Origin of the sequence: Streptomyces viridosporus T7A (genome assembly GCF_008704515.1) — a bacterium.
Lineage (GTDB): Bacteria > Actinomycetota > Actinomycetes > Streptomycetales > Streptomycetaceae > Streptomyces > Streptomyces viridosporus.
In genome coordinates, this window is the sequence record NZ_CP023700.1 from 1 (window position 1) to 230,686 (window position 230,686).

Sequence of the window (230,686 nt, forward strand, 5' to 3'; positions counted from 1 at the left end):
GCAACACCCAGCGCAACACCCAGCGCAACACCCATCCAAATACTTCCCTTCCGAGCCAAGAAGGTCTATTATTTGAAGTGCCGGGGGGAGGCGACCCCCCGGCAACCGCAGGGATCAACGAAGGGGAGAAACGTGGAGATCAGCATTTCCGGTGGAATCGTCCGGCGGGTGCGCGGTGGTCAGGGTGCGCCCATGACGGGCCTGGCAATTCAGGCCCGAACCATCGCGGGTTTCCTGCCGCTTGTGTGCGCGCGGATGGGCGCGAAGGTCGTGCACAACTCTGACGCGAATTACACCGGAATTCGGTTCGACACCAAGGTGGGCCCGGTGGTGCTGGAAATGCCGGTGGGTGACCAGCCGTACCGTCTGGTTCACGAGTTCATCGAGCCGGACGCGCAGGGGCGCACCGAGGTGGAGATGCGGCGGTTCCCGCAGATCTACAAGCCCAACGGAATCGCGCTCATGACGGCCGAGTTCCTCCGGTCGCGCGGGTTCCTGAAGTAGTCCGCCCGGGGGCGTCCCGGACGGGACGCCCCCTTTCCGTCCGGCAGCGGTGAGAGGGGAAGGGAAGTCATGGAGAGCACGCGGGTTGCGGAGCGGGCCGAGGAGGCCGGAGCGCCGCTCACGGTGGCGGAGCAGGAGCAGGCCGCTTACGCGCTGCGGGAGCTGGTGCGCGGCGTGGGCGGGCCGGACGCGCAGCGGGTGCCGCAGGAGCAGTTGGAGATGGTCCGGCCGTTCTTCGAGCTGGGTTGGGTGATGGGTGTGCGTACCGGGCACACGGGTCCGGCCCTGGCCGATGTGCCGGTGGACCGCGCCACGGTGGCGCGCGCGTTCGTCCTGCTGATGGCCGAGCGGATGGCCGACCCGATGGTTGTCGCCGTCGCCCGGTGCCTGGACCCGCAGCACGCCGGGCCGGTGCTGTGGCAGAAGGTCGACTATCACGGCAGTCTGACCAGCCGTCACGGTAGCTACTGGGTGAGCGCGATTCACGCGCATGCCGACCCGTTCGGCGAGACGCCCGAGCTGCGCTACGACCTGTGCGAGATGCGCGGAGTCGTGCCCGTACCGGTGGTCAAGAACGTGCGCCGGGTGAGCATCACCCCGCTGCCCGAGTACCGCACGATGGGGTAAAAGACCAGGTCAGAGGGGGATTCACACACCCCGGAAAGGGTCTATTATTTGATGTGTCGGGGGGCGGTGGCCCCGCCCCCCGGCTCCGCAGAGATCAACACAGCGTCCGGGGCCGGTGGCCCCGCCCCCGGACCGCCACGAAGGGGAGAGCATGACTCAGCAGTTCGCCGAGCGCGCCATGAACGTGGCCCCCACCGGTGCCCGCAACGCCGAGCTCTCGGACCTGGTCCGCATCCTGGAGGACCAGAACCGCCGGAAGCTGGACGTGATCGCTCCCGCGTCCGCGCTGCGCTTCCGTGAGGGCAACGTGCACGTCGAGGGCGTGGAGTCACTGATCACCGAGGACGGGGTGACGGAGGTGGACGGGATCTACCGGCCCACCGCCGTCGCCGACGAGGGCATCTCGGACAAGCTCCGTATCCCGCTCGCCTACCTGCGCCGCATGCGCGCCGAGAACGTGCCGCTGCTGGACGAGAACGTCAACGCCTGGCTCCGCAACGACCCCGAGCGGCGTTTCATGCTCCGGGCGTTCCGGGGCGAGAACGGCCCCGGCATGCCGCCGGCCGAGGGTGTGGCGCGTGCGCTGCTGTCCGACAGCTACAAGCTGATGGACAACCTGGACATGCTGGTGGCCGCGCTGGACGGGGTGAAGCAGTCCGGGCACCCGACCCGGGTGACCGGGTGTGACCTGACCGACCGGCGCATGTACGTGCGGGTGGAGTCCAAGGCGGTCGCCGTTCAGGCCCGTGCGCTGCTGCGCGGGTACCGGTCGCCGTTCGACGGGCGCAGCGGTGACGAACTGCCGATGATCTCGGCCGGTTTCGTCATCACCAACAGCGAGGTCGGTTCCGGGGCGTACACGATCACCCCGCGCGCGGTCATCCAGGTCTGCCGCAACGGCCTGACCGAGGCCAAGGACGTCATGCGCGCCGTGCACCTGGGAGGCAGGCAGGACGAGGGCGTGATCTCCTGGTCCGGCCAGACCCAGCGCAAGACGCTGGAGCTGATCACGTCCAAGACCGCCGACGCCGTGCGCACGTTCCTGTCGCGCGAGTACGTCGAGGCCAAGGTGCGCGCGATGGAGGACGCCGCCGGTAAGGCGCTGGCCGAGCCGACGAAGACGATCGAGCACGTCACCAAGTCGCTCAGCATCGGCACCGAGGCCAAGGACATGATCCTTTCCCACTTCATCCGGGGGGGTCAGATGACGGCCGGGGGCGTGATGAACGCCGTCACCTCCACCGCGCAGACCCTCACCGACGCCGACCAGGCCGCTGCCCTGGAAGCGCTCGCGCTCCCGGCCCTCACGGCCGCCGCCGCGCACGGCTAACCCCACGACCCCCGCGCGGGCCGGGGATCTCCCTCGCCCTCCCCTCCCCCGGCCCGCGCGGGCCCCACACCACCACAGCGCGCAGCGCTTCCGCCCGAGAAGGGAGCGCGCAGCGCGCCCGCCCCGTGCGCGGCTGCGCAGCAGCCCGCACGCCACCGGTCCCCGCAGCGCAGCGCAGGGGACCCCACCCCGGCGGCGCACAGCGCCCCGCCCCCTGGCTCCGGGCGCAGCCCGGAACACCCCGCTGCGCGGGGGAACCAGAGAGGAAGCCACCGTTCATGGCCAGGAGTTTCTACCAGCAGCCGAGGCAGCACCCGCACACGCCCTACACCGTGGCGCGCGCCGCCCTTGAGTTCCTGGGGGACCAGTGGGCCGCGCTGCCCGGCCCGTGGGGAACGACCGGGCACCTGCGCAGCCCCGACCGCATCCCGTTCACCGTCGGTGTGTGCGAGGCCGGACACCTCTACCTGCGCAACGACTCCGCAGGAGACAGCACCCACCTGCCGTACGACTCCAGCACCGACCCTGCGCTCATCGGCCGGGCCATCGCCGAAGCCATCGGCGGCCTGTACTGACCGGCCCCGCCAAGGAGCACGCAGCACGCCAGCCGCCGACCCGTGAGGAGCCGCATCATGCCCGCACGCCCGGAGCTCATACGCCCTGCCGATGACGCCATCGCGGCCGCCATGAGCCGCGCCCTGACCGCGCTCGCCCTGATGATCCTGGCACTCGGGGACGGAGAACACACGCTGAACCTGGTGGCCGAGCGCACCGACGACACGTTCGTCCGGGGGCAGGCCGACCTCTCCACCGGCACCGATCCGGTGCGCCTGACCGTGCTGGACGAGGACGACTACGCGGTGCTGCGCACGCTGCTGGTGTTCGCGCTGGAGGGCAGCACGGTGCGCAGCGCCGTCCTGGTCGCCACCACGGCCGCCGAGCCCTACCCGCGCGCGTGCGGCTGGACCGTACGCGGCGGATGGCTGCACCCCATGGACACCGCCGACCTCCGGCAGGCCGTCACCCCCTGCCCCGGTGTCCCCGCCGTACGGCGCGAGGCCTACCGCGCCCCAGCCCTGCCCCGAATCACCGACACCGACGAGGAGAGCCCCCGTGGCTGAGAAGCCCGCCGTCACCGCGCACGGCTACTGCACCAACACCGCCCCGGTCCCGGGCACCATCCGCACCGTCAACGCCAAGAACACCGGCCCGAAGTTCTTCCACCTGCACGGCCGCCGCTACGGCGAATGCCCGTGCGGCAAGGAAGTGTCCCTGACCGAGCGGGACAACCTGCGCCGTCACAAGCCGCCGCAGGAGTAGCCCACAGCCGCCGCCCCCTCCCCGGGGGCGGCCCACCCGGCCAGGTGATCGATGGCTGAGCGCCTGCCGCCCGTCGCCGCCCTTTCCCCTAGCCCGAAAGCGCACACTGAGCGAAAGGCCCTGCCGCTCATGGACACCACAGTCAGCTGCGAACTGCACCTGCGCCTCATTCTGTCGAGTGAGTCTTCCCTGCCGGTCCGGGCGAGTCTGCGGTATGACACGGCCGACCCCTACGCCGTGCGTGCCGCCTTCCACACCGGAGCCGAGGAAGCCGTGGAGTGGGTGTTCGCCCGCGAACTCCTCACCGCCGGCCTCCACCGCCCCGCCGGGATCGGTGACGTCCAGGTCTGGCCGTGCCGCAGTCGTGGCCTGGACGTCGTGTGTATCGCCCTGGCATCCGAGGAGGGTGAGGCGCTGCTTCACGCCCCGGCGCGGGTCTTGGAGGGCTTCCTGGAGCGCACGGCCGCCGCCGTGCCGCCCGGCACGGAGCACGGTCACCTGTGTCTCGACGAGGAGCTCTCGCGTCTCCTGGCGGAGAGCTAGGGCAAGACGTCCGCCCGTGCCGTCGCCGCAGGGTGACGGCACGGGGCGCCGGACAGCACGCCAGCGCTCCCGCCCTCTCCACCGGCCCCCGGCACCTGTCGGGGGCCGTCTCCCGAAAGCCACCGCCGCGAACGCCCAGGAGGCACCGTTTATGAACCGTGACAGCCTGACCATCGAGACCCCGGCCGGCCCCGTGCACGCCACCGCAGGCCCCCTCCAGGACGACGCCGTCGTGTTCGAGCTGGGCGGCGCGATGCGCGGCCAGGTGCACGTCACCGGAACCCATCACCCTCAGCACTGGGACCGGTTCACCGCCGTGCGCGCCTGCCTCGGCCCCGTCAACGCCTATCAGGACACTGCCCCCGACGACACGCTGCCCCGCCTCGCCCGCGGCAGCAGCGGCTACCGGGGAAGCCTCAAGCTGTATATCGACGTTGTGGGCCGCCCCGAAGTGTCGGTGTACCCGATGGAGACCGCCGCCGGTCACGAGCCGTCCCCGAAAACGGCCGCGACGCTCACCGCCGTCTTGCAGGCTTGCGCCGAGCACGTCATGCAGCGCGAGGACCTGCCCGCCATCCTCACCGCTTCCCGGCAGCGCGACACCCCAGCCCTGCTGCGCTTCCTGGCGTGGTCGGCCGCCCACCACCAGGCCGAGGCCGCCCGCTACGAGCGGGAGGCCCGTACCGCCCGGCCCGCACTGCGCGCCGCCGTCGCCGCCTGGTGGACCGCGGCACGCTGGTTCATCGCCTGCCCACACCCAGTGCTGCTGCTGGTGCTGGCCGACTACCCCGGCTCGCTGTCCCGCGCCGTCGCCGTCGAGCAGTGGCGGGGCCCCTACTGCCGCACCGCAGCCGCCCGCGAGCACGAGTACGCCCGCCGCGCCCAGACCGAGGCCGACTCCCTGCGCGCCCAGGCACGGGCCCGCTCACGCGGTCGCCGACCGGCCCCGGGCAGCGCCGCGCCGCAGGTGGAGCGTCCGTATTTCGTGGTCGGTCAGTGGAAGGGCGGCGGCGAGGTGGACGTCTGGCACGTCGAGGAAGCCCCGACCGACCCGGACGCCCGGGCCGACGCCCACGAGCAGCACGCCAGCGACGCCGAGACCGCTTTCGGCAGCGTCAACGTCGTCTACGCCACCAGCCCCCAGGCCGCAGCCGACCAGGCCCGCCGCGAGGCGCGCCAGACCAGCGAGCGCATCCGCCCCTAACCCTTCCCCGGGGGGTGGCCTGCCAGCAGGCCACCCCCCGGGGGCACCCCCGCACGCATCGAGGAAAGGTCTGATCATGCGTTGGTTGATGAGCCTGGGTGAGCGCACCCGGCCCGACGTGCCCCGGTACGCCGAATGCCCGGCCCCCGGCCAGGCGCGCGCTGGCCCTGGTCGACGACTTCGGCCAGCTCTTTTTCGTCCTGCGCGAGTGGCGGCAGGTCTACGGCGAGGAACTGACCGCGTGGGCAGGGCAGGTGCAGGCCGACGACATCAGCACCCTTCCCGCGGAGCTGATCGCCGCATGGGAGTGGGAGGGAGACGTCATCCGCCTGGACACCGAGCGCGGCGGCTACGTGCGGGTGTCCGACTACCGCGACATGCCGGTACGCCCGAGCGTCAACGCCCGCGCCGGCACCGGCCCCCAACTGTGGACCACCACGCCCTGACCATCCCAGCCCAGAGAGGCGATGCCGCATGACCGGCCAGCCGCGCCCGTGGCGCCCCGAGGACTTCGACGACCACTGCGAGACGTGCGGCGCCACGCCGGGCCAGCTGTGCAAGCCGTGGTGCGACACCGGCTACACCGCCGACGACGCCCGCCGCGACGCCGTCCGGCGCCAGGAGGCCGCCGACCGCGCCCGTACCCGCCCTGCGGCTGCCCGCAGGGCGCACCGCCCCTGAATGCCCGACTGCCGCAGGAGGAGAGCACCGTCATGGCCGAGGAGCTGAAGACCCAGCAGCAGTTCGACGCGTTCGCCGAGGAGGTCGCCACCGCGCTGGGAACCCACTGCCGCACCGCGCCGCTGCCCGGGTACCGGCGGGGTCTGGCCCGGCTGATCGTTGACGACGAGGACCGCGCCCTGCGGCTGTGTCAGCCCGACGCCCGCCGCCCGCAGCGGTTGAAGGTGTTCGCCGGCCTTCCGGACGAGGAGCGGGTGGCGGCACCGTCGATCCAGGTGAGCACGATCAGCGCGGCTCATGTGGCCCGCGAGATCAAGCGGCGGCTGTACCCGCTGCACGCCCAGGCCATGGAGCAGGCCGCCCAACTCACCGCCTACCAGCAGACCGAGGCACACGCCCGCCGCGCCGTCGCCGCAGCCGTGGCCGCCGCGCTCCCCGGCGCCCGCATCGAGGAAGAACACCGGCGCACCCGGATCTCCTGGCAGCACGTCCCCGGGCCCGTCGGGCAGCACCGCCCCGTCCAGGTCGACAGTCTGTCCGTGGTCGTCGGCACCTCCGGGGAATGGGTCCAGGTCGACGCCTGCGGCCGCCCCGATTTGATGATCCCCATGCTCACCGCCCTCACTCAGGTGCCACGGGAGTAAAAACAGCAGGTCAGGGGAGGGTTCACACCCAACCAGGAAGGATTATTATTAGTAGTGGGGAGGGGGTGCTCCTCCCCCTCCCCACCCCCTCTCGCACCTCACGACGGCGGCAACCGCCCTCCCCTCCCTCTCCCTGTCTTCAGCTCTCCCCGCTTTCAGCATCAGGAGTTGCCATGCTGCGATCGCTGCGCCGCGCCCTGCGCCCGGCCCGCCTCCGCATCCCCGCCCGCCGCTTCACCGCCGGAATCGCCGCCCTGCCGCCCACCGCCCGCGAAGCATTCGGCACCAGCGTGAGCGCCGAGGAAGCCACCTCCTACAACCGCAGCCGGGTCGCCACCGCAACCGCCGTCGCCCTCTACCGCAGCGGATACCGGCTGCCGATGCCCGACGACCACCTGGACGACGCCGTGCACGCGCTGGACTTCCCGTACTCGGAGCCCAGCCCGGAGACCCGCGCCGCCATCCGCGCCGCTCTCGCCGTCCTGGACTCCGACTACACGATCACCGTCACCCGCTGACGCATCCCGCCCGACCCGTGGGCCGCTGGCCGCTCCGGCGGCCCACGGGGAAAGGAGGACCGGTGTACCTGGTCACCCCCGACCCCGCTCACGGTCTGGTCGTCGCGCCCCGCTCCAGTGACGACCTCACCCCCGAGACTGAGCAGGCCCTCACCGCCCAGGGCTTCACCTGGAACAACGAGATCGAGGCCTACACCCGCCCGGCCGACCACGACCCCGAGGACGTGGAGCGCACCGCCGACGCGCTGCGCGAGCTGGGCCACTACGTCATTTCCTAGATGGAGGTCCGTCATGTCCCGCCGCCGTCCCCAGCCGTCCGTCCGGTACGCCGTCGCCGAGTACGAGGGTGCGCACCAGGTGGTGGACCAGCTCCACGGGTACGCGCTCAGCAGCCACACCGCCCGCGAGGCCGCCGAGACCGCGGCGCGTGAACTGACCGCCGACCCGGGTGCCGCCGTCGTGGCCGTGGAGGCGCTCGACGCCGCTCAGAGCGGCCCGGCGGCCGCCGAGCGGCGCATCCTGCGCCGGTTCGGGTACGCCTGGAGTCTGCGCCAGGACGAGATGCTGTCCCTGATGCGGGAGTTCAGCCACCACCGCCTGGAAGCCCTGGTGGCCGCCGGCCATCTGGCCCTGGTGTTCAGCCGGGCCGGGCAGCCGTACTACACCACGCCCGAGCGCTTCGAGCAGCTGTCGCCGCGCTGGGTGCGCGACGGCGAGGAGTCCTTCCCGGCCGCCGACCTGAGCCGCCTTGAGCGCCCCCGCCCCGCGCTGGAGGCCCTGCCCCAGCGCGAGCGCTACCAGCCGTGCGAGCTGCACGGCATCGCGCTGGGGCGGTGCCTGCTGTGCGGGCCGCGCGAACAGTTCGAGTGCCAGTGGGGCGAGTGCACCGCCAACCGCGTCACCGTCTACTGCGAGCGGTGCGCACGACTCAACCCCTGGCGTACCTTCCCGCTGCCGCCGCTCCAGGACCGCGACTAGCGGCAAAACCGCAGGTCAGAGGCGGGTTCACACCTATCAATGTCGCACTATTATTAGAAGTGTTGGTGATGCGGGAGCCCGGACGGCGGGCTCCCGCCGCCACCTCACGCGAGGAGGGACACCACCCATGAAGCCGCTCGAACTCGCCGGACTGCTGGCCGCGCCGACCGAGTCGCCGGTGCGCGACGCGCTGCGCCGCCTGGCCCCCAAGAGCCTGGACGCGTTGATCATCGAGGCCCTCTCGGCCACCGAGGAGGCATGGCGGCAAGTCGCGGTCGACCGGGTCGCGGCATTCGCGGCCGGGCAGCCCGGCGGCCGCCCGGTGGTGGCCGCGTACTTCACGACGACCGAGCGCCGGACGGCAGAAGGCATGCACGTCGGGTGGAGCCCGTTCGTCGCGGCACTCGCCAGCACCGAGGACATCCCGGATCTGCGGCACACCCGCACCACGGCGACCGCCGTGCCGATCGGCGAGGCGGCGATGACCGAGGAGGTGTTCGCCGACCCGGAGCTGGCCGCCGCGCTCAACCGGCTCGCGGCCATTGACCCGCCCCGGCACGAGGACGTCCTGCGCGTCCACCTGCCCACCCGTCAGGTCACCCGCCTGACCCCCTGACCGCCGATGCGGGCGGGCGCTGCGACGCCCGCCCCGAAGGAGGCCTAGGCCTGGGTGCTGTCCCCCGAGCAGCTGGACGTCCTCACCCGGGCCATGGACGTCCGCAACGCACGACTGCCCTCAACCGCCCGGCAGCGCCCCGACTTCGACGCCGAAATCCGGGCCGCCCACACCCGCAGCCGGCCCCCGCGCGCCACCTGACCTCACGCCACCCACCCCCCACCTAATCAGACCCCCGGCAGGAGAGGGTGAGTCGCAGGAAACCCCCCGTTCTCGCTGCGTTTTAGCAGGTCAAGGGGTATCTAGCCCTCATCCCAATAAAGGCTAATATTTGAAATGAGGCGGGAGGAAATCACCCTCCTGGCCGCCCTCATCCGCCATTACGGCAAGGAGAAGGAGAGCCCATGGCTACCGCCGTCTCGACCCCGACCAGCACGCCCGCCGCCCCCGAGAAGGACACCACGCAGGTGGTTGTGCTGGACGCCGCGCTGCTGGTGCGCGACGAGTGCAACGCCCGTGAGCACGACACCGAGCCGGACGAGAAGCTGATCACCTCCGTGAAGGAGATCGGCGTCGAGGAGCCCATCAGCGTCCGCCCCAGGCCCGACGGCACCTACGGCGTGTTCAAGGGCTGGCGGCGCGCGCAGGCCCAGCAGATCGCCAACGCCACCGCCGAGGCGGAGGGCCGCCCGGTGCGCCCGGTCAAGGCGTACGTGCGCGAGGACCTGGTCGGCCGCGACGGCTGGACACGGTTCCTGTCGCTGGTGGAGAACGACCACCGCGAGGGCATGAGCGCGCACGACACCCTGCGCGCCCAGGAGCTGGCCCTGATCGACATGAGCGAGGTCGACCGCCGCACAGCCGCCAAGGCGCTGGGGGTCGGCCGGAACGCGGCCAGGCAGGCCAGGGCGGCGCAGAGGCTGGACGACGCCACGCTGCGCCGGGCGGCGGCCGGAGGGATGGATCTGGAGCAGACCGCCCAGCTCGCCGAGGTCAGCGACGTGCGCGGCGCGGAGATGCGGCTGCTGCGGGCGCTCCAGCGCGACCACGAGGAGGGCGGTGGCGGGCGCGGCCACTGGGATCAGGAGATGGCGCTGCTGCGTGCCGAGCAGGCCGACGCCGCCGCCCGTACCAAGGCGGTGGAGGAGCTTACGACGGCGGGCATCCCGCTGCTGGGGGCGGTGGGGTACGGGCAGAAGGACCCGTCCCGGCCGCTGGCCGAGCTGACCACGGGTCTGGGTGCGCCGCTGACCGAGGACAACCACAAGGGCTGCCCCGGTCACAGCGCCCGGCTGGACGAGGAGCACCGGCCGGTGTGGCACTGCGCCGACCCGGCCGCACACGGCCACAAGGCGCGTCCCAAGCCCAGGCAGCCCAGGACTGAGGAAGACGAGCGCCGGGCCGAGGAGCGTGCGCGGACCGTGGCGTGCAACCGGGCCTGGAAGGCGGCCGCCGGTCCGAGGCAGGAGTTCGTCAGGCGGCTGGTGCGCGGCAAGACCCTGCCCGAGGAGGCCCGGCAGTTCGCCCAGCGGATCGTGCTGGACCTGCCCCGCTTCTACGGCAAGTGGGCCGACAAGCAGCGCACCGAGACCCTGGCGCTGCTGCTGGGGGCCGCGGACCCGGAGCGGGACGCGCCGTCGCAGGTCGCGGCCGGCTTCCCCAAGAACCGGCTCGCCAACGTGCTGTTCGCCCAGGTAGCCGCCGCGTTCGAGGACGACATCCGCGAGCCCAAGCAGTTCGACACGGCCCGGATGGCACACGTCTGCCTGTGGGAGTCGCCCAGCCCGCTCCAGGCCTCCTACCTGCTGCTGCTGGAATCCCTCGGCCAGGCCGACAACGGCAGCTACCAGCTCTCCGAGGTCGAGCAGCAGGCCGTGGCCAGCCACCGGCCCAACGCCGACGCCGACGCCGACAGCGACGCCAACGCCAGCACCGAGGCCTGACGTTCCCTCCCCCCTTCCCGAAGACTCCGGCCGGGCACGCCCGGTGCCCGGCCGGTCATCCCCCTCCCCTCAGAGAGGAAGAACCATGTCCATCGGTATCGACGAGGTGCGCGCCTTCATCCGGCAGCTGCCCGACGCGGCAGCCGTCGCGCAGGTGCAGGAGGCCGCCGCCCGGCGGCTCGGCGAGCTCGACAAGGCCGCCCACGACGGCATCGTGGCCGGTCGCCGGGCCCGGATCAACGACTCGCTGCGCCCGGCCTTCCTGCGCCGCCTGACCGGCACCGTGCAGGAGCGCAACCGCACCGGCACGCGCGCGGGCTTCCTGCTGGACGAGGAGTCCACCCGGCTGCTGCGCACCGACCCGCGCAACCGCTACCGCATCCCCGAGGGCACCAAGCGGTTCCGGCTGCCCGGCAACGGCGTCCCCGTCTCCTGCCTGGACCTGATCGAGGACTGACCACCCCTGGACCGCCGGGCAGGGCAGAGCCCTCACCGCTCCGCCTTGCCCGGCGGTCCCGACAGCCGCCACAGCGCGGCCACATCCCCTCCGACAGACCGTTCGAGAAATCAGAGGCGACCATGGTCATCTCTCCCGGCACCGTTGCAGCCGCCCGTACCTACGCACGCGACATGAGCGGCGCGCCCCTGCCCGAGCCGCCCGCTGATGCGGACACCGGACCGCTGGAACCGGCACACGAAGCGGCCTACTACCTGGGCATGGGTGAGACGTTCCGCATCCTCACCCGCCCCGATGAGCCGGCCCCGCCGGACGTGAAGGAGCTGAGCATGGCCGTACGGGCCGTGCCGGGCAGCGGCACCTGGTACCGCCGTGGCGACGAAGCGGCCCGCCTGATCACCGCCTCCGACCAGCGCATCCGCAACCTGCCCCAGGACCCCGACCAGCTGTGGGCACTGCTGGCCGACGTCCTCCAGGCCCTGGACCTGCACGGCCAGGCACCGCAACTGGACGGCAGCAACCTGCGCCGTGACCACCTCCCCGGCCACCCGGCAGCGATCCGCCGCACCCACCCGATCGGCGGCTGGGGGCCCGCGCGCGTGAAGTGGAACCCCGACGGCGCCCACCGCTGGACCGACCTCCACCACGGCACCTGGCAATGGCCCGGCCAGACAGCCGAACCCGCCCCGTCGGCCCCGACGACACCGGGCCACTGACCACCCCCACCACCGGCCGCCCAGGGCGGCGGCGCACAAGCACCAGCCCCGGCGCCCCTCCCCTGTTCCCCTCTCTGAGAGGTCCTCATGAGCGACAACCAGCAGACGACACCGTCCGCCCCGGACGACGACCGCGACCGCCCCCTGACCCTGGCCGTCCTGCGCCAGCTCATCCGGCACGACTGGCGCACGCTGCCCGGCACCACCCTGGTAGTGCTCTCCCGCGACACCGAGGGCAACGGCTACTCACCGTTCGCCACCTACAGCAACGCCCGCTACGCGCCGACCTACAGCGACGAGGTCGGCGAGGTCTACCCGCTGCCCGAGGAGCTGGAGCAGGACAAGGAACTGCGCGAGCTCTACGTCGACGGCACCCCCGACAACGCCGTCCCGGCCCTCGTGCTCTACCCGCTCGGCTGACCCGACCGGCGCGGGGGCGGGACCGCCCGCCCCGGTTGTCCCGCCCCCGCCCGCCCCGCACCCCCATTCCCCGATGACGAAAGCGAGGCGTCCCCGCCATGCCCAACTCAGCGCCAGCGCCCGAGGAGCGAGCACGCACGCCGGTGCTGGTCATCAGCGACAGCCCCGACGACGACCCGATCAGCCTGCGGCCCTGCCCGGTCCCCCTGCGGCACCTGCCCTCCCCGCTGTTCAGCGCCGCGGAGTACCGGCTCGCCCCGCTCGTGATCCTGGACGACCGCAGCTACGCCGCCTTCACGCTGCGCCACATGCCCCACCGCCCCGGCCTGATCCTCACGCTCGCCGCCCCGGGCGACGACACCGTCCACCCGCGGGCCGCGGCCATCGGCGCCGAAGCCGTCCTGCGCGCCGGACAGGACCTGTCCTGGCTGCACCTGCGCCTGCACGCGGCAACCGACTGCCACTACGCCCACTGGGAGGAACTCCTGACCGGCCCTCCCCCACCGCCCGGCACCTGACCCCAGTTGCCCCGCCCCGCGACCCGAAGGAGACAACCGACGCATTCGATACCCCAGCGCTGTGCGCGCCGGCCGCTGTCGGGCGGTCTGGTGGTGCCGTGGGTGTCCTTGATCCACGGCGGCCACGCCGCCTTCGGCAGCCTGGACGCCGACCGGGCCCGCACCGCCTTCCTGCGGCGCCTGTGCCAGATCTGCGGCCAGTTTCTGGACGAGCGGTGCTACCTGATCGTCCGCCCGGCCGACGCCGCCCGCGGGCACTCCCCCGAACCGGCGCTGCACTCCGAGTGCCTGCCGTATGCCGCCGCGCATTGCCCCCTGCTCAACGGCACCGCCACCCACTACCGCCGCCGCCCCGTCCTGGCCACCCATCCCGCCGGACGGCCCTGCACTGACCCGTCCTGCCCGTGCCCGTCCCGCTCGCCCGACGAAGGCCACGCCGCCCGCAGCGGCCGCCCCGCCGACCGCTACGAGGCATGGATGATCCACACCCGCACCTACCGCCTGCTCTTCACGCCCGGCCGGCCCAGCACACCCATCGGCATCAGCGTCGACGTGCCCGTCCTGCGCCGGCGCCTGCTGCGCACCGCCACCCTCACCCCCGAACAGCAGCGCCTGATGGACCTGCTGCGCCCCCTCCTGGGCGAGTCCTGACTTCCGCCCTTCCCCCCGTACCGCACGTAAAGAGCCCTCCGTGCTGATCACACCCAACCCGGCCACGCCCGAAGGCGAGGCCATCCTCGACCTGGCCGCAACGATGGACGCACTCCAGGCCCGCACCGGCGAATGGCCGGGCGCGGACACCGTCTACATCCTCGGCGACTGGCTGAGCCGCTTCACCTTCGCCACCTCAACGGTCCTCCCCCGGCAGGTGACCGGCCGGGCCTGGGTACTGCGCCGCTGGGACCGGCACAGCGACGAGGTGACGCTCTGGTCCGACGAGGCCTCCGCCCTGGCCGAGCTGGCCCAGCACGCGCGCAGTTCGTGGGACAACGTGGCGGGCACCGACGGCGTCCCCCACCGCCCTCCCCTCGACGACCAGACGGCCATAGACCTGTACTACGGCCCCAAGGAGCACCGCGGCGACGAGGACTACACGCTGTATGCCGAGGACATCGCCCGCTACGTGCACACGCCCCGCAGCCTGACCCTAGAAGACGACACAGCCTGCGCGGAGGCCAACAGCGCGGCCGTCTTCCACCCGATGACCGGCCCCGACGACGAAGGCCTGCCCTGCATCGAACTGGCCGGGATTCTCGTCTTCGCCTACCTGGACCCCGACATGCGGGCCGTACGTGTCTCCGTGCACCTGGACACCGCCCACGAACAGCTGGCCCGGGCCGATGGCACGATCCCGCTCCAGGTGGAGATCGAGGACGCCACCGTGTTCAGCACTCTCGGGGCGCGGCCGGCCCCGGCCCGCGCCCCCGCGTGGAAGGCCCGCCTTCGACGGCTCACCGACCGCACCGCCCTCCATAACGTCAGGGTGCAGCGAAAGGGGGGGTTGACCCTCCCTCAAGAGGGTCTATTATTTGATTTAGGAGGTGTTCGTATGGCCCCGTCCGTCACGCACGTGTCCGGCACCGTCACCGGCAATGTGGAAGTCCGCTTCACCGACTCCGGTGTCGCCGTCTGCCGGTTCCGCCTCACCCAGACCCCCACCCAGTGGGACGCAGCCGCACGGCAGTGGCGCGACGGGGCCCCGATCCGCTACGTGTGCACCGCCTGGCGGGACTTGGCCCGCAACGCCACCGAGTCCCTCACCGACGGGGTCAGCGTCCTGGTCGCGGGCCGCATCACCGAGATCCGGGACGACGCCGTCTACCTGAGCGTGGACGACCTCGGCATCAGCCTGCGCCAGCGCATCGCCTACACCGAGACCAGCCTGCCCAGCCCGGCCGCCGCCGCTCCCATCTCCCCCACCGTCCCGGTCGCTTCGATCGCTGCCCCCGCAGCAGCCCAGGCCGCCGGGGCAGGGACCGGTGGCCCAACCGCCGTCAGGCGGGCGGCCCGCCCGCCTGGTGGGAGCAGCGGCGGGCCTCCGGATGGCACCGCCCCGCCGCCCGCACCCCGGCCGACGTCGGCCCCTAACCCCTCCCCCTTCCTCTCTTCACCGCGCCGCCGGGTGCGGCACCGGTTCACCCGCCGATAGCACTCTCCCCCTTCACCCGCACCACCTCGCGGGGCGCTGGTTCGCCTGCCGGCGCCCCACCACTTCCCTTGCTGGCGCTGCCGCTCGCCGAAGGCGACGTCCATTCCAACGGCACCGCCCGCCTGATTGCCGAGCACCGCGCCGTGCTGTACGCGGACCCCACACGAGTGCTCGCCCTGCTCTGACACCCCGATCATCTGCGCCCTGCCCGGCCGTCCACGCTCTGGGCATGGCGCTCCACCCAGAGGAGATTGCCCCGTGCCCGAGCCCGTCGACTTCTTCCAGGCTGTCGTCACCGCCTACCTCGAGGACGCCGACCACGCCCCGCTGCTGCACGACCCCGTCCACGCGCGTGTGGCCCGGGCCGGTGACGTCGCCAAGGGCGATCTGATCCTCGCCGGCGTCGGCATGGGCGGCGCCGACTACTTCAACGACCAGTACACCGCCCGCCCCGAGCCCTACGACCCGGCCTGCGGATGCGGCGTGTGCTGCCACCTCGCCGACCATCCCGGCGACGTGGTGGTGCTCTCCAACGGCCACCCCTGGCAGGCCTGCGACCCGTGGCCCGCCAACGACCTGGTCCTCATCGTCCCCGCCCATCGACTGCCCGAGCGCACCGCGAAGGAGTGAGCAACCGCCATGCCCGCAGCCGCATACACGCCGTCGCTGCCCGGTCTTCTCCCCACCGACGAGGTGGACACCGTCATCAACTGGGGCTTGGGCGCTGACTCCACCGCCTACCTCGCGCGCATCCTCACCAACCCCGCCGCGCACGGCATCGATCTGGAGCGCACCGTCGTGCTGTACATGGCCACCGGCAGCGAGTGGCCCGAGACCCGGATGCTGGTGGAGGATTTCATGCTGCCGCTGCTGCGCGAACACGGGGTGCAGTTCGTGCAGTTGTCCCGCTCCGGGCAGCCGAAGGCGGCCGGCATCACGGTCCTGGACGACTCCCGCCGCCCCGAGCGGCTCTTCGCCCGCGGGCCGTGGACACTGTGGGACGAGCTGGAGGCCGTCGGCACCGTCCCCCAGCAGGCCGGCACCCGCAAATGCAGCCTGCGCGCCAAGGGCGAGGTCGGCGACCGGTGGCTCGTGCAGGTGATGGGCGGGCGCCCGTTCCGGCAGATCATGGGCTTCAACGCCGACGAGCCCGGGCGCCGCTTCGGTGACGCGGCCGCTTCAAGGATCCCCGGGCGCACCGGGGTCTATCCGCTCATCGACTGGGGCTGGCACCGCCGGCAGTGCGAGGACTATCTCCTGGAGCGCTTCGGTGTGCACTGGCCGAAGTCGTACTGCACCTTCTGCTGCTTCCCCGTTTCCATGGGCGCGCTGCCGGCCCACCTGGAGCGCATGCGCTCGCACCCGGACATCGCCGGTGAGGTGCTGCGCCTGGAGTACACGGCGATGAGCCTGAACCCCAACGTCAGGCTGTACGGCAAGCGCAGCCTGCTGGAGCTCTTCGACCCCTCCCGGCCCAGGGACTGCGCGTGCCTGGAGGCGTTCGAGCGCGAGCTCGATGTGCCCTGGGCGCTCTACCACGTGCGCCGCCTGTTCCTGCTGTCCGAGTCCGGCAAGCGCCGCCCGGTGATGCGCTCCACCGAGCGCGTCGACATCGGCCGCCCGCAGCAGCTGGCCCGGCGGCTGATCACCGTGTCCGAGCGGCACGGCGTCGACGTCGAGCACGACCCGCTCTACGGGCGCGCCCGCGCCTGGCTGCGTCCCCGCCGCGCGGCCTGGCCGATGGCGGAAGAGCTGTTCGTCACCGCCCCGCCCGCGTGATCGACAAACAGGACAAGCACTTCGAGCAGGAATGGCGCGCCCTGCTCTCCGGCTCCGCCACCCGGCACCCCCTCGCCTGATCCCTCTCCTCCTCTGCCTTCTTTGGAGCAGTCATGCCCGCACGCCCCACCGTCTGCCCGTCCGACGCCCCGGACCTGGCCGCCTACGACCTGCTCGCCCCCCAGCTGTCCGGCGGTAAGGACAGCAGCGTCATGCTGTGGTCGTTCATGCGGGACGCCGTGGCGGCCGGGGTCACCGACCGGGTGATCACCTATCACGCCACGCTCGGGCCGCTGGAGTGGCCGGCCGTGCACGTCGACGGCACGCGCTATGCGTCGATGTGCGAGCTTGCCGCCGCCCAGAGCGCGGCCTGCGGCATCCCGCCCGACCGCCATGTGGAAGTCGCGCGGCCCGCGTTCCTGCTCACCGAGATCGCCGCCTACGGTCGCTTCCCCCGCATGGGCAGTCCCTACTGCCGCAAGTACGCCAAGGAGTCGATCATCTCCACCGCCTGGACTCCCCTGGTGCGCCGGCTGCGCCGCGAGCTCGGCCGCCCGGTGCGGATCCTGAAGGACATGGGGTTGCGGGCCGACGAAAGCCGCGACCGCGCCCACCACCCCGCCTACCGCAACGTTCTGACCAACGGCGCACGGATCGTGGACGAGTGGCTGCCGGTGAAGGACTGGCCCACCGCCGCGGTCCTCGAGTGGCACCGGGACGCCCCCGTGCCCTACCACTGGACCTACGACTCCTTCCCCGGTGCCGGGGACTTCAAGGGCACCAGCCGCTGCTCCTGTTCGCTGTGCGTGTTCGCCTCCAAGCGGGACCTGCTGCTGGCCATCGCCCGCCGGCCCCGGCTCGCCGAGCTGTACGCCGAGGTCGAATCCGCCCGCGGCGACAGCTTCCGTCCCGACTGGCGCATCACCGACCTGATCGAGGCCAGCCGCCGGCCCACCGCCCCGGACCCCGGCATCGTCCTGCCGGACGACGGTCCCGACATGGACCTGCTGGAGCGGCAGATCCGCACCGCCCTGCAACAGCCACCACGCAAAGCCGTCCACCTCGCCGCCCGGCCGGCCTCCGGCCCGGCCTGCGGCGGCTGCGATGCAGGCCCCACCGCCCCCGACCTTCCTTCCCAGCCCTTCTAGAGAGGCATACTGACCATGATGACGACGAGCACCCAGCGCCTTTTGGAACTGTCTGCGGCCGCACCAGCCGCCGACGGCGAGGACCTCCTGGACCTGCTGCGCGAAGGCAATGTCCTCTACCACCAGGGCCTGCAGGAGACGCACCAGGCGACCGCGACCCGCCTGCAGGGGATGTCCACCGCCGACCTCGCGGCCGCAGCCGATGCGGCCGAAGTCCCCTACGACGCCACACGGGACCATGCGGAAATGGTGCTGCTCCTCGCCCTGACCGAGTGGGACATGACCCCCGCAGCACTCGCCTACTCCGCCATGGTGGAAGACGCCGCCCGCCGGGGATTCAGCCTCCTCCCCGAGGAGTAGGCGTCGGCTTTCCCCGCGGCCTGAAAATGGGCGTCAAGCTGGACACCCGACCTCAACAGGGGCCATTATGTGTGTTGCGGGTCGGGGAGGCCGGCTCCGCATCACACGATGGGACTCCCACACCATGGCCCGCTCCACACGGCGCGTCGTCGAGGCCGCGGACATTGCCGCGAAGTACGGGCTGACCCCTGCACGTATCAGCTCGCTGTACCTCGAGCGGGAGACCACCGGGTTCCCGGATGTCGTCGGCCACCGCGGCCGCGCCCGGCAGTGGGACGGGAAGGATGTGGACACCTGGTTCGCCCAGCGCAAACTGTCCCGCCTGCAGGAGCACAAGCCTCCGGCCCTTGACCCGGACCAGCTGCTCACCAGCACCGAGGCCTCGAAGTTCCTCGGTTACAAAAGCCCTCAGCAGGTCAACCACTACCTGCGAGATCACCCCGGCTACTTCCCGGAACCCGACGTCGTCGAAGAGCTCGGCACTCCCGAAAGGCCCTACCAGCGACGCAGGTGGCGGGTGCAGACCCTGCTGGACTGGCAGGCCACCCGTCCGGGCATGGGCAGACGCAAGGTGACCGGACGGCCGACGCGGCCTTTGCCGGATGTCCCCGTCGACGGAGATCCGGACGAGTTGCTGGGCGCAACACAAGCCGCTGCCCTGCTCGGATTCAAGAGCATCACCTCCTTCAGCAGCAGCCTCGCCCAGGGCAACCTGCCCCTGCTGAAGACGGTGGATGCGGTCACGGAGAGCGGCGGGAGACGCCGGTGGACACGCCGGCGCATCCTCGAACAGAAAGCCGCGCGAAACAGGTAGCACCCCGGTGGTGGCCACAAGCCCACCACCCCACAGACGCGGTATGCCGGTTATGGGTTGTTGATCCCCTGCGGGCCGGATACCGCAACGATGGCCGGCATGGCGTAGCTCGCCACTACGCCCCGCAGCAGCAGATGCTGCCGCGGACCGGCCATCGTCCGTTTTCCAGGGACTTCGAACTCACCCTGTCTGACCGGGCAATGACCCGTGCCGTCGGCCGGCCACTGATCGGATCCTTCAGTCTGCGCAGCCCGAGGAGTCCGTGGTCGGGGGGCGCAGGGCCGACCACCGGGATGTTTTCCATTCGTGACCATGGTCGGGCCTTCGTGGTCGGTGGTCTGGTCGGGGCTGTTGGGTTTCCTCGTCGGCAACTGATGCCGTCGGTCGAACGGCCCGCGCTCGGCTCAGGCCGCACGCGCGCCGAAAGGAAGTTCCCATGCCCCGCTCCGCCTCGAGGACACGCGTTTCCCCTCTGCCGCCCAGCCCGGTCGAGGCATTGAGTGATCAGATCATGACCGCGCTCGCCCAGCACCGCATCGCCACCACCGGCCAGCTGCGCCGGATGCTGCGCCCGGACGGCACACGGCAGCTGATCTCCCGCGCCCTGAACAAGCTGCGCTGCGACGGCTTCGTCGACTACACGGTGCTGCCCGGCCCGGACCGCTCCCCCACCCACGCCTGGTACCTCACCCCCGACGGCGCACGCCTGACAAGGGACCTACCGGTCCTGCGGGGGCGGCCGCCCTACCCGATCACCTCCACGACGGCGGTGTCGCTGAAGACAGCGCACACCCTGACCGTGGTGCGCGCCCATCTGGCCTTCGCCGCCGATGCCCGCCGGCTCGGGCACGAGCACGGCCCCTGGGACTGGACGCCCGAGGTGTCGCACTCCATCGGCGAAGGGGAACGGGTGGTGGCCGACGCCGTCATGTACTACACCGTCGTCAGGGGCGAGCAGCGGCGCAAGCTGCGCGCGTTCGTGGAGGTGGACCGGGCCACCATGAGCGGTGAGCGCCTGGCGGTGAAGCTGATCGAGTACGCGCGGCTGCATCAGTACGAGGCCCAGCCGGTCGGCCGGCGCCGCCGCGGCGCCGCGGAGCCCGGCTGGCTGCGCTGGTATCCGGTCTTCCCCCGTCTGCTGTTCGTCCTCACCGGCGCCTCCCGCCCCCGGCTGGAGGGCCGGATCGGCGACCTGCAGGCGCTGGCCGCCCAGCACCCCCTCGTCGCCGCGCTCGCCCGCGAGGTGCCGCTGGGCGCCGCCGTCCTCGAGGACCTCGAACAGCACGGCCCCGCCCAAAACGTGTGGACGCCCCTGCCCGGCGGCACGCCCCGCCCCTGGAGCGACCTGTGACGCTGTCGGCCGCCCCTGCCGGCGGATGCGCGAGCGGACCCCGGACCGTTGTGACTGAGCTTGAGATTTAGCCCAGCAGATTCGAACACCTCTGGTCGGCGCTTTCAGGCGCGATCAACGCGCCCACAGCGGGATCAAATCGGGTGAAAGCGCCCAGTCGGCACGGCAGAAGGCCGTGTTCGAACGGCGAGGTTAAAGCTCAAGTTAGGTCGGCGATCGTGCCGAACCCGGCTGCCCGCAACTTCTGCGTGAGCTTGTCGTGACGGCAGGCAGTGATCGCCGAGGTCCGCCCGGGTCTGGCTGCGGAGACCCATACGAGTCGGCCCCGGTCGTCGGTGAGCGCGATCACGAGCAGGTCATGGCATTTGCTCTTGCCCGAGCAATTCTTCCGGTTCTCGGCCCCAGTGCGCCGCCGAGTGCGTATCAAGGAGTCGTCCAGCAGCACCACCCCGCCACCCTTTCGGGCGATCTTCTTCAGGGCTCGGTCCAGGCGCGGGGCGCGAGCGGCCAGCAGACCCACGACCTCCCGCACCACCGTGTCACGGTGGTGCGGTGCACCCCGTTGCCGCCGGCCAGGTCGCCGGGCCGCTGGTCACAGCGCAGCACCGTCAGCACGATGCCCGCGATCTTCCCCGCGGGCAGCGCCCGCCACCTGGAGCCGATCTCCTTCAAGCGGCCGCGCACCAGGTCGGCGAGCCAGTTCAGAGTGGCATTCGACAGCGGCAGGCGGACAGTGTAGACAAGGTCGTCAGGGCCCTCGACGGTGTCGTTGTTTTTCTTCACACCAAACTCAATTGCAGCCGGGAGCCCGTCGGTTACGCCCCGACCGTCCCCGGTCCGGCGTAACCACAGGCGCGCGGTGAACTTCCCGTCGGGCCGTTTGTGCAGCCAGCCTTCGCCCGCAGCGGCTCCAGCTTCCCGCGCACCGCCACCTCAAGCCCCAGCTCTTCACCCACCGTCCTGACTTGCACCGGGCCGCCGACGGCCCGCACGATCGGGAGGATCCGGCGGTAATCACCGGGCAGCGCGGCCTCGTCGGGAGTCTCACCACGATGCGGGATCAGCAGCACCGCACGCCCCGCCACCCGCGCTTTCCTCGAGGCCACCCACCCCAGCGGCCTCCGTATAGGCCCGATCCTGTTCGGCCAGGCGGCGCAGGACCCGTTCAGCGATCCCCAACTCCTCCCGCTCGGCCTCGACCTCCTGAAGCCGCTTGGCCAGTTCCACGGCGAGCGCGTCCAGTTCGCTACGGTGAGCCATGATCCGCTCCAGATCGGACTTTCCTACGCCCTTCCCGCGATCGCCGACGTACCGACACGGTGACGGATCGTAGGCGGCCCGCTGAGGCAGGCGCAGCAGAATCCGAGACCCACTCCAACTGACCGATCGGACGATCTTCGCCGTGGACACCGGCCGCCGATCAGCACGGGTCCCCCTACCGCCCCTCGCACCAGACCCATGACCTGCAATTTCACGATGCACACTACTCAGTGGGCTGGGAAGCCCGGACTAGCGAGCATCTCCTTACCCTCTCGCCGCCCTCTTCGGCAGCAACGGTGTGGTCAGCCGCCCGGCCCCCTGCCAGGCTGGCCGCGCCAGGCGCTGGAGCACACTGACCACCCCACCTCTCCGTTCCCGTCACTCTCCGATCACCTATGTTCACGCAGCCGTGAACGATCGGCAAGCCGGGTCGGCTTGCCGTGTCCTTGGCGATGTGCGGGCTAACCAGGGGGAAGGCTGGTATCAGCCGTGGTTTCCGTCGCGGTTCGCTTCGTCGGCGGTCCCGTCCGCCCGCCGACGGCGCTTCCGCATCCTGCGGCCGACCCCTGGCAGAGCGTCGCTGTAGTGAAAGGCCGCGATCCGCGCGTCGTGCTGAGTGCTGAGCCGACGGATCACAATCACTCCAACGGCGATCATGGCGAGGATCACCGCCACCGTGATGATCATCTCCATGGTCCTCACCTTCCTCGGCCACAGGGCAAGGACTCGGTCGGATCCAGGGGCCGGGGCCGTGGCGGTGACGCCGAGGCCCCGCCGTCGGTTTCCCACGTCTCTTCCCGGCTTTGGGCCTTGGTGACGTCGCCGGTCGCCTCCTCGTCGGCCATCAGCCGCCCGGCCGTGCGCAGGTTGCCCACGGCCGCCGCGGCAGACATCAGCCGTTCGGCAGCGGCCCCACGGGTCTCCGGCGGGATGACCAGCAGCTCCCAGCGGCCGACGGTGTGGGAGAGGAGGACCAGGGTGTGCGGGTGCTGTTCGTCGGTGAACCAGCACACGTGCAGGATGTGCCCGCTGACAGGGACCCTACGGGGGATAATGGGCCAGCGGGCCGGATTCACCGTGACACGGGTGGCCTGCCCCCGGGGGCCGATAAGAGCGTCCACCAGGGCCGGAAGTTCACGGAAGAGGTTGCGGGAGCGGGGCCACCAAGCGCCGTTCAACTGACCCGGAACCGTGCGTGCGGGGGTCAGGGACAGTCGCGCCGACGGTGAAGGTGCGCGCTCACGCGGCGTCGTATGGTCGATGGTCACGTTCATGGCGCGAACCTGTCCCCGGGCCCGTCTACGACGGCCCGGTGTCGTCGATCGCCGGGAACGACACCCACGTGTGAGCCGGTGTACGAAGTACTCCCGGTGCCTTTAGCTTACTCCGCTCTCAGACCGGCCAACGTGCGCCGGCATTTCCAACAGCACCCCCGCCCCGCGGCCAATGTGGATGAGCGTGCACGTCACTGCGCCGCAGTACGGTGAATGCCGAAGCCCGCAACGGTTTTTGGGATGGGGTCAGGCAGTGTGCCCCTCGAGTGGGTCGTCTGCTGTGGCCGTATCCATGAGCCGCTCGGCTTCCGCTTCCGTGGCGGCGGGTGGCACAACGAGCAGGTCCCAGCGGCCGTGTCCTGGGGCGAGCAGGCAGACGGTGTGTTCGGCTCGTGGTGAGTCCGTCCGGCGCAGGTGCACCATCTGGTCCGCGACGAGCATCCCGTCCCTGGGCAGCGACCACATCGTCCCGTTCACGAGGACACTGCTGATGTGTCCCCAGCGGTGCGGCAGCCCGGCGAGCAGTCCGGGGAGTTCGGCAGTCAGGTCGTACGACCTCGGCCACCAAGCCCCGTTGATACGCCGGGCCGAGCCGCCCTTCCCGGCTGGACATCCACCGGCGGAACCGCGGGGAGGGGGCACTCGTCACGCTCGCCGGTGAGATCGGACCGGCCACGGCGCCACTGCTGCGGGCCGCACTGGAGCAGTGTCTGCGCGACGGCGTCACCGTCATCGACGTCGACCTGACCACGGTCGGCTCCTGCGACGCCAGGGGCCTGGACCTCTTTCTGTCGATGTCACGGCGCGCCGGCCGGGTGTAGTCCTCCCTGCGGCTGCACAACCCGTGCGCACAGATCACCCGACTCCTCGCCGTCACCGGCTCCACCTCCCTGCTCCTCGCGACCTCCACGGATCCCCTGCCGTCGGCGGTGCCCCGCGACCTCCTGGAAACGGCCTCGCCGGTTCCGTCGGCCGACGGGACACGGACGCCTGAGGCCCACCCTCGTCGGCCAGTCCGCAAGGACGGAATCCGCCTGCGCCGGCTGACCCGTTGGCAGATCGAGGGGATGGAGGAGGACATCGCGGACCTGGCTGCGGAGTCCGTCGCGGACACTCCCGGTGAGGCGTTCCACGACCGTGCGGACTTCCTGCGCCGCTTGGCGGTCAGTGCCCGGCGTCCCGGCTTCGCGCTGCTGGTCGCCGAAACGACGGTGTTGGTCGGCTGTGTCTTCGGCTTTCCCGTGGGCCCTGACGGCTCCGGCCGCCAGGGGATCGCCGGAACGCTCCAGGAAACCGTCCAACGGCTGACCTCCCGCGCGCGGTTCGTCGTCCTCACCCAGGTCGTGGCCCATCCGCACCCTCAACACCGCGACATCGCCCGCCGCCTGCAGCAGCATCTGCTTACCGACCGGCACTCCTCCCTCGGAGTCACCCTCCTCCATCCGGCCGACCGGGCGGGACAGGCCGCGTTTTCGTGCTGGGGCTGGGAGAACATGGGCGAGGTCATCGGATTGCCCGGACGTGTCGCCCCCTGTCTGTTCGTCCTGAGCACGGGAGCGCCGTCCCCGACAGCCCGGTGATCAAGCAGTGGGGGGCGACGAGCCGGCGGCCCTGCCGCTTCGAGGCGGTCACGTCGCGGCCTGTCGTCCGCCGTACGAACCTGTGTCCGCGCGGCGACTGCGCGCCGCGCCGTCCGTCAGGGCCGGGAGTAGCCTGGCACGTACCGGGAGCATTTCGGGCCCCCGTCCCCCGGCGGTACCGCCCCGGCGAGTGACAGACGCGGACAGCCGCAGGCCGTCCGGGAGGGGATCGCATGACGGATGCCATCACAAGGCCCGACGAAGCCGCGTCATCCGGTGACGCCGGCACCTATCGGATGCCCCTGCCCCGGTTGCGCCTCACGCCGGGCGTCAGCCACGGCCCGTTGGACGGAGCCTGGTGGCCTCGCTGCAACGCGCTGGAACTGGAGTTGCCCGCACTGATCGGCTCATTGGATCCGGCCGTCGGCACGGTCACCCGGGTCACCGTGGACACCGCGTCCTGGCCCGATGTCCCGCGGACGGTGATGGCGCCCGACCACGTGATCGAGGTGGTCCGGACCGACCTCGCCGCCGAGGCGCACGCCATCACCGTGGACTGCGGCACGGTGGGTCGCTGGGAGCTGCTGGTGATCCCACCAGACGAGCCGGCCGGAGCGGCCGCCCGGCTGCTGACCGCCGCCGCCGACCCCGAGAACCCGTTGTCGGCTCCACGCATCCTGGCACTCGCCGAGAACGAGCTCGGCGCAGAGGCCGCAGGGGAGTCGGAGGGAGGTCCCGGACCCAGGTGAGGGCCCGACGTCCGTCGGGCCCAGGTGACCGGCCGGCCGCTCCGGTCGTCGACGTTCCCGGTGGAGCCCATGGCACGAGCTGTCTCTTCGTCGTCCCCTCCCACCGCAACCGCTCCGTGCGGAGTACGGCGGGTGAGGCGGTGACGCACGGACGGCGCGCGGACCGTTCCGAAAGCCTCGGGGAGGCGCTGCTGGGCGCGGTTCTCGATCGCGCGCATGAGCTGCCGCCCCATTTGATCGGGCCGTTGGTCGCCGATGTGGTGGAGCGGTTGGGGGGCCGCCGGCCGCAGGTGCTGCTGCAGGACTACGGGCAGCTGCTGCTCGTGCCCCTGCCCGGTGAGGGCCTCACGGGCGGGGAACCACAGGTGATCGACGATTCCGAGGCGGGCCGCTGCTTTCTCGACGCCGTCCCCGTCGAGCTGCCCCAGGAGAACGGCGTCCGGGTCCATCTGCCCCTGCTGGACGGCGGTGACCAGGTGGGGGTCATGGCGGTGACACTGGACAGCGTCGACGACGACGACCGTCGCCTGCTGCACAGGATCTCCGGCCTGGTGGCCGACCTGCTGGTGACCAAGCACGGCTACTCCGACCTGTTCTTCGGCGTCCGACGTGGTGAGTCGATGAGCGTCGCCGCGGAGATCCAGTGGTCCCTGCTGCCGCCCTTGGCGATGATCATGCCGCGGGTGGCCGTGGCCGGGGTCCTGGAACCCGCCTACGACGTGGCCGGCGACAGCTTCGACTACGCGCTCAACGGCGACGTCCTCCATGTGGTCATGATCGACGCGATGGGCCACGGACTGGACGCGGCCACGATGGCCACCGTGGCCATCGGCGCCTACCGTCACGCCCGCCGCCTCGGCATCGGGCTGTCGGAGATCTACGACTTCATGGATCGCGCCGTGGCCGAGCAGTTCGGTCCCGAGCACTTCGTCACCGCGCAGATGATGCAGCTGGACACGACGACGGGGCGGTTGCAGTGGGTCAACGCCGGGCACCCGTCACCGATCCTCGTCCGCGACCACCGCGTCGCGCAGCGCCTGGTCGCCCCGACGACCCTCCCCGTCGGCCTGGGGGGTTCGGTGCCTCGGATCAGCGAGCTGGGGCTGGTGCGCGGGGACCGCGTCCTCTGCTTCACCGACGGACTGGTCGAGGAGCACAAGAGCGGTGGGGAGGAGTTCGGGGAGGACCAGCTGATCGACTGTGTGAACCATCTGGAGAGGACCGGCCGCGGCATCCGGGCGGTGACGCGTTCCCTGTCCCACACGCTCAAGCGGGCGCGGGGCGGACAGACCAGCGATGACGCGACGCTGCTCATGGTGGAGTGGCGCGGCTGACCTCCCCCCTGCCGTCCGGCACCGTTGCACGACGGCCGGTACCGAACATTCGTGCGGCCACTGCCCCCGCCGCCGGTGAACGCGGAGTAGTGTGGACAGTACCGAGGGCATCTCGCACACCGGCTTCCACGCCGGGTCGTCCCCGGCGAAGGATGACACCCAGGCCGCCGCACAGGTGGCCCGGAGACGGGTCCACACCATGTCGGCGACCTTGTACCCCACCCTGCCGCACCGCGAGCCCGTCGCAGCCCCGGCCGCGCGCCTCGCGCTGAAGACCGACGGCGCCTCCCGCGGGCTGTTGGACGGAGCCTGGTGGCCCCGGTCCCGGGACCTGCTCAGTGAACTGCCGGCGCTCACGGACGTGTTGGACCCCCTGTGGGGCCGCATCACCCGTATCGCCGTCAACCCCGAACACTGGCCGGTCATCCCCCGCGAGATCCCCGTGAGCGGGCACATCGTCAAGGTCGGCTGGTTCACATCAGAGATCGACCCGCACAAGCTGCTGCTGCTCTCCTACGGCACCGGGCGCTTCGATCTCCTCGTCATCCCGCCCGGGACCGGGGCGGAGTCGGCGGCCCGGCTGCTGGAAGCCGCGTCCGACCACGACGGCCCGTCCCTGACCGCCGGCGCGCTGATCGCCGCGGAAGCGGCCCGGCACGCCGTCGCCGACCAGGCACTGGGCCCGTACGAGGCATGGGAGTACGAGGGCGGCGCCTCGGCGGTGTCCGCGGCCGTCACCGGACAGACCGGTCCGCCAGGGCCGGCCAGTCGGCTGATCATCGGTATGTGAGGTGGCCGCCATGAACGTCTTCCTGACGGCCATCGCTTTCCTGATCCTCGTCGCAGTGGCGGCGTACGTGATCCACCGGCTCGGGCTCCAGCACGCCGACAGGATCGCGGCGTACCGGTACAGCACCCCCCGGCCCGGTCGCCGTGGCCGCCGCGCGCCACAGCCATACCACCCGCCACAGGTGATCACCCGGGCGTCCCACCGGCCGCCCAGCCACGCCTCTTCACCGTCGGCTCGGTCCGCGGCGGCCCGTGCCCCGGATGTGCACCCGGGCCCTGGACCGGACGAGGAGCGGCCGGGGCCCGTGGACCGACCCATCTGAGGACCTGAGAGCACCAGAGAACCCGAGCACCCCAGCACCCGAGCGTCTGGACCGAGGCATCATGACTCTTCCGCGGCTGAACATCTACCGGCACGACCGGGGAGGGCGGGCCCTGGTCACCCTGGCCGGTGTGATCGACCCCGCCACCGCGCCCCAGGTGCGCGCGGCTCTGGAGCAGTGTCTGCGGGACGGCATCAGCCTCATCGACGTCGATCTGACCACCGTCGACCGCTGTGACGACAGCAGCCTGAGCGTCTTCCTCGACGCATCGCGGCACGCCGCCGAGCACCACGCGTTCCTGGTGCTGCATCACCCCTCCCCGCAGACCGAACGACTGCTCATGGACACGGGCTTCGATCGTCTGCTCCATGCGATGAGACCGGGAGGGGCGCGGCCTCGGCGGGCCTGACGTCGACAGAAGCGCCCCAGGGAACGGGCCGCCGGGCGTAGACAGGCGGGCACTGCATCGTGTTACGACCTTGCGTGCGTTCCCCGTCCCAGCGGCTCCTAGGACGGCGCCGAGCCCCGTCGGCCCTCTCCGGAGGGAGTTCACCGTCCTGCTGGGGCGCCGACCCGGCTACTACGCGCTGCGGACCACGGTGGTGGCCGGGCTCTATGGGTGGGTGGGCGGCCGTCGTGCTCATCGGAACACCTCGCTGGCCCGGCGCCGACGAAACACCTGGCGGTGCGCCGCGTCATGGGAGAGCAGCGCGACCTGGTCGAAGACGACGGCGAGGAAGGCCGCGACCGCCAGAGTCCACAAACTGTCGACGAGGAACTCGACCCCGACCTGCTGGTCCGGTCCCAGGACCAGGCGCGGGCCGCCACAGGGCTCGCCCGCCTGATCGGCCGCTGGCAGGCATTTTGGTTCTTCCCGCTGCTCACCCGGGCCTGGACCACGTCGAGACCCGGCTGATCGCCTCCTACCGGCAGGCCCGCGTGCTCTACTGCACCATCTGCCGGAGCCGCCCTCGCCCCCACCGTCCGAAACCGTCGAGCCGTAGCGCTGGTGCGACGGTCAAGCCGTAGCCGGTCGCGCCCGCGCCGCCTCGTCAGCCCAAAGTTCCGCGCCCGCTCCCGGTGTCGATGAGGATCTGTTCCGCCTGACTGACGTTGTCCGCCCGGACCGCCTGGGCCATCGCGGCGCGGGCGGCGTCCGGTGCCGCGTCCGGCGGGACCACCAACAGCGAGAAGATGTCCCGGTCGCCCCGGGTGATCAGGACCGTGTCGTCACCGACCGGGAAGGAATCGACATGCACCACCCGGTCGTCCACGACGATACGCGTCGGAAGACCCTCCCAGGCCTCGGTGTCCAGCCCCACGCGGGTCACGGGCCCAAGGTGTCCGACAAGGGTGCTCAGCAGCGCGGGCAGCTCAGCCCCGATATCGCGCGAGCGCGGCCACCACGCGCCGTCGAGGACACCTTCGCGTGATGCGGTCGTCTCCAGCCGGAGAAGCGCACATCCCGGCCGCACGGCCTCGTGGACGCCGCTGGGCAGACCTCGGGGAACAGGTGGTGTATCCGAGCCGGTCATAAGGGACCACCCCTCTTCGGGAACTGATGCAACACGGGGATTCGCCTCGCCCCTCCCACGCCACTCCGTGTGCCCCCCTCGGGGGGCGGAACCTCTGGGATCGGCCCGACCCCGCCCCGGTGCCTGCTTCGCCGGTAGGAACCACAGTCGCGGCATACGCTTCAGGAAAGGGGGCGTATGCGGAAGCACGGCGGGCACCCGGACGCCGGACGTTCCGAGCAGGTGGCCGCATATATCCTCAGCGCCACCGTCCGCAGGAGGTACGCATGGATGATGAACCACTGCCCTCCGCGGGCAACGCCTAGGTCCGCCTTGTCGCGGCGACTCCGGAGGCCGTTCGTGGCGTCGCCGAGGTGACGGGGCGCTGCTCACCTCGACCGAGCAGCGCAGTTACCCCGCTGGCCGTGAAGGGGCGACCCGTATCCGTCTCACCATCGACCGGCAGGCACGCCTCACAGCCCGCACAGTCCTGGCCGGCACCCAGCGGATCAGCCAGGCAACGCGGACGAGGTGTGACAAGACTTCAAGGGCTGCAAAGCCTGCCGCCCCCGTCAGCGCCCGCACCGTCGGCCACGAGCCCGAGAGCGACAGCCATGACGACACTCCGTGAACGCAAGACCTACCGCAAGGCGATTCTCCGAGCCCTGTACGGGGCAGTCGAACGCAATCGCCCCGAGGTCAGCGGAGCGACACTCCGTGACGAGGTCCGTCTTCCCGACGCGGACCTCTCCGCAGCCTGCGCCTACCTGGCCGATGCGGGCCTGATCACCGTCGACTGGACATCGCACAGGACTCCCGCCACCGCCTCGCTGACCCATGAGGGCATCCGCTTCATGGAGGAGGAAGAAGAGTCGGCTGCACCCATTCAGGGTGACTGACGCGACGCCCGGTCGCTCCCCACCGAAGCCTCCTGGGAGTCACTTGGGAGTCATGGGCTCTCGATACCCCGCACGGATCGTCTCCGACGCCCTGGACGCCCACGTCGGGAGCGGGACGCTGTTGCTGGCCGACCGCGGGCTGTGGGGCCTGGCCCGCTGGCACCGGCTGCGCGACCAGGGCACTCACTAAGTCCATGGTCGGGGGGGCACGGGCGCCGACCACTACGCCGACCACCGGGATGTTTCCCCTTTCGTGACCACGGTCGGGCCTTCGTGGTCAGTGGTCTGGTCGGGGCTCTCGGGTTTCCTCACCGGCAACTGATGCCGTCGGTCGAACGGCCCGCGCTCGGCTCAGGCCGCACGCGCGCCGAAAGGAAGTTTCCATGCCCCGCTCCGCTTCGCTGGCTCTGTCCGCGAGAACGGGCAACGGATGTACACCGGTTTGGGAGGCAGCCACCGCCCAAGAAGGAATCGAACTGTTCACGGGTTCCGACAACAGCACGGGCACGGAGAGGTTGCTGCTGCATCGGTGCGCCGGCTACAGGCCGGGGGAAGTGGCCCTGCGACGGTGACCGTGCCGGTCCACCAGTCAGATTGATCGGGCGCGTGCCAGAGGACGCCGAGCCGGCGGTGGGTGAGTTCCTCCGCCTTCTGAACCGGGACCACCTGCGCGATGTCCGGCTCGGACGAGGGCGGAGGACCGGCCAGCGCGCCGCCGGCGATGCCGGTCGGCCCGGTGAAGTGGACGGCTACCTCCATCCGTCCGGGTTCCGGTACAGGACGAGGCTGGTCGGCGTCCCGAGGGTGCGCCAGTACGGCCGCCGTTTGCTCGCCATGCCGGCAAGGTACTGCGGACCCACCGCCCATGCGGCGCGTCCGGCGTCACCGGGAACGTACGCGCCCCCGACTGTCCGGATAAACGCATGGTCGGGGTCGAGCGTGACGCGGCAGGATGCTCCGCATGACATTGCCCACTCCCGAGCTGCACACCGCCCGCCTGCGACTGCGGCCGTTCACCGACGCCGACGCGGCGCCGCTCTACGCGCTGCACAGCAGCGCTCACGTGCTGCGTTACTGGGACTCCCCGCCGTGGACCGAACCGGCCCGCGCCCAGCGCTTCCTCGCGACCTGCCGGACGATCGAGGAGGAAGGCACGGGAGCGCGGGTGGCCGTCGACCGCGTCTCCGACGGCGCGTTCATCGGCTGGTGCGGCCTGACCGGCTGGAACCCGGACTTCCGCAGCGCGTCCCTGGGCTACGTCTTCGACGCCGCCGCGTGGGGCCACGGCTATGCCACGGAGACCGCGCACGCCGTCCTGCGGTGGGCGTTCGACACCCTGGACCTGAACCGCGTCCAGGCCGAGACCGACACCCGCAACGTCGCGTCCGCCCGGGTCCTGGAGAAGCTCGGCTTCGTCCGCGAAGGCACCCTCCGCGAGGACTGCGTCGTCAACGGCGATGTCTCCGACTCCTGGGTCTTCGGCCTCCTCCGCCGCGAGTGGCACCCGACGGCCAGCCGCTAGGACCGGGACCTGCCCGCCTTTCGGTCCGCACCCCACCGAGGTCACCGTGGGCCGCTCCTGCAAGCTCAACGTCTTCGCTTGCTCCACCGGTCCCGACCATCCGAACCGCTGGAGCATCCAGTAGCTCGTAGGGCCCGCCTGGAGCGGCAACATTCTCATCGGCGCGCGGGTGCTGTCGCTTCTCGTGAACATCGAACACGCCGCGGCCTGGGTGCCTCCCGAAGCACTGAACAACTGCTGTCGAAACCGGTGAACAAAGCCAGCTTCGCAGACACGCGTTTCCCCTCTGCCGCCCAGCCCGGTCGAGGCATTGAGTGATCAGATCATGACCGCGCTCGCCCAGCACCGCATCGCCACCACCGGCCAGCTGCGCCGGATGCTGCGCCCGGACGGCACACGGCAGCTGATCTCCCGCGCCCTGAACAAGCTGCGCTGCGACGGCTTCGTCGACTACACGGTGCTGCCCGGCCCGGACCGCTCCCCCACCCACGCCTGGTACCTCACCCCCGACGGCGCACGCCTGACAAGGGACCTACCGGTCCTGCGGGGGCGGCCGCCCTACCCGATCACCTCCACGACGGCGGCGTCGCTGAAGACAGCGCACACCCTGACCGTGGTGCGCGCCCATCTGGCCTTCGCCGCCGATGCCCGCCGGCTCGGGCACGAGCACGGCCCCTGGGACTGGACGCCCGAGGTGTCGCACTCCATCGGCGAAGGGGAACGGGTGGTGGCCGACGCCGTCATGTACTACACCGTCGTCAGGGGCGAGCAGCGGCGCAAGCTGCGCGCGTTCGTGGAGGTGGACCGGGCCACCATGAGCGGTGAGCGCCTGGCGGTGAAGCTGATCGAGTACGCGCGGCTGCATCAGTACGAGGCCCAGCCGGTCGGCCGGCGCCGCCGCGGCGCCGCGGAGCCCGGCTGGCTGCGCTGGTATCCGGTCTTCCCCCGTCTGCTGTTCGTCCTCACCGGCGCCTCCCGCCCCCGGCTGGAGGGCCGGATCGGCGACCTGCAGGCGCTGGCCGCCCAGCACCCCCTCGTCGCCGCGCTCGCCCGCGAGGTGCCGCTGGGCGCCGCCGTCCTCGAGGACCTCGAACAGCACGGCCCCGCCCAAAACGTGTGGACGCCCCTGCCCGGCGGCACGCCCCGCCCCTGGAGCGACCTGTGACGCTGTCGGCCGCCCCTGCCGGCGGATGCGCGAGCGGACCCCGGACCGTTGAGCCGAAGCACGATAGGTGGCACCGGGCTTGGTACCCACCTGCGGTCTCGCGTCCGTGAGGCAGGCTTCTTGTCGCCGGACTAGCACTCTGTCTGTCACCAGTCATAGGTCAGCACGGTTGTTGTCACCCTGCCGTACCCAAGGGACTTGCTGAGTCGCGGAGAGGATCGACCGCCAGTTGTGCCGTCAGCTGGATGCGTGTCGCGTGGGGGAGATCGCTTCTTGGGTGGCGACCCAGGAGGCGAGCAGGCGCAGGCCTTCTTCGGAGGGCGAGCCGGGTTCCGCCGCATAGATGGTGAGGGTGAGGCCGGGTGCGGCGGCCATTTCGAGACCTTCGTAGGCGAGGGTCAGTTCCCCGACAGCCTGGTGGCGGTAGCGCTTGGTGCCGGTGCCGTGGTGGCGCACGTTGTGGGCGCCCCAGCGGGTGCGGAACTCGTCGCTGCGGGTGGAGAGTTCGCCGACGAGGTCGTGGAGGTCCTTGTCGTGCGGGTTGCGACCGGCTTCGGTGCGCAGGATGGCGACGGCGATGTCGGCGGCCTGGTCCCAGTCGGGGTAGAAGCGGCGCGAGGCGGGGTCAAGGAACTGGAAGCGGGCCAGGTTGGCCTGGTTGCCGACCGTGGCGTAGACGTCGTCGTAGAAGGCGCGAGCGAGCTGGTTGGTGGCGAGGAGGTCCATGCGGCCGTTGCGAACGAAGGCCGGGCCGGCGGTGACGGCGTCCAGCACCCATTGCAGGCTCCGGTGTGCGCTCCAGGCCCGGGTGGTGCGGCGACGAGGCCGGGTGAGCGCGTCGGAGCCGTCCGCGGCCTGCGCCAGGTTCAGCAGGTGGGCGCGTTCGGCGTCGTCGAGCTGGAGGGCGCGGGCGACGGCTTCGAGCACGGCAGGGGAGACGCCGGCGAGGTTTCCGCGCTCGAGCTTGGCGTAGTACTCCACGCTCACATCGGCCAGGGCGGCGACCTCGCTGCGGCGCAGGCCCGGCACGCGCCGGCGGTTCCCGGAGGGCAGGCCGGCCTGCTCGGGGGTGATCTTCGCTCGCCGCGAGGTGAGGAACTCGCGGACCTCTGCTTGGTTGTCCACGCTTTCGACGGTACGTCCCGCCCGTGTCCACAGGGATGTACTGGCAGTACACCCCTTGATGGTGTCTCGCTACGGGTGTGAAGAGCGGGTTACCTGGATGACGTGGTGCTTTCCGCCCGGTCATCACGACGGGATCTTGCACCTGGCCCTGCACTCGGCGACAGCCCCGGCGTCCGGGATCGCACGCCTCGGCAAGCAAAGGAACCTCTCTCATGCGCGGAGCAATGATCTACGCCCCCGGCGACGTCCGCTTCGAGACCGTGGAGGACGCAAAGATCCTCAAGCCGACCGACGCCGTCATCCGTACGGCCGTGACCTGCGTGTGCGGCTCGGACCTGTGGCCCTACCGCGGTGCCGAGCCGATCGGTGACCCGCACCCGATGGGTCACGAGTACGTCGGCTTCGTGGAGGAGGTCGGCTCCGCAGTCACCTCGGTGAAGCCGGGCCAGTTCGTCGTCGGCTCCTTCGCGACCTCGGACAACACCTGCGCGAACTGCAAGAACGGCTTCCAGTCGAGCTGCCTGCACCGCGAGTTCATGTCTACCTGTCAGGCCGAATACGTCCGCATCCCCAACGCCCAGGGCACCCTGGTCGCCACCGATGAGGTGCCGGACGAGAAGTTCTGGCTCGGTCTGCTGGCCGTGTCCGACGTGATGGGCACCGGCTGGTGGGCTGCCGACGCCGCCGAGGTGAAGCCCGGTGCGACCGCTGTGGTCGTCGGCGACGGCGCGGTCGGCCTGTGCGGCGTGATCGCGGCCAAGGAGATGGGCGCGGAGCGGATCATCGCCATGTCGCGGCACGAGACGCGGCAGAAGCTCGCCCGGGAGTTCGGCGCCACCGACATCGTCACCGAGCGCGGTGAGGAGGGTGCCGAGAGGATCAAGGAGATGACAAACGGGATCGGTGCCGACTCTGTCCTGGAGTGCGTCGGCACCGCCGAGGCCATGAGCCAGGCCCTGCACTCGGCCCGGCCCGGTGGCAACGTCGGCTTTGTCGGCGTCCCCCATGAGGTCGCGATCGACGGGCAGGAGCTGTTCTTCTCCCACGTCGGCCTGCGCGGCGGACCCGCCCCCGTACGCCGCTATCTGCCCGACCTGATCCACCGCGTCCTTGAGGGCCGGATCGACCCGGGCATGGTCTTCGACCTCACCCTGCCTTTGGACCAGGTCGCCGAGGGCTACCGGGCCATGGACGAGCGCCGCGCCATCAAGACCCTCCTCAAGCCCTGACCTGCCCCCTTATCCCGCACCTGTACAAGGAGTTTTCGTGCGGATCACCCGCAGCTCGATCGACACCGTCAAGGGCCCGGCCGACTGGTTCACCGGCGACGTCTACATCGACGCCGTCGCCGCCGCGCCCGATCCGTCCCGGGTCACCGCCAACCTGGTGCACTTCATGCCCGGCGCCCGCACCCACTGGCACCGCCACCCGCTGGGCCAGACCGTCTTCGTCACCGAGGGCGTCGGTCTGTGCCAGCGCCGCGGCGGACCGGTGGAGATCATCCGGCCCGGCGACCGCGTCCTGTTCGAGGCCGACGAGGAGCACTGGCACGGCGCCGCCCCGAACCGGCTGATGGTGCACGTGGCCATCAACGAGGGCGACGCCGACCACGCCGTCGTGCACTGGCTGACCCCCGTCACCGACGAGGAGTACGCAGCCGCCCCAGTCACCAGTTGAAACCCGGCGCCGCGCCACCACGCCCTACCGGCGCTCACCCCCGGCACCGCGCGGTGTGGCGGCTCATCCGACCCAGCGGAGTTTGGAGAGACAGGCCCGTGCTTCGCGCCTTCCTTCGCACTGGCCTGCTCGCCGTCCTGGTCTGGCCCATGACGGCCTGCAACGGTCAGCCGCCGTCCGCTGCGCCGTCCCCGCACCCGTCGGCTACGACGCGCAAGACATCCGCACCGTCCGACGGGAGCAACGCCATGCGCATTCGCCTGACGATCGACGGCCAGTCGGCCGACGGCACCCTGAACGACAGCCCCGCCGCCCGCGACCTGGCCGGCCTGCTGCCGCTCGCCCTGAAGCTGGAGGACTTCCACGGCACGGAGCGGATCGGCTATCCACCGCGCAAGCTCACCACCGATGGCGCCCCCCAGCCGTCCGCGGCCAAGGCAGGCGATCTGGCCTACTACGCGCCATGGGGCAACCTGGCCATCTTCTACCAGGACGGCCCTGCCCCCTCGGCCGACCTCCTGATCCTCGGCCACCTCGACGCCCCCGCCGAGCAGCTGGCCAGGACCGAGCGGATCACCATCGAGCCCACCACCTGACCGACCCTTCTCCAAGCATGGAAAGAAGTTCTTCATGCCCCACCCCGCCGCTCTGGCGCCGGGCAAGCTGCCCTTCGTCGTGTGGATGCTCGCGGCCGGCACCTTCCTGATGGGCACCACCGAGTTCGTCATCGCCGGGATCCTCCCGGACATCGCTCCCGACCTCGGCGTCAGCGTCTCCCACGCCAGACTGCTCGTCACGGCCTTCGCCGTCGGCATGATCCTCGGCGGGCCGACCATGGCCCTGGCCACCCTGCGCCTGCCCCAGCGCCTCACCCTCGTCCTCGCCCTGACGGTCTTCGCCGCCGGTCACATCCTCGCGGCCCTCACCAGCTCCTTCACCATCGTCCTGGCCGCCCGGTTCGTCACCGCGCTGGCCACCGGGGCGTTCTGGGCCGTCGGCTTCGTCATCGCCACCGCCGCCGCCGGATCGGCGAACGCCACCCGGGCCTGAGCGTGATGATGGGCGGCCTGCCCCTGGCCAACGTCGTCGGCGTCCCCGCCGGCTCCCTGGCCGGACACGTCACCGGCTGGCGCGGCCTGTTCTGGGCGCTGGCCGCCCTCGCCGCCCTGGCCGCCGCCATCGGCCGCTTCCTGCCCCGCACCCCGCAGCGCGCCCAGGTGTCCGTCCGCGGCGAGATCCGGGCGCTGCGCCAGGGCCGGCTGTGGCTGGCGCTGGCCGCAGCCGGCCTGATCATGGGCGGGGTCCTCGCGACCTACACGTACATCACCCCGCTGCTGACCGACCGGGCCGGCATCCCGGTCGGGGCCGTGCCACTGGTCCTGGTCGCCTTCGGCGCCGGCGTGCTGGGCGGCACCGCGATCGGTGGCCGCTTCGGCGACCGGCGCCCGATGGCCACGACGATCCCGGCCGCCGCGGCGACCGCGCTGGCCCTGCTCGCGCTGATCCCGCTGTCCACTACTCCGGCAGCTGCCGTCACCCTGATCTTCCTGATGGCCCTGACCGGGTTCACGATCAACCCGGTCGTCACCGCCCTCGCGGTCCGCTTCGCCGGTGACGCGCCCACCCTGACCTCGGCGCTGACCACATCCGCCTACAACACCGGCATCGCCGCCGGCTCCGCGCTTGCCAGCCAGGCCCTGGCCTCCTCTCTCGGCGTGACCGGCCCCGCGCTGATCGGCACCCTCTTCACGGGCCTGACCCTGCTGCCGCTGATCGCCCTGGCCACCGCCGCCCAGCGGGGGACGACCCGGATCGTCACCCAGAACACCCCCGACGCTCAGGTCCCAGCACCCCGGCAGACCACCGAAGCGACATCGACGCAGACCTGAATCCGCCCGGCCATCTGGCACCCCATCCACCAGGAGGAAACTCCGTGAACCCCACCTACGACTTCACCGGCCAGGTCGCCTTCATCACCGGCGCCAGCTCCGGCATGGGCCTGGCCGCCGCCCGCGCCTTCGCCACCTCCGGCGCCGCCGTTGCCCTCGCCGACGTCAACGAGGCCGCGGTGCACGAGGCGGCCAAGGACCTCACCGACGCCGGGCACCAGGCCCTCGCCCTGGTCTGCGACGTCACCGACGAGGACCAGGTCGCCGCCGTCGTCGACCGCACGGTGGCCACGTTCGGCCGTCTCGACATGGCCTACAACAACGCCGGCATCCAGATCCCGCCCGCCGACGCCGCCGACGAAGGCTCCGACCAGTTCGACCGCGTCCACGCCATCAACCTGCGCGGCGTCTGGGCGTCCATGAAGCACGAACTGCGGCACATGCGCAACCAGGGCAGCGGCACCATCGTCAACTGCTCCTCCCTCGGCGGTCTCGTCGGCCTCCCCGGCCGCGCCTCCTACCACTCCTCCAAGCACGGCGTGATCGGCCTGACCACCAGCGCCGCCCTCGAATACGCCCCGCGCGGCATCCGCATCAACGCCATCTGCCCCGGCACCATCGACACCCCCATGGTCAGCGACATGATCGCCAAGGGAGAACTCGACCGCACCGAAGCCGAGGCCAACCAGCCCATAGGCCGCCTCGGCACCGCCGACGAGATGGCCCAGGCCGTCTTGTGGCTGTGCAGCCCCGGCGCCAGCTTCGTCATCGGCGTCGCGCTCCCCGTCGACGGCGGCTACACCGCCCAGTAATCACCCGGCGCAGCTCGGCGGTGCGTTCGGGATGAGCTGAACTCCACTACGTCAGTGACAAGAAGCTTGCCTACATGACAACTATCGTGCCTCGGCTTAACCGTATGGTCCGGGACTCGCGTGGTGGAGCGGTTACAGGTCGAACTCCAGGTGCTCGATGTCGGTGAAGCGGACCTCCTCCAGGCTGCCGGCGCGGCGGCCGCCGTCCTGGAAGTACACCTCGCGGAGCGCTTCGGCGGCGATCTCCTGGAGCTGCCGGTCGCCGGCGCCGGCCTGCTGGGCGTCGAAGAGACGGGCGGCGTGCTGCGGCGGCAGCGCCACGGTCAGGTGCCGGACGCGGTCCTCGTCCGTGGAGCCGATCGGCGCGGTGTAGCCGAGCCGGGCCCGGGTGTCGATGACGATGCCGCCGGTCGTCGCCGCCTTCTGCCGCGCCCTGGCCCGGATCTGCGGCTGCCACCGCTTCCTCACCTCGCGCTCCAGGCGGGCGGCGAGGTCGGGGCGGGGCTTTTTGATCTGGCCCTTCACGTACCGCTCCACGGTGCGCTGGGAGATGCGCAGCAGCTGGGCGACCGCCCTGGTGCCCTTGAGCTGTTTGACCAGGTAGCGCATCTGGGCGGGTGCGCTCTTGGGCGCCGGGCGGGTGAACGCCTTCTGCACCGCGGCGTCCAGGCCGTCCCCGAACAGGCTCATCGTCGCCCTCTCCTACTCTCCGTCGTCGATGTCGGTGACGGTGCCGTCCTTGATGTACCGGGCGAGGTTGAGGTCCGGGGCGGCGAACCGCTCGCGGACCTCCTCGCCCCACAGCACTTCCTGGGTGCCCTCGTGCTTGACCAGGCCGGGGTTGACGCCGAGCTTGAAATCGCGTGCGTTGTCCTGGTGCGGCCAGTGCGGTGAGCAAAGCGTGCCCATTACGGGGTGCTCACCTGGACGGAGTGGGTGGATGCGGTGACGCAGGTGGTGCAGCGGCCGTCGCCGTCGGGACGGGCGCGGCGGGGGGTGGGGCCCGGGCAGGTGTGACACGGCGGCCAGCCCAGGCAGGTCGGGCAGAGGTCTTCGCCGGGTGCGGTTGCGGGAGCTCCGCAGCCGGCGCACTCGACGAGCGCCCGGTAGGTCAGGGCCTCGTCGACCGTGCGGGCGGCGGCCTTGGTCGAAGAGCGCTCCGTCCACGGCTGCTCGGGGGCCGGCTTGGAGAGCGGCTCGGCCGGCCGAGGCTCGCCCGGGTGGTCGACCGCGGTGGCGGGTGGCGGGTAGGCCTGGGCGGCGCGCAGCCGGGCGGCGATGATCGCGCCGACCGAGGTGCGCACCGGGCTGGGCAGGGGCCGGCCGGTGATGACGTGCCGCAGCTGCTCGGCACTCCAGCCGGCGTCCAGCATGACGGTGACCACCCGGCCCTGATCGGTCAGCGCCTTGCCCGTCAGCAGCAGCTCGGGACGGCTCGCTCCGATCTGAAGCAGCAGAGAGATCCCCGGATGCATCTCATCGGCCGGCGGGGCAGGTGCGGGAGGGGACGACGGGTGCGGCTGGTCCGTCTGTCCGGGGGTGCGCGCGGAGGCGCCAGGGGCGCACGGACGGAGGGGGCTGGTGTTCTGCTGGTTGGTCTTCTTACCCATGGTGTTCTTAGTAGGGCGATCAACCGACGTCGGTTTATCCACTGGTGGAAAATCCGACATCGGTTGCGACCTGCTGTTTTGCAGGGCGGGCAGGTCGGTGATGTAGTACGCGGCCGCGCCCAGGGTGCCATCGGGATGGCGCTGGCGTTCCCGCAGCAGGAAGCCGTGCCCCTCCAGCTCTTTCAGCCCGCTCCTGACGGCCGCCTCACCGTCGCGGCCGCGGCGCGCCAGGTCGGCAACGGTCATGCGCCAGCCGTCGCGATGCGTGGAGATGTAGCCGAAGAGCCCCTTCGCCTTGAACGACAGCCGACCCTCACGGAACAGGCCGTTGGCGATCTGCGTGAACTGATCCGCCGCCATCACCCCGCGCCGGATTCCCGCGGTGACGCCACGTCCCACTTCACTCGCCGGAACGGAGACGAACGCCGCATCGGCCGCCCGGGCACGGCCGACGTCCGTGGCCGCCGGGCAATCCGTAATCGAGTAGACGATCTCGCCGAGGGTGCCGTCCGCGTGCCGGAGCTGCTCGCGTATGAGGTAGCCGTGCTGCTGGAGTTCGCTCAGGGCAACGCGGACGGCGTTCCGCCCGTCGGGCCCGACGCTCACCAGGTCGGCGACGGTCACCTGCCAGCCCGTGGCATGCGTGCTGATGTAGCCGAACAAACCCTTCGCCCGAAACGACAACCTGGCGTCGCGGAAGAGACCGTTGGCGATCTGGGTGAACTGGTCCGCCGCCATCACCCCGCGCCGGACCCCCGCGCCGAAACGGCTCACCGAATTCCCCCGCGTACCGTGAGCGCGCCGCCGCCAAGATCCTGTGGCCGACGTGACACCGGAGAATGACCAAGATCGCTGAGTGGGAAACGGTGGACGAGATTCATGCCGCCAGCTCACCGGGCACCCCCGACCAGACCGCCGACCACCAGCCCCGACCACCGGTCACGATCGGGCAACAGGCACCGGGAGCTGCCATGGTCGGTCTCATGGCCGGGCCCACCACAATCCTCACCACCCCGACCACGACCCCGACCATGGCGGTCTCGGTGCTGCGGACGGCTGCGCAATCACGGCTGCGCAACGGTGACGGCACCCGATTACGCAGACGTCTGCGCAATGAGCGTGGGCCCCTGCGCAATCGGCATGCGCGCCCCACTGCGCACAGCAAGCTGCGCAATCGGCAGAGCCTGCGCAATCGACCTGTCCCGGTCGGCTCCTGAGAGATCGTCCGATCCGTCGGCGGTCTCGCCCCGTGCGCTGTCCCCCGGCCCGTGGTGGGCACCTCCCCCGTCCGGCGGCTGGCTCGGCCGTGCCCAATCCTTCCTGAGGCCGTGGTTGGTCTCATGGTCGGCCCCACCATGAGACTAACCACGGGTTTTGTGTCCTCTTCGTGACCGTGGTCGGGGGTTCATGGTCGGTGGTCTGGTCGGGGTCGGCGGGTTCTCTCAAGGTCAGCACGTACACGTTGATGACCTGGGAGTTTGACCATGTCTCCTGGCAAGCAGGCCACCGAACCCGAAGCAGCGGCTGTGGTGGCCGCGGGCGTCCGGCTGGAGAAGATGCGCCGCCGCGTACGCCTGTCGCGTCTGGTCCTGTTCACCGCGATCGCGGCCGGGCCCGTCGCCCTGGGCGCGGCGGTGGTCTCTGGCCCGACCACGGTCGCGGCCATCCCGAAGTCCACGTCCACCACGATGCGCACCACGGCAACCGCTGCGGCCGACCCGTCGGGCTATGCGCAGTTGTTCGTCGGTGCGTGGCTGCGCAGCAGCGCCGACGACACCGCCACTGCGCAGGCCCGGCTTGCGCAGTCGCTGGCGCCGGACGTCGAGCTGCCCGACCGGGCCGCCGATGCGCACGCGCGGCTGGAATCGGTGACTGCGGTGCGCAGTGCACAGCACGAGGCCGGCCGGTGGTGGGTGACGGTGGCTGCGCAGTACGCCGACGCCTCAATGCGCTACTTCGCCGTCCCGGTGGCGTCCAGTGACGACGGCGGCTCGTTCACGGTGACCGAAGTGCCGAGTGTGGTGGCCGGTCCGGCCCGGGCCGAGGTGACGAAGTCGCCGTACGGCGTGAGGGTCCCGGAGGGGGAGCTGTCCTCCACGGTCGGGCAGTTCCTGGGCGCCTACCTCACCGGCGCCGGTGAGGTGGAGCGCTATCTCGCGCCCGGCGTGAAGCTGTCGGCCGTCTCCCCTGCCCCGTACAGCGCGGTTACCGTCCGGCAGGTCCTCGCCCTCGAGGAGACCGCGGCCGGGGAGAAGGTGCCGGACGACGGCATCACGGTCCGCGTGCTGGCGCAGGTGGAGGCCCGCGACGCAGCCGGGCGCTGGCCGCTGGCCTACGAGATGGAGCTCACGGCCCGCTCGGGCAGGTGGGACGTGGTGGCGCTCGGGTCCGGGTTCGCCAAGAAGGGGGGCCGGTCGTGATGGGGGTGCACGGTGTGGTGCTCGCCGGGCAGCTGGATGACCTCGGCGACAGCTGGATCACCATGTTCGAGGACTGGGCGACCAAGGGCCTGCAGGCCGGTCTGGTCGTGCTGGTGGTCGTCATCATGATCCAGAAGTTCAGTCTGAAGGCCGGTATCGGCGCCCTGCTGCTGATGATCATCGCGCTGGGGCTGTACAACTCCCGCGAGGACCTGGCGGACATGTTCGAGGACGAGGTGAAGAACCCCGCCCAGGGCGCCCCCGCCGTCTCCGGCCCCGCGCGCGGTGCCGATCCGCTTCTCCTCTCCCGGGAGCACTCCGCCGGTGCCGGAGGGTGGCTGTGAGCGCGACCGCAGGACGGGTCGGACGCTTCTACACCGCGGCCCGTCGTCATCCGTGGGTGCTGGGCAAGGTTGCCGACTGGAGGATCCCGCTCGGCCCCTACACTCCGGCGCAGATCGCGGTCGCTGTCGGCGGCGGCTTCCTCCTGATCAAGACGATCCCGCTGTGGTCATGGATGGGACCGGTGCCGATCGCGGCTTGGGCGCTGGCCATCTGGGCGGTGCGCCGCCCGAAGATCGGGGGGCGGGCCCCGCTGCAGGCCGCGCTGGGCTGGGTGCTGCTGGCCTGGCAGCCGCACGGCGGGCGGATCGGCGGGCGCGCCGCCCGGGACCGTGCTGCCCGCGCGCTGCTGGGCGGCTTCACCGTCGAAGGCGCCCCCACCATCGAGCACGGCGCTGCCCCGTCTTCGTCGTCTGCGGCCGTACCGGATCAGACCGCGCAGCACGCTGCCGGCCGGAGGCCGTGCCGGAGCGCGGTGCCCCGCACGCCCACGCCGCGGCGCCCGGCGGTACGTGCGCGCCAGGAGCCGGTGGGTCCGGTGTCGGGGGTACAGCAGCTGCTCGCGCTCGCCGAGCGGGGCGGGGGTGTGCGATGAGGGTGCCGATCCGTCATATTGCCGGGCATCTGGTGTGGTCGACACACGGCAGCGTGTGGGCCGTTTACCGGCTGCACCCGGGCCCCGACGCGCGGGGGCGGCGTGAGGAGACCGTGCAGGGCACCTATGTGCCGGCCGCGGTCCGCGACGAACAGCTCACCAAGGTCACGCATCTGGTGCGTTCGCTGTCCGGGGCGCCGCGCTTGTTCGGGCTGTGCGCGCAGGTCGATGCCGGGGAGATCGCCCTGCGCATGATCGAGGGCCTCGAGCCGGCCGAGCAGGCGCCGGGCGGACAGCCGCATCCGTGGGTGGAGAACGTCGAGGCCACCCTGGCTCTGCTGGACGGCCAGGAGATGCACCGCCGCACCCTGTGGCTGGCGGTGCCGCTGCTAAGCGATGCCGCGGGTGGTCAGCTGGCTGCCTCGCTGGGAGCGATGTGGGCGGACGTCGCCCCGATGCTGGGCATGCGGGCCGCTCCCGTGGCCCGGCGGGAGGTGAGCGCCTACCGCGAGGAGGCCTCCCGGGTGGAGGCCGCGCTCGCCGGCGGCATCGCTTTCCGCCCGGCCCACCCGGCGGAGATCGTGTGGATGATCCAGCACGCCCTGCACCGCGGCATGCCCGAGCCGCTGCTGGCCGAGGCCGAGAGCAGCGAGCTGTACGGCGGGCAGATCCGCGATGGTGTGCTGCGCTCCCCCAGCTACGCCGACCTCGGCCAGGTCCGCCTGCAGGAAGGCGGCATCGACCCCGACCTCGACAACGTCGACGAGCTCAAGAGCGCGGGCACGCTCACGCGGTCGGGCCGCAAGGCCTGGTGGCGGCTGAACACCACCTCGCCGCTGGGGCGGCGCTGGCTGCAGGTCGAGTCCGATGCCGGGGTTGGCTATCAGGCGCAGCTGGTGCTGGCCGAGTGCCCGCCCGCCGTCAGTCAGGACGCCGCGGACCTGTTCGCCCAGCTGGAAACCCTGGAGTTCCCCGTCGACTACATCGTCGACCTCACCCTCGTGCCCGCGGAGAAGGCGCGGGATCAGGTGCGGCGGAAGAAGAACGAACTCATCGACCAGGCCGACCAGTACGACGCCCGCCCGACGGGGATGCCGGCCTCGCTGACCGAGGCCGCCCGTGACCTGGGCGAGCTGGACGCCCGCCTGTCCCGCACGTCGGTCGAAGTCGAGGTCCAGTCCGTCACCGTGCTGACCGTGTGGGGGCCGACTGCCGCGATCTGTGACGCCCGCGCCCGGGCGCTGGCGGCGTTGCTGGGCGGCGCCGACTACCGGGCGGTGCGCCCGGCCGGCCTGCAGGAAGCCCTGTTCATGCTCGGTCTGCCGGGCACGGTGCGGCCCGGGGTGGTGCGCGAGTTCACCCAGCACCAGCTCTCCGAGGACTGGGCACTGGGCGGAGCTTTCACCACCGCGGAGGTCGGCGATCCCAACGGCATGTTCCTCGGGATCGACCTGGACTGCGGCACCACCCGCCCAGTGATGATCAACGTGGCGGATGCGCCGAAGCAGGACGCCTCCGCTTCCATGGGCATCGTCGGCGACCTCGGCGCCGGCAAGAGCGTCCTGGAAAAGCTGATCGCGGAAGCGGTGTGGGCTCGCGGCGGGGTCGCCATCTGCATCGACCGCACCCCGGTACGCGAGTGGGCCACTTTCGCGCGCACCGCCGCCAGGGACCGTTACCAGATCATCGACGCCACCCAGGCAGAGGTCTCCATCGACCCGCTGCGCATGTTCGACGGTCCTGAAGGCCGCCACTACGCCCTGTCCTACCTCACTCTGCAGCTGGGCATCGGGCCGATGAGCACCAGCGGCGAGGTGCTGCACCACGCCGTCGAGCAGGCCTCCGCCAGCGAGCAGCCGTCGATGTACCGCGTGCTGGAAGTTCTCCAGGAGATGGCCGCGCGGGAGGCGGGCAAGCGGCAGGACGCGGCCGCCACCCTCACCGGTCTGGTCCGGGTCGTGGCCACCAATCCCCTGGCTCGGATGGTGTTCGACCCCGCCTTGCCGCCGGTGCGGCTGGACGCCTCCGGCGCCTCCGACCTGATCGTCATCACCACGACCGGGCTGAAGCTGCCGCCCAAGGCGGCGTTCGACAAGCCGGAGGTGCTGCACCAGCAGCCGCTGGAGGCGCTGATCGGGCGCGCGGTGCTCTACCTGATCGCGGCGATCGCCCGGCAGACCGCGTTCGAAAACCCGGAGCGGTTCACCGCGGTGGTGCTGGACGAGCTGTACTGGCTCACCTCCTCGGCCGAGGGCACCGCGCTGGTCCACGAGATCCTCCACGACGGCCGCAAGCACGGCGCCGGCCTCATCGCCGGCTCCCACGACGCCGAAGAGCTTGGGCCGGACCGAGGCTTGATGGCCTATCGGGCACTGGCCCGCACCACCGACCGTGAACGGGCACGGCGCGGGCTGGAGTTCGTCGGCCTGGACCCCACCGACCCGGAGCTGGTGCGGCTGGTGACCACCGGTCTGTCCCCGGTCGGCCAGAAGGGCCGCGAGGGCGAGTTCCTGCTGACCTGCCCGCGGCAGAACACCGGCCGCGTCAAGGCCGTCATCCCCCGCATCGAGCGCATCGCCACCTCCATCACCACCACCCCGGGACGCCGTACCACCGCCCCCGCATCCGCGCCGCTCGCCGGCGCCACCGCCGGTGAGCGTCCAGGTGGCCGTCCAGAGGAACCCTACGCATGAGCTCCTTTTCCCCCAGCCGCTCCCGGCGCATCGCCGCCACCGCGAGCGTCCTCACCGTCATCGTCGTGGCCGTCGGCGTGCTCGTCCTGGTGCTGTCGGTGAGCCTGCCGGAGGCCTGGTGGCCGCGCACCGGGCAGGCCTTCGCCGCCGAGGACCGCCCCGCCCCGCGTCAGGATCCGTGCGAGGCGATCATGGGGCCGGGTAAGGCGTACTGCGAGCGGGGCTTCACGGTCTCCGTCTCCGCCTCTGCCGGACGCCACGACGTCGCGGGAGCGGTGAGCAGGCTGGTGCCGGCCGGAGTGGGCCTGGCCTCCCTCGTGCTGTGGCGGGGACGGACCGCCGGGCGGCGGGGGCGGGGCTGATGGTGCGTGCAGCCCGCGGCACGCTGCGCTCAGCTGGGTTCGTCGTGCTGCTGGCCGGTGTGTTTGTGATGGTCAACAGCCAGGTCGTGTACGCGGCGGGCAGCAACAGTGAGAGTGAGGGCCTGCTCGCGCCGCTGAACATCGACTCCTCCGAAGGTGTGCCGATCAACGGGTACGAGCTGAACGCCTCCGGCGGCTCCATCGTGGCCTTCAAGTCCCAGGCTCTGGCGTTCGCCCTCTCGGGGCTGTTCACCCTGATCCGGCTGCTGGCCGGCCTCGCCGGGTGGGCGATCGAGGTGGCGTTCCGGTTTCCGCTGCTGAAGATCCTCACCGCCCCCGCGCAGAAGGTCGCCGACGTCTACGACGACGTCGTCGTCGACACCCTCGGGGTGAAGGGGCTGCTGCTGGCGTGGTCCTTCGTGTTCACCGGTTTCCTGCTGGTGCGCGGCCGCATCGGCCGCGGTCTGGGGGAGATGTTCCTGACCTTGCTGATCGCGGCGTTCGCCGCGTCCGCGTTCGTCCGCCCGGACTACCTCCTGGCAGCAAACGGGCCGCTGGGGCAGAGCCAGCAGGTGGGGATCGAGGTCGCCCAGCAGAGCGTCAACGCCTACGACTGGGGCGGCAAACTCGCCAGCAGCTCCCCGTGCGCCACCGCTACGGGGGCCGCCGAGGCCGACTGTTACCGGCGGGAGGCCGCCACGCCGGCCTCTTCCACCGACATCGCCCGGCCGCTTCAGGACGCGGTCACCAATGCGCTGATCGTCAAGCCGTACATGCTGCTGCAGTACGGGCGCATCCTCGACCCGGCCAAGCCCGCCGACCGCACGGCGTACGCCGTCCATCTGAAGTGGATCACCGGCGGGTACGAGGCGGGCGACGTCTCGGTCTCGGACCGCGGAAAGGACGTCTGCAGCAAGATCAAGGGCCCCGGCAGGGCGTACTGTGAGCGCGGCTTTGCAGAAGGCGTCCCCAGCGGCGAGGACATCGCGCGCGACACCGGAACGGACGACGATCTTCCCTCGCTCACGCCCGGCGGCGAGCTGCTGAATGCCTCCAACGCGCTCGTCACCGACGAGGACCGCGAGTTCGACGCCTTCCTGCAGGATTTGAAGCGGGCCGGCGACGTCGGCAAGGCATCGGCCGCCTACGCCGAGAAGCCCACCTGGTGGCGGGTCGGCGGAGCCTTGCTGCTGCTCGTCGCCGCGCTGTTCATCTGCGGCATGCTTCTGTCCAGCACCATCGTGCTGCTCGGCACCCAGGCCATCTGCGCGGCGGCCGCCGCCGCGGGCGGCATCACCTTCGTCGCCGCCATGCTGCCCGGCCCCGCACGCCAGTCGGTGTGGAAGTGGCTGTCGGTCTGGGGCATCGCCGTCCTCGCCCTGGTCGGGGTGTGCGCGTTCGTGCCGTTCTTCGCGATTGCCGTCGATGCCACCCTCACCGACGGCCCCGATCTGATGGTGGAGCGGATCCTGCTGATCGACGTGCTGGCCGTCGCCGGGGCGGCCGGGCACCGCAGGCTTTTGACCGGCATCAGCTCCTTCGGCCGGCGCATGGCGATGCGGATGCGCTACGCCAAGGTCGGCGGCACCCACCTGCCCGGCGACACCTCCGAACTCGGCGCCGCCCTGGCCATGAACTCCCCCGCCGCACTCGGTGGGTACGGCGGCGGGCTGCGCGCCTTCACCGGCGGTGGTCGGTTCGGGATGCTCGGCACCCGGCAGCGGCTCATGGGCACCCTCGGTTCCCTGGTCGACGGGGCGGGCATGCCCGTCGACACCGGACGGATCCTCGCCGACGCGAGCGCCGAAGCCGGGCGCGGACTCGCCCCACTGACCGCGGCGGCAGCTGTGGGCGGGCTGGGAGCGCGGCTGGGCGCGAAGGGCGGCCACTGGTTGCTGATCGGCAAGCGTCCGGACCGGGAGCAACTGGCCAAGTGGCAAAAACCCACGGCCGACGGCGACGAACCGCACGCCGGCGGCACGCCCGGTCAAGGACCAGGCGGGCCGGGCAGCGGCGGGCTGGCAGGCCCGGGCGCAGGACCGCACAGGCCCGGCGGCCCGCGTGACCGCTACCGCGACGACGACGGCCAGATCATCGACGCAGCCACAGGTGAGGTCCTGCACAACCAGCATGCCGACCGCACCCTGCTGTCCACCCGCGCCCACAACCGGCTCGTGCGGTTGCGCGGCTACCGCATCCTGCACCGCGGCGGCCGGGCCGCCTACGGGGCGACCGTCGGCCTGCCGGCCACGGTCCGTCAGGCCAAGGCAGCCGGGTCGCGCTATTCCCAGGACGCCCGCCAGCAGGTGCGGGTGTGGGGCAACACCGTCCGTGAGGATGGCCGGGCCTGGAGCGACACCGCCCGGCAGGTCTCCCGCGCGCTGCGGGAGAACCCTGACGCCCCGGGCGGGCCCGCTTCGTCGGGCGGCCGCCGGCTCCCGACCGCACCGGCGTCGGCTCCCGGGCGACGGCCGAACCCCCTGCAGCAGACAGCAAGTGCAGACAGTGTCACGAGCCGTTCTCAGCCCTCCTCCACACAGAGCAGCGCGCCAGCATCTCCAGTCCAAGGCGGCGCCACGCAGGTAAGCGCACCGGCGACGTCACCGAACCGGCTCCCGAGCGGTAACGGTTCGGCTGCTCCGGGGCCGGTGCTTCCCGGCGGCGACAGTGCACACAGCCGTGCACGCGAGGAGGCCCGGGTCCGGATGCAGGAGCTGATGCGCAGGACCGCGCCCGAGGCCGAGCGGCTGCGCCAGGAGCGCGGCCGGCAGGAGTCGCCCGGGGCGTCCGAGGACGGTGAGCAGGAGTGAGGCGCATGCGGCGCCGTCTGGGACGTTGGGGGTTCATCGGTGTGGTGGTGCTGTTGTCCGCGGTGTGCTGTGCTGCTCCGGTCTCGAACGCGATCAGTGCCTATGTCGCGCTGCAGAGCGCTGCGAACGGCGACGGTGGTGTCGTCGACGGCGGTACGGCTGCGGACATTCCGCCGCGCATGCTCGCCGCGTACAAGAACGCCGTGCAGCGGGTGGGTCGGCACGTGCCCCGGTGCCGGGGCATGCGCTGGCCGGTCCTGGCCGGGATCGCCAAGGTCGAGTCCAACCACGCCGCCGGCCGCACCGTCAGCGCGGGCGGGGACATTCGTCCGAAGATCTACGGGGTGCTCCTCAACGGCTCCGGCGCCGGCGGCAACATCACCGTCTTCCCCGACACCGACAACGGACGCTGGGACGGCACCGCGAGCGGGGAGGAGGGTGAGCTTCTTGAGCGCGGCTTTGACGGGTGGACGGCCGGTTCGACCGCGTCGGGCGGTGTAGTCCCACTTCGCCACGATCAGTCGGCGGTGCCAGGCCGGCAGGGTCCCCGCGGTGATCGGGAAGACCGCTCGCCGACGGCGGCGGGGGATGAGTGCGGACAGCGCCGTGAGCCAGAACCGGCCCGCGGCCTCGTAGCGCACCGGCCGCTTGAGCCGCCGACGCAGCACCGCGTTCTCGTGCCGCAGCACGGGCAGCTCCGCGTCCTTGGCCGGGTCGCGGCGCAGGAGCACCGTCGGGACGGACAGCAGCTTCCGGGTCATCTGGTACAGCAACGGCACGATCACTCGCGCATGATCCCAACCGCCCCTGAAGGCGCCCGAGATGCGCCCTCACTTGCAGCGATGAATAAACGAGCCCCACAGGATGTCGTGTTTCCGCCTGACATGTCAGTCCCCGGTGCCACAGTGGGCACAGCACACCCATCACCCCTTTCCCGAGGAGCCGACCGTGGCCCAGAGCACCACCTTCCGCACCAGCACCAAGCGGGACGGCCTCGTCGACCACGTTGTGGAGTTACTCAGCCGGGTCTCCTGCGTACTCCGAAACTTGGCCGACTCGGCTGACCACGCGGCGAAGATGGTGCGGAAAGCGGACGCGGCACGGCGAAGCTGAACCGGCATCACCCAGGTAGGCCAGCAGACGTGCTCTGCGCGCGAGACAATCAACCGCGCCCTCATCGCCCTCGTGCGCGCCGGTCTCGCCATCGTCCGTTTCCCCGTTCCCGGACTGCGCTGGCACCGCGGACTCAAAGCCCGCGCCACGGGGGGCCTTCTTCCGCCACCACATCCCCGCCACGCGGACCCCCGGGGGGCGACGGCCTGTTCGCCGCGCTGTGCGCGGCACGCTCCGAAACGAGTTCTCGGAGCTACCGGACGTCACAGAACACAAGAGCCCGGTGCACCGGCCGTGATGTCGGCCAGCAATGCGGGAAGCAGATCCTCCTCGTAGACCGGCACGGAGTGTTCGCGCATCACGGGTACCAGGTGGTCGTCCCAGGGGGCATCCGAGCCCTGCAGATGCAGGACGTCAGTGCCCTCGAGGACGGCCGCGAGGTAGTCGGCTGCGCCCATCCGCCACGCAACCGCGGAAGGTGCTGCAGCCAGGAGGGCACGCATGTGTGCCAGGCCGGCCTGGTCGAAGTCAGCGCGCACGGCGATGTTCCATCCGGCGTCCGCCAGAGCGCCAATGGCTTCGCATTCCCGTTGGGAGGGTGTGCCGGCGGTGCAGATCACCCGTGGTCTCACGAGGCTTTCCCGGGCCAAGGCCTGGGTGCTGGCTGCGGCCAGCACGGAGGGGTTCTCGGTAACGAAGACCCACGTGCCGGTGGTCTCGGGAGGCTCCCAGTCGATATGGGCCAGCTCGCGGGGCGGCAGAGTGAATGTCGCACCGGGCGGGACCCGCCACCCCCGGGGCGTGACGCCGGTGATGATGAGCCCGCCGAGCAGATCGTCGCAGTCCACCCCCAGACGTGCCCAGCCCGAACGCACGGCGGTACCGGAGGATCCGGTCAGGGCCAGCACGAGTGCAGGCAGTGCGCCCGTATCAAGTGCGTGGGGATTGCCGGATACCAGGAGGCGGCGGTCGATACGCCGCCCCGGCGGAGGCAGTCGCGCGGCAACGTGCAGCGCCTGGCTTAGCAGTTCGGCGGGATCCGGCGCATTGAGCAGGCGGGTGACCCATCCCAGGGTGCGCAGGCGGGTGAAGACGGTTTCTGGGCCGACGAGATCGCGGACATGGGCAGGTAACTCGGCGGCCGCGCTTTCGATTTGGGTGCGGATGCGGTCGGCCGCGACGGCCTGTTGAGTACGGCGGCGGGCGTTTACTGCCAGCCGTCGGTTACAGGCGTGGGCTGCGACGGCGCCAGGGGTGAGACGGGGACCGCGGATGGCCACGGCGGCCGTCAGTCGTTCAAGACTGACGCGGCGGCTTTGGCCCGGCTCCAAGGGCCGGCCGTCGATGAGACCGGCTGCGGCGGCCCGCTCCGCCGGGTCCGCGGGCACAATCACCGTCACGGCAGGCCCGCTGGTGAGGGACTCGTCTCCGCGCCGGTCGGCCGCCGCTGCCAGAGCCTGCCACAGCCAGACGAGTTCGGGACTGAGCAGTGGGGCCAGATCGGCTTCGTCGCATGCACCTTCACACAGAAGGCAGCTCATGCCTCTCCCTCGGCCTGGACTGCGGGATCCGTGTCTCCGGGCAGGGCTTGGCCTGCCCGGATGAGCATGGGGAAGGCGACGACGGTGCCGTCGGCGCCTGATTCGAGATCGTGGGCGTCGATGCCGTCCCAGGCGCCGGGTGCGCCGTCCCACAGGTAGGAGGTGCACAGGATGTCCAAGTCGAGTTCCGCGAGGTAGCGGGCCAGTCCTTCGCGGCCGCGCTCGTCGACTTCCGCAGGAACTTCGTCGAGCGGGACCAAGCGCAGGCCGGTGCTGGTGAAGCGGTCATAGCTGGCGGCGATGGCCGCGAGCATGGGAGCCAGGACGACCAGGCGTCGTTCGCCGCCGGACAGGCCGGTGCGCGAACCCCATTGACCGGTGACGGGCCTGCCGTCGGGCCCGGGACGCTCCACGAGGTAGCGGACTTCGACCCAGTTGCGGATGTCTACGGCGACGGCGAGGCGTTCTTTCATGGTGGAGCCGTCCGCGGCGGCCAGCAGGGACTGCAGTGCCTGGCCGACTTCTTCTTTCTGCGCGTCGGTGCGTAGGGCGTCGCCGACGGTGCAGGACAGCTGGTACACGGTGCGGGTGGCTGGGTCCAGGTCGCTGCGGAGGTCGATCTGGACTTGTACGCCGACGCCGGAGGATGCCTGGGCCGCCCGCATTTTGCGGTTGACGGTCTTCTTCCAGCCGGTCAGGGCGGCCCATGCGGTGCCAATGGCGGAGGGCAGGCGGCCGATGACGAAGTCACGCAGCGCTGCCGCTTCCGCGGCGTCGAGTGCGGCCTTGGCCCGGCCGGCGAGGGTTTGGGCTCGTTGGGCGGCGGTGAGGGGGGCGTAGTGGGTTTCCGCGTGGGTGAGGACGAAGGTGTCAAGCTGTTCGATGCCGGCGGGCGGGTCGTCGCGGGCGATGGTCCAGGTCTGGGCGAGTTCGGCGCGGATGGCGTCGTAGCGTTCGCCGAGGGTCTTCTTGGAGGCGGTGGGGCGGCGGACGAGCAGGTCGTCGACGGCGGTGAGGAGCTCGGCGGTGTCGGTGTCTTGGGAGGTGAGTCGGGGGTCGACGCCGAGGGCCTGGGCAAGGGGAGGCCAGGCGAGCAGTGCGGTCAGGTGTGCCCGGGTGGTTTTCTGAAGGGGCAGGGTTTCCTCGAGGCGTTCTTGGGCGGCGGTGAGGTCGCTTTCGCAGGTGCTGAGGTGCTTTTCAGCGATGAGGGCCTGCTCTGCGGCGTGCTTGAGTTGCTGGTGGAGGTCCTTGGCCTGGGCGGTGGCCTGCTCGTAGCGGCGTGCCGCGTCGTCGGCGTCGCCGTGGGACTGGGCTTCGGTGAGTTCTGCCCGGGTCTCGAGCACGGTGGAGTGCATGTCCTGGGCAGTGTGCTGGAGTTCGGCGAGGCGTTCGGTCAGGGCGGCTTCATCGGGCAGGGTCTGCACGATGCGCTGGATCCGGGGCAGCAGCCGGGTGGCCAGCTGGGTTGCGCAGCCGTTCAGCTGCTGGGCCGATGCTTGGCTTGTGTCGATCAGCTGGGCCAGGCCGCCGGGGTCGGCGGGCAGGCCGAGGCTGCGGGCGCGGGTCTCCCAGGCGGTGCGCTGGCGGGTGTGTTCGGCCGCGGCGTCATCGGCCCGCCGGCGCAAGGTCTGTGCGGTGCGGTGGCGTTCATGCGCCGTCTTGGCGGTGCGGGAGCGTTCGGCCTCGGCGGTGGTCAGCTCGTCCCGTGGGGGGAAGCCTCGGCCTTCGGCGCGGAGGGCGTCGCGTTGCTGGCGGCGCTCGTCGGCGAGCCGGCGCTGGTCGGCGGCGCTCGTCTCGAGTTCCTGCGCGGTGGCGCCGAGTTCGTCGGCCCTGGCGCGTGCCTGTGCGAGGCGGGTGCGGGCGCCGATGTGTGAGGCGACGGGGATCGGGCGGCCGGCGGCGCGCAGGGCGGTGGCGGGGTCGGCGGCGAGGGGTCCGGCGGTGAAGGTGCCGTCGCGGCCGATGACGAGAGCCGTTGTGTCCCCGTGGACGGAGGCGGTGGCGGTGTCGGCCAGGGCGATGTGCTGCAGGACGGCGTGGGCGAGGTCGGCGCGCGGGTGGCCGGGGGCGATGTCGAGGACAGCGGTCAGGTTGTGCTCTTGGACGGCCCCTGTGGGACTGATGTGCCAGGCGTGGGTGGTGGCGCCGCCCTGGTGCAGGTGGGCGCCGAGGATGCCGGAACGGGCAAGGGCCAGCTCCAGCAGGGCCTTGTGGTCGTCGGCGTCGTCGAGGGCGGGGTGCCATTCGAGCAGGCTGCCGAGCGCGGTGTCGTCCTCGCCCGACCCGGCCCAGGCGGGGCGCGGCAGTGGCAGGAGCCGTCCCGAGCGCAGGTGGCGGGCTTCGGTGCGGTGCTGGGTGGCGGTGGCGTCGAGGCTTGCCGCAGTGGCGAGGTGTTGTTGAGCTGCGCTCTCGTGACCGGCGGCGAGGGTTTCGCCGATGCGCAGAGCTTGGTCGGCCCAGCTGTTGAGCTGGTCGCGGACTGCGGCGGGTTCTGCGTGGATGAGGGCCTCGACGTCGTCCGTGTCCCACACCGTCAGGTCGTCCCTGTCCAGGGGTGCTTCGTCGTGCAGGCCCCGCAGAGCGGGGTGTTCGGGTGCCCACCGGGTCAACTCGGCGAGTGCCTGGCGGGCGGCCGAGCGGGCTGCGGCGGTGGCGCGGTCATGGGCCTGGCTGGCTTCGTCGTAGGCGCTCTCGGCGCTGGCTGCCGCGCGGTGTGCGGTCGCGGCTGTCTCTTCGGCCGCCGCGACGGGGTCGTGGTCGCGCAGGACCAGTGCGGCCCGGTCGGCCGTGGAACGGTGTTCCTGGGCTCGGGCCCTCCATGTGGTTGCCAGTTGGTCGAGGCCTTCGCGGTCGTGAGTGAGGGTGATGCCCGGGCCCGGGTCGGCGATGCGGTCGGCGACCAGACGGGTGACGCGGGCCCGGGGATGGTGGGCAAGCAGGGTCTCCAGTGCCACCGGCGGGGAACCGGCCGCCTCCGCGTCGGCCAGGGTCTGTGCGAGGTCGCCGATGACGTCGTCCAGGGCTTCTTGGCCGGTCTTGGTCTGGGTGCGGGCCTGCTGGGCGGCGGTGTGCAGGCTGTCGTAGCTGCTGGATGCAGCGTGCTGTTCGGCGCGGAGCCGTTTACGCAGGTCCATGACGTGGCCGTGGGAGCGGTAGGCGTCGCTGGTTTCGATGGCGCGGACGGTGGCCTGGGCCTTGTGGTGGGCGTTGTCGAGTCGTTGGACGTCGCCTGCGGCCCGGTCGGCTTCGGCCTTCGCGCTCTCCAGCAGGCCGGTGCACTGCTGGACGCGGCGCTTGCGCGTGCTGGCGTCGTCGTGGGCGTGGCGTGCGGCGGTGTGGGCGGTGCGGGTGACGTCGACGGCGTGCCCGGTCCATACGCGGGCGAACTCCTCAAGGAGGGTGGCGGCGTGCTCGTCGCGTTCGAACGCCTCGCGGGTGGTGTCGGATTCGGCGAGGGCCTCGGCGGTGGCGGTGAGAACGTCCTCGGCCACGCCGGGCAGGGACTGGCGCAGTGCGTCGGCGGCTGCGGCCGGGGATACGTCGCCCAGCAAGGTGGGATTGCGCACTTCCCGCAGCCGTGAGGCGAGAAGCCGCAGTTCGCCGGAGGTGGTGGACCAGATGCGGGCGGCCAGGTCTTCGATGTAGTCCTCGGGCTCGGCAAAGACCCGTCCGCCAGCGGCCTCGACGCGGTCGGAGAACTCCTCATACTCCAGGGCGCTGTTGTTGGGGCCGCGCAGCGCCAGGTCTTTCAGCGGCCGGCCGGGCACGGTGAAGGGGACGACCCTGACGGCGGGGGTGGAGCTGGGTGAGTACTGCAGCCGAACACCGAAGCTGACGTCGTCGTCTGCCGCCGCGTCCGGCGTGTTCGGTTCCGGTTCGCTGGCCGGGGCGGCGAACGTCAGCCACAGATAGCCGTAACGGCGGCCCTTGGCCGGGGCGCCTTCGCTCATCAGGAGTTTCAGGGTGGTGGGGCGTGCCTTGCCGGCGGCCAGTTTGGCTGCGTTCAGATCGAGCAGGTAGGGCCATAGAGCTTCCAGCGCGGTGGTTTTGCCGGTGCCATTGGGTCCGCGCAGCAGCAGCCGGCCCGATGCGGCGGGCAGTTCCAAGTCGCCGTAGCGCCACACGTTCGACAGTCCGGCGCCGACCAGCCGCCAGCGGCCGCCGAAGCGGCCGGTGTTGCCTGATGGTGCGGGCACCGGGGGCAGGGCGAAGTCGAGGTCGAGGATGTCACTCATGCAGGGTGCCCTTCGGGTTCTTGTCGGTCTCGGTCGCGCTGAACAGGCCCTGCTGCAGGGCTGGGGGGCGCTTCGGTGTGGGTGTGCCGCGGCGCGGGCCGGTGCGGGCGGTTTTGGGCTGGGCGGTGCCTTCCTCCGCCCAGCGGCCGGTGGTGGGGGCGAACCACCACAGGGGCGTGGTCTTGCCGTCGGCCTGCGGGGTGGTGGGGGTCAGCCGGGCCAGGTGGGTGCCCGTCAGCAGGTCGCGGACTTTGCCGACCAGCAGGAGGGGGTCTTGGACGTACTCGGTGCTCCAGCCGCCGCGACCCGCGGCGTTGTTGGCGCCGAATGCCGTCAGTGCTGCCACCACCGCCTCCTCGCTCAGGCCGCGCCAGCCCGGCCCAGGGGCGTTCTCGGCGGTGCCGTGCAGGGCGGCATGGTCGAGGAGCAGCAGCGCGGCGTGGGCGATGGTCCCGGGTGCCGGGAAGGGCATCGGGCCGAGTTCGCTGAGGTGGCGGAAGGCGTCGTCGGGCACCACGAATGCGGCTCCCTCCGCGCGGCGTTCCAGCACGAGCCCGAACGCGTCGGCCAGCGGGCCGCCGTCGTCGCCGCGCACACGCTGGCTGAGCCACTGCGCCTCGGCATCGTCTAGTAGCGCGGTGTGCACACAGGTGTCGTCCACGAGCGTGCGGCGCATTCGGCGGGCGGCGTCCGGTTCGCGCTGTGCCTGTTCCAGCCATGCCTGCGGGTCGGCGGCCGGGTCGAGGGTGCCGGGATTGGCGATGACGTAGGCGAGCCGGGTGTGGTGGACGGCCAACAGAACGGGTGCTTGTTCGTCGTGCAGGTAGCGGTCGAGGTCACCGTCGAGGCGTTCGATCACGCCGCGGTCGTCGAGCATGTGCAGGGCGGCCAGGATGGCCCGACGCTCTGTGATGTCGTGGTGGACGGGCAGTCCGGCCTCGGCGGCGGCGGCGTGGGCCTGGGTGACCAGGTGTCCCACGGCGGTACGCGGCGGCATCGACTCGGCGGCAGCCAGCAGCAGGAAGAACCAGGAGCAGGCGGCGGGACTCGGTCCCTGGTCGGCCCAGGCCTGGGGGCGTGGCGGCGGGCTCTTTCGCAGGCGCACCAGGTCGCGTTCGACGATCAGGACCCATCCCAGCCGGGCGACGGCGGAGCGCAGGGCGTGCTCGTTGCGGCGTACCGCGGCGATGAGTTCGTCGTGGCGGCCGCCGATGAGCCAGCAGGTGGCCGCCAAGCGGCGCAGGAGTGAGGCGACTTCGGCGTCGGCTTCGGGGCGCCATGCCTTGCGCCGCCGATGCGCAGGGTGAGGAGGTGCAGCATCCGATGCGGGCGCCGGCTCGCGTGCGGGAAGGTCCGTGTCCTCGTTCATGCTGCGCCCTCCTGTCGGGCAACGAGGGGGGAGGTGCCGTTGTCGGGAGTGTTCGGACCGGTGTGCGGGGTGATGCGCAGGGTTGCGTGCGCCGAGGGGTCGTTGGTCGTCGTGGTTCCCTCGAGGGCGGCGAGAGCCGCGGCGGAAGGACGCTGGCCGGGCCGGTGGAAGAGCGGGATGCGTCCGGGCAGGAGCACCCGCCAGGTGGGGGCGTTCAGGATGCCGGTACCGGAGCCGGTATGGACGAGCGTGCAGGCGAGACCGCCGCTCGTGCCGGTGCGGCGGGGCCCGGTTGCGGCGGCGCGGGCGGCGGCCATCAGGGCGGCGAGCGCGGCCCGAGCGGCGGCCTCGTCCAGCTGCTGGCCGGGAAGCGCGGCCAGGACCGCGGCGAGCGCCCTTTGGTGACCCGCTTGGCGGCGTGCGCGGGCCTCGGCGACCTGGGCCTTGGCCTTGGTGTCGTCGCGTGGTGCGGCGCCTCTGCCGCGCGGACCGGACCGGCCGGCGGTGCGCAGCAGGGTCGGCACCGGCACCTGCGGTCCGCCGCGCCAGGACGGGTTGCGGCCCATGTCGTCTTCGTCAGCCTGGCCGTAGAGCTTGCGCCAGGAATGGTCGCCGACCGCGGCCTGGAAGATCTGTACCCCGATCTCCGGGGTCAATACCGCCCGGGCCAGGGCCAGGGCGCGGCTGCGGGTGGAGGCGGTGCCTGCCGAGGAGTGCAGCCGACGCAGGTTGGCGTGCATGCCCGGGAGCGCCCTCACCAGGCGCAGCGAAAACCGTGCGGCCCGTCCGGTGCGGGCGTCGAACCACGCGCACAGTCCTTCCCAGTCCTCCGCGCGGCCGCCGCGGGAGGCGCTGAGGGCACCTGCGGCGATGAGGTCGCGGGCCTGGGAGGCATCGACAGCCACCTGGGCCAGCAGGCCGAACCACGGCCGCAGCACCGCGAGTGCTGCGGCGGCCCGTGCGGAGCCGGAGTCGAGTTCGGCTGCCACGCGGGTGGCGTAGTCGACCAGCAGCCCTTTGAGGTCGTTGGTGTGTTCCTCGTCCAGGTCGAACCGGTCGGCGAGACCGATCAGGGCGTCCTCGGCACCGACCAGGGCGGCGTCGAGGTCGTCGTGGCTGGTGAACACGGAACTCACGGCATCCAGCACGGTAGCGTCGAGAAGGCCGGCATCGGGCTCGCCCACGCCCAAGGCTGCAGCGAGCTGCTCAAGGTAGGACACGATGCGGCTGAGCGACACGATCGGGATTTCCCGCACGGTGACCGTTCCCGCCAGGACCTGCCGGTAGAAACGCTGGACGTGCCTGCCCGCCGGGCTGGCGGTGTAGCGCCAGTTCCGGGGCAGGATCTCGGCGTAGCGGCGTGCGTGACTGGTGTCCGATCGGAACGAAACCGCGCCCATGTCTTTCAGCGCGTCCAGGCGCTTCTCCACCAGGCGTGCGTCCAAGCGCATTCCGGCAGCCACCAGTGCTACCGCGACCTCGGCAACCGTCAAGTCGGTCACCGACCCCTCCAGCACGTCCATGATCGCGATGTATTCGCTGGACTCCGGCCGCACCAGATATCCCACGACCTTACGCGCGTCGGTCACGCTGTCGGCTGCGGCGGGCTTCTCTTCTTCTGGTGACACCACTCCCCCATTCACGATGCCAAGAGCGCTTGTCCCAAGCCTCCTTTGGAAGGTAGATGCCCCCACTGACAACGTCCTCGGAAAGGCACGAATTCAAGGAGTTCCCGTGATGCCGCTTGTGACGAGAATGCATCACCTCCCCTCGGACAGAGGTGATCAAGAACTGCCCCCAGCCAACCGCTGTTCCACGCACGGCCACTGGCATGCTTGAGCTGCCCCGATGACCGCGGCAGCAAGTAGGGGGCCGCCCGCGGAACCGGCGCTGAGGCGGCAGGATTCGCAACCTTCGCCTCCAAGAGCCACCGGAAGGTATTCAGCCATGTTGAGGGATGAAACCCAGGCCATAAGCGTGGCCGCCGAGAGTGTGCCTTCCCTGTTCTATAAATTCGATAAAACGTTCGACTTTTCGGTGAGTTCGGCACTCCACAACGGCCATCCGGCAGGGAATCTCCGCGCCCTCGGCCAGGGCTGGGCCGACGGCCTTGACCCACTCGCCCGCGCCCATGGCGTCGACATCGCCTGAATACAACCGCACATGAGCCCCGCCACCGTGGACTCACCCGGCCGTACGCGAACCCACGCCATCGGTGCGCCCGGACCTTGCTCGGCAAAATCGCTTGTGGCGCGCCGCCGATACGTCTAAGTGCTGTCCCGTAAATGATCTACGACATGCTGGATGACCAGCGTCGTTTTCCGGTCACCCGGCGAGGGCGAGGTTGTGGAGGCGGGCGACGCCGAGCATGGCGTGGTGGACGCCTTCGCCTTTCAGGCGGCAGTCGCGGAGGATCTTCCAGGTCTTCATGCGGGCGAAGACGTGCCCGACGCGGGCGCGGACCTTGCGGTGTGAGCGGTTGTGGTCCTCTTTCCAGTCCGGGAGTTCGGTCTGACCGCGCTCGCGGCGGTGCGGGATGACCAGGCCGGTGCCCCGGTAGCCGCCGTCCGCGATCACCGTGGTCCTGCCGACGGCGTCCTTCGCGCCGGACAGCTCCCACGCCTTGCAGTCGTTGCGGTTGCCCGCGACCGGCCGGCCGACGGCGACGACGAGCCGGGTGTCGGCGTCGATGACGACCTGGTGGTTGGTGGAGTACCGGTAGTTCTTCGACTGCTCGGCGATGGTGTGGTCACGCGTGGGCACCAGCGTGCCGTCCACGATCAGCACCGTGTCCCTGCGGAACCGCTTGCGCTGCTGCAGGGCGAGCGCCGGTCCGAGGTGGTCGATGATGCGGTCAGCCGCGGACTTCGACACCCCGAACAGCGGGGCCAGTTGGCGCAGGGTGAGGTTGGTCCGCCAGTACGCCGCGACCAGCAGGACCCGGTCCTCCAGCGGCAGGCTCCACGGCCGGCCCCTGCGGACCGGGTCGGCGCCCTCGCGTCGCAGCGCGGTGATCAGTTTGCCGAACTGACGTGGGCTCAGCCCGGTGAACGGGGCTATCCAGGACGGCTCCGCCGCCGTGATCACACCAGACACACCATGATCATCTCACCCGTGACCAGCAGTTACGGGACAGCGCTTAGCCTGCGGGCAGGCAAGGAGCCTGGGAAAGCACCCGGGCCACCACCAAGCACCTTGAGGTACGGAGCGTCGGAAAGCGCCCTCGCCACCACCTCCTCCCATCCCTGCGCACCTCTCCTGTCCAGCCGTTGTATGCCGGGCGGGCGAAAGGCGTCCCCTTGACCATCTACTCTCAGCACGCCAACCGCGGGAAGACCCAGGTCCTGGCGACCTACCAGGGTCTGGACGGCGTCGGATCCAAGACTGTGACGAGCCTGGGCGACCCGAGCCTTGCCATTCCGATCGTCGACGCCCTCAATCGGATCTCCGCCCTGGCCACCGTCCCTGTCAGTGTCCACGACCGTCGGGGACAGCGTGCGGACTACTACCCGCGCAAGCACCTTGCGGCACTGACAGAGGCTGCCGCCCGTGCCTGTGGGTGCCGACAACCCTGTCACCTGTGCTGAGCTGCGGCTTCAGAGTCACGATGGGATCACATCGAAGGTGTTCGCGAGCCCGTCGGCGCAGGCTTGGGAAGCGTGACGTTCCGTCTGGTCTACCGATCCGGCTGCCTCCTGCTCGGCTGGCTGCGCCTGCTGGCCCGCTCCTCCGCGGCCAAGGATGCCGAGATACCGGTGCTCCGGCACCAGCTGGCCGTCCTGCAGCGCGGCAGCCCCAAGCCAGCCTTCACCCGCGGGGACCGCGCGGTGCTCGCCGCCCTGCTCCGCTTGCTGAGCAAGCGTCACCGTTCATCGCCGAAGCTGCTGGTCACCCCGCGTACCGTGCTGCGCTGGCACGCGAGACTGGTCGCGAAGAAGTGGACCTACCCGCACCGAGGCCCGGGGCGTCCGGCCAAGCCCGAGGCGCTGCGTGCTCTGGTGCTGCGCCTTGCTGGCGAGAATGACGGGTGGGGGTACCGCCGGATCCACGGCGAACCGCTCAACCCGGGCTGGAAGATCGCCGCCTCGACGGTGTGGAAGATCCTCCAAGAGGCTGGGATCGACCCGGCACCCCAGCGCGCCGACCGCTCCTGGGCCCGGTTCCTCAAGGCTCAGGCCCGCGGGATCCTCGCCGTCGATGTCTTCCACGTGGACACCGTTCTCCTGCGGCGCCTGTTCGTCCTGTTCTTCGTCGAGCACGGCACCCGGCGGGTCCACATCGCCGGCGTCACCCGGCACGTCACCGCCGCGTGGGCCACCCAGTGCGCCCGGAACCTCCTCATGAGCTGGGACGACACACGCGGCGAAGGCGTCAGATTCCTCATCCGGAACAACGCCGACTACTTCACCGGGGGCTTCGATGCGGTCTTCACCGCCGTCGGTGCCCGGGTCGTGCCCATCCTGCCGGGCGTGCCCCGGATGAACGCGATCGCCGAGCGCTGGGTCGGATCCTGCAGGCGCGAGGCCGCCGACCGCGTCCTGATCACCGGGGAGCGGCACCTGCGGCTCATCGTCGGTGAGTACGCCGATCACCACAACGAGCATCGGCCTCACCGATCACTGGGACAACGGTGCCCCGACGGCCTCGGCGCGCCCGAACCACCCGCCGTCGACGCCCCATCGCGCATCCTCCGGCGTGACCGCCTCGGCGGCCTTATCCACGAGTACGCGCAGGTCGCATAGGGTGACGGAGGTTGTCGGCACGCACAGGGAGCGGTCGCGGAGGGTGACAGGTTCGTTCGATTGCGGGGAGGGGCAGTGATCTCGGGGCCGGTCAGCGTTCGCGCATTCTGGTCCACCACCAGCGCGTCGCCGCCCACTCGTTGTAGTTGGGCTCCGGCAAGGTGCGGCGCTCGAATTCCTCATCGATGCGCGTGATCAGTCGGCCCAAGTCCCGTCTGGCTCCGGGAGGAAGGTGCAGCATCGCCTGCTCCAGGTCATCACGGGCATCTCCCACCCCGGGCGAATCAAACGCGGAGGCGTCCAAGTAGCGTCCTGGCTGTGTGAAGGCCCACTCGAAACACGAGAGTGCGTTGGCGACCGCGTTGGGCCACATCTCTTGGTCTTCGACCCGGCGGATCGCTGCACGAGTCCGCGCGGAGACACCGTGGACCCTCAGGACCGGATACTGCCATCGTGGCCGCCACCGCTCTGCGCGGACGGCCTTGGGACGCCTACGCGGCATCGCCCTTTCGGATCAACATGAGGCCATCCTGCCACGGCTGGGCACGTGGGTGATTCCCCTGTCCACACACCACCGCGGCAAATGTGCCCGCTTCTCGGTTCTGTGCAGATCTCGGGGCGTCGGAGTGTCACTGGAGCAGGATCATCTTGCGTAGGAGTTCGAATCCGGCTCGGCCGTAGAGCTGCCGCTTGATCTTCTTGATGCGGTTGACGGCGCCCTCGATGCTGCCGGAGCTCCAATCGAAAGTGAGGCCGGCTGTCACGGCGTCGAGGTCTCGGAGCAGGTGGAGTGCGAAGCCGGTGAGGCCGGGGAGCTGGCTGGCGTCGACTGCGTCGATCCAGGTGGGGAGCGTGGAGCCGAGGCGGTCGGTGAGTATCTCGCCGAAGCCGCGGACGTGTCCGGCGGCCGTGTCCAGTTCAGGGCAGCGGGCCAGGACTTCCTTCAGGCTGACGCGGTCGTCCTCGACCAAGGTCGTGGGGTGGCGGGTGAGCCAGCCGGTCACCTGCCGTACCGTCGGTGGCCGTGGCGGTGCGGCGGCGGGAGCCTCGCGCAAGGTGGCGATGTGGGCGCGGACCATGCCGTAAGTGACAGGATCTCGCTCGGCAACCAGCTCGCCGTGCAGTCGGGTGACGCTGGTGCATCCCTCGGCGAATCGCCGTTCTAGGTAGGGCTTGTAGGGGTCCAGTCTGCTGGGTCGGGGCCGGTTCTCGCGGATGGTGTCCTGCCAGCGTGCGGCGTTCGCGTACCGGAGGACGGTGTTGAGGCCCCAGCCCAGGTGCCGGGCAATTGCCCGGCGTGAGTGGCCCTGGGCGAGCATCTCGTGGACCAGGGCGTGTGCAGCCTTCTTCCGCTCGGCCCGCCGGCCGAGCGGTGCCGAGTCGCCCTGCGGCCGGCCGGAAGCCAGTCGGGTGACCTCTGGCAACATTCCGCTGGGCGTCGGGTTGCGCAGGCAGTCGCGATGGGCGGCGACGCAGGTCTCCACGGCCCGGCCGAGGGCCTGCCACAGATGGAACCGGTCGGCGATCTGCAGAGCATCGGGGGCACCGCGCCGGGCGCCCTCGGCATAGGCGCCCGCCCGGTCCCGGCAGATGATCTCCACGCCGGGATGGCTGATCAGCCAGGCGGCCAGCGGCCCGGCTTCACGAGTCGGGAGCACATCGACCACGCGATGGTCTTCGACACTGGTCAAGACGGTGGAGTAGGTCTGGCCGCGGCGGATCGCGAAGTCGTCCACGCCCAGCACACGCGGCGTGCTGAACCGTGGATCGGGCAATGCCATGACCCTGCGTAACAGGGTCATCCTTCCTGCACCGAAGCCCAGCTGGGCAGCCAGCCGAGCGCCGGCCCGCCCGGCGAGGGCGAGACCCACCCGCTCCAGGGCGTGGTTGAGCCGCGTGGTGAACCGTCGTACGGGGCGGCCAGCCGCGAGAACGGCTCGGCGAACGTCCGGCGCGGGCAGTCCGCCGACCCGCAGATGAAGCGTCGGACCGTCAGCCGGATTACCAAGCCCTGCTCAGCAAGCGGAAGGTCCTTCAGCCTGCGCTGGTAACGGTCGTGGACTCGGTCCGAGAAGCGGCCGCAGTCCGGACACGCCGCCCCGGCCGCGCGGCCCCTCGCCACCACCTCGACCGTGCCGAACGCGGCCGTGACCGCCTCGACCTCCACCTTGTCGATTCCATCGAACACCAGCGAGTCCCAGAACGGTGCATCGGTCTGCATGACCAGCACCATCACCGTCCACAGCCGACCAGAGCAGCGAACGGAATCCACCTGAGGGGGCGTCACTTCCGGCTGTCAGACGCAAGGCGTACGCCGTCTCGTACGAGCCAGTCCCTCGCAATCGAACATCGAGGTAACGCTCCGCGATGACTCCCCAAGATCTGTGCCAGAACCTGTCACTCATGGACAGAGGCACCAAGCCGGCAGCGGGACAAGCAGCGGCAGCCAGGCCGCGGTGAACAGGGTCGCGCACAGCGGCAGATGGCGGCGGGTGGGGGCGCCGTGGCGGCGGGCGTAGAGGCCGCCGCCCAGCAGCTCGGCGGCGGCTCCTTGATCAGTAGTACCCCAGCGCCCCTGACGGTGGCCGAAAGCTCTCCCCCGGTCACCGCCGCACCGGATGGGACGGCTACATGTCCAGCAGGTCGTCGAACTCGCCGTCCTTGGCACCGAGCACCCACGCCCTGGCCTCGCCTGGGGTGAAGACGTGCGGCAGCCTGTCGGGGTTCTTCGAGTCGCCTACCAGCAGGTAGCCGTCCTTCGTGCCGATCCGGACGCAGTCACCTCCGCCGCCGCTGTGTGAGGAGACCCTCCAGACGACGTCTGTCAGGTCGAGCTCGGACGGGTCGGGCTTGCGGTTGGTCACTTACAGCTCCTTGATCATTTCCTTGAGGAGGACGCGTGTGTCGGCGGGGTCCAGAGCCCGCTCCCACAGATCGGTGAAGACCTCGGTGTAGGGATCCACGTCCTGTGCCTCGTCGAAGTACACCGAACGCTTCATGGTCTCCACCCAGAGCACGTCGCGCGTGATCTCCTGAAAGCTCATCAGCACGAACGGACCGGCCAGTCCAGGGTGGCACCCGATGCTGTCGGGAACGACGCGGATGGAGAATTGGCGTTCCTCGGAGGCTGCGAGAAGCCGCTCGAGCTGTCCGCGCATCACCTGTCGATCGCCGACCTGGCGGCGGAGCGCGCCTTGCTCGATCAGGGCCTGGAACTCGTGGAGAGCGCCGGCGGCGATCTTCTGCTGGCGGTCCATGCGGACGTCGACCAGCCCGCGGACGTCGGCAGGCTTGAGGTCGGGCCGTATGCTGGCGATGGCGCAGTGGGCGTACTCACGGGTCTGCAGAAGGCCCTGGATGATCTGCGGCTGGTAGTTGCGCAGGAGGTATGCCCGCGGTTCCAGCTTGAGGTAGCCCTCGAACTGCATGGGCCCGAGGAGCGCCGCGTGCCGCCGCCAGAGAGCAGGCCGACGCCGGCGCCCGGCCGGTGTTGTGTCCACGCTCAGCAGGCCGAGGATGTCCCGGCGTTCATCGGCATCCGCACCGTAGCAGTCGAGGAGCCCTTCGGTGAGTTCGCGGGGGACGGTTCGCCGCTTTCCTCCTTCGATCCGGCTCAGCGAGGAGATGTTCGTCTTGATGCCGCAGGCGCGCAGGCGCTCAACGACGGCACCTAGCGTGAGGTCCCGCTTCTCCCTCAACTCCTCAAGGCGGCTGCCCACTTCTGCGAGGGTCAGCGACCAGGGAGCCTCGTTTGCGTCCGGCATGCTGGCCAGTGTGACGGTTCGACGAGGGTCGCGACAACTAAATCTATGCAGCAATTTTCTAGGTTGCGTTGCGCAAGACACAGTCTGGGGAGCATCCTGGCCGGGGTCACAATCCGTGCCGCTGATGTCGCGCTTGGTGGGCACGTCCGCTCGTTGCGCGACCACTGCTCGCTCAACCTTTGTCCGAGGAGGGCTGTGCCGATGCCTCGCCCCACCTTGTTCCGCATTCTGCTCATGGAGCGCAGATGGGACCGGTGGAGCGCGTTCTGCCTGCAGTTCGAACGAGCAGCTCGCAGTTTGGCCGACGAGACCGGCCTTCCGAGGTTGGCCAAGGTCACGGTGTCACGGAAGAGTTTCGACCGGTGGGCGAAGGGTGACTGGTGCGGGCGCCCCTGGCCGGACACGGCGCTGATCCTGGAGCATCTGTTCGGTCACCCGTGCGCAGATCTGTTCAGCCCCGCCCCGGACGTCGTGCGGGCGCAAGCCGCCGTACACGAGAGTGGGGAATTGCGCGCCGCTACCTTGATGGCGGAGCGCTGGCCGACGAGTCGGTTGTTCCGCTCGGCCGGCGAGACAGCCGACTCGTGGGAGCTCGCCGGCCGCCAGGTCCTGGGCGGCACGAGTGTCGCTGTCACCTTCCGCCCTGCGACTCGTTCGGGCGCTACCACGCACGTCGACGTGACCGATACCAACGCCTTGGACCGACTCTTACGTCCGGCCCGTCGCGGCTTTCTGGTGGGCGTGGACGAACGGGAGGGGGCACCACGGCTCTACGTGGTTGACGCCGCAAACGCCCGCCGCGCGAGGGCCATCGCCGAAGCTCGGGGCACGCTCGACCTGACCGCCGCCCACCTGCTGGACGACCTCACATACGGACTGCTGTGGTCCCTGATCCAGTTCGACGACGGCCTTCTAGCGGACGACTTCACACTCGACCAAGAGCAGAAGGTACTCGAGACGTACCTCTCCCTTCCGCGATCGGCTCCCAGCCGAATGGCCCTGCCTGACCTCACGAAGGCGGGCACACAGTGGCTTGGCTCCGCGTTCTGCGCCCAGCACATCATGCGCCGACTTGACGGGTTGACGGACCCACCGGTGTTCTGGACACGCGAGCAAACCGGCGAGCAGGCCGCCGCATGGCTCTGGTTCCGCCACAAGGACGACTACCTGAAGGCCTTGTCAGCGCGGTACGCCGACGGACCAGTTCCCCTGCCCCGCGCGTTCTGCATCCCGGAGACCGAGGTGAACCGCAGCGACAGGTACGAGCGGATCCTGCTCCTGCTGGCGATCACCCTGATGGAACTCCGGGGGATCCGGGCCGCCGTCCTGACCAAGCCGGAGTACTCCGACGTCGACGGATTCGCGCTGGTCCCTGGAAAGCAAGCCGTCGTCGCCAACTGGGTGCGTACCGAGGCGATCTGGGCAGTCGACACGATCACAAGGCGTCCCGTTCTGCGTGAGTACCACGAGGCGCTCGGCGAAGCCGAGAACCACAGCGTGATGCGGGGTACCGACCTTGAGGCCCGTCTACGCTCCTTGGCTGGCTACCTGGAAATCCCCTGGGCGTGGTTGGTCACGCGGTGCCGCGAGCTGAGCGACTGCGGGACAGCCAGCATCGTCCGGCCCCGCAGTCGGCACCTAGCCGTGGAGGCACTGGACGACGTGTTCCAGTTCCTCGGCTCCCTTGCTCCGGAGCGTTGAGAGCCCCGACGCTGAACCCGTACTCCGCTTGATCCGCTTCTTCGAAAGGCAGCCTCCGTGGACTCGACCTCCCGGGTACCGCTCCCGTCCGTTCTGATCCTCTCGCTTGGCGGGACCATCGCCATGGCTGCCAGCGGAGGTCGGACCGGGGTTACTCCCCGGTTGACGGCCGGGGACCTCGTTGCCGCGGTGCCGGAACTCGCCGAGGAAGCAGCTCTGGAACTGCAGGATTTCCGGACGATCCCCGGAGCGTGGCTTGAGGTCGACGACATCGCCGCCGTGGCCGAACTGCTGAACAAGCACGCGGCATCAGGCACCACAGGGTTCGTGATCACCCAGGGCACCGACACCTTGGAGGAGACCGCCTACCTCCTCGACCTCCTGTACGACGGGGAGGCTCCCGTCGTCCTTACCGGCGCCATGCGCAACCCGCAGATGGCCGGCGCTGACGGGCCGGCCAACGTCCTCGCCGCCGTACGCACCGCAGTGAGCCCCCAAGCGCGTGATCTGGGAGTGCTCGTCGCCTTCGCCGATGCATTGCACACCGCCCGGCACGTCCAAAAGGTCCACAGCACCAGCACGTCGGCCTTCGCCTCGCCTGGGGCGGGACCGATCGGGCACCTCGTGGAAGGGCAACCGCGGTTCCACTTCACGGTGCGGCGCCCAGAGCGCCTCGAGCTGCCCCTGGTCCACCGGGCTTCTGTGGAGGTGGTCGAAGCGACCCTCGGCAGCGAGGGGGCTCTCCTCGACGCCGTCGCCGACCACGTGGACGGACTGGTCGTCGCGGCCTTCGGCGCCGGACACGTCCCTAAGAAATGGGCGCAGCGGCTGGGTGACCTGGTCGACCGATTCCCCGTTGTCCTGACCTCTCGCACCGGCGCCGGAAGCATCCTCACCAGCACCTACGACTTCGGTCCAGGCTCCGAGACCGACCTCCTCGCTCGCGGCCTGATCAACGGCGGCACGCTGGAACCACGCAAGGCCCGGCTGCTGCTACTGGCCCTCCTGCGCTCCGGCGCTGATCCGTCTGCGATCCGGGCTGCCTTCGCGGCCCACTGCTGACCCGCCACGACACCAGATCGGAGCCTCATGCGCGTCACCGAGATCACTACCGGCCGGAGGTTCGCCGTCGCCTTCGACGACGGCGAGGACTTCTTCACCGCCCTGGACGACTTCTGCCGCGACACCGGCATCCGGGCCGGCCACATTCCGACCCTCATCGGCGGCTTCAGCCGTGTCCGGCTGGTCGGAACATGCGGTCCGCTGCAGCACCCGGAGCGCCCATTGTGGGACGAGATCGAAGTGGAGACCCTGGAGGTGCTCGGAGGTGGCACCCTTGCTTGGGATTCCGCCAACAACCGGGTCGCTCCGCACATTCACGTCTCCGCCAGCCTCAAGGCCGCCTCCGCCGACGGGCGAACGAGCCACCTACTGGGCGGCACCGTCCAGTTCATCACCGAGCTCGTCATCGAGGAGTGGACCACCCCAGAAGTCACCCGCCCGCGTGTCCCCGCGCTCTACGACGTACCGCTGCTGACCTTCGGCGCGGCAGGCTGATGCCGCGAGCCGGGCCGCATGGTGATCTGCCTTCGCGTCAGGTCACGAGCCGCCGATCCGAACCGCCGCCTCGAGGAGGGGTGTAGTTGACCAGCGCCAGCACCACACGGTTCGCCCTCCTGGTGCAGGAAAAGCACTGGGACTCGTACGAGAAGTTCTGTATCCACTTCGCCAAGGCCGCGGCTCGCGCGGCCGAGAAGGAGGGTGACCCGCGGCTCTCGCGGGTTGTTGTCTCTCGCAGCACCTTCGACCGGTGGATGGGCCGCAAGGGCGCGTTCAAGGGCACTCCCCGCCGCGAGGCCTACCTCGTGTTGCGGCGCATGTTCAACATGTCGCCGGAGCGGCTCTTCCAGCACGTCGATCCCGGCGCCCTGGCGCCCATGACCGTGAGCACCGGTGCTGCCGGCCTCGCGCCGACGCTTGCCAGCTTCGATGATCCGCTGGCCATCGTCGCGCAGACACACAGGCTGACCACCACCAACGCCGACACTCCCGTTCTCACGATGGTGACCCAGTCGATCGCCAGCATCGTGACCCGCTACGAGGCCCTCGGGCCGCAGCACTTGGCGGGTGAAGCTCGGGTTATCCGGGAAATGCTGCACGGCATGCTCGCCGGCCAGCAACCTCCACGCGTGCGGGCAGAGCTCTTCCGGCTCGCCTCCCAAGCAGCGGGGCTCCTTGGATACATGGCTGTCAACGCCGGCGCTCGATTCGACGTGGTCGACGCGTACTGCACGGAGGCGGAGACCCTGGCCCGAGAGGTCGGTGAGGTCTCTATGGAGATGTGGGCGAGCGGTACCCGATCGCTCGGCCTGTACTACCACAAGCGCTATCTGGAGGCCGACGACGCCGCAGCGGCCGGCATCGCGCTGGCACCCGACAATGCCCAGGCGATCAGGCTGCTCGTCAACGGCCGATCCCGTGCACTGGCCCGCCTCGGCGACCGTGGTGGGGCCGAGCAGGCCATCGGACAAGCCTTCGAGTTGTCTGACCGGCAATCCTCACTCTCTGACGGACTGACCTCGTGCATCAGTTTCGAGCCTTACTCCATGGCCCGAACACTCGCCAACGCCGTCACCACCCGCCTCTCACTCGGAGATACGGCCGAGGTCCTGACCCACGCTGAACAGATCGAGGACCTGGTCGAGCAATCACACTCCGAGTGGAGTCGTGCCCTGGTCGGCCTGGACGTGGCATCCGCGTTACTCAAGCAGAGCTCCCCCGAGGTGGAGCACGCCATGGCCTTGGGCCGCCGTGCGCTGAGGGCTGGCACCACCCCGCCGATCAAGTCGGTCTGGGAAAGGGCTACCGAGCTCTACGAGAGCGCAGAGCGGTGGCACGACGAGCCGGATGTAGGGGACTATGCCGAGGAACTGCGCGCCTGGCGATCACAGCCGCAAGCCGAAATGATCGCCGTCGGCTCGCACGCACAGATCGCACCATAACGACCTTGAGGAGCCATGTGACGCCCGAGCTGGACGTCGACCCCGGGGCCTTCCCCTGCGCACCACCGGCCGACCTCGACGACTCCGCGGTGATCGTCGAGCACGACTGGCGTTCCTTCCAGGCGGTCGAGCGCATGAGTAACCACTGGGATCGACCTGGATGGTCGAACCAGCAGCGCACGTACTACTGGATGCTGACCTTCTCGAACAGTGCCGAACTGTTGCACCGGGCGGAGCACTGCCAGGAAGCTCTCCAGCACCTGGGTATGGACCCTGTCCCCGCCGACGGGCTGCACGTGACCATGCTGCGTGTCGGCGCCGTCGACCAGGTATCACAGCCCCAGGTTGAGCGCTTGCTTAACCTGGCGGAGAAGATGCCCGTCAGCGAGTTCCAACTCCTCGCCCACCCCCTCGCCGGCTCACGAGGCGCCGTCCGGTTCAGCCTCTCCCCATGGAGACCACTCATCCACCTCCACGCCGCCCTCAGTGCCTGCGGCCGCCAGGCTCGCGTCCCCGGCGGCCGACCGACAAGCGCGTTCCGCCCCCACCTGGGCGTCGCCTACAACAACCAGGAACGGTCGGCGGCGCCCGTTGTCGACGCGGTCGCACAACTCCGCTCACTCCCCCCGGTCGCTCTTGCCATCAGGTCAGTGGATCTCGTTGAGCTGCGCCGCCAGGGCAGGACCTACCGGTGGGAGACCGCCCGCTCGCTTCGCCTGCCGCCCGTGACGCCTCTGTCGACTGCTTCCCCGTAGGGCCCGGGCCAAGGGCATACTGGCTGGGCAGGACGGGTTGCCAGAGCTCGAATGCGTGCCGGCGCGCGAAATCGCGAGGAGCGAGCGCTGGCCTGCAGGACTTTTTCGATTCGCCAGCGGGTGAGGCCCCGGTGGGAGGCTTCAGACCCTGGCCTCGTGGGCTGGTCGTCCTTGCGATGTCCGCTCCAGCTCCGTGCGGATGCGGGCGAAGATCTCGTCGAGCAAGCCCAGCTCATCAGCGGTGAGCGCCGGACCGTTCAAGCATTCGAAGTTCTCCTGGATCTGTGCCTCGCTGGTAAAACCGACGACGGCAGTGCAGTGGTCGGCCTGCTGCAGGGAAGACAGAAGCGCCAGGCGTGTGAGCGTTCCGGGTGCGTCCCCGAAGTGGGCTCGCAACTCCTGTAAGCCGGCAGCGATCGTGTCGAGGGCCGCGGGAGCAAGGATCCTGGCGCTGGCGGGATTATCGCGCGGTCCCAGACGCGGCATGGAACTCGGGACGGTTTTTCCGGTCAGCAGGCCATGGGCGAGGGGCGCGGAAAGGATCACGCCGGCCCCGTGCCGGGCGGTGAAGTCGAACAGGCTCTCGCCTTCGACCTGGATGGCAGGGGTGAGGCCATTGAAACGGGTCCAGACGACGTTCGGCTTGATCAGACGGAAGAGATAGAGGAACCGCTGGACGCAGGCGGTGCGTTCCTCAGACGTGGCCCCGTAGTGGGTGTAGGGGCCCCGCATCCCGATGGCCTTAATCGCCCCCAGCTCACGCAAGGTCTGCATCTGGTCGATCGCGGTGCCCAGGTATCGGTCCTGTGGGCCGAAGTCCCAGGAATCGAGGACGTAGAGGTCCAGCTCCTCCACGTAGAGGTTCTCCTGGGTTTGCTGGAACTGGTGGTGAATGTGCCGATCGGCGTACGCATGTGGTGCCGATCCGCGGATTCGCCCGACCTTGCTGCTGACGAGAAGGCCGTTGTTCGGGTACTCGCGCAAGAGTCGACCCAGCATGCGTTCAGCTCGGCCTGCGCCGTAGGAGTCAGCGGTGTCCAGGAGGTTGGCACCGAGTTCGACGGCGCGGCGTAGGCCATCGAGGAAGCGCCCGTCGTCCGTTTCTGACTCAGTTCCCTGTGACAGGCCGATGGCGCCGCAGTTGACGCCGAGCGGATGGACGAAGAGTCCTCGGCCGAGATGACGTCGCGTGAGGTCAAAAGCGGTCATCGACGAGGGCCTGCCGGAAGGGTGAGTATGGCGATGACGATCTTTCCGTTCTCGGCCTCCTCGACCGACCAGGCACTGGCGAGGCTGTCCACGATGAACAGGCCGCGCCCGCTTACAGCCACCGTCCTGTCGTCAACAGAGGAGTTCGAAGGCCAGGCAGGGACGGCAGTGATGTCGACCCCGCGGTCAACGACGCCCAACGCCGCACCGAGCTCGTAGACCTCGACCCTTATGAGGACCGCACCGCTGCTGTGCTGGATGGCGTTGGCGATGAGCTCGCTGGCCACCAGCATGGCGTCGAAGAGCTGATTCTCCGACTTGCCGGCCAGGACGTCGGCCAGGGCGGTACGGGCGGCGCGCTGCGGAGCATCGAGTCCGTCGAGCACCACTTCACGGTGGACCAACAGGTCTCCGAGGCTCCGGTCATGCACCAGTTCGGCAGTTGTCGGGGGCACCCTCGTCTCCTCGCATCGAGACGCCCTGCGGCGTGGCCGGAATCGGCTCGCTTCCACCGTGGCGGAAGCTCGGCGTCACCGGTACGCCAAACCGTGGCCACTCCTTCGTCACTTCCATCCGAGAGCAAACTCCTACGACCTGAAGAGAGCGCCCAAAACATCACAAAACCACCGTCCGTCGATACCTCATCGGAGCCGAAGTGGCCACGAAGTGACCACGGTTTGGCGTATCGGTGCGGAGCAATTCCCGTCACCGTGGTGTGAGGCCGGAGCCTGCCTTCCCTGTCCCTCTGGGTGCGGCAGGCTCCGGCGGCCCCTTCCCCGATTCGCCGAGGAGTTTCGCGATGACTTCCCCGTCGGCAGTCCGCACGGACCTGGGCGTGGCAGCGACCGTCGGGACTATGCGAGCCCCCCACGCGGACAGATCCAGCAGCGCACGAACCACACCAATCCTCCGCCAGCCGCCCAAGCGCTGTGCTCACGACTCCGGAAGCGGCGGCTGTGCCCGCATGGCGGGCCCTCTGCGCAAGCAGTGGGGGCGCCCGTGAGCTTCATCTCGCTGTCTCGCACCCCCCTGACCGGTCAACCTCCGAACCGCCCCCCCGGCTCCCCCCGGTCATCCGTTGCTTCCTCCACGGAGACCATCAGCCTGGTCCTCGACGAGGACGCCCCTCTTCTCGACAGCGAACGCGACATTGACGACCTGGTCCTCAGGCTGCGCGGCCACCTCATGGAACTGGGCTACGCCGCTCCCGGTCGATGCCCGGCCATCGAGAAGGCGCTCGCGACAGCCCGCCGACTCGCTGACACCGACGTACCGGCGGAGTACGTGGCGGCCCGTGTACACCTGCGTCACCTGGCAGAGGCGGTGAAGACGGTGATCAGCGAGCTGGTCGCCGCCGGTCTGGTGTGTGGGCACCGGCCCGAGTGCCCGCCGGCCGATGCCGCCGACCGCGAGGCTGCACGTGTGCGTGCTCGCCACCTTGAGATCGGCTGCAGCGAGCTGTGCAACGGCGTACTCGTCTTCGAGGACACCGGGTGCCTCCTGCCGGCCGGTAAGGTCATCGGACCGCGGCGGTCGATGCCCCTCGCCGCGACTCCGTGCACGGCGGTGACGTCGTGATCCGGACGCTCCCGCCTCCGGCCCATCCGCTGGCTGTGCGGCTCCTCGTCGCGGAGGATGCGTGCGACTTTGAGTACTGGGCGTCCCAGCTCGTGCACGTCGAGCTCGTGCACGTCGAGCTCCTGCGTGACGCGGTGGCGGTGGCGGTGCACCGGATGCCTCTCCTTGCCGTACCAGCTGGATTCAACCGACGAGGCGGCCACCTTCACATGATCGAAGGCAGGTGCGCCGAACAGGCCGTTCAGGCGTTGAGCGGGAGTCCGAACTTTGGATTGCTCACCCGTAGCGGCCCGCTCGTCAGCTGGGGCGAGCCGCTCCCGGATGACCTGAGCCCAGAGGCTCGGCGCCTATTCCACGGCCTGCGCGAGCAGCCCGGGAATTTTGACTCCCCTACTGCCCCCGCTGGACATGGGGGCGCAGTTCGGACCCGGGACGCTGGCCTCCCTCGTTCGAGCTACTGCCGGGACGACCGCCCCCTCCCCGGACCGTCGTCCCGACCGGCGCCGTACACGCCTGACAGCCACGGCGCCCGTCCACGTTCTGATGCAGCATCGGCCACCCCCGCTACGGCACGACACCAGAACACTCCGTCTCACGATCCGTCCCCACGATGGAACTACCCCCTACTGGAGCGCAGTCCCCATGAGCTTATGGAGTCGCCACCTGTGGCACGTCGCGTTCGGCGAGCAACCGCCGGTCGCTCTTCCGAGAGTCCACGACACCGTGCGCGTGGGCTTGGCGTTGGGGCTGTCGGCGATCGACGCGTTGGTGGCCGGCGGCACGGTCGTCGGCCCGCTGAGGTGCTGCCTCGAGCACCAGAAACTCCTCGTGCCCGTAGAGTCCGACACGGTCCACCGGTGGAGGGCTGCCCATTCCGATTGCGTACCCGGCGCAAAGACCTGGCGGTGCGTTTCCGACGGATTCCGCAGTTGCTCGGGCCTGTGGGTGACCAGACCGGAGCCGGTTCCAGTTGCCACCACCCCGGCGGACGCCCTGCACGACGCGCTCAGCCGGACGCGGGACCGCATGCGGACACCCACCCCCCAACGCTGGGAGCTCTGCTGTGCCTAGCTCCCAGCCGATGACCAGACGTCTGCGGGCATGGCGCCCCAACCGCCACCACCTCCGCATGGTCACCTTCGCCTTGGCGATCTTCATCGTCGTCTACGCCGGATCCGTGCCGAGGTCGCGGTGACCAGCACCGGACTGATCATCGTGGGGTTGGTCGTCGGAGCCATGGCCGTCCTTGTCCTTCGAGGGCAGAGAACGAGTCGGCGATCCCGACGACCGGAGCCCACAGACACCACGGCATCCGCGCCGCGCGACCTGTTCTGAACCCACTCGGCCAAAGCCCACAAGCGCATTCAGCCAGTCGCGCAGCATGCACCCCTGGCTCAACCGACCCCATGTCTACGCCGCACTCGCCACGACCGGAGACCGCACCCCATGACCACCCTGCGCAGGAGCGCTCGCGCGCTCATCGAGGACTACGCGCTCATCGGCGACATGCAGACCGCTGCTCTGGTCTGCCCGGACGGCAGCATGGACTGGCTGTGCCTGCCCCGCTTCGACTCGGCCGCCGCGTTCGCCGGCCTGCTCGGTACGGACCAGCACGGGTTCTGGCGGCTAGCCCCCGCCGTTCCCGCGGGTGCGACCGCTCCGCCCGCTGATCGCCGCCGGTACCAGGGGGAGACGCTCATCGTCGAGTCCGAGTGGGACACGGCGACCGGCACGGTCCGCGTCCTGGACTTCATGCCGCCCCGGGAGGGGCACGCCCCTCAGGTGATCCGGATTGTCGAGGGTGTCAGCGGCACGGTGGAGATGAAGTCGACGATGTCCCCGCGGTTCGGTTACGGCAGCAGGCTGCCGTGGATTTACGACGAGGGGGAACGTACAGCTGCGGTGTCCGGGCCGGACTCCCTCTGGCTGGACACCCCCGTCCCTGGGGCGGAGAAGGACGGCGTCGTGCAGCATGCGTTCACCGTCAGGGCCGGCGCCTGCGTCGCCTTCGCTTTGAGCTGGCAGCCCTCCCACGCCCCGGCCCCCGAGGTCCCCGACGCCGAAGCAGCGCTCGCCCTGACCCGCCGCTTCTGGGAAGAGTGGGTCCAGCAGCTGGTCTACGACGGCCCGTACCGGGACGCTGTCGTCCGCTCCCTGATCACCCTGAAGGCGCTCACCCACGCCTCGACCGGCGGGATCGTTGCCGCGCCCACCGCTTCCCTGCCCGAAGAGATCGGTGGGGTGCGCAACTGGGACTACCGCTACGTCTGGCTGCGGGACGCCGCGGTCACCCTGTCCGCGCTACTGCGGACGGGCTACCGCGACGAAGCCGCGGCATGGCGGCAGTGGCTACTGCGCACGCTCGGCGGCGACCCGCACAACCTGCAGATCATGTACCGACTCGATGGTCGCCGGGACATGCCCGAGCGGGAGCTGGGGTGGCTGCCCGGGTACGAAGGCTCCAGCCCGGTCCGCGTCGGCAACGAGGCGGTGGACCAGCTCCAGCTGGACGTGCCCGGTGAGGTCATCGAGACGCTCACCCTGGCTCACGAGCATGGTGTTGCACGGTGTGAGAACACCGAGAGCCTGATCCTGAAGCTCGTCGACTATGTACGCGACCACTGGACCAAGCCCGACGACGGCATTTGGGAGGTCCGCGGCGGCCGCCGTCACTTCACCCACTCCAAGATCATGTGCTGGGTGGCAGTCGACCGCGCTGTCCGCCTTGCTGAGCAAGGAGTGTTCGGCGGTGATGTGCACGAGCTGGTGCGCCTGCGTGACGAGATCCACGCCCAGGTATGCGAGCAGGCCTATGACCCGGTCCGTAACACCTTCACCCAGTCGTATGGCTCGAAGGAGCTCGACGCCTCGCTTTTGCTGCTGCCGCACACGGGATTCCTGCCGGCCGACGACCCGCGCGTGGTCGGCACGGTGGACGCCGTCCGACGAGAACTTGCTCCCGACGGGGTCCTGGTCCACCGGTACCCGACGGCCGGCCGGAACGTCGGACTGGACGGACTCCCGGGCGGCGAGGGGGCGTTCTTGCTGTGCTCGTTCTGGCTGGTCGACGCGCTCGCACTCACCGGACGGCTGACCGAGGCCGAGAAACTGTTCGAGCAGCTGCTGACGCTGCGCAGCGACCTGGGCCTGCTCGCCGAGGAGTACGACCCGGTGACCGGGCGACACTTGGGGAACTACCCGCAGGCGTACTCGATGCTCGGGCTCGCGAACAGTGCTGTGCTGCTAAGCGAGCTGCGGAAGGCGGCGGCCGTGCCGGTGATGGCCGCGTGAGCAGACCGAGGAAGCCCCTTGGGCGCCTGCGCGCCTCACGCGCGCACGCCCACCTGGGCATCGCCCGGCGCGCATGGCCAATGCACTCCACCCGGGCCGCCGGACCTCTTTCGGCGGACTCCGCCGGTGGCACCGGCGCCGCTGCCTGCCGCCCCCAGTCCACCCCCACGTGTGAGGACATCCCATGCTCGATCCACAGGTGACCGCGACCGCTCTGCTCGGCGCCGGTTTCGTCGTCACGTCGGCTGGTCTCATAGCGCAGACCCGCAGCAAGCGGTCCCTGGCTGCGCGAGGCGCATCGCTGGAGCAGCAGCGCGATGCCGCCAGAGCGCGCGCCGCCGCCTTGGAGACCGAAGTGCGGCACTTCGCCGAGGTGACGATGCCCGCCCTGGTGGACGTCCTCGCCCGCGGGCACCGCGGCGTGCCGGTTCCCGGCCTCCACCAGGAGGAGCTCGTCGGCACCACCATCGACCAGGCGCACCAGGGCATAAGGCGGTTACTGCAGGAGGCCCTGACCGTCACGCGCGAGCAGATCGGGCGTGCGGCCCGGTCCTCGGTGCGGGACGTCATCGACGAGGCGCAGACCCGGCTGCACCGCTGTCAGATGACCGCCGTTCAGGAGATGGAACGCCACCCCGACGGCACCGCCTACCACCAGAGCCTGATGAATATTGATCACCTGGTCACCCAGGCTCTGCACACCCTCCAGCGCACGCGCATCCTGACCGGCTCGTGGCCCGGTGCACAGCGCGCGGACTGCACCGTTCGCGAGGTCGTGGAATCAGCCCGGGGCCGGATCAACGACTACCTGCGGGTGGCCTACACGTACGAACAGAGCACCGGGGAGACCTGGCTGGAGGGCCGGGTCGTCGAGCCGGTCACCGTCGCGCTCACGGAACTGCTCTCCAACGCCACCGCGTACTCGGACGGCAAGGTCTTCGTCGAGGTGCAACCGTTTCAGACCGGGTATTGCATCGTCGTTGACGACGGCGGCCTGAACATGAACGCCTTCCAGCGTGAGGAGGCCGCCCGGCAGTTGGCGCAGCACGAGGTACTGGACGTCACCACCGTGCAGGACACCGGCCAGCTCGGTTTCATGGTCATCGGCCGCCTTGCCAGCGAGTACGGCTTCGCCGCCGATGTCACCAGCACCTCCCCGTACGGCGGTGTTCGCGCGGTGCTGCGTATCCCCCGGGAGCTGTTCGGGCACGGCCCGACCGACGAGGAGATTCAGGCCGATCGGCATGCGGCCATGGCCCCCACCACCCAGGCCCCCCTCCCCCATGGATCCCCCGCACCCACCGAAGACGCCCACACCCCGCCCGCCGAGGGGACCGGCACCGGGGGACTACCGCAGCGGCGTCGGCGCGCCCCCCTGCCTACGGCGCCCGCCCGCGACAGCGCGCCGACGCCGACCGACGACCCCGAAACGTTCTCAGCCGGTCTCGCCCACCTGGGGCGAACCATCCACGACACCGAGACGCACATCGCCGAGGGAGACCAGCCCCATGTCTGAGCAGCAGCAGCCGACCGCCGACACCCACGACATGACCTGGGTGCTCACCCGCCTCACCCAGGAGAAGGACGTCCTGCACGCCGTCTTGTTCACCACTGACGGCCTGGTGCTGGCGCACTCCGAGGGGCTGCACCGCGACGTGGCCGACCGCGTCGCCGCCAGCTCCTGCAGCTTGTTCTCGCTGGGCCGCGGTATCGCCGAGTTCGCCCAGACGCCGGCGGGCGAGGCCCCCCGCAAGATCATCATCGACCTTCCCGACTCGTGCGTTCTCGTCTTCGGCGCCGGGCACAACTCCGTACTCGCCGTCTCGGTCAGCGCGGAGATGACCGAACCCGAGGTGGCGGTCGCGTCCGCGGCAACCATCAAGACCATCAAGGGCCTGGCCCCCGCGCTGTCCGCCCGAACGCGGGCCAGGGCCTCGTGACGCCCCGCGGACGGCGGCGTGCCGGGATGGTGCGGCCCTACACCCCCACCGGGGGCAGGGCCGCGCCTACCCGCCGCACCCTGGACCTGGCCACGCTCCTCATCGCCGATCCGGACAAGTCCCTGGCTGGGCTGGACGCCCACTCTCACCGGCTGATGCAGCACTGCCTGCCCGGCGTATTGGCGTTGGCTGAAGTCAGCGCCGACCTGCAGCTCCCGGCCGCCGTGACCAAGGTTCTCGTCGCCTCCCTCGTCGACAGCGGCCACCTGATCAGCCGCAACCCCGTCCCCGCCGCTCAGCAGAGCGACAGACATCTGCTGGAGAGGATTCTCGATGCGCTCCACAAGCTCTGAGGGCCGCTACCTGGCGCCCGGGGTCGACCAGTCCGTGAAGATCGTCGTTCTCGGGCCGTTCGCCGTCGGCAAGACCACCCTCGTCGGAGCCGTGTCCGAGATCACGCCGGCCTCGACCGAGGAGCGCATGACGAAGGCCGGCGAGGCGGTCGACACCCTGCGAGGACTGTCGGACAAGACCACCACCACGGTCGCGCTCGACTTCGGCCGGCTCACCCTGACCGACGACATCGTGCTCTACCTCTTCGGCGGACCCGGCCAGCCCCGGTTCAGCTTCATGGTCGACGAATTGATGCAGGGCGCGCTGGGCGGCGTGGTCCTGGTCGACACCGCGCGGGTCACCGAGTCCTGGGACGCCATGGGGCGCATGGAGGAAGCCGGTCTGCCCTACGTGGTCGCGGTCAACACCTTCGCCAGCTCCCCCCGCTACAGCGAAGCCGAACTGCGGCAGGCCCTGGATCTCCACCCGTCCACACCCCTCGTCGAGTGCGACGTCCGGCGCAGGGAGTCGGCCAAGAAGCCCCTGATAGCGCTCGTCTCCCACCTGCTGTCCCGCCCCAGCCTGGAGCCCGCCTCATGACCACGCCTCCCCCGCTCTCCGCCCGCGGCTGCCCCATGCTGCACGGCGCCGCGTTCGCCACCAGTCCGAAGGCCGTCTACGAGCAATTGCGCCCCCAGGGCCCCGTGGGATGGGCCGAGATCGCCCCCCATGTGCACGCCCTGGTCGTCACCCAGCACCGGGCTGCCATCACCCTCCTCAACGACACCTCCACCTTTTCCAAGGACTCACGCCTGTGGGCGGCTCTGGCCAACGGTCAAGTCCCGCAGGACAGTCCGGTGCTCGGCATGATGGCCTGGCGTCCCTCCGTCCTCTACACCGACGGCGAGGAGCACGCGCGCCTGCGCTGGGCCATGGACGACTGCATCGCCCGGATCGACCCCCACCGGCTCCGGGAGATCACCCGGCGCAGCGCGCTGACGCTGATCGCTCGCGTCATCGGCCAAGGCCGGGCCGACCTGATGAGCGACTTCGCCGACGTGGTGCCCATGCTCGTCTTCGCCGAACTCCTGGGGTGCCCTCCGGAGATGACCGGCCGGATGGTGCGTGCCTGTCAGGGCCTTATCAGCGCCGGCCCCGAAGCGGCCCAGGGCGCTGCGGAATTCGCGGGCCTGCTGTTCGAACTCATCCAACTGCGCCGCGAGCGCCCCGGCCAGGACCTCACCTCCTGGATGATCAACCATGCCGCGTCGCTGAACGACGAAGAGTCCCTCAACCAGCTCTTCTGCGCGGTCGGCGCAGGTGTCATCCCCGTCGCCGCCTGTACGGCCTGGACCCTGCACCTGCTCCTGCGTGACGACGAGTACGCCGGCAGCCTCGCCGCCGGCACCCTCACCGTGCGACGGGCCCTTGAGAAGGCACTGTGGGAGCGTGCGCCGATGGCGAACTTCTCCGTCCACTTCGCCCGCTTCGACACCCACCTCCACGGCGTGCCCGTGCCGGCCCGCACTCCGGTCCTCATCTCGCACGCTGCGGCGAACACCGACCCCTCACTGTCGCAAGGACTCGACTACAACAGCCGGGCTCACCTGGCCTGGTCGGCCGGCCCGCACCGCTGCCCGGCCATCTCCCAGGCCACCACGATCGTGCAGACCGCAGTCGAGACGATCCTCGATCAGCTCTGGGACATGGCGTTGATCGACGAGAACCCCGACCCCCCGCTGCGGCACGGCCCCTTCCATCAGTGCCCGCAGGCGATGCACGTCACCTTCCGCCCCAAGTCCCCGGACCGTATTCCCGTCACTGCTCTCGCAGGAGGTACCTCGTGGCCAGCAGCCCCGACGCCGCACCGACCGTGACCCTCGACAGCAGCGGCGGCCGCCGCCTGTTCGCCCAGGCGGACGAACTCCGCGCGGCCGGCCCGGCCGTCCGGGTCCGCATGCCGGACGACGTCATCGCATGGGCGGTCACCCGCGGAGACGTCGCCAAGCGGCTCCTCACTCACCCGCACGTCTCCAAGGACGCCCGCAGGTCCTGGCCGTCCCACATTCCCGGCTCCATACCGTGGCTGTACTCCTGGGTGGACGTGGTCAGCATGTTCACCTCCGACGGCGAGGACCACAAGCGGCTGCGCCACCTGGTTAGCCGGGCCTTCACGCCCGGGCGGGTCGAAGCGATGCGCCCCGTCCTCCAGGCCATCGTCACCGACCTCCTGAACGACATGGAGCGCCAGGACCGCACCGCGCCGCTCGACCTGCGCGCCCACTTCTCCTATCGGGTCCCTACGCGCCTGATCTGCGACCTGTTCGGCGTGCCCGCCGACCAGCGGCCCGAGATGCTGCGCGTGATCGACTCAGTTCTCGCCACGGACGTCACCGCGGAGCAGGCCGCGGCCACCAGACACGACCTCGGCCAGGTCATGCAGCGGCTCATCGACGTCAAGCGGACCACCCCGGGCGAGGACATGACCAGCCTGCTGCTGGCCGCCCATGAGGAGGACGGCGACCGACTCAGCCACACCGAGCTGATCTCCACCCTGATCCTGATGATCGGCGCCGGCAGCGAAACGGCCGTCGCCCTCATCAACGCCGCCGTCCGCGAACTTCTCACCCACCCACACCAGTTGGCCACGGTGCTGGCCGACCCGAGCCGCTGGCGCGACGTGATCGACGAGGCGCTCCGGCTGCACCCGCCGATCATGTACCTGCCCTTGCGGTACGCCACAAAAGCCATCGACCTCGGCGAGGACGTCGTCATCAAGAAGGGCGACGCGATCATCATCGCCTTCGGTGCGCACGGCCGCGACCCGGAGGTGCACGAGGACCCCGAATCCTTCCGGATCGACCGGGAGGACAAGGACCACATGGCCTTCGGCCACGGCATCCACTACTGCCTGGGAGCCCCGCTGGCCAAGCTCGAAGCCGAAGTCGCGCTCCCGGCCCTGTTCGAGCGGTTCCCCCAGATCGCCCTCGCCTGCAGGGACGAGGACCTCAAGCCGCAGCGCTCCTTCATCGGCAACGACGTCACCACTCTGCCCGTCGTGCTGCACGCCGCGGCGTAGGAGCGGCATCGCTCCTACGCCGGGCGGGGACGGCGGACGCCGTCCCCGCCCGACGCACCTCCACCACCCCGCAACCGCGTCACACCATCGTCGACTCAGGACTCCAGATGACCACCGCCCCGCCCACCACGGCCCTCACCGCTGACCAGCAACGTGTAGCTGCACGATTCGTCTACGGCCTGACCAACAAGGCGATCGCTCAGAAGGTCTGTCTGTCCGTGGGAGGCGTGGCCAGCCACCTTTGCGCGGCCCGCAAGAAGATGGGGTGCCCGGGCTGTTCGCGCAGCGTCCTCGTCCATACCCTGCTCGCCGCCCGGGAGGTCCCCCCGCCGGTCAGCAACGGGCCGGTTCCGGTTTTCACCGAGCACGAACTGACCGTCATCCGGGCCATCGCCGAGCACTCCCGCAACGCGGACATCGGGAACGCCATCGGCGTGCCCGCCGACGACGTACGCGCCGAGGTCGACGCCGTCGTGGCCCAGGGAAAAGCGAGCAACGCGGCCCACTTGGTGGGTCTCGCACATGCGTGGGGGATCCTCGGCCGCGTCTCGGGCTCTCAGCCTGCGACCGTGATAACGACCATGGAAGAGCCGGTCCGGTGAGCAATCAGAGCACCGTCAACGACGGCGGCCGGTTGCAGCCGCTGACGGGCGGCAGGACCCCCGCGCCCGTGTACGAGATGCTTCCGATTGGCACCGATGCTGCGCGCGCCGAAGCTGCGGCCCTGGCCGAAGACCGCGCTCGTCTACTCGCTGGTCAAGGCATTGACGTCTCCGTCGACCGCACCAGGGATCTTCTCCAGGATCCCGGGGCTCTGGGGCTGTACGAGGACGGCATTCTCGTCGGCGCCCTCGTCCTGCGCACAGATCCGGATACGCGGCACTGGGGCGCCGACGGCCGGGATCCGGGGTTTCTGGTCTATCTCGACCCGGCGACAGTCGGGTCGGGCCAGGTCGGTCGGCTGTTCACCCTGTGGCTCGCCGACCATGCGGCCAGCAATCGGCTGATGTGGGTGTGGTGCGAGGTGCCGTGCAATCCCGGGCCTGTCAACGAAGCGAACCAGTGGTTGCTGAAGTCCTGCGCGACCTCGGGTGGGAGACCCCCTCGTCGGCCGGGCTGAGCCCGACCGGCGAGCGCGTCGTCCGTCTGCGGCTGCGCGCCGAGGCCAGACCGGCGCTGTCCGCGGCGATCTCCGTTCCGTGGGCAAGCCGGTAACGGTCAGAGCGCCATGAGAACACCCATCTCGTTTCGCCACAGCCGAGCACGCGAGTCTCCGGCGGCCACAACACCGCTGTCGGCCCCTCAACCGCGGGACTTCGAGATTGTCCGTTGCCCTCCTGCCGTCCCGATCCGACAAGGACCCCATCGATGCCGCCCACGTCCTTCCCGCACGAGTTGTCGTCCCTCACCCTGCCGCCCTGGGTACCACCGCCCGGCGGGCTGCGTACCTGGGGGTGCGGCGAGCACTTCGACGCCGTACGGCTCCCGGCGGCCCTCGCGCCCCCGCTGATCGCCGCACTGCAGGCCGCCGGCGGCCGCGGACCGGTGCTCGCCGACCCCTACAGCGGCAGCTGGCACATCCTGCTCGACCCGGACACCATCCGGCCCGGGCCGTGGGCCCGTCACGGGATACGTCTTTTACGGCCCGACACACGCCTCACGATTCCCGCCGCTCATGTCACCGTCGGCCCCGACCTGCACTGGCACACGCCGCCCGGCGTCGGCTACACCCATGCCGAAGTGCTCAACGACGCCCTCACCAGTCCGCCCGGCAGCACCAGCACTCTGCGCCGTACCACCAGGCGTTCCGGGGTCAGCCGGTGACCAACAACGCCTTCACAAGCATGCCCGGCACCCTCCCCGGGCCGGTTCCAAGCTCTCTTCCCGCAGGAGACTCCATGCACCCCGCCGCACCTCCGTACCGGATCCGTCACCTGAACGGACGTGCTGAGTACGAAATGCTCGGCGTCCAGGTCATGACCTGGCGCCGCAAGCGCAACCTGCCCGCCGAGAGCGCTCGGCCGATACTCGAGGCCCTGCGCGACGAGCGCGAGATGGCCGTCCTCGTCGACACCCACGCCAACGCCTTCGTCGCCTGCCTCCAACTCGATCGGCCGCGCTGGCCACGCCGTCATGGACGGATTTCGGGAACACTCAGCCGACACTGGGGATATCCTGCGTCGCTACCGCTCCAGGCGCCGAGTACAGGCTCGACTGGCTCCTGACCATCTGGGCCCGCCACTACGCCGCCCTGTGTGGCTACAGCCGAGTTGCGTGCGCCGTCCCTCTTCACCACGACCACGCCGGCAAAGACTTCATCAATCACCTGATGAACGAATGGGAGTGGGACCGTCTGGGAGCAACAAGTTCGCCCGGCGGAGCGGTCGTCCTGCTGACAGCAGATACGTGCCGCGCAGACGGTCTCGACGCCCTGATCGCGACGGAAGTGCCCGTACTGCCCGCGGCATCGGCCAAGAAGGAGGCCGCTTCGTGGACCAAGCTGCCATGACCGCACGACACGGCCTTCGACGCCCCGGCGCGCCCCACCCCTCTCAGCGACGACGGTGCACTCATGGCGGCCAGCACAGCTGCCTCCACGCCGTGCGGACCGTCCTGTGACGCCCTCCCGTTGCCGCCTGTCCTGGTCGGCGCGCTGATGTGCCACCACCGAACGCGGGTCGGGCTGAGCCAGATGAAGTCCGGGAACGTCATCGAGTCCTCAGCCAGCCGGATCAGCATCCTGGAGACGGCCCGGACCGTGCTGCCCGTCTCGAGTGCGCACGCCCTGCTGGATGCCTACGGCACACCGGCCCACAAGATCCGTCAGGTGGCCGCGGATTGGAGCCTCTGGGGGCCACACCGAGGTGACCGGAGCACCCGCCGGTGACACATCCACCGGCTGGAGCCGCGGCTGCCGCGAGCCCCTCCGCGAACCGCAGGCCCCTCCGCGAGCCCTGCCCACCACTGAGGACACGCGGTGGGATGTGGACTCAGCAGTGACGCATACCCGCTCCAAAGCAGGGAGTTGCACGAATGAGAACCGATAGCAAACCGGGGCTCCTGGAGGCACTGCTCGCCCCCGCGGACTCGCCCCCGCGCCCAGGATCGGTCGTCACTCAGCCCACGGAAGGCGCCGTGTCGCCGTGGTGGGACGGCGAAGCCCGGCGCCTGCACAGCGCAGAGACTGCGCGGCAGCCGGTGTCCTTGCTCAGCCGCCGACGGCCCGAGATCGCGCTCGACGACGCCTACCGGATTCAGTGGCACGGGGCGGCGCTTCGCGCTGCAGACGGTGCGCGCGTGGTCGGGCACAAGGTGGGGCTCACGTCGGCGGCCATGCAGGAGCAGTTCGGCATCGACCAGCCCGACTCCGGGCTGCTGCTGGACTACATGGCCGTGGAGACGGACGGCGAGTTGCGTCTCGGTGACCTGGTGGCGCCGCGCGTCGAGGGTGAGCTCGCCTTCCGATTGGGGAGCGATCTGGCCGGTGCAGACGTGAGCGAGGAGGCGATCCGAGACGCGGTTGATGGCACGTTCCTCGCCCTGGAGGTCATCGACAGCCGGTACGGGTTCGAGGGGTTGACGCTCGTCGACAGCGTGGCGGACAACGCGGCCTGCGGGCGGTTCGTGCTCGGCGCGGCCGTAGCGGGACTGGTGCCCGAGCTGGGCGGAGAGCATCTGACCCTCACGGTGGACGGTGCCGTAGCGGCCTCCGGGTTCGGCCGGGCGATCCTGGGTGACCCGATCCGTTCCGTGGCCTGGCTGGTGCACCGGCTGGCCGCCTGCGGTACGGGACTGCGGGCCGGTGACGTCGTGCTGGCCGGGGCCGTGCACGCCAGCCTCCCGCTGAGCGCCGGGCAGACCGTGGCGGCCGGCTCCGCCCGTCTTCCGCAGGCGGTGCTCCATGTCGCCTAGCGTCATTGCCCCTTTCGAATCCGTCACCGGCCGTGGGGACGCAGCGCCCCGCTTGAAGGCGGCCGTGATCGGCGCCGGAATGCTCGGCCTCGACCTGGCCGAGCGTCTGAACGCCTCGCCTGTGCTGCGCTGCGAACTGGTGGCCAGCCGGCAGAGCAGCGCCAGTGCGCTGCGCCGCGCCGCTCAGCTGGGCTGTGAAGTCTCCACCGAGGGCATCGCGGCGGTGGCCCGTGCGGGCGTCGACGTGGTCTTCGACGCAAGTTCGGCCGAGGCGCACCCTGCCCACTGGGCCGCTCTGGCCTCGGCCGACGTGCTGCTGGTGGATCTCACACCGAGCAGCGGCGGCAGCATGCTCACCCCGACGGTCAACGCTGTCCGGGCGGAGTCCGACCGCCATCTGAGCCTGGTGAGTTGCGGCGGGCAGGCTGTCCTCCCAGTGCTGGACGCGATAGCCACGAACAGCGAGCGGGTCGAGGACGTCGAGGTGGTCACCACCGTCGCCTCGGCCAGCGTGGGCCCGGCCACGCGGGACAACCTCGACGAGTACCTCGCTACCACCGGATACGCGATGGAGCGGCTGACCGGCGCGACGCGGGCGAAGGTGCTGGCCACCATCAGCCCGGCCCTACCCGCACCGGCCTTCCGCGCGCAGATCACCACATGCGCGCACGGCATCCAACCCACTGCGCTGGCCGACGCGGTCGAGGCCGCGGCCACCGCCGTGCGCCAGTACGCCCCCGGCTACGAGGTGAGTGCGCTGTCCGTGGCCGACGACCTGGTGCGGGCAACCGTCACGGTCACCGCACAAGGAGGACGGCTGCCGCCCTACGCCGGAAACGTGGAGATCATCAACGCCGCCGCCGTGACACTGGCCGAGCGCTACGCGCGCTCCCGGGAGGTGGGACGCCGTGGGTAGCGGCCACATCTCGCAGGTGACCGTCCACGATGCGACGCTCCGCGACGGGCAGCACGCAGTGCAGCACCAGCTCGACGTGCCGCAGTTGCGGGCGTACGCCATGGCCGCGAGCGCGGCCGGTGTGCCGGTGGTCGAGGTCGGGCACGGCAACGGGCTCGGCGCGTCCTCGCGGCAGATCGGACACGCGCGTCTGGACGACACAACGATGCTGGAGACCGTCCGGCAGGCCCTGACGGCGGGCACCAGCCGGATGGGCGTGTTCATGGTCCCCGGCTGGGGAACCGGCGCGGACATCCGCCAGGCCGCCGACTGCGGCGCGGACGTGGTGCGGATCGCTGCGCACTGCACCGAGGCCAACGTGATGCGCCGCCATCTGGGCATCGTGCGCGAGCTGGGCCTGGAGGCACAGGCCGTCCTCCTGATGAGCCACATGACCAGTGCCGAGCGGCTCGCCGAGGAGTGCCGGCGGGCCGCGGAATACGGGGCGCAGGTGGTAGGGATCATGGATTCGGCCGGACACTACCTGCCCGCCGACGTGACCGAGCGCATCCGGGCCATCGCCGCCGCGGTGGACGTGCCGGTGATCTTCCACGGGCACAACAACCTGTCCATGGCCGTGGCGAACTCGATCGCCGCTGTCGAGGCCGGGGCCCGCGTCATCGACGCGTGCGCGCGAGGCTTCGGGGCGGGCGCGGGCAACACGTCCCTCGAGGTCCTCGTCGCCGTGCTGCACCGGTCGGGGCACGAGACCGGCATCGACCTGCCGGCGCTGCTGCGCGCGGCAGACATTGCCCACGAACATCTGATGGCCGGGCCGCCGGTCATCGACTCGGTGGCCTTGGCCTCGGGTCTGGCCGGGGTGTTCTCCGGATTCAAGCCGCGCGTACTGGCGGCCGCCCGGGCCGCGGGCGTGGATCCCCTGGAGGTCTTCGCCGAACTGGGACGGCGCCAGGTCGTGGCCGGGCAGGAGGACCTGATCGACGAGGTCGTCCGCGACCTGAAGGTGGCGTCATGACCGGGCCCGCCGTCGGTGGCAGCCGGCGTCCCCTCGCTGCCGTGCTGTGCGGCCTGGGCACCGCGCAGGCGGACCTTCTGGTCCCCAACTCGGAGATCTCCCAGCGCCTGGGCGTGGCCGACGACTGGATCTCCACCCGGACCGGGATCGTCGAGCGGCGGCGCGCGGACGCGGGCACCTCGACGGCCGATCTCGCCGTCCGGGCGGCCACGGCCGCGCTGAAGTCCGCGGGGACTCACACGGCCGACGTCGTGATCCTGGCGACCGCGACCCCCGACCACCGAATGCCGGCCACCGCGCCGGACGTCGCCGCGCGCCTGGGCCTGCACGGCATCCCCGCCTTCGACATCGCGGCCGCCTGCACCGGCCTGCCCTACGCCCTCCAGGTCGCGAAGGGATTCGTCGCCGACGGCGCGGCGCAGCGAGCACTGGTCATCACGGTCGACCGCCTATCACACGTGACCGACCCGGACGACCGCACGACGGCCGCGCTGTTCGGGGACGGAGCTGCCGCGATCGTGGTGCGCCGCGGGCAGACGGGCGAGCCGGGCGCGGTGGGACCGGTGATTCTGGGCGCCGACGGCCGCCACGCGGACGCCCTGGTCGTCCCGCACGGGCAGTTCATGCGCATGCGCGGCCGGGAGGTGTTCCAGCACGCCGTCACCTACATGTCCCAAGCCGCCGAGCAGGCCGCGGTGGCGGCCGGATGGAGCCTCGGCGACGTCGACCGGTTCGTCCCCCACCAGGCCAACGCCCGCATCACCGAGGCCGTCGGCCGCCGGCTCCACCTCAACGGTGGGCGCGCGCTGGAGAGCATCGCCCGCCTGGGCAACACCAGCGCCGCGTCGATCCTCTTCGCCCTCGCCCACGCGGCGTCTGATGGCGCACTGCGCCCCGGGCACCGGGTCCTGCTGGCCGCCTTCGGCGCGGGCCTGACCTGGGGTGCCACCACCCTCACCTGGCCGGACGTGCCCTGCGTGGCCGACCGGCCCGACCGCTCACACCGACTGGAGGCAGCCCGGTGAACCAGACGCTGAAGAACATCCTGACCGGCCCTCTGCAGGTGGACGAGCAGTCCTTACGCCCGGAGGCGAGCCTGGAGGACGCCGGTCTCGACTCGCTGGCGATCGCCGAGCTGGACCTGCTGCTGGCCGAGCACGGCGTCACCCTCGGCGAGGACCGCCTCGCCTCGGTCACGACCGTCGGCGCCCTCGACCAGCTGGTCGATGAGCACCTCGCCGGAAGGTGACGGCCATGACCGCGGCCCGCACCGCGCCCGGCGGTACCTGGCTGATCACGCCGCCCTCGGACGGCCGGCTGGAAGCGGCGCTGCGCGCGCAGCCCGATGTCGCCCTGCTGGACCTGGAGGACTCTGTCCCGCCGTGCGACAAGGACACCGCCCGTACGGTGGCCTTGGCCCATCTCGGCGCCGCGCCGGTGCACGGCGCGACGATGCTCGGGCTGCGCGTGAATGCGCCGGGCACCGTGCACGGACTGAAGGACCTGGTGGCGCTCGCCGCCGCCGGTCTGCGCGACACCGTCGTGCTCGTGCCGAAGGTGGAGTCCGCCCGCGAACTGGAGCTGGTGGCCCAGACACTCCGGGAGACGGCGACGGGCGTGCGCGTCTGCGCCCTGATCGAGACGCCCCGCGCGCTGCTCCGCCTCGACGACATCTTCGCCTCGCCAGTGCTGTGCGGTGTCGTCTTCGGGGCGGCCGACTACGCCGCCGCCACCGGGTGCCGCCGCACCAGCGGCTCTCTGCGGTGGGCACGCTCGTCCATCGCCGCGGCCGCCGCTGCCCACGCCATCCCGTCGATCGACTCGCCCTACTTCGACCTCGGCGACCCTGAGGGCTTGCTGCGCGACGCTCAGGAGGCCCGCGATTTGGGCTTCACCGGCAAAGGCGCCATACACCCCGACCAACTTCCTGTCATCCGCGCGGCGTTCTGCCCAACCGAGGAAGAGGTGGCGCAGGCCCAGGCGGTCGTAAGTGCCGCTGACCGGGCGGGCGGCCAGATGGTCCGGGCCGGTGACCAGATGGTGGGGCCCCCGCTCGTCGCGGCTGCCCGCGCCGTCCTCGACAAAGCCGGGAACGACACCGACCCCAGCGTCCACGGAGGCACCCAGTGACAGAGGCGACCGTTATGCGCGGCTATCGAACGGTCGGCGGGGGCCGGCTGCGTGAGGTTGTCGGCCGCGGCCTGGAGGAGTTCAGCGCTCTCGTCGGCCAGACCGTCGAGCACCGGCCGGCCCGGACCGTCACCGACACCGACCACGCCATGACCTTGGCGTTGACCGGCAACGTGGCCCCCGTTCACTCCGACGCACAGTTCTGCGAACGGACGGGCAGGGAGCGGCCCTTGGTTTGCGGAGTCGTCACGCTGGGCCTGGTCATCGGCGCGAGCGTCCGCTCCATCAGCGGCCTGACCACCGCCAACCTCGCCCTGGACGACGTGCGCTTCGAACAGCCCGTGCACGTCGGAGACACCCTGCGCGCCGAGACCGAGATCCTCTCCGCCCGCCCCTCGGCCAGCCGCCCCGACCAGGGCGTCGTCACCGTCCGCACCACCGCGTTCAACCAGTTCGACCGGCGCGTCATCACCCTCACCCGCGCCTTCCTCGTCCCCGCCGACGCGACCGCGGTCCGTACGGCCACCGCCTACTGAAGAAGGGAGTACCGATGCCGGGCAGCACGCCGATGGTCGTCGTCGAAGCCGATGACGCCTTGTGGCAGGAGTACCAGGACCTGACCGTGCGCGCCTACGGGCACCAGGTGGAGGACGTCGCCCGGCTGCGCGCGCACGCCGACGCCCGGGTCGCCGTGCGCGACGGCCGCGTCATCGGCGGCGGCCTGGCCCTCGCCGTCCCCCAGTTCTTCGGCGGCCGGCCGGTACCGGGCGCCTGCCTGGCCGGCGGCTGCATCGCCCCCGAAGCCCGGGGCAGCCGGCTGTGGTCGACGCTGCTCAAAGAGCGGCTGCGGCCCCTGAAGGAGCAGGGCGCCGTCCTGGCGACCGCGTGGACGACCTCCACCGGGTACGGGCACCGCATGGGCTGGGCCGCGCCGAGCCGGGTCTACTCCTGGACGGTGCCCACCGACGAACTGCGCGGCATCGCCGACGGCTCCCGCTTCGACATCGTCCACGGCGCCGACGACCAGGCCCGTAAACAGCAGCAGGAGCTGGCCGATGACTGGAACGGGCCGTGGCAGCGGCCCTCCTGGTGGCCGGCCTGGCAGCAGGCCGAACACCCCGGCATGACGCACTACCGCTTCGCCCTGCCCAGCCCCACCCCGGACGGCCTGCTCGCGATCGCCTTCGACCGGGACCGCGCCGGCGGCCGCCGCCTGGTCGTCCACGACTTCTGGGCGGCAACCGCCGAGACGGCCACGGCCATGCTCGGCTTCCTCGGCCGCCACCACAGCCGGATCCCGACCGTCATGTTCCAGCGCACCGCCCTGCCGCCCGTCCCACTGCTGCAGAACCATCTGCGCCACGCCGGCGCCGCTTCCGCCACGTCTTGGCACCCCTGGATGCTGCGCGTCCTCGACCCGGCCGAGGCAGTGCGCCGCCGCGGCTGGCCCGAGGACCTCGACCTCACCATCCCCCTCGCCCTGCGCGGCGACGACAACAGCCCTTCCGCACCCATGCTCCTGCGGGTCACCGCCGGCGCCGGAGACCTGACGCCCCACCCCGGCGCACGGCACGAGCTCGGCCTCACTTCCCGCCAGTTCGCCCACTGGTACGCGGGCGGCTACCGCACACCGGCCGCGGCCCTCCTCGACGGCGTGCATGGCGAGCCCCGTTTGGTGGCCCAGCTCGTCCGCGCCACGGCAGACCGCGAACCGTGGATGCCCGAGTACTTCTGACCCCACGCACCCCCCAGACCAGACCGCCCTGCCGCACCGAGGGGCCGGAACCGGCCCCGCCGATCCGGCCCCCGGAGCAGTCGCGGCACCACCAAGCTCTTCGACCCGGGAGGCTCGATGACCGGCCGTCGGCCCAGAACGCCGAACGCGGCGCTCGCTGTGCTTCTCAACGGATACCGCATGAGTCACAAGGGTCTCGCGTTCCGCGTCAACCAGCTGGCCGAGCGGGACGGAATCGCCACGGCGTACAAGCACAGCAGTGTCGCGCGCTGGCTCGCCGGAGCAACGCCCAAGGACCCCGTGCCCGAGTACATCGCCACCGCGTTGAGCGAGCGGATCGGCAGGACGGTCACGGTGGAGGAGATCGGCATGGGCGCAGCTCCCGACGACGCGCCGCGCGGCTGGGACTTCCCTCGCGACCGCGAGGAGGCCATCGAGGGCGCACGCGCTCACTGGAGCGCCGCTGACGGACCGGGCGGTGCGTTCGCCGCGTCCGGCTACGTGCTGCCCGTCACCCGGTGGCTCGCCGTCCCCGCCGACGCCACGGACCCGACGCCCCCGTCGGACTCCGCCGAGCACGGGAGCAGCAGTGCCGGACGGCTGATCGGAGCCGAGGACCTGAAAGAGCTGACGGACGCGGCCGAGCAGGCCCGTATGTGGGATGCCCAGTTCGGCGGCGCCAACTGGCGGCTGAGCTCGATCCGGCGCTGCCTGAACGAACGGGCCCTGCCGCTGCTCGATGCCCGGCACAGCGAGGCCACCGCGCACGAGCTGTTCTCCATCACCGCAGAGCTGTCCCGCGTCGCGGCCTGGGCGGCGTTCGACGCCGGGCACAGCGCGGCCGCCCAGCAGCACTTCGTGCAGGCTCTGCGCCTGGCCCGCGCCGGCGGCGACATCGAGATGGGCACCTACGTCCTGACCACCATGGCCTTGCACACCATCCTGGAGGGCGCACCTGACCAGGCCCTCGACATGGCCCAGGGGGCCTTCCACCGCGGCCGCCGCCACGCTTCCCGCCGGGTCCTGGCCTTCGCCAAACTGGCCGAGGCCCGCGCACTGGCCCGTATGGGGGACGCGACCGGGGCGAGCACCGCGCTGAGCCGGGCGGAATCCTGGCTCGACAAGATCAACCCGGGCGTTCGAGACGCCCCACGGCTCTCCTACGTCACCCACGGCCGCCTCGCCGCGGACGCCACCGAAATCTTCCGCGACCTGCGCAAGCCCAAGGCCGCCCTCGGCTGGAGCCGCCAAGCAGGAGATCTGCCCGACGTACATCAGACGCGCGCCGTGGGCCTTCGCATGGCCGTCGCCGCCACAGCGGCCTGCCAGGCACGAGACCTCGACCAGGCACTCGACCACGGAGACCGGGCCCTGGTGCTCCTGCAGCGGGTGGAGTCGACCCGTGCCCGGACCTATCTCGAGGATGTGGCCACAGCCCTCGAACCTTGGGCAGCCGAGCCTCGGACGTATGCCTTCCTGCAACGCCTGAAGGAACGCGAGTTGATCACCGAGGCGGGAGCGGCGAGATGAACGCACCACCGCGTACCGAACAGTCCAGCCAGCGCGCGGACACGGTCCGTAGCCCGCCGTCAGCGTCGGACGCGCCCTCATGCCACCCGGCCCCTGAATAGATTCGACATCTGCCCGAGGGACCGCCGCCTTGCGCGCACCACGCCCTCCTCGTACCTCGTGAAAGAGCCAGCCCCATGACGCACGCCACCTCCTTGCCCCCGGAACTGCACCAGTGGGTCACCCGTCACCTCACCGGCATGGACACCGCTGCCGTGACGGACGCCTCCTGGCCGCGCGGAGCCTCCCGCGTCTGGCGCGTTCGCACGGACCACGGCGAGGTCTTCGTCAAGCTGTACCCCTCCACCGAGAAATACGAGCGGGAGGTCCAGGGGTGCGAGCACGCGACACGGGCGCTCGCTGCGGACGAGGCACCGCGCTTGCTGGCCAGTGACCCGGACCGGCCGGCGGTCGTGCTCTCCGCGCTCCCGGGCCGCGTCGTGCGCGGACTGCCGCTGGAGCAGGCAGAAGAACAGCGGGTGCACCGACTCGCCGGTGGCCTGCTGCGCCGCTGGCACGACACCCCGGAGCCGATCGGCGACCGCGAGCACCAGCGCATCAGGGCGTCGGTGACCGCGCAGGCCGACGAGGCCGCCGTGATCCTGGAGCGCCTCGGTGACCAGCTCGCCCCCGCCGAGCGGAACCTCGTCCGCGACGCAGCCCACAACCTGCCCGACCTCGCCCGTGCCCTTCCGCTGGCCTACCGGCACGGCGACTACTCCCCCCGCAACTGGCTCTGGGACGAGGCAGCGGGGCATCACAGCCTGATCGACTTCGAGGAGTCCGCGCCGGGTCTCGCGGTCGAGGACCTCGTCTGGTTGTGCGGCGCCGCGTGGCCCACCCGCCCCGACCTGCGTGACGCCTTCCTCACCGGATACGGCCAGCTGCTGTCGTCGACCGAGCAGCGCGCGCTCGTACTGCTCACCGCCCGGCTGGGGGTCTCCTACCTCAGCACCGGCCTGACCAAGGCCGACACCGTCCTCATCGACCGCGGCCGCACCGTCCTTCAGCACATGGTTCGCGCCCCCCGCTGACACGCCCGCCCCGGGCGCCGTACCACCGCCCGGGACCCGCCGCCTTCCCGCCCACCACCACGTCCGGAGACGCGCGTGATACCTGCCCACGAGACCGGCCCCCATCAGCCCTTACCTGCCTGCGCCAGACCCGCCGAGCAGGACAGCAGCATCCCCTCAAACCGGTCCGGCCCGGCGCAAGCCGCCCGCCTGGACGTCGGTATCGAAGACGTCCAGGCGCTCATGACGACCGCCTGCACCCAGGCCGGCGTCCCCGGCAAGGGGATCGACCGCGTTGTCGAGCACTACCTCGACGGCGAACTGCGGGGGAAGCCGTCGCACGGCCTGGCCAAGTTCGCCTTCGAGTCGCAGTTCTTCTCCCAGCGCGTCGGTCCGCCCCGCATCAAGCACGAGCGCGGCGCCATGGCGGTCGTGGACGGCCAGCGCGAAGTCGGGCCGCTCAGCGCCGACTTCGCCGTCCGTCTCGCCGCCCGCAAGGCACGCCGGCTCGGCGTGGGCGTCGTCGGCATGGTCAACTGTCAGCGCTACGGCATCCTCGCGTCGTGGAGTGAGCAGATCGCCGAGCGGGGCCTGGTCGGCCTGGTGGCGAACACCTCGCGCCCGGAAGCCACAGTGCACGGCGCCCGGACCCCCTTCCTCGGCGTCAACCCGGTCAGCTTCGCCTTCCCGACCAGCGACAGCACGGTCAGCGCGGACATGTCGACCACGCTGGCCCCCATGGGCGTGCTCTGGGAGGCACGGCGCTCCGGCTCCCCGCTGCCCCCAGACTGCTTCGTTGACGAGCACGGCGCGTTCACTGACGACCCTGACGCCGCCCGCGCGGCGATGGTCTTCGGCGAGCACCGCGGCTTCGCCCTTTCCCTGCTCATCCAGATCCTCACCGGTTCGCTCTTCGGCTTCCCCATGGGAGAGCGCGTGGACTCCACCTGGACCACCGGCTACACGTTCATCGCCCTCGACCCGACCTTCGCCGGCCAGGGCGAGGAGCATCTGGTGGCCAACGCCAGCCTCACCGATGCGGTCCGGCAGGCCGCGACGCGTGAGGGCGGGTCTGTACGCGTGCCCGGCCAGGAGGGCAAGGACCGTGCGGCCCGCGCCCGGAAGACCGGCCGCCTCACACTCGACGAAGCCCTCTACAAGCGGCTGCAGGCCCGCGCGGCCGGCGACTTCACCTCCGATTGACCTTCCCGGATCTCTGGACGTCTGGAGTGCGCGATGCGCTTTCACTGGTTCCTGCCCACCGCCAGCGACGGCCGGTCCCTGACCGTGGGCACCCGAGGTACCCACGGCCCGGAGGCCGCCGCTGACGATGCGGCCCTGGTCACGGCCGACCGGTTCCGGGCCCCGACGATCGGCTACCTGACGCAGATCGCCCAGGCCGCCGAGGCGGTCGGCTTCGACGCCGTCCTCACCCCCACCGGGACATGGTGCGAGGACGCCTGGCTCACCTGCGCCGCGCTCGCGCAGGAGACCGAACAGCTGAAGTTCCTGGTCGCCTTCCGCCCCGGCCTGATCTCCCCCACCCTGGCCGCGCAGCAGGCCAGCACCTTCCAGCGCCTGTCCGCCGGCAGATTGCTGCTCAACGTCGTCACCGGGGGCGAACGCGACGAGCAGGCCCGCTTCGGCGACCACCTGGTCAAAGCCGACCGCTACGCTCGCACCGACGAGTTCCTCACCGTGCTGCGCGGCGCCTGGAGCGGCGAGCCCTTCAGCTTCAAGGGCGAGCACTACGACGTCGTCGGTGCGACGGTCCCCGCCCCGCCCGACCCGCTGCCGCGCCTGTACTTCGGCGGGTCCTCGCCGGAGGCCGGGCCCGTCGCGGCCCGCCACACGGACACCTACCTCACCTGGGGCGAGCCGCCCGACCAGGTCGCCCGGAAACTCTCCTGGATCCGCGAACTCGCCCGTCAGCGCGACCGGCAGGTGCGGTTCGGGATCCGCTTCCACGTCGTGACCCGCGATACCAGCGCGGAAGCCTGGGCCGCAGCCGAGCGCCTCCTCGTCGGTCTCGACCCCGCCCACGTCGAGCGGGTGCAGGACCTGCTGGCGGCCAGCGAGTCGACCGGCCAGGCACGGATGAGGGCCCTGCACGCACGGTTCCGCGACGGTTCCTGGACGCCGTCCGACCTGGAGATCTACCCCAACGTCTGGGCCGGGGCGGGGCTGCTGCGCGGCGGTGCCGGAACGGCGCTGGTCGGCAGCCACACCGAGGTCGCCGACCGGATCGCCGAGTACGCGGGCCTGGGCATCGACGAGTTCATCCTGTCCGGCTTCCCGCACCTGGAGGAGGCGTACATGGTCGGCGAAGGTGTCCTGCCCGAGCTGCGCCGCCGCGGGCTCGCGCCGGAGAGACGCCGATGAGGCCCGAGCCCCACCGTCCCCGCACGCGGAAGTGAAAGGAGAGGACATGAAGAATGTGCTGGTGATCGGCGTCGGTCCGCATGCCCGCCGCTCCCATCTGCCCGCCCTGGCCGCCGGACAGCGAGACGGCCTGGTCGGCACGGTCAGCGGGGTGGACGTCCTCGGCGCCGCCAGCGTCCTGACCGTCTTCGACAGCGACGACGGACCGCGCGACCTGCCGGTGACCCCCATCGTGCCGTTCTCCGCCGGGGAACAGACGCTGCCGGACGCGGTACGCCAGACCCTGGACGGCCTCGTGGCCCGTCGCGGCATCGACGCGGTGGTGGTGGCCACCGAACCCACCTTCCACATGATCTACGCCCGCTGGGCGCTCGAGCGGGGCCTGAGCGTCCTGCTGGACAAACCGCTGGGCGTGCGCGCGAACGCCTCCACCGACCCGGCCCAGGCCGGCGCGATCCTCACTGACGTGGAGGACCTTCTCACCCGCTACGAGCTCGCCCGTCGGCACCGTCCGGACGTCGTGGTGAGCGTGCAGTCCCAGCGCCGTTACCACCCGGCGTTCTGGCAGCTGCGCGACCTCATCGCCGAGGTCGCCGAGACGACCGGCTGCCCGGTCACCTCCGTGCAGTCCTTCCACGGTGACGGCCAGTGGCGCCTGCCGGACGAACTGCTCGACCTCGACTACCACGGCTACAACCGCGGCTACGGCAAGTGCGCCCACAGCGGCTACCACTTCTTCGACATCATCCCGTGGCTGCTGGCCGCGGGTGACGCCAGCGGCAAGATCGCCGACGCGGTGCGCGTCCATGCCGAGGTCACCCGGCCCATCGACCTCCTGGCGCAGCTCGGCGTCGACGACTACGAGCGGCTCTTCGACGGCTTCGCCGCCCGCAACCGGTACACCGAGGCCGAGCTGCGCAACGGCCTTCACGGCTTCGGCGAAGTGGACGCGAGTATCTCCCTGGCCTTCACCGGCGCCGGACGCACCCTCACCCTCGTCACCCTCAACCTGTTCCACAACGGCTTCTCCCAGCGCGGGAATCTCGCCCCCGCCGCCGCGCTCTACAAGGGCAACGGCCGCGTGCGGCAGGAGACGCACATCATCCAGCAAGGCCCCTTCCAGGCACTGCACCTGCACTCCCTACAGACCCTGGAGGACGACTCCTGCGCCGACGACCGTTACGCGACCGGCGGGGACCGGCACATCGAGGTGCACGTCTTCCGCAACGACCGCTTCCGGCCCGGCTGGAAGCCGTACACCCGCCTCGGCCACGACGCCCTCACCACCACCGTGGACGGCCGGATCGCGGCGCCGACCCAGCAGTCCTCGCGGCGGCGCAGCGTGCACGAGTTCCTCCTCTACCTCAACGGGCAGCGCGACCGACACCAGATGCGCTCCGACCTCACCACCCACCACACGGCCGCCGCCTTGATGGCCGGCACCTACCTGTCGATGGCCCACCGGTGGAGCGGCGCCTCGCCCGAGGTCACGCTGAGCCTGACGCCGCCGCTCGCCGCAACCCCCGCACCGGTCCGGGCCCGGGAGGTGATCGGGCGGTGAACGCCTCCCCCACAGTGTCCCCGCCGTCCCTGGACGATCTCCTCGGCCAGGCCCTGCCCCGCGTGCTCGCCGACTGCCGCCTTCACACAGGCGTTCCCCTGGTGATCGAGCGGGTCAGCGGCGGCAATGTCGCCCACGTCTTCTCCGTCCGCGGCCCCGCCAGCCGCGTGATCATCAAAATCCGCCGGGAACACTTCGCCCGCATCCCATCCCTGCGCGCCGACCCGGCACTCATCGGTGCCGAGCGCCGACTGCTGGAGCTCTACCACGCCGCAGCGCCCGGCGTCTTCCCGCGCGTTCTCGCCTTCCACGACGACACGCACGCGATGGTGCTCAGCGACGTGTTCCCCGACGGCCGCACCTACCACCAGCACCTGCTCGAGCGATCCGCCACCGTCGGCGAAATAGCACGCCTGGGCCGCACGCTGCGCCGCATCCACCAGGCCACCCGCGACGCACGCGCACCGCAACGGCAGGCCCTCGACCCGCGATTCCCTGCCTATCAGCGGGACTTCGCCCTGCGCTCCCTGGGCCATCCCGCTCTGGACGCGGCCTGCGCGGAGATGGCCGACCGCCCTGAGGGCCAACTCGTCCTGGGGGACCTAGCGCCGAAGAACATCAGCCTCACCGGCGCGCGGATCGGCCTGTGCGACCTCGACAACGCCCATCACGGCTGGCCGCTCTACGACCTCGGCTACTTCGCCGGACACCTGCTGATCCACCACCTCAGCCGCCCGCACGAACTTCCCGCTCTGGTCACGGCGCTGCTCATGGGCTACCAGGGCAAGCGGACCCTCACGCGGTCAGACGCAGCGCTGACCGCCACCGTGGCCGCCGGCGTCGTCCTCTACCGCCTCGGCAACGGCGTCGTCCCCTACTCACTCGGACAGCCGACCGCGCTCGCCGACCGTTACCGCGGGCGGACGCGCACCCTGCTCGACCACGGGCCGCTCACCCTCCAGGACCTCGTCCGCGCCGCCCAGCCGGGGACGGTTCCCGCATGACGATGCCCACCGCACGTGCTCGCAGCCACGAAGACCGGGAAGCAATCCGGGTACTTCGCGCCCACGGCTACGACGTCCCGGACGTCCAAGCCCTTGTCCGGGATCAGCGCGCCTTCGCGGTCCGCGTCACCGACCGGGACCTCGCGCTCGCGCCCGGCGTCCGCCTGCGCAGCCGGTGCGCGGACCTGGGCGCCGGGAGCTTCACCAACGTCCACACGCTCACCCTCGATCTCGACGCCGTCCAGGCCGAGGTGCACTCCCGACCCGACACCTTCCACCTGCCCGATCTGGTGTCCGGCAGCATCCTGGCGGCCGTGAGCGGCTCGTTCGCATTCATCTCCGACGATCCCGCCTACCAGCCTGCCGAACCGTGCCTGGACTTCTGCTGCCGAAGCGGCACCGTGATCAGCGCGCCGACCGCCGAAAAGCCCGCGCTGCTCGTGCGCGACGGTCGACCCGTGATCATGCCCCTCCCGGCGAGCGGGACACTTACCCTCGGCGGCCGGCCCTACCGGTGGATCGGCTCCAAGGAACCCGGACCGTCCCCGGACCCGTCCGCGCCCCTGGTCGTCTACGGCGCCGCGAACTGCGAGATCCGCCACCGCGACCACCCACGTACCGGCTTCCTCCGCCACGTCGACCGACCGTCCAATGTCACCCCCCTGTCCGCCTCGGCCGTCGACTACGTGGTGACCGGCAGTCCGGAGCGCGGGTTGCGGGTGAGCCAGATCCGGCCCGGAGGCGGCAGCGACCTCTTCAGCGGCAGCTTCATCCTGCGCGCCGACCGTCCCGTGGCGGACGTGACTCTCGGTGCGCCCGTGGAGATCACCGAGATCACCGGCCACGAAGTGGGCACTCTCCAGTCGGGCATCTCCCTGGGACCGAGCGTCGCCGACGCCGCGGACGGGCTCACCGCCGCCTACGACGCCTCCCTGGGCAAGTCCCCGTTCCGGAGCACCCGGCACGCCCGAACGTTGATCGCTCTGCACGACGGCCGGCTGGCGCTGCAGATCCTCGACGGCGCCCCGAACACGGACACCTTCCGCGGCGCCACCCCGCAAGAGACCGCCGAACTCTGCGCGGCCGACGGCCTCGACCCCCGCCACGTCTACCACCTCGACGGCGGCGCCTCCTCAAAGATTGCCTACCGGCACGCCGGTAGGCCCCGCGTAGTCGGCAGCATGCACTACCTGCGATGGCCGACCGCCGCCACGGAGCCGTTCCACTGGCAGGGACTGCAGGGCCGCGCCCTGCACAGCGCCATCATCCTCAAGCCCCGCTCGTGAAAGGCCCAACCCGTGACCGACGTCTTGATCGTCGTGGCCCATCCCGACGACGCCGAAATCGCCATGGGCATGCGCATGCACGATCACGCCCTCATCGGCGACCACGTGCGGGTGCACTGCCTCAGCCCCGGCGCGTCCACCCCCGAGGGCGCCGAACGGCGCCGATCCGAGTGCCTGGCCGCCGGCGCGCTTCTCGGAGTAGCGGAGTACTCCTTCTCCCGGATCCCCGACAACGAGTTCGTGGAACGCCGCGTGGAGATCAACCGAGAGCTCTTCCGCGCCTTCAGGGAGCGACGCCCCGACGTCGTTTACACCCACTTCCCCTATGACCAGCACCTCGACCACCGCATCACGGCAGACGAGGTCACCACCGTGGCGCTGCGCGAAGCCGACGACCTGTGCTACTTCCGCTCCCCCTACAGCCACGACTTTGAGCCGAACCTCCACTTTGTCGGCACCCCCGACCTCCTGGCGGCCAAGCAGGCCGCCCTGGCCTGCTTCACCTCGCAGCAGCAGCTCGACATGGCGGTCTTCAGCGGCCTGACCGAACTGGCGTACCGGCAGCACGTGCACCACCGCGTCGTCGAACACTTCCCCGATGATGCCCACGGCGCCGAGATGTTCCGCACCGCCCGTCAGATCGTCCACGCCTCCCGCCCGGCCGCCGCCCGCCCGGAGATGCGGCACCGACCGCAGTCCCATACCTCCGGCACCCGTCCACCACCCGACCAATGAGGCACACCCGATGAGCAGCACACTTACGTACGGTGGCGAGGAAACCCGTCCCGCCCTGCGGGAAGCCTGCCTCCGCGCCGGCTTCGACGCCGGGCAGGCGCAGTTGATCCGTGCTCTGGACAACGGCATCTGGCGCCTGCCCGGTGGTGTCGTCGCCCGCGTCCACCAACCCGGCACCGAGACCAGCGCCCTGAACGAGATCCGTGGCACCTATTGGCTCTAGCTTGTCGTTTATCCAGCGCGCCGTGGTTTGGTTCCTACCTTGTGATGGGTGGGGCGGCTGTATGCCTGGCCGGTGGCGAGGACGCGTCCTACGTCATGACGGGTGGCCGGCCGCCGGTTCTTCGAGCCGGGCGGGCGCCCGAGGCCAGGCCGGGAGGGTTTCGGTGCACGCGCTGGCGACGGCGTTTTCGCGCGGAGGTTCCGGAACCCTCGCCGGACTCGCGCCGGGGTGAGCTTGTTCGGTGGCGTCGTCTTCTCCCAGGGACGCCGGAGTGAACCGTTCCGGGTTCGGTAGGGACTCGATCATTTAAGAGGATCGAGTCATGGCACGTCCTTCCCCCTACCCGCTTGAGCTGCGCCGTCGTGCGGTGCGGATGGTCACCGAGGTGCGGCCCGACCACGACACTGAATGGGCTGCGATGAAAGCGGTCGCGTCCAAGCTCGGGATCGGCACGACCGAGACGCTGCGCAAGTGGGTGCGGCAGGACCAGATCGACGCCGGTACCCGGCCGGGTACCACGACGGAGGAGTCCGCCGAGCTGAAGCGGCTGAAGAAGGAGAACGCCGAGCTGAAGCGGGCGAACGAGATCCTCAAGGCCGCGGCGTCTTTCTTCGCGTCAATGACAGTCTCTGGGACACTGGCCTACGGGTGGTGACACAGTGACAGGAACCGGCGGGGCTGGCTCGTTTCTTTGCTGCCCCGGCAACGGTGGCTTGTCGGCGATGTGCCGCCCCGCTGGCCCAGGTCTCCGCCCCGGAGTGGCCTGATAGGAGCGTGCCGCGCGAGCCCGATTGAGGCGTGCCCCCGTGGTGGAGACACCGGTCAGTTCTCCACGGGCCTGGGGAGGTTCCCTTGCACGTTGTCGGCATCGACGGTCACAAGAAGACGCACACGCTGGTCGCGGTCGACCAGTTGGGACGCAGGGCGGACGACATCACGGTCGCTGCCACACCGGCAGGTCATGCTCAGGCGCTCAAGTGGGTCGCCCGGTTCGGGCAGGTGGTGCTCGCCATCGAGGACTGCCGCCATCTGACCCGCAGGTTCGAGGCCGATCTGCTCCTGGCCGGCCACGCCGTGGTGCGGGTGCACACACGGCTCATGGCTGGGGCCCGTCGCTCGGCCCGGGAACGGGGGAAGTCGGACCCGATCGACGCCGAGGCGGTCGCGCGGGTGGCGCTGCGTGAACCTGACCTGCCCCGCGCCAGCCTCGCTGGACCCGCTCGGGATGTGAAGCTGCTCGTCGACCACCGTCGTCGGCTGGTGCGGAGCCGTACCGCCGCGGCGAACAAGCTGCGCTGGTTCCTGCACGAGATCGACCCAGAGCTTCCCGTGCCGTCGCGGGGGTTACGCCGTCTGTGCGTGTTCGATCTGCTGGATGCCGAGCTCGACGGCCACCAGGGCGTGGTCGCGGAGATCGCTCGCGACCTTGTCGGTGAGTGCCGCAGGCTGACCGTGCAGATCAATGGACTGGAAGTGCGGCTGCGCAGGCTGGTGGAAGCGTTGGCCCCCTCGCTGCTGGACATCCCTGGATGCGGCGTGATCAGCGCCGCCGTCATCATCGGCGAGGCGGCTGGTGCCTCGAGGTTCAAGTCGAAGGACGCGTTCGCGCACTTCACTGGCACGGCCCCGATCCCCGTCTGGTCCTCGAACAAGGTCCGCGTCCGCCTCAACCGGGGAGGGAACCGGTCCATCAACCATGCACTGCACATGATCGCGGTCACCCAGGTCCGGCGGGGTGGGGAAGGCGCTGAATACTTCGCCAAGCAGCTGGCCCGGGGCAAGACGCCCAAGGAGGCCGTGCGCCTGTTGCGGCGCCGTGTCTCCGACCGCGTCTTCCGGGCCCTGATCGCCGATGAGTCCGACACTCAGCCTGCCGCGTCCCCGGCCGACCTGCGGCTGTCCGTTGCGGCTTGACATAGGAGCATCGCCGAGCTCGACCGGCCACACACGCGCTCGTAGCCTTCATCGACGAGCACCGGGACCGCTTCGCCGGTGTCGAGCCGATCTGCCGCGTGCTGAGCGCACACGACTGCAAGATCGCCCCTGCCACCTACTACGCCCACCACAAACGACAGGTCACGCCGTCCGCCAGAACCGTGCGAGACGCCAAGCTGAAGGAGCAGATCAACGAGGTCTTCGAGGCCAACTACCGTGTCTACGGCGCGAGGAAGATCTGGCGGGAGCTGAACCGGCAGGGCCACACGGTGGCCCGCTGCACCGTCGAACGGCTGATGCGCGAGCTCGGCATCACCGGCGCCGTCCGCGGCCGGCGCGTGATCACCACGCTGCCCGGCGGTTAGACCGACCGGGCCCCGGACCTCGTCGACCGCAACTTCGTCGCCGGCGCCCCGAACCGCTGCTGGGTCGCGGACTTCACCCACGTGAAGACCTGGGCCGGTGTCGTCTACGTCGCCTTCGTCGTGGACACCTTCTCCCGCCGGATCGTCGGCTGGTCCGCGGCCACCGTGAAGGAAACGGTCTTCGTGCTGGACGCCCTGGAGATGGCACTGTGGCAACGCGACCGCGAACAACACCCCGTTCGGCCGGGCGAGTTGATACACCACTCGGATGCCGGGTCGCAATACACGAGTTTCCGGCTCGCCGACCACCTGGACGCCGCCGGCATCGCCGCCTCCATCGGATCGGTCGGCGACGCCTACGACAACGCCCTGATGGAGAGCACGATCGGCCTGTTCAAGACCGAGCTGATCAAGCCCCGGCGACCATGGAAGACGCTGTCCGACGTCGAGCTTGCCACCACCGAGTACGTCGACTGGTACAACCACCGGCGACTCCACGGTGAGATAGGCCACGTCCCACCGGTCGAATACGAGAACAACCACTACCTCGCAACCACGAAATCCCAGGTCACACCCAACGTCTGAGATCTCTACCGAACCCGGAACGGTTCAAACCTCGGTGCCGACGGGTGCGTAGGCGAGGTAGTAGGCGATCTCTTCCGGCCGGGCGAGGCTGCGGCGGGCCAGAACCCACCGGTCGTGCATGGGCTGATCACCGTCGAAGTCGTAGATGACCGGCAGTTTCGCCGCGGCCCAGTCGTAGACGCGCGGCCCCTTCGCCCCGTCACCGCAGGAATGACGTTCCCAGGCCTCGTCCGGTGCTTGGGCGATGACGAGATCGATCCGGCCCAGTACGGGGACGGGCTGGGACTTCGGGACGGCCAGGACGTAGCCGACGCCGGCTTCCTCCAGCATCCGCCGCAGCCGCCATTCCCGGCCATGGGTCACCCAGGCGATGGGCAGTGGCGAGGCCAGGGCCCGCTGGATCATGGCTTTGGCGAGATCGCCCTTGGTCGCGAAGTCGCGGTCGTCGGGTATCTTCGCCGCCTCGCAGCGGTCCCGGTCGCCGATCCAGGACTTCGGCTGGGGGTCGGCCCCTCCGGGGAATACAACTCCCGGTCCACCAGTGCCCGTCCGTACCGGGAAGCGTAGGCGGCGAAGACCCCGATCTGGCTGGGGGTACTCCCTCTGGGGGATTCTCCGTACGGCCGGCAGTCCCCGAGTACTGCCGCTGGACGCCGGCCGCGACCGTGCCCTTCTTCAGAAAGCCGGTGTCGTCGATGATCAGCACACCGTCCGGCTCCCCGAGCTTCTCGGCGACGTACTCCTGCAGGTCGTCACGCACCGCGTCAGGACTCCCGCGTGCACGGTTCAGCAGATTCTGCAGACCCGCAGGGGTGCGGTGGCCCGCGTACTCGGCCGGCTGCCTGGGGGTTGGCCCCTGCGGGGACTGTTCTTCCGGCCCACCGGGCCGAGCAGGCCATGGATGCAGGCCCGCATCTGCCGCCGTAGGTCCACTCGCCCGAACCGGTGACCGACCCGCACAAGCACCTCCTCCAACTCCGCCGACCAGACGTCGGGCCGCACATCCCGCATGACAATCACAACGGACCGCGACGGTGGAGGTTACGAACTTCCGGCACCGGACGCCACGGCAGCCCAACAGACCCAAGAAGACGCCTCTGACCAGCAGAGATAGCGAACCGCAACTGGAGTACTAGTGCGGGCGCGGTCGGTGTCGCACGCCGGGAGTGCTCCATACGGAGGGCCGACGGGTCGGACGATCCCGCGGCCGGCGGCCCGCGGTGAATGTTAAAGTGGCGCCCGTGAGCGGAATTTAAAGATTTCCAGGGAACGACCGGCAGCTGCCCGTGCGATGACGGGCCGACCCCGGCACAGCCGTAGCGACAGGCAGGCGTGCCCCAGCGGGTGATCGGCTTCCGTCGCGCTGGTGAGCCCTCGGTGTGATGCGAGGGTCGACGGCCGCGGACGCGGGCTTCGCAGATTGCGCCGGTCGTGCAGCAGGCCTTTTCCCGTCCCTGTGCTCCCCGTGCTTCCGCGCACGCCTCCCTGGAAACCGGAGTTGTTCTCTCCATGTCTGTGCCGGCTCACGCCACCACCCTGTCCCGCTCCCGCTGGGTCCCCCTCGTCTTCCTCGCCGTGCTCCAGCTCCTCATCGCGGTCGACGTGACCGTCGTGAATATCGCCCTGCCCGCCATCCGCGACAGCTTCGACGTCGACACCCGCCAACTCACCTGGGTCGTCACGGGATACACCATCATGGGAGGCGGTCTGCTCATGGTGGGCGGGCGCGTCGCCGACCTCTTCGGGCGGCGGCGGACCCTCCTGCTCGGCGCCTTCCTATTCGGCGCGTCGTCCCTGGCCGCAGGTCTCGCCCCGAACCTGGAGCTGCTCGTGCTCGCACGGTTCGGGCAGGGCGCCGGCGAGGCCCTCTCCCTGCCCGCCGCGATGTCGCTCATCGCGCTGCTCTTCCCTGAACCCACCGCCCGTTCCAAGGCGTTGAGCGTGTGGGCGTCGGTCGCGAGCGTCGGCCTCGTCCTCGGCTTCCTGCTCTCCGGGGTCATCACCCAGCTCTTCAGCTGGCGTTGGATCTTCCTGATCAACATTCCCCTCGTCAGTCTCGTCCTCGTCGCCGTGCTGCTGCTGGTCAAGAAGGACGAGACGAGCGACCGCGCCCCCATCAACCTGCCCGGCGCACTGCTCTTCACGGCCGCGCCGCTGCTGCTCATCTTCGGCGTCATCGAGCTGGGCGAGGACGAGCCCCGGCTGTCGCTCGCCCTGGGGAGCCTGCTCGCGGCCGCGGCGTGCGCGGCCGCGTTCGTCGCCGTCGAACGGCGCACGCCCCAGCCCCTGGTGCCCCTGACGTTCTTCAGGAACCGCGTCCGCATGGTCGCCAACGGCGCCACGGTCCTGCTCAGCGCCGCCCTGTCGACCTCCTTCTTCCTGTTGACCATGCATCTTCAGGAAGAGCGCGACCTGTCCCCCATCGAGGCGGGACTCTCCTTCCTGCCCCTCGCCGTCAGCCTCATCCTCGCCTCGACCCTCGTGCCCCGCCTCATCGAACGCATCGGCATCACCGGTGCGGCGGTGCTCGGCATGGTGCTCGCGGTCCTCGGCATCGGCTGCTTCGCCCTGCTGCCCAGTGACGACTCGCTCGTCACCAGCGTCTTCCCTGGCATGATCCTGCTCGCCTGCGGGATGGTCACCGGCCTGGTCGCCCTCCAGAACGCCGCCCTGCACGCGGTCACCGAGGCCGACGCGGGCGTGGCGTCCGGGGTGCAGCGCTGCGCCGACCAGCTCGGCGGCGCGAGCGGCATCGCCGTCTACGTCAGCGTCGGCTTCTCGCCCCACCTCAGCGGCGGCTGGGACCCGTTCACCGTGGCGTACGGTCTCGCCGCGGCCGGTCTGATCGCGGCCGTCGTCGCCTTTCTGGCCATGTCCCCGCGCCGCCGTCTCGCCGCCCCGCAGGAGCCGCAGGACTGACCGCACCGCGTAACGGAGGCCGCGGCAGCCCAGCGGTCGAGGGCCCGCGTCCGGCACCATCCGCCGGGCGCGGGCCCTCGCGCGTCCGCACTCCCCGAGGCTTGCCCCCGCCGCCGATTACCGATTTCCTATCCGCGGTAATGCACCGGAAATCGAGAGACCGTGGCGGTGCGGTCGCGCCGACTCCCGGATAAGTTCCGTGGGCGTTGTCAGGTTGAGTGAGTACTTGGGGATGCGCGCGGTTTCGGGACGGGGCTGGCCGTGATGGTGACGGTGGTTCAGGTTGCGGCGGGTCGGCCTGTGGTTCCGGTGATCTGGTCCCAGACGGCGAAGCGGACGGTCATCTCGGTGCGGTATTCGGGTGCGGTCATCAGGTGGCGGCGGGGCCGGAAGTGGGGTGAGATGCCGCTGAACTCGGCCAGGAACCGCTGCGCGGCACCCATCGAGCGGAAGCCTTTCATGGCGCGCTCGCGCTGCCGGGTGGGCTGGTGGCTGTTCTCGGCCCGGTTGTTCAGCCCCTGGTGGGAGCGGTGCTCGACCGAGGGCATCACCTCGCGGTGGGCCGCACCGTAGGAGCGGAGCTTGCCGGTGACCACCACCCGCGGCACCGACCGGGTCTTCTTCATCAGCTTCCGGAAGAAGCGCCTGGCTGCGGCCGTGTCCCGCTTGCTCTGGACGAGGATGTCGAGCACGTTGCCGTCGGCGTCGACCGCGCGCCACAGGTACCGCTGCCGGCCCTGGATCTTGACGAAGACCTCGTCGAGATGCCATTTGTCGCCCGGCTTCGGGCGGCGCCGGCGCAGCGCGTTGGCGTAGGCGGGGCCGAACCGGCGCGTCCACTGGTGGATCGTCTCGTAGGAGACCTCGATGCCGCGCTCCAGCATCAGCTCCTCGACGTCGCACAGGCTCAGGGCGAAGCGGTGGTACAGCCACACGCAGTGCGCGATGATCTCCGGCGGGAAGCGGAAACCCTGGTACGACGGCGCGTCCACGAGCAGCCCCTCCAGCGACCCCCACCAGACAGATGATCATGCCACCGGAGAAGGGCTCCGCTCAACCTGACAACACCCTACCGAGAGCTGCGCAAACCGCTGGACGCGGCCGTCTTCGTCGACGAACTGCGCGAGCAGATGACCACCGAACTGACGCTGCTGAATGACCGGATGCCCAGGCTGGGCTGGCTGGACATCGCCGAGCGGAAGTCCGGGGCGATCCGGCTGGCCCCGGCCGAGGCTCAGCCCGAGCCGAAGAACCTGCGCCGGATCAAGAGCGAGGTACAGCGTCGGTGGGGCGTCGTGCCGCTCGTCGACATGCGCAAGGAAGCGGTGCTGCGTACCGGGTGTCTGGACGCGGTCACCTCCGTCTCCGGCGGCGGCAGCCTTTCGGCGGAGGTCCTGGCCGAGCGCCTGCTCCTGGTGATCTACGCCTACGGCACGAACACCGGGATCAAGGCCGTCGCCTCCGGCGGCCACGGCCACACCGAGGACGAACTGCGCTACGTCCGCCGCCGGTACCTGACCCCGGAGACGGCCCGGCAGATCGCCATCGAGATCGCGAACGCCACCTTCGCCGCCCGCAGTACCGAGTTGTGGGGCCAGGGCTCGACCGCGGTTGCCTCCGACTCCACGCACGTGCGGGCCTACGACCAGAACCTCTTCACCGAGTGGCACTCGCGCTACGGCGGCCGTGGGGTGCTCATCTACTGGCACGTGGAGAAGAAGTCCTTGGCCATCCACTCCCAGCTGATCAACTGCACCGCCTCCGAGGTCGCCGCGATGGCCGAGGGGGCGATGCGGCACGGCACCACCATGGACGTCGAGGCCAACTACACAGACAGTCATGGCCAGTCGGAGATCGAGTTCGGCGTCACGAGGCTGCTGAACTTCGACCTGCTGCCGCGCATCAAGCGGATCAACAACGTGAAGCTGTACCGGCCGGTGGCCGGCGAACCGGACGCCTACCCGCAGCTCACCCCGGCGCTGACCCGTCCGATCCGCTGGGAACTCATCGCCCAGTAGTACGACCAGATGATCAAGTACGCGACCGCGATCCGGACCCGTACCGCGTCCACCGAGGCGATCCTGCGCCGCTTCACCCGCAACGCCTCCCATCCCACCTACGCGGCGATGTTGGAGGTCGGCCGCGCCCAGAAGACCATCTTCGTGGCCCGCTATCTGCGGCTGAGGGACCTTCAGCGGGAGATCGAGGAGGGCCTGAACGTGATGGAGTCCTCCAACGGCGCGAACTTCGTGATCGCCTACGGCAAGGGCGGGGAGATCGCATCGAACCGGCGCGACGAGCAGGAGATGTTCGTCCTGTGCCTGCGGATTCTGCAATCGGCTCTGGTCTTCGTGAACACTCTGATGGTCCAGGACATCCTCGGCGAACCGGAGTGGGTGGACCTCCTCACGCCTGCGGACCGGTGCGGCCTGACCCCGCTGTTCTGGTCCCACGTCCGGCCCTACGGCGAGGTCAACCTCGACATGGGCACCCGCCTCAGCCTCGCCGCGGCCTCCATACCATGCTCTCGGGCCCCGGCCGACCAGGCGGCGCGATCCACCGTGGAGAACAAATGAACCTGCGCAGCACTGCGAGCGGGGGCCGTACAGGCGTCTCGCGTGGCGAGACCCCGACGCGTGGCTGCCCCGGGCTCGTGGCGCGGTGATCTGGATCGCGATCTCCATGAACGCCTTCAACCGGGTCACCGGTCATGAGCAAGTACCCCGCCCACGCGAGCCCGGTGGATTTCGGGAAGTGATCCGGACGCGGCCGGGGATGTCCGTTCAGAACACGCGGTCGCGCCGGATGTGGTGTGGGATCAGGTCGAGGAAGGCATGCAGCGCCCGCGTCGGCGGACGCGTCGCGGAGGCGACCACGCTGAGCGTCCAGGCCAGTCGGGCGTCCGCGAGGGGGACGGTACAAACGGCGTCCCCGGCCGCCGCGGCGAAGTCCGGGGGCAGCAGCGCCACGCCCAAGCCGTGCGCCACGTAGTCCGCGATCGTGGTGATGTCCGAGACCTCGATGAGGACCCGCCGAGACAGCTCCTCCTTCGTAAACGCGTCGTCCGCGATCTGGCGTTGCCCGAAACCGGCGGGCATGTCGACGAAGGATTCCCCGGCGATGTCTCTGAGCCGCACACGCTTCCGGCGGGCCAGTGGGTGATCGGCGGGGACCAGCAGCTGGACCTCGTACCTCTTGATGGCCCTCGATCTGAGGTGTTCGTCCTTGATGTCGGCTCCTACGAAGGCCACGTCGACGTGGCTCTCCTTGATCCGCTCGATCAGCCCGGAGGTTCCCCGCTGGGAGGTCTCGGTACGCAACCGGACCTCGGGATGACGGCGGTGGAATTCACCGGCCAGCGCGGGTACGTCGATCACCGTCAGCCCGCTGAGGACGCCAACGGTGAGGCTGCCGCGCAGCCCCGTGGAGAGCGGCTCCACTGCCGCCCGGGCCCGGTCGAGTACCTCGATCGCGGTCCGCGCCTCGGGGAGGAACGCCGAGCCGGCCTCCGTCAGTCTGACCGACCGCGTGGAGCGGAGGAGCAGTTCGGTCCGGAGTTCGTGCTCTAGGGCCTTGATGCCGGCCGAGAGCGTGGACTGAGTGACGTGCAGCCGCTGAGCCGCCCGCGTGAAGTTCAGCTCCTCGGCGACGGCGATGAAGTACTCCAGCCGCTTCTGGTCCACACTCACCTCATTCATCGGTATGCCCGATCGAATATTCGAAAACATTCGTTGGACACGATAGCCGGGCAGGGCGACTGTTGTCGTGCGGGCCAACGTCCGGACCAGGAAACGTCAGCGAAAGAGGACGACCATGCGCGTACTGCTCACCGGCGGCACCGGCTACATCGGAGCCGCGGTGCTCGATCGGCTCATCTCCGGCGGCCACCAGGTCACTGCCCTGGTCCGCTCAGCCGAGAAGGCCGAGCTGGTGCGGGCCAAGGGCGCCGAGCCTGCGGTTGCCGACCTGGCAGATGGCCACGCCCTGGAGGAACTCGCGACTGCGAGCGACGGCGTGATCCACCTGGCGTCGCCAGGCGACGAGACCAGCGCGACCGTCGACGAGGTCGCCGTCACCAGCTTCCTGCACGCGCTGCGGAACACGGACCGGCCGTTCGTGCACACCACCGGCGTCTGGCTGCACGGCAGCGGTTCGGCGATCACCGAGTCGTCCGGAATGAACGCCCCGCGGCTGACCGCCTGGCGGGCGCCGCTCGACAAGCTCGTGCGCGACGCGCAGAGCGTCCGGACCTCGGTCATCGCACCGGCAGTGGTGTACGGCCACGGCGGCGGTCTGCTGAACCTCGTCGCCGCCGGTCCTCGAACCACCGGAAACACCCCGGCGCTCACCATGATCGGTTCCGGTGACCAGCACTGGAGCACCGTGCACGTGGACGACCTGGCCGAGCTTTACGTGCTCGCGCTGGAGAAGGCCCCGGCCCGTTCGTACTTCATCGGCGCCAGCGGTACGAACCCGACCGTACGGGAGATCACCGAAGCGGTGAGCCGCTCCGTCGGCCTGGCCGGACGCGTCGAGCCCGAACCCGTCGTGCAGACGCTCGACCGGCTCGGCCTGCTCGGCGAGGCCCTTCTCCTCGACCAGCAGGCTTCGGGCGACACGGCCCGGCGTGTCCTGGGTTGGACCCCCACGGGACCGTCGGTCCTCGACGACATCGCGCGTACTGACTTCTGAGAAAGGACCGCGCCCCGGGCCCCGCCGCAGGCGGGACCCGACCGGCCATCGGCGGCCGGGCCGACCGGGCCCTGCCCGGCCGCAACCCTTCTTGAGGAACTTCGGCATGAGTACTCCCACCGCTCCAACCGGGTCAGGTCATCGCCGTCCTGCTGGGCCCGGTCCCCAGTCGGCGGAACAGTCCCGCCCATCCGTGCCTCGCGGCGGCTCGCTGGCCGTCGCGGCAGCCATCGCAGCCGGCATGGTGGTGCCGGTACAGGCCCGTCTGAACGGCGAGCTGAGTCATCGCCTCGACGACGGCATCGCCGCGGCGGCGATCAGTTTCTCGGGCGGACTCGTCCTGTTGTCCCTCCTCGCGCTCTTCTCCCCCGGGCTGCGCGGCGCGCTGCGCCGCCTGGCCGGCGCTTCACGGGATGGCCGGCTCCCCCGCCGGTACCTGCTGGCCGGTGTGCTCGGCGGCACGTTCGCCCTGGCCCAGTCCACCGCCGCGCTGGTCACTGGAGTCGCCATGTTCACCGTGTCGGCCATCGCCGGTCAGACTTTCGGCGGTCTGATCGTGGACAGCCGGGGTATCGGCGGCGGCCTGCGGCAGCGCCCGGGCGCCGCCCGGCTCACGGGAGCGGCCGTCATCCTGGTGGCCGCAGTCGTGTCCGCCCTGCCCCGTTTCGCCGACACCCTCGCGCCGGCCACGATCATCCTGCCGGCCCTCGCCGCCATCGCCGCCGGCTTCCTCCTCGGTGTGCAGCAGGCACTCAACGGAGCGACGACGGCCGCGTCGGGCTCGCCGATCGCAGCGACCTGGCTCAACTTCCTTGTCGGTGCGGTGTTCCTCGCCGCGGCCTGGGGGGTGAAAACACTCGTGCAGGGGACCGCGGGGGACCCGCTGCCCACCAGCTTGTGGGTCTACCTCGGTGGTCTGTGCGGCGTGGTGTTCATCGGCGCCTCGGCGTTCCTGGTGCGCCGGATCGGTGTCCTGCTGCTGAGCATGGCCTCTATCGCGGGGCAGCTCGCCAGTTCGATCGCCCTGGACTTCCTGGTCCCTTCGGGCGGTCGGTCCCCCTCCGTCCTCACCGTCCTCGGTGCGTTGCTCACGTTTGGCGCCGTCTGGATTGCCTCCCGACGCCCTCGTAACACCACCGCGAAGTGATCCACATCCGCGCCCGGACCGGACGCGGACCCGACCCACCACCCCTCTCTCGATGGAGAAGCAACACAGTGCCGCCCACGGCACGAAAGGAACCACAGGTGTCCCAGAACCAGCCGCAGAACAACGAACGCATCCTGATCAAGGGCGCATACCTGATGACGCAGGACGACAAGCTCGGCAACTTCGTGGGCGACATCCTCATCGCCCACGGCAGGATCCTCAAGGTCGACCGGGACCTGTCCGACGACCGGGCCAGGGTCATCGACGGCACAGGGAACGCCGTGCTGCCCGGTTTCATTGATACCCACCGCCACAACTGGCAGGGAGCGCTGCGCAATCTCGGCCCCGCCTGGACCTACCAGGAGTACCGCAGCCAGGTGCAAATCGGCCTCGGACAGTACTTCGACCCCCGGGACGTACACATCGGCAACCTGGCGGCGGACCTGATGTCCCTCGACTCCGGGGTGACGACCGTTCGGGACGAATCGCACATCAGCAACAGCCCCGAGCACTCGGACGCGGCGATCACCGCGCACTGGGAGTCGGGCATCCGTGCCGTCTTCGACCACGGCTGGCCGTCGACGGAGGCCGAACAGTGGCAGTTCGGCAGCGACCGCACCCACCCCGACGACATTCGGCGCATCCGCAACGAGGTGCTCTCCGACGACTCGGCGCGGGTGACCCTCAACGCAATGCTCCGCGGACCGGAGCTGTCCACCCCCGATGTGTCCGAGCGTGACATCCGGCTCGCCCGTGAACTGGGCCTGCGCATCAGCATGCACGTGGGCCTCGGCGAGTGGGGGGCGGAGCAGCAGGCCGTACGGCAACTGGAGGAGGCCGGGCTGCTCGCCTCCGACATGACGTTCATCCACCTGTGCACGTCGACCGACGAGGAGCTGAGAATGCTGGCCGCACGTGGCGCCACCGCTTCCGTGGCCGGCGCCCTCGAGGTCTTCATGCCGGGCCTAGGCCAGCCGGCCACCAACCGGCTGCTGGCCGCCGGTGTCCGCCCGAGCCTCAGCGTGGACACCGAGACGATCGTAAGCGGTGACATGTTCGGCGTCATGCGGGCGACCCTCGCCTACCAGCAGCTGATCCTCGCCGGTGCGGCCGGGCCCATGGACCGTGTTCCCGGCCTGCCCACGTTCAACGCCGCCGATCTGCTGTCCTTCGCGACCATCGAGGGCGCACGGGCCGCGGGGATCGACGACCGCACCGGCAGCCTGACCCCGGGCAAGGAGGCAGACCTGATCATGATCCGCCTCGATCACGCCAACATGCTGCCCGCCACGGACGTCGCGGCCACGATCGTCGCGGGCGGCCACGCCGGCAATGTCGACCTGGTCGTGGTGGCCGGTGCCATCCTCAAGGAGAACGGTGTACTGAAGGGAGGCGACGCCGTCTTCGACGAGGCCGCGGCCTCCCGTGACCGGCTCTTCCACGCCGCCGGTCTGCCGCTCCCGGTCTGAGCCGACCACCAGGCAGGCACGGGGCCGACGCGAACGACGACCCGGCCGACAGATGCACGTCACCGTGGCGCACCGGAAGCCGCTTCGACACGCAACCGGCGTCCCCGTAGCGGCAGAGCTGCGCACCCGTGCCACCGCCCTGATTCGCGCTCTGGGCCGCCGTCGCGGTAAATGCCGGATTTACTGCGGCAGACCCCCTATGGTGATCTTCGCGACCTGCGGCGGACTCTCCGACCGCCGCAGGCGAGGTGTACGCATTTACTGCGGCAGGACCGGAGGGGCGGGACGGACGTGGCGATCGAACCGGTGACCGAACTCGGGAGCAGGGGCGTGCTGCGTGTGCCGCGCGCCCGGGTGGTGCCCCTGTCCGCCCCGCCCGCGTCGTACACCGCAGCGGTCGAGCGATACCTCACCGGCGCCGGGATCGCGAAGTCCTCCGCGCGGATCTACCGGATCTCGCTGACGACGTGGGGATGGATGCTCGCCGGGGAACCGGCGCCGACCGGACCCGCCCGCCGGGGCGCGAAGCCGCCCGTCTTCCCCGTTGCCCCGACCGAGCGGGTGGCGGCGGGAGATCGCGGTGCGCCAGCCGCGCCGCTCGGACCACACCAAGGCAGGAGCCGGCGCCTGCGGGGCGTCGCACAGGTGCGGGTGTGACTAGCGCGGCCGGCTCCAGCTGGAGGGCTCCACTGCCCTCCACCGGTCGTCGGTGAACTTTTGTCCGCAGTCCGCACACACCGGCCCCCGCGTCTCCCGTGCCGCGGCTTCCTGCTCCTGGCGGCACCGCTCCTCCTCCCGGGCCACCTGCCGGCGGCGGGCGACGTAGGCGTTCCGGCGGGGGTTGCCGATCGCGTCCAGCAGCGACTGGCGGTGGTCACGGCCGAAGCGCCAGAACGCGGGCCCAACCCGGCCGTCTTCCCCGCCGACGCGGGGGTGTCCCGCCGGTCTTGTGGTTCTGGCAAACCAACAACCTCAGTGGAGCCCGCGGCGGTGCGCCTCGCGGCGGATCCACGCCGCGTGCCGGACGGCGCGCTCTGCCCGCTCTCGTGCCTCGCCCGTCAGGTGGTCCGGGATGGGCTTCGGCTTGCCGTTCGGTTCCAACAGCAGGTCGGCTTTGTGGGTGAGCGGCAGAATGTTCGCGCTGTCGTAGCAGTCCGACCAGCCGATCCGGTGGCCCGACGGTGGGCACACCCAGTCGGCGTGCACGGTGGCCAGCAGGTGGTGGGCGGGCTCCCCACCGAGATTCGTTTCGTGCGGCTCCGGCAGAAGGCGGGCGATGAACTCAGCGGCGTTGACGCGGCCTGCGGGCATGAGTCCTCCCGGACTCTTCTGCAGTCGTACCCCGACTGCGATAGGCCCCGCGCCTGCCGCTGACGGTACAGCACCCGACGGTTCAGCGCCCCAGCAATGCAGGGCGCCACCTTTGACGGAGTTTCACTTTTCCTTCACACGGTAGCTATCGTCAGCGCTTCAACAATCACCCTGAGGGGCCTCATGACCAACCCGTACACACCTCCGGCAACACGGCCCGCACCGAAGTGGGCGCGAAAGCGCTACGTGCTGCCCGCGCTCGGCTTCGCGTTCTTCATCGGTATCGGAGCCGGCGCCAGCGACCCGCAGCCGCCCAAGGACAACGCCAAGCCGCTCGCGGCCCGGCCGTCCGCTACCGTCACCGAAACCGTGACCGCGAGCCCGACCGCTAAGCCGAAGCCGGCGCCCACCGTCACCGAAACCGAGACAGTTGAGGTGGAGGTGACACAGACCGTCACCGAGGAACCCGCCAGCGGCAGTGGCGGCGGGTCCGGATACAGCAGCAGTGATGGTGGCAGCAGTGGCGGGGGCAGTGTGTACTACGAGAACTGCGCTGCAGCCCGCGCTGCTGGTGCCGCGCCCGTCCAGCGTGGCGAGCCCGGCTACGGCAGCCACCTCGACCGTGACGGCGACGGAACCGGCTGCGACTGGGGCTGACAGGCGGCAGGCCCGCCTCAATGGGGGACTTGCACGTCCTCCCCGCCGACCCGGGGGTGTTCTGCTGTCTTTGTTAACGCTCCCTGAAAGTTGGCCCCTGGCGCGTCTTTGAAATCTGCCCCCGGTGTGATTGATCGTCCAGTGCCCTGGTCATGTCGGCAGGTTGTCAGCCATGGATGCCAGAATCGGCGGCGTGCCGCTGTGCGACTACTTCTCCGCCTCTGACAACCAGGCCGCCGTCGCGGTTCTCCAGGCTCCGGGAGGGCCGGGGCAGGCCGAGCTCGACGTGGTCTTCCTCAAGAACATCGACCCGGTCGTCGCGATCGTCCAACTCGAAGCCATCATGACGGGCTGCAGCTACGAGAAAGCCAGCGAACGCCCGCGGTCCGGAGAACTGCTGTCGTCGCCGGAAGACGGCCCGCCCTTTGTGGTCAGCGTGTCGGACACCCTGGTCTATGCCCTTGCCACGGCCGCGCAGGACGACCTCGTTCGCTTTGCCGAGCCGTGGTCAATGACCGATGAACTCCGGCAACTCGGGATCAGCGTCGATGTCACGGCCGGCATTCTGAAGAGCCTGATCGGACTGGCTCAACGCGCTCAGGCGGACGGCCGGCGCTTGTATTGCTGGTGGTCGCTGTGACTCGCCGGTATCCGGGGTCGTTGTCCTTGCTGAGCAGTTCGCGTCGCTGTCGGGTGCGGAGGAGTCTCCGGTGAAGGGCATGACCTCTGCGCTTCCGCACCGGGGTCGCATGAGTGTGAGGCCGAATCGTCCTCCCCGCCGACGCGGGGGTGCTCCGTACCGCAGGTCAGAGCCGGGATTCCCGACGGTCACCAGCTGGTAGGCAGAGGACCAGCCGCCTCACCGCTCTACCGCCCCAGATCAGCAACGGTGAGACACCAGACAGGCAGCACCAGACCTGCCACCATCGTCTGGTCGACTGCGGGTGGCCGGGGTCTTGATCGGGGGAGCCATGGGGAAGAACACGCGGCCGGCGGGCCTGCTGGCCGCTGTGCTGATGACGGTGACGGGCTGCACGGCTCAGTCCGCCACGCCCGAGGCGGAACCGGACCTGTGCCCGCCTCCGGCGTACGCGGTCGACATCTCACCTCCCCGCGACGCCGGCCCCGTCGAAGACGTCGACCTGGGGGACCTGGAGTGCGCCGACGAGGCCACCGGCATGAGCACCGTGAAAATCACGGCGACCAACGACGACCCGGACCGGGACGCCCGGTATGAGGTCACCGTGGAGTTCCTCGCCGCCGACGGCGATGTGGTCGCCACCGAGACGGCGCATCTGGGCACGGTGGCCGCGCAGAGCCACGGAACCGGCGAGGTGTTCGTCGCGCGGCCGGACAACGGCAAAGGCCTGGCCGTGCGCCTGATCAAGGTGGAGCGGGAGTTCGCCGCCGACGATGCCGAGCAGCCGACCAGCAGCGATCCGTCGGCGCTGGAGGCGGCGATGGAGGTGTTCGTCCGTGAAGGCCTGGTGCCCCCCGGCACCCCGTACGGCGCCTGCCCCGCCGCCGCACCGCAGGCGTGGTGGATCGGCGAGCAGACCAACTGCTGGGCACCCCGGTCCGCTCCGCCCGCCGTTCCCACCGCTCCGGTCCCGGTCCCTCCCGGCACGGTGTGCGCCGACGGCTGGATCTCCGGTTCCACCGGGCGGGGCACCTGCTCACACCACGGCGGCATCGCTCCCTGACCCCTCGGGCAGCGCCGGCAACCAGGAGATGGCAAACGCCCCAGCACCAGGTCCTCTCCCCGGGGAACCGGGACCCACCCCCGGCAGAACCTCCGCAATGATCGTTTCCCCTGCCCCGACGTCCGGCCCGGCGGCGGCACCGCGGCCGCGGGTGCGAGCGGGGCCGCGGCCCCGCAGCGACGGACGGGTCAGGTGATCTTGCGGGCGGACAGCGGGCTGGAGTCGGGGACGGCCCGGATGCCGGGAACGTTGTCGGCACGGAGTCTGGCGGCCACCGCGCCGGCGCTGATCTCACCGGCCTCGTACTGGCTGGTGCGGGCTGCCACTATCTGCGCGACCGTCAGGACGCTCCCGACCGGGAGACCCGCGAACGCCTCGCGTATGTGGCGGGCGACGTCACGGCGGGCTTGGGGCACCTTGACCGTCGCCGGCCTGCCGGCGGGCGTGGTCTTCTGTGCCCCCAGTCCGGGGGCCGGGAGGTCTGCGACCGAGAGGGCCGGTGCCCCTCCCTCCGGGCGCTGCCAGCGCCGGCAGAACGCCTCCGCCAGATGGTCCGCCCGGGCCAGGATGGCCTCCTCGTCCCACTGCGCGGGCAGGGAACGGTTCAACGACAGCGCGCTGTGCAGGAGGATGTCGGAGCGCTTGCGCTCCCAGGGGCCGTTGGAGACTGCTGGGTTGAGCTTGCGGGTGAGCAGGGTCAGGTTCCCCAGCGTGTGGACGAGTATCTGCCGGCGCTGATGAGCCTCGACGCTGCCGCGGCCTGCGCTCTCGGGAAGCGGCCAGTGTTCCTCCCAGGCCTGGGGCAGCAGGTGCTCGATCGTCAGTTCCCCGTCGTGGACGATCCGCTCGGTCTTGCCCGAGTACAGCGTGGCCTCCAGCTCGGCCAGCAGCAGCCGCAACCGGGTGCGGGTGAGATGCTTGTACAGCGGATGCGAGCGGAAGACGTAGCGGATGTCGTGGTCGCGGGGCCAGAAGCCGGAGTCGGCGTCCTGCCGGAGCAGGAAGTCGGTCACCACTGCCGGGTCGTCCTTGGCCTTCAGCTCCTTGAGCAGTTCCAGGAAGAGCCGGTTGTAGTTCTTCGTCGTCAGACGGCAGACCGTGCGGCGCATCAGGTAGGAGTCCAGGGCCAGCATCGCGCCGGCCCGGTCGTCCTCGTCGAAGCGGGTGACCAGCCACAGCAGTACGGGCAGAACGGTGTTGGCGTCCAGGACACCGACGGTGTGCAGGAATCGGCCCTCCGGGGTGGCCGGCTGTTCCTCGGCCGTCAGCCGCCGGTAGGCACCTGCCCGGTCCACCATGCGCCGCATCACGTCGACCAGGGCTATCTCGGAGTCCGCGAGGTACCTGCGGAAGGTCAAGAAGAGCTCGGGAGCCAGTACCTCCTCGGCGAGTTCGCAGGTCAGGTACTGCGTGAGGAAGACGTCCAGCCGGGGGCGCTTCAGCCTTCCCTGCCGTATCTCCTTGCGCCAGTCGGGCGTCTCCAGCTGCGCCCACACGTCCCGGTAGAGCTCCTCCACCGGGAGCCCCTGTTCCTCCGCCTTTTGGAAGACGAGGTTCTTGACGAGGTCGGAGGCCTGCAGCGGGGTGCCGCGGTCGTTGAGCGCTTCGAAGATGACCTGGGCGTTGTCCTCGGGCTTGAGATCGATAACGACGAGCTCGAACTTGTCCCGCAGCACGCGCACCAAGGCGTCGAAGCCCTCGTCCACGGTGCTCTCGTACATCAGCTCCCGTGCCCACTCGATGGTGCGGTCGCGGAAGAACCGGTACGCCTGGACGATCGCCGAGGCACCCGGAGCAGCAGGGGCGGCGACGTCGACGGACCGCCGCGGCCCACCGTCCACGACTGCGCGGAAGGGCACCCGGTCGATGTTGGTGGGCCACACCTTGTAGACCGCGTGCGGGTCGTCCGTCATGTCATCGTCGTTGGCGGTGAGCTTGGCGAGCGCGCGCACGTACCTGTCCTGGACGTCGAGCTCCCTTGCCACGTCGCGTACCGCCGCGAGGAGGACCTGCAGCGTCGTCAGCCGCTGCTGGCCGTCGATGACCTGCCGGGCAGGCATCGACCCCGTAGGGGTCGGCATCTGATCCAGCACCACGGCGCCGAGGAAGTGCGGATGGACCTCCTCCCCCGCCAGCCTCCGACGGACCAGGGCAGTGACGTCCTCCCACAACGGGCGCCAATTCCTGTCCTCGGTCCAGACGTACGGCCGCTGGAAGACCGGGACGACAAGACGCTGGTCCGGTCCGAACAGCCCGTGCAGCGTCATCGATGTGGCTTCCACCGCTGCTCCTCGTCTTCCGTGTCCCCGCCTGCCCCGCCGACCGGGTTCAAGCCCTCACCAGCGACCGGCCGGATGCCGCCTCTGCCCGGTTCCCGCTGCACCCGCTTTCAAGGCCTGAGGCCCCGTCAAGATCTTACCGAGCGAAACCTTTTACACGTGGGAGTGTCCCTTTCCGTCACGGTGTCTCCACGTTACGAGGGAGGACTCACCGGCGGCCCCGGCCAAAAACCCGAAGATGGTCTTCGCCGATAACTTGGCTCGGCCCCGGCCGGGCGCGGCGGAGTATCCAACGGGATGACGTGCTCGCCCTACGGCGTCCGCGCGATGCCGTGCCCGAGGGTCCGCCGGCCGTTCCGCTCGGCCACGTCCGGGCGCTCGCCGTCGTCCAGGAGTGCGGCGGGCTCGATCCGCTCGACGGGCAGAAGCCGCAGGGCCGTGTCCGTCGTCGGCGTGCTCCTGGTGGTGCTCGGGCCGGTGCCGAGAGGGCGTCGAAGGGTGCTCACCGGGGGAGCCTCCCACGCGCGCGGGGTACGTCGCGACCGGTCCGCCAGTTGCATTCTGGGTCGTGCCCTGGGTCACCTCGGGGTTCGTCGGCGCGGGCCGTGGAGGTGTACCCCGACCCGGGCGACAAGGGATGCGCCGCCGGCGGCCGGTACGCCGACTCCTTGTCTGGGGAGCCCTCAGTTCTCCGACGGGATGCGCGCGGCGATCTCCTTCGCCAGCCGGTCCGCCTCCGGCGACATCGGCCCCTCCTGCTGCGCCACCGTCAGCAGCAGCCGCAGCAGATCATACGCCTCCTCCAGGGTCAGCAACGCCAGCCGCTGGGCCATGGGATCCACCGGCGCGTGCCCGCTCTCATCCGGGCCGAGGTGCTCGTCGTCATCCATGATCAGCGCAACGACTCCCCGGGCGCCACGGTCACCCACAAGTTCTGGGGCGGCCCCACCGATAAACGATCACACCGACCGATGGCGGATATGGGAACGGGCATGCAGCATGGAAGACAGGCAGACCTTACGGGATAACGGTTTGAGCGCTTCCCCTGTCGAGGACCGCGCGCTGCTCTCAGACCGGCACTCGGCGTTCTCCTGAACCTGACCGTACGATCGACCGGCTGTGCTTTCTCCTTCTCGAGAGTCGGTCGGCTTCCGCACGACCCTCGACGCCGAGCCCGGGCGTCGGCCCATCCGTCCGGTCGCCGGGTCGGCGCGGAGCGGCATCCGGGAGGTCCGCGGCCGCCCCGCCCCGACTCTGCCTGCCCGACGTGAATCCCGGCGCAGGAGAGGATTCCATGGCCGAAGTGATCGCCTTCGACGTGAACGAGACGCTGCTCGATCTGCGTGCTCTCGACAAGCCGTTCCAGGAACTGTTCGGCTCGGCGGCGGTGCGCCAGCAGTGGTTCACGCTCATGCTGCAGCTTGTGTTTGTAGGGGGCCTGACCGGCTCGTACGTGGACTACACAACGGCACAGCGTGCGGCGCTAAACATGCTCGCGCGCCGCGAGGGAGTGCCGCTCACGGATGGGGAAGCGGCACGGACGGTGGAGCTGATGAGCTCGCTGCCTCCGCATCCCGAGGTCCCGGCAGCACTGGCGAGACTGGCGGACTCGCCCTTGCGGGTCGTGACGCTGACCAACTCCGTCGAGAGGGTGGGGGAGGCACAGCTGCGGAACGCGGGGATCCGTGACCTGTTCGACCGTGTGATCTCGGCCGACAGCGTGCGCCGCCTCAAACCCGCGCCCGAGCCCTACCTCAGCGTCGCCGACGCCTTCGGCATCGAGCCCGGGGACGTGCGGTTGGTGGCCGCTCACTCGTGGGACGTCACTGGAGCCCTCAGCGCGGGATGCAAGGCGGCCTTCGTCAGCCGACCGGGGGCGGTGCTGAGCCCACTGGGCCCACAGCCCGACATCGTTGCGCCGGACATCAGCGGTGTAGTGGACCGCATCCTGGCAGCCGCAGGCTCGGAAGGCCGATGATGGAATGATCTTTTGGCCTCCCTGACCTGATGCCTTACGCCGCGGTTCGTGCGCAGCCCAGAGGGATCACACGCGCCGTGGCGGTCGCCGTAGCGATCACCGCCTCATCGGAATCAAGGAGCAAAGCGAGTAATTGTCAAGACCTGTGGATCGATGGCTATGTGCGGGGTCTGGCTTTGGTGTCGCTGTGACCGCGCAGGAGTTTCAGGCGAGGCTCTCGAGGAAGTCCGCGAGCGCGGTGTGCAGGATCTCAGGCTCTTCCAAGTGCAGGTCGTGACCGGTGCCGGGGATGCTCATAGCCATGGTAGCGGGTCGCTGCCGGAACATCTCGTCGGCTTCCCGCGCCGGGATGAAGCCGGACTGGGCCAGGACGACCAGGGTGGGACACGCGACCTGCCCCCACTCGTGCCGGAAGGAACGCCGGGCGTTCTCCGCCAGCGAGCGGACCATCACGTCCCGGTCGAAGCGAGGCCACCATCCGCCCGCGCGTTCCTCCAGCCCGGCCGCCCAGCCCGCGCCGACCGGTCCGCCGCCGAGGAACGCGGCTGCCGCTTCGCGTGAGGGAAACGGTGTCGGCCATGAGTCGAGCCAGTCGCCGATGTCCACGGGGCCGTCCGGGTTTGCACCGCCGGGGCCGGCCTCGACGAGCACAAGAGCGCGGACGCGCCCGGGCTGTGCGGCGGCGGTGAGCATGGCCGTGTGCCCGCCCAGCGACTGGCCGACCAGGACGGGGTGCCGCAGCGCCAGCTGATCGACAACGGCGATGACGTCGGCGACGTAGGCGGCACGGGAGACGTCCCGCGGGCGGTGCTGGCTGGCGCCGTGCCCGCGCTGGTCGACCGCGACGACCCGATACCGGGAGCTCAAGCGCCCGGCCAGCACGTCCCATTCACCCGCGTGACCGGCCAGGCCGTGCAGCAACACGAGGGGCTGTCCCGGCCCGCCCCAGTCCCGGCAGGCAAGCCGGACACCGTCTCGCACCACCACGTGTTCGGACCATGCCACGCCGGAGCCTCCAGGGAATCGGCCGGCCTCGATCATGCCGCAACCGCCTCGGGACGCTCGACGAGACGGGCGCGGTTCTGGGCGCAGCGGGCGGCTCCCTGGATCGGTACGGAGAGACGTCCAGCGGCTTCGCGGAGGATGACTTCGGCGAGGGCGCCGCGGCCATCGTTCCTCGGCAGGGTGACGGCGTGGCGCTGGACGTCGGCGGCGACCGCGCGGGCGTGCCCGGTCAGCTGGAGGGCGATCTGCTCGTAGTCGCGGGACGTGAGGTTCGGGTTCTGCCACGCGAGGACGGCGGTGACGAGCGCTTCGTACGGGGCGCGGTCCAGAGGGAGTTCGGCGGCGACCAGGTCGTGGGAGTCGTGGAGCACGGTGTAGGTGTCGCTCACCGGTGCCTCGCCGCGTCGCCCCGGCCGTGGTCGCTGGCGCGGTCGTCCGGGGCGGCCTGGGTGAGGAAGCGGGCGTAGCCGCGGTCGGCGTGGGCGAGCAGCGCCGGGGAGGGCTGGCCGAAGGCGGGCGGCTGGAGACCGGGGCCTTCGGCTGCGGGTCCGGTGGGTGTGGGCGCCCGCACGGCACGCCCACACCGGGGTGCTCCAAGATGGGACCCCAGCATCGTCACGGAGGGGAATCAGTGCCTGGCCTTGGGTGGGAGGACTGGACAGCCGCGGGAGTGGACCCGAACCGTCTGCCGGCCGACTGGGGCTGGAAGGTCACACGCCCTTCAGGCCGCGGCTTCGACGACGACCCCGTCGACTACGCCGCCTCCCTGCGCGACCGCCGCAGCATCCTCATCGAAGAAACACCCGGCATACCGCTACGGCGTCGCAAGCAGCCATGGCACCGCGCAGCACCACATGCATCAGGTGCCAGCTCCTTGCCGTTCACGATCGAGATCCCGTTCGGGCTGTGGATCTTCACTCTGGTCCCGAACGACGACGAGGAGCACTCGGGACGGACCTGGAGCCAGAAGATATGGTTCCGGGTACCGGCCTGGTGGGCGCTGGGCCCCCAAGGGCGCACAGCGGCAGCACTGCTCACCCGACTGGAGAAGCTGACCTGGGACGAGATCCTCACCCTGCGCCGCTCCTACAACAAGGCATGGCCGACCGATCGCGAAGACCCCGCTTGGTATGAGGCACAGGACCTCGCCGCGACCGCCGACCGGGCCACGCTGAAGAACGCACTGATCAAGCACACGGAAGCAGCACTGGGCCGAGCAGCCCGCATCCACGGCAAGCGCGTACGGGACTTCTCAGACGAACAGAAAACCGTGTGCTTCGCCGCCGCGGCCCTCGCCATCGAAGACCTCTCCCCCAGCCTCGCCCACCGCCTCTACGGCCCGCTCCGCCTCGCCCTCGGCGACACCCACACCTACCCCGTCCCCGCATGGGCCGACGGCCTGTAACCCGAGGCGAACTCACGGACGTGTCCCCGGAGCCCGGGAATCACATGATCGTCAGCACCGGCGACAGAGGCCAACGTCCGAGCATCGCAGTCCAGTTCAAGCAGGTGGCTCGTCCGAGCGCCGCCGCATACCGACGAACGGTTTCCCCTCGTCCGCCTTTCTTGGCCCCCTTTCATCGCATAAGCTGCTCGACCTCTTTGTCTAACGCGAGTGCAGGAGAGCTGCATTGTCCTACGGACAGGCCGACCCGGTTGACTGGCGGAGCATCCGGTCCTGGGCGGGGAGTCAGGACCGTGCCTTCGAGGAGCTGTGTTTCCAACTGCGGGAGCCTGCTCGGCCTGGCTGGCGGACGATCAAGACGGCCGCGCCGGACGGCGGGGTGGAGTGGTACAACCTGGCGCCGGACGGGCGGGTGCACGGCTTTCAGGTGAAGTATGTGCACGAGCTTGATGATCTTCTACCCCTAGCGCGGGAAAGTCTCAAGGCCGTGGGGAGAAACCGGCCCCGCCGGAACGTGACGCGCATGGTGTTCATGGTGTGCATCGACCTGCCGGATCCCGCGCATCTACACAAGGGCAAGCCGGTCGTGGGCGCCCGTCAGAGGTGGGAGCAGGCAGTCGCCGGCTGGAAGAGGCAGCTGGAGGGGACCGGGGACATCGAGGTGGAACTCCTGGGCAGTGGGGAACTGCTGGAGCAGCTGCTGGCCCCGGGAAACGAGGGCCGCCTGTGGTTCTTCTTCCAGCGGCGTGCCCTGGGCGCCGAGTGGCTGAAGGAGCAGTTCGAACGCGCGGCTCGTATCGCCAGCGACCGCTATACGCCCCAGCATCACATCCCGTTGCCGGTCGCCTCGACATTGGACGCCTGCGCCATGGCGGGATCGTTGATCGAGCACGTTAAACAGCGCGTGGAGATCTTCCGCACGACCGTGTCCGACGCGCAGTTCGCGTGGCAGTCACGGTCCGCGCCAGCGCGCGATGCGGATGCCGGGCAGCTTGCGTCCGTGGCGGTCAGAGTGGAGAGCCAGCTCGCCCGGCTGTCACATATCGCTGATGAGCTGCACCTGGCGGTGGAGTCGGTCACTGCGGCGGGTCTGCCCGCAGAGCGCATGGCCATGGCGGCTGAGAGGGCCTCCGAGGTGGTCTTTGACGTCCGGCAGGCGCAGCGGGAGTGGTTCGAGCTCGTCAGCGGCGACGAGGACAAGCGGGCCGGTGACACGGACCCGATCCGGTCTCTGCTGATCACGCTCGACCGGTTGTCCGCACTGTGCAGGTCGGACGAGGCACGCGCCGCAGAAGCCAAGGCGTGGGTGCTGCTGGGCGAAGCGGGACAGGGCAAGACGCATCTGCTGGTCGATGCCACGCGCCGGGCGCTTGAGGCCGGCAGGCCAGCTGTGACCGTCTTCGGTGAGCTGATGGCGGCCGAGGATCCGCTGACGGAGATCGCACGGCAGCTGGGCCTGGGGGATGTGTCGCATACAGTGCTGCTGCAGGCGCTGGATGCCGCCGGAGCTGCCAGTGATACACGTTTCCTGCTGATGATCGACGCGCTCAACGATGCGGAGGAGCCGGGCAGATGGCGCAGCCGGCTGCCGCAGCTGTGGGCCCAGGCCGAACCGTATGACCATGTGGCGGTGGTGGTTTCGTGCCGGTCCTCCCTCAAGGACGTGGTACTGCCGGCTGACGTGTCGGCCCATCACGTGCCGTGTACGGATCATCCGGGGTTCGCCGGGCATGAGGTGGAGGCGCTGGAAAGCTACCTGCAAAAGGCGCCGTCGGCGCTGCCGCGCACGCCTCTCCTCGCGCCGGCCTTCTCCAACCCGCTGTTTGTGAAGCTGTACTGCGAGAGCCTGGAGGCCCTGCCGGAGAAGCAGCGGGGCATCGCCGCGCGCACCCAGCACCGCAGTGCAGTGTTCGACAGCTTCCTTCAGCGCAGGGCCCACCAGATCCACCTGGCACTGCACCTGGATGTGGGTGAGCGGGTGGTGCAGCGAGCGGTGAAGGAACTGGCCTGGCAGATGGCCAGGGCCGGCCGGGAGGTCCTGTCCCAGCAGCAGGTGCGGGAGATCACCGCGCCGTTCGCCCCGCACCTGACCCGGTGGCCGGACACGCTGCTCGGGCAGATGGTGGCGCACGGGGTACTGGCCAGCGAGCGCTTCCGCACCGTCGACGGGCAGCCGGAAGCCGGATACGGGTTCGGCTACCAGGCCTTCAGCGATGACCGCATCGTCGACGCGATGCTCGCCGAGCACGCCGCCGAGGTGGAGGCCGCCGCCGCTACGGGCACGCTGGCCCCCGAATCGCCGCTGCGGACCTGGCTGGAGGCGGCTTCCCCGAACCTGGTGGAGGCGGCCACCGTGCTGCTCGCCGAACGCACCGGCCGCGAGCTGATCGACCTCCTCGGCGCCGGCCAGGACGCCGACACCGATGGTCACAGCGTGCGCAACAGGTTCGCACTGTATGTGAGCCTGGTACGCACGCTGGCGCTGCGCGACGCCCGTAGTGTCGGCAGGCGGACCGCCGCCCTGCTTGAGCAGGCAGCCGACCAGTTCGACCTGGGACCGATGGTTCTGGAGGCAACAATGGGCGTGAGTGCCCAGACGGAGCACCTCCTCAACGCCGACCACCTGCACCGGACGCTGTGCGCGATGGCGCCGGCGGATCGGGACGTCAAGTGGGGCATCCCGATCTACGACGTGCTCGACCGGTCCGGGCCACTGCACCGCCTGCTGCGCTGGGCCGAGCAACTGCCCACGCCACCGCAGCTGCGCCCCTCGCCTGCGGCGGCGGCCGCACCGTGGGCACCGCGGCGCGCGGGCAGCACCAGCATGGCGGCGGTGGCCCATCAACCCTCGGAGGAGGAGGTGGTGCGACTGGCCGCCACCACCCTGGTGTGGACGCTCACATCCTCCAACCGTTTCCTGCGGGATCGGGTCACCAAGGCGCTGGTGCAGCTGCTGCTGGGTTACCCGCAGGTCCTCACCAGGCTGCTGGACCGATTCCTTCACACCGATGTCCGTGCAATCGATGACCCCTACGTCTTCGAACGGCTCGCCGTCGTGGCGCGCGGCGTAGTGGCCCGCACCCGCGCAAGCACCGGCCATCACACCCTGCTGGCAGACGTGGCCAGACGTCTGCTCGCCCACGTCTACGGCGATGTCAGCTCCCCCGCCCATGCGTCCGTCAACGCCCTGCTGTGCGACGCCGCCTCCCGCGTGGTCCAGGACTCGTTCGAGGCAGGCCTCATCTCCGAGGACGACGCCGCCCGCTGCGCCCACCCCCACCCCTGCCCCCACCCCGGCCCGGCACCTGGCGAGGAGACCATCGACGCCCGCTACCCGTCACGGGACGCGCACGACGAGCGGCTGTGGGGAAGTCTGCGCGCCTCCCTGCTGGGCCTGGCGGACTTCACGAGCTACGAAGTCAAGCCGGCTGTCAGAACCTTCAGCCAGCTGCCCCTGGCCACGCCCGCCCCAGCACCGGCCTACCAGCGGCGTGAACAGCCCCCGCTGCTGGTGCCCGACAAGGTGGAGGGCTTCGCCCAGAGCCTGCCCGCATCCGTACGCGACGCACTGGGTACACCCCAGGCTGTCACCCGGCTGCTGAGCGAATGCTGGCGTGCCCGCCGCGTGTTGACGGGCCAACAGCAGCGGCTGCTTGAGCAGTGCGCACAGCCGCCGACGCGCGAGGAGCAGCTCGCGGACACGCCGGTGGACAAGGACTGGGCCAGCCGCTGGATCTTCGACAACGCCGCACAGCGCGGATGGACCCCGGAACGGTTCGCCGCCTTCGACAACATGCGCGGCGCCGGCCGCGGACGCGAGGGGCACAAGGCCGAGCGCATCGGCAAGAAGTACCAGTGGCTGGGCCTGCACGCGCTGGTTGAACGCCTCGCCAACCACCGGCACATGATCCAGGCGCACGCCGGTGACCCGGCACAGTATCCAGGCGCCGCAGCCCTGCTGCTCCTCGACATCGACCCCACCCTGCCCCCTGCCGCGCACCCGCTCTCCCCGACCTCAACAACTGAGCACGAGAACACGGCCGCGGCGAACGCCGCTCACGCCACGTTTCCCCTCACAGCTCCCGACGGTCGGTGGGAGCCCCCGCCGCCCGTGCTGCCGGCATCCGACCAGCTCGCCGACTGGCTGCAACAGGACACCGGGCTGCCCGATCTCGGCACGCTCGCAGTACGCGAAGACGACCAGGGCCAGCAGTGGGTCGTCCTGTACGAGTACGTCGCAGACAGCGTCGGCGGGCCCGAGTGGAAGGGACAGGCCGAACAGTGGCACCTCATCCACAGCTGGCTGCTGGAGAAAGCCCACTACGAGCCCGCGATGGATTTCCTCGCCCCACGCACCCTCATGGGCCGCTGGATGCCCGAGATCCCCTCCTGGCACGGCATCTACCTGGCCGACATCCCCCGGCACGTCCCCGAGCGGGACGGCCGGGACAACGAGATGCGGTTCATCGACTACGGCGCCGACACCGACAGACCGCCGTCGGCCTCCTCCCCCGCACCGCGATCGCCCGCCGGCCGCAGGCGCAGGGCCATGACCGGTGACGATGCCACCCAAGCGAGCGAGTACCTCGACGATCTCCTGGGCGAGCTCGGACTCGCCCAGAGCTCTACACGGGAACAGCAGCTGCACGAGCTCGCCGAACGCTGGAGCCGTCCGGCGAGCACGGACGCCACCGACCCGCAATCCGACACAGATTCACGCGATGTCGCCTGCGACACCGACGGTCGGCCCCTGCACGCGGTGCCGGCTGTCCAGGAGTACAACTGGAGCGCCAGCGGCCACGACTGCTCCCTGGACGCACCCGTCGCCCTGTCACTGCCCTCCCACCAGCTCCTGCACGGCGCAGGCCTCACGCGCGGCCCCGACAACGGCGACTGGTACACCAGCGACGGCTCCCGGGTCGCGCGGGCCCTGACCGGCCACCGGCCCACCGGAACCGTCGACGCCCTCCTCATCCGGCGGGACTGGCTCGAACAACGCCTGCGCACCCTCGACGCCACCCTGATCCTCGGCCTGTTCGGCGAACGCCAGCCCCGCACCACCGACCTCACCCAATGGCGCGAATACAGCCAGACAGTCGGCCTACGCCCCGGCCATGAACCGGCCGTCCAACAACAACTCACCCGCGTCAAAACCAACCGCACCTGATCCCGCCGGCAACCACAGAAAAACTGCTACGGCACGGCTGCCGCCTGCTCACGAAGGCGCTCGAATCAATGACGGCAGACAACTCGCCCGAGCACCTCCGCATACCAATGATCACTGAACCTGAACCGTACGCAATGCAGATGACACGACCTGATCATCCACCCAGCCTGCCTGACGAATCCGCAGGTCAGAACCCCCTACCCCAGCCCAGCGCTCCCGTAGTCACTGCCCTACTGACGCCCCACGATCACCCACCCGCGAACGCATCACAAAATGATCAGTGCAGGCTAAGGCCCCATCTGCTGCTCAGAAAGATCGCTCCTGGACAGGGCCGCGCTCCGGGAGCTGGGCATCGAATGGGCATGACGCCAGATTGGGTCAAGGCATTGAGCGGTCGAACGGCGGGTCTGGGCGTGAATCCCGATTGACTTACTGCCTCGGCCCCGGCCGCCGGGGACCCGACGGCCGGGGCAGGGAAAGGCGTCAGCGGCCTTCCGCGGATTCGGACGGTCCTACTTTCAGCCCGTCTCATCCTCGATCAGTCCGTAAGGCGGCTGGCTCTCGTCGCGGGTGTAGCGGACGATTACACGGTCGTCGATCAGGTCTGGTGGGCTGTTGTCAGCGACGATGATCTGCGCGCCGTTGCCATGGTGTGCCAGCCATTGTGTGAGGTGCCGGTAGAAGTCGTCGGTGCTGACAGCGTCGGCGATGAGGGTGTCTCTGCCGGTGCCGTGTCCAAGGTTCTTCTGCGGGCTGTCGATCATGAGGAAGCCAGGGTGCGCGGCTCCGCTCTCGAAAGCTGTCTCAAAGACGGCCAGTTGCCAGGCGAGGGTGATCAGTGTCCTGGCTCCTGAAGAGGCCTCTTGGTAAGGCTCGCCACGTACAAACGGAGTCAGATCAGTCCCTACATGGGCTTGGCTGAGTTTGGGGTAGTGCCACTCTGCAAGGAGACGTGCGAACCGCGAGCTGATGTTGCGCAGCACATCATTTCGGTCCTGAGTGGCGTCACCCAGTTGTGCGAGTTCCTCGCGCAGACGGCCAAGGTTAGCTTCTTGCCGGTTCACGAGTCCGGCCCGTTTAGCCAAGCTTTCTTGCAGTTTGGAAGCGGTGTTCAGCTGGTCGATCTGACGCGTGACTGCCTCTTTGCGGCGGTGCAGTTCGTCTCTGGCCGCGAGGAAGGTGGAGACGGTTGGTGAGGTGGCTTCGTCGAGGGCCTTTGCCGCACGTTGTTCTTCCAGACCGGCAGTGTGGGCCCGTTGCTTAGCTGAGGCCAGCGAAGCGTCGAGTTCCTCGATGTACGTGGTGATTTCTTTAAGTCGGGCCTTCGTCGAGCGGATCTCAGCTGCGACGTCCAGTTGCTCATTTTCTGTGTCGAGACGGCTGTCGGCAGCAGCGCCAAGGGTCAGGTCTGGTGTGGCCGGAAGGTCGTGGTCGCACATGCTGCAGTGCCCCTCGATGACATGGGGCGAGGCAGACAGCGGGTGCAGGCAGGCGGGACACGTGCGGACGCGGAGTGGGTCGAAGAGCCGTCGCGCTTGCGCGAGCATGCCGAGCTTGAGGAGATCGTCGGCGTACTGGGCCCGCAGGGGAAGCATGCGGGCGAGTTGTGTTTCGCGATCGCGCAAAACGGCGGAGGCTGTGCGGGCGTTCTGGGCAGCGCTCCGGTAGGTCTGGCGTAGCTCTTCGGCGAAGCTGGTCGCAGCGCGGGCCTGCTGATCGAGTTCTTCGATCTGTGCTGTGATCGAAGTCAGTTCGCGCTCGGAATTGAGGCGCGTTGACGGTTCGTTGGCTGTTTCAGCATTCTGTTCGGCGACGAAGGCGGTGGCGGCGGCCAGCTCGCCGCGGGAGCGGTTGAGTCGTCCCTCGAGCTGTTTGATGCGCGAGCCGAGTTCCACGGCCCGGTCGTCGTGGACCCCGAAGACGACGTCGACGACCTGGCGCAGCTTGTGCTTGCGCGGTGGGCTGTTCTCGAAGAGGAAGTTCTTGTCGGCGACGCGTTCGTTAGGGAGGAAGGCCAGCCACATCAGGTCGCGGATGCTGAGCGGGTCGGTCCGTGATTCCGCGTTGGTCGGCGCTTCTCGTAGCTCTACGCCTTCCAGTTTGCAGTGGCTCAGCAGGAGCGAGGAGAGGCTTTGGGGGGCGCCAGCCGGTGCGATGTCCCGGCGTTCAGGGGGCGACAGGGATGGCTGGTCCAGCTGTCCGCGGCGGACGAAGGCCACGGTGGAGGGCTCGCCTATGGCGCGTTCGATGACGTGGGTGTCGCCGGAGAGTTCAACTTCCAGCAGGGCCGAGCGCACCTTGCGGAGGACTTCGGGGTGCCGGGGGTGGTTCTTGGCACCGAGGCCGTAGGCGACGAACTCGAGGACGGCTGTCTTGCCGGAGCTGAAGGCTCCGGAGATGACGGAGAGGTCTTGGACCCGGCCCTCTGTGGTGAAGTCGACGTCGTAGTTACGGCCGATGCCCACCAGACGTAGACGTCGTACGCGGATGCCCTGTGCTTCGGTCATCGGTCTTCCTCCGCATAGGACTGTTCACGTGGCTGGAGTACCGCTCTGCCGTCGTCCACGGTTGCAAGGACACTGGCGAGAACGGCGGCGGGCCGGCTGCTGCCGTCGACGCGCAGCCAGCTAGCAGTTTCCCTGCGTAGGCGGGCGTCACTGAGTCGCCGTAGCTTTCCAACCACCACTTCGGCCGCGGTGGTGAAGGACCTCGCGTAGGTCGCGGTGAGGTGAGCCGTCAGTTCCCTGCCCGCGGACGTGATGCCGTAGACGAGGCCCCCTTGCTCGTTTTTGACGGTGCAGCAGCCGTAGGCCACAAGCAGGCTCAGGTCGTGCTGGATCCGCTCGCGGCGACTGGTAAAGCGCTGTCCTGAAGAGGCGTATGACAGCACCTGCGGGTCGAAGCCTGCCAGGCGCAGAAGAGATGCTTCTCGGCTGTCCGGCTCCACCACGAGGAAGGGGTTCGCGGAGAGGAAGTCGTAGTACCCGATGCGCTCAAGGGTCGCGCCAGGGTGCTTGTGATTGTCCATGGCGTTCATGAGCAGGAGGAGCTGCGCCAGCCGGAACTGGACCTCGTCCTCCGGCATGACTACGGGCCGGTCGGCATCCACGAGGACTCCTCACCGTCAGTCGGGGACTCGTGCTGGAATTGGTGGGCAGGCGCCGACTCGGCTTCAGGATGCGTGGCGGCAATGCTGCGCCAGTGCTTGACCCAGCCGGCCTTCCTGTTGTCCACGAGCCGGTGAACCAGCCCCCAGGCGTGCGCTACCTCGAGCCTGAGCTGCTTGGGCAGCTGTGGATGCTCGGCCCGGACATCAGCCCAGACCAGACCGTGCAACTTGCGAAGATTGTCTTCCGCGCAGCATTCGTTGAACCGGGCCTCCCACACGCCGTGAAGGGTGGCGTCGGTGGACACCAGAGCGTTGACCTCCGCAGGCACTCCCTTGTGGGCGATTTCCCGCGCGACCAGGTCAGCGTTGAAGAACTGGCGTTTGGCGCCGTCGAGCTCGACGTGCCCGGCCTCCCTCATCTGTCTGACGAAGAGCGCCGAGTCGAAGGCCACCGCCTTGTCCTCATCCATTTCCACCATTAGGCGCGCCTCGTCTTCGACGATCGGCGCTGCCGTGTACGGCTCGTAGTAGGCCCGACGCACATGGTCTGCTTCCGGGGCCCGAAGCCTGCGGGTGAGTTCGGTCTCGTCCCACAAGTCGATCACCAGGCTGTGCTTACGCTCCTGGTCCTTCTTCCACCTGTCCCACCACTTCGCCGTCGGTCCGTCCATGCTCGACGGGATACACAGCACCCACATCTGCACGGTGTGCCCATGCTCGGCCGCCTGCTTCATCAGCGATTCGAAGGACGCCTTGATCCTTGCCTGATGCGGTTTGGCGGTGACGGGATGGAAGTATTTAGCCTGCCAGACCGTGATGGAGCCGCCCAAGTCACCGACGAACGCATCGACGCCCCAGTCGCCGGGGTTCGCAGCGATCACGCGAACGTTGGGCATCGTCGCCCCCGCGAGTTCGACGATCATCTTCTCGAAATCTTCGCGGGCGCCGCCCATGCTGCCTGTGCGGGTCTGATGAGTCGTGAAACTGATCGGCGGTACCCCGGCCGCCATCGCCACATGACCTTGCACGGCACCCCCCAGCTCACAGACCCACCCAATCGCAGCCCGTGCTTTTCCTGTGACGCAAAGTAAAGGGTGACGGTAGCGCTTATCTCCTCTCCCGATCAAGAGGATGTTCAGTGGCTCTTTGCCGAGGCCGCTGATGCTGTCAGTAGTACCCCTGCCGGAGAGCCAGGCTTACCGTACGCATGCCGGACTGGACGGGGTGCGGGCGTGACGCCGCTTTGGCCGGTCCTGTAACCAGCTGGCCGGACGCACAAAGGCACAGTCAGCTGCGCATTTTTGATGCCGGAGTGATGTTGTGTGGCTTCGTCCACGGTGCCACGAGCGCGGCGACCAGGGCCACGACGGCGAGCACGCCGAACAGGTGGGCGTAGCCGCCGAGGGGCGCGGCGAGTGCCGCGCCTGCGAACGGGGCGAGCGCGGAGGCGGTGGTCGTCGGCGCGGCGAGCAGTCCGGACAGGCGCCCGTAATGGGTGGTGCCCCATCGGTCTGTGATAGCGGTGGCTTGCAGCAGGGTCAGGTTGCCGCGGACCATTCCGGCTGCGACCGAGAGGACCACCAGCGCTGCGTACGGCTCGGACACCACGGCCAGGGCCGCGGTGGTGACTCCGCCAAGCCCGATCAGTGCGGTCGTTCGTGTGGCTGGCCTGGTGCGGCGGGCAAGCGTGGCGTACAGGGTGCGGCCGAGGGTCTGTCCGGCGCCACCCAGGCCGAGGGCCCAGGCGGCCTGGGTGGTGGTGTAGCCGCGTTCGATCATGAGCGGGACCAGGGCGACGAGGACGGCGGAGACCGCGAAGGCCGAGAGGGTCAGGGCGGCCGCGAGCACCCAGAACGGCTGGCGCCTGGCCACGATGTCCGCGCTGTCGCCGCCGTGCGCTGGGGCGGGCGGTGCGTCGGGCCACGGTGCGCCGAGGGCGAGGGCATGGGCGGGGATGGTGACGGCGGCGAGGATCCCGGCGAGCACCAGGTACGTGCCGCGCCAGGAGAACTGCTCAGCAAGCGCCGCGGTGACAGGGGCGAAGATGGTGGAGGCCAGGCCGCCGGCGAGGGTGACGATGGTCAGGGCGCGGACGTGGTCGGGGGCCCACCAGCGGGTGAGCGCGGCGAAGGCGGGTTGGTAGAAGGTGGAGGCCATCGCGAGTCCGGCCAGTGACCAACCGGCGAAGAACACCGGCAGGTTCGGGGCGATGGCTACGATCATCAGGCTCAGGGTGCCGAGGATGGATCCGGCAGTCATGACCGTGCGCGGGCCCCGATGGTCGAGGATCCGGCCCACGCGAATGCCCGCGAACGCGGAGGCGACCAAGCCGAGTGAGAAGGCGGCTGTCGTTGCTCCGGCCGGCCAGCCGGTCGCGGAGGTGATCTGTGGGTTCAGCACGGGAAGGCGTAGTAGACGATGCCCCAGCTGGTGATCTGTGTGACGCAGAGGGCGGGCAGGGCGGCGCGGGGCCGCGACCGGTCCCCTGTTCCGGTCGCGGCCCCGCTCGTCTGAGTGGTGAGGTTGGTCACGAGCCGCAGCAACCGCCCGCAGCAGCCTCCTCAGCGGCGGCCGGTGTCGTGGCCGGCGCGCCGAGCCGGACCAGCTGCGGTACTGGAGCGCAGCAGCCGCCGCCGTCGGCCTGAGTGGCGTCGGGGGTGTCGAACAGGCCGGCGCCGCCGCAGACTCCCGTCTCGGGGAGGGTGAGTTCGAGGCGGTCGGCCGCGTCGAGGTCGCCGGCGAGGGCGGCGGCGACGGAGCGGACCTGCTCGTAGCCGGTCATCGCGAGGAAGGTGGGGGCGCGGCCGTAGGACTTCATGCCGACCAGGTAGATGCCCTGTTCGGGGTGGGCGAGTTCGCGGTGGCCGTGCGGGTAGACGGTGCCGCAGGAGTGCTGGTTGGGGTCGATCAGCGGAGCCAGATCGACCGGGGCCTGGAGGCGCTCGTCCAGACCCAGGCGCAGCTCGTCGAGGAAGGACAGGTCGGGGCGGAAGCCGGTCAGCACGATCACCTCGTCGACCGGGTCCAGGCGGCGGCCGTCCTCGCCGACCAGGACCAGGCGGCCGTCGTCCGCCCGCTCGATCGCCTCGGTCCGGAAGCCGGTGACCGCGTCCGCGTGGCCGTCGTCGACGGCGGCCTTCGCCGCCAGGCCGAGTGCGCCGCGGGCGGGCAGCTGATCGGCCGTGCCGCCGCCGAAGGTGGAGCCGGAGATGCCCCGGCGCAGGATCCACATCGCGTGCGTGCCCGTGCCGTCGTCGGCCTTGGCCAGGTCAGCGAGGTGGGCGAGGGCGGTAAAGGCGGAGGCGCCGGAGCCGATCACGGCGGTGCGCCTGCCCGCGTAGCGGGCGCGGACGGCGGGGTCCTTGAGGTCGGGGACGCGGTAGGTGATCCGGTCGGCCGCCGCCTTCTCCCGAGGGCGGCAAGGCCGCTGCCGCCGGCCGGGGACGGAGAGGTCCAGGTGCCGGAGGCATCGATCACGGCGCGGGCGAGGATCCGCTCCTCGCGGCCGTCGGCGTGGGTGACGTGCAGGACGAAGGGCTGGGCCTCGCGGTCGGCGTCGACGATCCGGTCGCGGCCGGCCCGGGAGACGCCGGTGACGCGCGCGCCGTAGCGGACGCGGTCGCCGAGGACGTCGGCGAGTGGCTGCAGGTACTGCTCCGCCCAGTCGCCGCCGGAGGGGTAGGTGGCCGGGTCGGGGTGTGTCCAGCCGGTGGGTGCGAGGAGCTTCTCGGCGGCGGGGTCGACGACTTCGCCCCAGGTGGAGAACAGGCGCACGTGGCTCCACTCACGGACGGCCGCACCGGCACGGCCGCCCGCTTCCAGAACGAGGGGCTCGATGCCGCGCTCGACGAGGTGGGCGGCGGCGGCCAGTCCGGCGGGGCCTGCTCCGATGACGACGACGGGCAGCTGCTGGGTGTTCATGGTGCTCGGTCTCCTTGAAGGGCGAAGGGGGTCAGCGCGCGTGGGTGAAGGCGGTCAGCTGGGCGTGCTGCCGGCGTTTAGCTGCTCGGGCGGTGCTGTCGATGACCTGGGCGCAGCTGTCGCAGAAGCTGACGCCGGCCAGGTGGCGGGCGGCGCGGCGGGCTCGGGCCGTGGTGAGTCTGGTGCGGAGGGTGGTGGTCACGACGCTTCCTTGATTCGATGGCTATCGATGCCTCTCTGCGCCTCGGAGGTTGCCACCTGTATCGACGAGTGTCAACATAGACGCATGTCGAAATCAGGGGTTGTGGGACTGCCCGTTCTGCAGGATGGTGACGTGGTGCCGTGCTGTCCGCCGATCACGGCCGGGGAGCTGTCCCAGGCAGACGCGGAGAAGATGGCCGCCATGTTCAAGGCGCTGTCGGACCCGGTGCGACTGCGGCTGTTCTCCAAGGTCGCCTCCCACCCGGGCGGAGAGGCGTGCGTGTGCGACATCGCCGACGTCGGCGTCTCCCAGCCGACCGTCTCCCACCACCTCAAGAAGCTGCGCGAGGCCGGCCTGCTGACCTCCGAACGGCGCGGCACCTGGGTCTACTACCAAGTCGCCCCGTCCGTGGTGGCGGCCATGGCCGCCATGCTCGACCTGCGCGGCTGACCGCCGCCGAGACGGCAGCGGTCAGTCATCGCAGTTGGGCGGGCAGCAGCGCATCAGGTACTCCTTGAGCGCGTCCAGGTGGCTCGCCATGGTGGTGCCGTCGGCGCGGTAGAAGACCTGCCTGCCCTCCTTGCGGGACAGGACCAGGCCGCCGCGGCGCAACAGGCTCAGATGCTCGGAAGCCGTCGACGGCTTGAGACCGCATCGCTCGGCGATCTGCCCGACGGTCAGCTCGCCACCGCCCGCGAACTGCCGCATGACCAGCTGGCGGGTCTCGCTCGCCAGGGCCTTGAGGAAGTCGGCGGTCGCCGGGTCGACCCCCTCGTTCACGCCACCGCTCGCCGGTGCCGCTTCACGGTTCATATTTCGTCACTTCCCGAAACAACGACGTTGCAGAGAAGGGTCTCATGGAGCACCACGCTGACCTCGTCGTCCTCGGCGCCGGCCAGTCCGGTCTCGCCACCGCCGCTCTCGCGCCTCGCCACGGCTTCGCCCGCACCCTCGTCCTGGAGGCCGCCGAACAGGCCGGCGGGTCCTGGCCGCACTACTACGACAGCCTCACCCTGTTCTCCCCCGCCCGGTACTCCTCACTGCCCGGCATGCGCTTCCCCGGCGACGGCGACCGTTACCCGGCCAGGGACGAGGTGGTCGACTACCTGCGCGCCTATGCCCGCCGCCTTGACGCCGATATCCATACCTCCACCACCGTCACCTCGATGCTGCCCCGCGACGGCGCCTGGGTGGTGCGCGCTCACGACGGCAGCCGGTTCACGGCACCCGCGGTCGTGGCCGCGACCGGGGCCTTCCGCGGCCCGTACACACCGGCCGTGCCCGGACACGAGGAGTTCGCCGGGCAGTCGCTGCACGCCGCCGACTACCGCGCCCCCGACCCGTTCACCGGTGAGCGGGTCGTGGTTGTGGGCGGTGGCAACTCCGCCGTCCAGATCGCCGCCGAACTCGGCGCAGTCGCCGAAACCACGCTGGCCACCCGGCGGCCCATCGGCTGGCTGAAGCAGCGTCCGCTGGGCCGGGACGTGCACTGGTGGTTCCAGCACACCGGCTTCGACATCGCTCCGTTGAGTCGGCTGCTGGAGAGGATGCCGGTGTCCGTCCTCGACGACGGGCACTACCGCACCGCTCTTGACACCCACGGCGTCGAACGGCGCGAGATGTTCACCCGCCTCACCCCGGACGGTGTCGTGTGGGCCGACGGCGCCGAGGAATCCGTTGATGCGATCGTCTGGGCCACCGGCTACCGCCGCACCTTCCCCTACCTGGACGGCAGCGGCGCCCTGGACCTCGACGGTCGACCCCGGCACCACGGCGGCATCGCCACCATTGCGGGGCTCGGCTTCGTCGGCATCGAGTTCCAGCGCAGCTTCTCCTCCAACACCCTGCGCGGCGTCGGACGCGACGCCGCGCACGTCCTGTCCCGGCTCGGCCGTTCACGCTGACCGCAGCGTCAACGGTTGCTCGGCCTCTCTTCTCGTCGGAGCAGGGCACAGGCTCGACGTAGGACGCGCCGAGGGATCTCGCGCGCCTCGCGCCTCCACTACCGTGGATTCATGACGGCACCGCTGGACGTGCTGGTAGTGGGAGCGGGGCCGACCGGTCTTGCCCTCGCCGCGCAACTGCGCGCGTATGGAGCTCGGTTCAGGATCGTTGACCGTTCCCTCGACCGGGTGCGGGAATCACGGGCGCTTGCCATCCAGCCCCGCACCCTGGAGGCGCTGGCGGGCTTCGGGGTGACGGACGAGCTGGTGGCCCGCGGCAACCCGGCGATGCGGCTGCGGCTGCATCTGCCCCGCCGCGTGGTGGCGCTGCGGTTGTTCGACATCGGACTGACCGACACGGCGTACCCGTTCCTGCTGTTCCTCTCGCAGGCCGAGACGGAGCACGTCCTCTCCGAGCACCTGGCCGTGCGGGACGTGACGATCGAGCGTGGCACCGAACTGGTCCGGCTGGAGGCGACGGACTCGTGCGTCGTCTGCCGGCTGCGCTGCGATGACGGCTCGCAGGAGGCCGTGGAGGCGCGCTACGTCGTGGGCTGCGACGGCGCCCACAGCACCGTGCGCAACCAGGCCGGCATCGGATTCGAGGGATACGCCTACCCGCAGACGTTCCTGCTCGCCGACCTGGAGGTCGACGGGCTGGAGCCGGACTCCGTGCATTCGTACATGCGCGGGGTGGGGATGATGTTCTTCTTCCCGCTCGGCTCACCGGCCGGCTGGCGCATGCTCGCAATGCGACCGCCCGACGCCCCGGCGGCCGAGGTGGACCTGCCGTTGTTGCAGGAGATGACCGACCGCTACACCGGCGAGCGGCTGACGCTGCGGGACCCGGTCTGGATGACCGACTTCCGCCTCCACAACCGCAGCGCCGCCCGCTACCGCTTTGGCCCCTGCTTCCTCGCGGGGGATGCGGCCCATATCCACAGCCCGGCCGGCGGGCAGGGCATGAACACCGGCATCCAGGACGCGCTCAACCTCGGCTGGAAGCTCGCCCTCGTCTGCCGGGGCGCGGCGCCCGAGGAACTGCTGGCAACGTATGAGGCCGAGCGGGCACCCGTCGGCCACAGCGTGCTGCGCTTCACCGACCGCGCCTTCACCATCGCCACCAGCGGCAACCCTGTCCTCCGCGTCGGCCGCACCCACGTCGCCCCGCGTCTGGCGCCGCTGGTGCTCCGCGCGGCCGGGATCCGCGGGCGGCTCTTCCGGACCGTCTCCGAACTGGGCATCCACTATCGGCGCAGCCCCGCCTCCACGGCCGGCTCGCGACCGCCCAGGGGCGGGCCGAGAGCCGGGGACCGGCTGCCCGACCTGCCCCGTGGGCTGCAGGCGCGCACGGCGGCACCGGGCTGGCACCTGCTGCTGTCCGGGCCACCGCCCCTCTGGCCGGACGAACGGCTCTCGCCGGTCCTGGAGAGGCGGGGCGGTCTGGTCTCCGTCTACCGGCTCGGCGGACGGAGCCCGTGGCCGGGCGTCGCGCAGGGACTCGTTCGCCCCGACGGCTACCTGGGCTATGTCGCACGGGGGACCGACCTGGACGGCCTGCGGACCTACCTGGACCGCTGGCTGCCGACCGGCCGCCGTTGATTCCACCCACCGCAATGCGCCCGTTGCGATCAGGCCGGACCGGCACAGGATCTGGGGGTTCTACTCCTTCCGCACCGTCACGACCGATGGCCGCGGAATGCCGTATCGAGCACGCCCCGGCCGGTGAGGCATGCGTCTGCGACCTGGCCGACTGCCTGGGCTTCCGGCAGCCCACCGTCAGCCACCACCTGAAGATCATGACCGAGGCGGGCCTGCTGAACCGTGAACGCCGCGGCACCTGGTCCTGGTACTCGGTGAACTACGACGACCTGAACAGGGTGCGCGTGATCCTGGACCCGGCGGTCGGCGCCCTGGCGGCGAACGCCCTCGACCGGGTGTAACCCCGCACCCCGCGCCAAGCCCGTGCCGAAGGACCGTCCCCGCAGGGGCCGGTCCTTCATCGTGTGCGGCTGACAGCTCGGCCGAGATAGTCGGCCAGGTCGCGCTCCAGCGCGGCCTTCGGCTTGGCGCCGACGATGGTCCGGGCGACCTCGCCGCCGACGTAGACGTTCATCGTCGGGATGGACATCACGCCATACCGGGCGGCGGTGCCCGGATTCTCGTCGATGTTCAGCTTGACGATCTCGATCTTGTCGCCGTGCTCGGCGGCGATCGCCTCCAGGGAGGGGGCGAGCTGCCGGCAGGGACCGCACCAGGCCGCCCAGAAGTCGACGAGCACGGGCTTGTCGTTCTTCAGGACGTCCTGGTCGAAGGAGTCGTCGGTGACGTTCTTGAGAGCCACGTCTTTCCTCCTGCGCGTGGGGCGGATGCCTCAGACGGCCACGGCCTCGACCGGTGCGGGCACGTCGGCGAGGGCCGCCAGGTACCGCTCGGCGTCCAGCGCGGCCGCGCAGCCGGAGCCGGCAGCGGTGATGGCCTGGCGGTAGGTGTGGTCGACGACGTCACCCGCGCCGAAGACGCCGGGGATGTTCGTCCGTGTCGAGGGGGCCTCGACCTTGAGGTAGCCCTCGCCGTCCAGCTCCAGTTGGCCCTTGAACAGCTCGGTCCGAGGGTCGTGGCCGATCGCGACGAACAGGCCGGTCGCGGCCACCTCGCGCGTCCGGCCGGTGACGGTGTCGCGCACGCTCAGGCCGGACAGCATGCCGTTCTTCTCGTGGAGTTCGGCGATCTCGCTGTCGAACAGGAAGGAGATCTTGTCGTCGGAGAAGGCGCGGTTCTGCATCACCTGAGAGGCGCGCAGGGTGGACCGGCGGTGCACGATCGTCACGGACCTGGCGAAGCGGGTGAGGAAGGTGGCTTCTTCCATCGCGGTGTCGCCGCCGCCGACGACCACGATGTCGCGGTCGCGGAAGAAGAAGCCGTCGCAGGTGGCGCACCAGGACACACCCCGCCCGGACAGCGCTTCTTCGTTCGGCAGGCCGAGCTTGCGGTATCCGGAACCGGTCGCGACGATCACCGTGCGCGCCCGGTGCACGGTCCCGACGGTGTCGGTGACGGTCTTGACATCGCTGGTCAGGTCGACGGCGACGATGTCGTCCTCGACGATCTCGGCGCCGAACCTTTCGGCCTGGGCCCGCATGTTCTGCATGAGGTCCGGGCCGTCGATGCCCTCAGGGAAGCCGGGAAAGTTCTCGACCTCGGTGGTCGTGGTGAGGGAGCCGCCGACAAAGACGGCGCCGCCGAAGACGAGCGGCTCGAGGCTCGCGCGGGCGGTGTAGAGGGCAGCGGTGTATCCGGCGGGGCCGGAGCCGATGACGATGACGTCGCGCACTTCAGCGTTGCTCATGCCGTCTTCTCCGGCGCGATCTCCTCGATCAGGCCCTCGACCAGCTTCTTGATCTCGTCACGAATCGGGCGGACGGCCTCGACGCCCTGGCCGGCCGGGTCCTCGAGCTTCCAGTCCAGGTAGCGCTTGCCGGGGAAGACCGGGCAGGTGTCGCCGCAGCCCATGGTGATGCAGACGTCCGACTCCTTGACCGCGTCGATGGTCAGGACCTTCGGGGTTTCGGCGGAGATGTCAATGCCGACCTCGCGCATGGCCTCCACGGCGGCCGGGTTGACCTGATCGCCGGGCGTGGAGCCGGCCGAGCGGACCTCGACGCGGTCTCCGGCCAGGTGGGTCAGCCACGCGGCGGCCATCTGGGAGCGGCCGGCGTTGTGGACGCAGACGAACAGGACGGACGGCTTGTCGGCCATGGTGATCGTTCTCTCTCGTGGCATGGCGGAACCCAGCCGCCCATCACTTCAGCCCCCGCTGATATCAGCGAGCGATGATGTGACAATATCAGTGCATGCTGACTTCAGTCGATCCTGATGTGATCCGGGTGCTGGGCGATCCGCTCCGCCTGAAGATCGTGACCCTGCTGGCGCGCGAGACGCTCTGCACCACCCACCTGGTCGAGGAGACCGGAGCCAAGCAGACCAACCTGTCCAACCACATGAAGGTGCTGCGCGAGGCCGGACTGGTGGAGACCGAGCCGTGCGGCCGCTTCACCTACTACAGGCTCAAGCCCGAGGTCCTGGCCGGGCTCTCCGAGCAGTTCGCCGACCTGGCCGAGTCCGCCCGCACCGCCGCCGAGAACAAGCGGGCCTGTCCGTGACCCGCACCGAAGCACCCGCGTCCCCCGGCGCGGAGACGTCGATCGCCGCGAAGATGTCGACCCTCGACCGCTTCCTCGCCGTATGGATCCTGCTCGCCATGGCCGTCGGCCTCGGCCTCGGCCGCGCCGTTCCGGGACTGAACGACGCCCTGGCCAAGGTGGAGATCGGCGGCATCTCCCTGCCGATCGCCATCGGCCTGCTGATCATGATGTACCCGGTCCTGGCCAAGGTCCGCTACGACCGGCTCGACGCGGTCACCGGCGACCGGAAGCTGATGATCTCCTCACTGGTCGTCAACTGGCTCGTCGGCCCGGCGGTGATGTTCGCCCTCGCCTGGATCTTCCTGCCGGACCTGCCCGAGTACCGCACCGGCCTGATCATCGTCGGTCTGGCCCGCTGCATCGCCATGGTCATCATCTGGAACGACCTCGCCTGCGGCGACCGCGAGGCCGCCGCCGTGCTCGTGGCGCTGAACTCGGTCTTCCAGGTCCTGGCCTTCGGCCTGCTCGGCTGGTTCTACCTCGACCTCCTCCCCGGCTGGCTGGGCCTGGGCAACGGCGAGAACCTCGACATCTCCACGGGGGAGATCGCCCTCAATGTCATCGTCTTCCTCGGCGTGCCGCTGCTGGCCGGGTTCCTCACCCGCCGCATCGGCGAGCAGAAGATGGGCCGCGAGAGGTACGAGAACGGCTTCCTGCCGAAGATCGGCCCCTGGGGGCTGTACGGCCTGCTGTTCACGATCGTCATCCTCTTCGCCCTGCAGGGGAAGACCATCACCTCGCAGCCTTGGGACGTCGCCCGCATCGCGCTGCCGCTGCTGGTCTACTTCGCGGTCATGTTCTTCGGCACGTTCGCCCTCGGCAAGGCGATCGGCCTGGCCTACGACCGGACCACCACCCTCGCCTTCACGGCGGCGGGCAACAACTTCGAGCTGGCCATCGCGGTCGCCATCGCGACCTTCGGCGTCACCTCCGGCCAGGCCCTGTCCGGTGTGGTCGGCCCGCTGATCGAGGTGCCGATCCTGGTCGGCCTGATCTACGTCGCGCTCGCCTGGCGCAAGAAGTTCGCCACCGCCTCTCTGACGACGGCCCCGTGACGCAGCACACCGATGTGGTGGTGGTCGGCGGCGGCCAGGCAGGGCTCGCCGCCGGCTACCACCTGCGCCGCCAGCACCTGGACTTCGTGATCCTGGACGCCGAGGCGGCACCGGGCGGGGCCTGGCAGCACATGTGGGACTCGCTGCACCTGTTCTCCCCGGCCGCCCACTCCTCGCTGCCCGGGCGGCTCATGCCCACCCAGCCCGGCGAGACCTACCCGGACGCCGGGCACGTGGTGGACTACCTCGCCGATTACGAGAAGCGCTACGGCCTGCCCGTGCAGCACGGCACCCGCGTGGGCGCCGTACGCCGCGACGGCGAGAAGCTCCTGGTCGAGGCCGACTCCGGCACCTGGCGGGCCCGCGCGGTCATCAGCGCCACCGGCACCTGGTCGCGGCCCTTCCTTCCCGCCGTCCCCGGCCGCGGCGTCTTCGCCGGGCGGCAGCTGCACACGGTGAACTACCGCAGCCCGGCCGACTTCGCCGGACAGCGCGTCGTCGTGGTCGGCGGCGGCAACTCCGGCGCCCAGATCGCCGCCGACCTCGCCCTGGTCGGCGACGTGACGGTGACCTGGGCGACCCGGCGCCCGCCCCGCTTCCTGCCCGACGACATCGACGGCCGCGTCCTGTTCGACGTCGCCACCGCCCGCCGCCGCGCCCTCGACGAAGGCCGCGGCGACACCGGCGGGGTCGCCTCCCTCGGCGACATCGTCGCCGTCCCGCCGGTCCGCGCCGCCCGCGACGCCGGACTCCTTGACCTGAAGCCGATGTTCCCCCGGCTCACCGCCACCGGCATCCGGTGGGCCGACGGCAGCCGGTCGGACGCGGACGCGGTCATCTGGTGCACCGGCTTCCGGCCCGCCCTGGCCCACCTCGCCCCGCTGAACCTGCGCGGCCATGTTGCGACCGCCGGGACCCGGGCGGTCGGTGAACCGCGGCTGCACCTGCTCGGCTACGGCGACTGGACCGGCCCGGCCTCCGCCACCCTCATCGGCGTCGGCCGCCCGGCCCGTGACGCCGCCCGCCAGATCCGCGACCTGCTGATCTGACACCCCGCCCGGCTACTCTGACGTGCCGGGCCTGGAAGAGGATGTCGCGCTGCCCGTCTGGTCTGCCGGGGAGGACACGTGGAGACAGCAGGGAACATGGCGTTCGACCGGCGCGCGGTCCACGACGAGCTGGAGCGGGTGCGCATCGAGTTCCGTCAGCTGCTCGAGTCGGCCACCCATGTGGATCTGGTGCGGGCCAGCGAGAGAACGCGGTGGACCAACGAGCAGTTGCTGTTCCACATGCTGTTCGGATATCTCCTCGTCCGCCCCCTGCTGCTCGTCTTCGCTCTGCTCGGGCGGCTTCCGCTGAGCGCGAGCCGCCTTTTTGCACGGCTGCTGGATGCCGCGACCGGCCCGTTCGACCTGGTCAACTATGTGGGCCCGGTCGGCGGGGCGCGGCTGCTCGGGCGCCGCCGCATGGCGGGGCTGTTCGACCGCGTCATCGCCGACCTGCACCGGCGGGTCGATGCAGAGGCGCCGGCCCACCTGGCGCGGCGGATGCACTACCCGTGCCGGTGGGACCCGTTCTTCCGGGACGTCATGACCGTCGCCGACCTCTACCGCTATCCGGCCCGGCACTTCGACTTCCACCGGCGCCAGCTCACTCTGCCCGGTCTGCCCGAGGCGGTACGGGGGTGAGGATGGTGCAGATGTCACCCGCTCTGCGGGCGGCGGGATCGGTGGTAGCGGCGCGGCCGGCGAGGGCCTGCAGGGCTTCGCGTGTCGGCGTACTCGCAAAAGTGCTCAGGTGAGTACGGATAAATGTGCTCAGCCGGATGTTCGCCTGTGGGCTCGTCAGGTGTGGGCGTGCGACGATCGTGTGGTGGAGAGTGCTGATCCTTCGTTCCGTCGGCGCCTGTTGATGGAGGCGCTGACCGTGTTGGCGGCTGATGCCCAGGCCCAGGTGTCCTGGCTGGTCAAGCATGCGGTGATGACGGACGAGATCGCCCTGGACTTCGATCACGCCTTCCGCATGGCCGAGGCCTTGGTGGCTGAGGGGCAACTCGCCCACGGAGTCATGGCTGACCTGCAGGAGATCGACGTGGTCCTCAGCGGGATGAGTGGGGGCGGGAACGCTGATCGATGGACAGGGGATGCACTGTCGATCGATGGAGGTTGGGCTCTGGCCCGGCGGCTGGCCCGCCGGGTCCTCGTTGCGGAACTGGGGGAATGGCAGCAGCCTCTTCCGGAGATCGCTGTCGTCCGGTGACGGGCTCTGCGGTTCTCGCTGGTCAGGCCACCTGGGTGTCCCGCTCGATGGCGGCGAGCCGGTTCTTGAGCCGGTAGCTGGGGCCGTTGATCGAGATCACGTCGCAGTGGTGGAGGAGCCGGTCGAGGATCGCGGTGGCCAGGACTTCGTCGCCGAAGACCTGGCCCCATTCACTGAAGGTCTTGTTGGAGGTCAGGATGATCGAGCCCTTTTCGTAACGCTTGGAGATCACCTGGAAGACGAGGTTCGCCTCCGTTCGTTCCAGGGGCTGGTAGCCGACCTCGTCCACCACCAGGACACTCGGGCGAAGGTAGGTGCCGAGTTTGCTGGTCAGGCGGCCTGCGGCTTCGGCGGCCGTGAGGTTGCGGACCATGTCGTCGAGGCTGGTGAAGTAGATCGAGTAGCTGGCCCGGCAAGCCGCGACGGCGAGGGCGACGGCGATGTGGGTCTTGCCGACTCCGGGCGGGCCGAGCAGGGCGGCGTTCGCCTTGGCCTCGACGAACGACAAGGTGGCCAGGTCCTTCACCTTGCGCGGGTCGAGGTCGGGCTGGAAGGAGAAGTCGTAGTTCTCCAGCGTCTTGTGGTGCGGGAGCTTCGACAGTCGCAGGCCCTGGCGGAAACGGCGGTCATCGCGGACGGCCAGTTCCTCGGACAGCACCAGGTCGAGGAAGTCGAGATAACCCATCTTGGCTTCGTCGGCGCGCTGAGCATACTGGTTCAGGGCCTCGGCCAGGTGGGGCAGGCCGAGCTTGCCGGCCGTAGTGCGGATGCGGGTGGAGACCAGCTCGCTCAAGACGGTTCCTTCTTCAGGGGGTGGTGAACGGGCGGGTGCCGGTCAGCTCGTCATAGACCGACAGTGGACGGCGGCCGACCTTGACGTTGGCGGCCGCGGCCCGGGTCAGCAGGGCCTGCAACGGCCCGGCTTCCTCGCCCAGAGGTGCCTCGTGGCGAGGTGAGGGCACGAGGTCGCCGGTGGTGACACGGCGGTTCTTGCCATCTGGCAGACCGTCCCAGTGCTTTTCGTCGACGACCCGAACGCCTTTGCCGACCGCTCGCGGGTGGGCAGCCAGCAACGTGGAGCCGGTGTCATCGGCGATGGTGGAGTGCAGCATGACCTGGGACTTCGTGGCCCGGACCTCGATTAGCTGGCGAGGACGGACCTTGCGGGCCGGCACCGAGTAAAGGTTTCCGGCGAAGGCGACGAGGCAGTCCTTGCCGACCGGCCGCAGATGCCGCTGGGTGACGACATAGGGCGCCTGGGGCAGCGGTCGCAAGGCCATGTGGTCCCGGACGGCCCGCAGGCCGATGACCTCGCCGTGGGTGCGGTGGGTCCGGGCCCGCCGCATAGGCACCCAGGCCATGAACGCGGCGTCCATCTCCTCGAGGGAGGCAAAGGCCCGGCCGGCCAGGACGTGGTCCCGGACGATGTCGACCTGCCGTTCGACCCGGCCTTTGCCGGTGGGGCGGTAGGCCGCCAGGACATCGATGTCGAAGTCGTAGTGCCCGGCGAACGCGACCGCTTCCGGATGCAGTGGGACGGCCTCACCAGGGGCGACATGCCGACGGACCACCGTTTTGGTGCGGTCATAGACGATCGACATCGGCACCCCTCTAATATACGGGTCTCGTTGTCAAGCTCCGGGAACGTTGCACTTCATCAGTTGATCGGTCGGGCGGGGTTCGATCACGCGCCGAAGCCGTCATCTGGAGCGTCGGTTGCCGGGGGTGTGCACTCGTGGCTGCTGATCCAGTGGCCGGCACTCTCCAGGAGGGGCTCGGAGTCGGCCTCAGTCCGGAAGGTGAAGGTGACGCGTGTTCCCTCGACCCGCAGGGCGAGCTGTCCGGGTGGTTGGTGGAGTCCCGCGGGACTCAGGCGGCAACCAACTGCGTTGAGCTCCGCTGTGACTTGAGTGTGGGTGAGGGGCCCGGCGAACGTGGCGAGTGTCGTCGTTCCCGAGGCAGGAAGCTCGATGGCGTCTCGCCAGGTCTGCAGGCTGATCAGCGTGATGCGACGGCAGCGACAGACGCAGAGCTCAACGTCTCCGTAGGAGAACAGATGGGGCCAACGCCGCCGCTTGCTCACCCGACCGATATCCCACGGCGGCCCGAGCGTCGCCGCGATCTCATTGAGAGTCGCGCCGCAGTGCAGCGGGCCGATGGCCGCGGTGGAGCCGAACTCGGCCAGGATTCGAAGGGCGGTCACGCGGTGGAGCGTGCCACCTGACCTGCCCGGACGTCCACCGAGTTGATCTCTCTCCAAGGTCGGCTGGCGGCGCAACGTGGATTCAGCCGGCCTGCCCGTCGAGGCGCGACAGCAGGCCGTCGAAGATCTGTTCCCGCGCCACCTGTCCCTTGGCCGCCGCATCGTCTCGCTGGCGTTCGAGGGTGGGCCGGAACTCGATCGTGGTGACGAAGAACGTGCAGGACTCGCAGATCGACTCGAAGTGGCAGTCCATCTCGACGGGGCGAGCGCAGTAGCCGTTGCCGAGCATCCGGCGGTGCATCTCCCGGCGGAGCTTGGCCATCTCCGTTCCCTCGGCGTCGGCCGGCAGCTGACGCGGAGCGTCGTAGAGTGCCTCGACCTTCTCCGAGACGGCGAAGTACTCGTCGGCGACGGTCCGGTCGGCGATCCGCGCGTAAATACGTGTCATGGACAGCGACCTGTGTCCAAGCATCGCGGCGATGGCCTCCAGGGACATGCCCCGATTGATCGCCTGGGTGGCCAGAGTATGGCGGAGCTGGTGCGGGGTGACCCTGCCCAGTCCGGCCCGCTCGGCGGCCTTGCGAACGGCGGCCTCGATGCGGGAGGCGTTGACCGGGCGGCCGTGGTCGGTGAACAGCAGGTTCGAGCGCAGGCCCTCCGGCCGGTGCAGCAGCCAGTCGTCCAGCAGCGTCTTCAGCTGCGGGTGCAAGGGAACGTAGCGGTCGGTGTGCATCTTGCCGACCGGGACGCGGAGCCAGTAGGCGGAGCCGATCTGGACCACGGCGTCGGTGGTGAGGCCGAGCATCTCGCTGCGGCGCATCCCGGTGCGGGCGAGGATCTCGATGGCCAGCCGGGCGAACGGATCCGGGTCCTGGCGGGCGGCGGCCAGCAGTTTGGCGGCCGCCGCGTCGTCGAGGAAGCGCGGCAGCGGCTCGTCCGCGATCGGGAAGTCGCTGTCGAACACCAGCTGGCGGGGCGGCCTGTCTGCAGCGTCCCATTCGTCCAGACGGCGAAAGAAACTGCGGAGTTTACTCAGCCGGTCGCGGACGGTGTGCCGGTGCAGCGGCCCTCCGCGGGCGGCCGGCCGCTCCAGCAGCCACTGCCGATAGCGTTCGACGTGCCTTCGCTTGAACTCGGCGACACAGATGACGGCCGTGTCTTCGGCGGCAACCAGCAAGGCGAACTCTCGCAGCGTCAGCTCGGCGTTCTTCACGGTGCCCGGCCGCAGCGTCCCGGCGACCTGCTGCAGGTAGTGCTGCATCGTGTTGGCCATCCCGACCGGGACACGGGCCCACTCCTGGGCTCGCATGTCAGCGTGGTCCGGGGAGCGTCGGCGCGGAAGCCGGTCGGTCAACTCGCAGTGGAAAAGCGTCGCTTCCAGGTTGAACAGGGCGGTCGACAGGGCCTTGACGCCGCGGTTGGGGATGCGGCGGGCCGCTTCCAGAAGCAGGCGGCGGCCCTCGTCCCAGTCGTCCTGCTGCAGATGTTCGGGCTGTTTGCCGAACAGCGCGATGAAGTGGGCCAGCAGGTTGAACTGGGTCATGGCCACCGTGTCGCGGAAGCCGAGCGTGCGGGCGGTCTCCATGAACCGCAGATGCAGTTCCGGCGCCGTGCGGGCGAGCACGATGCCCAGTCGAGGGCGCCGGGCGACCAGATAGTCCGCCCCGGGCTGCAAGCGTCCGGTGACCGAGAGCCAGCTGATGAACCGATGGGTCTCGTGGTTGAAGGCGAGTTGGCGTTCCAGCGGCAGTCGGCAGAAGTTGGCCAGGTCGGGGACTGCGGCGAGCAGAGCGCGGGCGCCCCAGCGGACCTTGTGGTCGGTGTTCATGCCCTGCGCGGCTCGGTGGGCGAGGTAGCACTCGACCAGGTCCGGGCGCACGATCGGCAGGGCCGCGGCGCGGGCCCGGCGCATCAGGACTCCGCCCAGTCGGCGTCGATCGCAGCGCTTGCTTCCAGGTACTGCTCGACGAGCCAGCTGTTCGCGAGGTGGATGTAGATCCTGGTCGATTCGATGGAGCGGTGTCCGGCCTGGGCCTGTACCGCCTCCAGGGCCATGCCCGCCTCCCGCAGCCGGGTCAGGCAGGTGTGCCGGAGCTGGTGGCACGTCAACTTCGGTAGTCCGGTCCGTTTCCGGACGCCGTCGAGGATCTCGTCGAGGCCGTCGGCGGAGAGCGGTCGGCCGCGGGTGGGCCCGCGCAGCACCACGAACAGCCGATCGTGATCGACGGATGGGCGCTCGCGGTCCAGATAGTCGCCGACCGCGCTAAAGAACTGCGCGGAGACGGGTATCAGGCGCTGGTGGCCGCCCTTGCCCTCGCTGATGAAGACTCGACGTTCGCCCGGTGAGAGGTCGCCCAGCCGCAGGCCGAGGACCTCGCAACGGCGCAGCCCGCCGAGCAGCATCGCGAGGACCATGGCCCTATCCCGTGCGGTGTTCACCGCGCCGAGCACCACTTCGACCTGAGTCTGTCCGAGGACGCGCGGGAGGGTGCGGGGCGTGCGCAGGAGCGGTGCCCCGCGGTTGCCGCTGCGGCGACGGTTGGCCAGCCCCGTCGGCACCGGGTTGCGCTCGATTGCGAGGTCGTCGCGGGTCATCAGATAGCCGAACAGACCGGAGATGCTCGCGAGCCGGCGCTTGATGGTCCGGGCTGAAAGACCCGCCTCACCGTCCTCGAGTCGGACGACCTTCGGACCCCGCCGCGGCTTCTTCTGCGCGGTGATGAACGCGAATACGTCCGCGGTGACGACGTCGGTCGGTTCCTTGGGCACCACCGAGAAGAAGACCTTCAGGTCGTAAGCGGTGGCCAGCAACGTGTTCGGACGGCACCGTGCTGCCACGAACTCCAAGTAGTCGTCGACCAGGGCGTGCCCAAGCGATGCCGCGGGATTCCCCGAGGCATCGACACGTCGTACCAACTGCGGCTGCCAGGCCATCCGAGCTCCTCGACGGGAGCGACCATCCTGACCGGGAACACGAGATCGCGGAAGAGTCGTCACCCACATAACCGCCGAAGTGGGCGAACGCCTGGCGGTGACAGTCGAAGAAGGTGGCCAGGTCCTGGCTCGTGGTGAAGCAGCAGAACGGGTCGCGCGAGTAGGACAAGACCATGTGGAACGAGTAGACCTTCGCAATCCCGACGTGGGCGAGGATCTTGCCCTCGTCGCCCCAGTCGACTTGCGCCTGGGCTCCGGGAACGACCTCGAACCGGCGGTGCAGACCCGCCAGTTCATCGGGAGCGATGCCGAGCTCGTCCGCGATCCGGGGCCGGGCCTCCTGCAGATAGAGCTTCACGCGCTGGTAGTTGCCGGTGAAACCGTACTCCTGGACCAGCCGTTCGTGGATGACGGCACCCTTGATCGTGATCTCTGCCCGCAGCATCGCGTCGATCAGCGGGGCGACCTCGTCAACGACCCGCTTCCGCGGCCGGCCGTTGGCCGCCCGCCGCGGCGGCGCCACCGGGGCTTGCCCGGACAGGTACTTCCGGACCGTTCGACGGTTCAGTCCGGTGTCCTTCGCGATCTCCGAGAGGCTGATCGCGCCGGACTCATACAGACCGCGATACCGGCGAAGCTCCAACCACCGATGTGGGTCCAAAACCATGACCAGCCGCCCTCTGCCGCCTCAACAGATCAAGCAGCAGAGTGCCCAGCGGCGGTTCCCAGCACCTCACGAACTGAGCACGTTCATCCGTACGTGACTGGGCACGTTCACGTGTACGCCGACATCGCGGGTGGCGGTGAGTTCGGCCATGCGCCGGTCGATGTCTGCCAGGTGCTCGTCGATCAGCACGGTGACGTGAGCGCACGGGGCGTGGCCGTCGTCGCGCAGGGCCAGGATCGAGCGGATTTCAGCGAGGGTGAGGCCGGCGCGCTGGGCGTCGCGGATGAACGCCAGACGGGTGACGGTGTGGTCGGGGTAGTCGCGGTAGCCGCCGGGGGTGCGGGGCGGTGGGGGCAGCAGGCCGCCAGATGCTGCTCCTGCCGCCGCTGCTGTGGCTGTTCATGGGCCCGGACCTGGGCGACGTCATGGAGGCCGGTCCGTTTCTGGAGGCGTTCGTCTTCCTGATCGTGATCCCTCTCGCGCTGGCCTGGCTCACCCAGGGCTGGGCCGCCCGCCACCCGGCCGGGCAGAAGACCTCCGATGCCGCGAGCGCGGCCATGGTGCCGCTGATGGCCGCCACCCTGTTCCCGGTCGTCGCCTCCCAGGTGCCCAAGCTCGGCGGCAGCCTCGGCGACGTCGCCGCGGTCGTCCCCCTCTACGCCGTATTCCTTGCCGTGATGGCCTTCGCCGGGCTCGCCGTCGCCCGTCTCTTCCGCCTGGATGCCCCTGACAGCCGGGCGATCGTCTTCACCGGCGCCACCCGCAATTCCCTGGTCGTCCTGCCGCTCGCCCTCGCCCTGCCGGACGAGCTGGCCGTGGCCGCCGTCGTCGTGGTCACCCAGATGCTGGTCGAAGTCGTCGGGATGGTCCTCTACGTCCGCGCGGTCCCCCGCCTCATCCCAGCCACCATCCGCTGACCGGCTCGTCCACCAGCGGGCTGCGGCGCTCCAGCAGCACCACATCCCGCCAGACGCCGCGGTACCGGCCGATGCGCTCACGGGTGCCGATGATGCGGAACCCGGCCCGCTCGTGGAGGGTGAGACCGGCGGTGCTCTCGGGGAAGATCCCGGACTGGATCGTTTAGAGGTCCTTCTCTTTCCGAACCTCATGTGCGGTTTCTGCTGGTCCGGCATGGGATCTCGGTTGTCGCGGGAGTCTCGGTCCGTTACTGGCCGAGATGTCGTGGGGGTGGCGGGTGCCATCGATGAGGGCGGTTCTGGAGACGCGGCGGAAGGCTGCGACGGTGCGGGGGGAGGAACTCGCAGCCGAGCTGGAACGGGTGCGGGCGGCTCTGGCGGAGGCGGAAGAGGTGCTCCGGTGCCGGGTGATCGGTCTGGAGCAGTATCTGGAGGCGCTGGCCGAGGCGGATGCGCCCGCCGCGGTGGCCGGCAAGGTGTCGCAGAAAGGGCCGGTGGGGCCGCGCCGGGCGGTGCCGCACCGCCAGGACGCGGCCGGCATCGAGGTGCTGTCGGTGGACTACCAGGCGTTGATGACCGCTGCCGGGGAGGCGGGAGGAGACGGGCTCGGTGCCCGGCGGGCGGCGGTGGTGCTGGGCTGGGACAGCGCGTCGGCCTCGCGCGTCGAGGGAGCGCGGGCCCGGCTGAAGCGGCTGGTGGAGCGGGGCTGGCTGGTGGAGGACAAGCCGGGCCGCTTCACGCTGCCTGCAGCGGAGCAGGACGCTGCCGGCACCGGGCGGCCAGGCGGCGGCTCATGAGCATGGTCATCGACCACCGGACGATGGCCTCGCTGGTGTCGGTGCGGCGTTCGTCGTCGCGGACCAGGCGCCAGCTGCGCAGGAGCCAGGCGAAGCACCGTTCCACGACCCAGCAGCGGGGCAGGACTTCGAAGCCGCGGGTGTCGTCGCTGCGGCGAATGATGTCGAGGACCAGACCGAGGTGCTGGGTGGTCCAGTCGGTGAGGTGGCCGGTGTAACCGCCGTCGGCCCAGATGCGCGCCAGCCGCCGGAAATGACTCTTCGCTGCGGGCAGCAGGACCCGGGCCGCGTCCCGGTCGGTGGTCGAGGCCGGCGTGACCAGCACGCCCAGGAAGGAGGAGTCCGAGGGTGTCGGTGAGCAGGTGCCTCTTGCGTCCGTTAACCCTCTTCCCGGCGTCGAAACCCCGCGTGGTGCGGGCGACGGTGGCGTCCGCCTTCACCGACTGCGAGTCCACCACGCCTACGCTCGGCTCCGGGCTGCGGCCCTCCGCCCGGCGGACGGCGTCCCGCAGCCGGTCGTGCAGCTCGGCCACCAGCCCCGCATCCCGCCAGCGGGCGAAGAAGGCGTACACCTGCGGCCAGGGCGGGAAGTCGGCGGGCATCGCCCGCCACTTGATGCCGTTGTCGACGAGGTAGCGGATCGCGTCGATCATCCAATGCCACGAAGTTAAGCGCTCGCCGTGAATGTCAAAGGCGGGTGAGATGAGGAGGGGCCTCTGCTATTCAGGGGATCGGCCAAGATCTTCCTGAGAAAGCAGAGACCCAGTGGCCCAGTCTGTCACGGGCGGAACCAACGTGTTCGCGCCTGGTCATATCGGCGAGTTAACCCAGGTCATCCCACCCGAGTTGGTGGACGCGGTGCTGGACGAGACAGGGGCGCACGAGCAACGGCTGCGGAGCCTCCCCTCTCGCGTCGGGGTGTACCTTGTCCTCGCGCTCGGGCTGTTCGAGCATCTGGGCACCGGACTGGTATGGGGCAAACTCGTGGCCGGACTGGGCCTCCGGGTGCCGCAGCCCTCGGAGAAGGCCCTTCGTGATCTGCGCCGACGAGTCGGCGTGGCCCCTTTCAAGCAGCTGTTCGACGTACTTGCCGGCCCGCTGGCCCAGCCCTCCACGCCCGGAGTGCGCTACCGCCGCTGGCGCACGGTCGCCTTCGACGGCTGCGGGAGCCTGAACGTCCCCGACCACGAGCGCAACCGGTCCTGGCTCGGCCGCACCGAGCGTCGCCACGGCCCGACCGGTTACCCCCGGCTGATGCTCATGACTCTGTGCGAAACAGGCACCCGCGGCCTGATCGCCGCCGTCTTCGGCCCGGCGTCGAAAGGCGAGACCGACTACGCCCATGATCTGGCCGGCCACCTGACCTCGGACATGCTCCTGCTGGCGGACCGCGCCTTCGACAGCAATGAACTACTCGCGGACATCGCAGCCCAGGGGGCCCAGTTCCTGATCCGTGCCACCAGCACCCGACGACCGCCGGTGCTGGCGCTGCTGCCAGACGGCTCCTACCTGACCCGGCTCGGAGGCCTCCGTCTGCGGGTGATCGAGGCCGAGATCCGGGCCCGCACCGTCGACGGCGGCGACTTCGGCGGAACCCACCGCCTGCTGACCACACTCAGCGACCACCGCACCGATCCCGCAGACCACCTGGTGCGTCTCTACCACGAGCGCTGGGAGATCGAGGTCACCTACCTGGCGCTCCGGCACACCCTGCTCAAAGGCCGGGTCCTGCGTTCGAAGGACCCGGTGGGCCTCAACCAGGAGATGTGGGGACTGCTCACCCTCTACCAGGCCCTGCGTTCGGTGATGGTGACCGCGGTGGAGACATTGCCCGGCTGCGATCCGGACCGGGCCGGCTTCACCGTCGCCCTGGAGGCCGCCCGTGACACGGTCGTCAGCCTCGCCGGGACGACCGCGGCATCAGGGCCGGACAGCCACCCCGGCCTGGTAGGACACATCGGCGCCCGCGTCCTGCACGCACTGCTCCCCGGGCGCCGGATGCGGCTGTCCGCCCGCATCGTCAAGTGCGGAACCTCCCGCTACAACATCTGGAACCGCGACGGGCGTCCACGCGACAGCACCCCGATCACCGGCATCGAGATCGCCGTCCACCCACCCGCCCTGCCCAGCGCGCAGGACCCGAGCCGGGCCCTCTCCGGCCGCTGGGGCCAGGTCAGCCAGATCCTGGCTGCGAACTCCAACCAGGCCATGCACACCCGGGATATCGCCCGGCGTCTCGGACTCCCCACCTCTGGACGCCCCCTCAGCAGTCTCACTGCGCAACTGTGCTACTGGGCCCGCAACGACCGACTCGTCCGCACCGCTCCGAGCACCTACAAGATTCCCCTCCCCGACATCTTGACGCCACCGCCGAATCCTTAACTTCGTGGCATTGGTCGATCATCTGCCGGTGGCAGTAGCCCTCCGGCCGCCCGCCCCGGCCCGCCGGCCATCCGGGAACCGGCAGCAGATCCCGCACCCGTGACCACTCCGCATCGCTCATGTCCGAGCTGTATCGGGGCCGGCGCTCCGGCCGGTCGGCCGCGTTCCCGAACCGATGGGCGAGACAGTCACACCCAGGAGTGGACGAACTGGACTCGGCGACCACGACCACGCGACACTTCGACAACAGGGCCTCTTGCTCCTCGCTGGATTCGACAACCGCGAGCTACCAAGAGGCCCTTCTTCTATGCACCCACACCGGCCGACTCACCCGGACCAGGGACCTGTTCGAGCCCGATCGACTCCACGAGCGGATAGAGAACAGCCAGTTACCGTGCTCAACGTATAGCGCACCGGGGGGCTTGCGGCAAGGCCCCCGTCAGGCCGCAGAATCGCCGACCGAGGCCAGTACCTGCAGAAACGGGAGTCGCGTGGTGCGTGTGTTGTTGTCGACCTATGGGTCGCGCGGGGATGTCGAACCGCTGGTGGCGCTGGCGGTGCGGTTACGGGAACTCGGCGCGCAGGTGAGGGTCTGTGCGCCGCCGGACGAGGTCTTCGCCCGGCTGCTGGCCAGGGCCGGCGTGGAACTGGTGGCAGTCGGCAGGCCGATGGGCACGATGACGGCGCCGTCGACGGAATCGGCGGCCTCCCGGCGTGTGACCGAGCTGGCCGCGCAGTTCGGCACGGTCGCCGCAGCCGCCGAGGGATGCGACGTCCTGCTGGCGACCGGTCTCGCGCACTTCTCCTCGCGGTCGGCGGCCGAGAAACTCGGTATCCCCTACGTGTACGCGACCTTTTGCCCGTTCCTGCTGCGGTCGCCGCACCAAGCGCCCCCCGCGCTGCTGGCGGGCCAGTCGTTCCCGCCGGAAGTGACCGACAACCGGGCGCTGTGGGACCTGAACGCCCGGGCCTTCAACGCGCTGCACGGCGGGGCGCTCAACGCCCACCGGGCCTCGGTTGGTCTGCCTCCGGTGGACGACGTCCACGGTTTTATCTTCACCGACCGGCCGTGGCTGGCGTCGGACCCGGTCCTGGGTCCGTGGCGGGAGGCCCCGGAGCTCGACGTCGTGCACACCGGGGCGTGGATCCTGCCGGACGAACGCCCGTTGGCGGACGACCTGCTGGCGTTCCTGGATGCGGGCACACCTCCGGTGTTCGTCGGCTACGGCAGCATGCGCGGCGTCTGCGCGGACATCGCCCGGGTGTCCATCGAGGCGATCCGCGCGCACGGCCGCCGCGCACTCGTCGGCCGCGGCTGGGCCGAACTGGCTCTGATTGACGACCGGGACGACTGCTTCGTCGTCGGCGAGGTCAATCAGCAGGCACTGTTCGGCAGGGTGGCCGCCGTCGTGCACCACGGCGGCGCGGGCACGACGACGACGGCCGCCCAGGCCGGAGCGCCGCAGGTGGTGGTGCCCCAGGCGGCGGACCAGCCCTACTGGGCCGGCCGGGTGGCCGCCCTGGGCATCGGTGCGGCACACGACGGCTCGGCTCCGACCACCCAGTCCCTGTCAGCCGCACTCGGGACGGCCCTCGGCCCCGAGACCCTCGCACGGGCACGGGCCGTGGCCGACGGCATCCGCACCGACGGAGCAGCAGTGGCCGCGAAACTACTGCTCGACACCGTCAGCCGAGAAAGGCCGTCGGTGCCCGCGTGACCCCCCACACGGGATCACTGAGCCGGGAAAGTACCCAGCGCCGGGCAAGACCGCCGACGCGGCACGCTCGAAGAGACCGGCATACTCGGCGGCTTTCTGGTCAACGTCGGATACTCACCAGCGAGCGACAGCACTGGCTTCCGAAGACCATTCGGTCAGGAGTTCTAAGAGATCATCTCATTTGGCGAGTCGGCGGTAGCAGATGAGGGTGCAGGCGATGCTGGTGAAGGCCAGGAAGTGCTCCGCCTTGCGCTCGTAGCGGCGATGAAGGCGACGGCGGCCGGCGAGCCAGGACATCGTGCGCTCGATGGTCCAGCGATGGCGCCTCAGTCGCTTGGAGGACTCGACGCCCTTACGGGCGAGGCGGTGCCGGATGCCGCGCTCACGGAGCCATTTCCGCAGACGAGCGTAGTCGTAGCCCTTGTCGCCGTGGAGCTTTGCAGGCTTGCGTCGGCGCGGGCCGCGGCGGGAGCGGATGGGCGGGATGCCGCGCACGAGCGGCTCCAGGCCCTTGGCTGTCGTGCAGGTTGGCGCCGGAAATCCCGACGGACAGGGGCAGCCCGGTCCGCTCAGCGATCAAGTGGATCTTCGACCCCTTCTTGCCCCGATCCACAGGATTCGGACCCGTCAGGTCCCCCCTTTCAGTGCCCGCATGTTCACCGAGTCGATCGCGCACCTCGACCAGTCCAGCTCACCCCGCGAGCCGAGCTCGTCGAGCACCAGCCGGTGCAGCTTCGCCCATAGCCGGGCCTTCGACCACTCCGTGAACCGGCGATGGGCCGTCGCACCGGACGGTCCGAACACTGGCGGGACCTGCGACCACGTACAGCCCGTCGTCGCCACGAAGATGATCGCGGCCAGCACCTCACGGTCGCCATACCGGCGTCGGCCACCGCCTTGCGGACGCGACGGCGCCTCCGGCACCACACGCTGGAACAGCTCCCACAACCCGTCCGGGACCAGACGCTCAACCATCAACACGGCCACAGACTACTGCTGAGCCCAAATGAGATGACCTCTTAGACCGTGTCCTACGTGGTGAGGCGTCGTTGGTCCGTTCATGGGGCGGGGTACGTGGAGTTGGATTGTTCCGGACGGGTTGTGGGAGATCGCGAAGCCGCTGATCCCGCCGTCGAAGGTGCGGCCGCAGGGCGGCGGAACGCAAGACACGCCTGATGAGACGCTGTTCGCCGCGATCATCTACGTCCTGGTGTCCGGCTGCGCCTGGCGTGCGTTGCCGCCCTGCTTCGGGATATCGAAGTCGACCGCCCATCGGCGGTTCCTCATCTGGTCGAGAGCCGGCCTCTGGGGGCGGCTGCACGAGGCCGTGCTGCATCGGCTCGACGACGCCGGCCTCCTCGACGTCACCCGCGTCGTCCTCGACACCGCCCACGTGAGGGCGAAAAAAGGGGCGAACACACAGGTCCGAGCCCCGTGGACCGGGGCAAGCCGGGTTCCAAGATGCACATCCTGTCGGACACGAACGGACTGCCCCTCCTCGTCGGCGTCTCGGCCGTCCACGCCCACGACAGCGAAGGGCTGAAGCCGATGGTGGAGGGTCACCACACGAGACACGACCCCCACCGCGGCCGGTACTTCAAGCCCCAGCGCCTGCACGCCGACAAAGCCTACGACCGGGCTGACCTGCGCAGATGGCTGCGAGGGAAGCGGATCGGCGTGCGCATCGCCCGCAAGGGAATCGAGTCCAGCGAGCGATTGGGGCGGCACCGCTGGGTGATCGAGCGCACCATGTCGTGGCTGTCCGGCTACCGCCGCTTGAGCCCTCGCTACGAACGCGATACTCGCAACTACCTGGCCTTTCTCGGCCTCGCCGCCGCCCTGTGCTGCTACAAGCGACTCATCCGCCTCACCACGTAGGACACAGTCTTAGCCCCGGCGAGGATGCAGGCCGCGTACGGCTGCCGGATGCTGATGCCCCGGATCCAGTCGCCCTCGGGCAGGGTCGCGATGCTCATGCGGCCCGCCCCCACACGGCCGTGCCCGGCCTGCCCGCCCGGCGTCCGTTGATCGACGGGACCGTGGTGTGCGCGGGAGTGGCGAGGACCGCGCGGCCGGAGTGCTTGCCGTCGTACAGCGCGGTGTCGGCCGCCCTCTGCAGGCCGGTCAGGTCGCGGACGCCGAGGACGTCGGCGGCCGCGGCGCCGACCGAGGCGGCGACCTGGAGGGTGCGGCCGTCGTCCAGGGTGACCGGCGTGTGCAGCATCCGGACCAGCTGCGCGAGACGCTGCTCGCGACGGCCGACGGGCAACTCCAGTACGACCGCGAACTCATCGCCTCCGAGGCGGCCCGCAGCGGCGCGCGGGCCCGCCCACGCGGTGATCCGGGCACCGAACGCGGCGAGTACGGCGTCCCCGCCCGGGTGCCCGGCCGTGTCGTTGATCTGCTTGAAGTGGTCGGCGTCGGAAGCGCGCGGGTTCGCACAATCTTGGAGGGCGCACAGGATGAACCCGCGGGCCGGTCGCCGGTTGGGGCAGTGGCGCGGGCAGGTTCGCTCAGGACCCGACCGCGGGCATGTCCGTCCGAAGCCCTTGCACGCCGCTGGCACCGATGCGTCTACGCCCCGGTGGCGTGGGGTCCGTGTCCTTGGCGCGTCGTGGTCGTTAGGCCATTCGGGTCACGGCCGGTCCAGGTCTCGGAGGGGGAGACAGGCGTGGAGGTCAAGGATGTGCATCATGCCTACCGTCGGCGTGTGGTCTTGCGGGGTGTTGACCTGCGGCTTCGGGCAGGCACGCTGTGCGGGATCGTTGGGGAGAACGGCGCCGGCAAGTCCACGCTGCTGAAGGTCCTTTCCGGCGAACTGCGGCCCACGCGTGGCACGGTCCGTCACAGCGGCCGGTTCGGCTATTGCCCGCAGCACGTAGTTCTCAATGACGCTCTGACTGTCCGGCAGCACCTGACATTCTTCCAGACGGCTTACTGCCTGGCCGATGTGCGGTATGCCGAGGAAGTCATGGAGGTGCTGGGCTTCACCGGATACGCCGATGAGCGAACCAGTGTGCTCAGCGGCGGCACGCGGCAGAAGCTGAACGTGACGCTGGCGCTCATGCACGATCCGCAGGTGCTGTTGCTGGACGAGCCGTATCAGGGGTTCGACTGGGACACCTACCAGCGGTTCTGGGATCTGGCCGCGCGGCTGCGGGATGCGGGGCGCTCGGTCCTGGTCGTCTCTCACCTGGCGTATGACACCGAGCGCCTGGACGAGCTGTGGCGCCTGGACGGCGGGCTGCTCCGCCCGGACGAGGCGGGGGTCGCCGCGTGAGGTTCCACCTGACCCGCTTCGCCGTCGCCACCCGGTTCACGCTTATCGAGCACGGCCGCAACCGGTTCGCCATGATCCTGGTGGGCCTGTTCGTCCCGGTGTGGACGACCCTGGCGTACCTGGCGATGCCCGACACCCCGGCCCGGATGCGTCTGCACGCCACCGGAGAGGTGCTGGCGCCGCACGGCAATGAACTGACCGAGATCAGCGGCGCGCTCAACGCCGTCACGCTGATCACCGGTTTCATGATGTTCGCCGCCACGTTCTCCGGCAGCGGTTTCGACCGCAGGCTGGCCATGGCCGGCTACCCCCGTGCCCACCTCGTCCTGGCCAAGGTCACCGCCCTGGCTCTGGTCTCGGCGGCGGTCGCCGCCTACGCCACCGCCATCACCTGCCTGGCCTGGACACCCCGCCAGCCCCTCCTGCTCGCCGCCGCACTGTTCTGCGCCGGACTCACCTACGGGGCGCTCGGTGTCGGCTTCGGCTCCCTGCTGCGCCGGGAAGTCGAGGGCATGTTCGCCATCGTGATGACCAGCATTATCGACCTCGCGCTGCAGAACCCCATCAGCAGTTCCGGGGCCGACAGCCCGGTCATGCGCTACCTGCCCTCTTACGGGGCCATGCAGGCCAGCACGGCGGCCGGGTTCTCCACCAGCCCGGTACCCGGCTACCTGGCGATCCAGCTCACCTGGTTCGCGGCAGCCTCCCTGATCGCGCTGGTGGGTTTTCGCCGCAGCACCCGCAGCTCCCTGCCGTTGGCCGCCCCCACCCCGCTGCCCGGACCAGGAAGCGACAAGGTCGGCCTTCCCGCGCCACGCCAGGCCGCCACGCCCTCACCTGCGGCATCCGACACGGAAGCACACTGAGGTGCCGGTCCCCCACATGCGCGCCACACCACAGTCCACGACGGCAGACCTCGATGCGGCCCCGCGAGCATGGCAGGGGCAGCTCACCGCCCGGTCGCTCACCGGTGAAGACCCAGCCCTACGGGCGGCGTACCGGCTGTGCCAGCGCACCACACGAGTGCACGATCCCGCGATCCACGCCCTCATCCAGCTGATGCCGGCCGTGCTGCGCCCGGCCTGCTGGGCCCTGTGGGCGGCAGCGAGCATCCTGGACGACCTCGCCGACCAGCAAGATGCAGGACAGGCCGAACGTGAGGCCCGCGTCCAAGCGTGGACCCAAGCCCTGCAACGCGACCTGGCGGCCGGCACCAGCACGGATCCGGTCCGCCACGCCCTGGTGGACACCGCCCTGCGATGGCACCTGGACCTGTCCAGCCTGCAAGTCGCCATGACCAGCACACGCGACGACGTCCGCGACCGGCACTTCGCCGACTGGGCCGCGTGGCGGGCCTGGTGTGAGGCACTGGTGCCCTGGGTCGACCAGGTACGGCACCTGTTCGAACAGGCCGGAGCGCCGATGACGCTCAGGCTGGACCGGCAACAGGACTACAAGCAGTTCATCGACGGCGCCCAGCTCACCGACATCCTCACCGACCTGAGCGCCGACCTCACCCAGGGCCTCCTGCTCCTGCCACAGGAGGCCCTGGACGCCTTTCCCGGCGCGGAAGACGATCTGCGGCAGAGGCGCTGGAGCCCCGCTGCCTCGGCTTTGATCGGCGACCTGACTGCTCTGGCCCGCCAATGGGTGACCAGACCCGCGATGACCAGAAGCATGCACCCGGGCGCTGCCAACGTGCTCAACACGGCCGCCTGCCTGATGCGCGCCCAACTCGATGCCGTCGACGCGGCCGGCCCCGCCCTGCTCAAGCGCGCCCCGCGCCCTTCCGTCGTCGCCCGCACCCGCATCCTGGCCCCCGCCCGCATCCGCTCGCATCTGGCCTGGAGCCTGACGCCCCTGACCATGCCCGGACCCCGGCGACCCGCGGTGAACGCGAGCGTTCCGGGCCCAGCAGCCGAAGACACCGCCCTGCGGCCCCCGCCACCACATCGCGACGGCGCCAAGCCTCCGCAGATCGCTGCCGACCGGATGCCCTCCCACGTGGCGGTCATCATGGACGGCAACGGCCGCTGGGCCGAGCAGCGCGGCCTGCCCCGCTTTGAAGGCCACCGCGCCGGTACCGCCGCCGCCCACGAGATGGTCTACGGTGCCCTGGAGATCGGCCTGCGCCACCTGACCCTCTACGCGTTCTCCACCGAGAACTGGAAACGCGACACCGAGGAAGTCACCACCATCCTGGAAGCGATGCGACGCGACCTCGATGAAGGCCCCATCCGTGATCTCGACGTACGCCAGCGCTGGTCCGGCCGCCCCGACAAACTGCCCGAGGACCTCGTCCAAGCCCTCCTGCGCGAGGAGCGCCGCACTCGCAACCGCACCGGACTGACCCTCACCGTGTGCATCAACTACGGCGGCCGCGACGAGATCACCCGAGCTGCCGCGGCCCTCGCTCAGGCAGCCCAAGCAGGCGACGTGGCCCCCCATCTCATCAGTGAAGACGACTTCGCCCGCCACCTGCCCCACCCCGACATGCCGGACGTCGACCTGCTGTGGCGCACCGGCAACGAACAGCGCACCTCCAACTTCCTGCCCTGGCACGCCACCTACGCCGAGCTGCACTTCACCCCCGACTACTGGCCCGACGTCGACCGGCGTGACCTGTGGCAGGCCATCACCGAATACAGCCGACGTCAACGCCGCCACGGCGCCGCCCCCCTCATCTCCCCCCGGAGACCACCAACCGCCCCGTCACGTCCGATCTGACTCCCGGGGACTGGCGCGTCCGGGCCCGACAACGTCCACGTCCGCCGGAACCCCAAAGGTCCAGCAGGGGTTGCCGTAGCGGCGGTGTCGACTCCAATGCGGCGAAAGAGGTCTACAGCTGACGCCTGACGCGCTCTTCCTGCTACCGGGGCAGCTTCGCGGTGCGCTCAGAGTGGGCAGCGGTGACGTAGCGTGACCACGTCCGCGAGCCCGGTCTCCACCGACACGCCGGCCGGGTCTATCACGACCGTCGGGTCTGGAGCCGGGCGCACGAGAGTCAGCACGCGACTTTCAGAATCTGACATGAACACGCATATTTCTGCGATCACTCGTAGATTTTTCGAGTTACTGCAGAGGTCTCACGCGAGCTAAGGGTTGTCCCGTAACTGCTGGTCACGGATGAGATGATCATGGTGTGGCTGGTGTGATCACGGCGTCTGAGCCCTCCTGGATAGCCCCGTTCACCGGGCTGAGCCCGCGCCAGTTCGGCAAGCTGATCAACGCTCTGCGGCGTGAGGGTGTGGACCCGGTGCGCAAGGGCCGACCCTGGAGCCTGCCGCTGGAGGACCGTGTGCTCCTGGTCGCCGCCTATTGGCGGACGAACCTGCCCCTGCGCCAACTGGCCCCGCTGTTCGGGGTGTCCAAGTCCGCGGCCGACCGCATCATCGACCACCTCGGGCCCGCGCTCGCGCTCCAGCAGCGCAAGCGGTTCCGCAGGGACACCGTGCTGATCGTGGACGGCACCCTGGTGCCCACGCGTGACCACAGCATTGCCGAGCAGTCGAAGAACTACCGGTACTCCACCAACCACCAGGTCGTCATCGACGCCGACACCCGGCTCGTCGTCGCCGTCGGCCGGCCGGTCGCGGGCAACCGCAACGACTGCAAGGCGTGGGAGCTGTCCGGCACGAAGGACGCCGTCGGCAGGACCACGGTGATCGCGGACGGCGGCTACCGGGGCACCGGCCTGGTCATCCCGCACCGCCGCGAGCGCGGCCAGACCGAACTCCCGGACTGGAAAGAGGACCACAACCGCTCACACCGCAAGGTCCGCGCCCGCGTGGAGCACGTCTTCGCCCGGATGAAGGGCTGGAAGATCCTCCGCGACTGCCGGCTGAAAGGCGACGGCGTTCACCACGCCATGCTCGGCATCGCCCGCCTGCACAACCTTGTCCTTGCCGGGTGACGCAGAAGCCAGCAGGCCCCCCGGCACGTTAAAGATCATTTACGGGACAGCCCTTAGCGAGCGCAAGTGACGCCCTCGTCTACTTGCTGAGATGCCGGCATCCGGGCCGCCAGAGCCCCGGAGGAACCCGCGCATACTCCACTAACCATGACCACGGTCACGCTGTCGCCGTGCCGGGCGAGAATCCGGCGGGCGCGGGCGGTGTAGGCGTCGCGGCGCAAGAGCCCGGCCAGCTCCCTGCGCGCCTGCTGCTCGCCGGGCACGCCCGGCAGGGTCGTGGCCGCACCGGCCGCCCGGCCGCCGCCGGCCCCGGCCGAAGCCGAGACGGAGGCGGAGGCGGGGGGCTTGTCGTCCCCGGCCGGTGGCGGTGATGCCGCCTCGTCGAGGGCCGAGCACCCGGCCACCGCGAGCACCGCCGCCAGCGCCAAGCCCCGCCCCCACCACGCCCGCCGGCCCGTCATGACCTGCCCTCAACGCTCCGCCTGCTGGAGCCGGTTGCTCCTGCCCGCGCACCCTACCGGCCACCACGGACCACCCCGCGCGCAGCAGCCCGCGTCCCCGCGAACGGGGTGTGCCGGCGTTCCCGGGGCGGGCTGCCGTCCGGGAGCCCTGAAGCGAGTTGCCGCGGGGACGGGGGCGCGTCCGGCCCCGGGCCACTGAGGAGTGTGCATCGTGAAGTCGCAGGTCACAGGTTCCGGGCGGAGATCGGAGGTCGCCGGCGGTTCGCACCATCGCCGACGAGGGCCTCACCGCAGTCCCGTGCGCCTGGTGAGCACAATGGGCGCCGTGACATCGACGATGGACTATCAGCAGGTTCTGGAACAGATTGCCGAGGAGATCGCGCGGACGCCCGGCCGGGGGCGGTCCGCCGACTACATCCCGGCGCTCGCCGCCCGCGACCCGCGCGCCTTCGGCATGGCCGTCGCCGAGCTGGACGGCACCGTCCACGGGGTGGGCGAGTGGCGCGAGCCGTTCTCCGCGCAGTCCATCACCAAGGTCTTCACCCTGGCCCTGGACCTGGCCCACGAGAGCGACGAACTGTGGGAGCACGTGGGCCGCGAACCTTCCGGCAACCCGTTCAACTCCCTGACACAGCTCGAGTACGAGAACGGCATCCCGCGCAACCCGTTCATCAACGCCGGCGCCCTGGTCGTCACCGACCGCCTCCACACCCGCACCGGTGACGCGGCGGGCGAGCTCCTGCGGCTGCTGCGTGCCGAGAGCGGGAACCCGGACCTCGATTTCGACCTGGCGGTCGCCGCCTCGGAGGCCGCGCACGGCGACCGCAACGCCGCCCTCGGCCACTTCATGGCCTCCTACGGCAACATCGACAACCCCGTCCCGCTCCTGCTCGACCAGTACTTCCGCCAGTGCTCGGTCACGGCCTCCTGCGCCGACCTCGCGCTGGCGGCCACCCTCCTGGCCCGGCACGGCATACGCGCCGACGGCACCCGGCTGCTGACCCGCAGCCAGGCCAAGCAGGTCAACGCCGTCATGCTGACCTGCGGAACCTATGATGCCGCCGGCGACTTCGCCTACCGCGTCGGCCTGCCCGGCAAGAGCGGGGTGGGCGGCGGCATCATCGCCGTCGTGCCCGGTCGCTGCGCACTGTGCGTGTGGAGCCCCGGCCTGGACGAACGGGGCAACTCCGTCGCCGGAGTGGCGGCACTGGACCTCTTCACCACGCTCACGGGGCTGTCGGTGTTCTGATCCCGCCGGGCCGGGCGGCTTTGAGGCTCCGGCTTGTCGACGGTCACGTATGAGCGTGCTGGACACCGCCCTGCGTCAGGGCCTGAAGCAGTGAGTGGCGTGCATCGTGAAGTGGCAGGTCACGGGTCTGGTGTGCGCCGCTGCCGGGGTGCTCTCGCTGGTGGTGAGCGTGTGACTTCGGTGAAGGCCATCGGTCAGCGTGTGACTTCGCGGTTCGTCAGGACCAGCAGGGCCCGTACCAGCGCAGTCGCCCATTTCGGGTCGGTGCGGACCTTGCCGAGCACGCGCCGGTTCTTCAGGTGGGCGAAGCCGGGCTCGACCGGGGCCCGGACTGCGGCGAGCGCCTTGTTGGACAGTCTCTGTCCCCTGGTCAGGGGCCGGTTGCGCGCGGCCTTGTAGCCGGTGATCACCGCCGGGTCGGCGTCCGGGCCGCTGTCGTCGAGGCCCGGGGCTGACAGACAAAGCCCCGCCGCGACGGGGGAGGCGCGGCGGGGCCCCGGCCCGTGTGGCACGGCACGGCCAGCGGCGGGTGCGGCGGCATCTTGCGTCCTGGCCCGTGCGGACCCGGCGCCTGGCAAGCCAGGCCGCCCCACCCCTGTCCGTTTCGCTCTTTCCTCACGCTTCCGCCACGGTCAACCTCAAGGGCTACGTCGTCAAGGACGCCGCCGGCAACCGCTTCGCCTTCACCAACAGCCACACCCTCGAGCCCGGCGACTACGTCCACCTGCGCGGCGGCCGGGGCACCGACTCCGACGCCAAGAACGTCGTCTACCGCAACAACTGCAACTTCCTGTGGAACAACGACAAGGACACCATCTACCTGTACAAGCCCTCCGGGGCCCGCGCCGACGTCCACGCCTACACCAAGAAGGCCAACGACCGCGACGGCAACGGCTACATCACCTACCACGGCTGACCACCGGCCACCCCCGGCGGGGGCCGGCCACGCGGATGCCCGCCCCGCGTGGCCGGCCCCCCGCCTATTCGGACCACCGCGGCGGAACCGGAGAGAGGAGGAGGCCGTGGCAGGCGAGGGCGCTGGGGTCGGCAGTGACGGCCGGCAGCGGCTCCTCGTCGCGCGGGACGCCTACACACGCACGGTCAGCCCGCACCACGACGAGGTCCTGCACCACGTGGCCCACCGCGCCCGGAGGGAAGGAAGCCCCGGCAAGGCCGACATCGGGGCGCTGCTGCCGTGGAAGCGCCTGCGCGCCGACACCCGCTGGGCCGAGGCACTCATGGCCGTGGCGGATGCCGAGGCGCGGCCAGCGACGGCGGCCGCCGTGGCCGCCGTGGCCGCCGTGGCCGCCGTGCGCGATCCCTCCCTCAGCCGCAGTGCCGCGGCCCGGGCCGGGCTCCCCGGTTTCGCCTCCGGCGACGCGCCGGCCTCCGCCGTGCTGACCGCGGCCGCGCCGGACCGCAGGGCCGCCTACGGCCCTCAGGACTGGTAGGCGGCGTTGATCGTGTAGTCGGTGTGCGGCTGCCCGCTGTCGTGGAGGGGGAGCGAGTGTCACGGGCTGTGGTCACGTCCGTCCCGTGGTGCGAAGACTGAGAGGGCGTCGGCGTCGGTCGCGCGAGCGTGCAGGAAGTAGTACGACAACTCATCCGATCGAAGCTAGGACCTGCTGTTTTCCCGCCACCGACCCACCGGAGTCAGCACCGAACCAGCACCGGAGGTTCTCGTGCTGGGTGAGAGAGCGGGAAAAGTACGCTCAGGCCGGCTCGGGACTTGGCCACGGACCCCGAAGAAGGTCACTCACCGTAACAAGCTCACCCGATCGGACGCCGAACCGTGCTTGGACGACAACATGGAGCAAGACCCAACTCGGCGGCCAGGCTCGGGCCCCACCGTCCATATGTGATCCGCCTGCCCCGAGCCACGGAAGCACATATGCCCTTGGCATAATTCGCGCATGTCGAGCCGCGAGACGATCCAGCACGCCCCCGACGTGGGTCTCCTCATGATCCCGGGCGATCCGGCGAAGGACTTCTCCCCGGGGTTCGCGGTCTTCGACGACTCCGTCCCCGCTCTGCGCGCGTTCATCCTGGACCAGCTGCGGAAGGAGAACATCAAGCCGGCAGCGCCCAGGGCGAAAGGCGGTGCCGTCATACCCGTACGCGTGGGTCTGGTCCCCCGGCCCGACAACGACTACGACACGCGTGCCGTGTCGGTCACCGCACCGCCCGGCCACGGCGGGTCCGTCCTCGACCGGCACATGGGCTATCTCTACAACAGCGCACTGCACGTCACGAGCCAGAGCATCCGCGACCTCACCGAGGAGACCGGGATGCCCGTCGGCTGCCACGGTTGGATAGAGCTCTACGACCTCGAGGACGACGGCCGCTTCTACGACGACGAGGACGGCGAGGACGAGGACGACGCGGACTGGGAACCCAGCCGCCACGAGCCGGTGTCGTGGGCGGAGCAGAAGGCCTTCGGGTATGCGGTCGGTTCCGTACGGGTCCTGCTGCCCGAGCGTCAGACCATGCGCGCCCTCGTGGACGCGTACCTGGCCGCTCGTCGGCAAAAGACCAACCGGTACACGGAGAAGGGGCCGGCCCCGGCCGGTGTCGAGCAGGGCCTGCGCCGGGCACTCGCCGAACGGCTCGCCGTCCGGCTGCGGGCCGGTCTGAGTCATCGCGCCGCCGGCGGGGCCTGGGGCCGGGAGACCGAGCGTGACCGCGCGCGGCGGCGCCGGGACGCCGAGGCACGGCCGCTCCTGCACGCCTGGGAGACCTACCGGAGCTCGCCACACGGTTTCCGTGACCTGCGTGCCGTCACCCGGTCCGTCTTCCACCACACCCGAATCCTCGTCCTGGACGGATCCGGCGTGAAGGTCGGGCAGTACCACCAGCCGGACGGCCCGCTCACCCTGGTCGACGAGCGGGTGCGCGCCGAGGCCCTCGACGCGCTGCGCGCGCACGGGGTCGACGTGGACACGCCCGAGGACCTGGTGACCCTCGACGGCTTCCCGGACGCGGTGGTCGTCGCGGACGGAGACAGGTGGTCGATCCGGCTCTCGAAGCCCGGGGTGTCACGGGACGGGCTTCCCGAGGCCGGCTGGTTCGACCCGGACTCGGGCACGCTCACCGTGTACGCCACGCCGCTCGCCGAGCCGTTGACGGTGCTGCTGCGCCGGCACGGGATGCGGCCGCTGCTCGTGACCTGGGGCACGCCGCGTGAGGAGGTGGAGCGGCACAACCTCCGTGCCGCGGTCGCACCGGCCGGGATCAGCCCGGTCGGCCGCTCCAGCCGGGTGACGGCCGCCGCGCAGCGGCTGATCCCGGAGGCCCACCGCCACTGGCTCGGTGCGAAGCCCGACGACGGAGAGGCACCCACCGCGAGGGCCGGGAGCCTGCTGCCGCCGCTCGTCGACGACGCGGCGGAGAACCCGTACTACCGGCGAGCCCTGGAGGCGCTCTTCGGTGCCCCCGTGGACCCGGCGGGGCGCGGGCCGTGCCGGCTCTGCGGGCGCTCCTCCCAGTCGGCACGCCCGGGGCTCTTCTACTGCCACGGCTGCTGCGCCCTGGCCAGGAACGGGGTGCTGCGGGACACGGGAGCGGACGGAGCATGGACGGAAGCGATCGTGTACGCGCTGCGCAGACTCGCGGAGATCGAGTTCTCCGGACCGCCGTCCCTCGCCCAACTGGACCGCGTCTGCGTCCCGTTCGAGGACCACACTCTGGTCGACGAGGTGATGCTCTGCCGTTTCCTGGTACCGCGCCCCGGCTCCGCGCTGCTGAGTGCGCGACCGTCGCGCCCGGCCCGCACCTGGACGGAGTGGCTGGGACACGCGGGGCTCCTCACGGACGGGGTCCGCACCTCGATGGGCACGGCGACCACGGCCACGGACGGGCACCTGTGCCGCTCCCTGTTCGAGCGGCACGTGGACGACTTCCTCCACCACCGGGGCGTGGCCCATGAGCCCGAGCCCGCCTACCCGCGCCACCCAGAACTCAACACAACCGGCCTGCGGGCGGACTGGCGCCTGGCGGACGGCACGTTCGTCGAAGCCCTGGGCCTCATGACGAAGGAGGCGTACGCGGCGAAGGTCGCGCGCAAGCGGGAACTGGCCCGCCACCACGGCCTGCGTCTGGTCACCGTCACGGCCGAGGACCTGGGCCGCCTCCCGGAGATCTTCGCGGACTGGCTCCCCGAGGACTCGGCCGGCTGAGGCCGGAGAAAGCCGGTTCCGTCGACTTGGAAGAGCCCGATGCAGCAGTGCCGACCCATGAACTCGACCATGGCAGGGAACACCATCGCTCACCGTATGTCGCCCTCACCAGGGCATGACACATTGCCCTGGTCGTCTGACAGCCGGGTACGGCTACCTGATTTCGTTGTCGAGCGGGAGCCCGTCTGCCAGTGGTGCGAGACGAAGGAGAATGCGTCATGACTCACCGGTCGCGCCCCCGCGTGCACCTGCTGACCGGCGGGCCCGACTGGGAACAGCGACGAGCCACCGTGAAGTCGGCGCCGTTCAGCAGACGGCAGCAGGAGGCCCGCAAGCCGCTGCTGGCACTGATGGAAGACCTGCGCGAAGCCGTCGAGAGAGGTGACTGGGCCTCCGCCCGCGCGGCCCGGTCGGCGGCCTGGGACGAGGTCAACCGCCTCGCGGACAACCTCACGACGGAGGAACGCAAACAGCTGTGGCGGTACAAGCGACGCATCGTCGCCGGTGAGGCCCACCACCGTGCTCGACGCGCCGGTCAAGGCTGAGACCAGCGCACCGTTACGAGGTCAGCTCAAGGCGAGCAGGTGTCGCAGTGCCGACTCCTGAGCATCATGCGCGGACCCTGTGCCGCTCGGAAAGTCATCGCTGCAGGTGCGTACCCATGTCCTGGAGCGTCGGTAGCAGCTGGGATGCTGTCGTGGTGATCGCCTCGCTGCTGTACAGGGTGACCCGGAAGCTGCCGGCCGTCCCCGGCCTACTGCTGCGCCACGACACCACGAAGGAAGCTGAACTGTTCGTGCTGCGGCACGAGAACACGGCCCTGCGCCGCCAACTCACAGGACCGGTGCGCTACGAGCCGGCCGACCGGTTCTGGTTTGCTGCCCTGTCCTCGCTGATACCGCGCCGTCGCTGGGCGCGGGTCTTCCCGGTCCAGCCCGGCACCGTACTGGCCTGGCGCCAGCCCGGCACCGTACTGGCCTGGCGCCGCAGGCTGATCGCGAAGAGGTGGGACTACTCCACGCGCCGCGGCCGCACCGGCCGACCCCCGGCCCCGGCCGCGCTGAAGAAGCTCGTCCTGCGCCTGGCCGAGGAGAACCCGAGGTGGGGCCATCGCCGGATTCAGGGCGAGCCGGCCCGGCCGGGGCACCCGGTCTCACCGTCCACCGTCTGGCAGATCCTCAACGCTGCGGGCATCGACCCGGCCCCACGCCGCTCCGGCCCCGGCCGGCGCGCGTTCCTCGCTGCCCGGGCCGAGGGGATCATTGCCGCGGACTTCTTCCACCCCGACACCGTCCTGGGCAAGCGCCTGTATGTGCGGGCGTTCCCCGAGCACGGCACCCGACGCCTGCACCTGACCGGCGTTACCGCCCACCCGGCCGGCCAGTGGGCGGTGCAGCAGGCGCGCAACCTCGCCGCTGACTTCGGCACACGGATGGAGTCCCTGCGTTTCATGCCGCGCGACCGCGACACCAAGTACACCGAGGCCTTCGACGCCGTCTTCCCGTCAGAGGACGTGGGCGTGCTGCTCAGCGCGCCCCGGGCGCCGCGGATGAACGCCCACTGCGAGCGCGTGCTCGGCACGATCCGCCGGGAAGCCCTGGACCACGTGCTGATCGTGAACGGGGCCCATGCGCGTCGCGTCCTCGGCCGGTACCAAGATCACTACAACGGGCACCGGCCTCACCAGGCCCGGGACCAACTCCCGCCCGACGTGAGCGAGGAACCCGCCGCCGAACGCCAGCACGATTATCCCGGCAAACTCCTACGCACCCGCATCCTCGGCGGAGCGATCAACGAGTACCGATATGCGGCTTGACCAGCAGCGATGACTTTCCAAGCGGCACAGGCTACGGCACCAAGTCTCTACGACCCGGCAGCTCCCATTAGGTTCTCGGCAGGGGCAACGTCGCTTTGCTTGCGGCCCCGCAACCGGTGTTCCGTCCGGGCGCCGGATCCGGCCCTGACCGCCGGCCTGGACGGCTGCTGCCGCACGCTGCGGGTACGACGTGGTCACGGGAACGGCAGGGTCTGCGCGAGGACGGTGACCACGACCAGCACCACGGGGAAGCAGGCGAGGAACATCGCGAACGTGTATCCCATGATGTCCCGGGCCTTGAGGCCCAGCACCGCCAGCGTCGGAAGCATCCAGAACGGCTGCAGCAGGTTCGCCGACGCCTCACCGAGGTCGTAGACGACCACCATCCACCCCTGGTTGACGTGCAGCTGGTTCGCCGCCTCTATCACGTAGGGAGCCTCGATGACCCACTTGCTGCCGCCGCTGGGGACGAAGACGCCCAGTACCGCCGAGTAGACCGCGATGAGCGGCGGGAAGAGCAGCTCGTTGGAGACGCTCACCATCCAGCCGGCGATCTGCTTGGACAGGCCGGTGAATGCGATCATGCCGAAGATGCCGCCGTAGAAGGGGAACTGCAGCAGGACCCCAGACGCTGCGGGGGTCCCCCGCCGAACCGCCTCGACCATGCGGACCGGGCGCCAGTGGAGGCAGAGCGCCAGGAGGATCAGCACGAGGTTGACCGTGTTGAGGTCGATCGCCGCGACCGGGTTCCCCTCGACGCTCGTGAAGTGGCGCACCAGGTACCACAGGCCCAGGATCCCAACCAGGACGGTGAGCAGCGGGCTGCGCTCCAGCCAGTCGCCGGGACGCGACCCGGTGGAGCCGGAGGCCGCGTCCTCCTTCCCGTCCTTCTCCGCCAGAAGCGGACGCAGCTCGACCCCCATCTCCTGGGCGGTCTTGGCACGGGCGGGCGAGGGGGCGAGGTACCAGGCCATGACGACCGCCACCACGAAGACCACGAAGGTCGCCAGCACGCTCTGCCAGGTGAAGATCGTTTCGGTGAGCGGGATGATCCCCTCGCCGTCCCGCCCCTCGGCGATGATCTCCTGCACGGCCTCCGGGCTGGAGGCCGGGCTGGCCACCTGCAGCGCCGCGGAACCCGACAGCCCCTGGGCCCACACCGTGCCGAGTCCGAGGAACGCCATGGCGCCCAGCGCCCGGTAGTCGACGCCACGGACGACGCGGGCGATCTCCTTCGCCAGGATGGCGGTGAAGATCAGGCTGAACGCCCAGTTGAGATAGGAGCTGATCATCGCCACCGCGGCGGTGAACGCGATCGCCGCGCGCGGCGACTTGGGGATCTGTGCCATGCGGGCGATCAGCCGGGCGACCGGAGCGGACACAGCGACCGCGTATCCGCCGATGATGATCATCGCCATCTGCAGGGTGAACTGGATCAGCGACCAGAAGCCCTCACCCCACGCGTCCACGAGGGTGGTGGGGCTCTCCCCCGTCGCGAGCCCCAGAGCGAAGATCAGGAACGTGCCGACGAGGACGAACCCGAAGGCGTCTGGAAGCCACCGCTCGGTGAAGGCGGTGAACCGCAACGCAACCCGCGCCAACCAGGTGTCACCCTCAAGCACCTCGGTGTCCCGCTCGGTGTGGACGTCCCCGACCATGGTTTGTCTCGCTTCCTCTTCGGACGGCCGTTCACCATGCCTAGGAACGACGTCGTCTGACGGTTGATCCGTGACCCGAGCGGAGATCTTCGCGGGTGGGAAGCCGGAAGGGGAAGGGGATGCCCCCGATTCGTTGTGCCCGACCGTACGGCGGGAAGGAACGCGGCAGAAGGGTGGTAGCACAGGCCATTTCACCGACCGCTTTCATAGGTCTGACCGACATGGCATACCGAGGGGACGTCGTGTAGGCACCTCGCCGGACAGGCGGTGTCGGTGCGTCCACGAACGCGACTCTCCTCACCGTTGCGAGGGAGGCAGCGCGGCGCGCCCACGGCGTGTTCGGCAAACGCCCTCCCAGCCACCGAGGCGCCGCGTGGGAGGGCGACCACAAGCACCCGCCCGTCGGGGTGGAGTTGGAGGGGGAGGTGGTCACCCCGTGGGTCACGTGGTTCATCGACTGCGCGACCAACGCCATCACTGGCGCCGCCGTCACCGCGCACGCCCCAAGCCGGGACGCGGTGCTCGCGGCCCTGCGGATCGCCCTCACCCGCGACGACCTGTGCCGTTCGGAAACTCATCGCTGTTGCTCGGAGTGGGTCTGGCGCGCCACTATGAGCTCCTGGAACCCTGTCCGGATGCTCGTCTCACTGGTGTATCACGTGGCGCGGAAGCTGCTGTCGGTCCCGGCGGTGCTGCTACGCCGACGCGCGGCAAAGGATGCTGAGTTGCTGGTGCTGCGGCATGAGAACGCGGTGCTGCGCAGGCAGCTCAAGGGACCGGTGCGGTATGCGCCGGCGGACCGGCTGTGGTTCGCGGCGTTGTCTGCGCTGATCCCGCGGCGTCGGTGGGCGCGCGTTTTCCCGGTGACGCCTGCAACTGTGCTGGCGTGGCACCGCAGACTTATCGTGCGCAAGTGGGACTACAGCAAGCGTCGGAGCAGGCCGGGCAGGCCGCCGACCGCGAGCGCGGTGAAGGCGTTGGTGCTGCGGCTGGCCCGGGAGAATCCGCGGTGGGGATGCCGTCGGATCCAAGGTGAACTCGTTCGTCTGGGGCATTCGATCGGCGCCACGACGGTCTGGGGGATCCTGACGGCGGCCGGAATCGATCCCGCCCCGCGCCGCGGCGGGCCGACATGGCGTGAGTTCCTGACCGCGCAGGCCGAGGGCATCATCGCCTGCGACTTCGTGCACATCGATCTCGTCGACCTGCGCCGGGTGTACGCGTTGGTCTTCCTTGAGCACGGCACGCGCCGCCTGCACATCGCCGGCGTGACCGCCCATCCCACCGGGCCCTGGACGGTGCAGCAGGCAAGAAACCCGGCCATCGAGTCGGGTGTGCGGGCCGACTCGCTGCGTTTCCTGCTCCGCGACCGGGACGCGAAGTACACGGAGTCCTTCGATGCAGTCTTCGCGGCCGACGACACCGAGGTCGTGAGGACCGCGCCGCGAACTCCTCGGATGAACGCGCACTGCGAACGGGTCACCGGCACCCTGCGGCGCGAGGTCCTCGACCACCTGCTGATATGCAGCGAGGCCCACGCCCGACAGGCCCTGGACGCCTACGCCCGGCACTACAACCGTCATCGCCCGCACCAGGCCCGGGGACAGCTTCCACCCCTCGCCCACAAGCACCCAGCGCCCCCGACCGACCTGGCCGCGCGCCGACTCCTCCGCACCCGAGTGCTCGGCGGCGTTATCAACGAGTACGGATACGCAGCCTGACCAGCAGCAACGCGTTTCTGAACGGCACAGGATCTGCTGAAGCACATGGCAGCGCCCGTCGACGAATCGGCGGGCGCACCACGGTTGTTCTGATCTGAGAGCGCATCACGCAAGCTTCTACGTCAAGCCCTACGGCCGCCTACCAATTCTGCGACTCACACGCCCGTGCGCTGTCGATGTAGGGTCCGTAGACCTCGGTGCACCAGACCTGGTTTCCGGATCGGTTCGGATGATAACCAACGTCGCGGCAGAAGGATGTCTTCTCGCAGTCCTTCTGCGTCTCCGCCTCAAAGGAACCGTCAGAAAGCTCGAGCCGGACATATACATAGGTCTCCGGCACGACGGTGCGACACCGAACTTCACCCGCATATACGATGCTTCCCTCGACGTAGCGCGGCGTGGACGCCACCGCCCAACAATCAGGAGCTGCTTCTGCGGCACTGCTCGGCATCGACAATGCCACAGCAACGAGAATTCCGGTGCTTGTGGCGACGCCGACTGCTCGCCTTATGAGATTACCTGTTGCTCGCCTCATGGCCCTACCAGTTCTGCGTTTCGCAGGCGGTCGCATGGCGCAGGTTGACCACCCACACCTGCGTACACCAACTCTGGTTGCCGGCCCTGTTAGGATAGTAGTCGGTGTCGTAGCAGCTGTAGCTGAGGAAGCAACTGGTGGACGTGTTGGCAACCTCCACATAGGGCTTGGTGCCCTCCTTCATAAGCAGTTTGACTTCCACATCCCAGGCGTACTGTCCGTCGCAGACCACTCCGCCGCTGTATACGATGTTGCCGCCCTGATAGATCGGCGTGTCTGCCACGGTGTGGCATTCGGATGCGGCGATGCCTGAAGCGGCGTGTGCCGTCCCGTTCCCCAGGAAGAACAAGGGAAGGAACAGCGCCGAAACGGCTGCAAGTATTCGCCGAATTATCATCTCGCTCCGCTATCTCCTTTCGGATCCGATTCTGTGTGGTGATTCCTCACCAACTCTGCGTCTCGCAGCGCCTTGCGGGTGTCACCGTGACACCGGGGGCCCAACCCTCCACAACGGTGCACCACACCTGCGAGCCTGACCGGTTTGGGTAGAGCCCGAAATCTGCGCAGACGCTTTCGTCTTCGCAGTAGCTCACCGTGTCAGCGACTTCGACAGCAGATGAGGATCCCTCTTTCATGGTCAGGTTTACCTCTACCTCGAGTGCGCTGTACGGCCGGCTGCAGTTAATCCTTCCGCTATACACGACCTCGCCTCCCGAGTATTGAGGAACGTCTGCGACCGTGTAACACGTCGCGGCGATGTCCGCTGCACTGGCGGACTGAGGGACAGCGAGAACGAAGGAAGCCATGGCCATGGCCGTAACGAGAAGGAGTGTTCTCGATGGTTTTTCTACCCTTTCACCCGTAGCGGTGACCACCGGTTTGCGCATTTAAACTCTCCTGTCATTTGATTCCATGAACAGGCGCTATGCAGGCTAGTACCCGTCGACAGGCCGAAACAATGCCAACCAACTGTCCCGGACAGTGAATCGTCCCTGGTTCGGTAAAAACTCGATCATTTGAGAGGATCGAGTTATGGCACGTCCTTCCCTATATCCGCTTGAGCTGCGCCGTCGTGCGGCGCGGATGGTCGCCGAGGTGCTGCCCGACTACGACACCGAGTAGGCCGCGATGAAAGCGGTCGCCGCGAAACTTGGGATCGGCACGACTAAAACACTGCGCAAGCGCATCCCGCAGGACTAGATCGACGTCGGCGCCCGGCCGGGCGCCCCTACCCACTTCACCACCGAGAGCACAGCTCGCATCCGCCCTGCGGAGGCGCCCCGTCCTCTTACGGCCGACCATCGCAGTGCGGCAGTCACAGACGACTCAAAGCTGTCTTTGACCGGGCCGCCCGCTCCGATCAGGCACGTTCAGCCTCTTACTGCCAGAGCACCGAGTGCGAGTGTCGCGCTGAGCGCTGTGATGGCCAGGGCGTGGCACATGCCCATGAAAACTCCTTTGTCAGATCTGATCCAGGGGGTGTTACGGGTGGCCTGACGCATGCTGGTCACGGCCTGTATGTGACCTTTGCTTCGCCGTACGGCGGACGGTTCGATGCCGTACGGCGAAGCAGAGGCGCCCCCCGGGAGCGGGGTGTTCGCCGCTCGCACCACCGATTTCAGCGGCCGGCGCATTGTTCGGCATGCGGTTTCGGCGGCCAAACAATGGCCGGACGCAATCTCTGCGCGGGCTGGAGGGGGCGGGTAGGTTGCCGCCCGGTGCGGTGCCGGGGAAATCTGCTGGGGAGGCGGTGTGGCGGGGCGTCGTGAGGTGCCGGTGGATCCGGGAGCGGGGCCGGTACAGCGCTTTGCGTTTGAGTTGCGCAAGCTGCGGGCGGAGGCGGGCGGGATCACCTACCGGGTGCTGGCGCAGCGGGCCGGGTATTCGGTGACGACGCTGTCGCAGGCGGCCGCCGGTGAGCAGCTGCCGACGCTGCCGGTGGCGTTGGCGTATGCGGCGGCGTGCGGGGGCGATCCTCTGGAGTGGCAAGCCCGCTGGAAGCAGGCGGTGGAAGAGGCCGCTTCTGCGGACTCCGCGCAGGACGGTGCGCAGGCGGCGGCGCCATACAAGGGGCTGGCGCGGTTCGAGGCCGGGGACCGGGATGTGTTCTTCGGCCGTGAGCGCCTGGTCGCGGATCTGCTGGAGCTGTTGCGCCGACGGCGGTTCGTGGCCGTGTTCGGCGCGTCGGGCAGCGGCAAGTCCTCCCTGCTGCGCGCCGGCCTGGTCCCCGCCCTGCAGCACACCCGGGACGCCGGTCTGCGCCCGGCCGTCATCCGCATCCTGACCCCCGGCGAGCGCCCCGCCCACACCCACGCCCACGTACTCGTCCCCGGCGGCACAGACGCCCAAGCGGGAGTTGGAGCGGGAGGCGGTGAGGCGGACACGTTCGTGGTCGTCGACCAGTTCGAGGAGGTCTTCACCCTCTGCCAGGACCCCGCGGAGCGCGCCCGCTTCCTCGATCTGCTACTGACCGCCTGCCGACCCGAGAGCCGGTTACGGGTTGTCATCGCAGTGCGCGCCGACTTCTACGGCCGCTGTGCCGAGCACCGTCACCTGGCTGAGGCTCTGCGCGAGGCTCATGTGCTGGTCGGTGCGATGGGTCCGGCGGAGCTGCGGGCCGTCATCGTCAAGCCGGCCGCGGCCGCGGGGCTGAGCGTGGAACGCGCTTTGACCTCCCGTCTGGTGCAGGAGGTGGCCGATGCCCCGGGCGGGCTGCCGCTGCTGTCGCACGTGTTGATGGAGACCTGGCGGCGCCGCCGCGGCAAGACCCTGACCCTGGCCGGCTACGAGGCGGCCGGAGGGCTGGCGGACGCGGTCGCCAAGACTGCCGAGGACGTTTACTGCCAACTGACGGAGAAGCAGGCTGCCGTGGCCCGCCGGCTGCTGCTGCGCCTGGTCGCCCCCGGCGAGGACGCTCCCGACACCCGCCGCCCCGCCGACCGCAAAGAACTCACGGCTCACGGCCGGCGCGAGAGCGAGACCGGCCAGGTGCTGGAATCCTTCGCCCGGGCGCGACTGCTCACCCTCGACGGCGACACCGTCGAGCTCGCTCATGAGACCCTGCTGACCGCTTGGCCCCGGCTGCACGGCTGGATCGAGCAGGACCGCGAACGCCTGCGCGCCCACCGCAGACTGACCGAGGCCGCCCGCGCCTGGGAGGAACTGGACCGCGATCCAGGGGCCCTGTACCGGGGAAGCCGACTCGCCATCGCCCGAGAACACCTCGGCGATGAACGCCTCGAGGATCTCACCGCCATGGAGCATGATTTCCTCAGAGCCAGCACCACTGCACTCGCCCAAGAGCAACAGGAAACGGCTCGCACCACCCGCCGCCTACGCTGGCTGAGAACGGGCCTATCCCTGGTAGCGGTGCTTGCCTCTCTCACGGGCGCGATCGCCTGGCAGCAGAGTAGGTTCAGTGATCAGCGGCTCGCCGAAGCCACATCCCGTCGTGTAGCGGCTGCCGCTGAGGCCATGCGCTATGCCGACCCGCTGACAGCCATGCGGCTGAGCGTCGCGGCATGGCGCATCAGCCCGACCTTGGAGGCCAAAGCCGCGCTCATGGGTTCACTGACCCAACGCGAGCAGGACGTTTTCACCGGCCCCCGTGCACAGGCCGGTGACATGCGACGCCTCAGTTCCGACGGCCGCACCCTGATGGCGGCCAGCGACGGCCAGGTGCTCCTGTGGAATTTGGAGCGTCGACAACGCACCCGCACCATCCCGGTCGGGCACGACACCTCCCTATACAATCTTTCCGCAGATGGCAGGTACCTGCTGGCGGTCGCAGGTGACACGGTGCAGTGGCAGGACACGGTCTCGGGCCAGACCACCATCCTTCCGTTGGACTCCAGCGACACCTACACGCTGTTCACCGCAAACGATCACATCCTCAAAGTGGTGGGCAAACGCTCGGTCGGCCTTTGGGACCTGCGACAACAACGTATGGTGTTCCAACGCGCGAGCCACAACCCCGAGCGCGCCATTCTCGACGCCAGCGTCAGGTTCATGGCTTTGTGCTCGGTATCCGGGGCCCTGGAGATATGGGACATCCAGGCATCCCGCCGGGTTTGGGACTTGCGTTCGGACACCGTCTCCCGGCTGGTCTGCGGTCGCAACGGCATCGGCGCCAGGCAGGTACTCCTCGACTCTCGGCGGCGGATGCTGATGGTTGTCACCGGTGCAGGCCTGCGGATGTGGAGCTGGGACTCAGACAAGGAAGTTCCGCCCGTTGCCGACATCAAGTCGGGGTATGTCATCCTCAGCCGGGACGGCCAGTTCCTCGTCACAGTGGACGACAACACGATCCGTGTGTGGAGAACCGCTTACCCCAAGGTGCCGGTGTACCGATATCCGCTGAACGGCCGGAGCGTTATGGATGTGCAGCTAGATCCAGAACTCAAGGTAATTCGGTACGTCGAAGAACAACCCGCATCGGCTGCCCTCGTCCGCACCATCTATCTGGGGGATGCACTGGCCCCGAAGTGGCTCCGTGCGCAACAGCACGCTGCCACACCGGAAACCGGGTTACTCGGCGGATCCTTGACCGCTACGGCCCTCGGGCCCCCAGGCAGTGACCGCATGGCAACCGGCGACCACTACGGCCGGGTGACCGTATGGGACCGGGCACTCAAACGACGGCTGAGTATCTTCACCGCAACCGCCACGGGCATCGCAGGAAGCAAAGAACCTGAAGCCGTGACCGAACTGACGTACTCACCCGACGGCCAGTTCCTAGCCGTCGGCGGCAACGCCGGCACGGTGAGGCTTTGGGACGCCGCATCCAACCGGCCACTGGGAGCCAGCTTCCTCACAGCGGGAGACAGCGTCGATTCCCTCACCTTCGCGCCCGACGGGGCCACACTCACCGTCGACGGCGGATACACCCCGCCACGCACCTACCCCATCGCCCCGGAACTTGTTTCCAAGACCATCTGTATACGCGCACACGGTGGCGTTCCCCAAACGGACTGGACATCACTTATCCCTGAGCTACCTTACCGAAAAACCTGCTGAAACCAGGTATCACCTACCAAATTCCGTCACATCAGCCATCCGCCCGGTGCCGCCGCGTTGTGTCCTTCGTCAACATGCCATCCTCATCTCAGCAACGATTGGATGAACAAGCAATGGTCAAACTGGCTGTTCTCTATTCGTCCGTATGGTCGGAGGGGTTCGAACAGGAGCCGGGCCTTCCCCCGTGATGGCGGACACGCGTTCGTTGATCACGCTGCGAGCGTGAGTTTAACCGCGTGGTGTCGGCGTTCGTATTCGTTGGGGCTGAGGTGACCATTGGCGGAGTGCCGGCGGCGGGTGTTGTAGCGGGCCTGAAGCTTCCCCTTGATGTTGGACACCTGGAGACTGGGACGTGAGGTTCCAGAGGAAGTAGTGCCAGGTGGGAAGCGAGAGCAACCGCAGCAGGCGGGATCCGGAGGAGTTCAAGTGCGACGCGGTCGCGCGGGAACGGTCCTCCGGCAAGACCGTCACCGAGGTCGCCCGGGAGATCGGGGTCAGCGCCGAGGGACTGCGGAACTGGGTCAAGCAGGACGCGATCGACCGCGGGCAAGGGGCGCCGGGCGAGCTGACGAGCACGGAACGGGAAGAGTTGCGCCGGCTGCGGCGGCAGAACCGCGAGCAGGCCGAGACGATCGAGGTGCTGCGAAAAGCGGCGGTCTTCTTCGCGAAAGAGAGCGATCGATGAACGACGTGTACGCGTTCATCGAGGCGGAGAAGACCACCCACCCAGTCGCTCTGCTGTGCCGGCTGCTGAAGGTGGCCCGGTCTTCCTTCTACGCCTGGTTGGCCGGCGAGGAGGCCCGCGCCGCCCGCCGGGCCGCCGACGACGTCCTGGCCCACGAGATCACCGTGTTACACATCGCCTCCCGGTGCACCTACGGGGTGCCGCGTATCCATGCCGAGTTGCGCAGGCTGGACCGGCGGGTCAACCGCAAGCGAGTGGAGCGGATCATGCGTGAGCGCGGCATCGCCGGGGTCACCCGGCGCAAGCGCCGGTCGCTGACCCGTCCGGCGAAGAGGGCGGTGCCCGCCGCGGACCTGATCGGCCGCGACTTCACGGCCGATGCCCCGGGCCGGAAACTGGTCGGGGACATCACCTATATCCCCACCGACGAGGGCTGGCTGTATCTGGCGACCTGGCTGGACCTGGCCACCCGCGAGATCGTCGGCTACTCGATGGCCGACCACCACCGCGCCTTGCTGGTCGTCGACGCGCTGACGATGGCCGCCGGACGCGGCCGGCTGCAGCCCGGCTGCATCGCGCATTCCGATCGCGGATCGGAATGCACCTCTGGTGAACTCCGCCGAGAGATAGGCAGATTGAGGCTGCGGCAGAGCATGGGCCGAACCGGCTCGTGCTTCGACAATGCCGCAGCCGAGAGCTTTTTCGCGCTACTCAAAGAGGAGATCGGCACCCGCCACTGGCCCGACCGGACCACTGCCCGCGCGGAGATCTTCGCCTTCATCGAGACCTTCTACCACCGCAGACGACTGCGGAAGCATCCGGTCTGGGGGTACCTCACCCCGCTGGAGATCCGACAGCGACACGAGCAAGAACACGCCCTCGCGGCGTAAGCAACGAGTGTCCAGCATCACGGGGAAAGTTCAGCCTGGCGGTCGCCCTTCGGGGCGACCGAGGATCGCAACGAACTGCGCGACGCCAACGGGTCCCGCGCGGCCGGTCTGGCGGTCGCCCTCAGGGATGACCCGAGGATCGCAACTACGCAAACCTGCCGCACTGGCAGGACTACGTGGACATGGCGGTCGCCCTCCAGGGCGACCGAGGTGGCATTAACGCTCTGATTCGGGGTCTGGCACAAGTTCCGTTTGCGCCGTGAGGCGCTGCTGGTTCGAGTGGAGGTGGAAGACCTGCACCAACTCGCTGTCGCAGCAGCGGGATTGAAGCTGAGGGCAGCCTGATCCGGGTGATGCCGGGGAGGGCGAGAGCGGCCCTGACAACGCCGGGACGTGACCAGTACCGCCAGATGGGGCGGGTCCGGCAAGCGTGATGGAGAGGAGTACGCGAGGAACCGGCGTCTTACGTCTCTTAAAGTGCCTCCGGCTCAAACCTGGCGGATCAGGGCCGGTAGCGGTGCGTATGCGGGTCACTCGTTCGGGTGGTCTGACAACTCTTGGGTCGGTCTACGAAAGCCGGCCGGGAGGCCACGAGGAAAGTCTGCGGCGTACTCGTGGCGATGCCGCAGGGACACAGCCGGGCTCCTCCTTCATCGAGCGAACCACAGTGAACACGGGAACCGTCCCGAACCTCGCCCCGCCGCCTGCCTCCAGCAGGCTGCCGGGGCTGGGCGCATCGACCGCCGATCGGTTGGGGACGGGGCGGAGCCGCCGTAGTACTCCGAGGCCGGGAGAGCCGGCCGCATGGGGAAGGGCGGCAGCGGTATCGAGAAGGGACGGATGCTGCAATGCCGGAAGACGCCCCGCCGAATGGCGGAGCTCCGGGCCCTCGGGCCCGGGTACTGGGGATGCAGACCAAGCTTCACCGTTGGACGGTGGCCGATCCCGGCCGCCGGTTCGATGACCTGTTCAACTTCGTGCACGACCCGGCGACGCTGCTGGTGGCGTTCGACCGGGTCGCGGGCAACCGGGGAGCCCGGACTCCCGGCGTCGACGGTCTGACCGCGATAGACGTCGAGGAGTCGATCGGTGTTCCCGGGTTCCTGAACGACCTGCGGGCCGCCCTCAAGGACGGCTCGTTCCGTCCGCTGCCGGTGCGGGAACGCAGCATCCCCAAGCCGGGCGGGGCGGGGAAGGTCCGCAAGCTCGGGATTCCGACGATCGCGGACCGGGTCGTTCAGGCGGCGCTGAAGCTGGTGCTGGAACCGATCTTCGAGGCCGACTTCACGCCGGTCTCCTACGGGTTCCGGCCCCGACGGCGAGCCCAGGACGCGATCGCCGAGATCCACTACTTCGGCACCCGGGGTTATCGCTGGGTGCTGGATGCGGACATCGAGGCGTGCTTCGACTCGATCGACCACACGGCCCTGATGGACCGAGTGCGGCACCGGGTGAAGGACAAGCGTGTCCTGTCGCTGGTCAAAGCCTTCCTCAAGGCCGGAGTCCTCACGGAACTCGGCGAGAACAAGAAGACACTGACCGGCACCCCGCAAGGCGGCATCCTGTCCCCGCTGCTGGCGAACATCGCCCTGTCGGCGCTCGACGAGCACCTGCACGGGCCCTGGAAGCCGGGCGGAACGATGGCCACCGAAGGCAAACGCGCCTACCGGCGCCGCAAAGGTCAACCCACGTGGCGGATCGTCCGCTACGCGGACGACTTCGTCGTCCTGGTGCACGGCACCGAGGCCGACACCGCGGCACTGCGCGAGGAAGTCGCAGACGTGCTCGAACCCCTCGGCCTGCGGCTGTCGCAGGCCAAGAAACGGATCGTGCACATGAGCGACGGGTTCGACTTCCTGGGCTTCCGCATCCAGTGGAAACGCAAAGGAGGCACGACCAAATGGCACGTCTACACCTTCATCGCCGACCGGCCCCTCCGGTCGCTGAAGGCGAAGATCCGTGCCCTGACGGGCAGGACATCGCAGCAGGATCTCGCCGCCGTGCTGATCAGACTCACTCAGATCATGCGCGGTTGGGCCAACTACTTCAAGCACGCGGTCGCCAAGCATGTCTTCGACAGGCTCGACGCCTTCGTGTGGTGGCGTCTGATCCGTATGCTGCGGGAGCGTCACCGCTGGAGTTGGGGCGACGTCCGCCGCCGGTTCACCACCCCCACCGGGCGGTGGCGACCCATCGCGGCGGACGGGATCGAGCTGTTCCGGATCGCATCGGTCACGGTCAGCCGTTACCGATACCGGCCCACGATCCCCACCCCATGGCAGCCTGCGAACCCCGTCTGACGGCAGAGACCGTGGAGAGCCCGTTGCGTTGAGAGGCGCACGGCGGGTTCGGCGAGAGGTCCGGAGAAACGGACCGGGAGCAATCCCGGCACCGCGCTCCGGACCTACTCAGCGAGACGACAACGGAGAGTGAGGGCGAGGAGGGGGTGTCGTCGGGGGCCTACTCCGCACCACTCGGCCGCCTGGTGCTGAACTCCCAAGTAGCAAGCCGTCATGGGAGCTCAGCACCTTGTCCGGAGACTGCGGTGATCCGCAGGTCGTACACCCTGCGCAGTGCTTCTCGTCGTTCGGGTGCACTCAACCTTGTTGCTGTCGCCAACGCGATCCGCGCTTCAGCTTCGACAGCAGCCCAGTTGCGTCGGCTCCGCTTGTTGTTCTCGCGTCGCACGTCGCTCCGCAGAAACCCCGCTCCTGCCGAGAGCCCTGCAGCGACGAGCGCCAGTAACGCGGCCGGCACGCGAGCATCGGCAGTGGCCAGACCGGCAGCACCGGACGCCCCCGCAAGCAGCGCAGCGGGGAAGCCGAGTGCCACGTCCGTGATGGCCCAGAAGCTGACTCTGTGATCGGCATTGCGGCCGCGTTTCGCAGCTTCGTCACATAGCTTTTGAAGCTCACTGCGCAGCTCGGCTGCATCGGGGTCGTCCGGGATGTGCCCGGCTGGAACGAGTCCGGAGTGAGTATCCATGTACATGGATATGCCCAGCTCTAGCGGCGCTTCGCGTACCCCTCGGCAATTGAGCCGTTCTTCGACAGCAGTACGAACCTGCACACTGACTACGCAGGGTCACGCGAGAAGGGCGCGTTTCCGGAGGAGCGGGAAGCCCGCACGACCGAACATCTGCCGTTTGAGCATCTTGATCCGGTTGACTGCTCCTTCGACCGGGCCGGAGTTCCAGTCGGTGGTCAGCCTGTCCCGTCCGAAAATACGATTCGATGCAGTGAGCTGTGGAGATGTCGCTCGGTCAGGCGGCGTGGTAATACTGGTTGATCAATCCTCCGAGGATGGATTCTCGTCGGATCCGGTGGTTCTGGAGATCGGCGACGATGGCCGGGGCGGGTGGTTCGGTGCTATCGGGGGATAGTTGCTGCCGGGACTGGTGCGGCCGGTGCTGGTTGTAGTGCTGGATGTACTCGGTCAGCACCTTTACGGAATGGGCCTCGTTGTAGATCAGCACGCGGTCGAGGACCTCGCGGCGCAGGGTGCCCACGGCTCTCTCGCAGATCGCGTTCGCTTTGGGTGCCCGCGGTGGACTGAGCAGGACCTCCACGTCGTCGGCCTCAAAGACGGCGTCGAAGGCGCTGGTGTACCTACTGTCCCGGTCGCGGAGAAGGAAGCGCAGGGAATCCATGCGGCGGTCCAGTGCCATGGCGAGGTTCCTCGCCTGTTGAACGGTCCACTGGGCGGTGGGGTGCGCGGTGACACCGGCGAGGTGGATTCGTCTGGTGTCGTGCTCGATGAAGACCAGGGCGTACAGGCGCTTGAGGGAGATGGTATCGAGGTGCAGGAAGTCGGCGGCGAGGATGCCGTGGGCCTGGGCGGTGAGGAATTCACGCCAGGGCGGGCCGGAGCGCTGCGGAGCGGGATCGATGCCGGCGGCGCGCAGGATCTCCCAGACCGTGGACGGGGCGATCGAGTAGCCGCGGCGGGCGAGTTCGCCTTGGATCCGGCGGTGGCCCCAGGCGTGGTTCTCCTTCGCCAGGCGCAGGATGAGTTGCTTGATGGTGGGCGCGGTGGAGGGCCGTCCTGGGCGGCTGCGCTGAGGATGCGTCCATTTCCGGGCGACGAATCGCCGGTGCCAGGCCAGCAGCGTGGTAGGGGTGACCGCGAACACCTGACGCCAGCGCTCGCGTGGGATCAGCCGGGAGAGCACGGCGAGCCAGATTCGGGTCGGCGGGCTCGTAGCGGACCCGGGCGATCTGGCGGCGCAGCACCGCGTTCTCGTGCCGCAACGCCAGCACCTCCGCATCCTTCGCTACGCGGCTGCGCAGTACGGCAGCGGGCACCGTGATCAGATTCCGGACCAGCGCGGTGACGATGGACAGCGGCATCGAAGGATCGTCGCAGATGCTGTGCCGGCCAGTCCTGTGATCTGGGAACTTCCAGGTCAGGCCCCAGAATCGTGTTTCCGAGCGGGACAGGCGGCCCCGCCACCGAACCGGACGTGGCGCAGAAGGCCGGGATGAGGGACCGTGCAGGAACCCGCCCTGGCGTACGGCCTGATGGCACGCATAGGCAGGCGGCCCGGAGAGAACCCGGCCCGCCTTCCTGAACTCCCCCGCGACCCGGTGCAGCGTTCAGTACTGCTCGAAAGCCGTGCTCGCGTCGTCGTCCGCGCCGAAGGCGTCCGCCGCGGCGGTCGGGGCGAATCCGGGCGGGCTGTCTTTGAGGGCGAGGCCCAGGCCGGCCAGCTTCGCCTTGACCTCGTCGATCGACTTCGCACCGAAGTTGCGGATGTCCAGCAGGTCCGCCTCGGAACGCGCCAGGAGCTCACCCACCGAGTGGACGCCCTCACGCTTGAGGCAGTTGTAGGAGCGGACCGTGAGCTCCAGCTCCTCGATCGGTAGCGCCAGGTCGGCGGCGAGGGCGGCGTCCGTCGGGGACGGGCCCATGTCGATGCCCTCGGCGTCGATGTTGAGCTCGCGGGCCAGACCGAACAGCTCGACCAGGGTCTTGCCGGCCGAGGCCACGGCGTCCCGCGGACGCATCGCCTGCTTGGTCTCGACGTCGACGATCAGCTTGTCGAAGTCGGTGCGCTGCTCGACACGGGTCGCCTCGACCTTGTAGGTGACCTTGAGAACCGGCGAGTAGATCGAGTCGACCGGGATCCGGCCGATCTCCTGGCCCACCTGCTTGTTCTGCACGGCGGAGACGTAGCCGCGACCGCGCTCCACGGTCAGCTCCATCTCCAGCTTGCCCTTGCCGTTGAGCGTGGCCAGGACGAGGTCGGGGTTGTGCACCTCGACACCGGCCGGCGGCGCGATGTCGGCGGCGGTGACCAGACCCGGGCCCTGCTTGCGCAGGTACATCACGACCGGCTCGTCGTGCTCCGAGGAGACGACCAGCTGCTTGATGTTGAGGATCAGGTCGGTGACGTCCTCCTTGACGCCCGGCACGGTGGTGAACTCGTGCAGGACGCCGTCGATGCGGATGCTGGTGACGGCGGCACCGGGGATCGACGACAGGAGGGTGCGGCGGAGGGAGTTGCCGAGGGTGTAGCCGAAGCCCGGCTCCAGCGGCTCGATCACGAACCGGGAGCGGAACTCGTCGACGACCTCTTCGGTCAACGAGGGACGCTGAGCGATCAGCACGAGGTATGGCCTCCAGTGTGTGGCGCCCGCCATGTGACGCCGTAGACACCACGAAGGGTACGGGCGGTTCGGCCTCCTATGCGGCCGAACCGCCCGACCCCGCCCGTCCCGGTCGCCCCGAAGGGCGACCGCCAGCATCCCGCCCCGGGACGCCGACCTCTCCGCCCATAAGAGCGAACAGATCCGGTTCTGGGCGCAGAAGAACCGGGTCGAGCTGTGCTTCACCCCGACCTACGCCTCCTGGGCCAACCCGATCGCAGCCCGCTTCGGGCCGCTTCGGCAGTGCACCGTCGCCAACTTCCACCACCGCAACCACACCGCGCAGACCCGCGCCCTGCACGCCTCCTGCGCCGGCGGAACAAGAACGCCCACCCTCCCGACGTGCCGGCCGCCCAACGGCGCGAGCGCGTCCGCATCCGCGGCGAGAAGGGCATCCGCTGGGACGGACGAGCGCTCCTCCCGGTGTCCTGACCGGCGGGGACGGCGAGGGCCGCCCCTGGCGATCGAGCGATAGGGTCACCCACGTGCGGTCCTGGCGCGGACAGACCGCCAGACCGTGGGGGCGGCCGGGTGACCAGATGGCGGAGGTTCGAGCGGCAGGCGGCCCCGCTCGAATACTGGGAGATCCGTCAGGAAGGGATCCGCTGCTTTCTCCGGTGGGGCTCCGACCGAACACCGGGCAGGACGAGCACGACGGTGCTCGACGACGAGGAGCAGGCGCGGCGCCACGCAGTACGCAAGATCAACGACCGCCTTCGCAAGGACTTCACCGAGGTCGAGCCGCCCTGCGACCCGGCGGAGGCCGAGGCCGGGACGCCGGTCCTGGACGTCATCGCCAGGGCCTTTGGCCCTCACGCCCCCGCCCCGCAGTACCTGCCGGTCGACGGCTTCGACCAGGTCTACTGTCGCACCCATGCGGCCGGTCATCCGATGGGTTTCCACGAGTACTACGTGCTGCGTGACCACGGACGCAGCGCGGTTCGCTTCACGGTCCGGGCGGGCAGTCACCAGGCCGGCGTCGTTGCTTCCTTCCCCGAGTTCCTCTGCTCCAGGCGTGACCTCGCCTTCGACGGCCGGTCCCACCACAAGGTGCCCCTGCCGAGCCTGGTGGGGTCCTTCGGCCACGCGCTGTTCTGCTCGCCGGCACTGGGGCGAGCGTGCGCCGCATACCCGGCAGCGGCGGCTCGGGTGGCAACGGCCTTTCCCGTCTTCGACTGCGAGATCGGGGACGAGGATGCGGAGGTGCTGGTCGACGCCCGCATCCACGGTCACGCCGCGCTGCCCCACAGCCACTGGGGCCGATCGCCGCAGCCCGTGGTGGACCTGCGCTTCGATGTCCAGCCGTCGACCTATCGCCGAACGCAGACCTTCAAGGTCTACCGGCCGACCTCGAGAAGCTGATGGACGTGCTGCCGCAGGCGTCACCGCAGAGCTGGGCGGATGGCCGCTCCGCAACTCGCCCGTCCCAGAGGTTCATTGACAGGGGGCGTCGCCGGGCGTTGACTGGCGGGACGGTGCAGGCCGAGCAGGCGGGCCATGAGCGTCAAGGGCTTTCGTTCGGATCAGGCCCCGCGAGCCCGGCTTGATCCAGACGAGGGCCGGGTGGCACTCGGCCGGCGCGACGCACAAGGAAGTGGCACACGATGATGTACGACCAGGCACGCGCCCAGCAGCCTCCGGACAAGGGCGTCGGAGCCGCCGCACGCTGGGCCCCGGGGCCTGAGCCGCTGCTGCCCGCCGAGGAGCGGGACCGGGTCTCCCAGCGCCTGCGGCAGGCCCTCCTCGACTTCGCCGACACCCCGCGTGAGGCGCTGGAAGCGGCCGAGAGCGCCTTCGACGAGGTCACCGCAGAGCTCGCGAGCGCTCTCGCGGAACGGCGACGCGTCCTGCGTGCGGGCTGGCAGGACCAGGACGCCCAGGCGCAGGCGGAGGAGTTCCGGCACGCGCTGCGACAGTACCGGGAGATCACGGAGCGACTCCTGCGCCTGTAGACAGGCCCGGCCCAGCGGCAGGTCACCGCCGCACAGGTCGCCGCCGCCCCGGGCCGGGTGGCGCCGGTCTCAGTACGGCTGATGCGGGTGGGTGCACGCTCACGTGCCACCTCCCGGAAGGGTGACTTTGGCGTGTTTCGCCGAAGTCGTTGTCTTTGCCGTTGGCGCGACAGCTCAGGTGACGCCAACTCCAGCACTCGCTCGCGGACCGGGCCGGTGCCCCGCTCAGTCGATGCGGTCGCTCAGGCCCAGCACCTCTGGGGAGTCGCTCGGGAAGTCCCTGGGCATACCGGGTACGTGGAGGGTTCGCCGGTACACGCCGGTCAGAAACTCGATAGCGCCGACCGGGAACTTTGACCAGTCTCCGTTGTCTCCGCGCACGACCACCGGCCATGCGTCCGGGTCGGGAGAACTCGTCTTCCAGTAGAAGGAGTCCCCCGAGTCGGACTCCGCCCAGGAGATCAGGCCTCCCGGTTGTGGGGAGGGGACGTAGCCTTCGGTGCCGCCCATCTCGTACAGATCCTGAAGGATCTCGTCCGGCATTCGGCCGCCTCCCGCTGGCGCAGGCCTGCGTGGGCGATCAGTCTGGATAGGCGGGGCTCCCCGGCTCGCTGTCGCCAACGCCGACAAGCCCCCATGGTGTCGCCGCCGCTGGCAGCACGGCGGCGGCACCGATGACTCCACGGCATAGCCCCCTGCGTCCACCGTCTCTGGCCCCGGGAGCGGCCCTGCCCTGCGCTGGAAGAGGAAGCCGAACTGCTACCCACCCGCGCGCCCAGCACGGGCGCGCGGGCGGCAGACCGATTCTTCACGTACTGCTCTGCGCTGTGAGACACCCAGCGCCTGCCGTTGGAGACAATCACCGGGTGCCCGACCGACGCTCCCTGGGCCCCGGCCCCAGCCGCGCAGCCCTCGCCCCCGAGCTGCCGCCCACACCACGCCCGCTACTCGCCGCCGACCGCATCCCACCCACCCAGACCAACGCCGAACCCGCCCGGCCTGTGCAACCGACCGGGCGCCGTGCCCTGGGCGCCGGCCCCGCCACGGCGCAGCCTCCCGTGCCCACAGACGGTGATCCGCAGGCGTAGCCGGTAGGCATCGCGCAGTCCTGCGCAATCACACTGGGTGATTACGCAGACACTGATGCGTAAAGAGGGGTGTGACGTGTCGGTGGCAAAGCTCGTGGAAAGAGGGACCGCGCCCTGAGCCTCCGTCTCTCCGGTCGGGTGTGCCGGGGCCCGGGGCGGCCCTGGTGTTCCGGGCCTTTCCACCTGCCGGGCGCCGCGCGGGGCGGAGGCTGGGCTGTCCCTAGTGGGGGTGGCGTCCGGTGAGGGCACCGCCGGGGTCGTCCAAAAGGGCGATGCGGACGGTGATGCGTTTACCCACCGGCTCCCGCTGCACTTCGAAGGGCGCTGTCACGTTGTGGAGTGTGTGAGTGCCTGATGGCGCGTCGGGGTGTGGTGAGAGTCGGGTTTCGGGCCGGTGTTCAGGCCGCGGCAGGCCGGCCGACGGCTCCGGTGATCTGGTCCCAGACGGCGAAGCGGGTGCTCATCTCGGTGCGGTATTCGGGGGCGGTCATCCAGTGGCGGCGGGGCCGGAAGTGGGGTGAGATGCCGCTGAACGCGGCCAGGAACCGCTGCGCCCCGCCCACGCTGCGGAAGCCTTTCATGGCGCGTTCGCGCTGCGTCGTCGGCTGGTGGCTGTTCTCGGCCCGGTTGTTCAGGCCCTTGTGCGAGCGGTGTTCCACCGAGGGCATGACCTCGCGGTGCGCCGCACCACAGGAGCGGAGCCTGTCGGTGACGATCACCCGCGGCACGGCGCCGGTCTGCTTGAGGAGCTTGCGGAAGAAGCGTCTGGCCGCGGCCTTGTCGCGCCGGTTCTGCACGAGGATGCCCAGCACGGTGCCGTCCTGTCGACGGCACGCCACAGGTACTTCCGCTCGCCGTTGATCTTCACGAAGACCTCGTCCAGGTGCCACTTATCACCGAGCCGGGACCGGCGTCGGCGCAGTGCGTTGGCGTAGACCTGCCCGAACTTCGCGCACCAACGCCGGATCGTCTCGTACGAGACGAGCACACCGCGCTCGAGCATCAGCTCCTCAACCTCCCGGAAGCCGAGCGGGAAGCGGAAGTACAGCCACACACAGTGGGAGATGACCTCCACCGGGTACCGGTGCCCCTGATACGACGGCGGCGCGGACGACACGAGCGAATCCTCCCCGGCACGATCGACCACAAGATCATCCCACGCCGGTCAGCCAACGTGACAACGCCGATGCCGTCCTTCTGCACGATCCGCTCCGCCCCCGCGAGCATGAGGTGGCGCAGCTGCTCGGCTCCGATGCGCCGCAGCGGGGCGGTGTCCTCCTCCCACGCCTGGAGCGGGGTGCGCCCCGCTAGCATCCGGTGGCGGTGGCAGGTGTTGTACCAGCGGGCCCAGTCGGCGAACCGGCGTACGAACCGCTCCAGGCGCAGCGGGCCGTCGCCGTCGGCGGCGGTCTCGGCGGCGCGCTGGGCGGCGGGCGAGTCCTTGACCGGCCCGTACAGGCGGCCTGCGGCGTCGCGGGGGCCGCCAGTGAAGCCGGGGAGCTGGGAGATCAGCATCTGCTCGATCGTGAGGTTCAGCCGCTCGACCTTGCCCTTGCGGTGCGGGGTGAAGGCGGGCAGGCGGTGCATGACGACGGCCAGGGAGCCGAGGACCTCCTTGACCGCGCCGGCGGCGAACTCCAGACCGCGGTCGATCCGTACGACTTCCGGCACCGCGCCGAACGGGGAGACGTCGGGCTCGTGGGTGAGGGCCATGCGCATCGCGGTGAGCACCGTGCCGGACGTCGGGGAGACGGCGATGGCCCAGCCGAGCAGGGCGCGGGTGCCGTCGTCGACCACGGTGGTCAGCCACGGTGCGAGCGCCTTCCCCTTCGGCGGGACGACCAGCAGAGGGAGCTGCTTGTGGTCCATCTCCCAGCAGCGGCCGCGCAGCGCGTCCGGCCGGCGCAGGTACACCGAGCCCGCACGGCGCCCGGCCTCCCCGCTCTTCCACGCCGCCCGCTCCGCCGGAGTCAGGCCCTGGGTGAACGCCCGGTACAGGGTGCGCTCCGCGACCGGCTTCGCGCTGGCCCAGCCTTCGGCGAGAAAGTCGGGCACCGGCGCCCCGGCCGTCGTGCCGTCCCCGTCGGTCACCGCCCTGCGGGCGCGTACGACGGCGGCGACGTTGCCGCGGTAGAAGGCGAGCGCGTCCCGGTCGGTCTCACTCAGCTCGTAGCGCAGCCGGACAGCCGGGGCGGCCGGCTTCGGCGGCGCGAGCCAGCGCCACACCGTCCGCTCCGACACCCCGAGGCCGTCGGCGACCGTACGCACGTGCGCGGCGGTCAACGCCTCGTCCTCCCGCAGCCGGGACAGCCGTTCGACCGCCGCCCGGCGCTTCTCCGCCGACACCCTCCCCATGCCGGCAAGTGTCAGTGGTGGCAGAACTGCCGCGCCCGAACATGCGCCCGCATCCACACGTCCGGGTGGATCTTCACGGAACCGGTGGCACAGAGGGGCCGGGCATGATCCGGATACGGTCGTGCGGAACTGGCGCCCGAACGTGCGCGCGCTTCAACACGTACGGGTGAACCGCCGCGAAACCGGTGGCGCACGGACACCGGGCGTGCGCCGGATGCGACCGTACGGGCCCGGATTTCCTCAGTAAAGGGTGTCGGCAGGTTCTTGAGGGGCCGGGGTTTTTGAGGGAGTTGTTGAAGGCTCTGGGGCCCCCTTCGGGGGGTCTCACGCCGTTCCTCACAAAACGATGGTTAGTTGACGCCACACTGCCATACGTGACGACGACCCTGACCGACATGTTCGACGCCGACGACGACCTCCTGGCCGCCTTCCCTGCGCGGCCGAGTGAGATCCGCATCGGCTACGCGCGGGTGTCGACCGGCGGGCAGAAGCTAGACCGGCAGGTAGACGCGCTCACCCTCGCGCGGTGCCGGCGGATCTTCAAGGAGAAGAAGTCGGGCAAGAACGACGCCCGGCCGGAGCTGAAGGCGTGCCACGCCTTCCTGGAGCCCGGGGACACCCTCGTCGTGCCGTCGCTGGACCGGTACGGGCGCTCGCTTCAGGACCTGGTGAACATGGTCGCCGAGCTGCGTACGCGCGGGATCGGGTTCACCTCGCTGCACGAGAAGCTCGACACCCTCACCCCCGGCGGCCGGCTGATCTTCCACGTCTTCGCAGCCCTCGCGGAGTTCATCCGGGAGCTGATCGTGCAGGGCACTAACGAGGGCCTGGCCGCCGCGCGGGCCCGCGGCCGTGTCGGCGGCCGACCCACCGTCGTCAGCGAGCAGCTGCTGCGCGCCGCCCGCGACATGCTGCCCAACCCGGAGAACAGCATCGAGACGATCGCCAAGCTCCTCGGCGTCTCGGTCGGCACCCTCTACAACCACATCCCCGACCTGAAGGAGCTGCGGACCTGTCGCGTCCCGGCCCAGCTCACGGGCGGCAGCCGGTGACGACCACGCCGCCCACCCTGCCCGCCCCGTGCATGCGGCGCCTGCCGCCTGCGCCGCCGCCCGCCCACCCGTTCTTCCTGCGGCTCCAGGCAGAGGCACGGGCGATCCTGCTGGCCGGCGCCGCGGTGCCGCTGCCCCAGCCTTGTCGTACGGCTGCAACGACGACTCCGCGACCGGGTCCGTGACGAGCTGCTCGACACGGGCGCGGTCGGACACCGGCTGTACGTGCTGGAGATCGCCGGGCCCACCCGCGCGTGAAGATCGGCCGTACCGAGAAGCTGTGGACGCGTATCGACCAGCACCTGCGGGAGATGAACCGCTACCAGTACGGACTGGTCGACGCCCACCTCACCGAACGCCTCCCCGACGACCGGGCGCTGGGGCGGGCCGAGGCCCAGGCGCACGCCTGGATGGCTCGGCACTATCAGCCGATCACCAGGGAGGAGTACGCGAACGCCGATTACGACTTCGCTGTCACCTGCGCTAACGCCGCCGCCAACCTCCACCTCACCCGTCCGATTTGAAGGCAACCCACCACGTGAGTGACCTGACCCTCTTCACCGACACCACCCCGCCGCCCACGGCAGGCGGCGCCGCCGCGGCGGGCGGTGTGACCGCGCCCGTCGTGCACGGCGCGGTCATCATCAGCGCGGTGGAGACCGCCTGGCGCGAGATCCGCCGCCGCTTCACCGGCGTCCCCGACATCTCCGTCACCGTGCCGCCCACGGCCGGTGCCCAGGACCCCACCGAGTGCACCGCCCTGCGCACCGGGCGCCGCTTCGTCCGCGACGGGCACCTGACCATGGAGCTCCAGGTCTCCTCCGGCACCCTCGGCCTGGGCGGGCGGCCCTTGATGGAGGGCCTGCTGCACCACGCCGCGCACGGTCTGGCCCTCACCCGGGACATCGTCGACGTCAGCGGCGGTGACCGGCGCTGGCACAACAAGCGCTACGGGCGGCTCGCCCGCGAGGTCGGGCTCACCCCGCCAGCCCGGGCCGCCCGCGTGATCGGCATGGGCCGCTGCCCGCTGTCCGACGCGGAAGCCGAGAGGTGGGCGGAGGTGATCTCCGCTCTCGACGCCGCAGCCAGCATCCAGCTCGAAGCCACCGTGCAGGCCGTCGCCCCGCCGCGCGGCGGACGCTCCGGCGCCCGGTTCGCGATCGTCTGCGAGTGCACCCCCGTCCCCCGGCGCCAGCAGGTCACCCCCTTCTTCTACGAGCAGGGGCCGCTGCTGTGTGGGGTGTGCCTGACCAAGTTCCGGCCGGCCGACGCCGTCCTGCTGCCTGCGCAGGCGACTGGGGAAGACGCGTGATCTCCTCCCCGCACCGCATGAAGGGCAACGCGCTCGTCCTGGGCGCCAGCCGACCCGGACAGAGCGGGCCCTTTGGGCCGTACGGGTCGGATACCGGAGACGAAGGCGACGAGCACAACCAGGGCCATCCCTCCGAGATGAAGGACCTGACACCCGGTGACTGAGACAAACTGGCAACTGGTCGCGGACGGACTCGGCCATCTGTTCGCAGGACCGACGGCGGAGCAGCTCGCCCTCTCGGACGCGCTGGTGATTCCCATGGCCGCCAATACCCCCACCCCGGTGGCCGGCGCCCTCCTACGCGCCCAACTCGCGAAGCCACTGCGCCTGCGGGAGCATCCGGGCATCGACGAGCCTGAGTACGACTACCTCGCCAGCGTGGCCGCCGAGACCGGTCTTCACATCCCGGTCCAGGAGGAGATAGGAAGCCGCGACGTGCTGAACGCATGGCTGGAAGTCGCCTGGGCGCGGCGCACGGTCCACCATCTCGAACGGCTGCGCCCCGAGGTGGGCGATATCGCCGTCACCGTGAAGAGGAGAAAGCCCGATGAGGATCGATACGGGCAGATCAGCTCGATCAGCCTGAGCGGTCGGTTGAACTTCCGCGGTGGTCTCGGACGCCGAGCGTGGCCCCATACCGTCAAGCACCTGGCGAAGCCGGGCGACGCCGACCACGACGATCTGCTCGCCAAGGCACGCGAGGAAGCCACCGCCGAGGACCGGCACCCCGAGCGCGTTACCCACCGCGAGCTGGCCCTGCTCGACAGGTGGAAGGTCCCTCGGCGCCCGTCATTGGTGGACTGCCGAGCCCTCCACGAGGCGATGGACAACGCCACCGAGGAACGGCCCATGCAGGTCGTCCTCGAGAACCACCCAGCCCTCCTGGCCAACGTGATCGCCGGCCACCACGGAATCTGGGTCCGCCCGCAGGTCCGTCTGGGCGATAGGTACGTCTCGGACTTCCTCATCGCCAGTCGGACCTCGGCGGGCCTTCGCTGGCACCTCGTCGAACTGGAAAGCCCCACCGAGCGGCTTACCAACCCTGGAAACCAGCGTGAGTCGCCCACGCTGCGCCATGCCATCGACCAGATCCAGGACTGGCGCGAGTGGCTGAAGGTCAACCTCCTGCCCGCCCGGGCTACGCTCCCGGGCATCACCGTGGATGCACGCGGGCTCATCATCATGGGCCGGGAGGACGTGACGGACAGCGCCCGCGAAATCCGGGATCGCCATTCCGCGAACGACCGGATTGAGATCCAGACGTACGACTGGCTCTTGCGGGCCGGCCTCAGCGCCGACTCGACGCTCCCAGGGCTACTCGACACAGAAACCGGGGACCTCGACCGCGACTGGTAAAGAGCGCGTGGCGGGGCCCGGCGGGGAAAGCGACCATCACTCCGCCGACGCCCACGGCCCTGCACCGAAATGCTCCCCTCCCTCGGGGTGCCGTCGATACGCTTCTCCCCTCATCCAGACCTCCGGGGGGAGTCGACATGGCCAACACCTGCGTGTTCTGCGGGGAGAAGGCGGGCAGCCGTGAGCACGTGCTGCCGCAGTGGCTGCGGCGCCAGGCCCCCAGGGCTTCGGCGTAGTCGCATGGTGCCCGTTTCGTGATCATATGAGTCCGGGGAAGGCGGGCGTGGCGGGCGTTGTGCCGCAGCGCGGAGGCGATGTTCGTCTTGCCAGTCAGGCGGAGGGCGCCGATGGCGAGAGTGTGCCAGGTGGCCATGGTGCGAGGCGCGGTGCCGTCCGCAGCTGGGAAGCACCCTCAGCGAACGTCAAGGAGGTTGCTCGGCCAGAACCGCACACGCGGTCAGCGCGAGGGCCAGAGCGTGTCGCACGCCGCGGAGGCATGCTGGTTGAACCCTCCCCGCCGATCATGTGATTTGCCGCCCGGGAGGGTGAGTCAACAGTCAAACCCCGTACAGACGGAGACAGTGCCCGATACGAAGATCGCCGACTTGTCCGTGATCTTCGAGAGGAATCCCGCTCGTGTGTCTCCCCCGCGCCGTTGGCGACGCGCTCACCGTATTGGTCAATCCGGTTGCCGCTCATTCCGCCCCCGGAAACACGACCGCTTTCTCCGCTTCTGCGTTGGGACTTGTGTACGGCGCGGGGGAACTTCTGTGACCTCCAGGTCTGCGTGTGATGACCGTGATGCCAGCGGGCCACGGGATGGCTGTGCACCGAGTCACGATGGAACGGGGCCGGGCGGACCGGAGGTGGGCGTGGGTGTAGACGGGGGCGGATGGCTGTCCTTGCTGGCCTGTCACAGTGTCAGGAATCCCGCGCGCACGGTGTGGGCGGCGGTGCTCTGCACTGCGGCTGTGGTGTGCGTGGCGATGCTTGGCACCACGGCTTCCCTGTCGACGGGGGGATACAACTCCGTGGGAACGGAGTCCGCGCACGCTGATGGACTGTTGCGGAAGTTCAGGGGGGCTGACCCGGGGCTGGTGCTACGGGTCAGGTCGGAGGACTCGGTCGATTCGGCACGGGCGTGTTCGGACGGGGCGGCGCTGGCGCGGCGGGTTGCTGCTCAACCGGGAGTGGCCGCGGTGGAGGCGTACTGGACGTCGCGTTCGCCCGCCCTGCGGGCGAACGATGGGCGGTCGGCGCTCATCGGTGTCGCGCTGGAGGGTGATGAGGCGGCGCAGGCGCGTGCCGCGTCGCGGCTCGTGCCCCGGGTGACGGGTCGGCAGGGCGCGCTGCGGGTGTCGGCCGGAGGTCGGGTCTGGGCCGGGATCCAGGCGGCGGAGCAGGGCGAAAGGGACCTTGTGCGGGCGGAACTGGTGGTGGCCCCGGTGGTCTTCGGGTGCTTGGTCTTCGCTTTCGGCTCCCTGCTGGCGGCACTGTTTCCACTCCTGGTGGGAGCGTTGGCGGTGGCGGGATCGTGGACGTTTTTGCGCCTGCTGGGTGGTGTGACGGAGGTGTCGGCAATCTCGCTGAATATCGCGGCTACCTTGGGCTTCGGGCTGGCCGTGGACTATGCCCTGCTGGTCGTGACGCGCTTTCGTGAGGAGGGCGCGCGAGGGCTGGCAGTGCCGGATGCCGCGGTCAGGGCGGCCCGGACCGCGGGTCGCAGCGTGCTTGTCTCTGCCGGCGTGGTGGCACTGGCGTTCTCGGCGCTGTGGGTGTTCCCGTTCCCGTGGCTGCGGTCGATGGCCGTGGCCGGGATCGCGGTGGTACTGCTGGCGGCGACGGCGACCGTCGTCCTGGTGCCGGCGCTGCTGGCGATGCTGGGCTCCCGGATCAGGCATCGCCGGGCGGCGTCGAGTCCGGCCTGGCGGCGGCTCGTCCGGTGGGTGACCGGGTCACCGTGGCTGTGGGGGGCCTGTTGCGCGGTGCTGATGGCCGCGCTGGTGTGGCCGTTCGGCCAGGCCCAGTGGGGGTTCACCGACGAACGTGCGCTCCCCGCCGGCTCACAGGCCCGGCAGTTCACCGAACGCCTCCGCACCGATTTCCCTGCTCAGCCCGACCGCGATCTCATCGTCGTACTGACCCCGGTCCCCGGCGACCGCGAGGTCGACCAGTACGCGCGACGTATCAGTGCGCTGCCGGGCGTCGTCCAGGTCACCGCTCCGACGGGCCGCTACCACGACCGCCGTCGCACCGCCGTCGTCGAGGCGGTATCGGACAGTGCGACGGCGGTGTGGTTGAAGGCGTCGACGGGGCTGGATCCGCAGTCGGCGGCGGCCGCACGCCTGGTGGAGCGGGTGCGGGAGCTTCCCCCGCCCGGACCGCGCTGGGTGGGGGGTTCGCCCGCCCGTCATGTTGATGCGAAGGCGGCTCTGGCCGATCGTGTGCCCTGGGCCGTACTGCTGATGTCGGCCACGACACTCGCTGCGCTGCTGCTCTACACCCGGTCGGTGCTGATTCCGCTGAAGGCCGTCGCCCTGGCGGCGCTGAGCCTGACGGCCAGCCTGGGCAGCATGGTCTACATCTTCCAGGAGGGCCATCTGCGGTGGCTGGTCGGCGACTTCACGACCACGGGCTTCTTGGATATGACGATTCCGCCGCTGCTGTGTGCGATCGCGTTCGCGCTGTCGTTGGACTACGAGGTGTTTCTGCTGGCCCGGGTCAAGGAGCACTACGACGCCGGCGGGGATCACCGGGACGCGATCGTCGAGGGCATCGCCCGCACGGGCCGGCTCATCACCGTGGCCGCCGTGGTCTTCGCCGTCAGCATGGCCGGACTGGCGAGTTCTGGCATCACGACGCTGAAGATGATGGGCGTGGGACTGGGGGTGGCGGTCCTGGTCGATGCCACGCTGGTGCGCGGCATCCTGGTGCCGGCCTTCATGCAGCTGACCGGGCGAGCCAACTGGTGGGCCCCGGCATGGGTCAAACGACCCGCCACGCAGGGAGCGAATGTCCCGCAGCACGGGCAGGACACGGTGGCTGAGAGTTCCGCGGAGGCGCCTGCGGCTCACTGAACTCTGCGGTGCGGCGGTCAGTTGCTGTCGCGGCGGGTGAGCCGCCTGGTGAGGAAGACGGCCAGTGCGGCGGTGGCCATTCCCGCGGCAGCGTCGAGGACGTAGTGGTAGCGGCAGTACACCACGGACACGGTGATCAGCGCGGTGGCCGCGATCATCAGCCGTTTCGCGGGGCGCGGTACGGAGGCGGCCCGGATTGAGAGCGCCGCTGCCCAGGCGCCGGCGACGTGGGAGGAGGGGAAGCAGGTGCCGGGCGGGTCGGCGCTCGCCATCAGTTGCGCCTGGAGGGGCTGGGCGAGGTAGCCGTGTAAGTGGTCGGGGGTGAACGCCGGGGCGAGCGCGGCGATAGGGCCGGCGAGGGGCAGCAGCATGAAGCCGAGGAAGCACAGGTAGTGGGCGAGGCACAGGGCGAGGACGTAGCGGTACAGGGCCTGGTGCATGCCTTTGGCGAGGAAGTAGGCCGGGGGCAGCACGAAGTACAGGTAGTAGGAGCTGTAGCTGAGGCTGAGGGCCTCGGTGAGAGGGCGGGAGGCGAGAGCGCCGAGCAGGAGGTTGGGGTGGGCGCCGAACAGGTGCTGTTCCCAGACCAGCATGGTGTCGTCGAGCAGGCGGCCGTGCAGGGCGAGCGACTGAGGGCCGGACGCGGAGAACAGCAGCGGAGCGCAGGCCAGCGGGTACAGGGCGCGCACGTTTGCCAGGGCCGGCGATGCCCAGTGGCGGTGTGCCGCGGCGCAGGCGAGGACGAACCCGGCCAGGGCCGCGTAAGCCCCCGTCAGCCACGCGGCATGCGGTACGGCCTCGTGGCCCAGGACCACCGCCGTGGCAGCTACGAAGAGGTACCCGAGGGTCACCTTCTCCACAGCCCTCAGGAGCGGCCTGCCTGCCAGGTGGTGGGGATGGGATCGGCGGACGACAAGCGATGTGGTCCGAACGGGTGATAGCTGTGCGGGGAGAGAGGGCCCTCCCCGCACCGCGCGGGCAGGTGCCAGCGCATGGTGAGGCCCTCGGCGCTGGGACGGTTTCCGCTGATCAGATGTGGTCAAGGGACCTCGTGCATCCTTGCGTTGAGTGTCAGGTATCCGTACAGGAGACACTCACAATTACAACTTGTCATCGCATGACTCCAATGGGCTACAGTTGCCGCGATCTTGGAGTGCACCGTGACAGGGCAGGTAAGCGATGTCAGATGTGAGTGGACCGGCCGCTACCTTGGCCGCCCTCAACAGGGCCCGGCAAACAGGTGGTTATCCGTTTTTCCGCCGGATCACGGGGCAGCCGGGTCCGGGAGAAGTCTTCGTCGAGGGCTTGCGTGTGATCAACGCGGCCTCCGGTGACTACCTCGGCCTGGCGGCGGATCCACGGGTGCGCGAGGCGGCGGCTGCTGCGGCGCGCGAGCTGGGCGCCTCCTGCTCCGGGTCCCCCGTGGTGATCGGCACCTGGTCGGTGCACGCGCAACTGGCTGAGGAACTCGCAGACTTCCTGCACCGACCGGCGGTGCTGCTGTCCACCACGGGATACCAGGCAAATCTCACCCTGGCCTGCCTCTTCGGCGAGGACCGTGCAGTCATCGCCGACCGGCACATCCATGCCTCTCTCGTCGATGCGTTGCGGCTCGGCCCCGCCAAGTACCGCCGGTTCCGGCACAACGCGCCTGACCACCTGGCGCGGCTGCTGGAGGAGGCTTCGGGACAGGGCCTGTCGCCAGTGGTCCTGACCGAGGGGGCGTTCTCGCTGGGCGGGGAACTGGCTGTACTGCCGGAGATCGCCGATCTCGCCGGACGTCATGGGGGGATGCTCATCGTCGACGGGGCTCACGACATCGGCATCCTGGGACCGTCGGGGCGCGGAGCCGGTGAGCACCTCGGCTGCGAGCAGGACATCGACGTACTGTCCGGGACCTTCTCCAAGGCGTTCGGGGCCGGTGGCGGATACCTCGCCGGAAGCACCGAACTCATCGAGCACTGCCGCTTGCTCGGGAGGGCCACCATGTACTCGGCGTCCATGCCACCACCGACCGCCGCAGCGGCACTCAGGGCGCTGCGCATCATCCGGGACGAGCCCGAACAGCGCGCCGTCCTGGCACGCCTGGCGGACCGTCTGCACGACGGACTGGCCGAGGTGGGGTACGACCGTCCCAACTGGGCCAGCCCCATCGTCACGCTCCCGGCCGGCGACGCCGACCAGTGCCTGCACACCTGGCGGGTGATGCTGGAGGCCGGTGTGTTTGCTGCGCCGTTCCTGCCGCCGGCCGCCCCGACGGGACAGTCCCTGCTGCGCCTGTCCGTCACCGCAGCCCACACCGAGGCACACATCGACCACATCCTGGAGGTCGTGGGCCAACTCGTGCCGACCGTCGACACCACTGGCGTGGCGGCGGCGCCGATCCCGTGTCCCGCCTGATGCGCGCTCCGCGGCCCCCGCAAGGCGCTGCCGACATCGTGATGGTCCGCAGCCGCGCCGAGATGGATGACTTCATCAGGCTGCCCTACCAGCTGTACCGGGCGCACCCGCACTGGGTCGCCCCGCTGGAAGTGGAACGGCGGCAGTTCCTCAACCCGCGTCGTAACCCCTACCTGCGCCAGAGCGACGTGAGCTACTTCCTGGCGCGCCGCGGACGGGCGCCTGTGGGCCGGGTCGCGGCCATCATCGGCCCGGACGGACCAGCCCGCCAACGCCAAGGCTACGTGGGCTTCTTCGAGTGCACCGAAGACCCTGCCGTGGCGCGCGCCCTGTGGGAGCAGGCGGTGGCCTGGCTGCGGGAGCGGGACGTGCAGACCGTGATGGGCCCGATGAACCCGAACATGCACCACGAGTGCGGCCTGCTCGTCGACGGCTTCGACGACGCCCCCCGCATCGGCATGCCCTACAACCCTCCCTACTACCCGGACCTGTTCGCCGCGGGCGGCTTCACCCCGGTCAAGGAACTGCTGTCGTGGCGGCTGTCCCCGACCAACCCCAAGCTCAAGCGGTGGGCCGGCTACCGCGACATGCCGCGGCGCAAGGGCGGCCTGACGGTACGAGCAGCAAACTGGCGCCGCTTCAGCAGCGAGTCCGTTCTCGTACGGGAGCTGTATCACGCGTGCTGGCAGGACAACTGGGGCTTCGCGCCGGTGACCGACGCGGAGTTCACCTACCTGGCACGGCAGATCCGGCTGCTCGCCCCCACCGGCGTCCGCATCGTCGAGCACGCGGGAACCCCCGTCGGCTTCAGCATCCTGCTGCCCGATTTCAACCAGGCCCTGGCGCCCGCTCGGGGACGCCTGACCCGCTACGGCTGGCCGGTCGGAGCCTGGCGCGTGTGGCAGGGCCGGCACGCCATCACCCGGGGCCGCGTGATGGCCCTGGGAGTCCGCGAAGACAGCCGTGCCCAAGGAGCCACGCTCGCCCTGGTCACCGATGCAGTCGCCAGCGCCCTCACGCGGGGCTGGAACGAGCTCGACGTGTCCTGGGTCCTGGAGGACAACCAGGCCGCCAACAAGCCGCTGGCCGCCGCCGGCGCCACCATCCACAGACGCCACCGCCTGTACGCGCGCTGTGTGCGCCACAGCGAGCCGTGCTCATGCCTCGCCGCCCATGCCCACCCCGCCCTGGAAGCCACCCGTGCCGCTGACGTATGACAACGTCGTGTCGATCCTCGCCGAAATCACGGGAATGGACGAGGACGAAATCACCCCGCAGACCACCCTGCTGGACGTTGAAATGGACTCCCTGCTCCTGGTCGAATTCGCCGTCGTTCTCACCGAGCGCCACGGAGTCGACCAGGAGGCCGACCTGGACCTCACGCCCGCGACCACGATCGCCGACTTCGTACATGTACTGGCCGAGCAGTCCTCCGGCGCCGAGGCTGCTCCGTCCGTCACGGGTGCGCTGTGACCGTCGACATCGCCGTCACGGGAATCGGGCTGATCACACCGGCCGGTGTCGGCTCCGACTCGACATGGCGGGGCCTGTGTTCGGGGCGGTCCGTCACTACTGCTCAGGATCCGCTCCTGACCGGGTTACCGGTGGGCCTCTCCTGCCCCGTCCAGAACTTCGACGCATGTGACCACCTCCCGCGACGGACCGTGCGGCGCACCGACGCCTTCATCCACTTCGCGCTCGCCGCCGCACAGGAGGCCGCCCAGGACGCCGGCCTCGCACCTGGATCCGCCGAACCCACCCGCATCGGCGTCGTCCTCGGCGTCGGCTCCAACAGCCTCATGGGATACGGAAGGGTCTTCGAAGTCCTTCAGGCCGGTGAACACCACCTGGTGTCCCCACTGGCTCTGCCACAGAGCGTGCCCAGCATGGCAGCCGGAGAAGTAGCAGCTCACCTCGACTACCGAGGCCCCAACTTCACCGTCTCCAGCGCCTGTGCCTCAGGCGCTCACGCCATCGGCATCGCCCGCGGCCTCATCCGCTCCGGCACCTGCGACATCGTCCTGGCCAGCGGTGCGGAATCCGGCCGCTCCCCCTCAGCGCCATCACCTTCGCCCGCTTGGGTGCCCTTTCTACCCGCCGGCACGAGCCGTCGGGGGCCTCCCGCTCCTTCGACCGCGACCGCGACGGCTTCGTCCTGAGTGAGGGAGCGGCAGTCCTGGTCCTCGAACGGGGCAACCACGCTCGCGCCCGCGGTGCAACCGCACACGGTGTCGTCGCCGGGTACGGCGCCTCCGCCGACGTCCACCACCCTGTCAACTCCCACCCCGACGGGCGCGGCCTGCAGCAGGCCATCAGGACAGCCCTGGCCGATGCGGCCTTGACGCCCGGCGACATCGATCATGTCAGTGCTCACGCAGCCTCCACGCGGGCCGGAGATCTTGCCGAGGCCCGCGCCCTGAGCCACGTCTTCTCTTCCACGCCGCCGCCGGTCACGGCCCTGAAAAGCCTGCTCGGGCACTCACTGGGTGCGGCGTCGGCCATCCAGGCCGCCTGCGCCCTGCTGGCCCTGCGGCACCAGGCCATCCCACCCACGGCCAACCTCGACAACCAGGACGACGCCATCGACCTCGACATCGTCCGCAAAGCCCCCAGACCCGCCCGCCTGCGCACCATTCTGACTACCGCGTGCGGCTTCGGAGGAGCCAACGCCGCACTCATCCTGCGTGGATCGTGACCCGCACCCGGTGTGCACCGAAGCAAAGCAGACACTTGTGTGAGGGGCCGCCCGGCCAACGGGGCGGCCCCCACAGCATTTCAGGCGGGAGTGCCGCCGAGGTAGGTACGGACGATGAACGGCTTCTCCCGCACGAGGTAGAACACGTAGATCAGCACCTGGAACACGGCCACGCACACCAGCCCGGCCACCGACCGGTAGCACAGCGCCACGCCGTAGCCGTGCAGATTGCCGACCCCGTACATCGGGTTGCGCAGCCAGCGGTACGGGCCGCGGACCACGAAGCCGTCCGTCGCGTCCGCCCGGCCCAGGAACATGTCCCGGCAATAGTAGGTGTTCAGGCCGGTCAGCCAGGTCGCCCACAGCTTCGTGCCGAAGCCCACGATGGCCAACACCACGCCCAGCACCACCCACAGACCATCGACGCCCACCTCGGGCAACTGGCCGGGGAAGGCTGCCATCAGCAACCCCTGGCACAAGCCTTGCTGCAGAAACAGCAGCCCCAGCACGAAGTCGAATCTTTGCACCGCCCGTGCCTCACCCACGGCATGGGTGAAGCGGCGAGCAACCGCCGTGTCCAGCACAGCGATCAGCCCGCCGTAGTACAGAACCGCGATCACCACCGCGTACCCGACCGCTGCCCATCGCACCGCACCACTGCCCGCAGCCGCGCGGAACTGCTGCTCGGCGGCGAAACCGGCAGCCACCACACACGCCCACACCGCAGTACGGAGCACACGGCGTTCCGGGTGGTCCACGCGCAACCCGGACATACCGATGACCGCGACCGCCAGCTGCCCCAGCCCCCTCCATGCCGCGTGGAGCGACGGCGAGCCGACAGGTGCTGGCGCCAGCTCGGTGGTCTCAGCCATGAAGCATCACCTTGAAAGCCTCTCGTAGCCCGTCCTCGAGCCCCACCCGGGCCCGGAACCCGAAATCCCTGTACGCGCGGTCCGCGCTGGCAGTCCACGAGCCGGCCACCGCCTCGCGCGCCTTGTCCCGGTTGAACACCGGCACCCCGCCCCGCAACCGCCCGGCCGCCTCACTCACCATCCCCGCCGCCCGGACCACAACCGACGGCACGGGCAGCACCAACGGCCTGCCACAGCCCAATAGCGCACCAGCCGTCCGCACCAAGTCAGCCAGGGTGTACTCAACCCCGTCGGACAACTGATAGACACCGCTGTGGGACTCGCCCGGACCAGCGGTACGCCCATGCAATCCCGCGGCGATCAGCCCGGCGCACAGATCGTCCACGTGCAGCACCGAGTAGACGCGGGCCGCCGGGCAGGGCCGCACCGCCACCCGTGTACGGGCCATCGCGGCGAGACTCGGTACGAACGCCACATCCAACGGCCCGTACACGATCGGAGGGCGCACGATCACGGTCGGCACCTGTCCGGCGAACCGCCGTGCTGCCTGCTCCCCGGCCAGCTTGCTGGCTCCGTACCACGACACCGGGCCGGCCCGGTCCTCCTCACGCCGCGCCCGCCCCGGGGCAGGCGCGGGACCAGCAGCCGCCAGCGACGAACACACCACCAGCCGCGGCGGCACATCCGAGGAAGCCAGCACGCCCGCCAGCACGCCCGTCGAAACGGTGTTGGCCAGTCGGAACTCGGCACGTGACGCAGCCCGCACCGCGGCCGCCAGATGAACCACCACATCCGCGCCCGAGACAGCCTCCGCGACTCCCGAACCGGTGAGCAGATCCACTACGGCGACGTCGACCGGACAGCCGTCCAGCACCCGGCGATCGGACTGCGGCCGCACCAGCGCCGTCACCCGGCCACCGCCCTCAACAATCCGGCGGCACAATCGACGGCCCACGAACCCCGTGGCCCCCGTGACCACCACGCGTATCCCGCTCACGTCCGGGCACATAAACGGCTGCTCTGCCTCACGAGGTGGGTTGATCGAAGTCGTCACGCCTGCACGCTAGAGGGCGCGTCCCCCATTCAGCGCAACGAAAGCCGCTCAGGGACCAATCACCACCCAGACGAATGACCATTACCCCCGGAGGCCCTCACCAGCGGGACCGCAGTAGGCGACTGGCGGGTGGGGCTGATCGCGGGCACCCTCAATGCAGGGCTTTGGCGTAGTCGCTTGACGTCCGGTGCGTGATGTTCTGTCAGTTCGACGGGGTCGGGAAACGTGCCAGACACGGCTTCCAAGATCATGGAGTTCTCGACGCCCCGTGATCCGAGTGGAAGACCGTGCCTGCCGTCGCATCTTCTCCGTTCCCGCCCGTCCTCGACCAACTCTGCGATCAGCCTGACATCACTGGGGACGAACTGCCCGGGCTGCTGACCCGGTTGGCCGAGGTTCCCGATCCCCGCAAGCCGCGCGGTCTGCGCCATGGCCTGGTGTACGTGCTGGCGTTGGCCGCCTGCGCAGTGCTGACCGGCGCGAACTCGCTGCTGGCGATCAGCGAGTGGGCCGCCGATGCCCCGGGGGGCGGTCCTGGACCGTCTCGGTGCGCGACGCTGCCCGCTGAGCGGCACCCGGCCGGTGCCGTGCGAGACGACTATCCGCCGCACCCTGGCCCGCCTCGATGCCGATGCACTCGACCGGGCGGTGGGCGCGTGGCTCGCCGACCGCCGTATCCATCCAGGCTCGAAGGCCAGGCGGGCGGTGGCAGTTGACGGCAAGAGCCTGCGCGGTGCCGCGAAAGCCGGCGGCCGCAAAATCCACCTGCTGGCGGCGCTCGACCACACCAGCCGCCTGATCCTCGCCCAGCTGGACGTCGGGGACAAGACGAACGAGATCACCTGCTTCCAACCCTTGCTGGACGCCCTCTCCGATCTGGCTGGCACTGTTGTGACCAGCGACGCCATGCACACTCAGCGCGAGCACGCCGAGTACCTCGTCGGCCGCGACGTCCACTACATCGTGATCGTCAAAGGGAATCAGAAGAAGCTGCGCAATCAGCTCAAGTCCCTACCCTGGCAGATGAACCGTTCCGGGTTCGGTAGAGATCTCAGACGTTGGGTGTGACCTGGGATTTCGTGGTTGCGAGGTAGTGGTTGTTCTCGTATTCGACCGGTGGGACGTGGCCTATCTCACCGTGGAGTCGCCGGTGGTTGTACCAGTCGACGTACTCGGCGGTGGCAAGCTCGACGTCGGACAGCGTCTTCCATGGTCGCCGGGGCTTGATCAGCTCGGTCTTGAACAGGCCGATCGTGCTCTCCATCAGGGCGTTGTCGTAGGCGTCGCCGACCGATCCGATGGAGGCGGCGATGCCGGCGGCGTCCAGGTGGTCGGCGAGCCGGAAACTCGTGTATTGCGACCCGGCATCCGAGTGGTGTATCAACTCGCCCGGCCGAACGGGGTGTTGTTCGCGGTCGCGTTGCCACAGTGCCATCTCCAGGGCGTCCAGCACGAAGACCGTTTCCTTCACGGTGGCTGCGGACCAGCCGACGATCCGGCGGGAGAAGGTGTCCACGACGAAGGCGACGTAGACGACACCGGCCCAGGTTTTCACGTGGGTGAAGTCCGCGACCCAGCAGCGGTTCGGGGCGCCGGCGACGAAGTCGCGGTCCAGAAGGTCCGGGGCCCGCTCGACCTGCCCGCCGGGCAGCGTGGTGATCACGCGTTTGCCACGGACCGCTCCGGCGATGCCGAGCTCGCGCATCAGGCGTTCGACGGTGCAGCGGGCCACACGGTGGCCCTGCCGGTTCAGCTCACGCCAGATCTTCCTCGCCCCGTAGACACGGTAGTTGGCCTCGAAGACCTTGCTGATCCGCTCCTTCAGTTCGGCGTCCCGCACGGTCCTGGCGGACGGCGTGGTCCGGCGTTTGCGGTGGGCGTAGTAGGTGGAGGGGGCGATCTTGCAGTCGTGTGCGCTCAGCACGCGGCAGATCGGCTCGACACCGGCGAAGCGGTCCCGGTGCTCGTCGATGAAGGCTACGAGCGCGTGTGTGGCCGGTCGAGCTCGGCGATGCTCCTATGTCAAGCCGCAACGGACAGCCGCAGGTCGGCCGGGGACGCGGCAGGCTGAGTGTCGGACTCATCGGCGATCAGGGCCCGGAAGACGCGGTCGGAGACACGGCGCCGCAACAGGCGCACGGCCTCCTTGGGCGTCTTGCCCCGGGCCAGCTGCTTGGCGAAGTATTCAGCGCCTTCCCCACCCCGCCGGACCTGGGTGACCGCGATCATGTGCAGTGCATGGTTGATGGACCGGTTCCCTCCCCGGTTGAGGCGGACGCGGACCTTGTTCGAGGACCAGACGGGGATCGGGGCCGTGCCAGTGAAGTGCGCGAACGCGTCCTTCGACTTGAACCTCGAGGCACCAGCCGCCTCGCCGATGATGACGGCGGCGCTGATCACGCCGCATCCAGGGATGTCCAGCAGCGAGGGGGCCAACGCTTCCACCAGCCTGCGCAGCCGCACTTCCAGTCCATTGATCTGCACGGTCAGCCTGCGGCACTCACCGACAAGGTCGCGAGCGATCTCCGCGACCACGCCCTGGTGGCCGTCGAGCTCGGCATCCAGCAGATCGAACACGCACAGACGGCGTAACCCCCGCGACGGCACGGGAAGCTCTGGGTCGATCTCGTGCAGGAACCAGCGCAGCTTGTTCGCCGCGGCGGTACGGCTCCGCACCAGCCGACGACGGTGGTCGACGAGCAGCTTCACATCCCGAGCGGGTCCAGCGAGGCTGGCGCGGGGCAGGTCAGGTTCACGCAGCGCCACCCGCGCGACCGCCTCGGCGTCGATCGGGTCCGACTTCCCCCGTTCCCGGGCCGAGCGACGGGCCCCAGCCATGAGCCGTGTGTGCACCCGCACCACGGCGTGGCCGGCCAGGAGCAGATCGGCCTCGAACCTGCGGGTCAGATGGCGGCAGTCCTCGATGGCGAGCACCACCTGCCCGAACCGGGCGACCCACTTGAGCGCCTGAGCATGACCTGCCGGTGTGGCAGCGACCGTGATGTCGTCCGCCCTGCGTCCCAACTGGTCGACCGCGACCAGCGTGTGCGTCTTCTTGTGACCGTCGATGCCGACAACGTGCAAGGGAACCTCCCCAGGCCCGTGGAGAACTGACCGGTGTCTCCACCACGGGGGCACGCCTCAATCGGGCTCGCGCGGCACGCTCCTATCAGGCCACTCCGGGGCGGAGACCTGGGCCAGCGGGGCGGCACATCGCCGACAAGCCACCGTTGCCGGGGCAGCAAAGAAACGAGCCAGCCCCGCCGGTTCCTGTCACTGTGTCACCACCCGTAGGCCCGTGTCCCAGAGACTGTCATTGACGCGAAGAAACTCGCCGCGGCCTTCAGGATTTCGTTGGCCCGCTTCAGCTCTGCGTTCTCCTTCTTCAGCCGCTTCAGCTCGGCCGACTCCTCGGTGGTCACGCCGGGCCGCACGCCGGCGTCGACCTGGTCCTGCCGCACCCACTTCCGCAGCGTCTCGGTCGTACCGATGCCCAGTTTCTGGGCGACCGCTTTCATCGCGGCCCACTCGGTGTCGTACTCCGGCCGCACCTCGGCGACCATCCGCACCGCACGACGGCGCAGCTCAAGCGGGTACGGGGAAGGGCGTGCCATGACTCGATCCTCTCAAATGATCGAGTCCCTATCGAACCCGGAACGGTTCAGTCATCGGCTCCGGCATCGACGACCCGGACTTCGCCGACAAGCTGTCCCGGCTGATCGGCGACCACGACGTCGAGACCACCTCCACCTCCCACTCCGAGTCCGGCAAGTCCACCTCGGTGTCGATGCGGCAGGAGCGGATCCTGCCCGCCGACGCCATCCGCGCCCTGCCCAAGGGCACCGCCCTGTGCTTCGCCACCGGCATGCGCGCCGCCATGCTCGACCTGCGCCCCTGGTACCTGGAGCCCGACGCCGACGAACTGTCGGCGGCCTCCGCCCGCGCCTCGAAGGCCATCACCACCCGCGCCGTCGCCAAGCACGCCCCCGCGCAGGACGACTTCGGCCCTGCGACCTGATCACAGCGCCTCGCCCCCACCACCGGATCCCCATGGCTCTCACGGACCACCACGTCGTCATCGGGTCCGCCGACGAGGGATACACCTTCCTCGTCCTCAACCGCTGGCTGCCCGGGCGCCGACCGCCTGCTGACCGACGTCGGATTCGCCGCCCGTGCCCACCACGACCGCACCGCCTGCCTGCTGCCACCCCATCGAATCCCTCATCGCGATCGATCGATGCCAGCAGACGGCGGGCCCTGTCCCTCCGGCCCTGGATCGTGATCAGAGTGGGAGCGGCGAGCTTCGTCTACGACGCGGCGCCACGAACGGATCACATCCGGAATCTGGTCGAGCAGGCCCTTCAAAGCGAACAGAAAAGCGGACACAACGCCAGCCGCGCCCAGAATCGCTAGGACGATCTGCAGTTCCACGCTCGGGTACCTCCCGTGGATGGAGGGCGGCCGAGCTGAGGGCAAACCGCATGCAGGATGGCAGGTGTCTCAGGTCGACCACCCTGAAGACGGATGATCAACTGAGGCCCTGCCGACGTACAAGCCGCGTGTGAAGTTATCGCGATTGACGCAGCGCCAGCTTCCGTGGCAACCACGCCCGAAAGGGACGTCGGACCCATTCCCGTCGCAGCCAGCCAAGCTGGCCGTGCCCTACGGACTCTAGCCGCAACTTGCCCCGCCGTCTGCTCCCGCGCCACTTCCGACGTCAGACAGCGCAAGCCCACGGCGACAACACCCCAGATCAGGCGATCACAGCCACGCGCTCATCCCCTACAGACAACGCACCCGTCAGCACGACCAGAAAGGTCTCAATTCTGTCTCGGCTCTCAATAACTTGTCCCTTCCACGGCAGCGCACAATGGCGCCACATCCGCGACACGAGCCCCGAAGAATGGCAGGACGTCGTCGCATTCGACGCCGCCATCCGAAAGGGGAACGCCCGCGCCAACGCCGCCGAACGTGCCGCCCTCCAAGGCGAGCTGACCGACACGTACAAGCTGGAGCACGGCGTGACTGATGGATGCTCGCCCTGGGCATGCCGCGGGGGCGCGGACGCGCTGACGCAGGACGACCTCGGGCTGGCCTCTTGATCCTCGACCTCTTCGCGGGACCGGGCGGATGGAGCCGGGCACTGACCGTGCTCGGTGTGCGGGACGTCGGCCTGGAATGGGACAAGTGGGCCTGCAAAACCCGAGTGGCCGCAGGGCAATTGACGATCCGGACCGACGTGGCGATGTATCCGACGTGGCCATGGGTCGGCCGGACACGCGGGCTGATCGCATCCCCGCCGTGCCAGGCGTGGAGCATGGCCGGCAAGCGCCTGGGCCTTGTGGACCAGCCGCTCGTACACGAGGCGGTCGAAAATCTCGCCGCTGGACGCGACACCCGCGAACGGCTGCTGGCCGCCTGCCGGGACGAGCGTTCCCTGCTGGCCGCCGAGCCCATGCGCTACCTGCACGCCCTGAACACGGTCGGCGAGCCGAAGTGGGTCGCCATGGAGGAAGTGCCGGACGTCCTGCCTCTGTGGAAGCAGTACGCGGCCGTGCTACGTCGCTGGGGCTTCTCCGTGTGGTGCGGGAACCTGAATGCGGCCGACTACGGGGTGCCTCAGACGAGAAGGCGAGCGATCCTTCTCGCCTCCCGCGTCCGCACGGCCCAGCCGCCTACACCGACGCATGCCCAAGCCGCTGAGCCCGAGAGCCTGTTCGGTCCGGGTCGCGCCCGCTGGGTCAGCATGGCCGAGGCCCTGGGCTGGGGTGCCACCGACCGCACCGTCCCCACCGTCTGTGCCGGAGGCGGACCCGGTGGCGGACCCGAGCCGTTTCCGTCCGGCTCCCGGAAGTCCCTCGTCAGCGCCCGTGACCGCGGCGCCTGGACACCGCGGCCGGACGGGGGCGTCCTACAGTCCCGCCGGGAAGGAACAGGCTGGGCCGCCCGACACGACACCCGGGAAAGCAGGGACGCTGACCGGCCGGCGCCCACCTTCGCCTCCGAGGCGCACCGCTGGGCTTGGTCCCTGCGGAGCAACAACCAGGCCAACGCCACCGTCAGGTCCATCGAGGAGCCGGCGGGGACCCTGTTCTTCGGGCACCGCGCGAACGAATGCACCTGGATCGCCGAACCTCCCACCGCCCAGCGAGAGGACACGGTGTCCCGGGCCGTCCCCGAGCCGATCCGGATCACTGCCCGCGAGGCCGGGCTCCTCCAGACCTTTCCCGCCGACTACCCCTGGGCCGGTAACAAGGGCCAAACCTTCAGCCAGATCGGCAACGCCGTCCCCCCGCTGCTCGCCGGCCACCTACTCGCCCCGCACCTCGGCGTCGCCCTCGACCCCGACGACTTCACTCTGGCTGCCTGATGACCCGCACCTCCGATCTCGACGAAGACCAACTCGATTCCATCCCGCCACCGCAACCGGTGTTCCACGTCGAGCAGGCCCTCCTCGGTGCTCTTCTTCTCGATCCGCAGCGTCTCAGCAGTGTGACCGGGATCGCCGCAGGCTCGTTCTCCACCGCCGCGCACGCCGCCCTGTTCGCCGCGATCAGCGCCCTGCCAGCCCCCGACCCGGTCGAGCACGCGAGGAACACAAAGTGGCTCGACCAGGTGCTCGCCGCCGCCCGCGACGAGGCGCGTGGACTGACCGCCTCCTACCTGCACACCCTGATCCAGGTCTGCCCGTGGCCCCGGCACGCGCCGGCATACGCACGGATGGTCGAGGCCGAGCACGCCCGCCGCTGCCTACGGGCTACCGCCGAGCGCCTGGTCCAGACCGTGCGCGACACATCCCTCCCGCACCCCGTCCACACGGTGCTCGCCGAGGCCGACGCTCTCGCCGCCGTCGTGGACGACATCGCCGCCCGCTTTCCTCCACGCGCCGGCGCCCTACCCCGCACCACACCACCACCGCCGACGCCGGTACCCGACCATGACCAGGCGGTCGAGGAGGAGCAACTGTTGCTCGCAACCGCGACTGCCCACCCTGCAGGCATCGAGTCGATGCGCTGGCTGACCCCGGGGGACTTCACCCATCCCCTGCACGCCGGATTGTGGCAGTGCCTCTCCGCCCTCGCGCGCCGCCGCGATCCCGTCGATCCCGTCACCGTCCTGTGGGAAGCCCAACAGCGTGGCCTGCTGGACGACGGGAGCGAACCGGGCGAGGTGCTCCGCATCCTCGCCGAACCAGCCGGTTCCGCTGAGCACTGGGGCGAGCGCGCCCTCCAGCGCGCCCTCCTGGCCACCGCCGCCCACACCGGACGGCGCATCGATGCGTACGCCGCCGACCCGGCGACAACACCGTTCCAACTCGTCGTCGGCGCCCGCCGAGCCCTCGCCGACCTCGGCGCGACACGGACTCGCTGGCAGCACGCCACCGGACTGGTGCAGCCGCAGCGACCGCGACCGGCGCCCACCACTCGCGCCGGCCCGCCGACCACCACGGCCGTCCGCGCAACCCGCGCGGCCCGAGCAACCCGATAGCGCCCCGAGTACGCCGGTGGCCGGACCCGAAGGTCCGGCCACCGGCAGGAGAGATGACACCCACCGTGCCACCCACCACCTCCATCGACGCCCACGTCCGCCTCGACACCCACCCCACTCATCCCAGCGCCGTGACCGCGGTCCTGACCGGCTCCCAGGCCCACGTCCCCCACGTGGGCCTGGAGGCCGCCGACTGGACCGTCGTGGCCAAGAACGTCCTGGTGCTGGTCCGCATCGACCATGAGGAGCCGTACTGGGCCGAGAAGGCAGCCCAGCACCTGGCGGCTGACGGGATCACCGTCGAGATCACCCCCCGGCTGCGGGAAGCCATGGACGAGGAATGGACCTGGGCCAGCTACCCGATGCCCTGGTGCACCCGCACCGAGATACGCGAGGTCTCCAACGAGGCGCAGAAGGCGGCGCCGCGGGGGCAGGCGAAGGCGGGCCGGATCGCGAAGTACGGGGCGATGCGGTTCGAGGAGTTCGCCGCCCAGGGAAGGCCGGGCAGCGGGATCTGGGGCCGGCCTCGGTGGTGCACCTGGAGTCGCTGCCGGCCATCCGCCTGCTGCCGCTGCTGGGCAGCCGGCAGGCGAGTACCTTCGACCGTAAGGTCGTCGAAGCCTTCATCCCGGGCATAGAGCGCAACGGCGTCGGCCTGGCCGCGCAGGCGAACGCGTTCGACAAACCGAAGGCGATCCTGCTGGACGCGCACCGGCTGGGGCTGTTCGACGACGATCCCGGCTCCGGTGTGAAGCCGCCGCAGTACGACCGTCTTCGGTTGGCTGACCCGCTATAACACCCGCCGCAGGCACTCCGCCAACGGGCGCCTCAGCCCCGACGATTACGAACACCAGCACCACACGGCCAAGCTCACGCTGGCCGCATGACACACGAACGCGTGTCTACCATCACGGGGGAAGGCCGCCGAACGCAGTGACGTCGTCGCGGCAGCCGCACACTCCGCAGAGCAGACCCAACGCGAGGTCACCGCAAAGGCCGCGGTGGCGGCCGGCGGTGCGCGTGCCGGACGGCCTCGGCCCGTCCCGGGTCGGCGCGGTACGGAACCGGGCAGCATCGCGCCACCGATGCGGTGGCCGGGCGCTCCCGCGGCCTGGACAGCCGGATCGCGGGGCCAGGGCACGTCTGCCGGGCGGCCCGGTGCGGGGCCGCCCGGGATGTCATACGTCCGTGACGCGGAGCCCGGCGTGTGCCTTGTAGCGGCGGTTGACCGAGATCAGGTTGGCCACCAGCGCCTCCACCTGGTGGGCGCCGCGCAGCCGCCCGGCGAAGACGCCGCGCATGCCGGGGATGCGGCCGGCCAGCGCCTGGACGATCTCCACGTCGGCGCGGTCCTCGCCGAGCACCATCACGTCGGTGTCGATCTCGTCGATCTCCGGGTCCTGGAGCAGTACGGCCGACAGGTGGTGGAAGGCGGCGGTGACCCGGGAGTCCGGCAGCAGCGCCGCGGCCTGCTCGGCGGCGCTGCCCTCCTCGGGCCTGAGCGCGTAGGCGCCCTTCTTGTCGAAGCCGAGCGGGTTGACGCAGTCGACGACGAGCTTGCCGGCCAGTTCCCCGCGCAGGGACTCCAGCGTCCTGGCGTGGCCGTCCCAGGGCACGGCGACGATCACCACGTCGCTGCGGCGGGCGGCCTCGGCGTTGTCGGCGCCCTCGACGCCGTGCCCGATCTCCTCGGCCGCGGCCCGGGCGCGCTCGGCCGCGCGGGAACCGATGATCACCTTCTGGCCGGCCCGGGCGAACCGGAGGGCCAGGCCCTTGCCCTGCGGCCCGGTGCCGCCGAGCACGCCGACGACGAGGCCGGAGACGTCGGGCAGGTCCCAGGGGTCCTTGGCGGGGGCCTTCGCGGGGGCGGGCGGCGTTGTGTCTGGTGTGCTCACGTTGTTTTCCTCCTTGTGAGGGGCAGGGATGGACAGCACGGTCGTCCGGGCTGTTCCCAGGAATCCGGGTAAGGGACGGGCCGAGACGGTGTGCCGGGGCGCAGGCACCGGCCGGTGTCGCGGCGCGATCGGAGCAGCATGCGTGCCGCCCCGACCGCGCTCATGGCGCGGTCCGGGACGACGCCTTCCTCGCGTGTGCCTGGATCTCCGGGGCCAGGCCCTGCCCAGCGACAGGCCGCCGTCGACGACGATTTCCTGTCCGGTGAGGAAACTCGACGCGTCGGAGGCGAGGAAGGCCGCCACGGCGGCCAGGTCCTGCGGCTCGCCGCTGCGGGGAACCGGCTGGAAGTCGTGCAGGTTCTCCCGTACCCGTTCGACGCTGTCGTCCAGGGCCGATCCCGTGAGGCCGGCGCCGTGGCCGACGATGCGGGTGGCCACGGCGCCGGGCGTTATCGCGTTCACCCGGATTCCGTGGGGGCGAGTTCCACCGCGCTGCTGCGGGTCAGCTGGACAACGGCGGCCTTGGCCGCGCCGTAGGGGTGGGGGCCGTAACCGGCTCTCAGGCTGGCGACGCTGCCAGTGTTCACAATGCTGCCGTCGCCGTGGTCGCGCATGACCCGGGACGCGTGCTTGATGCCGAGGAAGGCGCTGCGGCACAGCAGCCGGAAGACTTCGTCCCACTCGTCGGCGGGGATGTCCTCGGCGAAGCGCCAGGACCCCACCCGGCCGGCGTTGTTGACCAGGCAGTCCAGGCGTCCCCGGGTGGCCGCCGTGTCCGTCACCGCCGCGGCGATGTCCTCCTCGCGGGTGACGTCGACGCCGCGGAACACCGCCGTGTCACCGAGTTCCTCGGCCAGCTCGCGGCCCCGTTCCTCATCGACATCGGCCACCACCACGAAGGCCCTCGCGTCGACGAAGCGGTGGCAGATGCCCGCCCCGAGTCCGCTGGCTCCTCCGGTGACCAGGGCGAGCTTTCCCTGCAGTGAGTGCACGTTGGGACCTCTCTCCTCGCCTTGCGTGGTCTGCCCGGGGTGTCGGGTACCTCCGGGGACGAGGCTCCTGGCGGGCCGTTCCTCCCGGGTGCTCGGCTGCCGTCCCGGCGTCTTCACTCCTGCGCGCTCCGGTGCAGCGCGGCCACCAGGGTGGGCACCTCGGCCAACGCGCGCAGGGCGTCGTTGAGGTGCGTGCACCCGTCGGTGCCGCGCAGCACCCTGGGCACTGTGGTGCGCAGATCCGCCAGGGGTGTCCCGAGCAGACGGTCCAGGTTGAGCACGGCCAGGGGGCACTCGTCGTAGGGCAGGATGCGCGGCTCGGCCCGCAGGGTGAGGAGGGCGCCGGTGCGTGCGTGGGCTGTGGCGTGCAGCCGGTATTCGTGCACAGCCCTCCTACCGCCCTCGGGCACCGTCGCGCTGTCCTGGAACATCGCGTCCACGCCGATGACCTCGCCCGGTGTGACGTCGATGCGCCGGGCCCGGCGCATCGACGGTTCGGTGGGTGCGGCCAGTTCGTGCCAGCCCGCCGGGTCGTCGGGGTGCGGCAGCGGTACGACCCGGCGTGTCCGGTCGCCGCCTTTCCGGACGTGGTCGGGGCTCAGGGCGCTGGATCCGGGCATGAATCCCGTGCAGACGCCTTCCTGCGGGCGCGCCGCGACCCGGTGTGTGCCGGGCCCGGCAAACGGCCACCGGGTCTCGGCGAAGTCTGCGATCAGTGATACCGCGGCGAGATCGTCCAGCATGAGGTACAGCGAGGTCCCGGTGTCCCGTTCCCGCGGCAGGGCCTGCGCCAGCCGGGTGCGGAATCCGCCGCCGCAGCGGGCGCCGGTGAGGAGGGCCAGTTCGCTCCTGGCCGGGGTCGATTCGATCTCCTCGATCACCCGGCTCGCCGGTGTGAATCGGACGCGCAGCCGGTCCTCGGCGACGACGAGCGGGGGCCGGCCGTCGGCCGGGGTGTAGAGGTCGCGGGCCCGCCCGTCGATGTGGAGCCCGGTGCCGAATCCTCCGGGCCACCGCGTGTCGAGCGTCGAAGTACGGCGCACGCTGCCCGGGGGGCGGACCGGTGACGGCCCGAGCGGGCCGGCGGGCTGCAGTGCCGGAAGGTCTTCAATGGTCATCGGGTGCCTCTTCGTCGATGGGGGTCTCACGCTCTTCACGCCGGCTTCTCCCAGGGGAGGCAGGTGTGAGCCGGTGCCGTCCTCCCCGTGGGGCGGCCCACCGCCCGCGCTCGCCCGGAGCCTCGCCGCCGTGCAGGGGGGCCCGCTCCGTGCCGGCTGCTTTCCCCGGCCGACGGGGAAAGCCGGGGAAGCGGTCCGGGCTGCGGCCGCCGGCCCGGGTCAGGCGTGGCCGTCCCCCCATTTGCTCTCCGCGATGCCGGTCAGCCGACGGTGGTCGAGCTTTCCGTTGTCCGCGCGTTCCAGCGAGCCAACGTAGGCCATGTGCTTGGGCACCTTGTAGCCCGCCAGGTGCGCGCGGGCGTGGGTGTGGAGTTCCTCCTCCGACGGCGGCCGCTCCCCCGCCCGGAGAAGGGCGACGACCTTCCTGCCGAGGCGTTCGTCGGACACGCCGAGGACCGCGGCGTCCGCGATGCCCGGGTGCTGCTTCAGGACCTCTTCGACCTCTTCGGCGAACACCTTCTCCCCTCCGGTGTTGATACAGCTGGAGCCACGGCCGAGGAGCTGGATCCGCCCGTCGGCGTCGAGTTGGGCCAGGTCGCCGGGGACGGACCAGCGGCGGCCCGCGGCCTCGACGAAGACCTGGGCGGACTTCTCCGGGTCGTTGAGGTACCCCACCGGGATCCAGCCTGTGACCGCGAGGCGACCGACCTTGCCGTCGCCGGGTTCGGCGAGGGTTCCGTCGTCGAGCAGCACGGCGGCCCGGTCGGAGGGCACGAACGAGCCGGTGTCGGCCACGTCCCCGCGCACGGACACCGTCGAGGCGACGGCGGAGGCCTCGGAGGAGCCGAGTCCGTCCAGCAGGCGCGCCGCCGGCATGTGGTTCAGGAGCCCTTCCTTGACCGGGCGGCTCCACATCACGCCGGAGGAGAACACGGCGCGCAGGCCGTCGAGGCGCCACCGTCCGGGGTTCTCGTCGAGGGCGGCGAGCATCGGCCGGGCGAAGGCGTCGCCGACGATCGCGAGGGACTGGACCCGTTCGCCGTCCATGACGTCGAGGAGCTGTTCGGCGTCGAAGCGCGCCCCCGGGGTCATGACGAGGGTGCCGGCCCCGCTGAGTGCCGAGATGGCGTAGAAGAGTCCGGCGCCGTGCATGAGCGGGCTCGCCACCAGGGAGCGGATCTCCCTGGTGAGTCCGGCCAGGTGCGCCTCGACGGCCTCGCGGTCGCCGTGGTCGGGCAGCGGCCGGGGGTTCTGCGCGTTGAGCAGGGAGAGGATGTCGCCCTGGCGCCACATCACGCCCTTGGGGTGTCCGGTGGTGCCTCCGGTGTAGATGAGGATCAGGGAGTCCTCGCGTCCGCCGCCGTGCGGCCGCGGGGGGTGCGCGTCCAGTTCGCGGGCGTAGGAGGGGGCCCAGTCGGTGCCCTCGCCGACCTCGAGCCAGAGCCGCACGCCGGGCAGGCGGTGGCGCACCCGGTCGACCCGCTCGCGGAACTCGGCGTCGAAGACGACTGCCTTGACGTCGGCGTCGGCCCAGATCTGCACCAGTTCGTCTTCGACGTAGCGGTAGTTGGTGTTCATCGGGACGAGGCCCGACTTGCCGGCGGCGAAGAAGGTCTCCAGGTACTCGGGACCGTTGCGCATGTACTCGGCCACGACGTCGCCCGCGGTGAGGCCCGCGGATTCCAGCACCGTGGCGAGCCGGGCCGCGCGGTCGTCGAAGTGCGCCCAAGCGCCTCGTCGTCGCCCGTGAACGAACGCCGTGCGCTCGGGGTGCACACGGGCCACGGCCTCGAAGACACTCGCGAAGTCCCAGCCTGCCATGTCAGCCCTTTCGCGCCATGCCGCCGCCCGGAGCGGCGGCCGTCATCCCATCCGAAAATATTCTACAGCCGTTAGATAATAACCTCAAGAATTTAGGTTAAGGGGAAGGTTCTTCACGGTCGGCGGGGCTCGGCGGGGCGAGGGTGACCGACACCGGGACGGCCGTCAGGGTCGGCATGTGGTTGACCGCCTGGGCGCCGTGGTGCAGGGAGGTGAGCCGGTTGACGTTGCTGCCCGTCGTCCGCGGGTCCCCGCCCGTCTCCAGGCCTCCCCAGCCGTGGGTCATCGACAGGACCCCCGGTCGCATGCTCGGGTCCTCGTGCGCCACGGCCTCGAGCGTTCCGTGCGGCGAGCGGATCGTCACCGCGGCGCCGTGCGTGATGCCCAGGTGCGCCATGTCCTGCGGGTGCAGGTGGGCCGGGTTGTACGACTGCGGGGGCAGGCCGACGACCGCCGACCCTAGAGAGTTGACCACCTCCCGCATCCGCCGCACGACCAGCCGCAGCGGGAACTCCTCGGCGTCCTCGCCGCCCGCCGCCCCACCCTCGCCCGCCCCGCCCTCGGCCCCCGCGGACCGGGCCCCCACGGGTACCGTCGCGGCGACGGGCGCCAGCGCGGCGGCGAGTTCCGCGGCCACGTCGGCGGGCAGCAGGGTCAGGCGGTGCCCGGCCCGCTCCTCGCGGGCCGGGCCCACCGTGGTGCCGGGGTGCCCGGCGAGCAGGCCGTGCGGGTGGGTGCGCACCTCGTCCAGCGGGACCCGGCCGCGGGAGGCGACCAGGTCGAGGAGTTCCTCCGAGGAGGGCGGTCGGGAGGTGTCCAGGTCCCGGCCCGCGAACCGCAGGGGCCCTCCCGTCTCGGCCGCGAGCCGGAAGAAGACCCGCCAGTCCTCGACCACGCCCCGGGGCGGGGCGACCACGGCGGGCGTGTACTGGGCGAACGGGCGGGGGAAGAAGGTCTCCATCAGCCCGGTGTGGTCGGCCCGTTCGTACAGCATCGTGGGGGCGATGACGTAGTCGGCGAGGCGCGCGGTCTGCGACATCCGGGTGTCGATCGACACCAGCAGGTCGAGGCTCTCCAGCGCGCGCCGCGCGGTGCCCTGGTCGGGCAGGGCGAGCAGGGGGTTGCCGCCCGAGACCACCAGCGCTCTGATCCGGTCGGGTCCGGGCCGCAGGATCTCGTCGGGCAGCAGGGCCGCCGGCAGTTCGCCGCGCAGCAGGCCGTGTCCGCCCACCCGGCTGCGAAATCCCCGTTCCCACTCGCGGTCCGCGGGGACCACCTCCGCGCGGGCCGGCCCCTCGCCCATCAGGACGCCGCGCCCCGGCACGGGTTCGCCCTCGCGCAGATAGCGTCCGCAGACGACGTTGAGGCAGGCGGCCAGGTGTTCGGCGATGTTGGAGTGCGGCCCCATGCAGACGCCGGTCCCGGTGCTCACCATGCCCCGCTCGGCCGCGGCGAACATCCGGGCCGCCCGCACCAGCTCCTCGACCGGCACGTCGCAGACGCGGGCGACCCTGTCGGGGGTGGCCTCGGCGACCGCCGCCCGCAGGTCGTCCAGTCCCTCCACGTGGCGGTCGCAGAAGTCCCGGTCGTGCAGACCCTCCCCCAGGATCACCTGCAGCAGCCCCGCGAACAGCAGCGCGTCGTGTCCGGGGCGGGGTCGCAGGTGCAGGTCGGCGCGTGCCGCGGTCTCGGTGCGGCGCGGGTCGACGACGATCAGCCGCATCCCGCGGTCCCGGGCGGCCTTGAGATTGGCCGACGGATTGGTGACCAGCGCGCCGTCCCCGTCGCCCCCGTTGACGGAGACCAGCGGGTTCGTGCCCGCCAGCAGCCACACGTCGGCCTCGTCGAGCGACTGGGGACCGCCCGCGTACACCCCCATGCGCGACTTCACCAGCCACTTCGCCGACTGGTCGAGGGTCATGGTGGAGAAGAGCTTGCGGGAGCCCAGGCCGCGGAACCAGGCGCGCGCCATGAAGGGGGTGAGGGTGGCGAAGTTGTGCTGGGTGCCGATGAACAGGCCCACCGCGTCCGGCCCGTGCTCCTCGACGATCCCGGTGAGCCGGGTGGCCACCTCCGCCATCGCGGTGTCGGCGTCGACCGGTTCGTGCTCGCCCGCGGCTGTCCGCCGCCGGGAGGAGGTCAACCGGTCGGGGCCGTGCAGGAGATCGGCGGCCCTGCGCCCCTTCGGGCAGGTGAAGCCGCGGGAGATCGGGTGCTGCCGGTCGCCCAGCACGCGCAGCACGCGGGTGCCGTCGGTCTCCACCTCGACCCCGCAACTGGCCGGGCACAACCGGCAGTACGACGTCCTCCGGGTCACGGTGTCGCCCTCGGCGGGGCGTGCCCGCCGGGCCGCGTCCGGGGACGGGGGACGCGGGTCGGGGCCGGTCGGGTCGTGCGCGGGCCGGGAAGTCGTCATCCGACGGTCCTTTCTGCCGCGGACGTCCGGCGCGGCCGCACCGCGGACCGCGCCGACGTCTCGCGAGGGATCCGAACCGCCCGGCCCACGAGCGGGCAGGGCACCGCCCGGGACGAGGGCCCCGGGCGGAGGTCGACCCCGGGCGGGCACCGGCGGTCCGTCGCGCCGACGCCCGCTGCCGGGGCTCACAACTGGACGGGGCCGCCCGCCCACACCCCGATCTCCTCGCCGGAGACGTGCGCGGCACCGTCGCCCGCGAGGAAGGACACCACCGAGGCCACCGCCTCGGCGGGGATCCGCGGCCAGCCGTCCTGGAGGCTCTCCCGCGCCCGGTCGCCGGCGGCGCGCACCATGTCGGTCTCCACGTAACCGGGCACCACGGTGTTCACGGTGATGCCGCGCCGGGCCACCTCCTTGGCGACGACCCCGGCCAGGGCGACCAGCCCCGCCTTGGACGCCGCGTAGGCACCCGTTGTCGGGGTGAGCGCGCGCCCGCCGCTCGGGCTGCCGAAGTACAGGACGCGTCCCCAGCCGGCCGCGTACATGGCGGGCAGCGCGGCGTGCGTGCAGTAGTAGGCGCCGCTGAGGTTGACGCCCAGCACGCGGTCCCACTGTCCGGGCGGCAGGGAGCGCGCCGAGCCGGCCGCGCTGACTCCCGCGTTGTTGACGAGCACGGCGACGGGTCCGAGGAGTTCGGCGGTCCGCGCGACGAGGTCGCCCGCCTGGTCCGCGTCGGACACGTCGGCCCGCAGCGCCACCGCCCGGCCGCCCGCGGCCTCGATCTCCTCGACCACGTCCGTCGCCTCGCGGGCGCGGTGGGCGTAGTTGACCGCGACCGCGAAGCCGTCGGCGGCGAGTCTGCGGGACACCGCGGCTCCGATGCCCCGCCCGCCGCCGGTCACCAACGCGACTTTCCTGGCCTCCATCGGCAACGGCCTCCGTGTTCGGGTCAGCGCACCTTGCCGTGCGTGCGGGGCAGGTCGGCGTAGGTGGCCTTGAGGTCGCGCTTGGCGATCTTGCCGCTGGCCATCCGCGGCAGGGCCTCGTCGAGGAGGACGACGTAGCGCGGGACCTTGTAGTCGGCCATGCGCTCGTTGCAGTGGGCCACCACGTCGGCGGGGTCGATCGGACCGTCGGCCTTGATCAGGGCGGCCGGGGTCTCGCCGAACTTGGCGTCCTCCACGGCGATGACGGCGACCTCCTCGATGCCGGGCATCTCCTGGAGGACGTTCTCGATCTCGGTCGGCGAGATGTTCAGCCCACCCGAGATGATCATGTCCTTCATGCGATCGACGAAGGTCAGGTAGCCGCGCTCGTCGAGGATGCCCATGTCCCCGGTGTGCAGCCAGCCGTCCACGATGGTCGTGCGGGTGGCTTCCTCGTTGCGCCAGTAGCCGGGCATCATCCCCGGTCCGCGCAGGAGGATCTGGCCGGGGGTGCCGGGCGGACAGTCGACGCCCTCCGGGTCGACGACCCTGATCCTGGTGAAGGCGCCGCCCCAGCCGCACTTCTCCGGGTGCTCCATCGCCTCGTCGCGCGGCATCACGGTGGCGGATCCGCCGATCTCGGTCTGGCCGTAGATCTGGCGCAGCGAGACGCCCTTGCGCTGCCAGGAGGCGAGCAGGTCCACCGGCACCCGCGCGCCGCCCACGTGGGCGGTGGTCAGGCTGGTGAGGTCGGCCTCCGCGAAGCCGGGCTGTGCCGCGACCTGCTCGAACAGGATGGGCGGGCCGGTGAACGTGGTGACCTTCTGGTCGGCCAGCACACGCAGGGCCCGGGCCGGGTCGAAGCGGGGCTGCAGCAGCAGCGTGCCGCCGTGCAGGATCGTGCGGAAGAGTCCCCACACGAGACCGGCCGCGGTGAACAGCGGGAGCACAAGCAGGGGTCTGAAGCCGTTGGGCAGTATCGGCTCCATGAGGGACCACTCGTGCATCTCGCCGGCGATGGTGGCGTGGGTGAAGATGACGCCTTTGGGTTTGCCGGTGGTGCCGCTGGTGTAGACGATCGCGGCCGTCTCGGAGACGTCGGACACCGGCGGCACGACGGGGGCGTGGGTGCCGTCCCGCAGGGACCGGACGTCGCTCTGGAAGGACTTGAGGACGACCCCGGGCTGCTCCCGGCGGGCCTCCTCCAGGCGCTCGCGCAGCGCGTCGTCGCCGTAGACGACGGTCGGCTCGCAGTCCTCCAGGAGCCCGGCGAGCTCGCGGGCCACCATGCGGTGGTTGAAGGGGGCGACGACGGCACCGAGCTTGAGCGCGCCGAGGGTGGCCGCGCACCACTCCAGGGAGTTCTGCCCCACCAGGGCGACCCGGTCTCCTCGGCCCACTCCCGCCGCGACGAGATCGGCGGCGATCCCGTCCGCCCAGCTCTCCAGCTGGCGGTAGGTGACCACGTCGCCGTCGAAATCGATGGCCAGCTGGTCGGGAATGTTCCGAGCCCACCAGGTCAGGGTGCTCACGAGCGTTCCGCTCACGTCTGTTCCTCCTGCGCTCTGTCCACGATCGCTTCCGCCACCTCGGGTCGCTCCACGGGGCGCCCCCTTTGGCAAGGAGGCAGCGGATACACCCGAGCACATGTCGGAAGAATTCTGATGAAGGGAGTCACACGTCGTGTGGTCGGTGGGCCCTTGTCGAGGGGCCTGCTGTCCACCGGCTGCCGACGGACGGTCCGGGCGGGCCGTCGGCCGGTGTCGTGCCCGGCCGGGCCGCCCGGTGCGGCGTGCACCGGTGGTTCGGAGCACGGGCGGACGGGGTCGTCACCGGCTGCTCGGCGTACCGGGCCCGCGATCCCCGAGGTGGCGGGAATCCTTCGTGTGACCGTGGCCGCTTAATCTAAGGACTTCAGGTACCGCGGACAAGGCTTTTGCGGGATGTTCTCCCGATCGGGCGGAATTACTCCTCCCGTACCGGCCCTTCGACGCCCGCCGGTCCGCGTCGAAAGCGCCCGCCGGGGTCAGCCCCCGGCCTCCGGGGGGAAGTTCTCGAGGGCGGCGGCCTTCCAGGAGCCGTCGCGCGACTCCCACACGGACCGCAGGCCGATCCGACCGTCGGAGGTGTCGTACACCGTCTCCCCCACCCAGGTGGCGCCCTCGCGCCGGATGTCGACGACGCGGAGCGAGGCGACCTTCCCGCGAGGGACGGTCACTCCGCGGAAGACCTGGGGGATGTTCTCCTGCACCATGTCGGCCAAGGACGCCTCGACGTTCCCGTCGAGGACGTACTGGACATGCCGCCGGTAGAGCTCGTGGAACTCCTGGGACTCTTGTGACTCCTGGGACTGCGTGGACATCTGGACGTGCCTCCCCATCGGTGACCGTGGGGGCCGTGGCGCCCCCTGCGGAACCAGAGTCGACGCTCCTGGCGTGAACTCACCCTCAGCCTAAAGCTCTTAGATAATGGGCGGCAAGGGTTCGGGAGGGGAAGCACCCGCGAGAGTGCGCCCACCGACCTCGCCACACACCTCGGCGGACAGGCGGTACGCAGGGGGTTCGGGGCGACGCGACAGGTGGCGACCGGGCCGGAACGCCGCCGCGCCCCTCTCCCGAACGGAAGGGGGCGCGGCGGTACGGCGGGGATTCACCACCCGGCCGGAGAGCACCTCCCTGCGGGACCTCGGCTCCCCGGCGCGGGGGCTCGGGCCCGGCGAGGGCTCATGCCCGGAGGGGGCTCACTGCCCGGCGGGCGCCTCCGCCCGCGAGGCCGCGTCCAGCTGCATGACGCCGACCAGGAAGCTCCGGATCGTCTGTTCGAAGATCTGCTCGGCGCTCCATTCGTTGGCGGCGAGGGCCGATGTGAGGGTGGGCTCCTCCGCGGCGTCGACGTGCGGGAAGATCTGCGCCTGACTCTCCGGGGTCTTCATGGCCTCGCTGAGGCTGGCGCCCAGACTCAGCTTCTCCATGCCGTCCAGGATGAGCACGTGCAGGTGTTGCGGTACGCCCGCCTTCTCCAGGAAGCGGGCCACCTTCTCGTACATGGCGATCAGGACGTCGCGCGGCAGGTACTCGAGCAGGATGGGAGCCGCGTTGCGGTGGCGCAGGATCGAGCGCCGGAAGTTCAGGGCGAGGGCGACGAAGAGGTCAGGCCAGTTCTCGTCGGCGGGACGGCGCGGGAAGGGCGTGTCCACCATGATCGCCCGGGCCACCTCGGTCATGAGTTCGGTCTTGTTCTTGAAGTGGTGATACAGCGAGGGCGCTCGGACTCCCATCACCTTCGCCAGTCGAGGCATGCTGAACGCCTCGATCCCTTCCACGTCGATGATCTTCAAGGTGGCCGCGACGATCGCTTCGCGGCTGAGCAGAGGTTGGAGTGGTCGGGCCATGGCCGCAGTATCCCGCACCCCGGCGGCGGATAGGACCCGGCGTCGCGGGCGCCCCGCCGCGCCCCGACAAAACCGGCTCCGCACCCCACTCCCGGGCGACGCGCCGAGAGGGCGCCAGGCGCGAACCCGGCAGGGCGCCGCACACCACCCCCCGCACCTCACAGATCACCGCCCGATCCCCTCGGCGGACACCCTCCCACTAACCGACTCTCCATAGGTTTCAGATCACTCTTCCCCAGGCGTGGGATCACCACACTCGCCTGTCACTGCAAGGAGATAATCGAGACACCCGGGCTTGTGAGCACCACATCTGGCCTATAGCTTGGAGGTAATGAGCTGCTGAGACCGTCGTCGCCGCGCACCGGCGTGGGAGCGCCCCTTTCGGACCCGCCGCCCGCGCACCGCATCCGCGGCCGCCCGAACTCCGGCACCCGGCACCGTCCGCCGCGGGCGGCGCCACGGGGTGACGACCCGATATCCGAGGACGTTCTGTGATCACGTACGAGTGGGGCACCTCCTTCGGCACCGACCCGGAGGTCGTCAGTCTGTTGCGCGACGCGGCGGACTTCGACGCGGAGCAGGGTTTCTCGGCCGTGCAGTCGGTCCCGGCCGCGGGCACGGACGGGGCGCCCCCCGGGCGGGTCACCGAACTCGTCGCCCGGATGAGCGACGAGGTGGGCGCCGTCGGCTCGCCGGACGGGGAGGAGGCGGTCGTGGCCTTCCTGCGGATCACCTCGCAGGGCGACGGCACCGCCACCACCGAGTTCGTGGTGGGCCCCGAGTACCGGTCCCTGGGGATCGCGACCCTGCTGTTCGAGGAGCTGGGGCTGGCCCGCGGCGGGGCGGCCCGGTGGGCCGGCGAGGGCGTTCGGTCGCTGCGCGCCTGGGCGCACGGCTCGCACCCCGCGGCGGAGCGGATGGCGCGCCGGTTCGGCGCGGTGCCCGAGGACGCG

At 70.1% G+C, this 230,686-nt stretch carries 213 protein-coding genes and 24 pseudogenes (1 of these 237 cut by a window edge); 156 read left to right on the plus strand and 81 right to left on the minus strand.

Annotation, left to right across the window (positions count from 1 at the left end; all coding sequences use genetic code 11):
• Positions 1–132 precede the first annotated feature (132 nt).
• The 29 genes from CP969_RS00005 to CP969_RS00135 all read left to right on the plus strand — a co-directional run bounded on the left by CP969_RS00005 (position 133) and on the right by CP969_RS00135 (position 20,620).
• Entirely contained in the window at positions 133–504 is a 372-nt protein-coding gene (locus tag CP969_RS00005) for a hypothetical protein (protein ID WP_016828525.1), read from the plus strand.
• Positions 505–573: 69 nt separating this feature from the next.
• On the plus strand, positions 574–1,131 hold the full coding sequence (locus CP969_RS00010; RefSeq protein ID WP_016828524.1) for a hypothetical protein: 558 nt from the start codon (positions 574–576) through the stop codon (positions 1,129–1,131).
• 151 nt (positions 1,132–1,282) lie between these two features.
• The gene (locus CP969_RS00015) at positions 1,283–2,461 is read left to right on the plus strand and encodes a hypothetical protein (protein WP_016828523.1); all 1,179 of its coding nucleotides are present in this window, start codon (positions 1,283–1,285) and stop codon (positions 2,459–2,461) included.
• A gap of 278 nt (positions 2,462–2,739) precedes the next feature.
• A complete protein-coding gene (locus tag CP969_RS00020; RefSeq protein WP_016828522.1) occupies positions 2,740–3,036 on the plus strand; it encodes a hypothetical protein in 297 nt (98 codons plus the stop codon).
• A gap of 57 nt (positions 3,037–3,093) precedes the next feature.
• Positions 3,094–3,582, plus strand: coding sequence for a hypothetical protein (locus CP969_RS00025; protein ID WP_016828521.1), 489 nt, complete (start codon positions 3,094–3,096; stop codon positions 3,580–3,582).
• Positions 3,575–3,781 carry a hypothetical protein gene (locus CP969_RS00030; RefSeq protein WP_016828520.1) on the plus strand — a complete coding sequence of 69 codons (207 nt, stop codon included), beginning with the start codon at positions 3,575–3,577 and terminating at the stop codon, positions 3,779–3,781. The genes CP969_RS00025 and CP969_RS00030 overlap by 8 nt, the downstream gene beginning before the upstream one ends.
• A gap of 129 nt (positions 3,782–3,910) precedes the next feature.
• Positions 3,911–4,324 (plus strand): SsgA family sporulation/cell division regulator, encoded by a 414-nt coding sequence (locus CP969_RS00035; protein ID WP_016828519.1) that lies wholly within the window; start codon positions 3,911–3,913, stop codon positions 4,322–4,324.
• 151 nt (positions 4,325–4,475) lie between these two features.
• Complete coding sequence (locus CP969_RS00040; RefSeq protein WP_016828518.1) at positions 4,476–5,528, plus strand: hypothetical protein; 1,053 nt, start codon at positions 4,476–4,478, stop codon at positions 5,526–5,528.
• Positions 5,529–5,626: 98 nt separating this feature from the next.
• Complete coding sequence (locus CP969_RS00045) at positions 5,627–5,974, plus strand: hypothetical protein (RefSeq protein ID WP_016828517.1); 348 nt, start codon at positions 5,627–5,629, stop codon at positions 5,972–5,974.
• A gap of 28 nt (positions 5,975–6,002) precedes the next feature.
• Positions 6,003–6,209, plus strand: coding sequence for a hypothetical protein (locus CP969_RS33025; protein ID WP_016828516.1), 207 nt, complete (start codon positions 6,003–6,005; stop codon positions 6,207–6,209).
• Positions 6,210–6,241: 32 nt separating this feature from the next.
• The gene (locus tag CP969_RS00050) at positions 6,242–6,853 is read left to right on the plus strand and encodes a hypothetical protein (protein WP_016828515.1); all 612 of its coding nucleotides are present in this window, start codon (positions 6,242–6,244) and stop codon (positions 6,851–6,853) included.
• Between the two features lie 173 nt (positions 6,854–7,026).
• The gene (locus CP969_RS00055; RefSeq protein WP_016828514.1) at positions 7,027–7,371 is read left to right on the plus strand and encodes a hypothetical protein; all 345 of its coding nucleotides are present in this window, start codon (positions 7,027–7,029) and stop codon (positions 7,369–7,371) included.
• Between the two features lie 62 nt (positions 7,372–7,433).
• Positions 7,434–7,649 (plus strand): hypothetical protein, encoded by a 216-nt coding sequence (locus CP969_RS33380; RefSeq protein ID WP_016828513.1) that lies wholly within the window; start codon positions 7,434–7,436, stop codon positions 7,647–7,649.
• 13 nt (positions 7,650–7,662) lie between these two features.
• Positions 7,663–8,349: a hypothetical protein gene (locus CP969_RS00060; protein ID WP_016828512.1), complete on the plus strand. Its 687-nt coding sequence runs from the start codon at positions 7,663–7,665 to the stop codon at positions 8,347–8,349.
• 127 nt (positions 8,350–8,476) lie between these two features.
• Positions 8,477–8,965 carry a hypothetical protein gene (locus CP969_RS00065; protein ID WP_016828511.1) on the plus strand — a complete coding sequence of 163 codons (489 nt, stop codon included), beginning with the start codon at positions 8,477–8,479 and terminating at the stop codon, positions 8,963–8,965.
• A 54-nt stretch (positions 8,966–9,019) separates the two neighbouring features.
• Entirely contained in the window at positions 9,020–9,166 is a 147-nt protein-coding gene (locus tag CP969_RS33030) for a hypothetical protein (RefSeq protein ID WP_016828510.1), read from the plus strand.
• 203 nt (positions 9,167–9,369) lie between these two features.
• Positions 9,370–10,908, plus strand: coding sequence for a ParB/RepB/Spo0J family partition protein (locus CP969_RS00070; protein WP_016828509.1), 1,539 nt, complete (start codon positions 9,370–9,372; stop codon positions 10,906–10,908).
• 85 nt (positions 10,909–10,993) lie between these two features.
• Positions 10,994–11,365, plus strand: a complete 372-nt coding sequence (locus CP969_RS00075; RefSeq protein ID WP_004993926.1) for a hypothetical protein — start codon at positions 10,994–10,996, stop codon at positions 11,363–11,365.
• A 173-nt stretch (positions 11,366–11,538) separates the two neighbouring features.
• Positions 11,539–12,081, plus strand: a complete 543-nt coding sequence (locus tag CP969_RS00080) for a hypothetical protein (RefSeq protein ID WP_223886996.1) — start codon at positions 11,539–11,541, stop codon at positions 12,079–12,081.
• Between the two features lie 87 nt (positions 12,082–12,168).
• Positions 12,169–12,501, plus strand: a complete 333-nt coding sequence (locus CP969_RS00085; RefSeq protein WP_016828507.1) for a hypothetical protein — start codon at positions 12,169–12,171, stop codon at positions 12,499–12,501.
• Between the two features lie 98 nt (positions 12,502–12,599).
• Positions 12,600–13,019 carry a CpaE-like family protein gene (locus tag CP969_RS00090; RefSeq protein WP_051044479.1) on the plus strand — a complete coding sequence of 140 codons (420 nt, stop codon included), beginning with the start codon at positions 12,600–12,602 and terminating at the stop codon, positions 13,017–13,019.
• Between the two features lie 93 nt (positions 13,020–13,112).
• The gene (locus CP969_RS00095; protein WP_039831884.1) at positions 13,113–13,670 is read left to right on the plus strand and encodes a hypothetical protein; all 558 of its coding nucleotides are present in this window, start codon (positions 13,113–13,115) and stop codon (positions 13,668–13,670) included.
• A 40-nt stretch (positions 13,671–13,710) separates the two neighbouring features.
• Positions 13,711–15,168 carry a single-stranded DNA-binding protein gene (locus tag CP969_RS33385; RefSeq protein ID WP_016828504.1) on the plus strand — a complete coding sequence of 486 codons (1,458 nt, stop codon included), beginning with the start codon at positions 13,711–13,713 and terminating at the stop codon, positions 15,166–15,168.
• 258 nt (positions 15,169–15,426) lie between these two features.
• Complete coding sequence (locus tag CP969_RS00110) at positions 15,427–15,798, plus strand: hypothetical protein (RefSeq protein ID WP_016828502.1); 372 nt, start codon at positions 15,427–15,429, stop codon at positions 15,796–15,798.
• Positions 15,799–15,807: 9 nt separating this feature from the next.
• Positions 15,808–16,947, plus strand: a complete 1,140-nt coding sequence (locus CP969_RS00115) for a hypothetical protein (RefSeq protein ID WP_016828501.1) — start codon at positions 15,808–15,810, stop codon at positions 16,945–16,947.
• 113 nt (positions 16,948–17,060) lie between these two features.
• The gene (locus tag CP969_RS00120) at positions 17,061–18,095 is read left to right on the plus strand and encodes an adenine nucleotide alpha hydrolase family protein (protein ID WP_016828500.1); all 1,035 of its coding nucleotides are present in this window, start codon (positions 17,061–17,063) and stop codon (positions 18,093–18,095) included.
• Between the two features lie 18 nt (positions 18,096–18,113).
• Positions 18,114–18,455 carry a hypothetical protein gene (locus CP969_RS00125; RefSeq protein ID WP_223886997.1) on the plus strand — a complete coding sequence of 114 codons (342 nt, stop codon included), beginning with the start codon at positions 18,114–18,116 and terminating at the stop codon, positions 18,453–18,455.
• A gap of 124 nt (positions 18,456–18,579) precedes the next feature.
• Positions 18,580–19,269, plus strand: a complete 690-nt coding sequence (locus tag CP969_RS00130; RefSeq protein ID WP_016828498.1) for a hypothetical protein — start codon at positions 18,580–18,582, stop codon at positions 19,267–19,269.
• Positions 19,270–19,780: 511 nt separating this feature from the next.
• The gene (locus tag CP969_RS00135) at positions 19,781–20,620 is read left to right on the plus strand and encodes a replication-relaxation family protein (RefSeq protein WP_016828497.1); all 840 of its coding nucleotides are present in this window, start codon (positions 19,781–19,783) and stop codon (positions 20,618–20,620) included.
• Positions 20,621–20,825: 205 nt separating this feature from the next.
• Here the strand turns inward: CP969_RS00135 and CP969_RS34375 are convergent.
• From CP969_RS34375 to CP969_RS33400, 5 genes and pseudogenes are all read right to left on the minus strand, one after another.
• A pseudogene (locus tag CP969_RS34375) lies at positions 20,826–21,403 on the minus strand (IS5/IS1182 family transposase); the annotation flags it as partial.
• 261 nt (positions 21,404–21,664) lie between these two features.
• Entirely contained in the window at positions 21,665–21,880 is a 216-nt protein-coding gene (locus CP969_RS00150; protein WP_063744532.1) for a hypothetical protein, read from the minus strand.
• A gap of 483 nt (positions 21,881–22,363) precedes the next feature.
• Positions 22,364–22,573, minus strand: a complete 210-nt coding sequence (locus CP969_RS00155) for a hypothetical protein (protein WP_063744546.1) — start codon at positions 22,571–22,573, stop codon at positions 22,364–22,366.
• A 5-nt stretch (positions 22,574–22,578) separates the two neighbouring features.
• Positions 22,579–23,154 carry a DUF5994 family protein gene (locus tag CP969_RS00160; protein WP_026085601.1) on the minus strand — a complete coding sequence of 192 codons (576 nt, stop codon included), beginning with the start codon at positions 23,152–23,154 and terminating at the stop codon, positions 22,579–22,581.
• A gap of 246 nt (positions 23,155–23,400) precedes the next feature.
• Positions 23,401–23,796 carry a DUF5994 family protein gene (locus CP969_RS33400; RefSeq protein WP_051044477.1) on the minus strand — a complete coding sequence of 132 codons (396 nt, stop codon included), beginning with the start codon at positions 23,794–23,796 and terminating at the stop codon, positions 23,401–23,403.
• Positions 23,797–23,852: 56 nt separating this feature from the next.
• On the opposite strand from CP969_RS33400, the gene CP969_RS34485 reads away from it, so the two are divergent.
• The 6 genes from CP969_RS34485 (at position 23,853) to CP969_RS00195 (ending at position 28,338) form a co-directional block, all read left to right on the plus strand.
• Positions 23,853–23,975, plus strand: coding sequence for a hypothetical protein (locus CP969_RS34485; protein WP_252991218.1), 123 nt, complete (start codon positions 23,853–23,855; stop codon positions 23,973–23,975).
• Positions 23,976–24,221: 246 nt separating this feature from the next.
• Positions 24,222–24,734, plus strand: coding sequence for a hypothetical protein (locus tag CP969_RS33410; RefSeq protein ID WP_223887000.1), 513 nt, complete (start codon positions 24,222–24,224; stop codon positions 24,732–24,734).
• 233 nt (positions 24,735–24,967) lie between these two features.
• Entirely contained in the window at positions 24,968–25,483 is a 516-nt protein-coding gene (locus CP969_RS00175) for a DUF5994 family protein (RefSeq protein WP_223887001.1), read from the plus strand.
• A 140-nt stretch (positions 25,484–25,623) separates the two neighbouring features.
• Positions 25,624–26,817: a PP2C family protein-serine/threonine phosphatase gene (locus CP969_RS00180; protein WP_150474886.1), complete on the plus strand. Its 1,194-nt coding sequence runs from the start codon at positions 25,624–25,626 to the stop codon at positions 26,815–26,817.
• Positions 26,818–26,908: 91 nt separating this feature from the next.
• Entirely contained in the window at positions 26,909–27,607 is a 699-nt protein-coding gene (locus CP969_RS00185; protein ID WP_016828491.1) for a DUF5994 family protein, read from the plus strand.
• A 383-nt stretch (positions 27,608–27,990) separates the two neighbouring features.
• Positions 27,991–28,338, plus strand: a complete 348-nt coding sequence (locus CP969_RS00195; protein ID WP_016828489.1) for an STAS domain-containing protein — start codon at positions 27,991–27,993, stop codon at positions 28,336–28,338.
• A gap of 240 nt (positions 28,339–28,578) precedes the next feature.
• Here the strand turns inward: CP969_RS00195 and CP969_RS33415 are convergent.
• Positions 28,579–28,695: pseudogene (locus CP969_RS33415) on the minus strand (acyl-CoA desaturase); the annotation flags it as partial.
• A gap of 12 nt (positions 28,696–28,707) precedes the next feature.
• On the opposite strand from CP969_RS33415, the pseudogene CP969_RS34490 reads away from it, so the two are divergent.
• Positions 28,708–28,815, plus strand: a pseudogene (locus CP969_RS34490) (acyl-CoA desaturase); the annotation flags it as partial.
• A 166-nt stretch (positions 28,816–28,981) separates the two neighbouring features.
• On the opposite strand, the gene CP969_RS00210 reads toward CP969_RS34490, so the two are convergent.
• Positions 28,982–29,464: a DUF5994 family protein gene (locus tag CP969_RS00210; RefSeq protein ID WP_026085598.1), complete on the minus strand. Its 483-nt coding sequence runs from the start codon at positions 29,462–29,464 to the stop codon at positions 28,982–28,984.
• Positions 29,465–30,057: 593 nt separating this feature from the next.
• On the opposite strand from CP969_RS00210, the gene CP969_RS00220 reads away from it, so the two are divergent.
• From CP969_RS00220 to CP969_RS00235, 4 genes are all read left to right on the plus strand, one after another.
• On the plus strand, positions 30,058–30,342 hold the full coding sequence (locus tag CP969_RS00220; RefSeq protein WP_016828486.1) for a hypothetical protein: 285 nt from the start codon (positions 30,058–30,060) through the stop codon (positions 30,340–30,342).
• Positions 30,343–30,394: 52 nt separating this feature from the next.
• A complete protein-coding gene (locus CP969_RS33035) occupies positions 30,395–30,532 on the plus strand; it encodes a hypothetical protein (protein WP_016828485.1) in 138 nt (45 codons plus the stop codon).
• 771 nt (positions 30,533–31,303) lie between these two features.
• Complete coding sequence (locus CP969_RS00225; RefSeq protein WP_026085597.1) at positions 31,304–31,864, plus strand: GNAT family N-acetyltransferase; 561 nt, start codon at positions 31,304–31,306, stop codon at positions 31,862–31,864.
• 325 nt (positions 31,865–32,189) lie between these two features.
• Positions 32,190–33,029, plus strand: a complete 840-nt coding sequence (locus CP969_RS00235) for a replication-relaxation family protein (protein ID WP_016828483.1) — start codon at positions 32,190–32,192, stop codon at positions 33,027–33,029.
• A 237-nt stretch (positions 33,030–33,266) separates the two neighbouring features.
• Here CP969_RS00235 and CP969_RS00240 read toward each other — a convergent pair whose 3' ends face one another.
• On the minus strand, positions 33,267–34,154 hold the full coding sequence (locus CP969_RS00240; RefSeq protein ID WP_016828482.1) for a helix-turn-helix transcriptional regulator: 888 nt from the start codon (positions 34,152–34,154) through the stop codon (positions 33,267–33,269).
• 212 nt (positions 34,155–34,366) lie between these two features.
• Here CP969_RS00240 and CP969_RS00245 point away from each other — a divergent pair, with 212 nt between their 5' ends.
• The 5 genes and pseudogenes from CP969_RS00245 (at position 34,367) to CP969_RS00265 (ending at position 38,532) form a co-directional block, all read left to right on the plus strand.
• On the plus strand, positions 34,367–35,383 hold the full coding sequence (locus tag CP969_RS00245) for a zinc-dependent alcohol dehydrogenase family protein (protein WP_026085596.1): 1,017 nt from the start codon (positions 34,367–34,369) through the stop codon (positions 35,381–35,383).
• Between the two features lie 37 nt (positions 35,384–35,420).
• Complete coding sequence (locus CP969_RS00250; protein WP_016828480.1) at positions 35,421–35,831, plus strand: (R)-mandelonitrile lyase; 411 nt, start codon at positions 35,421–35,423, stop codon at positions 35,829–35,831.
• 248 nt (positions 35,832–36,079) lie between these two features.
• Complete coding sequence (locus tag CP969_RS00255) at positions 36,080–36,427, plus strand: cyclophilin-like fold protein (RefSeq protein WP_016828479.1); 348 nt, start codon at positions 36,080–36,082, stop codon at positions 36,425–36,427.
• A gap of 109 nt (positions 36,428–36,536) precedes the next feature.
• Positions 36,537–37,720: pseudogene (locus CP969_RS00260) on the plus strand (MFS transporter).
• A gap of 44 nt (positions 37,721–37,764) precedes the next feature.
• On the plus strand, positions 37,765–38,532 hold the full coding sequence (locus tag CP969_RS00265; RefSeq protein WP_016828478.1) for an SDR family NAD(P)-dependent oxidoreductase: 768 nt from the start codon (positions 37,765–37,767) through the stop codon (positions 38,530–38,532).
• A 132-nt stretch (positions 38,533–38,664) separates the two neighbouring features.
• On the opposite strand, the gene tpg is transcribed toward CP969_RS00265, so the two are convergent.
• The 3 genes from tpg to CP969_RS00280 are packed head-to-tail and all read right to left on the minus strand — an operon-like array spanning position 38,665 to position 40,916.
• Entirely contained in the window at positions 38,665–39,222 is a 558-nt protein-coding gene (tpg, locus tag CP969_RS00270; RefSeq protein ID WP_150474887.1) for a telomere-protecting terminal protein Tpg, read from the minus strand.
• A gap of 12 nt (positions 39,223–39,234) precedes the next feature.
• The gene (locus CP969_RS00275) at positions 39,235–39,441 is read right to left on the minus strand and encodes a hypothetical protein (RefSeq protein ID WP_016828476.1); all 207 of its coding nucleotides are present in this window, start codon (positions 39,439–39,441) and stop codon (positions 39,235–39,237) included.
• Positions 39,441–40,916, minus strand: coding sequence for a hypothetical protein (locus CP969_RS00280; RefSeq protein WP_016828475.1), 1,476 nt, complete (start codon positions 40,914–40,916; stop codon positions 39,441–39,443). Before CP969_RS00280 ends, CP969_RS00275 begins: the two co-directional genes overlap by 1 nt.
• Positions 40,917–40,981: 65 nt before the next feature.
• Between CP969_RS00280 and CP969_RS00285 the strand changes: the two genes are divergently transcribed.
• From CP969_RS00285 to CP969_RS33420, 8 genes are all read left to right on the plus strand, one after another.
• A complete protein-coding gene (locus CP969_RS00285) occupies positions 40,982–41,359 on the plus strand; it encodes a hypothetical protein (RefSeq protein WP_144055289.1) in 378 nt (125 codons plus the stop codon).
• A gap of 267 nt (positions 41,360–41,626) precedes the next feature.
• Entirely contained in the window at positions 41,627–42,562 is a 936-nt protein-coding gene (locus CP969_RS00290) for a conjugal transfer protein (RefSeq protein ID WP_039831390.1), read from the plus strand.
• Positions 42,562–42,906 carry a hypothetical protein gene (locus CP969_RS00295; RefSeq protein WP_016828473.1) on the plus strand — a complete coding sequence of 115 codons (345 nt, stop codon included), beginning with the start codon at positions 42,562–42,564 and terminating at the stop codon, positions 42,904–42,906. Before CP969_RS00290 ends, CP969_RS00295 begins: the two co-directional genes overlap by 1 nt.
• Entirely contained in the window at positions 42,903–43,499 is a 597-nt protein-coding gene (locus tag CP969_RS00300) for a hypothetical protein (RefSeq protein ID WP_016828472.1), read from the plus strand. Before CP969_RS00295 ends, CP969_RS00300 begins: the two co-directional genes overlap by 4 nt.
• On the plus strand, positions 43,496–46,192 hold the full coding sequence (locus CP969_RS00305) for an ATP-binding protein (RefSeq protein WP_039831389.1): 2,697 nt from the start codon (positions 43,496–43,498) through the stop codon (positions 46,190–46,192). The genes CP969_RS00300 and CP969_RS00305 overlap by 4 nt, the downstream gene beginning before the upstream one ends.
• Entirely contained in the window at positions 46,189–46,554 is a 366-nt protein-coding gene (locus CP969_RS00310) for a hypothetical protein (RefSeq protein ID WP_016828470.1), read from the plus strand. The genes CP969_RS00305 and CP969_RS00310 overlap by 4 nt, the downstream gene beginning before the upstream one ends.
• Positions 46,554–49,364, plus strand: a complete 2,811-nt coding sequence (locus CP969_RS00315) for a hypothetical protein (RefSeq protein WP_026085594.1) — start codon at positions 46,554–46,556, stop codon at positions 49,362–49,364. Before CP969_RS00310 ends, CP969_RS00315 begins: the two co-directional genes overlap by 1 nt.
• 5 nt (positions 49,365–49,369) lie before the next feature.
• Positions 49,370–50,428 (plus strand): hypothetical protein, encoded by a 1,059-nt coding sequence (locus CP969_RS33420; RefSeq protein ID WP_223887002.1) that lies wholly within the window; start codon positions 49,370–49,372, stop codon positions 50,426–50,428.
• A 312-nt stretch (positions 50,429–50,740) separates the two neighbouring features.
• Here CP969_RS33420 and CP969_RS00335 read toward each other — a convergent pair whose 3' ends face one another.
• The 4 genes from CP969_RS00335 to CP969_RS00350 are packed head-to-tail and all read right to left on the minus strand — an operon-like array spanning position 50,741 to position 59,250.
• Positions 50,741–52,018 carry a DUF2399 domain-containing protein gene (locus CP969_RS00335; protein ID WP_078495505.1) on the minus strand — a complete coding sequence of 426 codons (1,278 nt, stop codon included), beginning with the start codon at positions 52,016–52,018 and terminating at the stop codon, positions 50,741–50,743.
• Positions 52,015–56,253: an SbcC/MukB-like Walker B domain-containing protein gene (locus tag CP969_RS00340; RefSeq protein ID WP_016828467.1), complete on the minus strand. Its 4,239-nt coding sequence runs from the start codon at positions 56,251–56,253 to the stop codon at positions 52,015–52,017. Before CP969_RS00340 ends, CP969_RS00335 begins: the two co-directional genes overlap by 4 nt.
• Positions 56,246–57,622, minus strand: a complete 1,377-nt coding sequence (locus CP969_RS00345) for a DUF2398 family protein (RefSeq protein WP_106431114.1) — start codon at positions 57,620–57,622, stop codon at positions 56,246–56,248. Before CP969_RS00345 ends, CP969_RS00340 begins: the two co-directional genes overlap by 8 nt.
• A complete protein-coding gene (locus tag CP969_RS00350) occupies positions 57,619–59,250 on the minus strand; it encodes a DUF2397 family protein (RefSeq protein WP_144055288.1) in 1,632 nt (543 codons plus the stop codon). The genes CP969_RS00345 and CP969_RS00350 overlap by 4 nt, the downstream gene beginning before the upstream one ends.
• 319 nt (positions 59,251–59,569) lie before the next feature.
• Here CP969_RS00350 and CP969_RS00355 point away from each other — a divergent pair, with 319 nt between their 5' ends.
• Positions 59,570–59,773: a hypothetical protein gene (locus CP969_RS00355; RefSeq protein WP_016828464.1), complete on the plus strand. Its 204-nt coding sequence runs from the start codon at positions 59,570–59,572 to the stop codon at positions 59,771–59,773.
• Between the two features lie 174 nt (positions 59,774–59,947).
• Here CP969_RS00355 and CP969_RS00360 read toward each other — a convergent pair whose 3' ends face one another.
• Positions 59,948–60,718 carry an IS5/IS1182 family transposase gene (locus CP969_RS00360; protein ID WP_026085593.1) on the minus strand — a complete coding sequence of 257 codons (771 nt, stop codon included), beginning with the start codon at positions 60,716–60,718 and terminating at the stop codon, positions 59,948–59,950.
• Positions 60,719–61,281: 563 nt separating this feature from the next.
• Between CP969_RS00360 and CP969_RS00370 the strand changes: the two genes are divergently transcribed.
• Positions 61,282–62,364: an integrase core domain-containing protein gene (locus CP969_RS00370; protein ID WP_016828462.1), complete on the plus strand. Its 1,083-nt coding sequence runs from the start codon at positions 61,282–61,284 to the stop codon at positions 62,362–62,364.
• Between the two features lie 91 nt (positions 62,365–62,455).
• Here the strand turns inward: CP969_RS00370 and CP969_RS00375 are convergent, their stop codons facing one another.
• The 5 genes from CP969_RS00375 to CP969_RS00390 all read right to left on the minus strand — a co-directional run bounded on the left by CP969_RS00375 (position 62,456) and on the right by CP969_RS00390 (position 66,128).
• Positions 62,456–62,668: a hypothetical protein gene (locus CP969_RS00375; RefSeq protein WP_223887003.1), complete on the minus strand. Its 213-nt coding sequence runs from the start codon at positions 62,666–62,668 to the stop codon at positions 62,456–62,458.
• Between the two features lie 325 nt (positions 62,669–62,993).
• Positions 62,994–64,166, minus strand: a complete 1,173-nt coding sequence (locus tag CP969_RS00380) for a transposase (RefSeq protein WP_223887004.1) — start codon at positions 64,164–64,166, stop codon at positions 62,994–62,996.
• Positions 64,163–64,597 carry a transposase family protein gene (locus CP969_RS33425; RefSeq protein ID WP_223887139.1) on the minus strand — a complete coding sequence of 145 codons (435 nt, stop codon included), beginning with the start codon at positions 64,595–64,597 and terminating at the stop codon, positions 64,163–64,165. The genes CP969_RS00380 and CP969_RS33425 overlap by 4 nt, the downstream gene beginning before the upstream one ends.
• Before the next feature lie 394 nt (positions 64,598–64,991).
• A complete protein-coding gene (locus CP969_RS00385; RefSeq protein ID WP_016828460.1) occupies positions 64,992–65,228 on the minus strand; it encodes a DUF397 domain-containing protein in 237 nt (78 codons plus the stop codon).
• Entirely contained in the window at positions 65,229–66,128 is a 900-nt protein-coding gene (locus tag CP969_RS00390; RefSeq protein ID WP_039831387.1) for a helix-turn-helix domain-containing protein, read from the minus strand.
• A 201-nt stretch (positions 66,129–66,329) separates the two neighbouring features.
• Between CP969_RS00390 and CP969_RS00395 the strand changes: the two genes are divergently transcribed.
• The 5 genes from CP969_RS00395 (at position 66,330) to CP969_RS00415 (ending at position 71,586) form a co-directional block, all read left to right on the plus strand.
• Positions 66,330–67,829, plus strand: coding sequence for a hypothetical protein (locus CP969_RS00395; protein WP_016828458.1), 1,500 nt, complete (start codon positions 66,330–66,332; stop codon positions 67,827–67,829).
• Between the two features lie 57 nt (positions 67,830–67,886).
• Complete coding sequence (locus CP969_RS00400) at positions 67,887–68,891, plus strand: asparaginase (protein WP_016828457.1); 1,005 nt, start codon at positions 67,887–67,889, stop codon at positions 68,889–68,891.
• A gap of 27 nt (positions 68,892–68,918) precedes the next feature.
• Positions 68,919–69,386: a PPC domain-containing DNA-binding protein gene (locus CP969_RS00405; protein WP_016828456.1), complete on the plus strand. Its 468-nt coding sequence runs from the start codon at positions 68,919–68,921 to the stop codon at positions 69,384–69,386.
• A gap of 86 nt (positions 69,387–69,472) precedes the next feature.
• Positions 69,473–70,831 carry a hypothetical protein gene (locus CP969_RS00410; RefSeq protein WP_016828455.1) on the plus strand — a complete coding sequence of 453 codons (1,359 nt, stop codon included), beginning with the start codon at positions 69,473–69,475 and terminating at the stop codon, positions 70,829–70,831.
• Between the two features lie 17 nt (positions 70,832–70,848).
• Positions 70,849–71,586: a 2'-5' RNA ligase family protein gene (locus tag CP969_RS00415; RefSeq protein ID WP_016828454.1), complete on the plus strand. Its 738-nt coding sequence runs from the start codon at positions 70,849–70,851 to the stop codon at positions 71,584–71,586.
• 141 nt (positions 71,587–71,727) lie between these two features.
• On the opposite strand, the gene CP969_RS00420 is transcribed toward CP969_RS00415, so the two are convergent.
• Together CP969_RS00420 and CP969_RS00425 are read right to left on the minus strand one after the other, a co-directional pair.
• On the minus strand, positions 71,728–72,795 hold the full coding sequence (locus CP969_RS00420) for an aldo/keto reductase (protein WP_026085591.1): 1,068 nt from the start codon (positions 72,793–72,795) through the stop codon (positions 71,728–71,730).
• A complete protein-coding gene (locus CP969_RS00425) occupies positions 72,792–73,250 on the minus strand; it encodes an ATP-binding protein (protein WP_026085590.1) in 459 nt (152 codons plus the stop codon). The genes CP969_RS00420 and CP969_RS00425 overlap by 4 nt, the downstream gene beginning before the upstream one ends.
• Before the next feature lie 544 nt (positions 73,251–73,794).
• On the opposite strand from CP969_RS00425, the gene CP969_RS34495 reads away from it, so the two are divergent.
• The 32 genes from CP969_RS34495 (at position 73,795) to CP969_RS00575 (ending at position 102,497) form a co-directional block, all read left to right on the plus strand.
• A complete protein-coding gene (locus CP969_RS34495) occupies positions 73,795–74,373 on the plus strand; it encodes a DUF5999 family protein (RefSeq protein ID WP_399473995.1) in 579 nt (192 codons plus the stop codon).
• Between the two features lie 35 nt (positions 74,374–74,408).
• Entirely contained in the window at positions 74,409–75,458 is a 1,050-nt protein-coding gene (locus CP969_RS33435) for a DUF6302 family protein (RefSeq protein ID WP_223887140.1), read from the plus strand.
• 361 nt (positions 75,459–75,819) lie between these two features.
• Positions 75,820–77,664 carry a glycoside hydrolase family 15 protein gene (locus CP969_RS00440; protein ID WP_016828449.1) on the plus strand — a complete coding sequence of 615 codons (1,845 nt, stop codon included), beginning with the start codon at positions 75,820–75,822 and terminating at the stop codon, positions 77,662–77,664.
• Positions 77,665–77,848: 184 nt separating this feature from the next.
• Entirely contained in the window at positions 77,849–79,180 is a 1,332-nt protein-coding gene (locus CP969_RS00445) for a histidine kinase (protein ID WP_016828448.1), read from the plus strand.
• Positions 79,173–79,604 carry a roadblock/LC7 domain-containing protein gene (locus CP969_RS00450; RefSeq protein WP_016828447.1) on the plus strand — a complete coding sequence of 144 codons (432 nt, stop codon included), beginning with the start codon at positions 79,173–79,175 and terminating at the stop codon, positions 79,602–79,604. The genes CP969_RS00445 and CP969_RS00450 overlap by 8 nt, the downstream gene beginning before the upstream one ends.
• Before the next feature lie 26 nt (positions 79,605–79,630).
• Positions 79,631–79,957 (plus strand): DUF742 domain-containing protein, encoded by a 327-nt coding sequence (locus CP969_RS00455; protein WP_016828446.1) that lies wholly within the window; start codon positions 79,631–79,633, stop codon positions 79,955–79,957.
• On the plus strand, positions 79,938–80,537 hold the full coding sequence (locus CP969_RS00460; RefSeq protein ID WP_016828445.1) for a GTP-binding protein: 600 nt from the start codon (positions 79,938–79,940) through the stop codon (positions 80,535–80,537). Before CP969_RS00455 ends, CP969_RS00460 begins: the two co-directional genes overlap by 20 nt.
• The gene (locus tag CP969_RS00465; protein WP_016828444.1) at positions 80,534–81,814 is read left to right on the plus strand and encodes a cytochrome P450 family protein; all 1,281 of its coding nucleotides are present in this window, start codon (positions 80,534–80,536) and stop codon (positions 81,812–81,814) included. Before CP969_RS00460 ends, CP969_RS00465 begins: the two co-directional genes overlap by 4 nt.
• Positions 81,781–83,016 (plus strand): cytochrome P450 family protein, encoded by a 1,236-nt coding sequence (locus CP969_RS00470; protein WP_016828443.1) that lies wholly within the window; start codon positions 81,781–81,783, stop codon positions 83,014–83,016. The genes CP969_RS00465 and CP969_RS00470 overlap by 34 nt, the downstream gene beginning before the upstream one ends.
• Before the next feature lie 107 nt (positions 83,017–83,123).
• Positions 83,124–83,618: a helix-turn-helix transcriptional regulator gene (locus CP969_RS00475; RefSeq protein WP_016828442.1), complete on the plus strand. Its 495-nt coding sequence runs from the start codon at positions 83,124–83,126 to the stop codon at positions 83,616–83,618.
• Complete coding sequence (locus CP969_RS00480; protein ID WP_016828441.1) at positions 83,615–84,136, plus strand: hypothetical protein; 522 nt, start codon at positions 83,615–83,617, stop codon at positions 84,134–84,136. The genes CP969_RS00475 and CP969_RS00480 overlap by 4 nt, the downstream gene beginning before the upstream one ends.
• A gap of 248 nt (positions 84,137–84,384) precedes the next feature.
• Positions 84,385–84,840 (plus strand): hypothetical protein, encoded by a 456-nt coding sequence (locus tag CP969_RS00485; RefSeq protein WP_016828440.1) that lies wholly within the window; start codon positions 84,385–84,387, stop codon positions 84,838–84,840.
• Positions 84,841–84,914: 74 nt separating this feature from the next.
• Entirely contained in the window at positions 84,915–85,241 is a 327-nt protein-coding gene (locus CP969_RS33440; protein WP_223887005.1) for a hypothetical protein, read from the plus strand.
• 104 nt (positions 85,242–85,345) lie between these two features.
• Positions 85,346–85,525, plus strand: coding sequence for a hypothetical protein (locus CP969_RS33445; protein WP_223887006.1), 180 nt, complete (start codon positions 85,346–85,348; stop codon positions 85,523–85,525).
• 63 nt (positions 85,526–85,588) lie between these two features.
• Positions 85,589–85,903, plus strand: a complete 315-nt coding sequence (locus tag CP969_RS00495) for a helix-turn-helix domain-containing protein (protein ID WP_016828439.1) — start codon at positions 85,589–85,591, stop codon at positions 85,901–85,903.
• 410 nt (positions 85,904–86,313) lie between these two features.
• Entirely contained in the window at positions 86,314–86,928 is a 615-nt protein-coding gene (locus CP969_RS00500; RefSeq protein ID WP_223887007.1) for a 2-keto-4-pentenoate hydratase, read from the plus strand.
• A 52-nt stretch (positions 86,929–86,980) separates the two neighbouring features.
• Positions 86,981–87,844, plus strand: coding sequence for an acetaldehyde dehydrogenase (locus tag CP969_RS00505; protein ID WP_016828438.1), 864 nt, complete (start codon positions 86,981–86,983; stop codon positions 87,842–87,844).
• 7 nt (positions 87,845–87,851) lie between these two features.
• The gene (gene dmpG / locus CP969_RS00510) at positions 87,852–88,859 is read left to right on the plus strand and encodes a 4-hydroxy-2-oxovalerate aldolase (protein WP_171817553.1); all 1,008 of its coding nucleotides are present in this window, start codon (positions 87,852–87,854) and stop codon (positions 88,857–88,859) included.
• A complete protein-coding gene (locus CP969_RS00515; protein WP_004993799.1) occupies positions 88,856–89,884 on the plus strand; it encodes a beta-ketoacyl-ACP synthase 3 in 1,029 nt (342 codons plus the stop codon). The genes dmpG and CP969_RS00515 overlap by 4 nt, the downstream gene beginning before the upstream one ends.
• Positions 89,881–90,108, plus strand: a complete 228-nt coding sequence (locus CP969_RS00520) for an acyl carrier protein (protein ID WP_016828437.1) — start codon at positions 89,881–89,883, stop codon at positions 90,106–90,108. The genes CP969_RS00515 and CP969_RS00520 overlap by 4 nt, the downstream gene beginning before the upstream one ends.
• 5 nt (positions 90,109–90,113) lie before the next feature.
• A complete protein-coding gene (locus CP969_RS00525) occupies positions 90,114–90,989 on the plus strand; it encodes an HpcH/HpaI aldolase/citrate lyase family protein (protein ID WP_016828436.1) in 876 nt (291 codons plus the stop codon).
• Positions 90,986–91,525, plus strand: a complete 540-nt coding sequence (locus CP969_RS00530; RefSeq protein WP_004993795.1) for a MaoC family dehydratase — start codon at positions 90,986–90,988, stop codon at positions 91,523–91,525. The genes CP969_RS00525 and CP969_RS00530 overlap by 4 nt, the downstream gene beginning before the upstream one ends.
• Positions 91,526–91,539: 14 nt before the next feature.
• Positions 91,540–92,724, plus strand: coding sequence for a GNAT family N-acetyltransferase (locus tag CP969_RS00535; RefSeq protein WP_016828434.1), 1,185 nt, complete (start codon positions 91,540–91,542; stop codon positions 92,722–92,724).
• Between the two features lie 180 nt (positions 92,725–92,904).
• Positions 92,905–94,254: a hypothetical protein gene (locus CP969_RS00540; RefSeq protein WP_016828433.1), complete on the plus strand. Its 1,350-nt coding sequence runs from the start codon at positions 92,905–92,907 to the stop codon at positions 94,252–94,254.
• 176 nt (positions 94,255–94,430) lie between these two features.
• Entirely contained in the window at positions 94,431–95,327 is an 897-nt protein-coding gene (locus CP969_RS00545; protein WP_016828432.1) for an aminoglycoside phosphotransferase family protein, read from the plus strand.
• A gap of 75 nt (positions 95,328–95,402) precedes the next feature.
• Entirely contained in the window at positions 95,403–96,509 is a 1,107-nt protein-coding gene (locus tag CP969_RS00550) for an Ldh family oxidoreductase (protein ID WP_223887009.1), read from the plus strand.
• A 33-nt stretch (positions 96,510–96,542) separates the two neighbouring features.
• The gene (locus tag CP969_RS00555) at positions 96,543–97,688 is read left to right on the plus strand and encodes an LLM class flavin-dependent oxidoreductase (protein ID WP_016828430.1); all 1,146 of its coding nucleotides are present in this window, start codon (positions 96,543–96,545) and stop codon (positions 97,686–97,688) included.
• Between the two features lie 46 nt (positions 97,689–97,734).
• Positions 97,735–99,249 carry a Gfo/Idh/MocA family protein gene (locus tag CP969_RS00560; protein ID WP_016828429.1) on the plus strand — a complete coding sequence of 505 codons (1,515 nt, stop codon included), beginning with the start codon at positions 97,735–97,737 and terminating at the stop codon, positions 99,247–99,249.
• Positions 99,246–100,253 carry a phosphotransferase enzyme family protein gene (locus CP969_RS33450; RefSeq protein ID WP_223887010.1) on the plus strand — a complete coding sequence of 336 codons (1,008 nt, stop codon included), beginning with the start codon at positions 99,246–99,248 and terminating at the stop codon, positions 100,251–100,253. Before CP969_RS00560 ends, CP969_RS33450 begins: the two co-directional genes overlap by 4 nt.
• Positions 100,250–101,539: a phosphodiester glycosidase family protein gene (locus CP969_RS00565; RefSeq protein ID WP_016828427.1), complete on the plus strand. Its 1,290-nt coding sequence runs from the start codon at positions 100,250–100,252 to the stop codon at positions 101,537–101,539. Before CP969_RS33450 ends, CP969_RS00565 begins: the two co-directional genes overlap by 4 nt.
• A gap of 12 nt (positions 101,540–101,551) precedes the next feature.
• Complete coding sequence (locus CP969_RS00570; protein WP_016828426.1) at positions 101,552–102,274, plus strand: PIG-L deacetylase family protein; 723 nt, start codon at positions 101,552–101,554, stop codon at positions 102,272–102,274.
• A 10-nt stretch (positions 102,275–102,284) separates the two neighbouring features.
• Positions 102,285–102,497 (plus strand): hypothetical protein, encoded by a 213-nt coding sequence (locus CP969_RS00575; RefSeq protein WP_004993782.1) that lies wholly within the window; start codon positions 102,285–102,287, stop codon positions 102,495–102,497.
• A gap of 8 nt (positions 102,498–102,505) precedes the next feature.
• Here CP969_RS00575 and CP969_RS33455 read toward each other — a convergent pair.
• A pseudogene (locus tag CP969_RS33455) lies at positions 102,506–102,772 on the minus strand (NF041680 family putative transposase); the annotation flags it as partial.
• Positions 102,773–102,819: 47 nt separating this feature from the next.
• On the opposite strand from CP969_RS33455, the pseudogene CP969_RS00585 reads away from it, so the two are divergent.
• The 4 genes and pseudogenes from CP969_RS00585 to CP969_RS00600 all read left to right on the plus strand — a co-directional run.
• Positions 102,820–103,107: pseudogene (locus tag CP969_RS00585) on the plus strand (transposase); the annotation flags it as partial.
• Between the two features lie 242 nt (positions 103,108–103,349).
• The gene (locus CP969_RS00590) at positions 103,350–104,411 is read left to right on the plus strand and encodes an IS110 family RNA-guided transposase (RefSeq protein ID WP_016828320.1); all 1,062 of its coding nucleotides are present in this window, start codon (positions 103,350–103,352) and stop codon (positions 104,409–104,411) included.
• 98 nt (positions 104,412–104,509) lie between these two features.
• Entirely contained in the window at positions 104,510–104,797 is a 288-nt protein-coding gene (locus tag CP969_RS00595) for an IS3 family transposase (protein WP_171817519.1), read from the plus strand.
• An 18-nt stretch (positions 104,798–104,815) separates the two neighbouring features.
• Positions 104,816–105,382, plus strand: a pseudogene (locus tag CP969_RS00600) (IS3 family transposase); the annotation flags it as partial.
• 27 nt (positions 105,383–105,409) lie between these two features.
• Here the strand turns inward: CP969_RS00600 and CP969_RS34720 are convergent.
• Positions 105,410–106,393: pseudogene (locus tag CP969_RS34720) on the minus strand (IS701 family transposase); the annotation flags it as partial.
• A 498-nt stretch (positions 106,394–106,891) separates the two neighbouring features.
• Between CP969_RS34720 and lmr(A) the strand changes: the two are divergent.
• Positions 106,892–108,301 carry a lincomycin efflux MFS transporter Lmr(A) gene (gene lmr(A) / locus CP969_RS00610; protein ID WP_051044475.1) on the plus strand — a complete coding sequence of 470 codons (1,410 nt, stop codon included), beginning with the start codon at positions 106,892–106,894 and terminating at the stop codon, positions 108,299–108,301.
• A gap of 278 nt (positions 108,302–108,579) precedes the next feature.
• Here lmr(A) and CP969_RS00615 read toward each other — a convergent pair whose 3' ends face one another.
• Complete coding sequence (locus CP969_RS00615; RefSeq protein ID WP_016828422.1) at positions 108,580–109,293, minus strand: IS6 family transposase; 714 nt, start codon at positions 109,291–109,293, stop codon at positions 108,580–108,582.
• Positions 109,294–109,611: 318 nt separating this feature from the next.
• Between CP969_RS00615 and CP969_RS33460 the strand changes: the two are divergent.
• Positions 109,612–110,877, plus strand: a pseudogene (locus CP969_RS33460) (transposase).
• Between the two features lie 207 nt (positions 110,878–111,084).
• Here CP969_RS33460 and CP969_RS00630 read toward each other — a convergent pair.
• The gene (locus tag CP969_RS00630; protein ID WP_016828419.1) at positions 111,085–111,984 is read right to left on the minus strand and encodes a LysR family transcriptional regulator; all 900 of its coding nucleotides are present in this window, start codon (positions 111,982–111,984) and stop codon (positions 111,085–111,087) included.
• Positions 111,985–112,114: 130 nt separating this feature from the next.
• Here CP969_RS00630 and CP969_RS00635 point away from each other — a divergent pair, with 130 nt between their 5' ends.
• The 4 genes from CP969_RS00635 (at position 112,115) to CP969_RS33465 (ending at position 116,266) form a co-directional block, all read left to right on the plus strand.
• On the plus strand, positions 112,115–112,993 hold the full coding sequence (locus tag CP969_RS00635; protein ID WP_016828418.1) for an NAD-dependent epimerase/dehydratase family protein: 879 nt from the start codon (positions 112,115–112,117) through the stop codon (positions 112,991–112,993).
• Between the two features lie 193 nt (positions 112,994–113,186).
• The gene (locus CP969_RS00640) at positions 113,187–114,140 is read left to right on the plus strand and encodes a DMT family transporter (protein ID WP_016828417.1); all 954 of its coding nucleotides are present in this window, start codon (positions 113,187–113,189) and stop codon (positions 114,138–114,140) included.
• Positions 114,141–114,238: 98 nt separating this feature from the next.
• Positions 114,239–115,609, plus strand: coding sequence for an amidohydrolase family protein (locus tag CP969_RS00645; RefSeq protein ID WP_016828416.1), 1,371 nt, complete (start codon positions 114,239–114,241; stop codon positions 115,607–115,609).
• Positions 115,610–115,900: 291 nt separating this feature from the next.
• Entirely contained in the window at positions 115,901–116,266 is a 366-nt protein-coding gene (locus tag CP969_RS33465; RefSeq protein ID WP_016828415.1) for a hypothetical protein, read from the plus strand.
• Positions 116,267–116,581: 315 nt separating this feature from the next.
• On the opposite strand, the gene CP969_RS00655 is transcribed toward CP969_RS33465, so the two are convergent.
• Positions 116,582–116,920 (minus strand): hypothetical protein, encoded by a 339-nt coding sequence (locus tag CP969_RS00655; RefSeq protein WP_016828413.1) that lies wholly within the window; start codon positions 116,918–116,920, stop codon positions 116,582–116,584.
• A gap of 183 nt (positions 116,921–117,103) precedes the next feature.
• On the opposite strand from CP969_RS00655, the gene CP969_RS00660 reads away from it, so the two are divergent.
• From CP969_RS00660 to CP969_RS00670, 3 genes are all read left to right on the plus strand, one after another.
• Positions 117,104–117,577 carry an excalibur calcium-binding domain-containing protein gene (locus tag CP969_RS00660; RefSeq protein ID WP_078495552.1) on the plus strand — a complete coding sequence of 158 codons (474 nt, stop codon included), beginning with the start codon at positions 117,104–117,106 and terminating at the stop codon, positions 117,575–117,577.
• A gap of 172 nt (positions 117,578–117,749) precedes the next feature.
• Positions 117,750–118,217, plus strand: coding sequence for a hypothetical protein (locus tag CP969_RS00665; protein WP_016828411.1), 468 nt, complete (start codon positions 117,750–117,752; stop codon positions 118,215–118,217).
• A 331-nt stretch (positions 118,218–118,548) separates the two neighbouring features.
• Entirely contained in the window at positions 118,549–119,280 is a 732-nt protein-coding gene (locus CP969_RS00670; protein WP_016828410.1) for a flagellar basal body L-ring protein FlgH, read from the plus strand.
• Positions 119,281–119,468: 188 nt separating this feature from the next.
• On the opposite strand, the gene CP969_RS00675 is transcribed toward CP969_RS00670, so the two are convergent.
• The 3 genes from CP969_RS00675 to CP969_RS00685 form a co-directional block, all read right to left on the minus strand.
• Entirely contained in the window at positions 119,469–121,562 is a 2,094-nt protein-coding gene (locus CP969_RS00675; RefSeq protein WP_144055287.1) for a DUF262 domain-containing protein, read from the minus strand.
• A gap of 308 nt (positions 121,563–121,870) precedes the next feature.
• On the minus strand, positions 121,871–122,065 hold the full coding sequence (locus CP969_RS00680) for a hypothetical protein (protein ID WP_016828408.1): 195 nt from the start codon (positions 122,063–122,065) through the stop codon (positions 121,871–121,873).
• A 177-nt stretch (positions 122,066–122,242) separates the two neighbouring features.
• Positions 122,243–122,449, minus strand: a complete 207-nt coding sequence (locus CP969_RS00685; RefSeq protein WP_039831385.1) for a DUF6417 family protein — start codon at positions 122,447–122,449, stop codon at positions 122,243–122,245.
• 404 nt (positions 122,450–122,853) lie between these two features.
• On the opposite strand from CP969_RS00685, the gene CP969_RS00690 reads away from it, so the two are divergent.
• Complete coding sequence (locus CP969_RS00690; RefSeq protein WP_016828406.1) at positions 122,854–123,537, plus strand: haloacid dehalogenase type II; 684 nt, start codon at positions 122,854–122,856, stop codon at positions 123,535–123,537.
• 204 nt (positions 123,538–123,741) lie between these two features.
• Here CP969_RS00690 and CP969_RS00695 read toward each other — a convergent pair whose 3' ends face one another.
• From CP969_RS00695 to CP969_RS00705, 3 genes are read right to left on the minus strand one after another with little or no spacing between them, the layout of a single operon-like run.
• A complete protein-coding gene (locus CP969_RS00695) occupies positions 123,742–124,542 on the minus strand; it encodes an alpha/beta fold hydrolase (RefSeq protein ID WP_026085582.1) in 801 nt (266 codons plus the stop codon).
• Between the two features lie 32 nt (positions 124,543–124,574).
• Positions 124,575–124,931, minus strand: coding sequence for a hypothetical protein (locus tag CP969_RS00700; protein ID WP_016828404.1), 357 nt, complete (start codon positions 124,929–124,931; stop codon positions 124,575–124,577).
• On the minus strand, positions 124,928–125,113 hold the full coding sequence (locus CP969_RS00705) for a hypothetical protein (RefSeq protein WP_016828403.1): 186 nt from the start codon (positions 125,111–125,113) through the stop codon (positions 124,928–124,930). Before CP969_RS00705 ends, CP969_RS00700 begins: the two co-directional genes overlap by 4 nt.
• Positions 125,114–125,416: 303 nt before the next feature.
• On the opposite strand from CP969_RS00705, the gene CP969_RS00710 reads away from it, so the two are divergent.
• Complete coding sequence (locus tag CP969_RS00710; protein ID WP_016828402.1) at positions 125,417–125,947, plus strand: hypothetical protein; 531 nt, start codon at positions 125,417–125,419, stop codon at positions 125,945–125,947.
• 226 nt (positions 125,948–126,173) lie between these two features.
• Entirely contained in the window at positions 126,174–131,114 is a 4,941-nt protein-coding gene (locus CP969_RS00715; protein ID WP_016828401.1) for an NACHT domain-containing protein, read from the plus strand.
• A 518-nt stretch (positions 131,115–131,632) separates the two neighbouring features.
• On the opposite strand, the gene CP969_RS00720 is transcribed toward CP969_RS00715, so the two are convergent.
• The 6 genes and pseudogenes from CP969_RS00720 to CP969_RS33040 form a co-directional block, all read right to left on the minus strand.
• On the minus strand, positions 131,633–133,621 hold the full coding sequence (locus CP969_RS00720; protein WP_026085581.1) for a DNA recombination protein RecN: 1,989 nt from the start codon (positions 133,619–133,621) through the stop codon (positions 131,633–131,635).
• The gene (locus CP969_RS00725; RefSeq protein ID WP_016828399.1) at positions 133,618–134,223 is read right to left on the minus strand and encodes an ABC-three component system middle component 2; all 606 of its coding nucleotides are present in this window, start codon (positions 134,221–134,223) and stop codon (positions 133,618–133,620) included. Before CP969_RS00725 ends, CP969_RS00720 begins: the two co-directional genes overlap by 4 nt.
• Complete coding sequence (locus tag CP969_RS00730) at positions 134,202–135,233, minus strand: hypothetical protein (protein ID WP_016828398.1); 1,032 nt, start codon at positions 135,231–135,233, stop codon at positions 134,202–134,204. Before CP969_RS00730 ends, CP969_RS00725 begins: the two co-directional genes overlap by 22 nt.
• A 277-nt stretch (positions 135,234–135,510) precedes the next feature.
• A pseudogene (locus tag CP969_RS00735) lies at positions 135,511–136,754 on the minus strand (MFS transporter).
• Positions 136,751–138,144: pseudogene (locus CP969_RS00740) on the minus strand (NAD(P)-binding domain-containing protein). Before CP969_RS00740 ends, CP969_RS00735 begins: the two co-directional pseudogenes overlap by 4 nt.
• A gap of 31 nt (positions 138,145–138,175) precedes the next feature.
• Positions 138,176–138,346: a hypothetical protein gene (locus tag CP969_RS33040; RefSeq protein ID WP_016828397.1), complete on the minus strand. Its 171-nt coding sequence runs from the start codon at positions 138,344–138,346 to the stop codon at positions 138,176–138,178.
• Between the two features lie 84 nt (positions 138,347–138,430).
• Between CP969_RS33040 and CP969_RS00745 the strand changes: the two genes are divergently transcribed.
• Positions 138,431–138,796, plus strand: a complete 366-nt coding sequence (locus tag CP969_RS00745; RefSeq protein ID WP_026085580.1) for an ArsR/SmtB family transcription factor — start codon at positions 138,431–138,433, stop codon at positions 138,794–138,796.
• Positions 138,797–138,817: 21 nt separating this feature from the next.
• Here CP969_RS00745 and CP969_RS00750 read toward each other — a convergent pair whose 3' ends face one another.
• Positions 138,818–139,159, minus strand: coding sequence for an ArsR/SmtB family transcription factor (locus tag CP969_RS00750; protein WP_051044473.1), 342 nt, complete (start codon positions 139,157–139,159; stop codon positions 138,818–138,820).
• Positions 139,160–139,203: 44 nt separating this feature from the next.
• On the opposite strand from CP969_RS00750, the gene CP969_RS00755 reads away from it, so the two are divergent.
• The 3 genes from CP969_RS00755 to CP969_RS00765 all read left to right on the plus strand — a co-directional run bounded on the left by CP969_RS00755 (position 139,204) and on the right by CP969_RS00765 (position 142,232).
• The gene (locus CP969_RS00755) at positions 139,204–140,250 is read left to right on the plus strand and encodes a flavin-containing monooxygenase (RefSeq protein ID WP_016828394.1); all 1,047 of its coding nucleotides are present in this window, start codon (positions 139,204–139,206) and stop codon (positions 140,248–140,250) included.
• A gap of 111 nt (positions 140,251–140,361) precedes the next feature.
• Positions 140,362–141,891, plus strand: coding sequence for an FAD-dependent monooxygenase (locus tag CP969_RS00760; RefSeq protein ID WP_026085579.1), 1,530 nt, complete (start codon positions 140,362–140,364; stop codon positions 141,889–141,891).
• 86 nt (positions 141,892–141,977) lie between these two features.
• A complete protein-coding gene (locus CP969_RS00765; protein ID WP_016828392.1) occupies positions 141,978–142,232 on the plus strand; it encodes an ArsR/SmtB family transcription factor in 255 nt (84 codons plus the stop codon).
• Between the two features lie 56 nt (positions 142,233–142,288).
• On the opposite strand, the gene trxA is transcribed toward CP969_RS00765, so the two are convergent.
• The 3 genes from trxA to CP969_RS00780 are packed head-to-tail and all read right to left on the minus strand — an operon-like array spanning position 142,289 to position 144,048.
• Entirely contained in the window at positions 142,289–142,633 is a 345-nt protein-coding gene (gene trxA / locus CP969_RS00770) for a thioredoxin (RefSeq protein WP_016828391.1), read from the minus strand.
• Positions 142,634–142,663: 30 nt separating this feature from the next.
• Positions 142,664–143,638, minus strand: coding sequence for a thioredoxin-disulfide reductase (gene trxB / locus CP969_RS00775; RefSeq protein ID WP_026085578.1), 975 nt, complete (start codon positions 143,636–143,638; stop codon positions 142,664–142,666).
• Complete coding sequence (locus CP969_RS00780; protein WP_016828389.1) at positions 143,635–144,048, minus strand: arsenate reductase ArsC; 414 nt, start codon at positions 144,046–144,048, stop codon at positions 143,635–143,637. The genes trxB and CP969_RS00780 overlap by 4 nt, the downstream gene beginning before the upstream one ends.
• Positions 144,049–144,143: 95 nt before the next feature.
• Here CP969_RS00780 and CP969_RS00785 point away from each other — a divergent pair, with 95 nt between their 5' ends.
• From CP969_RS00785 to CP969_RS00810, 5 genes are all read left to right on the plus strand, one after another.
• The gene (locus tag CP969_RS00785) at positions 144,144–144,452 is read left to right on the plus strand and encodes an ArsR/SmtB family transcription factor (RefSeq protein WP_026085577.1); all 309 of its coding nucleotides are present in this window, start codon (positions 144,144–144,146) and stop codon (positions 144,450–144,452) included.
• On the plus strand, positions 144,449–145,549 hold the full coding sequence (gene arsB / locus CP969_RS00790; protein WP_016828387.1) for an ACR3 family arsenite efflux transporter: 1,101 nt from the start codon (positions 144,449–144,451) through the stop codon (positions 145,547–145,549). Before CP969_RS00785 ends, arsB begins: the two co-directional genes overlap by 4 nt.
• Positions 145,546–146,598, plus strand: a complete 1,053-nt coding sequence (locus tag CP969_RS00795; RefSeq protein ID WP_016828386.1) for an ArsO family NAD(P)H-dependent flavin-containing monooxygenase — start codon at positions 145,546–145,548, stop codon at positions 146,596–146,598. Before arsB ends, CP969_RS00795 begins: the two co-directional genes overlap by 4 nt.
• 78 nt (positions 146,599–146,676) lie before the next feature.
• Complete coding sequence (locus CP969_RS00800; RefSeq protein ID WP_223887012.1) at positions 146,677–147,237, plus strand: DinB family protein; 561 nt, start codon at positions 146,677–146,679, stop codon at positions 147,235–147,237.
• 184 nt (positions 147,238–147,421) lie between these two features.
• A complete protein-coding gene (locus tag CP969_RS00810; protein ID WP_223887013.1) occupies positions 147,422–147,808 on the plus strand; it encodes a hypothetical protein in 387 nt (128 codons plus the stop codon).
• Between the two features lie 22 nt (positions 147,809–147,830).
• Here CP969_RS00810 and istB read toward each other — a convergent pair whose 3' ends face one another.
• From istB to CP969_RS00845, 6 genes are all read right to left on the minus strand, one after another.
• Positions 147,831–148,601: an IS21-like element helper ATPase IstB gene (gene istB / locus CP969_RS00815; RefSeq protein WP_016828383.1), complete on the minus strand. Its 771-nt coding sequence runs from the start codon at positions 148,599–148,601 to the stop codon at positions 147,831–147,833.
• Between the two features lie 13 nt (positions 148,602–148,614).
• Positions 148,615–149,409: a Mu transposase domain-containing protein gene (locus CP969_RS00820; protein WP_016828382.1), complete on the minus strand. Its 795-nt coding sequence runs from the start codon at positions 149,407–149,409 to the stop codon at positions 148,615–148,617.
• Between the two features lie 83 nt (positions 149,410–149,492).
• Positions 149,493–150,011 (minus strand): hypothetical protein, encoded by a 519-nt coding sequence (locus tag CP969_RS00825; protein ID WP_016828381.1) that lies wholly within the window; start codon positions 150,009–150,011, stop codon positions 149,493–149,495.
• A gap of 82 nt (positions 150,012–150,093) precedes the next feature.
• Complete coding sequence (locus tag CP969_RS00830) at positions 150,094–151,923, minus strand: tyrosine-type recombinase/integrase (protein WP_016828380.1); 1,830 nt, start codon at positions 151,921–151,923, stop codon at positions 150,094–150,096.
• On the minus strand, positions 151,923–152,945 hold the full coding sequence (locus CP969_RS00835; protein ID WP_026085576.1) for a tyrosine-type recombinase/integrase: 1,023 nt from the start codon (positions 152,943–152,945) through the stop codon (positions 151,923–151,925). The genes CP969_RS00830 and CP969_RS00835 overlap by 1 nt, the downstream gene beginning before the upstream one ends.
• 733 nt (positions 152,946–153,678) lie before the next feature.
• Positions 153,679–153,972: a MerR family DNA-binding protein gene (locus CP969_RS00845; protein ID WP_078495501.1), complete on the minus strand. Its 294-nt coding sequence runs from the start codon at positions 153,970–153,972 to the stop codon at positions 153,679–153,681.
• 5 nt (positions 153,973–153,977) lie between these two features.
• On the opposite strand from CP969_RS00845, the pseudogene CP969_RS00850 reads away from it, so the two are divergent.
• Positions 153,978–154,529 (plus strand): annotated as a pseudogene (locus CP969_RS00850) (bile acid:sodium symporter); the annotation flags it as partial.
• Here CP969_RS00850 and CP969_RS33470 read toward each other — a convergent pair.
• Positions 154,507–154,692: pseudogene (locus CP969_RS33470) on the minus strand (N-acetyltransferase family protein); the annotation flags it as partial. The pseudogenes CP969_RS00850 and CP969_RS33470 sit on opposite strands and share 23 nt — an antisense overlap.
• Positions 154,693–154,816: 124 nt before the next feature.
• On the opposite strand from CP969_RS33470, the gene CP969_RS00860 reads away from it, so the two are divergent.
• The gene (locus CP969_RS00860) at positions 154,817–155,326 is read left to right on the plus strand and encodes a hypothetical protein (protein WP_051044471.1); all 510 of its coding nucleotides are present in this window, start codon (positions 154,817–154,819) and stop codon (positions 155,324–155,326) included.
• Here CP969_RS00860 and CP969_RS00865 read toward each other — a convergent pair.
• Both CP969_RS00865 and CP969_RS34505 read right to left on the minus strand, forming a co-directional pair.
• On the minus strand, positions 155,265–155,651 hold the full coding sequence (locus tag CP969_RS00865; protein WP_016828375.1) for an IS5/IS1182 family transposase: 387 nt from the start codon (positions 155,649–155,651) through the stop codon (positions 155,265–155,267). The genes CP969_RS00860 and CP969_RS00865 overlap by 62 nt on opposite strands.
• A 70-nt stretch (positions 155,652–155,721) precedes the next feature.
• Positions 155,722–155,979: pseudogene (locus CP969_RS34505) on the minus strand (transposase); the annotation flags it as partial.
• A gap of 112 nt (positions 155,980–156,091) precedes the next feature.
• Here CP969_RS34505 and CP969_RS00875 point away from each other — a divergent pair.
• On the plus strand, positions 156,092–157,708 hold the full coding sequence (locus tag CP969_RS00875; RefSeq protein ID WP_039831384.1) for an IS4 family transposase: 1,617 nt from the start codon (positions 156,092–156,094) through the stop codon (positions 157,706–157,708).
• Between the two features lie 500 nt (positions 157,709–158,208).
• Positions 158,209–159,426, plus strand: a complete 1,218-nt coding sequence (locus CP969_RS00885) for a glycosyltransferase (RefSeq protein ID WP_026085573.1) — start codon at positions 158,209–158,211, stop codon at positions 159,424–159,426.
• Between the two features lie 177 nt (positions 159,427–159,603).
• On the opposite strand, the pseudogene CP969_RS00890 reads toward CP969_RS00885, so the two are convergent.
• Positions 159,604–160,401 (minus strand): annotated as a pseudogene (locus tag CP969_RS00890) (IS5 family transposase).
• An 85-nt stretch (positions 160,402–160,486) separates the two neighbouring features.
• Here CP969_RS00890 and CP969_RS00895 point away from each other — a divergent pair.
• Positions 160,487–161,304, plus strand: a protein-coding gene (locus CP969_RS00895) for an IS5 family transposase (protein WP_086019050.1) whose coding sequence is annotated in 2 segments (ribosomal slippage) — positions 160,487–160,835 and positions 160,835–161,304 — 819 coding nt in all. Because the reading frame shifts where the segments join, the coding sequence is not laid out codon by codon here.
• Positions 161,305–161,398: 94 nt separating this feature from the next.
• Here the strand turns inward: CP969_RS00895 and CP969_RS00900 are convergent.
• Positions 161,399–161,992: a diguanylate cyclase domain-containing protein gene (locus CP969_RS00900; RefSeq protein WP_078495497.1), complete on the minus strand. Its 594-nt coding sequence runs from the start codon at positions 161,990–161,992 to the stop codon at positions 161,399–161,401.
• A gap of 105 nt (positions 161,993–162,097) precedes the next feature.
• Here CP969_RS00900 and CP969_RS00905 point away from each other — a divergent pair, with 105 nt between their 5' ends.
• From CP969_RS00905 to CP969_RS00925, 4 genes are all read left to right on the plus strand, one after another.
• The gene (locus CP969_RS00905; RefSeq protein ID WP_026085572.1) at positions 162,098–162,706 is read left to right on the plus strand and encodes an ABC transporter ATP-binding protein; all 609 of its coding nucleotides are present in this window, start codon (positions 162,098–162,100) and stop codon (positions 162,704–162,706) included.
• Positions 162,703–163,572, plus strand: coding sequence for an ABC transporter permease (locus CP969_RS00910; RefSeq protein WP_016828366.1), 870 nt, complete (start codon positions 162,703–162,705; stop codon positions 163,570–163,572). The genes CP969_RS00905 and CP969_RS00910 overlap by 4 nt, the downstream gene beginning before the upstream one ends.
• 16 nt (positions 163,573–163,588) lie before the next feature.
• Positions 163,589–165,433 (plus strand): polyprenyl diphosphate synthase, encoded by a 1,845-nt coding sequence (gene uppS, locus CP969_RS00915; protein WP_078495550.1) that lies wholly within the window; start codon positions 163,589–163,591, stop codon positions 165,431–165,433.
• Positions 165,434–165,848: 415 nt separating this feature from the next.
• Positions 165,849–166,619 carry an IS5/IS1182 family transposase gene (locus tag CP969_RS00925; RefSeq protein WP_026085571.1) on the plus strand — a complete coding sequence of 257 codons (771 nt, stop codon included), beginning with the start codon at positions 165,849–165,851 and terminating at the stop codon, positions 166,617–166,619.
• A gap of 53 nt (positions 166,620–166,672) precedes the next feature.
• On the opposite strand, the gene CP969_RS34380 is transcribed toward CP969_RS00925, so the two are convergent.
• Positions 166,673–167,080 (minus strand): hypothetical protein, encoded by a 408-nt coding sequence (locus CP969_RS34380; protein WP_016828363.1) that lies wholly within the window; start codon positions 167,078–167,080, stop codon positions 166,673–166,675.
• Positions 167,081–167,396: 316 nt separating this feature from the next.
• Here CP969_RS34380 and CP969_RS00935 point away from each other — a divergent pair, with 316 nt between their 5' ends.
• Positions 167,397–168,329 carry a glutaminase gene (locus CP969_RS00935; protein ID WP_026085570.1) on the plus strand — a complete coding sequence of 311 codons (933 nt, stop codon included), beginning with the start codon at positions 167,397–167,399 and terminating at the stop codon, positions 168,327–168,329.
• A 194-nt stretch (positions 168,330–168,523) separates the two neighbouring features.
• On the opposite strand, the gene CP969_RS00940 is transcribed toward CP969_RS00935, so the two are convergent.
• Positions 168,524–168,841, minus strand: coding sequence for a transposase family protein (locus CP969_RS00940; protein ID WP_223887014.1), 318 nt, complete (start codon positions 168,839–168,841; stop codon positions 168,524–168,526).
• A 104-nt stretch (positions 168,842–168,945) separates the two neighbouring features.
• Between CP969_RS00940 and CP969_RS33480 the strand changes: the two are divergent.
• The 5 genes and pseudogenes from CP969_RS33480 to CP969_RS00970 all read left to right on the plus strand — a co-directional run.
• A pseudogene (locus tag CP969_RS33480) lies at positions 168,946–169,245 on the plus strand (lamin tail domain-containing protein); the annotation flags it as partial.
• A gap of 106 nt (positions 169,246–169,351) precedes the next feature.
• Positions 169,352–169,780, plus strand: coding sequence for a hypothetical protein (locus CP969_RS00950; RefSeq protein WP_016828356.1), 429 nt, complete (start codon positions 169,352–169,354; stop codon positions 169,778–169,780).
• Between the two features lie 462 nt (positions 169,781–170,242).
• Positions 170,243–172,504 (plus strand): hypothetical protein, encoded by a 2,262-nt coding sequence (locus tag CP969_RS00960; protein ID WP_016828354.1) that lies wholly within the window; start codon positions 170,243–170,245, stop codon positions 172,502–172,504.
• Positions 172,505–172,722: 218 nt separating this feature from the next.
• Entirely contained in the window at positions 172,723–173,049 is a 327-nt protein-coding gene (locus tag CP969_RS00965; protein WP_039831382.1) for a hypothetical protein, read from the plus strand.
• Between the two features lie 116 nt (positions 173,050–173,165).
• A complete protein-coding gene (locus CP969_RS00970; RefSeq protein WP_078495495.1) occupies positions 173,166–174,320 on the plus strand; it encodes an integrase core domain-containing protein in 1,155 nt (384 codons plus the stop codon).
• Between the two features lie 194 nt (positions 174,321–174,514).
• On the opposite strand, the gene CP969_RS00975 is transcribed toward CP969_RS00970, so the two are convergent.
• On the minus strand, positions 174,515–175,978 hold the full coding sequence (locus tag CP969_RS00975) for a short-chain fatty acid transporter (RefSeq protein ID WP_016828351.1): 1,464 nt from the start codon (positions 175,976–175,978) through the stop codon (positions 174,515–174,517).
• A 635-nt stretch (positions 175,979–176,613) separates the two neighbouring features.
• On the opposite strand from CP969_RS00975, the gene CP969_RS00980 reads away from it, so the two are divergent.
• Positions 176,614–177,699, plus strand: coding sequence for an integrase core domain-containing protein (locus CP969_RS00980; RefSeq protein WP_026085568.1), 1,086 nt, complete (start codon positions 176,614–176,616; stop codon positions 177,697–177,699).
• A 539-nt stretch (positions 177,700–178,238) separates the two neighbouring features.
• On the opposite strand, the gene CP969_RS00985 is transcribed toward CP969_RS00980, so the two are convergent.
• On the minus strand, positions 178,239–178,631 hold the full coding sequence (locus CP969_RS00985) for a hypothetical protein (protein ID WP_016828349.1): 393 nt from the start codon (positions 178,629–178,631) through the stop codon (positions 178,239–178,241).
• Positions 178,632–179,986: 1,355 nt separating this feature from the next.
• Here CP969_RS00985 and CP969_RS00990 point away from each other — a divergent pair.
• The 4 genes from CP969_RS00990 (at position 179,987) to ltrA (ending at position 187,125) form a co-directional block, all read left to right on the plus strand.
• Positions 179,987–183,250: an nSTAND1 domain-containing NTPase gene (locus tag CP969_RS00990; RefSeq protein ID WP_016828348.1), complete on the plus strand. Its 3,264-nt coding sequence runs from the start codon at positions 179,987–179,989 to the stop codon at positions 183,248–183,250.
• Between the two features lie 379 nt (positions 183,251–183,629).
• Complete coding sequence (locus CP969_RS00995) at positions 183,630–183,935, plus strand: transposase (RefSeq protein WP_016828347.1); 306 nt, start codon at positions 183,630–183,632, stop codon at positions 183,933–183,935.
• Positions 183,932–184,825: an IS3 family transposase gene (locus CP969_RS01000; RefSeq protein ID WP_016828346.1), complete on the plus strand. Its 894-nt coding sequence runs from the start codon at positions 183,932–183,934 to the stop codon at positions 184,823–184,825. The genes CP969_RS00995 and CP969_RS01000 overlap by 4 nt, the downstream gene beginning before the upstream one ends.
• Before the next feature lie 908 nt (positions 184,826–185,733).
• Positions 185,734–187,125, plus strand: coding sequence for a group II intron reverse transcriptase/maturase (gene ltrA, locus CP969_RS01005; protein ID WP_016828345.1), 1,392 nt, complete (start codon positions 185,734–185,736; stop codon positions 187,123–187,125).
• A 211-nt stretch (positions 187,126–187,336) separates the two neighbouring features.
• On the opposite strand, the gene CP969_RS01010 is transcribed toward ltrA, so the two are convergent.
• The 3 genes and pseudogenes from CP969_RS01010 to CP969_RS01025 all read right to left on the minus strand — a co-directional run bounded on the left by CP969_RS01010 (position 187,337) and on the right by CP969_RS01025 (position 190,434).
• Positions 187,337–187,894, minus strand: coding sequence for a hypothetical protein (locus tag CP969_RS01010; protein WP_144055286.1), 558 nt, complete (start codon positions 187,892–187,894; stop codon positions 187,337–187,339).
• Positions 187,895–188,087: 193 nt separating this feature from the next.
• Positions 188,088–189,174: pseudogene (locus CP969_RS01020) on the minus strand (integrase core domain-containing protein).
• 246 nt (positions 189,175–189,420) lie between these two features.
• Positions 189,421–190,434: a DNA-directed RNA polymerase subunit alpha gene (locus CP969_RS01025; RefSeq protein ID WP_016828343.1), complete on the minus strand. Its 1,014-nt coding sequence runs from the start codon at positions 190,432–190,434 to the stop codon at positions 189,421–189,423.
• A gap of 154 nt (positions 190,435–190,588) precedes the next feature.
• On the opposite strand from CP969_RS01025, the pseudogene CP969_RS01030 reads away from it, so the two are divergent.
• From CP969_RS01030 to CP969_RS01040, 3 genes and pseudogenes are all read left to right on the plus strand, one after another.
• Positions 190,589–190,905: pseudogene (locus CP969_RS01030) on the plus strand (IS630 family transposase); the annotation flags it as partial.
• A gap of 99 nt (positions 190,906–191,004) precedes the next feature.
• Positions 191,005–191,835 carry a WGR domain-containing protein gene (locus tag CP969_RS01035; RefSeq protein ID WP_016828342.1) on the plus strand — a complete coding sequence of 277 codons (831 nt, stop codon included), beginning with the start codon at positions 191,005–191,007 and terminating at the stop codon, positions 191,833–191,835.
• A gap of 242 nt (positions 191,836–192,077) precedes the next feature.
• Entirely contained in the window at positions 192,078–192,425 is a 348-nt protein-coding gene (locus CP969_RS01040) for a hypothetical protein (protein ID WP_016828341.1), read from the plus strand.
• A gap of 225 nt (positions 192,426–192,650) precedes the next feature.
• Here CP969_RS01040 and CP969_RS01045 read toward each other — a convergent pair whose 3' ends face one another.
• From CP969_RS01045 to CP969_RS01055, 3 genes and pseudogenes are all read right to left on the minus strand, one after another.
• Positions 192,651–192,968: a hypothetical protein gene (locus CP969_RS01045; RefSeq protein WP_016828340.1), complete on the minus strand. Its 318-nt coding sequence runs from the start codon at positions 192,966–192,968 to the stop codon at positions 192,651–192,653.
• Positions 192,969–193,911: 943 nt separating this feature from the next.
• Positions 193,912–194,630: pseudogene (locus CP969_RS01050) on the minus strand (IS6 family transposase).
• On the minus strand, positions 194,516–195,868 hold the full coding sequence (locus tag CP969_RS01055; protein ID WP_016828338.1) for a DDE-type integrase/transposase/recombinase: 1,353 nt from the start codon (positions 195,866–195,868) through the stop codon (positions 194,516–194,518). The pseudogene CP969_RS01050 and the gene CP969_RS01055 overlap by 115 nt, the downstream one beginning before the upstream one ends.
• A gap of 374 nt (positions 195,869–196,242) precedes the next feature.
• Between CP969_RS01055 and CP969_RS01060 the strand changes: the two genes are divergently transcribed.
• The 5 genes from CP969_RS01060 to CP969_RS01085 all read left to right on the plus strand — a co-directional run bounded on the left by CP969_RS01060 (position 196,243) and on the right by CP969_RS01085 (position 202,665).
• On the plus strand, positions 196,243–196,920 hold the full coding sequence (locus CP969_RS01060) for a recombinase family protein (RefSeq protein ID WP_016828337.1): 678 nt from the start codon (positions 196,243–196,245) through the stop codon (positions 196,918–196,920).
• Between the two features lie 254 nt (positions 196,921–197,174).
• Complete coding sequence (locus CP969_RS01065) at positions 197,175–197,444, plus strand: hypothetical protein (RefSeq protein ID WP_016828336.1); 270 nt, start codon at positions 197,175–197,177, stop codon at positions 197,442–197,444.
• Between the two features lie 14 nt (positions 197,445–197,458).
• Positions 197,459–198,232, plus strand: a complete 774-nt coding sequence (locus CP969_RS01070; RefSeq protein ID WP_016828335.1) for a hypothetical protein — start codon at positions 197,459–197,461, stop codon at positions 198,230–198,232.
• A gap of 156 nt (positions 198,233–198,388) precedes the next feature.
• Positions 198,389–199,588 carry a Shedu anti-phage system protein SduA domain-containing protein gene (locus CP969_RS01075; protein ID WP_016828333.1) on the plus strand — a complete coding sequence of 400 codons (1,200 nt, stop codon included), beginning with the start codon at positions 198,389–198,391 and terminating at the stop codon, positions 199,586–199,588.
• 1,199 nt (positions 199,589–200,787) lie between these two features.
• Positions 200,788–202,665 carry an MMPL family transporter gene (locus CP969_RS01085; RefSeq protein ID WP_171817518.1) on the plus strand — a complete coding sequence of 626 codons (1,878 nt, stop codon included), beginning with the start codon at positions 200,788–200,790 and terminating at the stop codon, positions 202,663–202,665.
• Positions 202,666–202,682: 17 nt separating this feature from the next.
• Here the strand turns inward: CP969_RS01085 and CP969_RS01090 are convergent, their stop codons facing one another.
• Complete coding sequence (locus tag CP969_RS01090; protein ID WP_016828331.1) at positions 202,683–203,525, minus strand: phosphatase PAP2 family protein; 843 nt, start codon at positions 203,523–203,525, stop codon at positions 202,683–202,685.
• A 451-nt stretch (positions 203,526–203,976) separates the two neighbouring features.
• On the opposite strand from CP969_RS01090, the gene CP969_RS01095 reads away from it, so the two are divergent.
• The 5 genes from CP969_RS01095 to CP969_RS34390 are packed head-to-tail and all read left to right on the plus strand — an operon-like array spanning position 203,977 to position 207,760.
• Positions 203,977–205,065 (plus strand): aminotransferase class I/II-fold pyridoxal phosphate-dependent enzyme, encoded by a 1,089-nt coding sequence (locus tag CP969_RS01095; RefSeq protein WP_016828330.1) that lies wholly within the window; start codon positions 203,977–203,979, stop codon positions 205,063–205,065.
• A gap of 41 nt (positions 205,066–205,106) precedes the next feature.
• Positions 205,107–206,282 (plus strand): GNAT family N-acetyltransferase, encoded by a 1,176-nt coding sequence (locus CP969_RS01100; protein ID WP_016828329.1) that lies wholly within the window; start codon positions 205,107–205,109, stop codon positions 206,280–206,282.
• Positions 206,266–206,538: an acyl carrier protein gene (locus CP969_RS01105; RefSeq protein WP_016828328.1), complete on the plus strand. Its 273-nt coding sequence runs from the start codon at positions 206,266–206,268 to the stop codon at positions 206,536–206,538. Before CP969_RS01100 ends, CP969_RS01105 begins: the two co-directional genes overlap by 17 nt.
• Positions 206,535–207,224, plus strand: a complete 690-nt coding sequence (locus CP969_RS34385) for a beta-ketoacyl synthase N-terminal-like domain-containing protein (protein WP_317984007.1) — start codon at positions 206,535–206,537, stop codon at positions 207,222–207,224. The genes CP969_RS01105 and CP969_RS34385 overlap by 4 nt, the downstream gene beginning before the upstream one ends.
• The gene (locus CP969_RS34390; RefSeq protein ID WP_317984008.1) at positions 207,143–207,760 is read left to right on the plus strand and encodes a beta-ketoacyl-[acyl-carrier-protein] synthase family protein; all 618 of its coding nucleotides are present in this window, start codon (positions 207,143–207,145) and stop codon (positions 207,758–207,760) included. Before CP969_RS34385 ends, CP969_RS34390 begins: the two co-directional genes overlap by 82 nt.
• 80 nt (positions 207,761–207,840) lie before the next feature.
• On the opposite strand, the gene CP969_RS01115 is transcribed toward CP969_RS34390, so the two are convergent.
• Both CP969_RS01115 and CP969_RS01120 read right to left on the minus strand, forming a co-directional pair.
• Positions 207,841–208,632 (minus strand): PEMT/PEM2 family methyltransferase, encoded by a 792-nt coding sequence (locus CP969_RS01115; RefSeq protein ID WP_016828324.1) that lies wholly within the window; start codon positions 208,630–208,632, stop codon positions 207,841–207,843.
• Positions 208,625–209,686 carry an NAD-dependent epimerase/dehydratase family protein gene (locus tag CP969_RS01120; protein ID WP_223887016.1) on the minus strand — a complete coding sequence of 354 codons (1,062 nt, stop codon included), beginning with the start codon at positions 209,684–209,686 and terminating at the stop codon, positions 208,625–208,627. The genes CP969_RS01115 and CP969_RS01120 overlap by 8 nt, the downstream gene beginning before the upstream one ends.
• 516 nt (positions 209,687–210,202) lie before the next feature.
• On the opposite strand from CP969_RS01120, the gene CP969_RS01125 reads away from it, so the two are divergent.
• Entirely contained in the window at positions 210,203–210,754 is a 552-nt protein-coding gene (locus CP969_RS01125; RefSeq protein ID WP_078495493.1) for an ISAs1 family transposase, read from the plus strand.
• On the opposite strand, the pseudogene CP969_RS01130 reads toward CP969_RS01125, so the two are convergent.
• The 3 genes and pseudogenes from CP969_RS01130 to CP969_RS01140 all read right to left on the minus strand — a co-directional run.
• A pseudogene (locus CP969_RS01130) lies at positions 210,738–211,664 on the minus strand (IS3 family transposase); the annotation flags it as partial. The gene CP969_RS01125 and the pseudogene CP969_RS01130 sit on opposite strands and share 17 nt — an antisense overlap.
• Positions 211,665–211,708: 44 nt before the next feature.
• Positions 211,709–212,770, minus strand: a complete 1,062-nt coding sequence (locus tag CP969_RS01135) for an IS110 family RNA-guided transposase (RefSeq protein WP_016828320.1) — start codon at positions 212,768–212,770, stop codon at positions 211,709–211,711.
• A gap of 242 nt (positions 212,771–213,012) precedes the next feature.
• Positions 213,013–213,300: pseudogene (locus CP969_RS01140) on the minus strand (transposase); the annotation flags it as partial.
• Between the two features lie 50 nt (positions 213,301–213,350).
• Here CP969_RS01140 and CP969_RS01145 point away from each other — a divergent pair.
• Positions 213,351–213,704, plus strand: a pseudogene (locus CP969_RS01145) (TraM recognition domain-containing protein); the annotation flags it as partial.
• 203 nt (positions 213,705–213,907) lie between these two features.
• Here CP969_RS01145 and CP969_RS01150 read toward each other — a convergent pair.
• A complete protein-coding gene (locus tag CP969_RS01150) occupies positions 213,908–214,117 on the minus strand; it encodes a hypothetical protein (protein WP_078495492.1) in 210 nt (69 codons plus the stop codon).
• Between the two features lie 667 nt (positions 214,118–214,784).
• Between CP969_RS01150 and CP969_RS01160 the strand changes: the two genes are divergently transcribed.
• The 3 genes and pseudogenes from CP969_RS01160 to CP969_RS33055 all read left to right on the plus strand — a co-directional run.
• Positions 214,785–216,056, plus strand: coding sequence for a DNA cytosine methyltransferase (locus CP969_RS01160; protein ID WP_026085561.1), 1,272 nt, complete (start codon positions 214,785–214,787; stop codon positions 216,054–216,056).
• Positions 216,056–217,174, plus strand: coding sequence for a DnaB-like helicase N-terminal domain-containing protein (locus tag CP969_RS01165; RefSeq protein ID WP_016828315.1), 1,119 nt, complete (start codon positions 216,056–216,058; stop codon positions 217,172–217,174). Before CP969_RS01160 ends, CP969_RS01165 begins: the two co-directional genes overlap by 1 nt.
• Before the next feature lie 53 nt (positions 217,175–217,227).
• Positions 217,228–217,590: pseudogene (locus CP969_RS33055) on the plus strand (DUF317 domain-containing protein); the annotation flags it as partial.
• A 762-nt stretch (positions 217,591–218,352) separates the two neighbouring features.
• Here the strand turns inward: CP969_RS33055 and npdG are convergent.
• The 9 genes and pseudogenes from npdG to CP969_RS01215 form a co-directional block, all read right to left on the minus strand.
• Positions 218,353–219,069 (minus strand): NADPH-dependent F420 reductase, encoded by a 717-nt coding sequence (npdG, locus tag CP969_RS01175; RefSeq protein WP_026085607.1) that lies wholly within the window; start codon positions 219,067–219,069, stop codon positions 218,353–218,355.
• 288 nt (positions 219,070–219,357) lie between these two features.
• A pseudogene (locus CP969_RS34510) lies at positions 219,358–220,259 on the minus strand (SDR family NAD(P)-dependent oxidoreductase); the annotation flags it as partial.
• A complete protein-coding gene (locus CP969_RS01185) occupies positions 220,175–221,179 on the minus strand; it encodes a DUF2889 domain-containing protein (RefSeq protein ID WP_016828309.1) in 1,005 nt (334 codons plus the stop codon). The gene CP969_RS01185 and the pseudogene CP969_RS34510, both read right to left, overlap by 85 nt.
• Before the next feature lie 219 nt (positions 221,180–221,398).
• Positions 221,399–223,000, minus strand: coding sequence for an AMP-binding protein (locus CP969_RS01190; protein WP_016828308.1), 1,602 nt, complete (start codon positions 222,998–223,000; stop codon positions 221,399–221,401).
• A 97-nt stretch (positions 223,001–223,097) separates the two neighbouring features.
• Complete coding sequence (locus tag CP969_RS01195) at positions 223,098–225,416, minus strand: molybdopterin-containing oxidoreductase family protein (RefSeq protein ID WP_016828307.1); 2,319 nt, start codon at positions 225,414–225,416, stop codon at positions 223,098–223,100.
• A gap of 185 nt (positions 225,417–225,601) precedes the next feature.
• A complete protein-coding gene (locus CP969_RS01200; RefSeq protein WP_026085559.1) occupies positions 225,602–226,342 on the minus strand; it encodes an SDR family NAD(P)-dependent oxidoreductase in 741 nt (246 codons plus the stop codon).
• Between the two features lie 23 nt (positions 226,343–226,365).
• A complete protein-coding gene (locus CP969_RS01205) occupies positions 226,366–227,889 on the minus strand; it encodes a class I adenylate-forming enzyme family protein (protein WP_016828305.1) in 1,524 nt (507 codons plus the stop codon).
• Positions 227,890–228,368: 479 nt separating this feature from the next.
• Positions 228,369–228,704: a hypothetical protein gene (locus tag CP969_RS01210; RefSeq protein ID WP_016828304.1), complete on the minus strand. Its 336-nt coding sequence runs from the start codon at positions 228,702–228,704 to the stop codon at positions 228,369–228,371.
• Positions 228,705–229,082: 378 nt separating this feature from the next.
• Positions 229,083–229,733 (minus strand): TetR family transcriptional regulator, encoded by a 651-nt coding sequence (locus tag CP969_RS01215; RefSeq protein WP_016828303.1) that lies wholly within the window; start codon positions 229,731–229,733, stop codon positions 229,083–229,085.
• A gap of 491 nt (positions 229,734–230,224) precedes the next feature.
• Here CP969_RS01215 and CP969_RS01220 point away from each other — a divergent pair, with 491 nt between their 5' ends.
• Positions 230,225–230,686 carry the start of a GNAT family N-acetyltransferase gene (locus CP969_RS01220; protein WP_016828302.1) on the plus strand. 492 nt of this gene lie beyond the right edge of the window, so only the first 462 of its 954 coding nucleotides appear in the window; the start codon lies at positions 230,225–230,227; the stop codon falls past the right edge of the window.

Coding starts and splice junctions, on each gene's coding strand:
- CP969_RS00765 (WP_016828392.1), top strand. CDS start 141,978: ATGGCCGCGGAATGCCGTATCGAGCACGCCCCGGCCGGTGAGGCATGC.
- CP969_RS00785 (WP_026085577.1), top strand. CDS start 144,144: ATGCTGACTTCAGTCGATCCTGATGTGATCCGGGTGCTGGGCGATCCG.
- CP969_RS00685 (WP_039831385.1), bottom strand. CDS start 122,449: ATGGATGACGACGAGCACCTCGGCCCGGATGAGAGCGGGCACGCGCCG.
- CP969_RS00075 (WP_004993926.1), top strand. CDS start 10,994: ATGTCCATCGGTATCGACGAGGTGCGCGCCTTCATCCGGCAGCTGCCC.
- CP969_RS00040 (WP_016828518.1), top strand. CDS start 4,476: ATGAACCGTGACAGCCTGACCATCGAGACCCCGGCCGGCCCCGTGCAC.
- CP969_RS00255 (WP_016828479.1), top strand. CDS start 36,080: ATGCGCATTCGCCTGACGATCGACGGCCAGTCGGCCGACGGCACCCTG.
- CP969_RS00290 (WP_039831390.1), top strand. CDS start 41,627: ATGTCTCCTGGCAAGCAGGCCACCGAACCCGAAGCAGCGGCTGTGGTG.
- trxB (WP_026085578.1), bottom strand. CDS start 143,638: ATGAGCAACGCTGAAGTGCGCGACGTCATCGTCATCGGCTCCGGCCCC.
- CP969_RS00155 (WP_063744546.1), bottom strand. CDS start 22,573: ATGGAGATGATCATCACGGTGGCGGTGATCCTCGCCATGATCGCCGTT.
- uppS (WP_078495550.1), top strand. CDS start 163,589: ATGCGCGCCACACCACAGTCCACGACGGCAGACCTCGATGCGGCCCCG.
- CP969_RS33445 (WP_223887006.1), top strand. CDS start 85,346: ATGAACGAATGGGAGTGGGACCGTCTGGGAGCAACAAGTTCGCCCGGC.
- CP969_RS00760 (WP_026085579.1), top strand. CDS start 140,362: ATGACGGCACCGCTGGACGTGCTGGTAGTGGGAGCGGGGCCGACCGGT.
- CP969_RS00750 (WP_051044473.1), bottom strand. CDS start 139,159: ATGAACCGTGAAGCGGCACCGGCGAGCGGTGGCGTGAACGAGGGGGTC.
- CP969_RS00195 (WP_016828489.1), top strand. CDS start 27,991: ATGACTCTTCCGCGGCTGAACATCTACCGGCACGACCGGGGAGGGCGG.
- CP969_RS00405 (WP_016828456.1), top strand. CDS start 68,919: ATGCGCGTCACCGAGATCACTACCGGCCGGAGGTTCGCCGTCGCCTTC.
- tpg (WP_150474887.1), bottom strand. CDS start 39,222: ATGAGCCTGTTCGGGGACGGCCTGGACGCCGCGGTGCAGAAGGCGTTC.
- CP969_RS00690 (WP_016828406.1), top strand. CDS start 122,854: ATGGCCGAAGTGATCGCCTTCGACGTGAACGAGACGCTGCTCGATCTG.
- CP969_RS00670 (WP_016828410.1), top strand. CDS start 118,549: ATGGGGAAGAACACGCGGCCGGCGGGCCTGCTGGCCGCTGTGCTGATG.
- CP969_RS00455 (WP_016828446.1), top strand. CDS start 79,631: ATGGTGCGGCCCTACACCCCCACCGGGGGCAGGGCCGCGCCTACCCGC.
- CP969_RS01165 (WP_016828315.1), top strand. CDS start 216,056: ATGACCCGCACCTCCGATCTCGACGAAGACCAACTCGATTCCATCCCG.
- CP969_RS01210 (WP_016828304.1), bottom strand. CDS start 228,704: ATGTCCACGCAGTCCCAGGAGTCACAAGAGTCCCAGGAGTTCCACGAG.
- CP969_RS00085 (WP_016828507.1), top strand. CDS start 12,169: ATGAGCGACAACCAGCAGACGACACCGTCCGCCCCGGACGACGACCGC.
- CP969_RS01200 (WP_026085559.1), bottom strand. CDS start 226,342: ATGGAGGCCAGGAAAGTCGCGTTGGTGACCGGCGGCGGGCGGGGCATC.
- CP969_RS00130 (WP_016828498.1), top strand. CDS start 18,580: ATGGCCCGCTCCACACGGCGCGTCGTCGAGGCCGCGGACATTGCCGCG.
- CP969_RS01040 (WP_016828341.1), top strand. CDS start 192,078: ATGATGTACGACCAGGCACGCGCCCAGCAGCCTCCGGACAAGGGCGTC.
- CP969_RS00485 (WP_016828440.1), top strand. CDS start 84,385: ATGCCGCCCACGTCCTTCCCGCACGAGTTGTCGTCCCTCACCCTGCCG.
- CP969_RS01000 (WP_016828346.1), top strand. CDS start 183,932: ATGAACGACGTGTACGCGTTCATCGAGGCGGAGAAGACCACCCACCCA.
- CP969_RS00935 (WP_026085570.1), top strand. CDS start 167,397: ATGGGCGCCGTGACATCGACGATGGACTATCAGCAGGTTCTGGAACAG.
- CP969_RS00395 (WP_016828458.1), top strand. CDS start 66,330: ATGCCTCGCCCCACCTTGTTCCGCATTCTGCTCATGGAGCGCAGATGG.
- CP969_RS00035 (WP_016828519.1), top strand. CDS start 3,911: ATGGACACCACAGTCAGCTGCGAACTGCACCTGCGCCTCATTCTGTCG.
- CP969_RS00475 (WP_016828442.1), top strand. CDS start 83,124: ATGACCACCGCCCCGCCCACCACGGCCCTCACCGCTGACCAGCAACGT.
- CP969_RS00025 (WP_016828521.1), top strand. CDS start 3,094: ATGCCCGCACGCCCGGAGCTCATACGCCCTGCCGATGACGCCATCGCG.
- CP969_RS00210 (WP_026085598.1), bottom strand. CDS start 29,464: ATGACCGGCTCGGATACACCACCTGTTCCCCGAGGTCTGCCCAGCGGC.
- CP969_RS00065 (WP_016828511.1), top strand. CDS start 8,477: ATGAAGCCGCTCGAACTCGCCGGACTGCTGGCCGCGCCGACCGAGTCG.
- ltrA (WP_016828345.1), top strand. CDS start 185,734: ATGCAGACCAAGCTTCACCGTTGGACGGTGGCCGATCCCGGCCGCCGG.
- CP969_RS01185 (WP_016828309.1), bottom strand. CDS start 221,179: ATGACCATTGAAGACCTTCCGGCACTGCAGCCCGCCGGCCCGCTCGGG.
- CP969_RS01215 (WP_016828303.1), bottom strand. CDS start 229,733: ATGGCCCGACCACTCCAACCTCTGCTCAGCCGCGAAGCGATCGTCGCG.
- CP969_RS00120 (WP_016828500.1), top strand. CDS start 17,061: ATGCCCGCACGCCCCACCGTCTGCCCGTCCGACGCCCCGGACCTGGCC.
- CP969_RS00535 (WP_016828434.1), top strand. CDS start 91,540: ATGCCGGGCAGCACGCCGATGGTCGTCGTCGAAGCCGATGACGCCTTG.
- CP969_RS00665 (WP_016828411.1), top strand. CDS start 117,750: ATGGATGCCAGAATCGGCGGCGTGCCGCTGTGCGACTACTTCTCCGCC.
- CP969_RS34380 (WP_016828363.1), bottom strand. CDS start 167,080: ATGACGGGCCGGCGGGCGTGGTGGGGGCGGGGCTTGGCGCTGGCGGCG.
- CP969_RS00635 (WP_016828418.1), top strand. CDS start 112,115: ATGCGCGTACTGCTCACCGGCGGCACCGGCTACATCGGAGCCGCGGTG.
- CP969_RS00295 (WP_016828473.1), top strand. CDS start 42,562: ATGGGGGTGCACGGTGTGGTGCTCGCCGGGCAGCTGGATGACCTCGGC.
- CP969_RS00060 (WP_016828512.1), top strand. CDS start 7,663: ATGTCCCGCCGCCGTCCCCAGCCGTCCGTCCGGTACGCCGTCGCCGAG.
- CP969_RS00755 (WP_016828394.1), top strand. CDS start 139,204: ATGGAGCACCACGCTGACCTCGTCGTCCTCGGCGCCGGCCAGTCCGGT.
- CP969_RS00730 (WP_016828398.1), bottom strand. CDS start 135,233: ATGGCGGCCGGGGTACCGCCGATCAGTTTCACGACTCATCAGACCCGC.
- CP969_RS00780 (WP_016828389.1), bottom strand. CDS start 144,048: ATGGCCGACAAGCCGTCCGTCCTGTTCGTCTGCGTCCACAACGCCGGC.
- CP969_RS33035 (WP_016828485.1), top strand. CDS start 30,395: ATGGGCTCTCGATACCCCGCACGGATCGTCTCCGACGCCCTGGACGCC.
- CP969_RS01055 (WP_016828338.1), bottom strand. CDS start 195,868: ATGGGGAGGGTGTCGGCGGAGAAGCGCCGGGCGGCGGTCGAACGGCTG.
- CP969_RS33420 (WP_223887002.1), top strand. CDS start 49,370: ATGCGGCGCCGTCTGGGACGTTGGGGGTTCATCGGTGTGGTGGTGCTG.
- CP969_RS00440 (WP_016828449.1), top strand. CDS start 75,820: ATGACCACCCTGCGCAGGAGCGCTCGCGCGCTCATCGAGGACTACGCG.
- CP969_RS00960 (WP_016828354.1), top strand. CDS start 170,243: ATGTCGAGCCGCGAGACGATCCAGCACGCCCCCGACGTGGGTCTCCTC.
- CP969_RS00010 (WP_016828524.1), top strand. CDS start 574: ATGGAGAGCACGCGGGTTGCGGAGCGGGCCGAGGAGGCCGGAGCGCCG.
- CP969_RS33410 (WP_223887000.1), top strand. CDS start 24,222: ATGGAGGAGGACATCGCGGACCTGGCTGCGGAGTCCGTCGCGGACACT.
- CP969_RS00975 (WP_016828351.1), bottom strand. CDS start 175,978: ATGGTCGGGGACGTCCACACCGAGCGGGACACCGAGGTGCTTGAGGGT.
- CP969_RS01115 (WP_016828324.1), bottom strand. CDS start 208,632: ATGGCTGAGACCACCGAGCTGGCGCCAGCACCTGTCGGCTCGCCGTCG.
- CP969_RS00380 (WP_223887004.1), bottom strand. CDS start 64,166: ATGACCCTGTTACGCAGGGTCATGGCATTGCCCGATCCACGGTTCAGC.
- CP969_RS33440 (WP_223887005.1), top strand. CDS start 84,915: ATGCACCCCGCCGCACCTCCGTACCGGATCCGTCACCTGAACGGACGT.
- CP969_RS00420 (WP_026085591.1), bottom strand. CDS start 72,795: ATGACCGCTTTTGACCTCACGCGACGTCATCTCGGCCGAGGACTCTTC.
- CP969_RS00020 (WP_016828522.1), top strand. CDS start 2,740: ATGGCCAGGAGTTTCTACCAGCAGCCGAGGCAGCACCCGCACACGCCC.
- CP969_RS00220 (WP_016828486.1), top strand. CDS start 30,058: ATGACGACACTCCGTGAACGCAAGACCTACCGCAAGGCGATTCTCCGA.
- CP969_RS00835 (WP_026085576.1), bottom strand. CDS start 152,945: ATGGCCTGGCAGCCGCAGTTGGTACGACGTGTCGATGCCTCGGGGAAT.
- CP969_RS00135 (WP_016828497.1), top strand. CDS start 19,781: ATGACCGCGCTCGCCCAGCACCGCATCGCCACCACCGGCCAGCTGCGC.
- CP969_RS00245 (WP_026085596.1), top strand. CDS start 34,367: ATGCGCGGAGCAATGATCTACGCCCCCGGCGACGTCCGCTTCGAGACC.
- CP969_RS00125 (WP_223886997.1), top strand. CDS start 18,114: ATGACGACGAGCACCCAGCGCCTTTTGGAACTGTCTGCGGCCGCACCA.
- CP969_RS00445 (WP_016828448.1), top strand. CDS start 77,849: ATGCTCGATCCACAGGTGACCGCGACCGCTCTGCTCGGCGCCGGTTTC.
- CP969_RS00275 (WP_016828476.1), bottom strand. CDS start 39,441: ATGGGCACGCTTTGCTCACCGCACTGGCCGCACCAGGACAACGCACGC.
- CP969_RS00335 (WP_078495505.1), bottom strand. CDS start 52,018: ATGAGCTGCCTTCTGTGTGAAGGTGCATGCGACGAAGCCGATCTGGCC.
- CP969_RS01125 (WP_078495493.1), top strand. CDS start 210,203: ATGCCCCGGGGGGCGGTCCTGGACCGTCTCGGTGCGCGACGCTGCCCG.
- CP969_RS00540 (WP_016828433.1), top strand. CDS start 92,905: ATGAGTCACAAGGGTCTCGCGTTCCGCGTCAACCAGCTGGCCGAGCGG.
- CP969_RS00660 (WP_078495552.1), top strand. CDS start 117,104: ATGACCAACCCGTACACACCTCCGGCAACACGGCCCGCACCGAAGTGG.
- CP969_RS00545 (WP_016828432.1), top strand. CDS start 94,431: ATGACGCACGCCACCTCCTTGCCCCCGGAACTGCACCAGTGGGTCACC.
- CP969_RS01195 (WP_016828307.1), bottom strand. CDS start 225,416: ATGACGACTTCCCGGCCCGCGCACGACCCGACCGGCCCCGACCCGCGT.
- CP969_RS33425 (WP_223887139.1), bottom strand. CDS start 64,597: ATGGTGCTGGTCATGCAGACCGATGCACCGTTCTGGGACTCGCTGGTG.
- CP969_RS00050 (WP_016828515.1), top strand. CDS start 6,242: ATGGCCGAGGAGCTGAAGACCCAGCAGCAGTTCGACGCGTTCGCCGAG.
- CP969_RS00285 (WP_144055289.1), top strand. CDS start 40,982: ATGACCAAGATCGCTGAGTGGGAAACGGTGGACGAGATTCATGCCGCC.
- CP969_RS00390 (WP_039831387.1), bottom strand. CDS start 66,128: ATGCCGGACGCAAACGAGGCTCCCTGGTCGCTGACCCTCGCAGAAGTG.
- CP969_RS00450 (WP_016828447.1), top strand. CDS start 79,173: ATGTCTGAGCAGCAGCAGCCGACCGCCGACACCCACGACATGACCTGG.
- CP969_RS00055 (WP_016828514.1), top strand. CDS start 7,027: ATGCTGCGATCGCTGCGCCGCGCCCTGCGCCCGGCCCGCCTCCGCATC.
- CP969_RS00575 (WP_004993782.1), top strand. CDS start 102,285: ATGAGCAGCACACTTACGTACGGTGGCGAGGAAACCCGTCCCGCCCTG.
- CP969_RS00315 (WP_026085594.1), top strand. CDS start 46,554: ATGGTGCGTGCAGCCCGCGGCACGCTGCGCTCAGCTGGGTTCGTCGTG.
- CP969_RS00090 (WP_051044479.1), top strand. CDS start 12,600: ATGCCCAACTCAGCGCCAGCGCCCGAGGAGCGAGCACGCACGCCGGTG.
- CP969_RS00970 (WP_078495495.1), top strand. CDS start 173,166: ATGTCCTGGAGCGTCGGTAGCAGCTGGGATGCTGTCGTGGTGATCGCC.
- CP969_RS00150 (WP_063744532.1), bottom strand. CDS start 21,880: ATGGCTCACCGTAGCGAACTGGACGCGCTCGCCGTGGAACTGGCCAAG.
- CP969_RS00175 (WP_223887001.1), top strand. CDS start 24,968: ATGACGGATGCCATCACAAGGCCCGACGAAGCCGCGTCATCCGGTGAC.
- CP969_RS00860 (WP_051044471.1), top strand. CDS start 154,817: ATGAGGGCGGTTCTGGAGACGCGGCGGAAGGCTGCGACGGTGCGGGGG.
- CP969_RS00525 (WP_016828436.1), top strand. CDS start 90,114: ATGACCGCGGCCCGCACCGCGCCCGGCGGTACCTGGCTGATCACGCCG.
- CP969_RS00560 (WP_016828429.1), top strand. CDS start 97,735: ATGAAGAATGTGCTGGTGATCGGCGTCGGTCCGCATGCCCGCCGCTCC.
- CP969_RS00305 (WP_039831389.1), top strand. CDS start 43,496: ATGAGGGTGCCGATCCGTCATATTGCCGGGCATCTGGTGTGGTCGACA.
- CP969_RS00070 (WP_016828509.1), top strand. CDS start 9,370: ATGGCTACCGCCGTCTCGACCCCGACCAGCACGCCCGCCGCCCCCGAG.
- CP969_RS00985 (WP_016828349.1), bottom strand. CDS start 178,631: ATGATAATTCGGCGAATACTTGCAGCCGTTTCGGCGCTGTTCCTTCCC.
- CP969_RS00980 (WP_026085568.1), top strand. CDS start 176,614: ATGCTCGTCTCACTGGTGTATCACGTGGCGCGGAAGCTGCTGTCGGTC.
- CP969_RS00340 (WP_016828467.1), bottom strand. CDS start 56,253: ATGAGTGACATCCTCGACCTCGACTTCGCCCTGCCCCCGGTGCCCGCA.
- CP969_RS00225 (WP_026085597.1), top strand. CDS start 31,304: ATGACATTGCCCACTCCCGAGCTGCACACCGCCCGCCTGCGACTGCGG.
- CP969_RS00820 (WP_016828382.1), bottom strand. CDS start 149,409: ATGTCGATCGTCTATGACCGCACCAAAACGGTGGTCCGTCGGCATGTC.
- CP969_RS00830 (WP_016828380.1), bottom strand. CDS start 151,923: ATGCGCCGGGCCCGCGCCGCGGCCCTGCCGATCGTGCGCCCGGACCTG.
- CP969_RS00080 (WP_223886996.1), top strand. CDS start 11,539: ATGAGCGGCGCGCCCCTGCCCGAGCCGCCCGCTGATGCGGACACCGGA.
- CP969_RS00115 (WP_016828501.1), top strand. CDS start 15,808: ATGCCCGCAGCCGCATACACGCCGTCGCTGCCCGGTCTTCTCCCCACC.
- CP969_RS01100 (WP_016828329.1), top strand. CDS start 205,107: ATGGTCCGCAGCCGCGCCGAGATGGATGACTTCATCAGGCTGCCCTAC.
- CP969_RS00555 (WP_016828430.1), top strand. CDS start 96,543: ATGCGCTTTCACTGGTTCCTGCCCACCGCCAGCGACGGCCGGTCCCTG.
- CP969_RS33025 (WP_016828516.1), top strand. CDS start 6,003: ATGACCGGCCAGCCGCGCCCGTGGCGCCCCGAGGACTTCGACGACCAC.
- CP969_RS01190 (WP_016828308.1), bottom strand. CDS start 223,000: ATGGCAGGCTGGGACTTCGCGAGTGTCTTCGAGGCCGTGGCCCGTGTG.
- CP969_RS00515 (WP_004993799.1), top strand. CDS start 88,856: ATGACCGGGCCCGCCGTCGGTGGCAGCCGGCGTCCCCTCGCTGCCGTG.
- CP969_RS00965 (WP_039831382.1), top strand. CDS start 172,723: ATGACTCACCGGTCGCGCCCCCGCGTGCACCTGCTGACCGGCGGGCCC.
- CP969_RS00345 (WP_106431114.1), bottom strand. CDS start 57,622: ATGAACGAGGACACGGACCTTCCCGCACGCGAGCCGGCGCCCGCATCG.
- CP969_RS00745 (WP_026085580.1), top strand. CDS start 138,431: ATGTCGAAATCAGGGGTTGTGGGACTGCCCGTTCTGCAGGATGGTGAC.
- CP969_RS00310 (WP_016828470.1), top strand. CDS start 46,189: ATGAGCTCCTTTTCCCCCAGCCGCTCCCGGCGCATCGCCGCCACCGCG.
- CP969_RS00355 (WP_016828464.1), top strand. CDS start 59,570: ATGTTGAGGGATGAAACCCAGGCCATAAGCGTGGCCGCCGAGAGTGTG.
- CP969_RS00460 (WP_016828445.1), top strand. CDS start 79,938: ATGCGCTCCACAAGCTCTGAGGGCCGCTACCTGGCGCCCGGGGTCGAC.
- CP969_RS00495 (WP_016828439.1), top strand. CDS start 85,589: ATGGCGGCCAGCACAGCTGCCTCCACGCCGTGCGGACCGTCCTGTGAC.
- CP969_RS00565 (WP_016828427.1), top strand. CDS start 100,250: ATGACGATGCCCACCGCACGTGCTCGCAGCCACGAAGACCGGGAAGCA.
- CP969_RS01045 (WP_016828340.1), bottom strand. CDS start 192,968: ATGCCGGACGAGATCCTTCAGGATCTGTACGAGATGGGCGGCACCGAA.
- CP969_RS00015 (WP_016828523.1), top strand. CDS start 1,283: ATGACTCAGCAGTTCGCCGAGCGCGCCATGAACGTGGCCCCCACCGGT.
- CP969_RS00465 (WP_016828444.1), top strand. CDS start 80,534: ATGACCACGCCTCCCCCGCTCTCCGCCCGCGGCTGCCCCATGCTGCAC.
- CP969_RS00720 (WP_026085581.1), bottom strand. CDS start 133,621: ATGACCGAAGCACAGGGCATCCGCGTACGACGTCTACGTCTGGTGGGC.
- CP969_RS00160 (WP_026085601.1), bottom strand. CDS start 23,154: ATGAACGTGACCATCGACCATACGACGCCGCGTGAGCGCGCACCTTCA.
- CP969_RS00655 (WP_016828413.1), bottom strand. CDS start 116,920: ATGCCCGCAGGCCGCGTCAACGCCGCTGAGTTCATCGCCCGCCTTCTG.
- CP969_RS00235 (WP_016828483.1), top strand. CDS start 32,190: ATGACCGCGCTCGCCCAGCACCGCATCGCCACCACCGGCCAGCTGCGC.